The following is a 230,686-nucleotide window of genomic DNA, read 5'->3' on the forward strand; positions in this document are numbered from 1 at the left end:
ATGGAACGGTACCTATAATGGCAATAGAATGCCAACGGGCGGTTACTGGTTTGTTGTAGAGTACGACGAACCTACCACAGGTCAACGTAAAGAACTAAGAGCCCATTTTACCTTGAAACGATAAATAAATTATGAGATTAAAAAAGTTTTGTTTAGTAGCATTAACAGCATTATTTGCAAATATTGGACTATCACAAGAAGGTGTTCCGATTTACTCAGATTATCTATTAGATAATTATTATTTAATTCACCCTTCTATGGCTGGCGTTGCGAATTGTGCTAAGGTTCGTTTAACAGCAAGACAACAATGGTTTGGCGTTGATGATGCACCAAGTTTACAAACGCTTAGTATCAATGGAAGAATGGGAGAATCTCCTGTTGCCCTTGGAGGAATATTATTCAATGATGCCAACGGTTTCCATTCTACCGTAGGTGCTTATGCTACTTTTGCATACCATTTGATGTTTTCGAGAAACGAGATCGATCTTAATATGTTATCGTTTGGATTGAGTGCAGGAATTCTTCAATATAAATTAGATGAAACTACCTTTTTAGCGCCAGGGGAATTCGATCAGCTTATTGCAGGGATCGAGCAAAGTGCAACAAACTTCAATATTGACTTTGGATTTTCATACCATTTTGTGGATTTCTATGCACATGTTACGGTTAAAAATATTTTGAAAAACGAAGGAATCAACTTTAATGAGCAAGGATTTGAATTCGATAATTTGAGAACCTATTTGGTATCTGCAGGATATACCTTCAGTAAATATGGAAGTGATTGGAGCTACGAGCCTTCAATAATGTACATGTACAGAGATGCTACTGAAGAATCAACTATAGATATCAATGCTAAAGTATATCGCGAAATGGACTTTGGTAAAATTTGGGGCGGGTTATCTTATAGACGAAGCTTAGATGGTGCTGAATTCCTAGACGGTAGTGGTGTCAGCAGTCAAAAATTACAATACATCACGCCATTTATAGGTGTAGATTATAACAACTTTGTATTTGCCTATACGTATTCTTATCAAGCAAATACCATCAATTTTAATACTGGAGGATTCCATCAGATTACGCTTGGATACAACTTCAATTGTAGACGTGAGAAGTTTGAATGTAACTGTCCGGCGGTTAACTAATAAAAAAAGGCTCAATTTTAATTGAGCCTTTTTTCAATCTTAAAAACTACTTTTCCCAAATATAGTTTTTCTTCTGTGCTTGTGTTTTTATTGCATTGATCATGGCATTTTCTAAGCCGTTATCATTTGTTGATTTACTTGCAACATATTGGCGACGTTTCACGTTCAAATCGGCAATTTCTTTCTGAAGCTTTTCACGCTCTTTTCTTTTTTTATTCACATAAGATTTGATCTCTTCTGTAGATTTTCCTTTTAACTCTTCAGGCAATTGACTCTTGTCAAGCTCTTCATATGAGAAATCAGATTCACTTTCAGCATCTACCAAATCCCAAGAGCTATTCTTATAAAGTCGAGAGCTTTTGCTAACCGTTCGGCTTACTGCGTTTGCTTTGTTATAGCTTCTGGCATTCGAATCTTGTTGCGCTTGCATTTCCATTTTACGTTCGCCCATTCTTCCATAAGCCACATAGGTCTTATTGAGTTTTTCATTGAGTTGTAGAATTTTATCATCATAAGGTGAAGCAATGTGAACCGTGGCTTTATTGTGATTAATAGCCATGTAGTCACCGTGAGTTAAGTCTGCACCATCTTTCCAATATCCTGAAATACCTTGATTGTAATCTCCACAAAAAATAGTATTAACCGTAACATCATTCTGATGCGCCAGTTTTGATGCGTCTTTGTAACTCACATTTCCTTGTGTGTAAGGTTCATTTCCTGCAATGAAAATAAACTTTAAGTCCTTTTTATTTTCACCCCATTCTAATTGGTCAATGGCCGTTTTGATGACTTTTCCACAGTATTCGTTGCCGCCATTTGTCGTTAAAGAAAATAATGATTTTGAGATCTCATCGAGATCATCGCTAAAGGATATCACTTGTCTTAGATAACCCTCAGCCGCATTTAAATTGTCGTTACCATATTCGTATAGTGCAATTTTGAGATTCGGACTTTCCTCATCGCATTTTGCGTAAGACAGTTCATTTACTATTTCCCACAATTGCGCTTTGGCTTGGTCGATGAGTCCATCCATACTATTGCTCGTGTCGAGAAGCAGAGCTACTTTAATTTCAGGTTTTTCAACCCGATATTCTGGTTGAATTGGGATCGTATTCAAACTTAGATCCTCAGTATTCTTTTTTACGGATGAATGACATGCCGTGAATGACAATAAGGTAATTGCTACAGCTAAAACTTTTGAAACTGTTTTCATTTTTGAATTGTTTTTTGATTATTAATGATTTGTAAAGCTCTGCTGAAAAAACAACAATAAAAATCTAAAATGAGTAAACTACTATTGTGAATGAGTATGTAATTTCAATATGTTAGCCAACGCGTGAATTTCTAGTAAAAATCGGCTCTGAAATGTGCTAAGTCATTTTTTGAAATGAAATAAAGTATGTAGTTTAGGACAATTAATTGAAGGCGAATTGAAAGCATTTAGACTTTATATATTATTAATTTGTGTTATTGGACTGTCAGGTTTAATAGAAGCACAGGATAAAAACACATCAGGAAGAAGCAAACTCGAGCGCAGTACAGAGGATGTGTATTTTACAATTAGGGGTACTGTTTACGACAAGAAGACTTATGAAGCAGTACCAAAAGTTAGTATTCAGGTTAATGGAAGCAAATACACCACTTCAGATAGCAATGGTAAATTTTCAGTGCGTGCCAGAGTTGGTGATGAGCTCATCATAACGCATAGCTCCTTTGATCCTATATACCATATTGTTGAAAGTAATGACCGTATTTATATCGAAGTTCAGCAAGAGCAGTTTAATAAATTCAAAACTTCAAGATCTTTTGAAAGTCGAAAAGTTTTCAATAGGCACATTGATTCTGCGGATTATTATTTGAAAAAGGACGCCGAAAAAAGTATAAAATTTGTAGGTGATGCACTAAACGTGAATACTTCAACCGTACAGAGTGGTGAAGCTCACGAGCTTTTAGGTGATATTTATATCTATTGGAAACAATATGATTTGGCCATAACGGCCTTCAAAATTAGCCTTCAGAATTACAAGACCAATTCAGCGCGACTTAAACTTGCAAACGCATACCTTAAGAATGACGACTTCGAAAAAAGTATTCAAACTTACAGCGAAATAGATGAGAAAACGCTCTCTAACTATGAAAAAACAATGCTTTATGAAGGTATGGGTGATGCCTACCTTGAAGCGAAAAATTTTGATGAGGCGGTAGCATCTTATGAAAAAGGGCTGTCGGTAGCAAAAGAACATTTAATCACGCCAAAAATCACTGATCTCAATTCAAAAATTGCGCAGGCCTATAATTTTCAAGGAAACATTCAAAAGGCAAAAGGATTTTTTGATAGCTCGCTAGATCTGGCGACCAAAGAAAACAAAAAGCGTGCGGTAGAAGAGCAGATTAAGGTCGCGGAATTTAATAGTGCTATTGAAGATTACGACAGTGAAATAGAACTCAGAAAACAAGCACTTGAAAGTATTGAGGACATTAAATTAGATTCGGTTATTCCTAATGAAAGTGCACTAACACCTCAGAAACAAAACTATAAATTAGGTAATGCATATCTCTTAAATAATGACCTTGAAAATGCTATTCCGTCGTTCAGAAAGAGTATAGAAGAGGCCGATAAAAATGCCGATCTCGATGTGAAAAAAGATGCTACGCGTAAACTTTCTGAGGCGCTTATTGATGCAGGAAATATTGAAGAAGGCCGAATATGGCTCGATGAATACAAGAAGACGGTCGACGAATTGTATGCTAAGAAAATACAAGAAATATCTCGTGCTGCTCATTTCAGTCGAAGTATTGCAGAACAGCAAAACAGGATTACATCCTTAGAGAGTGACAGACAATTATCTTTAAAAACTTATGAATTAACCGAGGAACAAAATAAGCGTCAGAAATTAATTATTTATTCACTGGTTGGTGGATTGGTGCTGTTTCTCATTACCGGATTTATGATGTTTAAGTACATCAGGCAGCAACGTTTTGCAAATAATCTTCTGGCGTTGAAATCGCTTCGAAGTCAGATGAATCCTCATTTTATTTTCAACGCATTGAATTCGGTAAATAGCTTTATAGCCACGAATGATGAGCGAACAGCCAATAAGTATTTATCTGATTTTTCACATTTGATGCGTTCTGTCTTAGAGAATAGTGAAGAAGATTTCATTCCGTTAAAGAAGGAAATGGAGTTGCTCGAGTTGTATACAAAACTAGAACACTTTAGGTTTCAAGATAAGTTTGAATATTCTATAAATATCGATGATAAGATCAATGTTGAAGAGTTTTTAATCCCTCCAATGTTGCTGCAACCCTATATCGAAAATGCGGTTTGGCATGGGTTGCGTTATAAAGCGGAGAAGGGTCATTTAAATATCTCGGTCAATTCAAAATCGAAGAATGAAATTGAGATCATTGTTACTGATGACGGAATTGGCAGACAGCGTTCAAAAGCCCTTAAAACCTCTAATCAGAAGAAGCAAAAATCTAAAGGAATGGACAATATAAAACAACGCGTTTCCATTCTTAATGAAATGTATAAAGATAAGGTTGATGTTAGTATTGCTGACTTCAGACCTAACGAAGAAGATACAGGAACAAAAGTAGTGGTGACATTAAAAAAAGTTTGATATGAAATTACAAGCCATTTTGGTTGAAGACGAAGAAACCAGTAGAGAGATTTTAAGAAATTATCTCACAAAGTATTGTCCAAACATCAATATTATTGGCGAAGCTGGTAACGTTGAAGATGCTTTAGTATTAATACGAAATAACGAATTGGATGTTGTTTTTCTAGATGTTGAAATGCCCTTCGGAAATGCTTTTGACCTTTTAGATAAGGTAGGTAACATCGACTTTGAAACCATCTTTGTAACGGCTTATAATCACTATGCCATAGAAGCCTTAAATGCCCATGCATCCTATTATTTAATGAAGCCAATTTCTATTGATGAGCTTATTAAAGCCGTTGATTATGTTACCGAAATTAGAGCCAAGGAAGATGCACTACAAGACCAGGTTTTGGTGCCAAAAACCAACTCGGTAGCGGGTAAAATTACGATACCACAACAAGACGGCTTTGAAATATTGAACACCTCAGACATAATGTACTGCAAGGCCGATGACAATTACACCGAGATCTATCTCAATAACAATAAGAAGAAATTGGTGAGTAAAACACTAAAATACATTGAAGAAAGTTTGAAGGATGCTAATTTTGCTCGTGTGCATAAAAGTTATTTGGTAAACGTAAATGAAGTGGTGAAATATGTAAAAGGAAAGGGTGGAAGCGTGGTCTTAAGTAACGGTAAAGAAATTATGGTTTCGGCCTCAAAGAAAGCAGATTTGTTGTCTTATTTTAAATAGAATTATATGCCAATTGTAAAACCAGTTAGAGGAATTCATCCTCAAATACCCGAAGATTGTTTTGTGGCAGACAATGCCACCATTGTCGGTGAGGTTACCATGGGTAACCATTGTAGTATTTGGTTTAACGCTGTTGTACGAGGTGATGTTCACTTTATAAAAATGGGAGATAAGGTCAATGTGCAAGACGGTGCTGTTATTCATGCGACCTATAAAGTATCGCCAACTACAATTGGCAATAACGTTTCTATAGGTCATAATGCTATTGTACACGGTTGTACCATTCACGACGATGTTCTTATTGGAATGGGAAGTATTGTGATGGATAATTGTATAATTGAGAGCAATAGTATTATAGCAGCTGGTGCGGTTGTTACAAAAGGAACCATCGTAGAGTCTGGGAGTATTTATGCTGGCGTACCTGCAAAAAAGGTTAAGGATATTAGTGCTGAATTGATTTCAGGAGAGATCAATAGGATAGCTAATAACTATATGAAGTATTCAAGCTGGTTTAAGGAAGAATAGTCTTCAGTTTTTCGATCAATAGTTCAACGCTAGGTATTTCATTCAAGTCATCTTTATTCAGAAGTGTTGAAAGGTGAAGATCTTCAAGTTTTAATACGGAAGGATAGCTAATGTCAGCATCAGGAAATTCTGCTTCAAATTCATCTTTGTGATAAAAAATCATTTCAGCCTTACTTTCAATTCTGAATGTTTTCCAAAGATTATTTTCAGAAAACGTGTCATAAGTAAGCGCACAAAGACTGCAAGGGTAGGTAGATGGATTCAATAATTTGTGCCCTGTATCTAACAATGCATTTAGCTTTCCAGAGTTGGCATTATAAACAAAGATGAAGGTCATGTCTTCTTAGTAACCTTTAATGAGAATTCCTTACTAAAAATCGAGATAAGCCGTATCAAACTGATGGTCTAATAAGGTATTTAGAACTTCAAGATTTCCGTTAGTATACAACTTAATTGCTGATGTACTATTAGCTTGGTTTAAGATATGATGTTTCTCGAGAATAGCTTTGGTCTGTTTGGCCACAGCCAAGCCAGAATCTATAATCGTTACCTCCTTAGGCAGCATCGTTTTTAGCATCGGAATTAAATAAGGATAGTGCGTACAGCCAAGTACCAAATAGTCAATATTCTCTTGAATCATGGGTTCTAAATAAGAATTCAACAAATTCTTCATTTCATCAGAATTCAATTTGCCAGATTCTATTAACGGTACTATACCTTCGCCAACTTGTTCTATCACCTTAATGCCACTTGCGTATAAATCTGATGTTTTATGAAATAAATGGCTACTAAGCGTGCCCTTGGTGGCAAGAACGCCTATCGTTTTTGTTTTGGTATTAAGAGCGGCTGGTTTAATGGCTGGTTCAATTCCAATGAAGGGTACATCGTAATGAGACCTTAGATAAGAAATGGCATTCGTGGTCGCTGTATTACAAGCAACAACAATAAGTTTACAGCCAAGTTCGAGCAATAACTCGGTATTTTTGATACTTAATTCTACAATTTTATCCGCAGGTTTGTTACCATAAGGCGCGTTTATACTATCGGCTAAATAAATACAATCTTCATTAGGAAGTAGGTCTACTATTTCCTTGAATATTGATGTGCCACCTACACCGGAGTCAAATATGCCAATAGGTTGTTTGCTCATAATTATCACAAAAATAAAAAGTCGCTTGGAATAAGCGACTTTTTATCTGTTTATGTGTTGTATTCTTAAATTCCTAATTGTGCTTTTACGTCAGCCATTAAGTCTTTTCCTTTAGCAACAATTAAACCACCTGCCTCTAAAACATAATCAAATCCTTGATCTGCTGCTACTTTTTCAATAGCTACTTTAGCTTTCTCCGTAATCGGCTTTAAAAGGTCGAATTCTTTCTTCTGTAGATCTTGTTGTGCAGTTTGTTGAAATTGCGTTAAGCTTTGTTTCATGCCTTCCACTTCCTTCATACGCTCAATATTAGTCTCTTCAGTCTGGCTTTCAGCTTCAGCGTTATATTGCTTAAGCTTGTTGTCTAATTCTTTTAAAGAATCCTGAATCTGAGCTTCATAAGTTTTGCCTAATTTTTCAATCTCAGCTTGTGCAGCTTTATATTCTGGCATTGCCTGTATTAATTCCTGTGTATTAATATGCGCAATCTTACTCTGAGCAGACATAAGGCTTGTTGCTCCTATAAATAGTGCCGTAGCAAGTAATAACGTTTTGAAATTTTTCATTTTTTCTAAATTGTATTTGTGTGTTATAAGTATTAATTATTTTCTCCTTCGTTTTTCTTAGCGTTCGCTATAGAATCTCTTCGTTTTAATTGTTTTTCGCGCTCTTCGCGTGCTTTTTTACGTTGTTCTTGTATTTTCTTCTTGCGTTCTTCTAAAGCTTTACGTCTTCGTTCTCTGTCCTTTGCTTTTATTTCAGCCGCTGTTAACGGTTTTTTCGCAGCGGTCGTATCTTTTTTCACTGTGTTTTTAGCCTGGGTTGAATCTGTTTTCGTTGCAGGTTTCTTTTCAGTGGTGTCTTCTGCTTTTTTAGCAGCATCTTCTTTAGGTTGTTCTCCTGTATTAGATGCTTCGGTCTTTGTTTCCTCAGTTTCAGATTTCCTTTTATTACGTTCATCTAAAACTTTCTGGCGACGTTCATCAGCTTCACGCTTTTTAGCCGCTCTAATAGAATCTTGTCGTGCTCTTCGTGCTTCTAAAGCTTTTTCACGCTCTGCTCGTTTTGCAGCCAATTCAGCTTCTCTCGATGCTTTTCTTTCATCTAAGGCTCTCTGTTTTTCATCTTTCTCTTCGCTTACCACAGGTACAACTTCTTCGTCTTCAAGCTCTTTAATTTCCTTTTTATTTTTTGCCTGATTACGACGCGATGTTCTTGTGATTGTTCTTAATACCTGCTCACTAATATCATAGCGTTCAGCAGAATAGAGCATTACAACATCTGCCGACTTATCGAAGATGAAATCGAATTTTTTTGTTTCAGCTATTTGTTGAACCGCTGCGAAAATCTGATCTTGAATAGGCTCAATTAATTGCCTTTTCTGAATGATCATATCACCGCCTGGGCCAAATCGTTTTTGCTGATAGTCTAAAATTTCCGCTTCTTCAAAAGAAATATCCTCCATACGCTCTTCATAGAGTTCCTTAGTTAAGAGTACACTCTCGTTTTCTAATTCCTTCTTTTTTTGTTCAATAACACCAAGTTTCTTTTCAATATCTACTTTCCATTGTTGAACTTTTTTATCTAATTGCGCTGAGGCTTCCTGATATTCAGGGACGTTTTGAAGAATATATTCGGTATCTATATAGCCAATTCTAACACCACGTTGTGCATTAACACTAAAGCTCGTCAGACCGATTACTGCCAATAAAAAAAGAACTTTAAACTTCATCATGATTAATTTTTTGTTTTGAGACATTTTTGGTTAACCAAACTTTTCTTTGTGATTAGTGCTATTTGGCTTCAAATGTAACGAAATAAATGATTAAAAATTTTAACATCATGATGAAATCGTTATTTACAGATTAGAAAATATCGTGCCAAACTTAAAATTGTTGTCCAATAATGAAGTGCGTTTGCCAACCACTTTTTTGAGTATCTCCAGGAACAGGGTCAAATCCATGTCCGAAGTCTATACCTAAAAGTCCGAATGCTGGCATAAAAATTCGTATACCCAATCCTGCTGATCTCTGAAGGTCGAAAGGATTGAAATCTCTAAAGCTATTAACAGATTGACCACCTTCAATAAATGATAAACCGTATATTTTTGCTTGTTGCCCTAAGGTAATAGGGTAGCGTAATTCAAGAGAAAACTTATTGTAGATCGAGCCACCATCTTGAGTCGACAACGACTGATTAGGGTAACCTCTTAGCTGAATGATTTCTCTACCATCTAGGGCAAAGTTTCCTAAACCGTCACCACCAACAAAGAAACGTTCAAAAGGAATAACGCCTCTATCGTTATTATAGGCGCCAAGGAATCCGAATTCTACACTCGGTCGTAATACAAGTTTTTTAGTAAGCTCTGTATACCAATCTCCCTTGAATTTAATTTTATAGAATTCTAACCATTTAAATCGTTCCTGATCTATTTCACCAATACGCTCAAGATCTTCAGGGTCTGATGGGTCTAATTGATCTCTTTCTTCACGAAGTGATTTGTAATCCACACCGTTTACCAATGAATAAGGGAATGAGAATTTCGCTGAAACGGTAAAGTTAGATCCACCAGTTGGATAAATCGGGTCAGTATAAAGGTTGTTTCTACTTAAGCCAATGGTATACGAAAGGTTATTCGCCGTACCATCACCGAAAGTAAATAAACCAGTATTGTAATTCTTTAGGTCATAATTCTGATAACTGATAGCTTGCGATAGTAAGAAGTAATCGTCTGGTTTGTTCAATCTGGTTGAAACACCAACAGTTAAACCAAGAATATTGAATCGTCTGTCTCTATCAGCTCTACGCGTCTGTGGATCGAATAAGAACTGTCTTGAATACGAGACCGACGTTGATAATTGGAATGGTTTTTTACCACCTAACCATGGCTCACTGAAGGAGAAACTATAAGTTTGAAAAAACTGACTCGCCTGCAAACGTAATGCTAAACTTTGTCCGTCACCTCTTGGTACTGGCTTATAGGCATCTTTGTTAAAAATATCTTTGATAGCGAAGTTATTGAAGGATAACCCTAATGTACCAATGAATCCACCGCCACCGTAACCACCTTGTAATTGAATTTGGCTAGATCCTTGTTCAACAACTTCGTATTCTATATCTAAAGTTCCGTCAACTGGGTTTGGATTTTTAATATTTGGAACAAGCTGCTGTGCATCAAAAAATCCAAGTTGCCCTAATTCTCGAAGGGTTCTGATAATTTGAGATTTACTGTAGAGCTCTCCCGGACGAGTTCTTATTTCTCTGTATATAACGTGGTCATTTGTGACGTCATTTCCTACTACGGTTACGTTATTAAAGTAGGCCGGTTTACCTTCAGAAATACGAATTTCCATATCAATAACATTGCCTTCAGCACTTACTTCAACCGGATTAATAGTTGAAAACAGATAACCTGTGTTCTGGTAGGCATTGGTTAAACTTGCAGCATCAGGATCGTTAGGATCATCGATGCGTTCTCTAAGTTCAACACCATTATATACATCACCTTCAACAATACCTAGGAAATTGGCAAGCTGTTTATCTGTATAAACCGTGTTTCCAACAAAGTCTATTTTTCCGAAGGTGTATTTTTCGCCTTCTTCTACTCTGATATCTAAGCTTATGGTTTTGTCGTTATTATAGATGATTGAGTCTGAAATGATTCGTGCATCTCTATACCCGTTTTCTTTGTACTTATCAATAACACTAACAAGGTCTTCTCTAAAATCTTCTTCAATATATTTCGAACGTTTAAGAATGCGAATCGGATTCTTTTTCTTGGTGTTCTTCATCGCTTTGCGAAGTTTTTTCGCTTTGATTTTATCATTACCGATGAAGTTGATCTTTCTAATTTTTACTTTCTCACCGCGATCGATTTTCACTACCATGTTCACACGTTCCTTTTCGATAGAGTCGATAACTTTTGAAGTCGTAATATTAACCTTAGTATTTAAATAGCCTTTCTTTTTATATTTATTGGTAAGGTAATTTCTGGTTGTAGCAATAAGGTTTTCAGTTACTTTTTGCCCGGCCTGAAGCTTATTTTCGCTAATAATCTCGTCTATTTTACCTTTCTTAACTCCAAGAACAGTGACATCTTTTAACTCTGGTAGATCGATGAGTTTTATTTCTAAATCGGCCGTATTTCCATCAATATTTGTGATGTAAATATCTATACTACTAAATAAATTAGATTTCCAGAGGGTTTTTACTGCGTTGGCAATTTTTTCACCTCCAACCTGAATTTCTTCATTTTTACGCAGCTTCGAATAAGCAATTATAGTTTGAGGACTAAAGTTGGTATTACCAGTTACTGTAATCTCTTTAATTAAATATGTAGCGCCACTTCCTTGACCATAACTATTAAATGAAAGACTAAATAGTATTAGGGTTATTATTAAAGTTGCAAGGGATTTTGATTGACTAATATTAAGTAAGTTGTTCGCTTGTTTTTCCAAATCTTCGTTCTCTATTTTGATAATTTATGAGTGCTTCATACAGATTTTCTTTCTTAAAATCTGGCCATAAAATATCTGTAAAATACAATTCTGCATAGGCTATTTGCCATAGCAAAAAATTACTGATTCTCTGTTCACCGCTTGTGCGAATTAGCAGGTCAACATCTGGTAAATTTTGCGTGTAAAGATGCTTATTTATAATGGATTCATCAATACTTTCGGGAGAAATTATATTATTTTTAACTTTAACTGATAATTCTTTAATAACATTAACAATTTCTTCACGAGATCCGTAGCTCAAAGCCAATGTTAATGTCATATTTGTATTATTTTTTGTCTTTTCTATAACATCTAACAGTTCGTGTTGTGCCTTTTGAGGTAAATCATGAAGCGATCCAATGGCCGAAAGTTTAATATTATTGTCTTGAAGTGTTTTAATTTCCTTTTTTAGGGACTTAACTAAAAGTTTCATTAAGGTCTGAACCTCTAGCTTTGGGCGTTTCCAGTTTTCTGTTGAAAAGGCATAAAGGGTTAAATTCTTTATGCCGATTTCGGCACTTGCCTCAACGGCTTCTCTTACGGCTTTGGTACCATTTTCATGACCAATAACACGCATAAATCCCTTTTGTTTTGCCCAACGGCCGTTGCCATCCATGATAATGGCGACATGATTAGGAAGTTTTTCTTTGTGTATTTGTTCTTTCAGCTCCATTTAAAAATTGCAATAGCAAGGTCGTCTTCCAAAGGTGTAAGTTAAGGTAATTCCTGAAAATACATACCAATCATTACTATTTGTGTTACCAAAACTAAATTGATCTCTAAATTCTCCATCCGGAACACTACCATCTAACTCATCCGAAAAGGTGTATCGTGCCCCTATTTCTGCGGCAAGTACAAAATGATTACTTATGTTGGTTTTATACCCTAAAACCATGGGAATACCATAAGCCCAACTATTTGTGTTTTCGGGAGTATAGACACCATTTTGATCAAAAAAATAATTGTCGTGATTAGCAACCGAAATACCCGAATACAAATATGGTGTTCCTTTCATGCCACTGGTATGCAGGTCAAATTCCCAAAAGGTGAATTCCATTCCTGCTGAGAATTCAAAAATACTAGTATTGAAAGAATAGCCACGCTGAATACGTCTTGGATCATCTGATTTACCATCTATTCCTTCAAGATCAGAAAAAATAAATGAAGCTCTAAATGAATGTCGTGGACTTCTATTCCATTTTAAAATAGCGCCAAAGGCGGCCTGATTTGGAGATATATAATCGGTGGCACCAACATCACCAATAAAATTACTTCCACCAACAAACACGCCCACTTCATAGATTTGGGCTTCAGTGCTTTGAAGGAAGCAAATACTTGTAAAAATTAGGAAAAAATACCTCATAAATTTTTCAAAGTTCGCAAATATAACAATTATGATTAGCCTATAATAATTTGACAGAAAATGTCTTACAGATTAACAGTATTTATGGGCTTTTATTGTATGAAAGCGTAGTTTAGTTACGTCGGTCTTCGCCCCAAAGTAACTTTTTTCTGAGGGTATCTAAAAAGGTTTCATTTAGGCGCTCTACCATTCTTATACTAAAGTCTGCTTTTTGAACCTTTACCGTTGTTGAATTTGGTAGTGTTACAATTCTCGAATCTAAAGACATTAAGAATTGATCTTCTCTGCCATCAACATTGAAAGTCACGGTTGTGTCATCAGGGATGATCAATGGACGTGCGCTGAGGTTATGTGGCGCTATGGGCGTAAGAGCGAAATTTTTAGCATCTGGCGCAATTACTGGTCCGCCGCAACTTAGAGAATATCCTGTTGAACCTGTTGGCGTAGACAGAATAAGACCATCAGCCCAATATGAGGTAAGGTATTCATCATTAAGATGTGTTTTAACCGTAATCATGGAGGTGGTATTCTTTCGGCTTAACGCGATCTCATTAAGTGCAAAATTTGTGTTTTCGATGGCGCCATTCGAAGGCTCTGTTGTGACGCTCAATAGGGAACGTTCAGAAATTTTATAGTTGTTTTTGAATATTTCAGAAAGAGCCTCTTCGATTTCTTCAGTTTGAATAGTGGCCAAAAACCCTAAGCGCCCTGTATTGATACCTACTATCGGAATGCCAGAATCTCTTACATAGGTTATTGCTCGAAGTATTGTACCATCACCACCTATACTTATAAGTAGATCATAACTATTGTCTAATTCTGAAAACGTCCTTACGGCCGAACTGTTTTGAATAGCTTCATTTTGCTGACTCAGAAAATCTTGCTCTACAAAAATTCCAACTTTATGATCTAGTAAAACTTCTAGAAGGATCTCGAATGCTTTTTGAGTAGAATCTTTCGCGTAATTCTGACCGTAAACTGCAACTTTCATAATTACATATTTAGGTATTTGTCTAAATATTGTGAGCGTTCCTTAAGACTTTCGATATAAGAATCTTCCTCATGGCCAGATACAATATTGTAACTATAGCGTCTAAAGGTTTGAATGACATCGTTAAGGCTAGTATTACTTATTTTCAGTGTAATCTGAAGTAGATCTGTGCTCATCTTTGAAATAAATGCACCTAATAACTTCGCATCATTCGATTCTACAATTTGACTAATTTCACTAAACGAATAATCGTTAATACCCTTTTCAATTACAATAATGCCACCTGGTTCAGAAAAAAACGGAGTTTCGTTGAACAAATGAATAATATCATTGAGTTCGTAATACCCTAAGTAGGTGTTATTATCATCCAGAACAGGCATAATATTACAGTCGTGCTCAGCATAAGCCTCGAGTACGTCTAACCAATTTGTGGTTGGCCTAACGTAAAACCCTTCAATAGTGTATTTACAATCATTGATAGATTTAGCACCATCAAAACAATGGGCGTCGGTTTCAGAAATACAACCCAAATATACACCATCATTCTGAATAGGAATATGCGAGTAGGTCAACTGATTGAACAGCATTTGTAGATCGCTAATTTTATCAGTGATACTCAATGGTTTTATATCATTTATTATAAATTCCTGTAAGTGCATAACGTGGGTTCAATATCTTGCAAATTAATCAAAAATAACCATAAAAACCCAAGATGAGTTCTGTATTTTTGTGTTTCAAAATTTAATGGAATGACAAAGTTAAGCGTTAATATTAATAAGATCGCAACACTTAGAAATAGCAGAGGAGGCGACGTACCTAATGTGGTTCAATTTGCAAAAGATGTTCAGCGTTTTGGGGCTGAGGGAGTTACCATTCATCCTCGACCAGATGAACGTCATATTCGTTACAAGGATGCTTATGATTTAAAACCAGAAGTCTATACTGAATATAACATTGAGGGCAACCCTATTCCAAAATTTATAGAAATGGTTTTAGAGATCAAGCCAACCCAAGTCACTTTGGTTCCGGATGCTGTAGATGCTATTACCTCTAATGCCGGTTGGGATACTATTAAGCACAAAGATTTCTTGGTTGATGTTATTCAGACGTTTAAAGAAAGTGGTATTAGAACATCCATTTTTGTTGATCCAGATCTGCATCAAATTGAAGGCGCCAAGGAAACAGGAACCGATCGTATTGAATTATATACCGAAGCCTATGCTCATCAATACGGCTTAGGCAATAAAGCGGCTATTCAACCTTATATGGAATGCGCCGGTTTAGCAAATGCGCTTGGGCTTGGAGTTAACGCTGGGCACGATCTTTCCTTAGATAATATTGCTTATTTCAAAGAAAACATCACTGGACTTTTAGAAGTTTCTATCGGGCATGCTTTAATTTCTGAAAGCTTATATATGGGTGTTGAAAATGTGATTAAAATGTATCTCGAAAAGCTCAAATGATATTACATTCAAACATTATAGGTGAAGGAAAACCATTTCTTATTCTGCACGGATTTCTAGGAATGGGAGATAACTGGAAAACCTTAGCGCGGCAATTTTCTCAGTCTAATTTTGAAGTGCACCTGGTAGATCAACGCAATCACGGTCGTAGTTTTCATGATGAGAATTTTGATTATGAACTGATGGCTGAAGACCTATTGCAGTATTGCAATACCCATAATTTAGCTGATATCACATTACTAGGGCATTCAATGGGTGGTAAAACGGCCATGCTATTCGCCACAACCTATCCGGATTTGGTAAGTAAACTATTGGTAGCTGATATTTCACCACGGTACTATCCGGTGCATCACGATGCTATTTTGAATGGATTAAGTCAATTAGATTTTTCGAAGATCAAAACCCGAGGAGAAGCAGATCAAGTACTTAGTGATTTTGTGCCAGAAATAGGAACGCGAATGTTCTTACTAAAAAATTTGTATTGGGTTGAAAAAGGCCAGCTAGGCTTAAGAATAAATCTCCCTGTACTAAAAGAAAATGTATCTGAAGTAGGTGAGGCGTTGCCAATGCATGCTACCTTTAACAAGGACACTCTATTTTTGAGAGGTGACCGTTCAGAATATATAGGACCACAAGACGAGGCTATAATTCGTCGTCATTTTCCACAGTCTGAAATTGTTACCATAAATGATGCGGGTCATTGGCTACATGCTGAAAATCCAAAGGATTTTTATGAAGAAGTGATCAACTTTATCCAGTAATTAAAAATTTAAAATGAAGTATTTCTTAATCTTAATCGCGACCTTTTTTAGTCAACATGTTTTGTTTGCTCAAGATCAACCTGATGGACCTTATAAAGATTATTACGATTCAGGAGAGTTATATATAGAAGGACAATACAAGGATAATAAGCGTGTAGGAGAATGGAAAAAATTCCATAAAAATGGCCAATTATCAAAAATTTACAGCTATACGGATGGTAAATTAAACAAAGAGGAGATTTCTTATACCGAAGACGGTAAGGTTAGTACTAAGGTGATAAAGCAAGGTGAAGGTTTTCTTAGAATTGGTTATTACGAAAATGGTAATTTAATGTATGAACGACAACTAGATTCTGGCTATTATAAGAGCTTTTATGAAAATGGCGTAAAGGAAATTGAAGCCCATTACATTGACAATGAACTCTCAGGAAAATGGAAGAAATTCAATGAGGATGGGAATTTAGAATGGGTAGTGACTTATCAAGATGGTTACAGGCATGGGATTTATCAAAAATACTACCCTAGCGGAAAACTTAAAGTTGAAGGTCTTATGCTAAAGGAAAAGAAGCAAAGCACACAATGGCGCTATAGAGAAGATGAAACCTTAGAGTGGAAAGGATTTTATGAAGCCGATAAAGCCGCTAAAACATGGATTAGATATGACAGAAATGGAAAAAAGATCGAAAAAATTAGAGTTAAAGATGATCCTTCTGTATTAAATTTAGAAATGACCGAAGTACCTGATGGTGTTTTAGAAAAAGTTCCTGTTTACCCGGGATGTGAAGAAGTATACGGTAACAAAGCCCGTTTAAATTGCATGAATAGAGCTGTTTCAGTTTTTGTAAGCGAAAATTTTGATTCAGATTTGGCTAATAAGTTGGGTCTTTACGGGAAGTATAGAATTTTAGTTCAATTTAGAGTAGATAAATCGGGTGCTGTTACTCATGCCAAAGCAAAGGCGCGCGATTCAAAGTTAGCAGAAGAAGCGGTTAGGGTGATTAATTTATTACCTAGTATGAAACCAGGAGAGCAAAAAGGAAAACCAGTGATAATTCCTTTTTCATTACCTTTATTATATTCAGTACAAGACTAAAAATTATGAATTTCATCCTTAAACTCTTACTCAATGCAGTTGCCGTTTTTGCTCTAGCCGAAATATTAAGTGGTGTTTACGTAGACGACTACCTCACATCACTTTTGGTCGCCGTTGTTTTATCAATTCTAAATGTTTTGGTAAAACCACTTCTCATCATTTTAACATTGCCTGTAACCATCATATCTCTTGGATTATTTTTATTTGTTATTAATGCGCTAATCATTCTTCTGGCAGATAGACTCATTGATGGCTTTAGCGTAGATGGTATTTGGACTGCCATACTTTTTAGTATTCTTCTATGTATCCTTCAATCGCTTTTACATTCCTTTTTAAAAACTGAGAAAAAGTAGCTCTAAACCAAAGCATTAAAACTGTTGTTGGGTTGTAAAAATTGTTGTATTTTTGCAGCCCAATTTTAGTATCAAGAATAATGAATATTACAAGAGAAGACATCGATGCATTAAATGCAGTTGTAAAAGTTGATATCGTAAAGGAAGACTACAGCGACAAGGTTGAAAAAATCTTATCAGATTACCGTAAGTCGGCTAATATACCAGGTTTCAGAAAAGGGCACGTACCTATGGGAATGGTAAAGAAGCAATATGGTAAGGCTGTTTTAGTTGATGAAGTCAATAAACTATTGCAAGATGCTTTAGGTAAATATCTGGTTGAAGAAAAGTTAGACGTTTTAGGTAATCCATTACCAAAGCCTCAAGATGATTTAGATTGGGATGCTGATGCGTTTTCTTTTGAATTTGAATTAGGCCTAGCTCCAGAATTCGATGTTAAGCTAAAAGGCAAAAAAGCCATTACACATTACAATATTATTGCTGATGATAAAATGATCAATAATCAGGTTGAGCACATCCAAAAGCAATATGGAAAATTAGTTTCTCAAACTGAGGTTACAGAAAATTCAGAGATTACTGGGAAATTTTCTAACGAAGAGCAAGGTATCGAGAATGTGGCCACAATTACCTTAGACAAGATCAAAGGTAAAACCAATACTAAGAAATTTATTGGTGCTAAAGTAGGTGATGTTATTACACTAAAAACAAAAGGATTGTTTAATGACGATCACGATTTAATGACCTACTTAAAAGTTTCTCACGACGATGCTCATGGTTTAGCTATCGATGTAACTTTTGAAATTTCTGAAATCAACGAGCGTGAGCTGGCTGACTTAGATCAGGAGTTATTCGATAAATTATTTGGGCCAAAAGTTGTCACTACAGTTACTGAATTAAAAGACAAGATTAAAACTGATTCTGAAAAGCAATTTGCGCAGCAAGGTGATCAGAAGCTGTTGAATGATGTTACTGAATATTTAGTGGAGAGCACTAAGTTTGATCTTCCGGCAGAATTCCTTCAAAAATGGATGCAAACAGCGGGCGAAGAGCCAATGACCGAAGAGCAAGCCAAAGAAGAATACGAAAAGTCTGAAAAGAGCATGCGCTATCAGTTAATAGAGGGTAAATTAATTGCTGAGCATAACCTTCAGGTGCAGTTTGAAGAATTAAAGGCTTTCGCTATGGAAATGATCAAAGGGCAGATGGCACAGTTCGGTCAGATGAACCCTTCAGAAGAAGAATTAGAAAATATTGCAGCACGCATTATGTCTAATCAAGATGAAGTTAAGCGTATGTCAGAACAGCTTATGAGTCAGAAATTATTAAACCTATATAAAACCGAAGCAAATCTTAAAACAAAAGACATCACTTACGATGATTTTGTAAAAGAGTTCTACAGTTAATGGGTATAGAATAAATTAGTATCTTTAAGGCGTAGAACCAGAACGGTTTTACGCTTTTTTTTTAATCAAAAAACAAATTGAAATTAAATGAATTACGGAAAAGAATTTGAAAAGTTCGCTATAAAAGATCAAGGAATCAATAGTAATTATTACCAAAAGATAATTACTAGCATGTACCCAACAAACCTAACTCCAAATATTATTGAAGAACGCCAACTTAACGCAATTGCGATGGACGTGTTTTCACGTTTAATGATGGACCGTATTATATTTTTAGGAACAGGTGTAAACGATCAGGTAGCGAATATCATTCAGGCGCAGCTACTATTTTTACAAAGTACTGACGCGTCTAAAGACATTCAGATTTATATTAACTCACCAGGTGGTTCGGTATATGCCGGATTAGGTATTTACGACACTATGCAGTTTGTAAAACCGGATGTAGCTACAATTTGTACAGGTATTGCTGCGTCGATGGCTGCAGTGTTATTATGCGCTGGTGAAAAAGGAAAACGTTCTGCATTAAAGCACTCACGTGTAATGATCCACCAACCAATGAGTGGTACACAAGGGCAAGTGTCTGATATGGAAATTGCAGTGCGTGAAACGATAAAAGTCAAGGAAGAACTATATAACATCATTTCAAGCCATTCAGGTAAGTCTTATGAGCAGGTGGAAAAAGATTCAGACAGAGATTACTGGATGAAATCTGACGAAGCGTTGGCTTACGGAATGATAGATGAAGTTTTAGAACGCAAGTAAATCGCTGTTCTTTCGACTAAAAAATCCTAACTAGAATTATAATTATGGCAAAAGAAGAATTAGAATGCTCATTTTGCGGAAGGAAAAAGCCTGAGACCAATTTATTGATCGCAGGGCTTGATGCGCATATTTGCGATCGTTGTATTGAGCAAGCACATGGTATTGTCATTGAAGAATCTAAGCAATTAGGGAATTCAGAACTTAGTGCAGAATTAATGTTGAGAAAGCCGAAAGAAATTAAGGCTTTTCTAGACGAATATATTATCGGTCAGGAATACACCAAACGCGTAATGTCGGTGGCGGTTTACAATCACTATAAGCGATTACTTCAACCACCATCAGATGACGATATTGAGATTCAGAAGAGTAACATCGTTATGGTAGGTCAAACCGGAACTGGAAAGACCTTAATGGCCAAAACTGTAGCGCGTATGCTTAATGTGCCACTAGCCATCGTTGATGCTACTGTTTTAACTGAAGCTGGTTATGTTGGTGAAGATGTTGAAAGCATTTTAACTCGATTATTGCAGGCCGCGGATTACAATCTTGAAAAAGCTCAGCGTGGTATTGTATTCATAGACGAAATTGATAAGATCGCACGTAAAAGTGATAATCCTTCAATTACTAGAGATGTATCTGGTGAAGGTGTTCAACAAGCCTTACTGAAATTACTTGAAGGCACCGTTGTTAACGTACCACCAAAAGGAGGTCGTAAACACCCCGATCAGAAATTTATCGAAGTTAATACTGAGCATATCTTGTTTATTGCCGGTGGTGCTTTTGATGGTATAGAGCGCATCATTACCAAGCGACTAAACATGCAAGCCATTGGCTACAGCTCAATTAACACCGATGATAATGTTGATAATGATAATATTTTACAATATATCATTCCGAAGGATTTAAAAGACTTTGGGCTCATCCCAGAAATCATTGGTCGTTTACCAGTGTTAACGCACATGGATCCTTTGGATGCCAATACCTTGAGAGCCATTTTAACCGAACCTAAGAATGCCATCATTAAGCAGTATAAAAAGCTGTTTGCAATGGATGAGGTTGAATTTACAATTACCGAAGGGGCACTTAATTATATTGTTGAAAAAGCCATAGAATACAAACTCGGAGCTCGTGGCTTACGTTCCTTATGTGAAGAAATACTTACGGAAGCTATGTTTGATCTTCCAGGATCTGGTGAAACTAAGCTAAACGTTACTAAATCTTATGCCGAGGATCGCTTATCTAAATCCACTTTGAAGAAGTTAAAAGCTGTGTCTTAACACTTCAAATTTGAATAAAAAAATAAACCACATTTTCTAAATAGAACTTGTGGTTTTTTTATAGTTTGGGATTAAATAAATTAATATTGCTGGCTATAAATTATGTTAGTTAGAGTGATATGAATAGCACATTTATTTACAGCTAATATAGGCTCAACATTTATAACAAAAGTGATTTGTATTTAGTTTTTGGATAAAGACAAATTAAAACTCGTTGTATGAAATTTCAATGCGTTTTTTTCCGTTAAAAAACCACTGCTATTTATTTGGCCAAAAGTTTAAGGATAGCATTTAGTTCTCGCTCGTCAGATTGAAAAGCAAGTGCATAATCTTCAAACCCTTCGCGTAAAACCTTTAATTCATAGTTTTGATACGCTTGAATTTTAAAACTATACGTCGCGTCCTTATTCGTAGTTTGTCTTGCAATCTCATTGCCTTCACTATCTAAAAGAATAACCGTAGAGTTAGGTAATATTTTATTGTCATCAGAGATCACAATTCCTTTCAACAGGTTGTAAATGGTTCTCGATTGAAATCGGTACATATTAAAGGCGTTGTTCTTATTGTCTTTGTTTGAAGAGAATACACCTTTTTTATTGTCTATAAAGATGAAACCAATTTCATCTTTTTCAGAATTAACAGAATAACCTAAGCTTCTTGGTGTCTTATAGTTTGAATTGCTTACCGTCGACACAAAGATGTCATAACCACCAATACTATTATGTCCTTTTGAAGAAAAGAAAAGTTCTTTCCCATTTTTAGCAGTGTGTGGATATTTTTCATCTTCAGAGGTATTGATCACACCACCTAAATTTTCAGGCTTACCGAGCGTACCATCTTCTAGTATTTCAGCTTTGAAAATATCGAAACCACCGTAAGTACCTTTCATGTTAGACGAAAAATAGAGATACTTTCCATCTTGGGTAACATGTGGGTTTTCTATTGAATAATTATCGCTACTTATTTCTAATTCTTGCTCATTGATCCAATTTCCGTAAGAATCTTTCTCAAGTTCAGCTTTGTAAAGTTTGTAATTCAAAGAATTTTTACGCTCACTTCTTGTGAAATAAATGGTATGCTCGTCGGGAGTAAAGGTCGCCTGACCTTCATTAGCCTTAGTATTTAAAATTCTACTGAACAATAATGGCTGAGACAATTCACCATAGGCTTTAATATCTGTGCAGAAAAGGTCAGTGTAAGGTTCATTTGTAAGTGGGTCAACTCCATTACCTAAACCACCGATCTTTTTAGAAGACACAATAACCAACTTCTTTCTGAATGTTGTGCATGCAATCTCGGAATACTTAGAATTTACTTTTGAAATATCCACGGTATAGGCATATCCGCTTTTATTGGTGTCGTCGATCTTATCTTTTTCGGGATCTGTTTTGTCGAATGTGTAGGTACAAAACATCAGTGCTACAAACAGCACGTTGAATGTAGTTTTCATAACGTAGGGATTATGGATTAATTACAAAACGAAGTTACTAACCAGACTTCAAGGCGTAAATAATATTCGTATTTTTTAGATTAACGTCACTTTTTTCCGACAATTATAAAATAAATACGATTTTTCAGGATGAAATCTGAACTGAATTAGGATTGATTCAAAATTAAAAGTTCGTCGATATAGTCTCTAGAATTCGATAAACGCGGCACTTTATGCTGTCCGCCAAGCTTGTTATTTTCCTTTAGCCAATCGTAAAAAAGATTGGTGCGAGCACAATGAATTTTAGGCTTATTTAGTGTCATATTATTATAACGCTTGGCTTCATAATCTGAGTTTAAGGACTTTAGGGCATTATCAAAAAGTTCCTCAAAATAAGACATGTCTTTCGGAGGTGTTTTAAACTCAATAATCCACTCGTGGGCACCTTTTTCTTTGCCTTTCATAAAGATTGGTGCAGCCGTATAATCTACAATTTCAGCGGCAGTTCTTTTGCAAACTTTTTTAAGTGCATCTTCGGCATTTTCAATAATGAGTTCTTCACCAAAGACGTTAATATGATGCTTCGTTCTACCTGAAACCTTAATGCGGTGCGGGTTTAAACTCACAAAGCGAATGGTGTCGCCAATTTTATAACGCCATAATCCAGCATTTGTAGTAATAACCAAGGCATAGTTGGTGTTGAGTTTTACATCGCTCAGCGGAATTACTTTTTGATCTTTGGTGCCGTAGGTGTCCATAGGAATGAATTCGTAGAAGATCCCATAATCGAGCATTAGCAAAAGATCACCAGAATAATTCTGATCTTGGATAGCGAAGAATCCTTCTGAAGCATTATAGATCTCATAATACTTGAATTCTTTTTTAGGTAAAATGGCTCTGTATTGCTCAATATAAGGGTTGAAACTTACACCGCCATGAAAATAAACTTCGAGGTTTGGCCAAATATCGAAGAGGTTGTTCGTGCCCTTTTGATCAAGAACTTTGTTCAGTAACACTAGCATCCACGACGGAACACCAGCAAGGCTAGTTACATTTTCTTGAATCGTTTCATCAACAATGGCTTGCATCTTAGTTTCCCACTCGCTCATTAAAGAAACCTTACTACTTGGCGTACTACTGAATTCTGCCCAAAAAGGCATATTATCAATGAGTATTGCACTGAGATCGCCAAACACAGTTCCGTTTTCCTTGTAGAGTTCCTTACTTCCTCCCAAGCGTAAACTTTTACCAGTGAATAATTGTGCGTCTTCATTATTGTTGAGGTACATGCATAAGAGATCTTTGCTGGCAGCATAATGACAGTCTTCTAATGAATCAGAACTTACCGGAATAAACTTGCTTTTAGAATCCGTTGTTCCACTAGATTTTGCAAACCATTTTATGGGTCTAGGCCAGTAAATGTTCTGTTCTCCTTTACGAGATCGTTCAATAATAGGTTGAATATCTTCATAATTTACAATTGGAATTCTTTGATTGAACTCTTCGTAATTTTTTATGGATGCAAAATCATATTTTTTACCAATTTCAGTATCCTTTGCAAATTTTAAAAGACTGAAGAGCAATTCGTTTTGTACTTCATTAGGGTATTTTAAAAACAATTCAATTTGATGAAATCGCTTTTTTAAAAACCATGAAGCTATAGAATTTACAATAGGAATTGGCATGGATTGGCTATATTTACACTAAATAATTAACGCTAAAAATACTAAAATTCTTTTATGCTTTATAACGGTGTTTTAACGAAAATGCAGACTGAGTTTTTAGAACCTATTCAGTATTATTTGATCTTTGAAAATGACTTCATTCATGTGAATCAATTGATCAATAAATCTATAACCATAAAGCTAGTTGGGCATCAATGTTTAAGCTGCGGATTAGACAGACCTATTTTCAGACAAGGATTTTGTAGAACTTGTTTTTTTGAAAAACCGATTGCTGGCGATTGGGTAATGCGACCAGAATTAAGTACTGCTCATTTAGACCAAGAAGACAGAGATTTGGAGTACGAAAAGAAAGTGCAGTTACAACCGCATATTGTGTATTTGGCGAATTCGAGTAATGTGAAGGTTGGTGTCACCAGAAAGAGTCAAGTGCCAACACGATGGATAGACCAAGGTGCACATGAGGCTATTGAAATTGTTGAAGTGCCAAACCGATACCTCGCAGGAATTACTGAAGTAGCACTAAAGGAACATGTATCAGATAAAACGAATTGGCGAAAGATGCTCAAAAACGATATTGAAGATGAAGATCTTTTAGAATGGCGCAATACTTTGAAAACGTATATTCCAGATGAGGTACAAGACTATTTCATAGAAAATAATTCTGAAACTCATCTAAGTTTTCCGGTTGAGCAGTATCCTATTAAACCCAATAGCTTGAATCTTCAAAAGCAAAATCAATACTCAGGAAAGCTTGTTGGTATCAAAGGACAGTATCTCATTTTTGAAGACAATACCGTTTTCAATATTAGATCTAACGAAGGATTGGTTGTTGAAATTAGCGTTTAAACAAAGTAAAGTTTAAAGACGTTCACCAAACCTATAAAGAAAAGAAGACTTCCAGTTACTTTATTAATCACTGTATTAATATTCTCAAATTTTTGTTTGATCACTAAACTGAATTTGCTGTAGAGGTAAAGTGTAAGTAGTTTACCGATATATACGCCTAAGAAAAATAAAAACAATACCAGAAGTGATGAGTCAATACTCAGACTTAAGGCGTAGCTATTTATTACACCATAGATCACCAACCAATATACTAGGACTGGTGGATTAAGTAAGCCCAGTAAAAAGCCAGTGAGGTACTTTGAGGCCTTCGGTTTTTTGTTTTTAGTAGCTCCTTTATTCGATTTAAAAAATAGTATCCCGCCAATGGCCAGTAACAAAAAGGCAATTAATATTTGTAACCATTGATTAGTGTCGAAAAAATTCCGGACAGTCATGTTGCAATGCAATGCATAGTAAGACAGCAAAACTTCAGCAAAGCCTGCGGCCAAGGTTATTTTAAAAGCTTGTTGTGCATTTTGCTTTAGTGTGGTGTTTATTACCGCAATATTAGTCGCACCCAAGGGTAATGCTCCGATGATTGCTGTTAGTATTCCTATGATCAAGTAAAGAAGAATCATGCATGCTTAGTAGTAGCCCAAAAAAATTCCTTACAGGTGGTGTTAGATTTCCGTTAAAATTTATTTTGTTTAATCTTATTTGCTTAACTTTAAACAAAATTAAAATATGAAGTTATCACCATTTTTTTATATCGCCTTAACCACCATATTATTAATAACTATAACAATTATGTCTGCTATGGATTTTCCATTTAACTGGGTATTTTATCTCACAGTAATTGGGCAAATTTTGGTGGTAGTTATGGTGTATAAGGTGTTGACGGATAATTATACTACAGATAAGACTTTTGAGCACTTTTACGAAGATCGCCCAATAGAACCATTAGATATTAAAGCTGAAAACGAAAAATTTAGGTAGCAGAGTAAATTTGTGGAAGCAAAAAAAGAGCAACTATTAGTTGCTCTTTTCTGTATATTGAAAACAAAGAACTAGAGATTAGATGTTCTCTTGATCTCTTAGTGTCTGAATGTATTGCGCCTTTTGGATTTCTCTTCTTCTCTTAACAGAAGGCTTAGTGAAATAACGAGACTCTCTTAAGTTTTGCATAATCTGTACATTTCTGTGCTTACGCTTATAACGCTTAAGAGCTCTTTCAATGTTTTCTCCTTCTTTAATTTCGATTTTAATCATCTATCGCTAGTTTTTATTATCTAATTCTTGCAAATGGTCGGCAAATATACTTCAACTATTTGAAAATAAAAAATAAATTCACCCGATTATCTCTAATAAACCTAATATTTAACCTAAATAGGTTTTTAATATTTTGCTTTTGCTCGCATGACGTAGTCTTCTAATTCCTTTTTCGCGAATTTGACGCACGCGTTCTCGGGTAAGATCGTACATGCTTCCGATTTCCTCTAAAGTCATTGGAGGTTGATTTCCAATTCCAAAATTTAAACGAATAACATCACTTTCCTTCTGTGTTAATGTATCTAAAGCACGTTCAATTTCTGTATTTAAAGATGCCTTCATCAGATTCTTATCTGGTCTTGGTGATTCACTCTCACTCACCACATCGTATAAGCTGAAAGATTCTCCTTCTTTAAGTGGTGCATCCATAGATAAATGACGCCCCGAATTTTTTAGCGACTGCTTCACTTCGTGGGTGCTAATATCTAATTCTCTAGCAATCTCCTCAGCATTTGGAGGTCTCTGATGAATCTGCTCAAGATGCGAGTACGTTTTATTGATCTTGTTAATGGTTCCAATTTTATTAAGTGGCAACCTCACAATACGAGATTGCTCTGCCAATGCCTGTAAGATGGCCTGTCTGATCCACCAAACCGCATAGGAGATAAACTTAAAACCTCTGGTTTCATCAAATCGCTTAGCTGCTTTTACTAAACCAGCATTGCCTTCATTGATAAGATCTGGCAATTTTAAACCTTGGTTTTGATATTGTTTAGCAACCGAAACAACAAATCTCAAGTTCGCTGTGGTTAATTTGTCTAAAGCTTCTTGATCACCTTGTTTTATTCGTTGCGCTAATTCCACTTCTTCATCGGCCGTTATTAAGGGAATTTTGCTTATGTCTTGTAGGTATTTGTCTAGGGATTTGTCTTCTCTGTTAGTTACCTGTTTGGTAATCTTAAGTTGCCTCATTTAGAATTTTTGAAATAGTGAACCCACATTATAACTTTATTATTTAGAAAAACAAGTAAAATGCATAATTATTACAAAAAATTAAGAAAAATGACTGTTTTTGGGCTAAAATCACTCATTTTTGGTCGAATCCTGTGCTTTTTTATCCTTTTTCTTTTTTTTGCCTCCGAGGATACCACCTAAAACTGAATTCACACCTTCTTTAATACTGTCTTTAGGATCTTTATTTCCTATTGAATCCTTCTCAGTACTTTTGGGATCACCGCTTAATGCACCTCCTAATAGGTCTTTAATTTTATCCTTTCCTTTACCTAATAACTGTTGTTTCTTAATTTCAATCAGTTGCTTTGTTAAGTTTGAAATACCACTGGTAAGGTCTGTGGATATTTTTGGTTTAGAGAAACTGCCCTCAATATTCGCTGTAACAGGAATTGTGATTTTATTTACTTCCGAGTCGTTTATTTGTCCGATCAATTGATTGACCTCACCGCCTAAATATTTAGCCGGCACATCAAATCCGACATTATAACCGAGTTCATTGGTAAAGGTATGCTGGCCAGAAACCGTAACAGGAATATCTTTATAATTAACAGTGAAAGGTTTCACAGTGACCCGTCCATTTTCAAAACTAAGTTTCGTTTTTATATTTTTTTGTAATTCTTTAAAGTCAATAAAATTGAGTTGATTTCCTAATCCAGAAAGCAAAGGACTCTTACTCACATCAATATTTGAGGTCAAAATTTCGGCTAAGGCATTACCAGAAATGGTTGAAAGATCTGGTGAAAACGACTCGTCTAACAAACCATTGACGTCTATCGTAGAATTTAATTTGCCTTGTACAACTTTTGCTATTGGTGCCAAAGCCTTCAGCATTTCAAGATCTTTAAAAGATTGAGAAATATCAAAATCTTTCATGGCTAGCTGCATATCAAATTTCGGTTTTGATTCTATGGTATTCACATTTCCAGAAATACCAAGTTGTCCATTAAATATATCCGTAGTCATATTTACCAAATTGGCATTTTGGTCTTTAATACGCAGTTGACCCTTTACATTCTTCAGATTGAGATTATCATAGATCACAGTTTTGGCATTCGCAGTGATCGAACAATCTAGGAAATCAGGGATTTTTAATGACTCATTTTCAGAAGTGGTTTTATTCGAAGTTTCGGTGGCGGATTCGTCTTCAACCATAAAGTCTGAAATGGCAAATCTGTTAGAATTCACATTGAAATTCCCTTGTAATTTTTTATCACTTAACAAAAACCCTAGCAGATTGTTGATGGTCCCCGTGGCCGTGAAATCGCTCTCACCAGTTTGAGCATCGAAACTATTTAAATTCACAACACCAGGCTTAAAGTCGAGGTTGGCCTTATTAATTTGAATAGGATTAACGATATCTTCAGATGAAAAAATAAAGTCTGAAATCGAAACTTTACCATTGTTTTTGATTCGCTGATAGGCGTTGGTTTCGATGGCATTCATATCGAAATGAGTATTGAGTTGACCTTTTAAAATTCCACTCAATTGATTTTCAAGTTCAATAGGATATGCCTTTGTGATATTTGCTAAATTTAAAACACCGTCTAGATCGGCATCGACAATTATATTACCTGTTAGGTCTTTAATGTGAGCCTCAGATTTAAAGACATCTTCATCAATTTTAAAATCAAGCTGATTCAAATCAACAAAGGTGTCATCAGCACGCCCCGTAGTATTTTTAATTGATGCATTGATCATAATATTTTCCACACGTTTCGGTAGATCAGTATACTTAAATGAAGCATTATCCGATTTCATATTTATATCTAGTGTCGGAATGGTTTCTTCAGAAATTAATCCTTTAATTAGACCGTTAACAGTGAAGTTTCCGGAGGTATTTACATTTTCAATATTCTTGGCATAAGCCTCAGGAATTACAGCTAGAAAATCCTTAAATGAAGATTCAGGATTTTTGAAACTGATATCTATTTGCTGGCCTTCTTCAACCATTTGAATAAATCCATCAAACTCTAACGGTAATGCGTTTATAAAACCTTTATTTTCTTTGAAGGTGTACTTGTTCTGTTCTAAGTCCATCCCGAGTAGGGCATCTAGCTTAATTAGATTGTTATTCAGATAATCGGTACTATCGATCGACATGCTTATTTTGGCTTCGGTTTTGGTATCCAATTCTGATTGCTCTCCTGAAAAAATGCCTTTACCGTTGTGGTTTATTTCGGTGGCATAAATTTTAGTGTCAGACCCTTCATCAATGTAAGTTAGGGCACTATTATTGAGCTCGTAATTTTTTATATCGAAGCTAAATCCGGCTGATGATTCTGTGTTTGACTGTTCTCCTTCAGATTCTGAAGATTTTACAATGTCGTAATTGGTAGTACCATTTTTGTTAGTGATTAAAGTAAGAAGTAATTCGTCTGCAATAATCTCATTAACTACTAAAGGTTCTTCAGTGCCTTTAAATAATTCGCGAATTGGCATCTCGAAAGATAATGATCTGGCAGTAGCTAAAGTTTCGTCCTTAAAAGGAGCCCTATTAGTAATTTTAAGGTTTTCGATATTGACTTCGGCACTTGGGAAACTGCTAATTAGACTCAGACTAATGTCGTTAAAACTTAGATCAGCATCTAGGTTTTCATCAGCGTAATTCTGAACGATGGTGTCGATTTTCGACTCTAAAATAAAAGGGATAGTTATAAGAATGGCTAAAAAAAGTAGGAGTAGGATTCCGATAATTTTGAAAATTTTCTTCATAACTGGTAAATTTGGTATATATACGTTCAAGTTATAAGAAAAGTTCGACAGTCCTTAAACTTTTGAAAGATTTTAATAATTAAATAACAATTAGAGCAGGTCGATCTCTTCGTTCACCTTAAGCTTGAAACGTTTTCTAAAAGCATATACACCGAGGTACAAGAATGGTGTGTCTAATGCGGCCACCAAAACTTTGAATAAAAATCCACTAACGAGTAGTCCTAAAAATTTATCCCATTCAATTTTCCCGAAACTGCAAAGCAATAGTAGTACTGTGGCCGTATCTACCAATTGCGATAAAAAGGTAGAGAAGTTATTTCGCAACCAGAGGTGTTTTCCTTTGGTTAAATTTTTCCAGAAGTGATAAATCTGAATATCCACTAATTGGGCTAATAGATAAGCCATCATACTTGCAAATACAGCAATGGCGGTACTTCCAAACACGGTAGTAAATACTTCATTTTGAACTGGCGACCAAGGTGTTGCGGGCACGGCATTAGAGGTGTAAATGATCAGCATGGAGAAAAACGAAGCAAAAATACCAGCTACAACGACATCGTTTGCTCTTTTCTTTCCGTAGATCTCACTGATCAAATCTGTAATTAAAAAAGTAATAGGATAAGGCAGAATACCTACTGAAATTTCAAAAAGTTTGCTGCCAAAAATTTCAACATCAACAGGATACCAGTAAAAAAACTTTTGAAAAATTAAGTTTGAAACCACTAAGGACGTAATAAAAAGTGCTCCCAATAATAAATAGATGCGTTGTGCTAAGAGCTTATCCTTTAATTGCATTTTAGTCGGTTGATAAATTATAGCCGCAAAGATAATCTATTAATATTTCATGTGCTGATAGTTGTTATTTCGGGATGAAATAAAGATTCTTCTCGATGAAAAATTTTCAATTCAATAAGTGTTAATAATTATTTTTAATTAGGTCGCTTACTTTTAGTTATTTTGCTAGCTCGATGGTATCAGCTAAAACCGCATATATCGCATTAGGAAGTAATAAGGGCAATAAGTTGCAGTATTTGCAGCAGGCCGTTGATGCTATATTTGAAAAGGCTGGGCTTATTATTAAGATTTCAAAAGTCTATCAAACTCCGGCCTGGGGTTTTGAAAGCGATGACTTTTTTAACGCTTGTATTCAGATAAAAACGGAACTAAAACCAAAGGCCTTACTTCGTGTTTTAAAGTCGATTGAATCTGACTTAGGCAGAGTTCCAAAACAATCCGACACCTATGAAGCACGTAAAATCGATCTCGATATCTTGTTTTATGATGAAGAGGTAATTAGCGAAAAGAAATTAGTTATTCCACATCCAGAAATACAAAAACGACGGTTTGTGCTACAACCACTTCACGATATTAATAAGGATTTGAAGCATCCTAAATTAGATAAGTCTGTTGCGGATTTACTCGAAATCTGTGATGATAAATCTGAAATTGAACCTGTAAAGATCTGGTTAAAAAATCCAAAGAAAAATTACAATTTCAACAGATTTAATTTTATTGCTATTGAGGGAAATATTGGTGCCGGCAAAACGAGCTTGGCGACTAAGATCTCACAAGATTTTAATGCTAAACTCATCCTTGAACGCTTTGCGGATAATCCTTTTTTACCTAAGTTTTATAAAGAACCCGAACGCTATGCCTTCACATTAGAGATGTCCTTTTTAGCAGATCGCTATCAGCAAATCAGCGATGATTTGTCGCAATTAGATCTTTTTAAGGACTTTATGGTTAGCGATTACGACGTGCATAAATCTCTTATATTTTCGAAGGTAACTTTGGCAGAGGATGAATTTAGATTGTACCGTAAGTTGTTTTATCAGGTCTATAAGGATATTGCACGACCAGATCTCTATGTTTACCTTTATCAGAACACACAACGACTTCAGGAGAACATAAAAAAGCGTGGTCGAAAATACGAGAAGGAAATTCAGGATGAATACCTCGATAAGATCAACACGGGTTATTTAGAATTTCTAAAATCTCAAACCGACCTTATTGTTAAGATCATAGATATTTCTGATCGTGATTTTGTAAAAAAGCGCGAAGATTATTTATGGTTGTTGGGGGAGATTATTGGGTGAGCAGCCTTGTTAAAGTTCAATTAAATAGCTCGCGATTTTACCCTTTTTTCCACCTAATAATACTTCGGTAAGAAGCTTTGATGATTTCACCTTAAAATTGAAGGGAGCTCCTAAAATATCAACGCCACTCCGATGTTTCAAGCGAATACCTTGTCCTGATATGATATCGATATTCGGAATAAAATCACCTATCGGAATATGCTCCGTAAGAATAACATACTTATAGTTTGAAAGCTTTTTAGTAATGGCCTTGATTTCAGTATTAGATAAATGTTGCAGTACCTGCCGAATGATAGCGCAATCGGCCTTTGGTAATTCATCTTTTGCAATATCCAAGCAATGAAATTCTACATCATCATTTTTGAATTTGATTTTATTTCTACTAATAAGATCCTTAACAATATCAATAGCTATATAGCTTGACGTGTAAGGAAGCAGCTGTTGGCCGATATTGAAGTCCCCACAACCCAGATCACAAACAGACAATTTGTTTTGGTGAGATTTTAAAAATGACGTCACTTCCTTTAGATAGGGTTCAATAATTTCAGGGCGATGAGAGCCTTCACCCGAATAGAAATCATGTTCATCTCCACCCCAAAGATGCTGCTCGTAAACCTGCTCCATAGCAGCTTTAGTAGGCCAAGGAGATGTGTTCTTTTTTTTGAATTTAGACATTAATTACCCAATTTCCGATTCTCGATAAAACGTAAAATAACATACACCAAAGAAAGAGCAATGGGCGCAACGACTAGGACATAAATGATATTCCAGTACAGAATAGAAGCTTCTGGACTGCCAAAAAATGAAACTGCACTCGAAGAAAAATTAAAGCCCGTATTTCCAGAAAGTACATAAGAAATTCCAAACCATAATATTGAAATTACAATTAAGGCGATCATTAACCATCGTATTAGTTTTCCTAAACGAGACGGACTTTTTTTGAATCCGCCATTTGAGATATAGGTGGCAACTTGCAAGGCAATGAAACCAAGCCATAGCAAAATATTTCCGGCAGGGACACCTAAAAGTTCATAAGTTAAAATTGAAGACCCCATTGAAAATAATATGATCACTATTCCAAGGATAAGAAATGAAAGGGCAAGTATAGTTCGTTTACTCATTTTTTAATTTTTAAGTTTAGAAAACACATCCCAGATTACAACACCAGCACTTACCGAAATATTAAGCGAATGCTTGGTACCATATTGTGGAATTTCAATAACCAGATCACTTGCATTCACCACATCTTGAGAAACACCTTTAACTTCGTTGCCAAAAATTAGCGCATAAGTGGTATTAGGTTGAGGTTTAAAATCGTTAAGCATTGTAGCGTTTTCGGCCTGCTCAATAGAGCAGATCTTTACATTTTGCGATTTTAGTTTTTGGATAACCTCCAAGGTGTTATCATGGTATTCCCAATCTACAGTTTCCGTACTTCCTAATGCTGTTTTTCTGATATCGTTATGTGGTGGCTGTGCCGTTATTCCGCAGAGGTAGATTTTTTCAACAAGAAAAGCATCACTACTTCTGAAAACAGATCCGATATTATTCAAACTTCGGATATTATCGAGGACAATGATAATCGGAGATTTATCTGCAGTCTTGAATTCGTTCACATCAAGACGATCTAGTTCACTATTTTTTAGTTTTCTGTTCATTTGGTTACTCCGCAAAAGAAGGGAACTTATTCTATTAAAAGGTCATACTTAGCACAGTCGAAGTATCAGTTCTCGTCATGCTTTAATTCATTCTAAATGACCACAAAGATTGTTAAAATCTCCTTGTAATTGTAAATAACTTCTGGTCCTTTCGCTTTAAAAAACAAGGCTATTGAGCTATATTAGCAACCTTACAATTACCGCAAAAATAAACAAAACTCTTGGCTAAATCAGCAAAAAAAGAAACCCCATTAATGAAGCAATACAATGCGATCAAAGCAAAGTATCCAGATGCGTTATTGTTGTTTAGAGTAGGGGATTTTTATGAAACCTTTGGTAGTGATGCCGTTAAAGCCTCAAAAATATTAGACATCATTTTAACCAAACGTGGCGCTGGTAGTGAGAGTGAAACTGAATTAGCTGGGTTTCCGCACCATTCATTAAATACCTATTTGCCAAAGCTTGTTAGAGCAGGTGAGCGCGTGGCCATTTGTGATCAGTTGGAAGATCCGAAGCAGACTAAAAAAATTGTAAAACGAGGGGTAACTGAGTTGGTGACGCCTGGCGTAGCACTTAACGATGATATTCTAAATTCGAAATCGAATAATTTCCTCGCAGCCGTTCATTTTGATAAAAAATATATTGGTGTTTCCTTTTTAGATATCTCTACGGGTGAATTTTTAACCTCTCAGGGTGATGAGGAATACATCGACAAATTACTTCAGAATTTTAATCCAAGTGAGGTCCTCATTTCTAAAGCATGTCGTAAAGATTTTTCTGAAACCTTCGGAAATGATTTTCATACGTTTTATCTAGAGGATTGGGTTTTTCAGGCAGACTACGCCAATGAATCTCTAACTAAACATTTCAAAACAAAAACACTGAAAGGCTTCGGAATTGAGGATTTGTATGAAGGAATTATCGCCTCTGGTGTGGTTTTACATTATCTAAATGAAACGCGCCATAACCGTCTTGAACATATAACCAATATTTCGCGCATTGCTACTGACGATTATGTGTGGATGGATAAATTCACTATCAGAAATCTCGAATTATACCATTCTACAAATGCCAATGCTGTAACGCTGATTAATGTAATTGACAAGACCATTTCCGCAATGGGAGGTCGTACCTTAAAACGCTGGTTGGCCTTACCTCTGAAGCATATCGATAAGATCAGGCAGCGACATGAGGTTGTTCAATTTTTGTTAGATCATGAAGAAGTCCTTCAAAAGATACAAGGACAAATCAAACATATAGGTGATATTGAACGCTTAATTTCAAAGATAGCAACCACCAAGGTGAACCCTCGCGAGGTAGTTCAGCTTAAAAACTCTTTGGAAGCCATTGTGCCTATTAAATCCATGGCTGAAAGTTGTGACAATGAGGCCTTGAAAATTATAGGTGAAAATCTTCACAGTTGTGATCTGCTTAGAGATAAAATTAAACAAACTTTAAATGAAGAAGCACCTGTTAATGTCTTGAAAGGACAAACAATTGCCGAAGGATTTTCATCAGAGTTAGATGAGCTTCGTGGGTTGTCGAAATCAGGAAAGGATTATTTAGATGCTATGTTAGCTCGAGAGAGTGAGCGTACAGGAATTCCATCCTTGAAGATTGCTTCTAATAATGTCTTCGGGTATTACATCGAAGTTCGGAATACGCATAAAGACAAGGTTCCGGAAGAATGGATCCGTAAGCAAACATTGGTTAATGCGGAGCGTTATATCACGGAAGAACTCAAGGAATATGAGGCCAAGATATTAGGTGCTGAGGAGCGTATATTAGCCATTGAGCAACAGCTATTTTCGGAATTAGTACATTGGATGCACCAGTATATTTTGCAAGTACAACAGAATGCACAATTAATTGGGCAGCTCGATTGCCTATGTGGATTTGCTAGTTTAGCAAAATCAAACTCATATAACTTACCACAAATGGATGATAGTTTCGATTTAGAGATCAAAGACGGGCGTCATCCGGTTATCGAAAAACAGTTACCACTTGGTGAATCTTATATAGCCAATGATGTGTTTTTAGATAGGGAATCGCAGCAGATCATTATGATCACTGGCCCGAATATGTCTGGTAAATCTGCTATATTAAGACAGACAGCTTTGATTGTTTTATTAGCTCAGATTGGAAGTTTTGTTCCTGCCGAATCTGCGCGTATTGGTGTAGTTGATAAGATTTTTACAAGAGTTGGAGCAAGCGATAATATCTCTATGGGCGAATCGACCTTTATGGTAGAAATGAATGAAACGGCTTCTATTCTAAATAATATTTCCGATAGAAGTTTGGTGCTTTTAGACGAGATCGGTCGTGGAACAAGTACTTATGATGGTATTTCTATTGCTTGGGCGATCAGTGAGTATTTACACGAGCATCCGGCGAGACCAAAAACGCTTTTTGCAACGCATTACCACGAGCTGAACGAAATGACAGAGACGTTCTCGCGCATTAAAAACTTCAATGTTGCGGTAAAAGAATTAAAGGATAATGTATTATTTGTTCGGAAATTGGTTGAAGGTGGTAGTGAGCACAGTTTTGGAATTCATGTTGCAAAGATGGCAGGCATGCCACAGCAAGTAATAAGGCGTGCCAATAAAATACTTGCAAAACTAGAGAAATCACATTCGAGTGAAGAATTAACCGATAAGGTGAAGTCCTTAAAAGATGATATGCAGTTGAGTTTCTTTAATCTCGATGACCCATTATTGGAAGAGATCAAGGAAGAAATTCTACATACCGATATAGATACATTGACCCCTGTCGAAGCCCTTATGAAGCTCAATGAAATAAAGCGCATGTTGATTAAGAAAAAACAAGCTTAGTTAGCTTTAATTTATTTTAAAAAAGTCTTTGCAATTCTAAGAAATAGTTTAAATTTGCATCCGCTTTTACAGCGAAAAGTTCTTTAATAAGACTACGCGAAAGTAGCTCAGGGGTAGAGCATCACCTTGCCAAGGTGAGGGTCGCGGGTTCAAATCCCGTCTTTCGCTCATGTTTCAGACCTCCATTAATATTAAGAGGTTTGCTTGAAAAAGTGAAAATTGTGGTGCTGACGATTTCAAAATGAAATGTCAGAATGCTGATAAGCGAAGCTTCGTCAGTATTCAAATCCCGTCTTTCGCTCTATAAGATATATACCAATTAAGTTGCAGCCGCAACTTGGATGCTGAAGTGGTGGAATTGGTAGACACGTTGGACTTAAAATCCAATGGCCATTATGGCCGTGCGGGTTCAAGTCCCGCCTTCAGTACTGTGTAAAACCGTAATTCATTGATTATTCAATGGTTACGGTTTTTTTTGTGCTCAAAAAGCCAGTATTTAGTCAAAAATATAATATAAATCAATTATGAGTGAAATGTTTAAGTATAATAACTGCGGTAATAAGCAAGAAGAGTCGAAACCTGGTAAACAATTAATTAAAGGAATTGATGAAAAAACGCGTAAACTTGTTGAAGCAAAAATGAGAAAACAAATAGAAGACAAAAAACAAGAAGCAAAAATAGCAAAGGACGAGGCCAGAATATTCATTGAAGAAACTGATTGGTCTAAAGTAGATGTTAAAAAATACCTATTGAGTTTGTTGGATATTATTTAGAATTAAATACAATAATTATCATTAATCATAAACTATTTCAATATGAACAAGGAAGAATACATAAAAAAAATGAGCCCGATATTAGAAAGACGTGAGCAGCTCCTCAGTGAAATCAAGAAAAATAACATGGTGATATAACTTGGCGAAATAGAAAAACCATATCCTTGCAATATAAATTATTTGAAATGAGATAGAATTTCAGGTAAATCAATAAGTAATTAATACTATGGAATTTAAAATTAGTTCAACAGATTTTCTTAAAGAGAAAAATGAGATATTAATTAGGCGAAAAGCTTTATTAAAAGAAATTAAGGATAAAGGGATACAAGTTCGTTTAAATCTTGTAGCTCCGGAACATAGGCAAGTAAAAGACTAACTTGGATTTTTGAGATCCTGAAGTCTACTATTTAAATGAAGTACTTCAAGATTCAGGTTGATTTCAGATCCTTGCAAATCATATATCTCATTTCACTCAAATAAAATTGACTCAATCAAATTAATGCGCTAATAATTTTCACTTTGGAACCAAAAGATATCCTTTTACAATCCACTAAATGTGTCAAAGATACGTTTTGAAAGCTGTACAATTATAACTATACTATTATTAAATTCATAGACTAGTAATTATTGTTAAAATCCATGATTAACTACTAGTATATAATACTAAAAGCGCCTCAATTGTGACGTGCTTTTATTTTTAGTAATATAAGTTAAATAGATTAATATTCACCAACCACTTTTTAGGATACTGAATTTCTTAGGTGTTGGATATAAGATTCTTGAGTAGATCATTTAGAATATATGTTAAAAATGTATAATTTTGTAATACAAATTGCAAAATAATTAAATAATAAATAATATGTATTACATTTTTTTGTAAATTGCGTAAGACTAATTTATTAAAAGTAACCAATTACTATGAATCAAGATTCTAAGGTCACCAAAAAAAAATTGAAGACTGAGTCAAAAACATTAAGATTAGAAGCTGAATTTGTCAGTGAAATCGAAACGCTAGCTGAAAGAAATTATCGAAATTTCAACAACATGGCAGAAACGTTGATGCGTATTGGGATGCAACATTATCCTGGATTGGAATTAAGAACTTAAGAAAATAGGGTGCTAGGAATAGTGCCCTTTATTATGAAATGAAAACAAAATTAAGAAAGATATTACATAAAAAAAGCCCTCATTTAAGAAGGCTTTATTTTAACAATATGTTGGGTACGTGTCCGAGTGGTTAGGTGGGTTCCTGCTAAGTTCCTTACGCCAGTTCGAATCTGGTCGTACCCTCAATCGAAAGGAATGGAATAAAATTTCATTCCTTTTGTTTTTTTATCCACTTCAAATTAACCAATTTTTTTTGGTTTTATTATCAATACAGTGTTAAATTTTACATTATTATGGTATTTTAACATTAAAATACGCTTATTATCGATTATTTAGAATGATTCTTATGTATTTGATATCATTTAACACTTATTTCTCCTGATAGAATACAAAAATGATATCTATTTTGTTATGATTTACATTTAGTGTGAACTTATATTTTCTTACTCATAAAAGCATATTGTTTAAACGTCACGATTAACGTAGGTTATGCGTTTAAAAAACATCTGTTGCGCTCAAAATAAATGCTGAAACCAATCAAAATGGGATCCTTATTAAGGTTTTGTACATGACATGGTACTAATTAAACGTAACACTAGCGTTTTGAATAAGTCCGTAAAGAGTCAATTATCCCCAATATGATTGTTTAGTGCATGTTTAATGAATGATGTATGTATTTATTATGTTTATTGTGTGTAAAATAGATGTTGTCGAAGCAAATGAATCAAGATTAGAATTACGTTGTTTTAACGTTAAGATCAACCTAGAGCCAAAGACTGACAGATAAATTCCTATTGCTACAATGGGTGTTATCAGAAATTATTAAATACGTTATTCTTCGTTAGCTAATAGACATTTGCCAAAATTATTTTAACATTCGAACAACGTTAAGATTCGTGATAGTCTTGTGTTTGTAAATATTCAGGTCTATAATTTGATTTAATCTTAATTTCTTTTTAGTAATATTCTTAAATAATTATCAGGAAAAGAAAGAAGATAAATAAATCCATTAGCTCTTGAGAATATGTAAAATCGCAGGATAATAGTTTATCCCTCTTCAAATTCTTTTATTGTTTTTCCTAAATTTGATTCTAAATAATCTTCACCGTTGGGGTAATATAATCTAACTTCCAATTTTAAATTATCAAAAACTTGAGGTAAGTCCATTGGATGAACGGTAAAGTCAATTCTCACAACGTTCAATAATTCATTAGGATAAATTGGAGAAAACCCATTAACACTTGCCTTAAATTTGTTATTATCTATTCTAGTGAAATTGATCAAGCTGTTTGACTTATTTTTATGTTGTAAAACTCGCATACTTTTAGGAGAATTAATAAAATAAACATTTACTTTATAGTTTTCCTCCATTTTTTCTCCCTCATTATAAATGTCCACTTCAATTCCATATTGAATTTCTTCCTCATTTGCATTTTCTTTTGTTTTAGTAAGCGTCGTTTTATCTAAGACTAGCTTGGACCGAACTCTTCTTCCGTAAAGCTCACGTATTTCATACTCCTCCATCGCCACAGACTCAAAATTATATCTTTTATAGTACCTTTTATCTTTGCAAATGTGAGGAGCTTCAATACTTGAAGGAATTTGGACGACGTATATTGTTTTTTTTATTTCGTTTTGTTTTCGAATAGGAAATATTTTTAATCCAGGTATATTTCTATTAATGGTAGAACTTATGATTTGTTCTAACCATTCTTTTGTGAATTCATTCCCGTCTATAAAGGAAAATTTATGTGCTTTATGATTCTTTTCCTCGATGCCATAAATAATTATACCACCATCAGAATTTGCAAATGCAGAAACATCTTTTGAAACTTCCTTTTTAATCGAATCTGTCTTAGAGAGTGCTCCAGCAGCTTTAAACTCAATATGTATGGATTCTTCAATTTCGTTAAATATAAAAGATTCAACGGTATTTATATCATATGTTTTTAATTTATGAAGCTCTGTCATTACAACAAAATTTTAAATTTCGTGAGCATAATACTTGTGATACTATTAGTCATGAATTATATCTAAATTACTCTCGAAATACGCATTAAAGATGTTCTTTTTACCCTTAAGAGCGTTTTTCAGGTTTGTTTTCGGCCTAACTTTTTGTATTTAAAAAAGTGAACATCATAAAAAGAGATTAAGAGTAGAAAGCACCTCTTAAGGGAAGTGCTTTCGTTATCAAAAAGGGGTGCTATTAATTTTTATAAATTATCCAGCCTTAATCGAAGCTCTAAAGTTAAGAAATATTTGTTGTTTTTAATCAAATGTAAAGGAAGATAATTGACGAATAAAATTCGGTATATTTGTAAAATAGCAAGCGAGCTGACAATTTTATTAGCGGATGACTAATGGTCTTTATAGAGAAAGTTTTAGTCGGTGTAAAAAGCAGTGCTTTCGCACTCTTGATGAACCTAATAACGTTTGAAGCCCACTTGCTTGTTTTTTGCAACTATATAAGTTTGTGGTAAATTGTATATAGTTGCCTTTAAATGCGTTAATGAGGTAAGTTTTGAAGTGCATTTAGTTAATCCTTGGTTTTCAACCTTCAATGGTGGTATTAAATTGCTCGACCATTTTATGAAATGAAAAAAAACTGGTCAGATTTATTTAAAAATTAGGCAAATCTCGAAAAAAGTCTTCGATATCCTTACCATAAAGACCTTCCTTTTTTAATTCCTCGTTCGATCGACCGGCAGTCATATCCCATAGGTGGGCATTTATGCGTATTTTATGCATTTCATTTATTTTGTTTTTCATAATGTCAACGGCCTCATTTTCAAGGTCCGGAATAATTAAAACGGTATGACCGGCTAAGCATTTTAGCTTTACTGAGTTAAGTCCGTTCTTGCCGCCGTATGCCAACCAGGTATATCTAGGCAATAAAATGGACCCAACAATAGCGGTTTTTTCACTTTCAACTAAAACAATTAATTGTTTGCCCTTCAGACTATCAACTATTAAGTGTTCACCGAAAAGACAAGAATAATAACCGTTTTTATTCGTGTAAATATGATTGAATTTTTCTGTTCTTCTTCCATTCTTTTGGTAGTAAGAAAGTTTACACTTTTGAACCTTTAAATTTTTGTTTATTTCCCAGAACATTGTAGCACCATCGTTGTACGTTCCTATCAGGTATTCTTCTTTAACATTGTTCGTTTTGTGGTCACCGTATGTTTTACGAAGGTAGAGTAGTAAATTATTCTCTGGCTTTATGATGGTTGAATCTATAACTGTCTGTTCTTTGATGAATCTTTGAGACGGTTCTGCTGCATCTTGTGTTTTACGGTTTTTAAGATATGTTAGAGGTGTAAAGTCAGTAAGTTTTTCATACCTTCTTAATGCCTCGTTATAGCTGAAACGATTTCCGTTTTCATCCTCGTAAATGGCAGGAGGTAAGGTCGCTTTGCCACAACTATGGCAATACCCAAATTGTTCAGGTAGACCAACATAATTGACAAATTTTAGGCTCCCACTTGATCCGCGGTTTCTTTTACCGCAACATGGTGTTATCAAATTTGGATTTCTCTTGCTTGAAAAATTTAGATCAATAATAATTCTTTTCATTTCTAATTAGACTTAGGACCCCTGGAAACTGGAAACTGGAAACTTTTCAATAAGATGCCCTTATTTACAGTGGTTAGCAACCTCTAATCAAAAACTCTATGTTTCCTTTAAAAGTTCAATCGTACACTTTTTTAAATGTTTTGGAAACTTTTTGATTAGATAGGAAACTCTTTCTTTTCGATAAATAGTAAGGGTTTTGAGCGTTTTTATAAGTTAGTTTCCTGTTTCGTCAGGGGATAAATACTTTTTAAAGAGTTTAGAAACTTGTCCCTTGCTTATTTTTAGAATCGATGTTATTACGGTTTGAGCGTTATTTACATTATTTTTTGATGCCCTGGTAATTAATTCTTTCCTGAATTCGTTTTCATTAATCTTATCTGGTTTTTGCTCTAGAGTTAATTTGAAATTGGTGTAATAAAACTCAATTATTAAGATTGATAGTTTTACTGTTTGTTTATTTATGGGGTTGTTGAAAGTTGAAGTTTTGGCGTTTTTTATTAAATGGATCAATAAAATCATTTTGTGAATATTGATTTCCATTTTTGAAGTATAGGCCTTTAGAATTTTTGGTAGCTTTTCTTTTCTCAAAATTAAATCTTGGGCATAAATCATAAGCTCTTTTTCTGCCTCATTCGAATAGACTATTCTTTCCTTTTCACTTGCCCTCTCAAGTCGAAACCTCTGATCTAGAAGGTTTATTAATCCCAACTTATAATTTTCGTATACTATTGGATTGAGGTTTTCTCCAGATAATAGAGTGTTTTTTGTTAATTTATTAGTGAAGAGTATACGGTCAATAAAACCACTTTCTAAGTTGCCGTTTGAGAATAGTTTAGGTATAAACTCAGTTTGTATTGCTCCTAGTAATGTTGGGTATGATTGTTCGATTCTAAAGCTATCTGTAGTTTTTCTTGAAATGTCTATGTGAGAATTGGTATTTCCCTGTAAAAAAAATACCCGCCATTCCGCACCTTGATTACTGTTATTATCAGCCATTTTTGCAATTAATCCCATCAATTCATCTATATAAATACCGATTGAATATGGGTTGTTGTAATGACTATATATCGCTGATTCTATAGTAGCGTTTTGAAGAAGCAGTTGTTTTCTTTTAACCTCTAAATTTGAGTCGTTGTTAACACTTTCTCTTAGTTTTTGTGTATCTGATCTAAAATCGTAATAAGATCTGTCGTCATACTTTTTTAACGGCAATGTAGCAATATTCATCGGCTCAGATTTAGTGTCACCCCTATCTGAAATTATTGCGAAATATAGATTTGCATAATTTGTATAGTTGAGCACATGCGTATAGAATGCAAGCCCAGACGCATTACTATACGCAAACAAAATTGAGCTAAACATAAAACCTTTCGGTATTCTTTTATGCTTAAAATTTTCGTTTATAAATTCCTGCAGTTCTGAAGGGAGAGACAGAAGGATCGATTCTAACTGGTTCAAGGCTTTTTGACTATCTTCGATTATTATTTCATCAATATTTTGTTCAATCTCGGTTAATGTTGAAAATTCTTTCTTATCTTCAGTTTGATTTGTGGCTAAATCATTGGTGCTGTTTTCAGCACCTTTTTTCTTTTCTGACATACACTAAGTGTTTAAGGCCTTTAATATTTCAGATTTAAGGTAATAGACTCGATTTCCTATTTTTTTTGAAGGCAACTTTCCTTTTTTAGTGTAATTCCATAGTGTGGACGTATTAATACTAAGAAATTCGCAGGTTTCTTCACGAGTGAAAAGCTGATCTTTAGTATCAGTATTATCAAGTTCTTTTTTAAAGTCCTCCAGCGCCTTTTTAACACTTTCAGATACAATAGAAGAGATTTCTGAAGGTGTGGTGTGGATAATTTTTATTTGGCTCATAACTATTGTTTTTTATTGTTATGAGTACAAAAATTTCAGGGATAAATGAGGGATAAAATCCTTAAGCTAAAATTTGAATTGATTTACTCCTTTTTAAATTTGACTTTTTGAAAATATTGATTTATTTGATCAATATTTTTTGGGTACTGCTGATGGTCAGGTTCATTTAAGCATATCTTGATATATCTTTCAATGGTACCTACATTATCTGTGTCAAAATCGATTAACTTCATTAACAATTTTGCAACAGTATTTGGGCTATTATTTTTTGTCAAATAAGATAATACTCCACTTTCTTTTAAATACCCCAATTTTTCTATCTTACTTAAGCTGTAATCAAGCGTAACAATTTCTTTGAAATTTCCCTTTTTATTGATTTCAATATTCAAAAGTTCTTGTTTAAGAATCTTGATTGCTTTTTTTATGTTTCTTTTAGCATCTATATGTGGGATTAATTGCAAAAACAGGAAATAATCGCAGCCCCAACCAAATTCATAGTCTGGAGTTAAATCACGTATGTGTACAATCTCATTTTTGATACTATGTTTCAGCTTTCCGATGATTACTTTTAGATAATCCTCGTCTTCATATCCAGTCAATGGGTCGTTATATTTAGACATATCTCTTAAAACGCATTTTACCAAGGTTTTGTAGTTGGCGCCGATAAAGAAATAATCTTCTTCTACCGAAAGAACTTGCAGTTTTCTATATGTCTGCCTTATTTCATCTACAATGGTTTTATCCATTTGGTCATAAAGTTTTATCGGATTTTTGTATAATAATTCAAATTTCTCGGGGTCATCCTTCATATTACCATATTCGTCCAGTTCAACACCAACTAGTTTAGACACGGCTGCGTATCCTAAGTTATCTAACTTTTGGTCCAATTCTTTAGCTGTCATAGTTAATGTTTAAGAGATTTAAGCATTTCGCTGTATATAAGATTAGTGAAGTCTTCATCTGATTTTCCGATATATTTTAGAAATGTCCTTTCTTGGACATGGCCTGTAACCTTCATTATTAATGAGTTAGGCATTTCCCCATAGTAATTCGAAGCGAATGAACGACGACATACATGTCCAGATATCAGTTCATATTTTTTATAACTTCCCCCAATGTTTCTCTTGGTTGTCGCGTCGCGTTTATAATGTTTCAATTCTTCATCAATTCCACATAATTGGCAAAGGATTTTAACCTGTCGATTAAAAACTTGTTTGGAAATTTTATATGGTAATCCATCTTTAATTAACTCTTCAGCTTTGGGGTTGAGTGGAATGTGTACGGTTTTATTAACCTTACGCTGCGTTATTGTTAAAATTCTAAATTCTTGGTTATTTGATGTTTTAATGTCTTTTTCACTGATGCTAAGGAGATCATCCAATCTTTGACCCACTTCACATCCAAACAATAACCATTTTCTAACATTGATTAAGCTCTTGTTATTAATGCTTTGGGTCTCTATTTGTTCAAGCTCCCTTCTGTTCAAAATGATTATTAGTTTAGGCCGGGGATCATTTAATCGTCTAAAATGTCTAACTTGTTGGTTAATGGTAACACCATGGCGTTCCGCTTCAAAGCATAAACTTTTAATATCACTGATTTTTTTGTTTGCGGTACTAACACTGTATTTCTGATCTTGAATTAACCAATCGACAAGTTGATTTAAATAATTACGGTCAATTGATTTTATAGAAATGTTTTTATTTCGACTAAATTTTGATAGTACGACTTTTAGATTCTTATATGCTTTAATTCTATTCTTTGATAATCCTACAGATCCTTTTCCATTTTTCCTTGTATGAGCTGTTAGAATTATGTAGTCAATTATTCCAAATATAGTTTCGAATGGATTGTCATAGTTGGTTCGTTTAAAAAACAAGTTGATTTTAGATTCTAGCCAGTGTCCATCAATAATTTTACCAACTGTATTATCATTGTTGTACTCGTCTAGTACAAAACCCTCTAGCTTGAATAATTTAGACTTAAGCTCCTTAGTGGATTTGTCTTTGGTAATAGGGTAATTTGTTTTTTTACTCCAATTACGTGGATTGATGACTAATCCAGTTTTTCTTTTTATATTGAATTTTGATCCGTCGGAAAAACGGAGGTAAATTGGCGCTGAGTTATTTTTGCTTTGTAAATAATATTTTGTAGATGCCATTACACAAATATATTATTTAGTCATTATCTAGTCAAAAAATTTGAAATTTAATACGATTTAATTAAATTTGTTGAAATCAATGATAGCATAAAAAGTTTATATATAGGTGTATAGGGTATTATTGGATTTATTCTAATCGTAAAGTTCAATTCCCGCCTTCAGTACAGATGAAAAGCCAAAACGAAAGTTTTGGCTTTTTTTATGCGCTAATCAGAATAAGTTCATTATCAGAAATTAATCGGTAATTAGTTTTTTTCTTGTGTCGATATTCTAACTCTCAATTTGTTTATTTAGCAATTTTATGTTTACAATAACACTACAAGACTTCTCAAAGTGCTTATATTTACTTACCTTAGTCACTTAACATGAATGTTGTGGTACTTTTTTTACAGCAACAGACATCAATTTGTGGTTAATGGTTAGGTTAAAAAACGTATTCATAGTTTTTACTTTGATTATTGGTTTTTCTGTACAAGCTCAGGAAATTCCACCAATACAAATATTTACCCAGCAAGATTATCAGGCCGAAGACCAAAACTGGGATATATCTCAAGATGAAAATGGTCTTATTTATTTTGCCAACAATAAAGGATTACTGCGTTATAATAGCGCTCGTTGGGAATTATTCCCCTCACCAAATCAATCTATTTTAAGATCAGTCAGCGTAATAGATGATAAGATCTATACGGGTTGTTATATGGATTTTGGTTATTGGGAAACCGATGATTTTGGAGGCTTGGTTTATACGTCTTTATTAGCAGGAAGAGATATTGAAGTTAAAGAAGACGAACAATTTTGGGATATAATTGAGATTGAAGATTATATTTTGTTTCAGTCTTTAGATCGTATATACATATATAGTATAGAAAACGATAGTTTCAAGATTATCGATTCCGACAGCAGAATTAATAAAATATTTAAAGTCGGACAAAAAATTTACTTCCATAAATATGGCCGTGGTATTTGTGAAATAAAGAATGGTGTAGAGCAACTAACCATTCCGGCAGAGGTTTTTGATGATAACGAAATCATTAATATCTATGAAGATAATGAGAGTTTATTATTGGTAACAAAAGAGAATGGAATTCTTAAATACGCCGATGATGTGATATCCATTTGGAATGATGAGGCAAATGCAGAATTAAATGGATTGAGTATTTATAGCAGTATTAGATTGAAGGATCAAAGCTTTCTTTTCGGAACTATTTCTGAAGGTGTTATTCAAATGTCTTCTGATGGAAAAAGGATTCTCAAGATAAATCAAGCAGGAGGCCTTAGTAATAACACAGTCTTGTCTTTATTTGAAGGCAACCAAGGCAATATTTGGCTTGGATTAGATAATGGAATTAATTGTGTGAATATTGATTCGCCGTATCGCGTTTATAAAGATAAACAGGGCGTATTAGGAACCATTTATAGTTCTATCAAGGTCGGTGATTTTCTGTATTTAGGTAGCAATCAAGGTTTGTTTTATAAAAATGAAACAACTGACAAGAGTTTCAGATTAGTTGAAGGTACCAAGGGTCAGGTTTGGTGTTTAAATCTGATAAATAACAATTTGTTCTGCGGACACGACAAAGGAACTTTTCAAATTAATGAAGGAATAGCAACCTATATAAACGGTGAGATAGGAACATGGTTAATTAAAGAAACTAAAGATCCAAATCTTTTAATTCAAGGGAATTATGAAGGATTAAGTGTTTTAGAATTTAAAAATGGCACATGGTCATATCGAAATAAAATAAAAGGTTTTGATATTTCTTCAAGATATTTCGATTTTGTAAATCCGAATGAGATATTGATAAGCCATGAATACAAAGGCGTATATAAAATTACGGTCGACTCTGATTATTTTCAGATTAAAGAATCAAAAAAGCTTGATATTGAAGAAGGACCAAAATCAAGCATTATTAAATACAACGGGCAACTTTTGTATAGTAATAAGTATGGTGTTTATGTTTACGATGAATCGAAATCAAATTTTATAAGAGACAATGCTTTAAGTGAACTGATTAAAGGATTTAATTATTTGTCGGGTAAATTGGTTTTAGATTCTTACAATAACCGTTTATGGCTTTTTTCAAAAAATGATATCGCTTATGTGGAGCCAGGAACACTATCGGACGAGCCAAAGATTAATAAAATTGCTATCCCGTACGAGCTGAGAAATAGTAAGGTAGGTTATGAAAATATTCTATGCCTGAATGACAATGAATATTTAATTGGTACTACAGATGGATATCTCATTGTAGATCTAGATAAGCTCAAGCAGAATTCGAACGAAATTAAGATAGACCATATTGCTTATAATTCATTACATAATGAATCTTCAAGGTTAGGTCTTGCCGATGAAGCCCAATTAGACAATAAATCTAATAGTATTCTTTTTAAGTATAGTGTTACCGATTACAACAAGTTTTCGGCCACAAAATATAAGTACCGTTTAGTCGGGCTTTATGATAACTGGAGTGATTGGAGTACTGATTCTGAAGTTTATTTCGAAAACCTTCCGTATGGCGATTACACCTTTGAAGTGAAGGCACAATCAGGAGGAATAGAGTCGAGTAATCTGGCGGCATTCAATTTTAATATCGATAAACCTTGGCTATTGAAACCCGTAGCAATAGCTGCTTATGTGTTATTTGGATTGCTATTACTTTTCTTGATACAGTACTTCAATAATCGTTACTATAGAATTCAAAAGGAAAAATTGATTGAAAAGAAACAAAGAGAATTAGACCTTGAACAACTAGAGAACCAAAGACAGTTAATACAGTTTAAAAATCAAAACCTTCAGTTAGATATAGAAAATAAGAATCGTGAACTTGGCACGGCAACCATGAATTTGGTTAAACGGAACGAATTATTAAATAATATTAAGGAAGAACTTTCTAGAAGTAAATCATTAGACGATGTAAAAGGTGTGATAAGAATGATCAATACCAACTTAAATAATACCAGTGATTGGAAATTGTTTGAAGAGGCATTTAATAACGTCGATAAAAACTTTATGAAGCGCATTAAAAACTTACATCCTTCTATTACTCCAAACGATCTCAGACTATGTGCTTACTTACGTTTGAATCTGTCTTCGAAGGAGATTGCTCCGTTATTGAATATTTCTCATAAAAGTGTTGAAGTAAAGCGATATCGATTGCGTAAAAAAATGGGATTAGACCACGAGCAGAGTCTTACAGACTATATTCTTGAGCTATAACTCCTATACAACACAAAAAATAACCTATACAATACCTATACATTTAGCGGATTTTGATGTTTAGGCAAGTTTTGATCAACACACTGAAAATCGCTACAATCCTCAATTTAACAGGGTTTTAACACTAAATTCATAAAAAAACCTCAGATTTTTTGCGATGTATGTTTTTTGTATAGTCAATTATTGCGAATTCGACAAAATTTTGTGCTAAGTTGCTTGTTCTAACGCAACTAACTATGAAAATCAAATTTTGTACACTTTTTGCCATTCTTGTATCTATAACAATGTTTGGGCAAAATGTAGATGTAACAGGTACAGTTACAGAAGCCTCTTCCGGTCAACCACTTCCGGGCGTTAATTTGGTAATTAAAAATACCTCTAAAGGAGCTTCAACCGATTTCGATGGAAACTTTACGATTCTCGATGTACCACTAAATTCAGTTTTAGTAGTTTCCTATTTGGGTTTTATTACTCAAGAAGTCACTATAACAAGTGGTAATCCAATTCAAATTGCGCTTGTAGAAGATGCGCAATCATTGAGTGAAGTCGTAGTTGTTGGATACGGTACTCAGAAGAAAAAAGAAACAACAGGTGCTGTTTCCGTTCTCGATACTGAAGCGATCGAAAAGCTTAATCCACAACGTGTAGAACAAGCATTACAAGGGCAAATTGCCGGTGTAAATGTGACCTCGACTTCTGGTTCTCCAGGGGCAGGTGCAAACATTAGAATTAGAGGTATTTCCACCAACGGAGATAACCGACCTTTAATTTTAGTAGACGGTAACGTTATTGAAGACTTGTCTGTATTAAACCCAAACGACATTAAAAGTATCAACGTACTTAAAGATGCAACAGCTGGTATTTATGGAGTAAGGGGTGCAAATGGTGTAATTTTAATTACCACCAAGACTGGTCGAAAAGCATCGGAGCTTAAATTTACATTTGATGCCTTTACAGGGTTCCAAAGAACAGCTCAGAAAATCGACGTTCTAAATCCTAGAGAGTATGCCATTTATGTAAACGATGCATTAAATAGCACACAGTTTTTTGTCTTTCCTAATTCAGGGACTGATTGGCAAGATGAGGTTTTTGAAACCGCTGGTATTACCGATGTCAACTTCAGTGCGAGTGGTGGTGGAGAAAAATCGGCTTACAGTTTTGGTATAGCAAATCTAGATCAAGATGGTATTGTTGGTGGTGATAAGTCTAACTATAGACGTACAACAGCTAGACTTTCTTATCAATATGATATTCTAGATAATTTAAAACTTACAACTACCGCGCTTATAACAAATTCAAAGAAAAATAATTTACCAGAAAATGGTATTGGTACACCTTTATATAATGCAGTGAATGTTAATCCTGATTTGCCAGTATTTGATGAAGACGGTGCACTATCTGTGCCAACGGCTGTGGCGGCAATTGAGGTTGTGAATCCGATCACTCAGATAAGAAATAGTCATAATACGACAAGAGTAGATAGATATAGTGGTACTATTGGTTTAGACTACAGCTTCTTCGATAAATTTACCGCTAGTGCAAAACTTCAAATCAATTACGCAAATGTATTAGACGATGTATTTAGACCTGTAATTGATTACGGAAATAACTTTAGTAAATCTGGAAGTGTAAGACCTTTCAATCCAGATAATAATAGTGGTGGTAACGAAATTGTTGATCATAGTGCTCTGTTCACAGATTATACATTTGATGCCTATTTAACATATACCGATACCTTTAACGATGATCATAATCTAACGGTTTTACTTGGTGGATCAGCCTTTAGAACACGTGGACATTTTTATGGTCAAACAGGATTTGTATTAGCTGGCGGTAGTAACAGTGTAGATGATGCATTTCAAGATGGTTGGATTGGTGATAGATTAGACCCAGTTAATGGTAGAATTGTTCAGCGTTTCCAGCCAAACCAACTAGAAAATGGCGATGAGCAATTCGATGTGCGTCTACAGTCATTCTTCACTAGAGTACAATATAACTATAAAGGAAAGTATTTATTTTCGGCGGTATTACGTCGTGATGGATCTTCAAAATTTGGTCCTAACAACCGATTCGGATATTTCCCTTCAATGTCAGCTGGTTGGAATATTTCAGATGAAAACTTCATGGAAAACGTTGGTTGGGTAAGTTCTTTAAAACTACGTGGTAGTTGGGGTATCATCGGTAATGATAGAATTCCAGACTTCCGTTATATCACGCTTTTAAATGGCGAAGGTGCCGTAGCGCCTGGTAATGCTATGAACCAAACAGATATTATTCTTGGAGTTGCTCCTGGTGTACCAGGAAATCCAAACCTGAAATGGGAGGAACAGCAATCACTTAATGTTGGTTTTGATGCAAGATTATTCGATTATAAATTGAGCCTTACGTTCGATGCATTCAAGAAAAGAACAGAAGACCTGTTATTCGATCCACAAGCATCAGCCTTAATTAATACAAGTTTGAATCCTTCAATCTTCCCAACAATTAATGCTGGTACAGTTGAAAATAGAGGTTTCGAATTTAGTATTGGTTATAATGACAATCTCACAGAAGATTTTGAATTTAATGTGAATTTCAATATGACTACCTTAGATAATGAGGTGATATCTGTAAATGGTGAAATTCCACCAGTTGCAGGTGAATTTGGTGTTGGTATTAATCAGATTGGTATTTCTAGAATGGTACCAGGACTTCCATTAGGACACTACTTCGGATATAGAACTGAAGGTGTTTTCCAAACACAAGCAGAAATCGATGCCTTAGATGCTGCCTCTCCAAACGGCACTTATGTGTCTAGTGAAATAGGTGAAGTTGCCCCAGGTGATCTTAGATTTGCTGATGTGAATGGTGATGGTCAAATCGATACAAACGACAGAACGGTAATAGGTAATCCAATTCCAGATGTAACTATGGGTCTGAATATTGGTTTCAAATATAAAAATATCGACTTTAGTGCAAATGCATTTGCATCTATAGGTAATGATATGGTAAGAGATTATGAGCGTAAGGTGCCAACTGCAAATATTGGTACTTATGCATTAGCAAGATGGCAAGGTGCAGGCACGAGCAATTCAGTGCCAAGGTTTGATAATGGTTCGATTAATGCGAATATCTTTTCAGACTTCTTCGTGGAGGATGCGTCATTCTTGCGTCTGCAAAATGTTCAGGTTGGTTATACCTTCGGAGAGAGCGTAAATTCTTCGTTAGGAATAGATAAACTTAGAGTGTATCTTGCAGGTAACAACTTATTTACAATAACCGATTATTCTGGTTACGATCCAAGTGCCAATTCAGGAGCTCCTCTTGGAGGTACAATAGACAAAGGATTCTATCCTGTTGCTAGTTCTTATTTATTAGGTGTTAACTTAAACTTTTAAAAAATTATGAAAAAGATTTTTAAATTAAAATACGTTTGGGTTCTATTTCTTTTTGCAACTTCTTCTTGTGATGATTTTGTAGAAGTAGATCCTATACCGGTAACCTCAGATGATTTCTTTAACACACCTGAGGAGTATGAAGATGCCTTAGTAGGCGCTTATGATTTATTACAAGCTACATTCTGGAATGTACTAACAAGTGTTGTTGCTTCCGACGATATTATTGCTGGTGGAGATGCCGCTTCAATCGATCAGCCAACACTTCAAAATGTAAATTCAATGAACCATTCTCCAGCCGATAACAATCAGTTGAGAGATATTTGGACATTAATGTATGCTGGTTTAAATAGAACAAACTTCTTATTAGAAAATGAGAATAAAATTGATTTTTCTGGTAAGGAAGAAATTATAGCTCAAGCATACTTCTTGCGTGCATACTACACATTTGAATTAACTAAATTCTACGGTAATATTCCATTAAAGGTCGAAAACCGAGATGGTGTAGACAGAATTGTAAACCAACCTGTTATTCCAGGAGATCAATTCTCAATGCAAAGAGTTGAAAGTATTGCTGCAACGTATGCATTAATTGAACAAGACCTTTTAGAAGCAATTCCTAATTTGCCAACGTCTCAGGATTTTGCATATAAAGCAACCCGAGGTGCTGCTCAGGCATTGTTAGGTAAGGTATACCTATATCACGGAACTTTTGACTCATCAAAATATTCTCAGGCGGCTCAGGTTTTAAATGAGGTTATTAATAGTGGTCAATATGGTTTAGTGACTGGTGAAGACTTCATGAATCTGTTTACAGTTGGTGGTGAAAATGGACCAGAATCTGTATTCGAAATTCAATATACTAATGTTGAAGGTGCAGGATGGGGATGCATAGCATGTAGCGAAGGATCATACTTTGTTCAGTTTAATGGACCGAGATCACCATATAACGATCCTATTTATGCTTCAGGTTGGGGCTTCAATTTACCAACACAACAATACTATGACATCTTTGATGATGGCGACATGAGAAGACAAACAACGTTCTTAGATTTACGTGAATTACAAGCTCAAGAAGATAATTCAGTTTATACGCCACCAAGAGAAGATACTGGTTTTTATAATCACAAATATGCACCGCGTAGAGCAGACTTAGGAGAAAGCGTTGCACAGTTGACACATCCACAAAACTATCGTTCAATTCGCTATGCGGATGTCTTACTAATGGCAGCTGAGGCGGAAGCACAATCAGGTGGAACCAATGCAGAAAACTATTTGAATCAGGTTCGTGCAAGAGCCTATGGAAATAATGACAATAATTACACTGCAGCCGAGGGCAATCTTTTAGATGCTATTTATGAAGAGCGCCGAAAAGAATTAGGAGGTGAAGGACACCGATTCTTCGATTTAGTAAGAACAGGTAAAGCTCAAGAAGCATTCAGTGCGTATAACGCTTCAATAGGTGAAGGCTTCACTCCAGTGAATTTCCAAGTAAATAAAAATGAAATATTCCCAATTCCTCTAATAGAATTAGAATTAGCGCAAGCCGTTGATCGATGGGGACAAAATCCAGGATATTAAAAATACAGTTGAACAAAAATTAGAAAATGATGAAAATATTAAAAAAAGGCGTTTATTATGTACTAGCATTATTAATGTTCAGTGCTACTTTTTCTTGTGAGGAAGATGATGAATTAAATATAATACGCGGACTAGATTTTAACATTGCCGAGCTAAATGCAGAAGGTAATGAGATAGGTGTTATTGCAACTACAATTCCACCAGATGGACGAATAGTTTATACTGTAGACTTCGGTGATCCAAATTCTGAGGAGGATGTATTTGAAACTAGTGGGCCAATGGTAGTTTATGAATACCCTGAGGTTACTGAAACATACAGAATTAGAGTAATCGCTTCTTTACCTGGTAGAGATGATGTATCTATCACTAAAGATTACACAGTAATATTTGTTGTTGAAGAAGATCCTGTTGATGCACCACCAATTGTTGGTACATGGCGTTTAGCTCCAGCAGCAGGTGCTTTTGGTGTAGGTCCGGGTCAAGGTAATGTATCTTGGTTCTCTAGTTCTGAAGATGATGTTGCAACAAGAGATTGTTTATTCGATGATGAGTATGTATTCCTTGCAGACGGAACATTCCAAAATATTTTAGGAGACGAAACGTGGCTAGAGCCTTGGCAAGGTACAGATCCAGAAGCTTGTGGTACACCAGTATTCCCACACGATGGAACTGCAAACGCAACATGGGACTTCAGTGGAGGCGAGCTTACACTTAACGGAACAGGTGCTTTTATGGGACTTGCTAAAGTTGTAAATGGTGCTGAGCTAGCATCACCAGGTGATGCTCCAGAGTCAGTAACTTATTTAGCTACAATTTCTGAAGATGGTCTTTCAATGACCTTAGATATCGCAATTGCTGGCGAAGGTTGGTGGCAATTCAACTTTGTAAAGGATGCACCTCCAGCACCATCAGGTATAGAAGGAACTTGGAGATTTGCTCCTGAGGCAGGCGCCTTTGGTGTAGGTCCAGGTCAAGGTAACGTATCTTGGTTCTCAAGTTCTGCTGATGACGTTGCAACAAGAGATTGTTTATTTGACGATGAATATGTATTCCTAGCAGATGGAACTTTCGAAAATAGATTAGGTACTGAAACATGGTTAGAAGGATGGCAAGGTCAAGATCCAGAAGGTTGTGGTGCTCCAGTATTCCCGCATGACGGAACAGCTTCAGCAACTTACGACTACGATGCTGGCGCAGGTACACTTACCATTGATGGAACAGGTGCTTTCTTAGGTCTGGCAAAAGTATTTAATGGTGGTGAATTAGCGAGTCCTAATGACGCTGTAGATTCTATTGAGTATATCGTCGAATTAGAAGACGAGAATACTATGATCCTAGATATTGCTGTTGCAGGTGAAGGCTGGTGGAGATTTAAATTAGTTAAAGATGCAGCACCTTCAAATCCATTAGTAGGTTCATGGGCATTAGCTCCAGAAGCAGGTGCTTTTGGTGTAGGTCCAGGTCAAGGTAACGTATCTTGGTTCTCAAGTTCTGCCGACGATGTAACTACAAGAGACTGTTTATTTGATGACTTATATGTATTTAATAATGACGGTACATTCGAAAATATTTTAGGTGACGAAACATGGGTAGAAGCTTGGCAAGGAAATGATCCTGAAAGTTGTGCTACGCCAGTGTTCCCACATGACGGTTCTGCGTCTGCAACATACGATTATGATGCTGGTGCCGGAACAGTTACTCTAGATGGTACTGGAGCATTCTTAGGATTAGCAAAAGCCGTAAATGGTGCTGAGTTAGGTAGCCCAGGAGAAGCGCCAGATTCAGTTGAATATATTATAGAATTCGAAGACGATAATACGATTATCGTAGATATAGCTATTGCTGGCGAAGGCTGGTGGAGATTTAAACTAGTAAGACAATAATTATTTAGTCTATTAGTCTGTGCTGAAAGGTCAATATTTACCATGTATTGACCTTTTTTAACCCTTTTTGAAGGTTGGTATAAGCGTCTGACAAATAAGAAGGATAAGGCTGATTCCCTTAAAGAAATCATTCAAGAATAATATAAAACTAACTCTATGAAAAATAATCTAATCGTACTATTCTTTATGTTTAGTGTGTCTTTTGCACTAGCACAATCCAATAAAGTATCAGTCGAAAAAAGTGACGATGGATTTAGACTCGTTGCCAATGGCCAAACCATGATTGTAAATGGAATCAACTGGGATTACGTTCCTATTGGTAACGGCATTCTCGATAAAGGTATTTGGGCAGAATCAGATGATGTGATCAGAGCAGCCTTAGACGCTGAAATGGCACTATTCAAAAATATGGGTGTTAATGCAATCCGTACGTATGGCTTAGAACCAAAATGGATTACATATATCTACGAAAATTATGGTATCTATACCATGCTGAATACCCAATTTGGAGCTTATGGTCTTACCATAAACGGGGCTTGGGTACCACAAACAGATTATACAGATGAAGCTACTCGTGAAGTCTTAATGAAAGAAGTCACTGATATGGCTAATAAGTATAAAGACACGCCAGGGCTTCTACTATATATGGTGGGTAATGAGAACAACTATCACTTATCATGGACTGGTGCAGAAACTGAAGCAATTCCAATCGATGGCGTAGATCCAGGGATCCGTTTAGCAGCTGAAGGATTATATAAAGCCTTTAATGATGCAGCACTTGCCATTAAGGACATTGACAAGTCAGTACCTGTAGCTATTTGTAACGGTGATTTATTATATCTTGATATTGTAAAAGAGTATTGTCCAGATATTGATATCTATGGTACGAATATGTATCGTGGTATTTCTTTCGGTGATGCCTTTCAACGTGTTAATGACGAACTCAACAAGCCAATATTATTTGCAGAGTTTGGTGCCGATGCATTCAATGCTATCGAAAATAAAGAAGACCAATATTCTCAAGCATACTATAATGTTGGAAATTGGAAAGACATTTATCAAAATGCAGCTGGTTTAGGTAAAACAGGAAACTCCTTAGGTGGTTTTACCTTCCAATCTAGTGATGGTTGGTGGAAATGGAACCAGACAAAAGATTTTGATGTTCACAATACTATTGCAACCTGGCCAAATGGAGGATACTCTCGAGATTTAGCTCCAGGTGGTAATAATATGAACGAAGAGTGGTTTGGTATTTGTGCCAAAGGACCAACTAATGAAAGAGGATTATACGAACTATACCCAAGAGCTGCTTATTATGCGCTTAAGGAAGTTCACCAATTGAATCCTTATGACGAAGGAATGAGCATGGAATTCATGGAGAACTACTTCTCTAATATTAATCTTATGGATGCTGTCTTAAAGGCAAGAGGAGATAAAGCCGCGCTTGAAGGTGGGTCTACAGGAAAATTAGGAATTAGTAGACTTAGAGCAGAATTCACAACCTTTAATACTGGCGGAAGTCTAATTACAACACCAGAAACAGAAGATCCTAATGCGAACGTATTTCCTAATCAATTAGGGTTTGACCACATGCAGTCTTATTACGTAGGAATTGAAGGGAAACCTTCATCAAATATGCGTGCAAACGTAGATTTCAATATTCTTGGTAATGTAGCAGAGAACCCGATCAATGAAATTTTCTATGAAAATGTTGGTCGACCAGTAACTATCGTTGGTGTTGATGGTGGAAATGATATCGATGTTGAAATTGCCGATTTTAACAGATTAAGAGTTTATCAGGCAGAGTTTGAATGGAACGCCAAAGATTTCGATCTAAGAGGTTTCTACAGAACCGGACATTATCACTGGGCATATGAAGGTGATTTCTTCAACCTATATCCAGAAGCAAACTATGGTCCTAACTTAGATATTTATAATGGTGAGATTCTCGGTATTGAAGTAGATGCTAAAGGAGAATTGGAAGGTTTAAAAGCTGCATTCGGACCACAACTTTGGTGGGGAGCGAATCCAACAATGTTATTTAAATATTCACGTAGAATTTTGAATTGGGATGTAACTGGTATCTATCACAGAGATGTGAATACAGATCTAGAATTCGATGAAACAGGTCGACGTGTATTAGATGCAAACCAAGTACGTTCAGGTATTATTCCTGCTTGGCCACAAGAAAGAGCAACAATTGCTGTTGAAAGAGATTTCGGAAGTTTCGGAATTACCCTTGGTGGTATTTGGGGTGGTAGCCCACTTAACGGAAGTTCTTTCCAAATGTATGAAGAAGACAACGACGTTGTCGTAGTAGATAAAGTACAAGGAAAAGACAACTGGGGAGCAAAAGCTAAGGTTACCTTCCAAAAAGGACCATTTAACTGGTACGCTCAAGGTTCTTACATGGGCTTGGTGGCCAATGGTGGTTTTGATCAAACAAGAACATTTACAGGTTGGAGACTTAAAGATTCTGGTAGTGGAAACATGACGAATTTCTTAACAGGGTTCACATATGCCGTAGGCGATTTACAAATTGCTCCTAACTTTATGTGGCAAAAGCCATTAGTAGATCCAATGCCAAATGGTGTTCCTGGCCCTGGACGTTTAAGAAATGTTATCGATGATCCGTTTGCTGTAAGAGGTGGTAACCGAGAGGCTACTGCAGGAGAGATCTTATTAACCTTCGACCCTACACCAGGAACTTGGATGTACGAGTGGAATAACGATAGAGCTGAAGATGCTAAATTTGCCATGAGTGCTGGATTTGTTTACAGACATCTACCAACGACTCAAGATGCGCATATCGGTTTCTTAGCAGATCGTACCTTCTTCGCCTTTGGTGAATCAGCACCAGCAGAAGATTTATGGGAAGCACATACGAGAATCGTTTCAAAATTAAGTCCAGATCTAGGAATTATTGGTAATTTCTACTACGGAAACGGACAGGGTAATGGTGATTCAGACAGAACGATTACACGTTTTGGTGGTGATGTGAGAATGATTTACAAAAAAATCAAAGTTCAATCGCATATTAAAGTTAATGATTGGGGACCATTCGATTACCACAGAGATTTCAACTTAACTTTCCCGTTACAATTAATGTTGGATGTTTCTACAACTATCGGAAAACCTGATTGGTTTATTTTACCAAGTACACAAATTGGTATCAGAGGAATGTGGCGTTCTCTAGACGAGTTCTCGCCTAGATTTGGTCCGCTTGCTACCGATCCGAACTCAACTAACCCTAACTCACCTCCAATTTTGAGTCCTGTTGGATTCCCAAATGGTTCAGAGTGGGAAATCAGAACGTATATACATATTAACATTGGCAAATAAAAAATTCTATGATTATGAAAAAATTTAATTTAAAATATCACATAGTTTTCCCTTTATTGGGAGCGATATGTATAGTGATGGTTGGTTGTGAACGCGGCTTTTCAGACGATGTAGATTTAGCAACGTTTCCTAATACACCAGATATTTTTACAGATGCACCTGTTGGTCTTACAGATGAATTTTTTGAATCTTTTGACCCAGCAGTAGGCGCCAATCCAAACGGATTTGGAACTGACGATAATGAAGCTTTTGAAGGAACCACTTCCATTAGAATTGATGTTCCGACACCAACTGACCCAGATGGTGGTTTCATAGGTGGAATTTTCAGAGACCGAGGAGAAGGTAGAGATCTAACTGGCTATGATGCTTTAACATTTTATGCAAAAGGATCCACCACAGCAACTATTGGTACAATAGGTTTTGGGTCAGATTTCGAACGAGATAGATATGCAGTAAGCGTAAATGATATTGAACTTTCTACCGATTGGAGAAAATATATTATTCCAATTCCTGATCCTTCTAAGTTAGTGCAAGAAAAAGGTATGTTCTTGTTTTCTGCAGGTACAGAAAGTACAAACGGAGCAGGCTATACATTTTGGATAGATGAAATTCGTTTTGAAAATCTAGGAACGCTAGGTCAGCCTAGACCAAAGATCATGGGTGGTCAAGACCAAATGGGACAAGCCAATGTAGATACATCCGTTCCAATTATTGGTTTAACGTATACGGCCAATGGTCCTAACGGATCAGATATTACTGTGAATGCAACACCTTCATATTACGATTTTGAAACTTCAAATCCTTTTGTAGCATCAGTTGATGAATTCGGTTTGGTGACCGTTGATGGTCCAGGTGAAGGAGGAAATAATACCGCTACAATTACTGCAACCCTTGGTGGAGTGCCAGCTGAAGGATCTTTAACGATTGAAGCTGTTAATATTGAGGTGATTTCAATCTTTAGTGATGTTTTCGCAAATGTGCCGGTTGATAACTATAATGGATTCTATGAACCATTTCAAACTACCCTTGGAGGAGCAGTTAATGAAAATGGAAATAATATTATCGACTATACAATGCTCAATTTTGTTGCGATAGAATATTATGGTAGAGATAATAGTGGTGTTCAACCAGTAGATATTACAGATTTAACACATCTACACATTGAGTTTAGAGTAAACGAAACTGTAGATGCTTCAGATTTTATTAATATATCACTGCACAATAACTTCACACAACCGAGTGAAGTTTCAGGAGTTTTCTCAATATCAGGTGCAGAATTATTAAGTAATGAATGGGTTGAATTTGATATTCCATTATCAAGTTTTGCCGGTTTAACAGCGAGAGATGCCGTTGGAATGATGCTATTCGTAACTGACGGAACTATTGCTAACCTATCTATTGACAACATATACTATTATGCTGAAAATTAAAAAACGAAAAACTATGAATTTAAAGAATAAAATCAAATCGAACGCCATTCAATTATGTGCAACCTTGGTTGCAATGATCACTGTTGGCGTAGTAGTGATTAGCTGTAATCCTGATGATACTCAGATCGTGGCAAATTTCAATACCATTACGATGCAAGACGAATTTGATATCGATGGTGCACCAAACTCGTCACTTTGGACATTTGAGATTGGTGATGGTACTGCCCAAGGCATCCCAGGTTGGGGTAATAACGAATTACAGTATTATACTGACAGACCAGAAAACGCAGTCGTGGAAGATGGTATGCTTAAAATTGTAGCACGTCAGGAAGCTTTTGAAGGTTCAGGATATACCTCTGCTAGAATAATTTCACAGAATTTATTCGAACAGCAATACGGACGTTTCGAAGCTCGTATAAAACTACCATGGGGACAAGGACTTTGGCCAGCATTCTGGTTATTAGGAAATGACTGTGCAGAAAACCCTTGGCCAAATTGTGGCGAGATCGATGTTATGGAGTACCTAGGTGATGAGCCAACTGTAATTTTTGGTAGTGTTCATGGACCAGGCTATAACGCTGGTGATTCTGTATCAAAAAAGTATGAACTTCAAAACGCACGTTTCGATGACGAATTCCACATTTTTGGTGTAGAATGGAGTCCAAACCGCATTAATTTTTATGTTGATGATGAATTATACCAGTCTATTACACCAGAAACTATAGCTGACGAAGCTGCTGAATCTATTGATAATAGTTTGCTTGATAACGCTGGAGATTGGGTTTTTAATCGTCCATTTTTCATAATCATGAATGTTGCTGTTGGAGGTAATTTACCAGGCCCACCTAATGCAGATACTGTATTTCCACAGACCATGTATGTTGATTACGTAAGAGTTTACTCAGCGGATTAAAATCAAACAAATCACATAATATAAAGGTCAAGAGACGTAATTCTTGACCTTTTTGACCCTTGTCCTCAAAAATTGCTAACCGTATTACCTAAGACATTGAAAGATACAATTGAACAAGACAAAACTGTGAATCTAGAGCCTGTAACTATAGATAATAAGGCTTACTTTAAGATTTCCAATAACGACCAAATGCGCCCATTCTTTATGAGCATTGTGAGTGATTCTAATCACTGGATGTTTATTTCAAGTAATGGAGGTTTAACTGCTGGTCGAAAAAATTCTGAATATGCATTGTTTCCATACTATTCTGATGATAAGATTACCGAATCTTCAGAACTAACCGGAGCAAAATCTATTTTTCAAATTAGTAAGAATGGAGAAAAATATATCTGGGAACCTTTTTCTATCAGATTTCAAGATGACTATAACATAAGACGTAACCTTTACAAAAGTGTCTACGGAAATGCTGTGATTTTTGAAGAAGAAAATCTAGATCTTGATTTGGTATTCCGATATGAATGGTGTTCGAGTAATAAATTTGGTTTTGTTAAAAAATCAAAACTTATTAATAACTCAGCCCTACCCATTACGGTGAATATTTTAGATGGAATTCAGAATGTTTTACCGTATGGTGTAAGTAGTGCATTGCAGAACGCCAGTAGTAATCTTGTGGATGCCTACAAGCGCACAGAATTGGTTGAAAAGACAGGGATTGGGATTTTTGCTTTAAGCGCAATTATTGTAGATAAGGCAGAACCAAGTGAAGCTTTAAAAGCTAATATAGCATGGTCTTTAGGCCTTGAAGACTCGCGTTACTTATTGTCATCACTTCAATTAGACAACTTCAGGAATTTTAATAGCGTTCAGCAAGAAACTGATGTGAAGGCTGAAAAAGGTGCTTATTTCATAAATGCTCAAATTCAACTCGATCCAGAAAAAACCAAAGCTTGGGTAATCGTTGCAAACGTGAATCAGGATCATTCGGCAATCGTAGAAATATCGAAACAAATAAGCGAAAACAATCAACTTCTTAAGGAACTAGAGGATAATATTGATCTAGGTACTAAAAAGCTGATTAAATTGAATGCCTCCTCAGACGGATTGCAATTAACTTCAGACAATTTTAGAGATACAAGGCATTTTTCGAATACACTTTTTAATATAATGAGAGGTGGAATCTTTGATGATGGGTACACCATTGAAAAATGGGATTTCGAAAAATATATCGCAAAGGCGAATAAGAAAGTTTCGAGAAAGCTTGAGGATGTTATCAACGCCATGCCTGAGACATTTTCAGTGACTTATCTTAAAGACGTTGCATACAGTACAGAGGATAAAAATTTCAGACGCCTCTGCCTAGAGTATATGCCACTGAAGTTTAGTCGCCGTCATGGTGACCCAAGTAGACCTTGGAATAAATTCTCTATCAATACACGAAGCGAAGTAGATGGATCTAAGATTTTAGACTATGAAGGAAATTGGCGAGATATCTTTCAGAATTGGGAAGCCTTAGCGCACTCCTATCCAGAATTTGTGGAAAGTATGATTCATAAGTTCTTAAATGCTACAACTTTTGATGGTTACAATCCATACCGAATTACAAAAGATGGTTTTGATTGGGAAATAATTGAGCCAGACGATCCATGGTCTTACATCGGTTACTGGGGAGATCATCAGATCATATACTTACTTAAGTTTTTAGAATTTATTGAAGGTCATAACCCAGGGCAATTAGAAAGCTTTTTCGACAAAGATCTATTTGTTTATGCCAATGTACCTTACAAAATAAAGCAGTATTCGGATTTACTAAAAAATCCAAAAGACACGATTGAGTTTGATGAAGATCTAGATCATAGAATTCGTCAAGATCGTCTCGAAATTGGTGCAGACGGCGCCTTATTAAGAGATGAAAATAGGCTCATCGTTAAGGTGAACTTTGTAGAAAAAATTCTTGCAACCACCTTAGCCAAATTATCAAATTTTATTCCTGAAGGCGGTATATGGATGAACACGCAACGCCCCGAATGGAATGATGCGAACAACGCATTGGTTGGTAATGGCGTGTCTATGGTGACTTTGTATTATTTAAGACGATTCTTAAAATTCTTCGATACAGTATTTGACAATGTAAATACTGAAACGGTTGAGATATCTAATGAATTGCTCACCTTTTATAATGCAGTTGCAGAAGCCTTCAAAAAGCACCAGTATATCTTATCTGGTGTGATCAATGACAGCGATCGTAAGAAGGTAATGGACGAGTTAGGTGAGGCCGGAAGCCAATATAGAGAGCAAATCTATAACAATGCGTTCTCAGGGCGTAAGTCGAGCGTAGCGGTAAGTTCAATTAAGGAATTCATTGCGGTAGGACTTGAATATTTAGAACACTCTATTAAGGCAAATAAACGCTCAGACGAATTATATCATGCCTATAACATTATGACTGTTAATGCCGATAATAGTGTTTCGATCTCTTATTTAGATGAAATGCTTGAAGGCCAAGTGGCAGTCTTAAGCTCAGGATTCTTATCATCACGTGAAAACTTAGCCGTGTTAGACGGACTTAAAAACAGTAAACTCTTCAGAGACGATCAGTATAGTTACATCTTATATCCTTTTAAAAACTTGAAAGGATTTATGGACAGAAATACTGTGCCATCGAATTCAGTAGAAAGCTCTGAACTTTTAAAGACTTTGGTCGCTGATGGAAATGTTCGAATTGTAGAAAAAGACATTAACGGTGAATATCACTTTAACGGTAACTTTAAAAATGCCGATGATCTTAAAGCAGCTCTTAACGATTTAGAAGGAACAGTTTATGAAAGCCTTGCACAAAGTGATGAATCTAAAGTGCTTCAAATTTTTGAAGATCTATTCAATCATAAAGCATTTACAGGACGCTCAGGAACATTCTATGGTTATGAAGGCCTAGGTTCTATTTACTGGCATATGGTTTCTAAACTACTATTAGCCGTTATGGAATGTTGTCAGAAGGCAATTGAAGACAACGAAAGTGATGAAGTCGTTGGTAGATTGTTAGAGCATTATTACGAAATAAATGAAGGTATCGGTGTACACAAATCACCTGAATTGTATGGTGCATTTCCAACGGATCCTTATTCTCATACACCAGCAGGAAAGGGTGCACAACAACCTGGAATGACCGGTCAGGTCAAAGAAGACATCTTAAGTCGTTTTGGCGAATTAGGTGTTTTTGTGAAAGACGGTCACTTGGTGTTTAATCCATGCATGCTACGTAAAAATGAATTTTTGTCTACCGATCAAACCTTCAATTATGTGTCGGTTGATGGTGAAGAATCAACACTCAATATTGCACAAGGACAACTGGTGTTTACCTATTGTCAAGTGCCAATGGTGTATGCAATTGCTAATGATTATAAAACAGTTGTAACCTTTAATGACGGTTCAGAAACCTCATTTAACGGACTAAGTCTAGATGAAAATACGAGTACTGAAATTTTCAATCGTACTGGAAACGTTAAGTCGGTGACCGTTCATATTAAAGAAGAATATCTAAAGTAAAAATAGCGTCATGAAAAAAGGAGTAGTTATAATTTTTGTTTTATCTCTAATATTCATGATGTCTTGCAATGAAAAGAAAAAAGACGATGCGTCTTCAACCCAAATTAGAAAAGAAGTGACAGCGAAAGATATATTAGGGAATCCGGAATATTTAGCCATCTCATATGGTGGTTATCGAGAACGTTCAAGAGATAGTCAACCCACAATTCCGGAGTTAAAAGAAGATTTGAAAATCTTATCAGCGATGGGTATTAAGTTACTCAGAACCTACAATGTTCAACCTAAGTTGCCTCATGCATCTAATGTTTTAAAGGCCATTAAGGAGCTTAAGGCAGAAGATGAGAATTTTGAAATGTATGTAATGCTAGGTGCTTGGATCGACTGCCTCAATGCATGGACCGACAAAGTGCCTAACCACGATGTTGAAAGTCCAAATAACGAAGGTGAGATTGCAAGAGCAGCGGCATTAGCAAATGAGTATCCAGATATTGTGAAAATCATTGCCGTTGGAAATGAAGCCATGGTAAAATGGGCTACCTCATATTATGTACAGCCTGAGGTGATCTTAAAATGGGTTAACCATTTACAAGACATGAAGAAAGATGGTAAACTCCCTAAAGACTTATGGATAACAAGCTCTGATGATTTTTCATCCTGGGGTGGAGGTTCTTCAGAATATCACGTTGAAGATTTAGAAAAATTGGTAAAGGCAGTAGATTTTATTTCAATGCATACCTATCCATATCACAATTCACATTATAACCCTGAATTTTGGGTTGTGCCAACAGCACATAAAAGTATGCCAGATTCCACTAAAGTGGAAATGGCAATGGAAAGGGCTTTAAAATTTGCGCAAAAACAATACGACAGCGTCACTAACTACATGAAAAGTTTAGGAGTAAATAAACCCATTCATATAGGAGAAACAGGCTGGGCAACTACTTCAAATGGTCATTATGGTAACAATGGCTCTCGAGCAACTGACGAATATAAACAAGGACTTTACTATAAAGCAATGAGACGCTGGACCAACGGTTCAGGTATTTCTTGTTTTTATTTTGAAGCGTTCAACGAAAAGTGGAAAGATGGCAACAATGCTAAAGGATCCGAAAATCATTTTGGTTTGTTTACCATAGACGGTAAAGCCAAATATCCAATTTGGGACTTAGTTGATAAAGGTATTTTTGAAGGACTAACCAGAGGTGGTAATTCAATATCTAAGACCTATAACGGTGACAAAACACTATTGCTAGAGGATGTTCTTGTGCCACCGTCTGAAGAGGAAATTATGGCGCGATAAGAGTAAACACGAAACAATATTTAATAAAGACTGCATGATAAAATTGAATAAAAATATATGGACCATAGTGTTTATTTCAATGATCATATGGTCTTGTAAAGATTCCTCAAAATTGAATGAGCAAACAAAAGCTGAAACCCCTTTGACAGCAAAAGACATTTTAGGTAATCCTGATTATTTGGCAATGTCTTATGGAGGTTACAGAAACGTAGATCACGATATAGAACCAACTATTGAAGAACTCAAGGAAGACATGAAGCTTTTGTCGGCAATGGGAGTAGGTATAATTCGCACCTATAAAGTGTATCTGCCTCATGCTTCTAATGTTCTGAAAGCTATTTCAGAATTGAAAAAAGAAGATCCAAATTTTGAAATGTATGTGATGTTGGGAGCGTGGATCAATTGCAAAGGAGCATTCACGGACAATATTGATCATAATGAAGAAAGCGAGGAAAATGCTGAAGAAATAAATAAGGCCGTAGCACTTGCACAACAATATCCAGATATTGTGAAGGTTATTGCGGTCGGAAATGAAGCCATGGTAAAATGGCAAGCATTATACTATGTGCAACCGGGCATTATTTTAAAATGGGTTAACCACCTTCAAGAATTGAAGGCCAAGGGTGAATTATCTAAAGACCTTTGGATCACAAGTTCAGATAATTTTGCCTCTTGGGGTGGTGGCGGAGAAGAATATCATGTTCAAGACCTAAATCGTCTCATAAAGGCAGTAGATTTCATTTCTATGCATACCTACCCAATGCACGATACGCATTACAATCCAGATTTCTGGTATGTGCCTGAAAGTGAGGTGGCATTGTCAGATATGGATAAAATTGAAGCAGCAATGCAACGGTCGCTTGAGTATTCTAAAGGTCAATACCAAAGTGTTTCAGACTATGTAAAAAGTATTGGCGCTGACAAACCAATTCACATTGGGGAAACAGGATGGGCAACGGTATCTAATAGTTTTTATGGTCCGGGTGGTTCAAAAGCTACTGATGAATTCAAAGAAGCAAGATTTCATGAACTCATAAGAGACTATACCAACAAGAATAAGATTGCATGTTTTTATTTTGAAGGGTTCGATGAACCTTGGAAAGATGCATCAAATCCGGAAGGTTCAGAAAATCATTTCGGACTGTTTACCGTTGATGGTAAGGCGAAATATGCGCTTTGGGAAGCTGTAGATAATGGGGTGTTTGAAGGGTTGACAAGAAACGGAAATCCGATAGGTAAAACTTACAATGGTGATAAAGATGAACTAATGAAAGATGTTTTAGTTCCGCCAACGAAGGAAGAGGCAACGGCTAATCATTCAAATTAATAATCTAAACATGAGACCGAAAAGTTATTATCCAATATTATTTATAATTCTGATGTTTATGAGTTGTGCTGAAAACGAGAAACAATTGGCAGTAGAAGTATACGAAACCTCAGAAAGTGGTAATAAAATGACTAAGATCACCGAATTCGTTTCAGCCGATAGTATTTCGAATATTATACTTAATCCAAATAAAAAATATCAAACCATTACAGGTTTTGGTGGCGCATTTACAGAAGCGTCGGCCTACCTTTTGAATAAATTGAGCAAGGAAAACAGAGCTAAAATCATTGAAGCTTACTTTGGTGAAACAGGTGCAAAGTATTCGTTGACTCGAACACATATGAATTCTTGTGATTTTTCGCTTAACAACTATTCATATACGCCTGTTGAAGGTGATAAAAACCTGGAGCATTTTTCAATTGAAGAAGATAGAGAAGACTTAATTCCTTTTATAAAAGATGCTATGAAAGCATCTAAAGATGGCTTCAAAATCTTCGGATCTCCATGGACTGCTGCTCCTTGGATGAAAGACAACAATAACTATGTCGGAGGTAAATTACTTCCTGAATATTATGACACATGGGCATTATTCTTTTCAAAATATGCAGATGCCTATAAAGCCGAAGGAATTGATATATGGGGTTTCACTGTGGAAAACGAACCCTTAGGAAATGGCAATAATTGGGAGAGTATGCATTTTACCCCAGATGAGATGACCAATTTCGTCCAAAATTATTTAGGACCTAAGCTAGAAGCAGATGGAAAAGGCGACTTAATAATATTGGGGTACGATCAGAATAGAGAACACTTGAAAGAATGGGTAGACTCTCAATTTAAGAATGAAGCAACCTCTAAGTATTTCGACGGAACTGCGATACATTGGTATGCCAGTACCTTCGATTATTTTCCAGAAGAATTACAATACGCCCACAACAAAGCACCAAATAAGTACCTCATTCAATCTGAAGCTTGCGTAGACGCAGAAGTACCTGTATGGAATGATGATGCATGGTATTGGAAGAAAGAAGCCACTGATTGGGGCTGGGATTGGGCGCCAGAAAAAGACAAGCACTTACATCCTAAGTATGCACCGGTGAATAGATATGCCAGAGATATTATTGGATGTCTGAATAACTGGGTTGATGGCTGGGTTGACTGGAATATGGTTCTAGATACAAAAGGTGGACCAAATTGGTTTAAGAACTGGTGTATTGCACCCGTAATCGTAGACCCAGATAAAGATGAGGTGTATTTTACACCATTGTACTATACAATGAGCCACTTTAGTAAATATATACGACCAGAGGCTGAGGTTATAGACGTGCAAAAAACAGATGATGACCTAATGGTTGCAGCTGCTAAAAATACAGACGGTTCTATTGCAGTAGTGGTTTTTAATGAAGGAAAAGAATCGAAGAGTTTCAACATAAATTTAAATGATGTAACGACGCAAATTGGAATTAGCCCACAAGCTATTCAAACCATTATAATACCAACTAACTAAAAATTCAATATTATGGCAAATCAGAAAACAGCCGCTAAGGACAGAGTGCCGTTGGGCCAAAAAGCAGCATTCGGTGCAGGGCATTTGGTTCTAAACTTACTGCCTGGAGCATTGGGAGTTTTTATGTTTTTCTTATTAACGGTCTTCGGAATGGATCCATTACAAGCCGGAATATTAGGAGGGCTACCAAGGATTTTTGATGCCATTACCGATCCAGTAATGGGTTTTATCTCGGATAATACGAGTTCTAAATACGGACGAAGAAGACCATACATTTTTGTAGGTGCCATTTTAAGTGCAATATTCTTTGTGTTGCTGTGGCAAATGGATGAGAATAATTCAGCTACCTTCAATTTTTGGTACTTTTTAATTATGTCTCTGGTTTTCCTAATTGGAAACACCATGTTTGCAACACCATTGGTTGGACTTGGGTTTGAAATGACCACAGACTATAATGAAAGAACACGTTTAATGGCCTTCTCGCAAACTGTTGGTTTGGTAGCATGGGTTATTGTACCGTGGTTCTGGCCAATGATCCCAAATGAAAATCTTTTTGAAAGTCAGGCAATTGGTATTAGAACCTTAGCCTTATATGTAGGTTTAGGATGTTTGTTTTTGGGAATTTTACCAGCCATTTTCTGTAGAGGTATCGATGCCGGAAATATGGAAGACCGAAAGAAACTAACGCTTAAAACGATCTTTAGTAATCTAAAAGATTTAGTGGCAAGTATCGGCGAGGCAATTAAAAACAAGCCATTTATGAAATTATGCGGTGCTACATTTTTAGTGTTTAATGGATTTCAAATTGTGGCTTCATTTAGTTTCTTCATCATTGTGTTTTACTTGTTTAGCGGTGATTATGGGGCAACCGGAACTTGGCCAGCATGGTTCAGTTCTATCAGTGCATTAGTATCTGCAATTGTTGTGATTCCTATTGTATCTGCAATGGCAAATAAATGGGGTAAGAAAAATGCATTTATAATCTCAACAGCACTTTCAATTATCGGGTATATTTTAAAGTGGTGGACATTTACACCAGATAATCCTTGGTTAATGTTTATACCAATTCCACTTATTTCATTCGGTTTAGGTAGTCTGTTTACACTAATGATGAGTATGACCGCCGACGTCTGTGATTTAGATGAATTAGTAAACGGGATGCCGCGTAAAGAAGGTACATTTGGGGCCTTATACTGGTGGGTTGTAAAACTTGGACAAGGTTTGGCTTTAGTGTTTGGTGGATTGGTTCTACAACTTATTGGATTCGACGGTGGTCTCGCAACACAGTCTGAAGAAACTTTGGTAAACCTTAGAATTGCTGACATTGTTTTTCCTGTAATTACCGCAGCTTTGGCTATTTGGGTAATGTGGAAATATAGTCTTTCAGAAGAAAGAGCTAAAGAAATTAAACAACAACTGGAAGAACGACGAGGTGTTTTATAAACAGCCCGTATAGAAGTTATTTTCAAACAAAAAAATTCAGAAAATGTCAACAAAAATAATAATCGTACTCGTAGGACTTATACTAACCCTCTCTTCTGTATTTGGTAGTAGAAAAGGTAGTTCAGGAAAAAGATTTTTGAATACTAAGCTGGCGGTTGCTTTTGGTATCATTGGTGTATTAATGATGATGTATGGAAGTTATTCTTCAGAATTAGTAAGTGTTAATAATCAGTTGGAACAAATATCAATTGGAAATAAATTAAAGATTGATGGACCTGTAGATGCTATTAAGGTAGTTTCTCCGATCGATCAAGATTCTGTAGACTGCCGTATTCTAACCATGGGCGTCTATCCTGAAGGGCATAGTAAAGATATCTGGGTGATGATTAGACCTACGGATGATAGATACTATCCGCAGTCAGACCATACAAATACGACATACAAAAGAGATGGTGAATGGCAGGTGGTAACACGCTTTGGAGGAGATTTAGGTGAAGTATATGATCTTATCATTTATGAAGCAGATCCTGAGTCGTCTGCATTTTTTAGTGAAACCATAGAAAAGTGGAAAGAAGCAGATGACTATCCTGGTTTAAAACTTGAAGAAATTCCTGCAGGAGCCACGGAAGTAGATCGTCTGAAAATTTATACTCGGAAGAATTGTAGAGGCGTATTTTAATTTTGAGCTCCTAGTCACTTATGTATAAAATGAAAAAAAATAAAGTACCATTTGGCCAAAAAGTAGCCTTCGGAATTGGCATGTTAGCTAATCAGATGTTCCCGGCTATTCTCGGTATTTTCATGGTAGTTTTAGTCGAAGACCTAGAATTTACAGGTTGGCTTTATGCACTTATTTTCTTTTTCCCTAGAATATTTGACGCCATTACAGACCCAATAATGGGCTATATTTCAGATAATACAAAATCTAAATACGGACGACGACGTCAATATGTACTAATTGGCGCAATCGTAATGGGTGTGGCCTATGTTTTTATGTGGCAACTCTATAAAGAAAATACCTTAGAACATAATTTTTGGTACTTCTTTTCATGGTCACTTTTATTTTATTTAGGATTAACCATCTTCAGTGTACCATACGTTGCAATGGGTTACGAGATGAGTGATGATTTTCATGAGCGAACTCACATTATGGCCGTTGCTCAATGGATCGGTCAATGGGCTTGGGTTATTGCGCCATTATTCTGGATTATAATGTACGACCCTAATTGGTTTCCGTCTGCTGATGTGGCGGCAAGAGAATTGGCAGTATGGGTTGCTATTCCTTGTGCAATTTGCGCTATGGTACCGGCACTATTCATAAAAAGTAAATCTACTGTTAATGAGGATTACGAACCAATTAACGCCAAAAATATTGGTAAAAGCTTAAAGAAGATATTTTACGATAGTTTTATTGCAGCCTTCAAAATAAAAGAATTTAGAAAACTGTGTGCGGCAACATTTTTAATCTTCAACGCATTTAATACAGTGGCTGCCCTAACATTCTTCGTAATCGTTTATAAACTATTTAATGGCGATGCAGCAGCAAGTGGTATATGGGTTTCTATGTTTGGATGCCTTGGCGCTCTAGGAACCACCTTTATTGTAATTCCTATTGTGACGAAGATGTCTAAAATCTATGGAAAGAAAAAAGCATTCATGTATTCACAAGGGATATCAGTTATTGGCTATATAATGCTTTGGTTTCTATTCATTCCTGGTAAACCATGGATGTACATATTCGCATTACCTTTCTTTTCGTTCGGAATAGGTAGTTTATTTACTATAATGATGTCAATGACCGCCGATGTTATTGATGTTGATGAACTCAATTCTGGTTTACGACGAGAAGGGGTTTTTGGTGCTATTTATTGGTGGATGGTGAAGGTTGGGTTTGCAATCGCAGGTGGACTGAGTGGTGTGATAATTTCTGTCGTAGGATTTAACGCAGATCTCCCTACTACAGATCAACAAACTGCGGTAGATGGTCTTCATGCCTTTTTCTGCTTTTTCCCAATGGCGGGTACCATTCTAGCAATGCTCATTATGAGAAATTATGGACTCAATGAGAAACGTGCTGCAGAAATAAAAACAGAACTCGAACAACGTAAAGAAGATTTAATAACAACATAATTAATATTAAAAAATGTCATATAGAGAAGGACACTATTTTAAAAAAAATTCATATAGTCAAATCGCAACCCAAGGCATTGACTTATCACAATATAGTTTAGAAGAACTCAAGGCACTATGGCGTAAAACCTTAGAAGAAGGTATGTACGGTATTTGTTTTAGTATGTATGAAGATGGTCAAAGACCTGGAGATACCATCACAGAGGCGCAAGTAGATAGAAGAGTTGGTATTTTGAAGCCATACACCAAATGGATCCGCTCATTTTCTTGTATTGAAGGGAACGAACATGTACCAAGGATGGCAAAAAAACATGGGCTAAAAACCTTGGTCGGTGCATGGCTTGGTGATGATAAAGACGACAATGAAAAAGAAATTGAAGGCTTAATTCAGTTAGCCAAGGAAGGTTGTGTTGATGTGGCTGCCGTAGGTAATGAAGTGCTATACCGTAACGATCTAACGCTTGAAGAATTAGTTGGCTATATCAATCGGGTTAAAGATGCCTTAGCAGGACTGAATATTCCTGTAGGTTATGTGGACGCCTATTATGAGTTTTCGCGCCATCCAATTTTAGTAGAAAGTACAGATGTGGTTCTTGCTAATTTATATCCGTATTGGGAAGGTTGCCCAATTGAATACGCTTTAGGCCATATGCAAGCCATGTACGGTCAGGTTGTGGATGCGGCGCAAGGAAAACCAATTATCATTACCGAAACGGGTTGGCCAAGTCAAGGCGGTGGATTAAGAGGCGCTATTGCAGGTGAAGAGGCTGCTATGAAATATTTTATAGACGCCATGCGATGGACCAAAGAAAACGAAATTCCAATCTTCTATTTTTCGTCATTTGATGAATCATGGAAAGTAGGACCTGAAGGCGAAGTAGGTGCCTATTGGGGACTATGGGATAAACACGAAAATCTTAAATATAACTAAGCAAAAGTAGAGTAAATATATGTCGCGTAGGGAAGAAAAATTTTTTGCCTTAGCATCTATCGATTATCAAGGTAAGTCTGTTAAAGAGTTGAGAAAACTCTTTAGAAAAACTTTGAAATCTGGTATGCATGGCCTGTGTTGTAGTCCCTATGAAGAAGGTCAGGAACCCGGAGATCAATTATCCGAAGATCAAATCAGACGTCGACTAAAGAAAATGAAACCTTACACTAAATGGATACGTTCGTTTTCGTGTACAGATGGCAATGAATATTTGCCAAAGATCGCCAGAGAAATGGGTATAAAAACCTTAGTTGGCGCGTGGTTAGGAGACGATCCGGAAATCAATGAAAGAGAACTAGAAAATCTCATTAGTTTATGTCATGAAGGTTACGTCGATGTTGCAGCCGTAGGAAATGAAGTCATGTATAGAGGCGACCTGAGTGAAGATGAACTTCTTGATAAAATTCATTATGTAAAAGCATCGATCAAAGATCTCGATATTCCTGTTGGTTATGTAGACGCCTATTACGAATTTCAGGAGCGCCCTGCAATCACAGATGCCTGTGATATTATTTTGGCGAATTGCTATCCATTTTGGGAAGGCTGTGATCTGGATTATTCCTTACTCTACATGAAAGATATGTATCAAAAAGCATTAAAAGCAGGAGAAGGTAAAAAGGTCATCATTACTGAGACCGGTTGGCCTAGTGAAGGTACCAATTTACAAGGCGCATTTCCTTCCGAAGCAAATGCCATAAAATACTTTTTGAATACTCAGAAGTGGGCTCAGGAAGAAGATATAGACATCTTTTACTTTTCTGCATTTGACGAAACATGGAAAGTTGGTGGTGAAGGTGATGTTGGTGCATTTTGGGGTATTTGGGATAAGAATGAAAGATTGAAGTATTAACTTATATATTTTTTAACATTCATAAGCTTACGTCACCTTCCAGATAGTTCCGTTATTCCATATCTTTACAGAACTTGAAAAATTCCCTATGATGAAGATGAAAACCCCTAAATTAAAAGTATTAGTATTTACACTTTTCCTTTCAATAATTCTAGGTTGCAGCGATACACCGAAACGCGATTTATATCCGAGTGAATTAATTGGTGGATTTGAATTATTACCTTCTGAACAAACTGGGATAGATTTCAACAATTCGATTAAAGAATCGAAGTTATTTCATCATTACTTTTTTAGTCAGATTTATTTGGGTTCTGGTGTTGCCATTGGTGACTTAAACAATGATGGATTACCCGATATATTTTTTGGAGGCAATCAGGTTAATGACAGATTATATTTGAATAAAGGTGATTTTAAATTTGAAGATATCACCAAAACATCAAAAGTGGCAAGACAACCAGGTTGGACTTGGGGCGTCACTATGGCAGACGTTAACGGTGATGGCTTCTTGGATATCTACGTTAGTAGAAATGGTAATTCTCTTGATATTTCGCAAAGACGAAATTTACTGTACATTAATAATCAAGACCTAACCTTTACAGAATCTGCACAGAAATACGGTTTATCAGATATTGGATTTTCTACAGAAGCTGTTTTTTTCGATATGGATAACGATGGCGATTTAGACATGTATCAGGTTAACCAACCTGCAGACAAAAAAGTGTTGTTAACTAACAAAGTCACAGAACGTGATGTGAATTCATTCAAAGACCGTTTGTACAGAAACGATAATGGCGTATTTAAAGATGTGTCCGTTGCCGCAGGTATATCTAGAGAGTTAGCCTATGGTCTAAGTGGTAGTGCATCAGATTTTAATGGAGATGGCTATATAGATCTCTACATAGCTAATGACTATGCACAACCAGATTTTATGTATTACAATAATGGCGATGGAACCTTTACCAATGTTATTAATGAACAACTAAGACATATTACGCAGTTGAGTATGGGATCGGATACAGGAGATATTAATAACGATGGGCTTATCGATCTTATTACCACAGATATGACTCCTGAAGACCATTACCGGTCAAAAACTAATATGGCCTCCATGAGCACCGAAGCTTTTCAAATGATGGTTGACGCAGGTGCACATTACCAGTACATGACCAATACACTACAAGTTAATACTGGTTTAGGTAGTTTTTCTGATATCGGGAACATGGCTGGTGTTGCATTCACCGATTGGAGTTGGGCCAGCTTAATAGTGGATTTAGATAACGATGGTTGGAAGGATATTATAGTATCTAATGGTATTAAAAAAGATGTAGATAATAACGATTATAAAATAATTTTAGACAATTTAGATAAAGACTCAACAACAGTTGATAATTTTTTCAAGCTTAGTCAAGATGCGCCATCGCAACCAATTTCAAACTATGCTTTTCGAAATAAAGGCAATTTGAAGTTTGAAAAAGTTACCAAAGAGTGGGGATTCGATAAACCAAGTTTCTCAAACGGAATGGCTTATGGCGACTTAGATAATGACGGAGATTTAGATATCGTTATTAATAACATAGAGTCTGAAGCTTTCGTTTACAAGAACAACGCTACGGGTAATTTCCTGAAAATTCAACTCAAGGGATCTGAAAAGAATCCGTTTGGTGTTGGAGCAAAAGCACGAATTTCACATAATGGCAAAATTCAGGTTACTGAGAATTTCACAACGCGAGGTTACTTTTCTTCAGTGGAACCTACTTTATTCTTCGGACTTGGCAAGGATACTAAAATTGAAAAAGTTGAGATTTTCTGGCCGAATGGTAAAGTAAATAGTTTCGAAAATGTTGAGGCCAATCAGGTGTTAACGGCTAATATTTCAACTGCCGAATCTATATCCAATACTACAGAAAATGATAATACTTTAATTGCCCAGGTTAATGCAGAAGATATCGGTATAAATTTTCAGCATGAAGAGAATGAATTTGATGAATTTGAGGAAGAAATTCTTTTGCCTCATAATGTATCTCAAAATGGTCCATTCATGGCAACAGGTGATATAAATAATGATGGTTTGGAGGATATGTTTATTGGCGGTGCTATGGGCCAAAGTGGTGTGTTATATCTTCAGAATTCGAACGGGAAGTTTGAAAAAAATGAATCTCAACCATGGGATTTTGATAAGGCCTCCGAAGATCTAGGTTGTCTATTTATTGATGTTGATAATGATAGTGATCTAGATTTATATGTTGCTAGTGGAGGCAGTGAATACGCGAAGGGACATCCAACTCTTAAGGATAGATTATATCTCAACGATGGCTTAGGTAATTTTACCAAAACCAATTCGGCATTACCAGATATAAGAGAAAGTTCGCAAGTGGTTAAGGCATCTGATATTGATTCAGATGGAGATCTAGATATTTTTGTTGGTACAAGAATTGAAGCTCAGTCATATGCTCTTCCAGCAACGAGTTATCTGCTTCTTAATAACAATGGAAAATTTGTAAAAGCTAAAGACGACCAAGTGGCGCCTCTAAAGAATTTGGGTATGGTAACTGATGCGGTTTTTACTGATATTGATAATGATGAAGACGAGGATTTAATGATCGTTGGAGAATGGATGACTGTAACGGTCTTGAAAAATAATGATGGAATTTTTGAAGATGATTCCGAGTTATTGGGTCTTAATGACACGCGCGGAATTTGGTGGTCTGTAACAGCCAATGATATAGATAATGATGGCGATGATGATTACATAGTTGGTAATTTAGGGATGAATAATAAATTCAAAGCATCAGAAGAACATCCTTTCAAAGTCTATGCTAACGACTTTGATAATAATGGAACTAATGATGTTGTCTTGGCGAAATTTTATAAGGACGATTACGTCCCAGTACGAGGGCGCGAATGTACTAGTCAACAAATGCCTTATGTAGCTGAAAAATTCGAAGATTATCACAGTTTTGCTTCATCTAAGCTCTTTGATATTCTTCCTGAGGAAAAGGTAGACGATGCTGTAGTTTATGAGATAAAAAGTTTTGAAAGTATAGTTTTGATTAATGAAAATGGGAAGCTTATAAAAAAATCCCTTCCAAATGAAGTTCAAATCTCTCCCGTAAAATCATCAATTGTTATGGACGTTAATGCTGATGGATATAAAGATATAATTGTAGTTGGTAATCACTATGGAGTAGAAGTTGAAACAACGCGATACGATGCTGGTTTTGGTGGGGTGCTTTTTGGTGATGGAAGTAATAATTTTACATTCTTACCACCCAAAGAAAGTGGTTTTTATGTACCATATGATTCAAGAGACCTTACTCGGATCGATAATTCAAACGGCGCCTTACTACTCGTTACAAATAATGATGCACAACCGAGTATCTTCAAATTACAACGTTAAATAATGGGTTGTATAGTTGGTGATTATTCCGTAATTTCTACTTAATATATTTTCAAAATATTGATAATCAATATTTTATACAGTTTTTACTTTATAATAAAAAATTCACTTTTTTGCTTTTGTATAGTTTTTGTATAGGTGTCATGTGACTGAATATTGAAGAAAAATCATTTTCTTGTACCTATTATTAATAAATAACTAAAAAAACATGAAAAAAATTACGCTTTTATTTTTTCTTTCGTTTTGCATGATAGGTTTTTCTCAAAACCTAGTGTCGAATGGAGATTTTGAAACTGGCGATCTGACAGGTTGGGGAGGTAACTCTGCAAATGGTGGATCGAGATCTGTTGTCGATGACGGCTCAGGATCAAACAACGTTGCAGAAATCATCGTTGCAAATGCAGGAGCATCTTGGCAGGTAGGTATCGATCAGGTTATACCATTAACGCAGGACGAAACTTATAGAGTAACATATACAGCATATGCGGATGCACCTAGAAATATTACTGCTGGTATTGGGCAAGCAGGTGGAACATTCCAGTCTTCAGTTGTTTCTCAAGCTATTACAACAACACCGACTGTTTACATGCACGATTTAGTACCAAATTATGATACGGTAACAGATAATGCCCGTGTTATTTTTGATCTAGGTGACATCGTAAGTACAGTATACATTGATAATGTATCAGTAGAATTAGTGGCCTTTGACCCTAATACTGACGCAACACTAAGTGATCTTACTGTGAATGGAATGACCGTCGCAGGTTTTGATCCCAATACTTTTGATTATAATGTACAGCTCCCTAATGGCACAACCATGGTGCCTACTGTTGTAGGTACGCCCACGCAGATGGCCGCAGGTGCCGTTACTAATGATGCTGCAGGACTCCCCGGAACAACAACCGTTACAGTGACTGCTGGAGATATGACAACAACACAAGATTATACATTAAACTTTACAGTAGCTGGTGCCGGACCATCAGTTCCTTCACCAACACCACCTCAGGCGGCTAGTAATGTGATTAGTATTTTTAGTGAAACCTATCCTTCAGTAAGTTCTTTAACTCCAACAACATTCGGTGTAAATAATAACACTGCTGCTGTGGAAAGTGCTGCTGGAAACGATGTATATCGTCTAAATAGTGTCGATGGAGTTTTTCAAGGATTCTTTATTGATACTCCAGTTGATCTAACTGAAATAGAAAATTTACACTATGATCTATGGATTCCTTCTGGGGCAACAACAGTAGCTGGTGCAGTATTCAATACTAACCTAACTCAGGCTGGTTCTCCAAATATTGTTTATTCTGATACAAACGCATTAGGCGTTCCTACTCAAGGAACTTGGTTATCATTTGATGTTCCATTAAGTGATTTTATCGACGGTGGAAGTGGTAACACTTTAGACACACAGACAAGAGATAACATTACGGAAATAGTATTTACGTATGTAAATACAATTGCAAATGGAGAATCTATGTTTGTTGATAACATTTATTTCTGGAGTAGTATGGTACTTTCAAACGATGAGTTTGAGACTGCTGATTTCAGAGTATTCCCTAATCCAACTAATAGTGTGTGGAATCTTTCAAGTGCAAACACAATAACTAATGTTGGAGTTTACGATATTTTAGGTAAGCAAGTTATTTCAATAAGTCCAAATTCTAACGAGGCTACTATAGATGCTTCTTCTTTAAGAACAGGTGTTTATTTCGCTAGAATTGATGGTATTAATGGTTCTAAAACTGTTAAGTTAGTAAGAGAATAGATTAATAGCCAACAAAATTGATTAATGAAAAGCGTGTTTACTCTATAAACACGCTTTTTTTATGTGATATAACCGTAAATTGGTATCTGTAAATCCTATCGCTTGAATAAAATGAACAAACATATAGGTCTAAGTATTTTTTTCGTATTTCTTCTATTGGGTTGTGCTCAAAATAGTACGTCTAAACCAAATTCAGAAAAGGCAGAGCCTAACGCTCTCATTAACGAAACAAGCCCATACTTGTTACAGCATGCTTATAATCCTGTGGATTGGAAAGCTTGGAATGATGAAACTTTGCAACTCGCCAAGGATCAGAATAAGTTAATTGTAATTTCTGTAGGATATTCAGCTTGTCATTGGTGCCATGTTATGGAAGAAGAAAGCTTCGAAAATGACTCGATAGCCAAATTGATGAACGAAAATTTTATCAATATTAAAGTAGATCGTGAAGAACGGCCAGATGTGGATCAGGTTTATATGAATGCAGTTCAACTTATGACAGGTAGTGGAGGCTGGCCATTAAATTGTATAGCACTTCCTGATGGCAGACCAGTTTTTGGAGGCACTTACTTTACAAAATCGCAGTGGACAAAAATTTTGAATGAAACATCTCAGCTTTTCAAAGATGACCCACAGAAAATGATAGCCTATGCCGAGAAACTCACGGAAGGGGTAAAAAATTACGATTTAATTGCGGTCAATGATGCAAAGGTAGAATTTGAAGTTGGAGTATTAAATTCTGCCGTAGATAAATTCAAATCGGAACTAGATTTTAAGCAAGGCGGTCAAAAGGGAGCACCAAAATTTCCGATGCCAAGCCATCTTAATTTTCTACTGCGTTATAGTTTTCAGAATGATAATGACGAATTGAAAAACTATGTGATTACAACATTGAATAGGATGGCTTATGGTGGAATTTACGATCAAATTGATGGCGGATTTTCAAGGTATTCTGTTGATGGAAGATGGCATATTCCACATTTTGAAAAAATGTTATATGATAATGGGCAATTAGTTAGTTTATATTCGAAAGCATATCAGCTAACCAAAAACACTTATTTCAAAACCATAGTGAACGAGACTATAGAATTCATTGAATCTGAGTTAACTTCAACCGAAGGCGCTTTTTATTCTTCCCTAGATGCCGACAGTGAAAATACAGAAAAAGAGCTAGAAGAAGGTGCGTACTATGTGTGGTCTGAGCAAGAATTAAAAACACTATTGGAAAATGATTTTGAATTGTTTAAGGACTATTTCAATATTAATTCAATTGGTAAATGGGAAGAAGACAAGTACGTTTTGTATAAGACCAAAAGTGATACTGAGTTTATCGAAAAACACCAACTGAGTCAACAGGATTTTACAACAATGTTGCAACGTTGGAAGCAAAAATTATCTACAGAAAGAAAGAATAGACTTAAGCCTAGATTGGATGATAAGGTATTAACATCATGGAATGCATTAATGCTAAAGGGATATGTTGATGCCTATAAAGCATTAGATAATGAAGCTTATCTCAACAAAGCCATAGTCAATGCTGAATTTATTGTTGAAAATCAACTAAAATCTGACGGATCCTTATATCATAGCTATAAGGATGGTAAAAGTACCATCGACGGTTTTTCTGAAGACTATGCCCATACCATTATGGCATTTTTAGAACTTTATCAGGTAACCCTGAATGATGTTTGGCTAACAAGGGCAACAGAACTAATGGATTATACACTAAACCACTTTTTAAATGAGGAAAGTGGGATGTTCTATTTTACTTCAGACCAGTCATCTAACTTAATAACAAGAAAGACCGAAGTTTTTGATAATGTGATCCCTTCATCTAACGCTGTTTTGGCTGAATGTTTATTTAAGTTAGGCCATTATTATCTCAATAGTAAATATTTAGACTTAGCAAATCAAATGCTTAAAAATGTCAATGCCGATATGCTAAAACACCCAACAGGTTACACACATTGGCTCAATTTATACCTCAATTACTCCAACCCCTACTATGAAGTTGCAATTTCTGGAAGTAACGCACAAGAAAAGTTAAGATCACTTAATGCATCATATTTGCCAAATATTCTAATTTCGGGCGATACATCAGATAGTGAATTACCATTATTGAAAAATAAATTTAATCCTGATGAAACGCTGATTTATGTTTGTGTAAATGGAACTTGCAAACGCCCTGTAACATCAATCGATATGGCTATGAGTCAGATTTTAAAATAAGTATTATGACCACATTAAAAGAACTAGCAAAACTTCTGAATATCTCGGTTTCTACGGTATCTAAGGCGCTCAATGATAGTCATGAAATAAGTGCCAATACCAAGAGAAGAGTTCTTGAGTTAGCAGAAAAACTAAATTACAAACCTAATAGAATAGCACAACAATTAAAGACGAACAAAACGCGCACGATTGGGGTGATTTTACCGACGGTTACTAATCCGTTTTTTGCTGAGGTGTTGCATGGTGTAGAAACCTGTGCGACTGATAATGATTATGATATTATTGTGTGTCTATCAGATGAATCTTTAGAAAAAGAAGAGCGAAGTTTAGAATTATTATCTAATGGAAGTGTTGATGGTTTTATTATGGCCGTGGCAAGAGAAAGTCAAGTTAAGGAACACTCTCAACACATATCTGATGTTATTGATAGTAAAATTCCAGTTTTAATGTTCGATAGGGTAGTAAATGAAATACTATGCGATAAGGTGATTGTTGATGATTTTCAATCGGTTTATGACGCCACGGAATACCTTATTAAAAAGGAGAATCGAAAACATATTCTCCTGGTAAGTAATATTGAAGAATTGAGCGTTGGTAAATTAAGAATAAGAGGTTACCAAAAAGCGCTTGAAGATGCCAAATTACAATCAGATGTCTTAAAACTTGGCAATGTTGAGCATGTGGAGGAAGAGATCTTCAAGTATCTACAAAAGCATCCTAAGACAGATGCCATAGTATCAATTGATCATATCACGGGGATTATAGCCATAAACATGGCGAAAAAAATCGGAAAGAAAGTACCGCAAGACATATCTGTAATCGGGTTTGGTTACGAGCACACCCAATTATTGTCGAGTCCGAAAATATCAATTATACATCAGAAGGCCTTCGATATTGGTACAATGTCAGTAAAATTGTTGATTGATCATCTAAATTCAGAGGATCATGAGCTAGAGACCATTGTTGTACCTAGCGAACTAAAACTTGGTGAATCCACAAAATAAAAAAAGCCTGATTGATATCAGGCTTTTATTTTTTTAATGGTGGTTATTTATAGTCCACCACCTTCTTTTCCTTTCATTTTATCTGCTGTTTTATCCATGGCATCTTTACCTGCTTCTTTCGCTTTATCAACAGCATCATTAGCAGCATCGCCAGCTGCATCTACAGCATTATCTACAGCTTCACCTGCAGCGTCAACAGCACCGTCTACAGCATCACCTGCTGCATCTACAGCATTATCTACTGCATCACCGGCAGCGTCTACAGCTTCATCAACTGCTTCGCCAGCAGATTCTGCAGCATCATTTGCAGCTTCTGCCGCATTTTCAACTGCTTCATCAGTTTTTTCTTTCGTTTCTCTACAAGATGTTAATGATAGTCCTAATACAGCAACAAGTGCTAGACTTAATACAACTTTCTTCATTTGAATTGTTTTAGTGTTAATTGTTGTTAAAGCCTAAAAATAACCATTTTAAGGAAATTTTAACAATTTTAGCGTAGTTATTCTTCAGGCTGTATACTAAATACGGATGTGATTGAGGATTTGGATGACCGCACCGCGATTATTTTCGATGTAGTCCTTGCATATTTGTCCTGTTTTAGTGCGTAAGTCTTTATCCTTCAACAAGGAAGTAATAACCGATTCAAAGGCAGATGGAGAGGATACAGAATAGACACCACCAAGATCAATTAGTGCTTTGGCCTCGGGAAACTTATCATAGTTCTTACCAATAATTATAGGGCTACCAAAGATTGCGGGCTCTAGGATATTATGAAGTCCAGTATGACCTGCAGCTCCTCCCACATAGACGACATCGGCATAGCTGTAGACTTTACTTAAAAAACCAATAGTATCTAAAATAAAGACATTGTAGTCTGAGAGATTCTGGCTTTCCATTTCTGTAAAACAGATCGTTTTTAATTTGAGCTGAGATTTTAAAGACTCGATGTAGCTCTTCTTTATATTGTGAGGCGCAATAATATATTTTACATGGCCATTCGAATTAATGAAGTCCATGAACAGCTTATCATCATCTGGCCACGAACTCCCAAAAACCATGCAGATATTATCACCTTTGAATTGTTCTATGAAATCAACAGTGTTATCAACTTCTAATTGATTACTCACTCTATCAAAACGTGTGTCTCCAGCAACCGTTACAGCCTTGAAATCTAATGTATTAAGTAAAACTTTAGAATTGGCATCTTGAGTAAAAATGTGGTTAAATGCAAATAAGGAAGACCTCATAAATTTACCATACCATTTAAAAAAGGTCTGCGAAGGTCTAAATACTGCTGAGATAAGAATGGCATTCAGTTGACGCTTTTTCATTTCAAGTAAGAAGTTTGGCCAAATTTCATACTTCACAAAAATGGAATACTCAGGATGAACCAAATCTAAAAAGCGTTTAGCATTTGCTTTTGTATCGAGGGGTAGATAAACAACGACATCGGCAATTTTCGAATTTTTTCGCACTTCATATCCAGAAGGTGAAAAGAATGACAGTACAACCTTATTATCAGGATACTTTGTTTTAAGTTCTTCAAAAACTGGTAATCCTTGTTCGTATTCACCCAGAGAAGCACAATGGAACCAAAAGGTTTTGTCCGTTGGCTGTATTGCTGATTCGAGTATGTTAAAAGTTTCTCGTCGACCTTTTACTCCTAATTTTAACTTAGAATTAAAAAGTGCGAAGACTTTGATCACAAAACCAGCAAAATAAATTCCTATGGAATAGAACTGTCTCAATAATTTAGATTTGTGCTAAAATACAGTTCTTTCAATTAATTGCATTGGCATAGCGATTACAATTTTGTATTTTCGCTTAGTACCTTAACCAAGGTGCTTTTATAATTAGAATCTTCACAATGAAAAAAATTCAAATGGTTGACCTTCAGGGTCAATATTCAAAAATTAAAGATGTTGTAGATCCTTCAATTCAGGAAGTTGTTGATAGTGCAGCGTTTATAAATGGTCCTAAAGTTCATCAATTTCAAAAGAATTTAGAAGATTATTTAGGAGTTAAGCACGTGATTCCTTGTGCCAACGGAACGGATGCTTTACAAATAGCCATGATGGGATTAGGTCTCAAGCCAGGCGATGAGGTCATCACTGCAGATTTTACATTTGCTGCTACAGTTGAGGTTATTGCCTTGTTGCAATTAACGCCTGTTTTGGTTGATGTAGATCCAATCACTTTCAATATTGATATTGATGCCATTGAAAAGGCCATCACACCAAAAACAAAGGCGATTGTTCCTGTACATTTATTCGGACTTGCAGCAGATATGGACGCCTTGATGGATTTAGCTGAAAAGCACAATCTTTACGTCATTGAGGATAATGCTCAGGGTATCGGTGCAGATTACACGCATAAAGATGGTAGTAAAACAAAAACAGGTGCGATCGGACATGTGGCCTCAACCTCTTTTTTCCCTTCCAAAAATTTAGGCTGCTATGGTGACGGAGGTGCTATTTTTACTAACGACGATGACTTGGCGCATACCATTAGAGGAATAGTAAATCACGGCATGTATAAACGCTATCACCACGATGTGGTTGGTGTAAATTCGAGATTAGATTCTATTCAGGCTGCAGTTTTAGATGCAAAATTACCGCATTTAGATACCTATAATTCAACACGAAGAGATGCTGCAAGAAAATACACCGCAATTTTTAAAGATCATCCAAAAATAACGACGCCGTCTGGTAGAACAGCATGCGAGGGAATTTGCAATACTTGCGATTGTCATGTCTTTCATCAATATACTTTAAAGCTCGAAGGTGTAGATAGAGATGCATTGGTGGCACATTTGCAGGCTAACAATATTCCATGTGGTGTTTATTATCCAATTCCACTTCATAGACAAAAAGCTTATGTGGATGAACGCTATAATGAAGCTGATTTCGAGGTTACAAACGAATTAGTAACTTCAGTTATTTCACTACCGATGCATACAGAACTGGATGATGAGCAAATTGAATTCATTACTTCAACAATTTTGAACTTTATAAATAGCAATTCATAAGGATGAAAATACTGGTTACAGGTGGTCTGGGTTTTATTGGTTCTCACACAGTTGTTGAATTACAAAACGAAGGATTTGAAGTCGTAATTATTGATGATCTTAGTAATTCTACGGTCGAAGTTTTAGATGGTATTACAGCTATTACAGGCGAGAAACCACTTTTTGAACAGCTCGATTTGAAAGACAGAACGAAAGTTGAAGACTTCTTTAACAGGCATAAGGATGTTGCTGGCGTGATTCATTTTGCGGCTAGTAAAGCGGTTGGTGAAAGTGTTCAAAAACCATTGATGTACTATGAGAATAACCTCAGTACCTTGGTTTACGTTTTGAAAGAAATTCTAAAGCTCGAGCATCAGAATTTTATTTTTAGTTCTTCGTGTACAGTTTATGGACAAGCCGATGATTTGCCAATTACCGAATCTGCGCCTGTAAAACCAGCGGAGTCACCTTATGGAAATACCAAGCAGATAGGCGAGGAGATTATTAGAGATAGTTGTAAAGTGAATGCTGATTTAAAGACCATCGCTTTACGTTATTTTAATCCAATTGGCTCGCATCCGTCGGCTGAAATTGGAGAATTACCAAAAGGTGTTCCTCAAAATTTAGTGCCATTTATAACGCAAACAGCCATAGGTATGCGTGAACAGTTATCCGTTTTTGGGGGAGATTATCCAACCGAAGATGGTACCTGTATTCGAGATTATATTCATGTTGTAGACTTAGCCAAAGCTCATGTGGTTGCACTGCAGCGTTTACTTCAGAATAAAAATGAAACCAATTTTGAGATTTTCAACTTAGGAACGGGTAAAGGAAGTTCGGTTTTAGAGGCTATTAAATCCTTCGAAAGAGTATCGGGTAAATCTTTAAATTATAAGATCGTTGGTAGACGCGAAGGTGATATTGTTGCAGCGTATGCTGATACCAATAAGGCCAACGATGTATTAGGGTGGCGAACTGAATTGTCTCTAGACGACGCGATGGCATCCGCTTGGAAATGGGAGCAGAAAATTAGAAATACCTAAGTGAATTCGAAAAATATCCAATTAGTAGCCTAGTGAAAGCCTAGGCCTCAACCTCCTTTTTCTTCTTTCCAAAAGCACCACTAAACAACAGCATGATCATCCCTGTAGTTACTGAAAGATCTGCAACGTTGAATATGCCTGTTTTTATTGAATCTGTAATTTGTATAAAGAAAAAGTCAGTAACCTCACCAAAAACTATACGATCAAATACATTGGCTATTCCACCACCGACAATACAACAAAAAGCAATAAGGCTAAGTCGATCTAAATCTTTGGTTTTTACGATATAGTAGATCACGTAAAGTAACACTATGGTCGGTAAAATTAGTAGAAATATGAGTCTTAGTGTAGGGTTCATATCACTTCCCATACCTAGAAAGGCACCTTTGTTTTCAACCCATATCAACTGAAAATATTTCCCAATGACGTTGATTTCGCCCTCTCTGCCTTCAACCATTGTAGTTCTTACAATAACTTTTGAAATTTGATCAATAGCAATATTGAAAACAATAAGAAGTGTTATAAATAGATTTCTATTCAAAATGGAAGATTTTAGGCATTAGTTTCGAAAGTTGCTGATGCTGTTTCAGCTTCTCGATTTATTTTCTTCACCAATCCTTGTAATACTTTACCAGGTCCAACTTCTGTGAAATGCGTTGCACCATCGGCGATCATTTGTTGTACCGATTGCGTCCAACGGACAGGTGCTGTCAGTTGTGAGATTAAATTAGCCTTTATAGCGTTCTCATCGGTAACTGCCGAAGCCGTCACATTTTGATAGATCGGACAGTTAGGTTGACTAAAGGCTGTATTTTCTATAGCAGCAGCAAGTTCTTCACGCGCAGGCTCCATCATCGGAGAATGAAAAGCACCACCAACCGGAAGCACTAAAGCACGTCTGGCACCTTCTTCTTTAAGGGTTTCACAGGCGGCGTTAACAGCGTCAATTTCACCAGAAATAACTAACTGACCTGGGCAATTGTAATTAGCAGCAACTACGATACCTTCAGTCATGGCGCAGACTTTTTCTACAATGTCATCGTCTAATCCAAGAACCGCTGCCATGGTACTTGGTTGTAATTCACATGCTTTTTGCATGGCTTGAGCACGCTGAGAAACTAACTTTAGTCCATCTTCAAAGGTTAATCCACCAGCAGCAACTAGAGCTGAAAATTCTCCAAGAGAATGACCAGCAACCATATCTGGCTTAAAGTTATCACCAAGGGTTTTTGCCAAGATCACAGAGTGTAAAAATATGGCTGGCTGCGTTACTTTAGTTTGCTTGAGATCCTCAGCAGAACCTTCAAACATAATATCTGTGATAGAGAAGCCTAAAATACTGTTAGCTTTTTCAAAAAGTTCTTGCGCTAAAGGGGAGTTTTCATAGAGGTCTAAACCCATGCCTGAAAACTGAGCACCCTGACCTGGAAAAATATATGCATTCATATGGACTAAATTTAGTGCTGCAAAAATAGGAATATTTATCTTCTTTCATAAGTTATGAAAGAAAACGCATACTTATGATCGGCATCCGCATCGTGAGTGGTTCTATTTACTTCTTTCCAAACGTCTAGATCAATTTCTGGAAAAAAGGTATCAGCACCTTCAAATGTACCGTGTACCCTGGTGATTTCTAACTTATCTGCAAATGGTAGCGATTGCTTATAAATTTCACCACCACCAATTATGAAAGGTTGAGTGTCTTTCCTAGCTGCATCTAAAGCGTCATCAAGATTATTAACTATAATGACACCATCGGGAGCTTTGTAATCCTTCTGCCGTGTAATAACAATATGGGTTCTATTAGGAAGAGGCTTTGGGAAACTTTCAAAAGTCTTGCGCCCCATAATGATATGATGACCAGAGGTCAATTTTTTAAAGCGTTTTAGATCGTTACTAAGATGCCAGATAAGGTCATTATCCTTACCAATTGCATTGTCTTCGCCTGCCGCAACAATTATGGTTAGTTCACGGGTCTTTTTTTTTTCGGTAGATTCTTTAGCAGGATGCGTTTCGTTGTAGGCCTGAGATTGTGCAATTTTGCGTTCTTCTTTTAAAAAACCTTCTTTAAGCTTATCGATCCGCTGCTGTTGTTGGTTCACAAGTTTATCGAGTTGCTGTTTTTCCCAATCTTTACCCATAAACTTATTCGTAATAAATACATTTACAAAATGATAAAGGAAAATGAATAGCCACGCGAAAATGGCATAAACAAACCAATTGATTCCAGCTATGGTGAAATCTTTACCGATACCGAGAACGGTATTTGCTAGAATTAAGAATACAGCACCAATTAAGAAGATGACAAAATGAATGTATAAACGCTTCTTCTGTCTTATGCGTTTTTGTGCATTTTCTATGAGTTCTAATTGGTCTTTATCTATAGTAGAAACTTGTTTTTTCTTCCCGAACATAATTCAATTTTAGAATCATAAAGATACTTCTTTTTAACTAAAACGTTGTAGTAAAATATTAGCATTGAAAGTTAGGGTTTTTCGAAAACGATATCGTTGATTATCAGGCAAAAAGCATCGATTTTTTTGTTGTTAATCTCATAAATTATACCCTAAAAAATTGTAGAGTTTATCAAAAAGTAAAGGCTATTTTATCAAAATGATAATTCTTTCATCTTATGCAATTTAATCTTTAAATAGTGGTTTTTTCTTTTATACTTTTGACCCAAGAATTAAATCAATTATTATGGCAATTAAGAAGCAGTATTTAAAAAGTAAGCCAGTTTGTAAAGTAACATTTTCTGTTCCTGCAAAAGAGGCAAAAAATGTAGCAGTTGTTGGAAGCTTTAACGAGTGGAATACTGAAGCTACAGAATTAAAGAAATTAAAAAACGGTACCTTCAAAGGAACTGTTGATTTACCAAGTGAAAGCTCATACGAATTCAGATATGTTGTTGATGGAGCCTATATCAATGACGAGCAAGCAGATTCTTATGCTTGGAATGATTTCGCTGGTGCTGAGAATGGGGTTATAAACTTATAATCACCAAGTTTAAAAAAATAAAAAGCGTCTCAATTTTGAGACGCTTTTTTTATTCTGTCACCCTGAAAACTATGGGTATGGCAAATCGAACAATAACCGGTTCACCCTTTTGATATCCTGGTTCTTTTAATCTCGGGATCTTCTCAATAACCCGAATAGCTTCTTCTTCTAAAGTAAAATGCGGACCGCGTGCAATGATATTCTCGACACGTCCTTTTTTGTTAACGTTGAACATCACATTGATACGATGCAACCCTGGACTGAGTCCAACCTTATTTGCAAGATCACTATCAAAGTGCTCAGCGATAACCTCTCTAACTTTATCACTCATGCATTTTTTAAGTTCTTCATTAGACAAGTCTTTGTTACACCCTTTATAAATTGGAACTTTTTCAATAAACGCGAAAGGAATTTCTTTCGGTGTATATCCGAATAGTGGAATAATAGAGTCTTTGGCTCTGTCAATATAGAATCCGAATGAATTCCTTGCATTCAAAGACACACCATTATCATAAGTATCTAAGGCAGGTTGAGCTGATGGTATACTATCTAAAATAGGTCTTAAGAATTTGGTATTTTTCGTAATCGGACTCGAAATCGAAGAATATCCTCTAACAACTCTACCGCGTTCATCGAATAATAAATTTGAATGAATCACAATAGTATCCCTTTTCACTTTATCTATAATTGAGTCTTTAAAAACGGCACGATTTATCTGTTTTGCCATTAGATCGTGCAATTTAATTTCGCAACAATGTTCCTTATCTAATTGTGTTTCGCAGCCTTCATATATGATGAATGGCCGGTTATACAAATCAGGATTTTCATTTTGAGCAAACCCAAGATTCGAAAAAATGAAAATAATAATTAGGTATTTCAATAATTTCATAAGTAGAATTTAAACAGCAACAACACCTTTAATGTGCGGATGTGGATTATAATCGACAAGTGTGAAGTCTTCAAATTTGAAGTCAAAGATATCGTTCACCTCCGGATTGATCATCATTTTTGGTAAGGGTCTTATATCTCTAGATAACTGAAGTTCGAGTTGCTCTAAGTGATTGTTATAAATATGAGCATCTCCAAACGTATGAATAAATTCACCTGGATGATAACCACAAACTTGTGCCATCATCATAGTAAATAGGGCATAGGACGCAATATTAAAAGGCACGCCCAAAAAGATATCTGCACTACGTTGATAAAGCTGACAAGAAAGTTTTCCATCGGCTACATAAAATTGAAAAAATGCATGGCATGGAGGTAGAGCGGCTTTGCCATTTGCCACATTTTCTGAAAATGATTTTGAAGTGTCTGGTAAAACTGACGGATTCCATGCAGAAACAAGCATTCTTCTGCTGTTAGGATTACTTTTAAGAGTTTTAATTACTTCTTTGATCTGATCAATTTCTTCACTCGCCCAATTACGCCATTGGTGACCGTAAACCGGACCTAAATCGCCATTTTCGTCTGCCCATTCGTTCCAAATACGAACGCCATTTTCAGTGAGGTAATTAATATTAGTATCGCCTTTTAGAAACCAGAGGAGTTCGTAAATTATAGATTTAAGATGCAATTTTTTAGTGGTTACCATAGGGAAACCTTCACTAAGATCAAAGCGCATCTGATAGCCAAACACACTTTTAGTTCCTGTGCCTGTTCTATCGCCTTTTTCGTTTCCGTGTTCTAAAACGTACTTTACTAAATCGTGATATTGTTTCATAAGCTCTCAACGTCTTCTCAAAAAGGAAGAATTTCAAATATTAAATCTAGAAAACGAATTTAAAGAAAAAGCCTAGTAATTTTTTAGCGCTTAGGCTATCAAATATCAAAAGTTATTAACTATTCTAACCGATAATCATACCTGCAATAGTTGCAGAAATAAGTGAGGCAATTGTACCGCCAATTAGGGCTTTCATACCAAATATTGAAAGTTGCTTTCGTTGTCCCGGAGCAAGCGATCCAATTCCACCAATTTGAATACCAATAGAGGCAAAGTTGGCGAAGCCACAAAGCATATAAGTAGCCATAATCACTGACTTTTCATAATGAAGATGCGTGGCATTAGATACATTTTTTAGATCGGCTAACTGAATATAGCCTACAAATTCACTTGCGGCTAATTTGATACCTAATAATTGTCCCATCATCATCATGTCTTCCTTGGCAACACCAATAAGCCACATTAGCGGTGCAAATACAGTACCCAAAATTGCTTCAAGAGAGAAATTCGGATAAGGTGTATTGGCGGCCATCCAACCATTTAATGTAGTAACGTCACCGACCCAACCAAGAATTCCGTTGATCATCGCAATAAATGCAACAAAGACTAATAACATAGCACCTACATTAACTGCTAGTTTTAAGCCTTCTGTTGTACCGTTGGCTATGGCGTCTAATAAATTCGCGCCAATTTTTTCTTGCGAAACTTTTATATCTGTGTTGATCTCCTCAGTCTGAGGATACAATATTTTAGAAATTACAATGGCGCCTGGCGCAGCCATTACTGATGCGGCCAATAAATGTTTTGCATATACCAATCGCAATACCGGGTCATCTCCACCTAAAAATCCTATGTATGCTGCAAGTACAGCACCAGCAACCGTTGCCATACCACCAATCATTACTAAAAGGATTTCTGATTTATTCATTTTTTCGAGATAGGCTTTGATCAATAGCGGTGCTTCCGTTTGCCCCAGAAAAATATTTCCGGCAACACTTAGGCTTTCAGCACCTGATATTCTTAAGAGTTTCGTTAGTAACCAACCGAAGGCTTGAACCACTTTTTGAATTATTCCGAGGTAGAATAAAACGGAGGTCAGTGCCGAAAAGAATAATATGGTTGGTAGTACCTGAAATGCGAATATGAATCCATAGGAATTCACATCCATTACACCACTGAATAGAAATTCACTACCAGCTCTAGTAAAATCGAGAATATTGATGAATACTTGGCCAACTGCTTCAAAAGTCTTTTTAATAAAATCTACTTTCAATACACCAATTGCAATGAGCAATTGGAATGTTAAACCAATTCCAACAGTTCTCCAGTTGATGGCTTTGCGATTACTACTAAAAAGGAAAGCGATGAGCAATAGCGTCACCATCCCTAATGCACCTCTCCAAATACTATTGAAGGTATAGCCCGTACTCTTAATGATTGTATCTGTGGATGCTTCTTTTTGAATATAACCCGGATGCTGGTCTGAAATATATGTGAGTACTGTATTCCCGTTTTTTAATTCGAGAATTGTGCTTCCCTGATTTAGAATTTCATAATATTTATCAACTGTTGTGGGTACTTTCTGTTTGAAGACCAGAAGGTTGTTATTTTGAAGCCAAATCCCACTATTAAAAGCATTATTCAAAATAGCGGAATATTCACCGTTTTTGTTTAGTGCTAAAAACTCTTTACCCTTTATAAACTCTGGATTTCCTGAAATGCTATCAGGATAATTTTCATATACTGTATGCTTGAATAATTGCCAATTATTGATCTTTAGATCCTCAATTTCATGAATTTGCGTCGGTAAATTAGTTACCGTATTAACGGTAATACTATCAATAGGTGTTCTTTCAAGCTCTTGTGCTGTTATTGTTGATAATCCAATAAAAAGTGCAATAAGGGCTTGGAAAAATTTATTCATGAAAGGAGTAATTAATTAACGCTTCGAAATTTCGTCTCTGATTTTTGCCGCTTTTTCGTAATCTTCTTCATTAACGGCCTCTTCAAGTAGACTGTGAAGTTCCTCTAGGGATTTATCTTTATAGCTTTGTTGCTCTACGGTAGCGGCCTCGATTTCTTCTGCAATGAGGTCATCTACTAAAATACTGTCTTGTTCTTCGTCTTCTTTCTTCGGATTAACTTTTAAGTAGATCCCGGCTTTGTCCAGAATATTTTTGTACGTAAAAATTGGAGCTTGGAATCTTAAAGCAAGAGCAATAGCATCACTCGTTCTGGCATCGATAATTTCTTCGATTTTATCGCGTTCACAGATCAAACTTGAGTAAAAAACACCATCAACCAATTTATGGATGATCACTTGTTTTACAACGATATCAAATCGATCGGCAAAGTTTTTGAAAAGATCATGAGTTAATGGACGCGGCGGGCGAATTTCTTTCTCTAGTGCAATGGCGATAGATTGAGCTTCAAAGGCACCAATTACAATAGGTAGTTTACGATCTCCATCAACTTCATTGAGAATCAAAGCATAGGCGCCATTCTGTGTTTGGCTGTACGAAATGCCCTTGATATTTAAACGAACTAAGCTCATAATTTATAAAACACAAAGAACTGTTTAAATTTGGACTTTACCAACTGCTATTCGCAGAATTGGATAATTTTCTTAATACTTTCGATAAAACGCTTTATGATTAAGAATATCTAAATTTAAACAGCCCTTTCTTATTACAAGGTAATAAAATTATGCGTTTTGTGCTTTAAAAGCTTTCAATTTTTCGATGAGTGCTGGTACAACTTCGAAGGCATCTCCTACAACACCATAATCTGCTGCTTTGAAGAATGGTGCTTCAGGATCTGTATTCACTACAACCTTTACTTTTGAAGAGTTAATACCTGCTAAATGTTGGATTGCTCCAGAAATTCCGATGGCTATATATAAGTTTGAAGCAACTGGCTTTCCTGTTTGCCCAACGTGTTCACTATGCGATCTCCATCCAAGATCAGATACAGGTTTAGAGCATGCTGTGGCAGCACCTAAAACTTCTGCTAATTCTTCAATCATTCCCCAGTTTTCAGGACCTTTTAATCCACGTCCACCAGATACTACGATCTCGGCATCAGCAATACTCACTTTATCTGTGGCTTTGTCTACAGATTCTACCTGAACACCAGAGTCTGGTATAGAAGGTGAAAAAGCCTCTACATTAGCAGAACCTCCTGCTTCAACAACACCAAATGAATTGTTTGATAATCCTACGATTTTTACGTCTGTATGAATTTCAGAATTTGCAAAAGCTTTATTAGTAAAAGCTGTACGTTTTACTGTAAATGGAGCAGTATTCGATGGTACTTCTACCACGTTAGATAAATAACCTGCTTCAAGATTAACAGCTAGCAATGGCGCTAAATATCTACTATCTGCACTCGAACTTAATACGACAACATTAGCACCTTCATTTTTTGCTGCTTGTTCTATTGCTGCGGCATATTTTTTAGCATTGAATGTACCTAAGGCATCATCTGAAATAGAAAGTACCTTTGAAGCACCGTAGTTACCTAAGCTCTCTGAGTTATCAGCATTAATAGCTACTGCAGTTACTGATGTTCCCATCTGATCTGCAACGGCCTTGGCGTAAGAAACCACCTCGTGCGCTGCTTTTTTAAATTTTCCGTTTTCTGATTCTGTATATACTAGAACTGACATTTTTTTGTGTTTTTAGATTTGGTTAATTAAATCACTTTAGCTTCGTTATGAAGTAAGTTTACTAATTCATCTATATTATCGGCATCTACCAATTTTACTGCACCTTTTGGCGCTGGTTTCTCAAAACTAACGGCTTTAGTTTCTGCTGATACACCAGTTGGCTCCACTACAGTTAATGGTTTTTTACGAGCCATCATAATTCCTCTCATATTCGGAATTCTAAGGTCACTTTCTTCAACGAGTCCTTTTTGTCCGCCAATAACTAATGGTAATGAAGTGTTTACAGTTTCTTTACCACCATCGATTTCTCTCACGGCTTTGGCACTTGTACCGTCAATTTCAAGTCCAATACAATTTGTAACAAAGTTGGCATCGATCATTCCAGCCAACATACCTGGTACCATACCACCATTATAGTCGATAGATTCTCTTCCTGCAATGATGAGGTCATATCCTCCATCATTAACCACTTGTGCAAGTTGCTTGGCCACAGCAAAACCGTCTGTTGCTTCGGTATTTACGCGAATAGCAGCGTCTGCACCAATGGCTAATGCTTTTCTCAAGGTTGGCTCTGTCTCTGGTCCACCTACATTAACAACAGTCACAGCTGCTCCTTGCTTTTCCTTAAACCACATTGCTCTGGTTAATCCAAACTCGTCGTTTGGGTTAATTACAAATTGTACACCATTAGTATCAAATTTGGTGTCGCCATCGGTAAAATTAATCTTCGAAGTAGTATCAGGAACGTGGCTAATACACACTAAAATCTTCATACTCTGTTCTTATTTTAAATGTTTATGTTTTACTATAACGTTTTCGTAAAATGGCCGATTTTCGCCATTTTTTTTATGCATTTAAGCCCAGTAAATAGTCCTAAATTATTGCGGTTACGAAGGTAAATATTTTATTTCGAATATTTACTATGCACGCATAATAAATTTTAAAGAAATTTGATTTAGTTAGTTTTCCATTTATTCATATTTTTGCTATTCGTTGAAAAACCAGTACCAAATAAACGTCTTCATTTGTTAGTTTGACATAAGGAGAAATGAATCCGTAAAATCGGTCTTAAGGTTGGAAGAAATTAAAATTACAGCATGAAAACTATTCAATTTAGAGAAGCTATTGCAGAAGCTATGAGCGAAGAAATGCGCAGAGATGAAAGCATTTATCTTATGGGTGAAGAAGTAGCTGAATATAATGGTGCCTATAAAGCATCGAAGGGAATGTTAGATGAATTCGGACCAAAGCGTGTGATCGATACGCCAATCGCAGAGCTTGGTTTTGCAGGGATTGCTATAGGTTCAACCATGACCGGTAATCGTCCTATTGTTGAATATATGACCTTCAATTTCTCTTTAGTAGGAATAGATCAAATTATAAATAACGCTGCAAAGATCAGACAAATGTCTGGTGGACAATTCAAATGTCCTATTGTATTTAGAGGTCCTACAGCGTCAGCTGGGCAGTTAGCCGCAACACACTCTCAAGCTTTTGAAAGCTGGTTTGCCAACACACCTGGTTTAAAAGTAATTGTTCCTTCAAATCCATACGATGCTAAGGGCTTACTAAAATCTGCTATTCGAGATGACGATCCGGTGATCTTTATGGAAAGCGAACAAATGTATGGCGATAAGGGAGAAGTTCCTGAAGGTGAGTATACTATCCCAATTGGTGTAGCTGATATTAAGCGCGAAGGAACCGATGTTACAATCGTATCTTTTGGTAAAATCATTAAAGAGGCCTATAAAGCCGCTGACGAATTAGAAAAAGAAGGTATTTCATGTGAAATTATTGACCTTCGTACGGTTAGACCTATGGACAGAAATGCGGTGATAGAATCAGTTAAGAAAACCAACCGCTTAGTAGTATTGGAAGAAGCATGGCCATTTGGAAATGTTGCTACTGAAATCACCTATTTGGTACAGTCTGAAGCATTCGATTATTTAGATGCACCAGTAGTGAAATTAAATACTGCCGACACACCTGCACCATACTCACCAGTATTACTCGAAGAATGGCTTCCAAATAGCAATGATGTCATCAAAGCAGTAAAAAAGGTTATGTACAAATAAATTGCAGTTTTCTGCGTTATATTAACTTCATCAAGTAAAGTGTTAAAGTTTTGCACGATAGTTGATGAAGTTTTTTTTACTATGAAAAAGAAATTACTTACGCTTTTTTTATGTATTGGAACCTTAACACTTCTAGCTCAAACTAAAGTTAGTGGGTACGTCTTCGATGAGAATAATGACCCAATTCCGTTTGTAAATATCTTATTCAAAGGCTCTACTGAAGGTACCATTACAAATGAAGACGGACGCTTTTATTTAGAGTCTGATGAGACCTGGGAAACGCTAATTGTGTCGTCCATTGGTTTTGAAATGCTCGAAATTCCATTAACGAAAAAGGTTAACTATGACCTTAAATTTATTTTGAAGGAAGAAGCAGCATCCTTAGACGAAGTGGTCATCGTAACAGGAAAGCAATCGAAGAAGGCTTCAGAAAATCCGGCTATTAGAATTCTCAAAAAAATATGGGAACGCAAGCGCAATAACGGTGTTCAGCAATTTAAACAGTACGAATACGATCAGTACGAAAAGGTAGAATTCGATCTTAATACCATCGATAGTGCTTTAATAAAGAGTAAACTTTTTAAAGGTATGGAGTTCGTATTTGAAGAGGTAGATACCTCTTCAGTAACTGGTAAAACCTATCTTCCAATTTTCTTGAATGAGTCTGTTAAGAAAGTATACGGCGACAATGTGCGTAACAAAAAACGTGAGGATCTGGTTGGAAATAAAAATTCAGGATTTAGTAATAATCAGGTGATCATTGATTTTGTTGATGATCTTTATTCAGATTATAATGTTTATGATAACTACCTGAAATTTTTCGATAAAAGTTTTGTTAGTCCGCTAAGCCGAACTGGGATTCAAACGTATAACTATGTCCTTTCAGATAGTGCCTACATTGATAACAAATGGTGTTATAACATTATTTACTATCCAAGACGAAAAAACGAATTGACCTTTAAGGGCGATTTTTGGGTGAACGATTCAACCTATGCTATTAAGGAAATTAATATGCAGGCCTCCAAAAGTGCCAATATCAACTGGGTCAAAGAAATTTATATTGAACAGGAATTCGAAGTGCTTAACGACTCTGTTTTTTTAATAAAACGCGACTATTTTTTATCGGATTTTGCACTTAATAAAAAGGAAAAATCTAGAGGTGTCTACGGTAAGCGAACCACCTTGTACGATAATTACAAATTCGATGAGCCTAAGGATAGAAAGTTTTATGACAAAGTCGTCTATAATTACGATGCCGACGTCTACAATCGAGAAGAAGCGTTTTGGGATGAAAACAGACTTGAAGCCTTAAACAAGGACGAAAAGGGCGTTTATAAAATGTTAGACACCCTAAAAACAGTGAAGAAATTTAAAACGCTGTATAATATTGGTAGTATTCTGGCATCTGGATATATTGAATTTCCGAGTATAAATTTTGATTATGGTCCAATATTTTCCACCGTTGGATTCAATGATGTGGAAGGACTGCGACTGCGGACAGGTGGTAGGACTTATTTTGGACAAAATGATTTATGGCGACTTGAAGGTTTTATTGCCTACGGATTTCGAGATGATAAATTCAAATATGGTATTTCAGGTAAATGGTTAGTGGATAAGCGGAGCCGACTAACACTCTTTGGTGGTCAGCGGCGAGATATAGAGCAAATAGGTGCTAGTCTAACCAGTTCTACCGATGTTTTAGGTCGAAGTTTGGCATCGAATGCCGTATTTACTGCCGGTGCTAACGACCGACTCACAAACATCAGTCTAACCAATTTTGGGTTTTCTTTAGAACCACTTCGAAATTTTGAGGTTCGTCTAGACGGAAGTTTTAGGCAACTGAGATCTGCATCACCAACCTTTAGTTTAGATTATAACGATCCAAGTTCTCCAACGGGGATTTCTTCCGAAGTAAATCAGTTTGAAAGCCGTTTAGCTTTATCTTATTTTCCGAAGCGACAAATGACAGGTTTCGGCGTAGAACGGAAAGAGAAGAATGATAATTTTGCGCGCTTATTTGCACAGGTGAGTCGTGGTGATCGCGATTGGTTTGATAGTGATTTTGATTATACAAAGGTTCAATTTTCTTACATCCAACCATGGCAAGTGGGTGGTTTCGGGAGGCTGGTAACGTCGGTGGAAGCAGGTAAAACTTTTGGTGATGTACCATTAGCTTTATTAAGCGTGGTGCCAGGAAACCAGACGTTTTTCTCCATTTATAATACATTTTCGCAATTAGACTTCTACGAATTTGTCACCGATACTTATACCTCTCTTCATCTCGAACATAATTTTAACGGGCGACTATTCTCTCGTATACCATTTTTGAAGAAATATAACCTAAGAGCAATAGCCAGTATTAGAGGTGTTTGGGGTGAATTATCAGATCAGAATATTGCATTGAGCACCACAGGAAATCCAGTTGAATTTCCATTAGTAGCGCCAGATTCTAAAGTGTATTACGAGTATAGTTTTGGGGTTGCGAATATCTTCAAAGTATTACGAATAGATTTCAACTTTAGAGGAAACTACTTAGATGTACCAGATGCCAGACGTTTTGGTATTACCGGAAGTTTCGGTTTTTATTTTTGATGTCTGTCAAGAAAATAATCTGTATCTCGTTCAATTTATCTTCAACACCTTTATTTTGTCTCTTGCATAAGAGTTCTGATCGATGGCATAGGATTGTTTAAATATTTCTATGGCTTCTTTTTTATGCGTTCTGGTAATTAAAAAATCCCCAAGAATATTATAAGTATATGAGTCGTCTGGATACACAGAAATGTTATATCTAAATAGGCTTTCAGCTTTTTCATACAATTTCATTTCCAGTAATTTATTTGCTAAACTCTCAATAAAATAGCGTTTGGGTTGGATTGGTCTTCCATATTCTAAGGACACGTTTTTGTAGTGTTTTTTTATTCTTGCTATTATATCCTGATTAGTATCCTTGAGTTCATGGTCACTAAATTCGAGCTGATGAAATTTGAAAATAAAGCGTAATGCATCATAAATGGCAATATGTCCAACGGTGATATGGTTTTCGTCTTGATAAAATTTCCCTTTGTAATTCAGATTGGTTTTAGTTTGAATGTCTTCAAAATACGAATGCAGTTCTAGCATTGCTCTTACAGGCATTGTTTTAGTACTAGTGTCATTTTTTACGGCGGATGTATCAATCTTAAAGGTGTTTGCAATACCTAAAAAAATAGATAAAGTCTTGTTGGCCTTTGGAAGCTTTGTGGTTTTAATAGATTGTAGAAATTTTTTATCATTCCACCACATTGAAGGATCAATAGCAGTGTAAGAATTGAATAACTCTGGCTTTGTCATCAAGGTGTTCATTACGGTTAACCCACCTAGAGAATGACCTATCAAAGTACGGTAAGATTCGGTTGGATAATTAGAATCGATATATGGAATTAACTCCTTTTCTAAAAATTCTATGAAATTGGTACCACCGCCAGATTTCTCGGCAACCGTGCCATCAAGAAAATTACCTTTTGATGGAGTAAAATCACGTACTCTATCTGTATTTAAAATACCAACTACTATCATTTTAGGCAAAACGGTATTCCGATTAGAAGTGCTTAAATATGATGTTATTCCTATTGTGGAATAAAAGTTCGATTTTCCATCTAAAAGATAGAGAACAGGGTATTTTTGAGATTGCGATTCGTTATTATAATTTCCGCTAGGAACATGAATCCAAATTTTCCGTTGTTCACCCAAAACCTCAGAATACAGACTGTCAATTTTTCCAATTGTGATTTTGCCATCATTTTGCCCCATTGCATTAAGGCAGATAAGAACAACGACTAAGGCAAAATAAGCTTTCTTCATAAGGTAAATACGCACAGTTTGAAGCAATGGTTTTTTCACAAGTATTAAATGCTAGTAAAAGCTTTGTATTTTACTAGGATGCTAACTGGAAAATTAATCATTTAAAAAGATGGTCTTATTTTGTTTAGCACTTTCTTTTGCAGCATCTAGTATTTCAACAACGATCATGTTATTTTCTAATGTGTTGAGGTCGAATTCTGGAAGTTCAACCTTGTTTTTAATGACTGCTGCAAATAATGCAAATGGGTCATCGAATGGGGCTTCGCGCTCAGGTAATTTCATTGTTGTTTCGTCATAGCCATCATAGCCCTCACTAATTCTTAGGCGTAAATCATGTCTATTATCTGCGTAGATCACACCTTTTTCGCCATATATTTCCATGTCCTTTCTACCGATGGGCCAATTCCAAGACCCTTGAATAATCGCTACGGCATCGTCATACTGAAGCAAAATAATTGATTCGTCATCGACCTTTGGATTGTTCTCAGGCTGCAATTGTTGGGTGATTGCTGTTACACTGTTAGGGCGTTTGCCATCCATAATCCAAGTGAGAATGTTTGTACCATAACATCCAAAATCCGTTATGGCGCCACCACCATTCTGAACAGGATCGGTGAGCCAATCTAAAAATTCTTGATTTACACCAATTTTCTTAGGTCCTTTATGACCATCTCGAACAATAATTTTTTTAATCTCACCAAGAGTGTCTTTTGTCTTTGCAAGTTCGTAGGCTTTGTGTGTTGTTGGGTACCAAGTGGTTTCGTAATTAGTGAGTAAATGGATGTTGTATGTTTCGGCTAAGGCCTTCATTTCTCTAGCATGCTCAAGACTCACAGCAAGGGGTTTTTCAACCATTACATGAATTCCTTTTGGAGCCGCAATCTGAACAACTTCTAAGTGGTCGTAAATTGTACCAAAGGCGGTAACTGCTTCAGGTTTGGTCTTTTCGATCAATTCTTCCATAGAATCATAAACCATATCCATCGAAAATTGATATTGATCGGCATAGCGTTGTGCTAATTCCTTATTAGATTCTACGATACCAACAATCTTAATATCTCCTCTTGGTTCGCTTCCGAAAATCCAATGTACGTGCGTATGTGTCAATCCTATAACGCCAACTTTTAATGGTTGATCTTGGCAAAAACTATTCAAACTGAATAAAAGTGAAAAAATGACGAGTATAATCTTCATGGTAGCAATTGATATTCTAATGTATTAATTTCTAAGTCACAATCTTTTCAAAAAACAAATAATGACTCATAAAGTTGTAAAGTTTTAATAAAACTAGGAATGGTTTTTAATTTGAGTTGGGGTGAGTTCATATTTTTTTGAAAATACTTTCGAGAAATAATTAGGATCTGAGAAACCCGTTTGATATGCAATTTCTGATATCGTAAGTTCTGAATTGATAAGCAGTTTATAGGCTTCATTCAACCTAATTTCTCTTAAAAAAATGGACGTTGATAATCCTGTAAGAGCTTTTACTTTGCGATGAAGTTGTGTTCGGCTGATGCCTAAGCCGTTGCAAACTTCATTGATTCCAAAGGAATCGTCATCTAGATGCGCTAAAATTAGGTCTTGTATTTTTCGTAAAAAAACATGACTCAATGGTTTATTGGAAGTGGCTTCCTGGTTGATTTCATTGGCGAATTTTTTCTTGAGTTTTTCTCTAGATTGAATAAGATTATCAATGTGAGCAAGCAGTTCTTTTTCATCGAATGGCTTACTTAAATAGGCGTCGGCTCCTGTGGTGATACCTTCAATTTTAGAGTTTTTATCTGCTTTGGCGGTCAGAAGAATTAGAGGAATATGATCTGTTTTTTCATCATTCTTTATAAACTCACAGACTTCATAACCATTCATAAATGGCATCATAACATCTGAGATGATAATATCTGGAATTGACTCAGTAGCTTTTTCTATTCCGTCTCTTCCATTTACTGCTGAAATTATTTTATAGCGCTTACCAAGAATGCTAATGATATAATCTCTTACATCTTGGTTGTCTTCGATAACAAGAATTAAATTTTGGTCAGACTCCATTTCAAAAGTACCCGAATTGTCGTTATCGATTTGAGCAACTTGATCTTCTGCTTGTTGGGCTAATGGAAACTCCATAGTAAAACATGTACCTTTATCTTCATTGTTTGAGGCCGTTATTATTCCATCCATCAACTTTACAAGTTCCTTTGTTAGAGATAGACCAATGCCAATTCCAGCGGCATTCAATTCATTATTGGACTTATAATAGCGATCAAATACATTTGGTAGTTCATCTGCTGGAATCCCAGTACCATTGTCTTTGACAGAAATAATTACCGTATCGTTATTTTCAGTAATCACTAATTCTATTAGGCCTTCTTTTGGAGTGAATTTTATGGCATTAGAGATGAGGTTGCTTAGAATTAGTTGAAATTTTTGCACATCGTAATTCATGAAGATTTCATCCTTATTACTATGAAACTCCAAAACAATGTTTTTTTCATTAGCGAGCGAATAATAAGATTCTAAGCAATATTTGCTAAATGAAACAACATCCTGAATTGTGCTATTTAACTTAGAGACATTGGCCTCAATCTGGCCAATTTCAAGCAACTCATTTACTAAATTTAAAAGTTGTTCGGCGTTTCGTTTTATAATGGGAGATTTTTCATCTTTTATTTGATTCGCTAAACCAGTGATAACGGTAAGTGGTGTTCTAAACTCGTGGGTTATATTTTGATAAAAGGTATTTTTAAAATCATCGACCTCCTTTAGTTTCTGAGATTCAGATTCGGCAAGTTTTCTGGTTAATTGAGTTCTATAGAAGGCATAAATAATTAGTGCTGCTAGAAGTGCATATGCTAAATATGCCACAGTAGTTTGCCACCACGGAGGAAAAATATCAAAAGATGCTAATGTTTGTGGTTGACTCCAGTAATCGCCGTTACTTGTTGATTTTACTTGCAACTCGTACTTGTTAGGAGGTAGACCGTTATAATTTACTGTTTTGAGATTTTTGGTGTAATTCCATTCATTAGAATTACCTAATAAACGATAAGCGTAGAGTGTTTTATAGGTTGTGGCTGGGTTTACAGCCTTCAAATTAAGTGTTATGTTGTTTTCATCATATTTAAGATTTTCGAAACTCAAGTTGTTAGAACCTAGAAAATTGTTAAATCGCTCAGTTCCATTTAAGCTAAGTCCTTGTAAAATGACTTTTGGAGGTTGCTCATTAACCTTCAGACTGTCGGAGTGATACACGAAAAAACCACCAGTACCATCGGTAAAATTTTTACCATTATCGTCTATAGCCGTTGGACCAGAGAATATTTCCGTATTTCCTTCTCTACGCATCCAATTTGGTGATGTTTCAATGATTTCGAAGGTTTCTGAACTTATACAAATTGCTGGTTTAAACGATTGAACAACCCAAAAGTTTCCACGATTATCAGGCGTAATCCCATAGAGCAGTTCATGGTGTAGAAGGTTATTCTTATTGATATGGTAGACCACTTTTTCTGCATCTCGATCGTAAACATAAATGCCATTAAAGCTAACTATCCAAAAGCGCCCAAATTTATCCTCAAATATATTATGAGTAATATAGTCCCTAAGCTCTTCTGCAATAAAATAAGTTTTAATAGGTTTAGGGACACCAGAATTGATATTGTATTTTACCAATTCCATTGCGCCATTGGTGGCCCATAAAAAGTTGTCTTTGTCAATGTAGAGTGTGTGAATTTTATCGCTTTCAAAAAACGTATGAGTTTTAGAAGTTTTGTCAATTCGATTGAGCCTGCCATCAGTTAGATACCAGAGATGATCGTCCTTATCTAGAGTTAAATGATGTGTAAAACTTTGCCAGTAGTTATCGGCGTTATCGCCGTAAAAATTGAAACTATTCTTTTTAGCATCATAATCAGCAATACCATTTGCAGTGCCAAACCAGAGCTTACCGTTCCGATCTTTTATCTGACCGTTGATTTTTAAGTGAGGTAAAGCTTTGTATGATTCATTATTCCATTTATGATAAGTCTTTGATTTTATGTTGTATTTGAAAATACCAGTATTACCACTTATCCAATAATTACCTTCATTGTCTTCGTTAAAGTTATGTTGACGATTTTCTTTTTCAAATCCTTTTGGGAATTTGATATATTCATACTGATGCTGACCTCCATCGATCTTAATGAGTCCTTTATTACCATTTGTAGTAATAAAGACATTCTGCAGGGCATCCATTGTAACAGTTTTAATTCGGACGATAGATTCTATTTCTCTAGAAGATAATAGGGAGTTATCATTATTCAATTTTAACTGTATTAGTTGATGTCTAGTGCCGATCCATATTTCCTTATTATTCGATGAAACGTCAAAATCAATGAAGTAGTCGTTATCATATTGAGGTTTTATGATAAACTTATAATCGATCCAATTAATAGATTTAAAATCTTCAGAGAAATATCCAATTTGTTCTTCATTCATCACCCAAAACTTGCCATTTCTGATTTTAGAATGTTTAAGCCATTTATGAGAATATATCAGGGAAAACTCGTTACCCTCAACTTTTAATAACCGTTTGTTGGTGTTCAAGTAGATTTCATTATTGAAAATTAAAAGTTTAGTTGTGAATTCACGGTCATTAAGCGGAAGCTCTTGAATTGAAGTTTCGATTATTGCATTTTCAGAATTCAAACTAAAATAAATGATCTCCTTTTCGGTAAGTAGGGCGTATTGAAGATTGGCAATTTCTATAATTGATTTGATCAACCGAGATTGAGCATCCTGTAATAAGGCTTCGTCAATATTTATAAAATGACCTTTAGATCTATCGTAAATATTCAGTCCAGAGTTTCTAGTACCACAGAAGATATTCTGATGAGAATCTTCAAAAATGCTATGTGTAAACTTTCCCTTAAAAAAGTTATTGTCATTTTGGTATCCTTTAAAAAGTTGAACCTTTTCCCCATCTAATACATTTAAGCCGTCATTTGTTCCGATCCATAAAAAATCATTCGAATCTTTTTTAAAACTTAGAACGTTATTGTTAGAAAGCCCATATTCGTGGTTATACTGTTCGAATACCAATCCATCAACTACATACATTTTCTGTGCGTTCAATGATTGATTGAACAGCAATAATGCATAACCCATCCAGAGAATTATGCAAGTAAGATGTGGGATATTTCTAAACATTTTTTGGTCGAATCGATACCCAATTTACAATAATTAAATCAATTTTTATTTTGAAATAGGTCCCAAAACCTCAATAAAATTAGGGTTTGGAACAATAGTCCTCTAATATGAAACAATAATTAAGATGCGTCAAGGAGATCATTAAGAGATTTGTATCGAATCCTAAAATTCTTATTATTATGAAATCAATTAAATTAAAAACCCTAATCATTTCTTTATTAGTACTGGTTTGTTTTAGTTGTTCAACAGACAATGATCCAAATCAAGAAATTGAAAATCCAACAGCAGATTTTAACTTTAACGTTAACATTGCTGTGTCGGGTGAAGGTGTCACATTTAACGACACATCAGAAGCTGGAAGTGGAACCATTACTTCTTGGAACTGGACTTTCACAGGTGCTACACCCAACACTTCTACCGAACAAAATCCTACCGTTGTTTTTAACTCGAAAGGTGAATTTTCTGTAACCTTGGTCGTTACAGCCAATGATGGCGGAACAGCCAGCGCGTCAAAAGATATTTTGGCTATTGAAGGTTGCGAGGTTTATGATTGTGAGAAATTCTTAGTTGAGGTTGAAACAAACATTAACTACGGAGTTGATACTCAAAGTCATATCATGAATATCTACAAACCCAGAGGTGATCTCAGAGTAAATAAACCTGCATTATTACTTAGTGGAGGAGGACAATACGAAGGTAGTAATTTGAGTAATCTAGAACCATTGGCTCAGCGATTGGCAAGTTATGGCTTCGTGGTTGCTACTGCCAGATACAGAGATGGTGTAGGCGATGGAACTGGTAATTTAATGCGAGGTATGGTAGATAGTAAAGCTGCTGTACGTCATTTAAGAGCTAATGCTGAAGACTACAATATCAATCCGAACGAAATATTTACTGGCGGTTGGGCATCGGGCGCATATAATGCTCTAGCGCATGCCTACTGGCAATTTGAGGATATTAATCCGCCAGAATTATATGCTTTTGTAACTGATGTTATGGGTTGGATCGATAATTGGGAAGGTGTTCAAGGAAATAATGGTGAATCTAGCGAAGTTGTTGGAGTAGTTAATCTTGGAGGTTCTATTTTTGGACAATATGAAGCTTATCAAGATGATTTATGGATAACCTCTAGTGATGTGCCTATGTTTGCAGTACACGGTTCTGCAGATGTCGAAACACCTTGTGACGCCTTAGAGCTTGAAACTGGAAATTGGGAATTTGGCTCTTGCGTTATCCATCAAAGATTATTAGATGTTGGAGTGTCTTCAACATTGTATACCATTGAGGGTGGTGTACACGAATCGCCAAGATTACCAGAAAATATAGACAATTATATTGAGGATCTTGTAGGATTCCTTAGTGGCGAATAACGCCAAAAAAAGCCCGGTGAAAACTGGGCTTTTTTATTTTTTTACATTGATAGATTATAATTAGTTCTTTGTTTTATTCTTGAACTTATCAAAATCCGATGGCTGGTCAACCTTCGGAAAACTGTTATTTTTCATGTTGGTATCAGCAAATTCAAAATTTGGGTCTAAGACAACTTTTTCAACCACCTTTTCTTTAATGAATGTTTCAGTAATTTCATATTCATTGAGCCTCCAAATTTCGGCAGGTAAAGTATCGATCTCAGAAGTACCATCCGTAAATTGCCATTCAATAGTAACTGGCATTACTAGACCGCCTACATTTTTTACAGTAATTTCATAGATGTTTTTACCATAAAGTTGTTTTCTTAATTCAGGTTCATCTAATCGCGATAAAAACTGGCCGTAGGCCTGATCTGGCGTAGGCACCATTGTTATCATTTCTGGTCCGCCTGCAAAATCCGTTGTATTTTCACCGGCGTTTTCAGCTTTAATATTCGCGGCAGTTACCTTATTGCGGTTTTCTACATTTTCCTCATTGGCCACTGTAAACCATTTGACGTTAGTCAACTCCATATCTACATTTTCCGTTGTGAAGAACCATCCTCTGTAAAACCAATCGAGATCTACTGCTGTTGCATCTTCTAAAGTTCTAAAAAGATCAGCAGGGTTCGGATGCTTATATTTCCAGCGGTTAGCGTATTCCTTAAAAGCCTGATCAAATAATTCTTTACCTATTACTGAATTTCTTAATATCTGTAATCCTACAGTTGGTTTTTGATAGTAATTAGCTCCAAATTGTTTGAGAAGATCATTATCCGATGAGGTCATTATTGGGCGCATAATACTTTGATCGCCACTCATAAAAGGCACAATACTTTTTGGTTCTGTATGTGGGTAATCGGGATAGCGTTCTTCCATAGTACGTTGATGTATGAACGTGTTAAGGCCTTCATCCATCCACATCCATTGGCGCTCATCTGAACTTACGATCATAGGAAACCAATTGTGGCCTACTTCGTGCACAATGGTACTGATCATTCCTGCTTTGGCATTTTTACTCATGCTACCGTTTATGGGTCGTCCACCATTGAAACTGATCATTGGGAATTCCATACCAATATTCGAGGTATTCACCGAGATACAAACAGGATAAGGATATTCAAAAACATCGTCAGAATAGACTTCGAGTGCATTTTTTACGGCTAGGGTTGAAGATTCTTTCCAAACAGGTAAGCCTTCTTTAGGGTAAAATGACATAGCCATTACCGTGTGAGTTTCTAGAGGTACGGCTTGGGCATCCCAAATAAATTTTCTTGATGATGCAAAGGCAAAATCGCGAACATTTTCAGCTCTGAATTTCCAAGTTTTAGTCTTTGTAGATTTTTCCTTTTCGTTGGCTCTTGCTTCACTGGGTGTTACAATAATTACGGGTTTGTCTACAGATTTTCTGGCTTCGGCCATGCGTTGACGTTGTGTTTTGGATAAAACATCACTTTCGTTTTGTAAATCTCCGGTTGCCGCAACTAAGTGGTCAGCGGGTACAGTTATTTCAACCTCATAATCTCCAAATTCTAATGCAAATTCACCTAATTTCTGAAATTGCTTATTCTGCCAGCCTTCAGTATCATTATAAACCGCCATGCGAGGGAACCAATGCGCAATGAGGTAAACGGTATTGTCGTCTTCTGGGAAATACTCATAACCTTCACGCGAAAGTAAATACATACTTCGGTCGGTGATGTGATAAGACCATCCTATCGAAAACGTCAAAGTGGAACCCGATTTAAGAGGTTCGTCTAAAATGACTTTCATCATGGTGTTATTCACCAAAGATTTTATAGCCTTACCATTACTGTCTTTAATATATTTAATTGTGTAACCGGCAGGGAAATCAATAGCCCTCGTTAAAAATTGCATGTGCCTCGTATTCATGGAATCGCGGACATTTCCGAAGGCATATCCAAAATCTTCGTTTTCTTTTTTATTGACGTTTTGTTCTAACTGAATCCATAAATAAGACAGATCATCTGGTGAATTGTTGTAATAAGTTATGGTCTCTTCACCTCTCAAAATATTATTCTTCTCATCGAGCTGGGCTTTTATTTTGTAATCGGCGCGTTGTTGCCAATACGCTTTCCCAGGTGCACCACTTGCACTTCGATACACGTTAGGTGGTGGTATCATATTGTCGATGGGTTCAAATTTTCCTTGATAAGGTTGATTTTGAGCGTAAAAACTGAGTGGAACTAAAATTGAAAACAGAAGAGGGAATAGTCTTTTCATGAGTTTTTTGGATTAATGAAATAAAGCTACAAGATACTATTTTAGCCATAAAATGCTATTTATTAAAACTCTAGCCACTTTTTGTTGCTTAAACCTAAAGGCTTATCTATCTTTGCAGCCGCAAAAAAGAAATGATTATCCACCCCAAATTTGGGATAAAAAATATATTAAATGAAAAATAGTAAACAAGTAACTTTTGATGTGCTCATAGAAATTCCGAAGGGAAGTAGAAATAAATATGAGTATGATTTCACCCTACATAAAATTCGTTTTGACAGAACCTTATTTTCATCTATGATGTATCCAGGTGATTATGGTTTTGTGCCTGAAACATTAGCGTTAGATGAGGATCCCTTAGATGTTTTGGTGCTTTCAACAGAACCTTCATATCCAATGGTGGTAATGGAAGTGAGACCAATCGGAGTGTTTCATATGACCGATGAGAAAGGTCCGGATGAAAAAATAATCTGTGTCCCTGTATCTGATCCGGTTTGGAGCAAGCGTTCAGATATCAGCGATCTAAATCCGCATCGATTAAAGGAGATCGAACACTTCTTTCAAGTATATAAAGACCTAGAAAAGAAAAAAGTAGATGTTGGTGGATGGGGAAATGCCGAAGAAGCTGCAAAAATCTATAAGAAATGTGTTCAGCGCTACGAAGAAAGCGAACATAAAAAGAAAAGAACATTTGTGATTTAATTCTCAAAATGTTCAACTCTAAGCAAAGGCCACTATTTATTGAATAAGTGGCTTTTTTTATCAGGTATATTTTTCTATTTTTGGCATCGTTCAAAAATTAAACTAACTAACACACAATTTATATGGAATATTTAATTAAAGGATTACCAGCTTTTGGAGTTTTAGCTTTGTTATTTGTGTTTATTAAAAGCGCATGGGTAGGCAAGCAAGACCAAGGAACCGACAAAATGAAAAGAATCGCAAAGAATATTGCGGATGGTGCAATGTCGTTCTTGAAAGCTGAGTACAAAATCTTAGCAATTTTCGTTGTTGCTGTAGCAATTCTATTATTCTTCAAAGGAAGTAACGAAGAAGGCTCAAACGGTGTGGTTGCTGTATCATTCGTAATTGGTGCTATCTGTTCAGCATTAGCAGGTTTCATCGGTATGAAGGTTGCAACTAAAGCAAATGTAAGAACAACGAGTGCTGCAAGAACATCATTAAGTAAAGCATTAGAAGTTGCCTTTGCAGGAGGGGCCGTTATGGGTCTTGGTGTAGTAGGACTTGGTGTTTTAGGTCTTAGTGGTTTGTTTATGATCTACAGTGAAATGGGCTGGGGATTAAATGAAGTATTGAATGTACTTTCAGGATTCTCACTTGGTGCATCTTCAATTGCACTTTTTGCTCGTGTAGGTGGAGGTATCTATACAAAAGCAGCAGACGTAGGAGCTGACTTAGTTGGAAAGGTTGAAGCAGGTATTCCTGAAGATCACCCGTTAAACCCAGCTACAATTGCTGATAATGTTGGTGATAATGTAGGTGACGTTGCCGGAATGGGAGCGGATTTATTTGAGTCTTATGTAGGTTCTATTATTGGTACAATGGTATTAGGTGCGTTTATTATCACTCCAGATTTCAATGGTTTAGGTGCTGTTTATTTACCGTTAGTACTTGCAGCTGTAGGTATAGTAATGTCAATTATCGGTACGTTCTTCGTAAGAGTGAAAGATGGTGGTAACCCACAAACAGCTTTAAACATTGGTGAATTTGGTTCAGCAGGTTTAATGCTAGTGGCGTCTTACTTTATTATTAATGCATTAATTCCTGAATCAGTTGAAGGTTTACCTAGCGGTGCAACAGGTGTATTCATTGCAGTTATCGCCGGACTTATTGCCGGATTAGCTGTTGGTAAAGTAACCGAGTATTATACAGGAACAGGTACAAAGCCTGTAACGTCTATCGTTAAGCAATCAGACACAGGAGCTGCAACCACAATTATTGCTGGTTTAGGTGTAGGTATGATGTCTACAATGATTCCGATCATTTTAATTGCGGCTGCAATTTTAGTATCGCATCACTTCGCTGGATTATATGGTATTGCAATCGCTGCTGTTGGTATGCTTGCAAATACAGGTATTCAATTAGCTGTAGATGCATACGGACCGATTTCTGATAACGCTGGTGGTATTGCTGAAATGGCTGAGTTACCAAGTGAAGTACGTGAGCGTACGGATAAGTTAGATGCTGTTGGTAATACAACCGCTGCTATTGGTAAAGGATTCGCTATTGCATCAGCTGCCTTAACAGCTTTAGCATTATTTGCAGCCTTCATGAAAACTGCTGGTGTAACGGCTATCGATGTTTCTAAGCCAACCGTAATGGCAGGTTTATTAGTAGGAGGTATGTTACCATTTGTTTTCTCAGCATTGTCAATGAATGCTGTAGGACGTGCGGCTATGGCAATGATCGAAGAAGTAAGACGTCAGTTTAGAGATATTCCAAAATTAAAAGCTGCATTAGAGGTAATGAGAGCTGTTGATTCTGATATGTCTAAAGCGACCGAGGCCCAAAGAAAAACATTTGATGAAGCTGATGGTGTAGCTGAGTACGATAAGTGTGTTGCTATTTCTACTACAGCTTCAATTAAGGAGATGGTATTACCAGGTCTATTAGCAATTGCAGTACCAGTTGCAGTTGGTTTCTTAGGTAATGCTGAGATGCTTGGTGGTCTTTTAGCAGGTGTAACTACTTGTGGTGTGTTAATGGCAATATTCCAATCTAACGCAGGAGGTGCATGGGACAACGCTAAAAAGATGATAGAAGAGCAAGGTCGTAAAGGAACAGATGCTCACAAAGCGGCGGTTGTTGGTGATACAGTTGGAGATCCATTTAAAGATACTTCAGGTCCTTCATTAAATATCCTTTTAAAGTTAATGTCTGTAGTTGCATTAGTAATCGCTCCTAGTATCGCTATGACTTCTGAAGGATTAGCTAATTATACTTCAGAAGAAGAAATTACTAAGGAGATCGTAATGGCTGATGATACTAACGTTACTGCAACGATTGAATATACTAAAGTAGTTAATGGTGAAGAAGTTTCTGAAACTAAAACTTTCACTGGTACTGAAGCTGAAGTTGAAAAAGAACTAAAAGCGTTTGAAGCTGGTTTGAAAAACGATTCAGTTGAAGTTGAAAAGATTATTGAAGAAATCGACGTTAAGAAAAACTAACGCATTCAAATAAAATCTCATTAAAAAGCACCTTATTTAAAGGTGCTTTTTATTTTTATACCATGTTTAAGAAAGATCCGCTTCAAATTATTCCTTTCGATTCTTACGGAACTTTTTCAAAATTATTTTTGAAAGGGAGAGCATTAGAAGATGAAAGTATTGATCTCAATAAGAAAAGTGGGGTTCAATTATTTATCAATTCCTGGAAGCGATTTGAAACCGATGAGGTTAGAAACACACCATTAACGATTAAGTTACCCAATAACGAACGGATCGAATTTCAAACGGATACTGAAGGGTATTATATAGCAGAACATGATATAGATAATCTGGAAGGCTTTGTCTCCGATGAAGGCTGGCTCGATTATGAAGTGTCATTTGCAACATCGCACAAGACTAAAATTCAAAACGGCAATAAGTTTCATGGACGAATGCTGATACCGAACGTTAATTCAGCCTACGGTGTTGTTAGCGATATCGATGATACCATTCTGTTTACGGGTGTAACTTCAAAATTAAAATGGCGCGTTATCATAAATACACTCTTCAAAACACCTCATAAACGGAAAGCACTTGAAGGTGCAGCCGATTTTTATGAATTATTACATAAAGGAAAATCTGGTATGGATCAAAACCCAATTTTCTATGTGAGTAATAGTCCTTGGAATTTGTATCGCTATTTAGACATGTTTTTGACGGTAAATAAATTTCCGGCCGGACCAATTTTATTGAGAGATATTAGAATGCCGTATGACAAAACACCGAGGCCCGAGTTGGCTCATAAGTATAACGAAATCTATAATATTCTCAATACTTATCCCAGCCTAAATTTCATTCTCATTGGAGATTGTGGAGAGAAAGATGCACACATTTACAGGGATGTGGTTGAAAAGTTTCCCAATAGAATTCTAGCTATTTATCTGAGGGCGGTGAAGCACACAAGGCGTATGAGTCGAATCGTAAAACTCTTTGAAGATTATAATGAAGTTCCGGTACTGATCGTTAATTCGGGTGAGGAAGCTTTAGAGCATGCCAGAAGTTTTCAATTCATTAAGTAAAGAGAAGCTTGGATTTAAAACAACCCGTGAATTTCTGCATCAATCTTATTGATAATACCACCTAAGTCTTCAGGATTGGCCACAAAATCGAGATCATCTACATCAATGATCAACAGTTTACCTTTATTATACTTAGTGATCCAGGCTTCGTAGCGTTCGTTCAAACGGCTTAAATAATCAATACTAATAGTGTTTTCGTAATCGCGCCCACGTTTGTGAATTTGAGCCACTAAATTAGGAATAGAACTACGCAGATATATGAGAAGGTCTGGACCTTTTACAAAGGATTCCATAAGCTCAAAAAGTGATGAATAATTCTCAAAATCGCGATTGGTCATTAAACCCATGGCGTGCAAGTTGGGTGCAAAAATATGAGCGTCTTCATAAATGGTACGGTCTTGAATAATGTCCTTACCACTATTCTGAATTTGATTGATCTGGCGGAATCTGCTATTCAAAAAATATACCTGAAGATTGAAGCTCCAACGTTCCATCTGATTATAAAAATCATCTAAATAAGGGTTGTCGACAACGTCCTCTAGTTGGGCTTCCCATTTATAGTGTTTCGCTAATAATTTGGTCAAAGTGGTCTTACCTGCTCCTATATTTCCTGCAACAGCAACATGCATAATCTATTCAAGTTTAAGTTGGTATTGACGTAGAATTTCGTCGTGGTAAATATACAAGGTTTCATTGGTTACCAAAAACTGACTTATTAACAAATTTGATCCTGTAATGGGTTTAATTTCTTCTGTATTTTTTGAAAGAATATCGAAGCCATCAGCTTTTTTAAGCACCAAATGTGCCTTGCTAAATGCCATACGTTCATAGCCTTCATTTGGGTGTTTAGCAATTAAACTTCCGAAGTAATTATAGACATAGAGATAGTTTTCGGTAAGCATGTAGCAATTGTTGTAATCGCTCTTTAGGTCTAAGATCTCAGATTGGATGGGTACGGTTTTAAGCCTCACATTGTTAGACTTATAATCAAACAATTCGAGTTGTTGCAGATCTTGGTTGAAGATCCAAAGCGTATTGTCAAAACCTGTTGAAACGAAGCTTACGTTTTTGTACGGTTGTGTTGTATTGAAATCTATTTTAAACACTTCTGCCAAACGATTATCTAATATCACAACCGTATTAAAATCTTGGTAGAAAAGGTTGATCTTTAATGGGTTGAAGGCGTTGGCCGTTGTGATTTCACTTAACTGAAAGTTGGTATATGTTATGGTTGTGTCTTTTGTTTTTTTGTTGAAGGTATTATCGTCAGTCGAATAATACAGAGTGCCAAAGGTGTCAACCCCAAAAATAGATTTGGCATCAAGTTTCATAGAATCTTTCAATTGCAATTGTACCTCCTGCTGCGCGAAGACCGAAAAACTTATCAGGAAAAAGAAACCAACTAATTTATTCATAGGAAACAGAAAAATACAAAAATTGCACCATTCTATAACTCAAAATAAACTGTATTTAGTGTGAAGTGCTTTAAACCGTCAGTTTATAGCCATAGCCGCGCACGTTGATAATCTGAATATTCTCATCGTGCTTAAGTTTTTTTCTAAGCTTAGTGATAAAAACATCCATACTTCTGGCCGAGAAAAAGTCGTCGGTGCCCCAAAGCTTATTCAAAATTAATGAGCGATCTAGTACCTGATTCTTATTTTTTATCAAATGAAATAATAAGTGCGCTTCTCGGTGGGTAAGCTGAACGGCTTCTTCCTCTTGAAATTGCAACTGTTGCTTCGGAAAGTCGAAAGTGTAATCTCCAATGCTTAGAACTTTAGACGATTTCTGAACCTTAGTTCTGTTTAAAAGATTATGAATTCTTACGATTAATTCTTCCATACTGAAAGGCTTTTTCAGATAGTCATTGCCACCAATTGAAAAGCCTTCAACTACATCTGAAGTTTGAGATTTTGCCGTTAAAAAAATGATAGGAATGGCATCATCTATAGCTCTTATCTCTTTTGCCAACGTGAAACCATCCTTCTTTGGCATCATCACGTCCAAGACTAAAATTTCTGGTTGGTCTGTACGGTATTTTTCAAGCGCTTTTTCGCCGTTTTCACATAAGATCACTTCAAAATTTCTGGTTTCGAGACTTTCCTTAATTATTTGACCTAAGGCTGCTTCATCTTCAGCAAGAAGTAATTTTACGGTTTCAGTCATTTGGAAGTGAGATTTTAAATGTGGTTAAATTTTTAGCAAGGTTAAGATCAATAAAACCACCATGTTTATCGATAATGGTTTTGGTGTAGTATAAACCAATTCCGAAGCCTTTTACATCGTGGGTATTACCTTTCGGAACACGATAGAATTTTTCAAAGATTCGATCTTTATTGGCTTTCGAAAGTGTATTACCACTATCGGAAATTAATATTTCAAAATTATTCTGTTTCGGAATTAGATCCACAGAAATGATAGATCCTCCATATTTAATGGCGTTGTCCAAGATGTTGTTTAGCGCATTTTCAAAATGAAATAAATCTACTTTTGCTTCAAGATTTTCAACCTTTAGACTTACATGAAATTCCTTTTCAGGATGTTGCATTTTATAGCGATGCGTAAGGTCGGTTAGAAGGGCTACAACATCAACCGATTCTTTATTTAATTCTAAACTGTCACTATCTAGAGTGGCGGTCTCCAATAGTTTTTCGACCATAATGTTTAGTTTCCCAAGTTGTTCAGAAGACATATTGATATATTTTTTGGTCTTCTCCTTGTCGTCTATACCATTAAAATTGCTTATGCTTTCTAATGCCACACCAATAGTTGCAATAGGTGTTTTAAACTCGTGAGTAATGTTACTTATTAAATCGTTCTTTACCTCGGCCAGTTGTTTCTGATGTTTAATGATCCTAAGTAAATAGAACAGGCAACTAATAACAGCCAGCACTAATACAGTTGATATTAAAATACCGCTTAAACTTCGTTTTAAAACTGTGGCAGTTTCATTTGTAAAATCGATCTTTAAAGTGCTCCCGTTGGGTAAAAAGGTTGACTTTGAAGTAGCACTTAATTCATACTTCACATTTGGTTCTGATGCGGTGAATGAAGAATCGCGCGCTTTAGAAAATCTGGTTGGGCTAATAGGTTCATAAAAGGTTAGCTGGTGCTTTAAATCGATATTTTTTCTGTTGAGTTCGTCATTAAACATACTATCAACAACCGCCATATCTAATGAATCATTACTTATTGAAATAAAGACTTTTGAAGTCAGCATTGAAATGTTTTTTAGATCAATACTGTCATTAAGTTTTAGCTGATCGATCTGAATTTTGAAAGAATCAGAACTGATTGGATTATGATTCTGCCGGTAATCGAGCATCATCGAATCGGCTTTTTTACCCCTAAAAACAGTCATGCCATCTAATCCTTCAAGATCTAATGAGTCTAGATTGCTAAACTCTTCAGTAGTTTTATCAATTTTCTCAAGGAATTTTGCTAATTCACTATCTTCTCCAAGTGCATCGAGTTGACTGTCGCCTAACAATGAAATACCCAATGTTGTGCGTTCTGCTAAATCTGCATAATAATCATCCACAGCTTTATCCAAACTAACTTGAACGTCATTAATAAGTTGTTGCTTATTTGTTTGATAGTTCTTGTAATTCCAAAATACCTGAATGCCAATTGTTACTATAATAACTGAAACAATTGTATATAGGATCCACTTATATCGTTTATCATTCATACGTCAAAAGTAAATGTTAAAAACTAGTTTAACGAATCGGTTAACACACGTTAACACTAGTTAACTCAAAAGACAAAAATGGGTGCAGATATTTGTGATGTATTAATCTTAAAAATATAAAAAACATGAAAAATTTAATTACAAGCTTAGCACTTTTAGTCACTGTTTTAGGTTTTAGCCAATCAAAATCAATAAACGGTATCGTTGATACCCAGCAACCTAAGTTAGATGATATCAGTGTAAGTGTCACTGTAGATTCTGCTGAAGATATTGAGTCCACCTTCCAGGTTGCTGATATTAGAGAGTTATTAGACGCAACAGGAAATAACGAAACCATTAAATTTGAGCTGGTTTGTAATGGTAGAACAATGTCTAATGGCGAAAAGGCTCATGTCTCCTACAAAGTTGAAGGAAATTCAGATCAGCCAGAAGCATTTTTGAAAAGTGTAGAAAAAATTAGAACTTCAGCAATTAAATATTACAATAATAAAAACTAAATATCAATCAAATGACAACAATTGTTAGAGTTATAGTTTTGGCAATAACAGTGGTGTTCTCCACTGTTAGTGCTCAAGACTTTCAAGGAGTGGCGACTTACAAAACGCAACGTCAATTAGACATTAAGATGGATAGCACTCAGATGGATTCTGATATGCAGAAACAGATGATAGAAATGATGAAGAAGCAGTTTCAAAAGACATTTCTATTACATTTTAATAAGGAAGAATCTACGTATAAGCAAGATGAAGAACTCGATCAACCGACAGTCGGTATGGGAGGTAATATTCAAATCGTTTCTATCGGTGGAGGCGGAGGTTCTGATGTATTGTACAAGAATACTAAGGAGCAACGCTATGCCGATCAGGTAGATACGTATGGGAAGATATTTCTTGTGAAGGACGATATAGAAACTTTGGATTGGAAACTAGAATCTGAATCAAAATTCATTGGAGAATATCAATGCTATAAGGCAACCTATACTAAAATGGTTGAAAAACCTAGAGTACGATTTAATTCAGATGAAGACGCGGAAGAAGAAGAGGAAAGCGAGCCGGAAATGGAAGAACGCACAGTAACCGCTTGGTACACACCTCAAATTCCTGTAAATAATGGTCCGAGTAATTATCAAGGTCTGCCGGGATTAATTTTGGAAGTACATGATGGTGAATTGACCATTATCTGTAGCAAAATTGTTCTGAATCCGAAAGACAAGGTTGAGATCAAAGAACCTGAGAAGGGTAAAGTAGTAGATCAGGCAACCTATGAGGAAATTATGGAAAAGAAGGCCAAGGAAATGATGGAGCGCTATCGACCTAAAAAAGGTGAGAGAAATGACGGAAATAGCTTCAGTATAACAATCGGAGGATAGTTCTAGCCATAGGCAACACTGTTAATTTTATGATAAACAAACTAATATTGTTTAATGTTTGAATATATTTGTTAAACAAAAACAACCAATTTAACAGTTTTTTTATCATGAAATCAATTCTAATTAAATCGAGCTTTCTCTTACTTCTTGTATTATTCTCAGTAAAAGTTAATGATGCAAATTTGTCTAATACTACAGCCAAGTCTGATGATTTTCAAGGTCAGGCTTACTATGTATCGAAATCAAAAATGGAATTAGGGAGATGGGGTGCACGACTTAGTGAAGCCCAGAAGAAGCAAGTTGAAGCGCGACTCAAAAATAGGTTAGAAAAGGAATATATTCTGACCTTCAATAAAGAAGAAGCACTTTTTTATGAGGACGAAAAGTTAGATGCGATGACAGGTGCTACGGATTCTTGGGGTAAAAACTTTGCGCCAGGACGCCAGTATAAAAATGTAAAGACGAATACGCAGATTCAAAGCCAAGAGTTTTATGGTAAGAAGTTTTTAGTAAAAGATAAACTTCAAGATATAAATTGGGTTCTTGGAAAAGAAACAAAGCAAATTGGTAATTACATGTGCTTTAAAGCAACGGCGTCAATCCCTTCTAATGATTTAGCATGGTATGATTTTTCTTGGAGCAGATTAAGCAACAACAATACGCAAGCTGAGAAAGAAAATGATTCAACTGCTACAAAAACAGAAGAGCCAGAAGTTGACGTTGCAATGACAGAAGTTGAAGCATGGTACTCACCACAAATACCAGTCGGACACGGACCATTAGAATATTGGGGTCTTCCTGGATTGATCTTAGAAGTTAATGCTGGTAACACAACTATGCTCTGTACTAAGATCGTTATGAATCCGAAGGAAAAATTAGAAATTGAAGCTCCTGATAAAGGTAAAGAAGTGACGAAGTCAGAATACCAAGAAACGATTGTTGAAAAAATGAAAGAATTTAGAAACAATCGCATGGGTAGAAGACGTAGCTAAGAATTAACAGAAGTTTAACGAAAGTGAAATAAACCATTAGTAAATAGAATAGTCTATAGTTTTAGGTTGTCACAGACAACTCGTCAATGTAACTTTTTTTTAAGAAAGTCTTAAAATTATAAACTTACATTTGCTAATCAACTTTAAACTTTTAACATGAAAAAGCCACTTTCACTTCTCACAGCAATCTTATTGTTTGCTGTTTGTTCACTGTCTTTTGCACAACAAGATTTCCAGGGTAAAGCCTACTATATGTCTAAGACCTCCATGGATCTAGACCAATGGTCGGGTGGACGCGAGTTAAGTCCTGAGCAAAAGAAACGTATTGAGGAACGAATGAAAAGTTTCCTTGAGAAAGAATACATTTTAACCTTCAATAAAGAAGAATCCATTTACAAAGAAGACGAACGATTAGAAGCACCTGGCTCTGGAAGAGGTTGGGGAAACTGGTCGAGTAGTTTTACTGGTGGCCCAAAATATAAAAATGTGAAGTCCAAGGAATTGCTTCAAGACCAAGAGTTTTTCGGAAAGCAATTTCTAATAAAAGACGAATTGAAAGGTCTCGAATGGAAGATGGGAACCGAAACAAAACAAATTGGTAACTATACATGTTTCAAGGCTACAGCAACTAGAACAGTAGATAAATTCGACTGGAGGAGTATGCGCCCAAGACGTGACAGAAATTCTGACGAAAAGAAAGAAGGTGAAAAGGCTAGCGATTCTACAAAAACAGACAGTGATGATCCTATGAGTGAAGTGGAGGTGCCAAAAACAATAGAAGTTGTTGCATGGTACACACCACAGATTCCAATTAACCAAGGTCCAGACGACTACTGGGGATTACCTGGTTTAATCTTAGAAGTAAGTGCAGACAGAACCACGATACTATGCACTAAAATTGTAATGAATCCCGAAGAAAAAGAAGAAATTGAAAAACCAGAAAAAGGGGATGAAGTTACGCAATCGGAATACAACGAAATTATAACCAAGAAAATGCAAGAAATGCGGGAGATGTACGGTGGTCGTGGCCGTGGTGGAAGAAGAAACTAAAAAATCAAACACAATCAAATAATGAAAAAAGCTTTATTGCTGCTATGTTTAGTGGTGGCCGGTAGTACCTTTGCCCAAGTTAGAATGCAAGGTGTCGTTAAAGACAGTATTGGTACGCCATTAGAATTAGCAAACGTTATAGCTATTAACCAGGATACTAATGCGTTAGAATCATACGCGGTTACTAATGACAAAGGGAAATACGTTTTATCTCTCGGTAAAAACGGTAAGTACAAAATTCAGGTTAGTTATATAGGTTATAAAACCTTTGAAGAGATTATTTCTACCACGGGAACGGGGATAACGAAAGACTTCAAATTAGTACCTGACAATTCACTAGATGCGGTAGAATTGACCTATGAAATGCCAGTAACCATTAAAGGTGATACATTGATCTACAATGCAGATTCCTTCAAAAATGGTTCTGAACGTAAGCTTGAAGACGTCTTAGAAAAATTACCTGGAGTAGAAATCAATGAAGATGGACAGATAGAAGTTGAAGGTAAAACCGTTTCTAAAATTATGGTGGAAGGTAAAGACTTCTTCGATGGCGATACCAAATTAGCTACAAAGAATATCCCTTCAAACGCCGTGGACAAAGTTCAGGTTTTAAGAAACTATGCTGAAGTAGGCCAGTTAAGTGGTGTAACTAATAATCAGGATAACGTGGCGATCAATATCAAACTAAAAGAAGGAAAAAAGAACTTCTGGTTTGGCGATGTTACGGCAGGTGCAGGTACAGCACCATCACCTAATGACGAGCTTTATCTGGTTCAACCTAAATTATTTTACTACAGTCCGAAATATAGTATCAATATTATCGGTGATATGAATAATATTGGTGAAGTAGCTTTAACAAATAGAGACCTTAGAGGTTTTGGTGGTGGATTTAGACTGCCAAGTAGAACCAGTGGAACAAATATTAATTTAGGTAATAATGGCTTGGGCGGTCTTACGAGTATTGCCAATGCGCAAGAAGTAATTACCAAATTAGGGTCTGCTAATTTCAGTTATTCACCTAATAAGGCCTTAGATATTAGTGGATTCTTAATTTACAATAGCAGTAGATTAAGAACACGAGAAGAAAGTTTTATTGATTACATCGAAGTTGAAGACGATCCGAGTACACCAATAGACGAATCAGCCAGTTTGCCACCAGATGAAGCTACTGTTTCTACTGGTAGAGAAGCATCAAATCAGTTTATTTCTAAACTAAGTGCATCCTACAAGCCGAATGTTAACAATCAGCTTGATTATGACATTCTAGCACGAGTTTCAGATGATGAAGAACGACAAGACCTTGTGTCTTCTATTGTAGGTGCTACGAATCAGTTAGATCAGGTGAACCCGTATAGTATCAATCAAAATCTGAATTATTACTACACGCTCGATGAAAACAACATTTTTGCATTCGAAGCCCAACATCTTTTACGTGACGAGGATCCTTTTTATAATGCTATTTTAGGAAATGATCCTGATCCGAATAACGTGGATGCTTTTGATCCTACAGCAGCTGGTTTAGGATTAGATTTAGATCAGTTTAATTACGATATAAGTCAAGAAAGACGTGTTAAAACCAATCAGTTAGATGCGAAACTAGATTATTATAACATTTTGAATGCTAAGAGTAATATCAATCTTACGCTAGGAACGATATTGAGTAAACAGAACTTCAATTCTAATATTTTTCAGTTTTTAGATGATGGTACACGTTTGGATCCAACACCAATCATTACAGATTTAGATGGTAATCCATTATCAGCATCAAATGATGATGTGGAGTACAGATTTGGAGATGTGTACTTGGGGGTTCACTACCGTTTCAAAACGGGTAAGTTTACCTTCACGCCTGGAGTTTCTTTCCATGCGTACAGCAATCAAAATACGCAAGGGACTGATACTTTTAAAGACAACTTCTTTGATATTTTACCAGACTTTGAAGCGCGTATTCAATTCAAAAAGAGTGAAAGTCTTCAGTTTAATTATCGTATGACCAATACATTTACTGATGTGACCAATATTGCGGAAGGTTTGGTTTTAAATAATTTCAATAATATACAGTTTGGTAATGCCGAATTGCAAAATGCACTATCTCACAACTTGAGTTTAGCGTATAATAGTTTTAATCTGTTTAATTACACCAACGTATTTGCAATTGTAAACTACAGTAAAAACATTGATCAGATTAGACCATTGACTAATTTTGAAAGTGTTATTAGAACTAATACGTTCTTCAATTCGAACTTTGCAGATGAGAACTTATTTGTAACAGGTAGAGTTCAGAGAACATTCGGAAAGATTAGAGCAACGTTAAGAACAACCTTCAACTACAGTAAGTTTAACTTATTCGTTCAGGGTGAGCGTTCAATTAATGAAACTTTTTCTCAAACTTATGCTCCAGAGATTCGTACGAATTTTAGAGAGGCGCCAAATGTAAGATTGAGATATTCACACAGAATTAATAATAACGATCAAGGAACGAACTCTACGCGATTCGTAACACGTACACCTTCGATCCGATTTGATGCTTACATCTGGAATTCTTTAACCTTCATTACAGATTTCCGATATACAGAGCAAGATGATGGTGATCAGGTGCAATCGTTTAAAACCTGGGATGCTTCTCTGCGTTACAGAAAAGATAGAGATGCTAAATGGGAATATCAGTTAAGAGCTACTAACTTGTTAGATATCGATTCTAATATTAGTAACGGTGCTGGTAATATTTCGGTTTTCAGTTCAGAGACCTTTATACAACCAAGATTTATAACCTTTAGGTTAACATACACTTTATAAATAAAAAAACCTCCAGCACTCAGACAAGACTGAGTGACTGGAGGCTTTCCCCTAACATGATTTATTGTTTTAGTTGTCTCTTAATACATGAACAACACCAGTGATGGTGTGTGGGTTGCCATCATAATCTTCATAGCTTCCACTAAAGTTCACGTCTATATACTCACCTACATTTCCTAGGGCAGTAAGGTTGTAGATAATGGAATTATTGTTTCCTGATACGTTGATACATTCGCCGATAAAGAATCCGGTACCATCTTCTTCATTAGTAAATTCATAATTGTCGTAAGATCCTAATAAGTTCATAGCATCTAAGACACCAAACATATAGAAACAGTTTTCCTGATCGTTATTACTTGCGAAAATATCAATTGACGGACCGCCCCATTGGCCTTGGCCTTCAGCATAAAAATTCGCATTAATATTATCGAAAATTAATACACTTTCGTTATCATCAATAGTGTATTCAATAAACTCAGCGATAGCATTACATGCGCTGATTGTACCTACGTTTGTTTCAGGTGTGGTAAAGGTATAGGAAATTTCACCTGTAGTTTGAATATTAGTATAATCACTTCCATTTATCGTGAAGGTGTTATCTTCATCACATCGAATGAGACTAATTTCAAAAGTACCGTCACTCACCGCATCAATAAAAGTTTGGTTGCCGTAAGTCAATTGTACATAACCGTCTGAAACTGGGTCTCCGTTACAAGTATTGAATGTTCCCGTTACCGTTTCTGTGATGGTATCTGGTGTACTGTTAATAGTAATTTGCACGAAGGAATCTTCAGTAAATGGCCCGACAGTTTGTCCATAAAGTGGATCCGTTCCGCAGATATTATAACTGTAAACATTAAGTTCTAAAACTTCGTTACTCGGTACATAACCACATACTTCGCCATTTTCATTTGTATAACCGTAGGTAGTTCCGAAGGTAGCACTAGTGATCGAAACTTGTAAATTTCCTAAGGGCTCATTATTATCATCTGTTGTGGTAACACAAAGTACAATGGCTTCAGCAGGAATATCACAATTCCAGAATGAAAAATGAGAAACTGTTCCAACATACATGTTACCTTGTAGTGTTGCTACACCTTCTTCAACCCAATAACCACGGGCTTCATCAAAATACCATAACGGAATTGTAGCCGGTGCGTTAGGAATTAAACTTGCATCCACAGGAACCATTATTTCAGAAGTTGAACCTTCGGCTAGATTTAAATCTTCACCTGCGGTACCTCGTAGCTCTATGGCTAACATACCTAAAGTTTGTAGCATACGCTCAGCGCCATCTTCGTTTTGTGCATAAAGCATCCCAGGCATTTGAAGTGCCATGTCTTCGTCGGTTGGGTCTAGGTGATGCATAATTACATCTACAGAGCCATCATAACTTGTTCCGTCTTCCTTGATGAAGTTTCCATCGAAGCTCACAGAACTTCCGTCGTTACCTGTTACAGTGCTAGAAGCACCGCTGTTTACAGTTCCGGTAATGGTGGCTTCAAGCATCATAATAGTGACCTTGTTGGTTCCTTCGGCTGGCACCACACTTCGTGAAGCGTGAATATATCCAGTTTTCTCAGCTTTTATGTAGCCAAATCGTTCATTGAGTGTTGCATTATTAATAATGAAAACACCATTATTATCTGTTGTTGCGGTTTGGTTTCCAATGGTGATGGTTACACCTGAAATTGGGAGCTTGTTGATGTCAATTACGTTTCCGATGACATCTCTTGAAATTTGATTTCCGAAGTACTCAGAAAATGTATCCGGAATGTCTTCTTGTTGTTGATCATTTGGAATAACGCCGTCGTCTTCCTGACAGGAGGTCATTACCAAAAGTGAAAGTAAAAGGATTAAAATAAGATTTGGGTAGTTCTTAATTCTTTTCATAGTTTGAAGATTTAGTTTTAATTAAGCTGTTATTAGCTATCTGAACATAAAACATTTCAAACTGAAAAATTCCTACCTCTAGGTCTAACAATAAAAAAACTCTAATCAAATCTGATTAGAGTTTTAAATTTTGAGATAATATATTTATTAAATATCAAATGCTGCTTTGACCTTATCTACATAGTCTAATTTTTCCCAAGTAAATAGCTCTACGTCGATTGTTTTAGAATCCCCATTAGGCTGTTCAAAGGTTTTAGAAACTACTTCGTTTTGTCTGCCCATATGCCCATATGCGGCTGTTTCACTATATATAGGTTGACGTAATTTTAAACGACTTTCGATTGCTGCAGGTCGCATATCAAAAACTTCTGAGACTTTTTCTGCAATCTCTCCATCGGTAATATTGAATGGGCATGTTCCATAGGTGTCTATAAAGATTCCCATAGGTTCTACTACGCCAATTGCATAAGATACCTGTACCAAAATTTCCTCACAAAGGCCAGCGGCAACAAGATTTTTTGCAATATGCCTAGTAGCATAAGCTGCACTACGGTCTACCTTACTTGGATCTTTCCCAGAGAATGCTCCACCACCGTGAGCGCCTTTTCCACCATAAGTATCTACAATGATCTTTCGTCCTGTGAGCCCAGTATCGCCGTGAGGACCGCCAATAACAAATTTTCCGGTAGGATTAATATGATAGGTAATATCTTCAGTAAATAATGGCTTAATATGTTCTGGAACTTTGGCCACTACACGCGGAATTAAAATTTCTATGATGTCTTTTCTGATTTTGTCTAACATAGCTTCATCAGAATCAAAGTCATCATGTTGTGTCGATACCACAATGGCATCAATACGCTGAGGTGTATTGTCATCACTATACTCAATTGTAACCTGACTTTTAGAATCTGGCCTTAAGTAAGTAATGTCCTTATTTTCTCGTCGTAAAGCAGCTAATTCTTTTAAGATAAGATGTGAAATATCTAGTGCTAACGGCATATAGTTGTCCGTTTCATTAGTGGCATAACCAAACATCATACCTTGATCACCAGCACCTTGTTCTTCTTTCGAAGCTCTGTCCACACCGCGATTAATGTCTTCAGATTGTTCGTGTATTGCTGAGAATACACCACAAGAATTACCGTCAAACATATACTCTCCTTTGGTGTAACCAATCTTGTTGATGGTATCTCTTGCTATTTTCTGAACATCTAAATAGGTATTAGATTTCACCTCGCCAGCCAAAACTACTTGACCAGTAGTAACCAACGTTTCGCAAGCCACTTTAGATTCTGGATCAAAGGCTAAAAAATTATCAATTAAGGCATCACTAATCTGATCTGCAACTTTATCTGGATGCCCCTCAGAAACACTTTCAGACGTAAATAAATATGGCATAAATCCTGTATTTTATAATTTAATTTGAAAGATTGCTGAGTCGCTAGAGAAGTTAATTACTTACTGCTTTAGCATTTTTTTATAAGGTTGCAATCAGACAAATTTTTCCTTGTTAAAACGAAGGCAAAAGTAGAAAATTTAATTGAAATGCATATCAATTTTAGATTTTTATGAATAAATTAGGTTTTTAGGTCTTTGTATTAGATATTTGTCAGCCTAAAGTTCAGTTTATTTATTGAAATGTTATCAAGAAAGGTGGAGGGAATAGACCCTTTGATACCTTGGCAACCCTTATACGTAAGAAGGTGCTAAATTCTACTGTTTTTACAGAACAGATAACGGAAACTAAATCTTCATTTTCCTGATAACAAACATTAAACATATCAGGAATGCCAAATAACATATCAACAGAATTACAAAAACGAATCCTTGTGCTCGACGGTGCAATGGGTACAATGTTACAAGCTTATAATTTTACCGAAGCTGATTTTCGAGGTGAGCGGTTTAAAGATTATCCAACCCCATTAAAAGGGAATAATGACCTGCTCTCAATAACGCAACCTCAAGCTATCGCTGAAGTACATGCCAAATATTTTGAAGCAGGTGCCGATATTGTAGAAACGAATACATTTTCAGGTACTACAATTGCAATGGCCGATTACAATATGGAGGATTTGGTTTATGAACTGAACTTTGAATCTGCAAAAATTGCACGCCAGGTGGCTGATGAATTTACTGCAAAGAATCCTGAAAAACCACGATTTGTAGCGGGTAGTATAGGCCCAACTAACAGAACAGCAAGTCTGTCGCCAGATGTGAATAGACCAGAATATAGAGCTATTACATTTAACGAATTACGAATAGCTTACAAGCAACAGGTTGAGGCGCTGATTGATGGTGGAGCTGATGTATTATTGGTTGAAACTGTTTTCGATACACTTAATGCTAAAGCCGCATTATTTGCTATTGAGGAAGTAAAAGAAGAACGTCAAATAGATATTCCAATAATGGTATCTGGTACAATTACTGACGCTTCTGGAAGAACATTGTCTGGACAAACAGTTGAAGCTTTTCTCACTTCAATTTCGCATATTCCACTAATGAGTGTAGGTTTTAATTGTGCCTTAGGTGCTAAACAATTGAAGCCATACTTACAGCGACTTTCTAACGAAACAGAATTTTACACATCGGCTCATCCCAATGCAGGATTACCAAATGCTTTTGGAGAATATGATGAAAGTCCTGAGGAAATGCAAGCCCATATTGAAGGGTATCTCAAAGATGGTTTGGTAAACATCATAGGCGGATGCTGTGGTACGACACCAGACCATATTAAAGCGATTGCAGATGCTGCCCAAAAATACCAACCAAGATTAATTCAAGAAATTGCCTAATGCCAGAAGTTGATTGTAAGAAATATTTAACCCTTTCGGGACTAGAACCTCTTGTTGTTACACCCGAGAGCAATTTTATAAATGTAGGTGAACGAACTAACGTTACCGGATCGCGAAAGTTTCTTCGACTGATAAAAGAAGAAAAATTCAATGAAGCTTTAGATGTGGCTAGAGATCAGGTCGAAGGAGGAGCACAAATCTTGGATGTGAATATGGATGAAGGAATGCTTGATGGTGTTGAAGCCATGACGACCTTCCTAAATCTTATCGCCTCAGAGCCAGATATTGCGCGTATTCCTATAATGATAGATAGTTCTAAATGGGAAATCATAGAAGCAGGTCTTCAAGTGGTTCAAGGGAAATGTGTGGTTAATTCCATTAGTCTCAAAGAAGGGGAGGAAGAATTTAAGCGTCAGGCAAAATTAATTAAGCGTTATGGCGCCGCTGTTATCGTCATGGCCTTTGATGAAAAAGGTCAGGCAGATAATTACGAACGCAGAATTGAAATATGCGAGCGTTCTTACAATATTTTGGTGAATGAGGTGAAATTTGCACCTCAGGATATCATTTTTGATCCTAATATATTTCCTGTAGCAACAGGAATGGATGAGCACAGAAGAAATGCACTCGATTTCTTCGAAGCTACTAAATGGATTCGCGAAAACTTGCCATATGCCAATGTATCAGGTGGTGTGAGTAATGTTTCATTTTCCTTCCGTGGGAATAATGTTGTACGTGAGGCTATGCATTCGTCCTTCTTATTTCATGCCATAAAAAATGGAATGAATTTAGGTATCGTTAATCCAACTATGCTTGAAGTCTATGATGAAATCGATAAGGAACTCCTAGAGCATGTTGAGGATGTGTTATTTGACAGACGCGATGATGCTACCGAGCGCTTATTAGATTTTGCAGAATCCGTAAAGGGTCAGAAAAAAACACAAGAAACAGCCACTCTCGAATGGCGAAATCAGCCGCTTCAAGACCGAATAACTCATGCCTTAGTTAAGGGTATTGATGCATTTATTAACGAAGATGTTGAAGAAGCAAGGTTGCAAGCTACCAAACCAATTGAAGTCATTGAAGGACCATTGATGATTGGTATGAACGTTGTAGGCGATCTATTTGGAAGTGGTAAGATGTTTCTTCCTCAGGTGGTGAAGTCTGCTCGAGTGATGAAAAAAGCAGTCGCCTATTTGCAACCCTTTATTGAGGCCGAAAAAGATGGTAAGCAAGCCTTTGCTGGTAAGATATTAATGGCAACTGTTAAAGGTGATGTTCACGACATAGGTAAAAATATTGTAAGTGTCGTTTTAGGTTGTAACAACTATGAAATTGTTGATCTGGGTGTGATGGTACCACCCGAAAAGATCATAGAAACTGCTAAGGCAGAAAATGTAGATATTATTGGCTTAAGCGGACTCATAACGCCTTCATTAGATGAAATGGTGTACGTGTCTAAAGCCATGGAAAAAGAAAACTTAAATATTCCTCTTATTATTGGTGGGGCAACAACATCGAGAGCGCATTCTGCAGTAAAGATTGCGCCTCATTACAGCAATACTGTAGTTCATATTAATGATGCTTCAAGAGCAGTAACGGTTGTTGGAAACTTACTTCAGAAAGACAATCAAGTTTATAAGGATCAGATTAGAGATGAATATGATCAATTCAGAGAACAATTCTTAAAACGCGGGAAAAAGAAGGAATATCTTCCGCTCGCCGAAGCGCGAAAGAACAAATTCAAAATTGATTGGGAAACTACAGAGATCATTGCACCTGAGCAACTAGGTATTCATGTTCTGGAAGATTTTGATATTACAAAGCTTGAAGCTTATATCGATTGGTCTCCGTTTTTCAGAAGTTGGGATCTTCATGGTAGATACCCAAATATCCTTAAGGATGAAATTGTTGGTGAGCAGGCTACAGAATTATTCGATGATGCTCAGGAAATGTTGAAGCGCATTTTTGATGATCGCCTATTGAAGGCTAAAGCCATTTTTGGATTGTTCCCTGCAAATACAATAGATGATGACGACATTGAAATTGAACTAAACGGAACCACAAAAAAGTTCTTAACCCTTCGTCAACAATCAAAGAAAGCACAGGGCAAACCAAATATAGCATTGGCAGATTTTGTTGCTCCTAAATCGACTGGAAAGCAAGATTATCTGGGCTGTTTTTGTGTTACCACCGGATTTGGTACTCAAGAAATTGCAGCGCAATATGAGAAGGACAACGACGACTATAATGCCATAATGATCAAAGCGCTAGCAGACCGTTTAGCAGAAGCATTTGCAGAATATCTTCACAAGGAAGTCCGAACTAACTATTGGAATTATGCTAAAAATGAGGAGCTTTCTAATGAAGAGTTGATCAAAGAAGCCTATAAAGGAATCAGACCTGCACCAGGCTATCCTGCATGTCCAGATCATTTAGAAAAAGAAACCATTTGGGATGTTTTAAAAGTTGAACAAACCATAGGTGTAAAATTAACCGATAACCTTGCCATGTGGCCGTCGGCAAGCGTTAGTGGTTATTATTTTGCAAATGCCGAAGCAAGATATTTTGGTTTAGGAAAAATAACAGACGATCAAGTTAAAGATTATAGTGAACGAAGAGAAATCACTTTAGAAGAGGCACAAAAATGGCTTAACCCAAACATTGTAAACGAAGCATGAAAGTAACAGAACATATAGAACAATCGAACGGAACAACACAGTTTTCATTTGAAATTTTACCACCACTAAAAGGACAACATATTCAATCGATATTCGATAATATTGATCCATTAATGGAGTTCAAACCGCCATTTATAGACGTCACATATCATCGTGAAGAGTACGTTTATAAAGAAGTTGAAGACGGTCTGTTAAAAAAACAAGTGGTTAAAAAACGACCGGGAACCGTTGGTATTTGTGCGGCTATTCAGAATAAATATGGAGTTGACGCCATCCCTCATATTTTATGTGGCGGATTTTCAAAGGAAGATACCGAGAACTTTTTGGTAGATCTCGATTTTTTAGATATCGATAATGTAATGGCATTGAGAGGTGATGCCGTAAAAAGTGAAACCTATTTTAGACCAGAAAAGGATGGCCATACTTACGCCAGTGAATTGGTTGAGCAAATTCAAAATCTAAACCAGGGGAACTATCTCGATGATGAATTGCAGAATAGTTCGTGCACAAATTTTTGTATCGGTGTCGCCGGATATCCAGAAAAACACATGGAGGCACCAAGTTTAGAAAGCGATATTCACTTTCTGAAAAAGAAAATCAAAAAGGGAGCGACTTATATCGTGACCCAAATGTTTTTCGATAATAAAAAATTCTTTCAATTTGTGGATAAGTGTAGAAAAGAAGGGATAACAGTGCCAATTATTCCGGGGTTGAAGCCAATTGCTACGAAGAAGCAACTCAATTTAATTCCACATCGTTTTCATGTTGATTTACCAGAAGAGCTCATTATCGAAATTGTAAAGTGCAAGGATAATAAGCAAGTAAGGCAAATTGGGATTGAATGGTGTATTGAGCAATCTAAAGAGTTGCAGAAGGCTGGTATTCCGGTGCTTCATTATTACTCGATGGGGAAAAGCGATAACATCAAAGCTATCGCGAAGGAGGTTTTCTAAACCATTACATTTTATTAAGCATTAGATAACATAAACACCTTTGGTGAATGTGTAATTTTGCGGAATAATTTAACCCAGATCATGAAATTTATAAAACGAAATAAAGTGGAATTTAAATTTGCATTGCAACTATTGGCAATTGCAGCAATTTCTTTATTAGTTGCTTTCTTCATAAATTAAATAATCTATTACTTTTGTCAGTAACAGATTTTCTATGAAGTTTAGACTTACGAGTTTTATTTGCTTACTTGGACTTGTGTTATTTTCACAAGATAAGAAGGGCACCGACACTTATTTCGACCTCAACTATTTTTCAGGTAATATTGCGCTTCATAATAACGATATCCTTCATCTTATAAATGGTCATCCAGAAGGAGTTATCTTAAGTTGGAATAAGAAAACTTTCGGGACAGAAGACTGGCAACAACGGTATAATTATCCTGATTATGGAGCTTCTTTCATTTTTCAAAATTTGAAAAACGAAGTTCTTGGTAATAATTATGGTCTGTACGCCCATTATAATTTTTACTTTTTCAAACGGCATCTTATGTTGAGGGTCGGACAAGGAATAGCTTACAATACCAATCCATACGACAAAGAAGAAAACTTCAAGAACATAGCTTTTGGTTCTCATTTCTTGAGTTCCACCTATGTGATGTTGAATTATAAAAAGCAGAGAATTTTCGATCGCTTTGGTCTTGAAGGTGGTTTATCGCTAATTCATTATTCAAATGCTAATGTAAAGGCGCCAAATACGAGTATCAATACCATTACCCTCAATGTTGGATTGACCTACGATCTCGATGAAGAAAATTCAGAGTATATTGATGATTTGGATGACGAAAAGTTTACCGAACGCATTAAATACAATATAGCCTTCAGAACTGGTGTTAACCAAAGTGACATTATCGGTAGCGGACAGTTTCCTTTTTATATACTATCGGCCTATGCAGATAAAAGATTGAGTCATGTAAGTGCTATACAAGTTGGTGCAGACTTGTTCTTTTCTAATTTTTTAAAGGAATTAATTTACTATCAATCAGTATCATTTCCTGAGTTGAATGTTAGTGGCGATGAAGATTTTAAGCGGGTCGGACTTTTTGTTGGTCACGAGTTATTTATAAACAAAATGTCTATTGAAACGCAGCTAGGATATTATGTTTATTACCCTTTTGATTTTGAAGGCAGAACATATATCAGAATAGGTTTAAAACGCTATTTTGGAAATAAATTCTTTGGTGCCATGACCCTAAAATCTCATGGTGCAAAGGCCGAAGCTGTAGAATTTGGAATTGGAGTAAGGTTATGAAGTATATCAATCCGCAATATGCAGAAACTAATAATTGAAGTATGAGAAGACTTATTTACATCCTATTATTTTTTTGTTTTGCTTGCAATAGCGAAGATGCCAACGATTGCTTTCAGACCGCGGGTGATATCATCCAGGAAGAAGTGATGGTTTCTTCTTTTGAAAGAATTTTGGTCAATAGAGATATTGAATTGATCGTTATTCAGGCTGACGAATATAAAGTTACGATAGAAACTGGAGAAAATCTTTTGAATGATGTAAAAGCGGAAGTTATTGGAAACCGATTGGTGCTCACAGACGATAATACGTGCAATTTTGTACGAGACTATGGTATAACCAAAGTTTATGTTGAAGCCCCTAACATCACCGAAATTCGAAATTCATCACAATACGAAGTGTCTTCTCAAGGGGTGCTAACTTATCCTAGCCTGAGTTTAATTTCTGAGGATTTTAATGAAAGTGTTGCCTTTACCGTTGGGGATTTTAGGCTTACCGTGAATAACCAAAGTTTGAATATTACTTCAAACAATATTTCGTCTTTCTTTATCGATGGTTCAACAGATGAACTATTTGTTGGTTTCTTTTCTGGTTCGGGACGATTTGAAGGTGAAAATCTTATAGCACAAGATGTAGAAATCAGTCATCGAGGAAGTAACGATATGATAATTAATCCTATTCAATCATTAACAGGAATTCTAAGAGGCACTGGCAACGCTATTGCAGTTAACGAGCCACCGTTGGTAGACGTTGAGCGCATTTATACCGGACAGTTAATTTTTAACTAGTTAACTCCCTGAATAAACTTTCAAGACTCGTATTTTTCTGATTGAGCTGAAGAATTTTTAAGTCGTTATCGTGAGCAAAATCAAAGACATGAGAACGCATATCTGTTGTTGTAGAAAAGGTGATCTCATATACAAATCCACTAGGGTTTTTAACCGACGCTACTTGCGGAAGTTTCAATAAAAAAGCATCTTCAACTCGATAATCAAATTCCACAACTACCACTTGATCTTGGCCTTCGCGGAGATCTTTAAGGTACTTATCTGCAACAACTTCACCTTTGTTGATGATGATTACACGGTCGCACATGGCCTCAACTTCTTGCATAATGTGGGTAGAAAGAAAAACTGTTTTTTCTTTACCAATGGTTCTGATGAGATTTCTAATTTCAACTAATTGGTTAGGATCTAATCCGGTTGTAGGTTCATCTAAAATTAACACATCAGGATTGTGAAGCAGTGCATTCGCCAAACCAACACGCTGACGGTAACCCTTAGATAATTGCCCGATTTTCTTATGTGCTTCTGGAGTAAGGCCAGTTAATTCAATAACCTCTTCGATTCTAGATTTTGGCGTTCCGTAAACGTTGGCGTTAAAACTGAGGTATTCTCTAACAAATAATTCTGTATATAGCGGATTGTGTTCGGGTAAATACCCCACGCTGCTTTGAACATTTTTCTTTTCAGAATTAACATCAAAACCATTAACACTTGCATCGCCATCAGAAGCTTCAATAAAGGTTGTTAAAATCTTCATCATGGTTGATTTTCCGGCGCCATTTGGCCCTAAAAAGCCAACGATCTCGGCAGAATTTACCTTAAATGAGACATCATTAAGTGCCTTTTGATCTTTATAAAGCTTTGTGATGTTTTTTACTTCGATGGACATTATCAAGAAAGTTTAGTCAAAAATAAGTAATATATAATAGGGCTCAATGTTTATTATCAAATCTTTAAAACTAAGGTCAATTGCTAAAAAAGCCGAGTTAACAATTTTGAATTGTAAAAATATTAACTACATTAGCCACTTAATTAATAAGAATGAATATATCTAAAACATATTATAACTGGTTTTATTTCTTTTTTAAGTAAAGGAACGAGGCTGAGTATGTTTTATTTAAATATAATTTATAAAAGTCTCGATTAAGTCGAGACTTTTTTATTATGACAAAACCAATAGCTATACAAGGTATAAAAGGCTCATTTCATCATGAGGTGGCACAGCAATACTTCAATATGAAGACTGAAGTGGTAGAATGCATGTCTTTTGATAGTGCTGTGGACAGTCTCATTAATGGCGATACAGATAATATCGTTATGGCTTTGGAAAATTCTATTGCTGGGTCCATTATACCTAACTATGCGCTCATCGATAATCATAACTTACACATTGTTGGAGAATACTATTTAGAAATTGAGCACAATTTATTAGCCCTGAAAGGTGAAACCATCGACTCGATTAAAGAAGTGCATTCGCACCCAATGGCCTTATTGCAGTGTAAGGTGTTTTTGAAAGATTATCCACATATAAAGTTGGTTGAGGCGAAGGATACAGCCGATGTTGCGAAGCAAATTTCAGATGGCAATATTGAAGGAATAGCTGCCATCGCAAGCAAAAATGCGGCTCAGTTATATGGACTTGAAATTTTGGCTGAAGGTATTCAAACGATAAAACACAATGAAACGCGCTTTGTAATTGTAAGACGACAAAACCATATTTTTGAAGAAAGTGAAGTCAATAAAGCATCCTTAAAATTTCAATTAGATCACAAGCGCGGTAGTTTAGCTACGATCTTAAATGTTATGAGTGATTGTAAACTCAACCTTACTAAAATTCAGTCATTACCAAAAATAGAAACACCGTGGAAGTATGCTTTCTTTGTAGATGTTACCTTTGAAGACTATAAAGACTACGCCAAAGCGAATTCAATAATGCAGCTCATGGCAGAAAATTTCAAGGTATTAGGCGAATATAAAAATGCAAGATTATGATTGAGGTAGCTGATCGATTAAAACATGTTGAAGAATACTATTTCTCTAAGAAATTAAGGGAAGTTGCATTCTTAAAATCACAGGGAAAACCAATTATTAATCTGGGTATTGGTAGCCCTGATCTTGAACCACCTTTCAAAGCATCAATGCTTCTGAAAGACAGTTTAGACGAAGAAGGAGCTCATAAATATCAGAGTTATCAAGGGCTTCCTGAACTTCGAGATGAGATCGCTAATTTCTATAAATCGCGCTATAAGGTAAGTATTAGTGGGCAAACAGAAGTTTTGCCTTTGCTAGGAAGTAAGGAAGGTATAATGCATATTTCAATGGCTTTTTTGAATAAAGGTGATGAGGTGTTAGTTCCAAATCCTGGCTATCCAACTTATGCCGCTGTAACTAAACTTTTGGAGGCTAAACCGGTACTTTATGATCTTACAGAAGAGAATCATTGGTTGCCAGATTTTATAGCACTTGAACGTTTAGACCTTAGTAAAGTAAAAATCATGTGGATCAATTATCCGCATATGCCAACTGGCGCAAATGCACCGAATAAATTTTACGATGAAGTAATTGCTTTTGGGAAACGCCATAATATTCTCATTGTTAATGATAACCCATATAGCTTCGTTTTGAATGAAAAACCAATCAGCATTATGCGTTATAACAATGCTAAATCGGTGTGCTTAGAATTGAATTCGTTTAGTAAAACATTCAATATGGCCGGATGGCGCGTTGGAATGGTGGTAGGAAGTTACGAACATCTTTCGGCAGTTTTAAAGGTGAAGAGCAATATGGATTCCGGGATGTTTTACGGCGTGCAGAAAGGTGCCATTGAAGCTTTAAAATGTTCAGACATGTGGTTTGTAAGTTTGAACAGTGTTTACGAACAAAGACGTGAGCTTATTTGGAAATTGGCTGAAGCATTAAACTGCACATACGATGAATATGCCACCGGAATGTTTGTTTGGGCAAAATTACCACCCCATATAAAATCAGAAGAATTTTCGGATCTCGTACTGAAAGAGCATTCTATTTTTATTACACCTGGAACAGTTTTTGGCACTAACGGTGAAGGCTACGTACGATTTTCATTATGTGCACCAGAAAAGATAATTGAAGAGGCAATAGCAAGAGTTTAGCGAATATGGAGAATATTTTTGTCATTGGAGTAGGATTAATTGGAGGGAGTTTTGCATTAGATATTAAAGCGCAAAATTCGGATGGTATTATCTACGGAATCGATAATAACGAAGACCATTTAAATGAGGCGCTCGACTTAAAGATCATTGATAAAAAAGCAGATTTTGAAGACTTAGATAAAGCGGATTTAGTGATCATCGCTATTCCTGTGGATGCAACCCTTCAGGTTTTGCCAAAAGTATTGGATCAGGTTTCTGACAGTGCCATTGTTTTTGATGCTGGTTCCACCAAAGAAGACATCTGCCTTAAGGTAAAACACCACCCTAAGCGTCGTAATTTCCTAGCGGCACACCCAATAGCTGGTACGGAGTACTCTGGGCCTAAAGCTGCATTGCATGGCCTCTACAAAAACAAAACAAATATTATATGTGAGGTTGAAGAAACAGCATTCAAACTTCAGGAGAAAGCATTGAAATTATTTTCAGATCTCGGAATGCGTATTCGCTATATGAACCCCAAAGCCCACGACAAACACATTGCTTACGTTTCGCACTTATCGCACATAAGCTCGTTTATGCTTGGTAAAACGGTGATTGAAAAAGAAAAGAACGAACGCGATATTTTCGATATGGCGGGCAGTGGTTTTGAAAGTACAGTACGTTTGGCAAAAAGTTCACCAGCCATGTGGACGCCTATTTTCGAACAGAATAAAACCAACGTAATTGAAACTTTAGACGAGTACATCAGCAACCTTCAACATTTTAAACAACTAATGGAAAAAGGTGATTTTGAGGCCGTTTACAATGAAATGGAAACTACAAATCACATTAAAGATATATTGAACGGAATACAGTAAAAATTTAGAAAAAGAAAGAAGATTAATAGTCCTATGGAGAATAAAAAAGAATTGAGAAATTGGTTAGATGCTTTCAACTTAGAGCATCCGTTGGTAATTGCCGGACCATGTAGTGCAGAAACCGAACAGCAAGTGCTTCATATAGCACACCAATTAAAAGATAGTGATGCCACAGTTTTTAGAGCAGGAATTTGGAAACCAAGAACCCGACCAGGAAATTTTGAAGGCGTTGGGGCACTTGGATTAAAGTGGCTTCAAAAGGCAAAAGAAGAAACCGGAATGTTGATCACTACCGAAGTGGCCAACCCTAATCATGTTGAATTAGCACTGAAGCACGATGTCGATATCCTTTGGATCGGAGCAAGAACAACTGTAAGTCCATTTATTGTTCAGGATATCGCAGATGCATTAAAAGGTACCGATAAACCTGTTTTGATCAAAAACCCAGTGAATCCCGATTTATCACTTTGGTTAGGAGCTGTTGAGCGGTTTTACACGGCAGATGTAAAAAATCTTGGTGTGATTCATAGAGGGTTTTCAACTTATGAAAAAACACGCTACAGAAACAATCCGGAGTGGCAATTAGCCGTAGATTTGCAAAGCCGTTTTCCAGATTTACCATTGATATTAGATCCTTCGCACATTGCAGGGCGACGTGATATTATTTTTGATCTGAGTCAGACAGCATTAGACCTTAACTACGATGGATTAATGATTGAAACACATCACGATCCTGATAATGCTTGGAGTGATGCCGCACAGCAAATTACACCAGATACTTTAATTAAATACACTGAAGATCTACGTATTAGAAAAGAAGTAGGTGAGGCAGCAGAGTTTAAAAACAAGATCAACACATTGAGAACCAAGATCGATGTGATCGATCACCAACTTATTGAAATATTAGGGAAACGAATGCAAGTCGTTGAAGACATTGGTAGCCTTAAGAAAAAGCACAACGTTGCAGTTTTACAGAATAAACGTTGGAATGAGATCTTAGGTAAAATGATCCTTGAAGGTGAAGAGAAAAATCTAAGTGAAGAGTTTATTCTAAGGATGTTTAAAGCGATTCACCAGGAATCGATTAACCATCAGGAAGAAATTATTAATCATTAATAAAAAAGGCTCGCAACTGCGAGCCTTTTTGTTTTTGTGTATTCACTCATTGAAACGGCGTGCTGACGCATTTTTCGTTTTACAAGCTAAAATTTGCGTTTAGGTTTGGGGTATTAACCAACACCAAAACATCTCAATGAAACTACTTTTTAGCTTATTAGTTCTTTTTTTTACGACTCAAATTTTTTCTCAAATTACAATTAAAGGCCAAGTATTCAGCGATTCAATCCCCTTAGAATCTGCTAGTGTTTATATAAAACACACTACATCTGGAATGGCTACAGATATAAATGGAGACTTTACGCTTAACGCAAAGCAAGGCGATACTTTAGCAGTTTCTTATTTGGGGTATAAAACCAAAGAGGTGATTGTAACAGACGGCAATGATTTAAATATTGAATTAATCACTGATAGCTTTGATGAAGTTGAAATTGTAGGATACCTAGTGGCAGTAAACAAAGAATCTATTTTCAGGTGTTTCGGAAGTACCCGTGAAGTTAAGCCAATATTAGAAAGGGAATTTGATAATACTGAAGATGGTAATAGACTAATATTATACCCAAATCCTTCTTCAAATGGCATTTTCAAATTAAAACTATATGAAGATTACGATGCGATTAAAATTTCTGTGGTCAACATATCAGGCCAAATCATAAATAAATTTACTTATCAAAAATTCGGAGAAGATCTTACTATTGATTTGTCCCAATGCGCTCAGGGTTTTTACATTATTAATATTGTTGCAGATGGAGAACCTCTACAGGCAATAAAAGCAATACGCGGATAAAAAAAGCCCGCAATTGAGAGCTTTTTTTAGCTATTCTTCAGACCATTCCCAACCATTCTTAAGGTAAACTGATTTTAATAGCGCTTCCCAATTTGCCTTATGCATTTTAAATTGGTCGTCTGTTAATATGGGTTTAACTTTAGCATCTATTTTACTGATAAGTTTGGTCAATTCTGTCTTGATTTCCTCATCTGTGTAATCTTTGTCTTTATCATTAAGGCGCTGCATATCATATACATATTGTAAAATATACATATAGTATTCCTCTTCAACCTCCTCAGAGAGGTTCATAGCTTTGGTTTTTTCATAGAAATATAATTGCAGGTTTGCGCGTTCTTCAACTGTAAATACTTCAACCTTGTTCTTTTCACGTTCAAGTTGTTTATTAGACTGGCCACAAAGCGTCATGCAAGTGAGCATTGATAGGGTAACGAATAATAGTTGGATAGTTTTCATGATAGTTAGTTTTTCTAATTCAAAAGTAGTTTGAAATGCATTTAAAATTAAGAAATTATACACTGAAACGTCTTAAAATAGAGGTGAAATAACCTTAACTCTCTTCGAATTATTTCAAACTAAGAGTTTATCCAGCTTTTAACGGCATTAGATTTCCCTTTACTAACAACGATGCGGTCTTTGTGAGGTGGTTGCGTAATTATTATCAGCTTACCATTAAAGTAAAATTTGATTTTAACGATCGCAGATTTGTTCAATATAAATTGGCGATTCACGCGCATAAATAATTTTGGGTCTAGTTCGGCTTCAATGTCTTCTAGCTTCTTGTTGATCACATATTTTTGATTGTCAATTGTTGTAGCTTTAACAACGCCAGAATCTATCGAGAAATAGGCAATATTATCTGTTTTTATTGGGATGAGTTCGTCGCGTTTCTGAACCAGATAAGTTGCTTTGTAATTGGCGATGGAAGTATCTAAGAGTTGCATTAACGCATTGAGATTTGGCTGGGATTGTGCAGTTGTTCCTTGTGTCTCTTTATACTTATCTATTGCATTTGAAATTTCTTCTTTCTGAAGAGGTTTTAGTAAATAGTTGATACTATTCACTTGAAAAGCCTGAATCGCGTATTGATCATAAGCTGTAGTAAATATTATGGGTGTTTTAATTTCTACCTGATCAAAGATCTGAAAGGAAATACCATCTGCTAAATGAATATCCATAAATATCAGATCTGCGTCTGGCGATTCTGAAAAATAGGTCACTGCAGATTTCACTGAGTCTATTGTTTTTAAAACTTCGATTTCGGCATCTATGTTGTCTAATATGTAGATCAGATTTTCGGCAGCAGCAATTTCGTCTTCAACAATTACAACTTTCATATATTTTGGATTAGAGGTAATTTAACAATAAATATATTATTGTGATCTGAAATAGTGATATGTTCACCCATTAGTAGCTTGTAGCGCTTATTAATATTTTCAAGTCCTTTACCGGTGCTATGAACTAAAGTTGCTCTGGGTCTTATTTTATTTTCCACAACTAGCATTTCGTCTTTCATATAAATCGAAACATTTAAAGGGTGAGCTTCTGATATTTCGTTATGCTTTATGGCGTTTTCTACTAATAATTGCAAACTTAGGGTAGGTAGGCTTTTTCTCATTGAATCTTCTGGTATATTTATTTCTATTGAAAACCGATCTCGATACCTTGCTTTAATGAGATAGATATAGCTATTTAAAAATTTGAGTTCTTCCTTAACAGTTGTCAGATCTTGCTGCCCGCTCTGTAGAATGTAGCGGTACATGTATGCAAGTTCATTCACAAAAGTTGTGGCTTCATCGTTGCCTCTTACTAATGAATTAAGAGAATTTAAAGCATTGAATAAAAAGTGAGGATTGATCTGATTTTTTAATGCGGTAATTTCATTCTGAAGGCTTTGCTGTTTTAATAGTTCTTTCTCAGCTAAATCATTGCGATGAATAATCTGAAATCTCAATATCCTTGATATAAAGATAACGATGACCAAAATTGTAAAATAGACAAAGTAGACCATCCCTCTATTTGTAGTGTCTAGGGCCGAATTTGTGCTAACACGATGTATAAAAAAGAACAAAAATACGGTTGCAAAAAATAGAACGATATTGGTCATCGTGGTAACAAGAGCGTTTAGGATTTTATTAGATCTGAATAGTGTATGGATCCAATTGGTATTTAGTTGTAACCCAATCCAGGCATAGACAGATAAGAAAATCACTCTGGTAAGAACATCATTTATAGATACTTGATTAAAGGATTTACTGATACTATCGAACACCTCATATAATTCTAGAATTCGAGGTAGGTTTACCAGAAATGCAATTAATAATGCAATAGAAATTAATGTGGATTGTTTAACTACTATGTTTTTCAATTTTAGATCGAAAGGTTGAATACTATAAAAATGGAAATTAGTTAAAATATATGATTTTGAAGTTTCTCAAATTAATTTAATGGATAGAAAAAAAACCTCTTGCGGTGCGCAAGAGGTTCTGTATTAATTTTAAAATAAGTCCATTAACCGCGGCGTCGCTTTCTTTTGGTGTCTTTTTCATCACGCTCGTTTCTGTCATCTCGTCGCTCTCTGCGATCTTCTTTTCGTTCTCTGTTGTCTTCGGCAAGTTCACGTTTTGTAGCTTCAATATCTTGTTTCATTGTATTAACGAATTCTAAGACTAACTGTTTTTTGGCTTGCGCGTCGTCACCGTTGTCAAAATTAAAACTGTAAGCCTTCAGAGTTTTTAAAATATTTGCTTGTTGTTCGGCTCTATCAATCTGTTGTTGAAAATCTCTAACATCATCACGACGGTCTCTTTTATCGTCTCTTTTATTTGCTCGATCACGCGCCATATCTCTTTTATCGTCATTTCTGTCAAACCTTCCATTTTCAGAATCTTCTCTGTTATCTCTAATTTCTCTACGTTCAGATCGAACTTCTGCTGAACTTTGCGCAATTTCTCTTCTCGCTTGTTTTGCTTTCGCGCCACTTTGCTCTACTTCCCTGATCATATCTGTGATGATATTCGCTTTCAGTTTGTTAACCTGAGTTGAATCTTTAGTGTCAAAAGCGGTATTAAAGAGTGCTAATTTTGTTTTAAATGCTTCCAATTCTTTAACATCACGTTCTAGCATTTTTTTGCCTTCAACTATTTGTTTAGTATTCTGTATCGCTTCTTTGGTGTTTTGAGCATTTATCATATACCCAAAACCTAAAAGGAGAACGGTTAATTTTAATGAAGTTTTCATGGTGCTTAATATTTTTTTAAAATTAGTAAATAGATTTAATTATAGACTACTTCGTAAGTCACTTTTTCGTTATCGGTAACTTTCTTGTAGAGTATGTCATTGTACTCATAGTATGTTTTTCCATCAATTACGACTTCTTCAGAATCTTCATGTATTTCAGACACTATTGTGCCGATTTCTGGTGTAACGACTTCATACTTTTCATCCTCGTTATCAGATTCAGTATTTTCAATGTAATAAATTCCTGAGTGGTAAAAATATATTGAAGGACCAATAACAATTCTAACATATCCAACTGGTAAGACTCCTATTCTGAAGCCTACAGGTGGCATAACTACGATATATTCGTCACCATATTGAGTATAATAAATTCCTGAATAGTAAAAATATGGTAGTCCTCTATAGACGATTCTTACATGGTGTCTTGGTAAGGTTCTTATTACTCTTCTGTGTCGTGGATATCTGTAATGAGGATTTCGCCTTACAGGTTGTGTTCTATATCTGTCATTGTGCCTGTGGTGATTAGTACCTACTTTTTTGTTAGTTCCAATACGTTCAGTTTTTACACCATTACCTCTTTTGGTGTCTCGTTTTTGCCCACTTAGTTCGCTCGGAAAAACTAAAAAGATAAGTATTAAACTAATGCCTAATGTGTGTTTTAAAGTTCTCATAATTCAAATATTTAGTGTGGTTATAAATCTCTGTTTTAATTCTTGTACAAAGTTATTTTACAAATAAGGGCGGTCTACTTAGTTTTTATGTGAAACGGTCAAAATGAAATGTGAATGGTCTTTTTTAAAGCGTGAAATATGTAATTAAAAAAAGCCCGCAATTGCGAGCTTTTCAAAAATATAATTGAGTCTATATTTATTTTCTGAAAGTATATCTGGTAATAAAGATTCCTTTGTTGTCGCCTTTACCACCGACACTTTCAACACCAGTGTTAATGAAAACCAGTTCCCAACCTTCGGCAATCATGGTATTGATCTTAGACGTCATAATAGCGTCATTGGCAGCTATATTCTGAAAGCGAATACCACCTAAGTTATAAAAGTTTAAAAGTTTAGTTTCTTCGTAATCTTTAATTCGAATTTCCCCTCTTTTAGATTTGTTTTTTTCATCCTTGTCTTTATCGCCAGATCTGGTTGTTGTGTACTCTTGAAAGTCTTTTACCTCATTAGCGGAGATCATTCGAGAACGACCTAGCCCATTCGGAACGATAGATTCTACCACTGTAACTACCTTATACTCGTATGCAGCAACCGGTTTTTCTTCGTTAGAATCACTTTTGTTAATAAAAGAAAATGAAATAAGTCCTACAGCAATGGCTGCGATAAATAAGAAATTTTTTTTCATAATTGTTGATTTAAGTTTTGTGTGCTTTAAATTAATGACTTTTTGGTTAAATGTCGTTACTTTGTTACTATTAATTTGATGAATGACAGGAACAGTTTATAAATCTACCGGAAGTTGGTATACCGTTAAAACTATGAACGGTAAGTTCTTCGAATGTCGAATTAAAGGAAAGTTTAGAATTCAAGACATAAAAAGTACTAATCCAATTGCCGTTGGAGATAAGGTTCAGTTTGAAATTGAAACCAAAAACAATAAAGAAACTGGCGTTATAAATAGAATTGAAGAACGTAGCAACTACATTGTAAGGCGCTCAGTTAAACTTTCGAAACAAACACATATCATAGCTGCAAATATCGATCAGGTATTTCTTTTAATCACCATCGATAATCCACCTACATTTACAAGTTTTATAGATCGCTTTTTAGTAACGGCGGAGGCCTATTCTATAAACACCATATTGCTTTTTAATAAGATCGATACCTACGATGAGGAGACCTTATTCGAGGTAAAATATCTAATGAGTATTTATAAGAAAATAGGCTATGAGTGCTTTGAAATTTCTGCAAAGACAGGGCTTAATATAGACAAGGTAAAATCACTAATGTTAGACAAAGTGAGCATGTTTGCAGGACATTCAGGTGTAGGTAAATCAACCCTAGTTAACGCTATTGAGCCTTCGTTGAATCTTAAAACCAAAGAAATCTCGGAGCAACACATGCAAGGGCAGCATACAACCACATTTGCTGAAATGTTCGATTTGAGTTTCGATGCTAAAATTATTGATACGCCAGGCATAAAAGGGTTCGGCGTTGTTGACATGGAAAAGGAAGAAGTAGGCGATTATTTCCCAGAATTCTTTGCTTTAAAACAAGATTGTAAATTCAATAATTGTTTGCATCTAAAAGAACCAAAATGTGCTGTTAAACTTGCTCTTGAAAATGACGAGATTTCTTATTCGAGATATCGCAGCTATCTTCAAATTTTAGAAGGCGAGGAAGAACATTACAGAACCGATAATTGGGATAACGAATGAAAGTTGTAATTCAAAGGGTTTCAGAAGCATCTGTAGTTATTGATAAGCAGAGTGTTGCCTCGATAAAAAATGGATTGCTGATTTTAGTAGGAATTGTCAATGAAGATGCTATCGAAGATATCGATTGGCTTTGCAACAAGATCATTAACCTCAGGATATTTCCAGATGAAAATATGGTGATGAACCGTTCTATTTTAGATGTTGGTGGAGACATCATTGTAGTGAGTCAGTTTACGCTTCATGCAAGTACAAAAAAAGGAAACCGACCAAGTTATATTAAGGCTGCAAAACCAGATATAGCCATTCCGCTCTATGAAAAGTTTAAAGAGAAACTGCAACTGGATTTAAATACACCAATTCAATCTGGTGAGTTTGGTGCAGACATGAAAGTACAACTGATTAACGATGGTCCGGTGACGATTATAATCGATTCAAAAGACAGAGTTTAAAACTCCAAAAAAGGTTTGTATATCTATAAATTTGAGGGGTTTGTTAAAATTTAATCAGTACGACTAAACCTACCAATATTTGTTTGGAAAAACATTTTTACTTGTTATATTGTATTGCCGATAAATCAATCACAATATGTACAGAAATACCTATTTTAGACTTGTACTTTTTTTACTTATTCCCATAGTCTGTCTTTCGCAGTCAGACGAAGATTACACCGCACTCAGCGTTCCGATTGATTTAAAAAAGAATTCTAATGCCGTGGTTCGATACGACAATCAGACCGTAGAGATCAATGATTTTAACGATATGACTGTGTTTACCAAACGTATAGTAACAGTTTATAATAAGTATGGAGATCGCCATATTAATGCTGTTGAGTTTTATGATGAAAATACCAACATCAAGTCAATGGAAATCAAGATTTTTAGCGAATATGGTGATCAAATTAAGCGCGTGAAAAAAAATGATTTCACCGATCAAAGTGCGGTAAGTGGTGGAACCTTATATTCTGATAATCGTGTAAAATATTTTGAATATAAACCAATCGATTATCCGTATACCATTGAATATACATCCGAGGTAAGATATAAAAGTACAGCCTTCGTGCCGCAGTGGCGTCCTATTGGTGGTTTCTATTTAGGGGTGCAATTTTCAGAATATAAAATCGTCAATAATACGGAAATCGACGTCAGGAAAAAACTAAACACACGTGGCTTTGAGATCGAAGAACCAACAGACGGACACTATCAAATTAGAAACGCCCAAGGCATCAAATTTGAAACCTATAGTCCGCCTTTATCAGAGATTACACCTTTACTCAAAGTTGCCATGACCAACTTTAGTATGGAAGGTGTATCAGGAATAAATAACAACTGGCAAGATTTTGGAAAATGGATGCACGATAGATTATTGACGGGTACAGACGAACTTCCTCAAGAAGTTATCGATGAAGTAAAGGCACTGACCAACGGTATTGATGACAAAGTAGAAAGGGCCAAAATTGTTTATAATTATTTACAGGAAAAAACACGCTATATAAGTGTTCAAGTAGGAATCGGGGGTTGGAAACCCATTGACGCCATGGAAGTCGATCGCCTGGGTTATGGCGATTGTAAAGGACTATCAAATTACACGAAAGCCTTATTAGAAGTTGTGGATGTACCTTCGTATTATACCGTAGTCTACGGCGGTGATGATATAAAAAGTATTGATTCTAGTTTTTCCGTTACTGAAGGAAATCACGTGATTTTATGCGTTCCTACTGATGAAGAAAATATTTTTCTGGAGTGTACAAGTCAGAGCAATCCTTTCGGGTTTACAGCAGGATTTACAGATGATAGAGATGTCTTATTAGTAAAGCCTGACGGCGGCGAGATCGTTCATACTAAAGTTTATAATGCTGAGGATAGTGTTCAAAATACAACTGCTTCAGTAATTCTTGATGAAACCGGTAGCTTTAGCGCAGATGTAACTATTTCATCAACCGGATATCAGTACAATATGCATGAAGGCATTCAGAATGAAACCTCAAGAGACCAACAATTACACTATAAAGATTACTGGAGTCATATCAATAATTTATCTATCGACGATATCCAAATAAACAATGATAAAGACGCAATTATTTTTAATGAACAATTGAAATTATCTACGGAAAATTATGCCTCTAAAAGTGGTCCTAGATTAATTTTACAGCCAAATATTTTTAATAGAGTAACTAATATCCCGCAGCGGTATTCTAATCGGAAACTCGATTTTAAAATAGATCGCGCTTTTAAGGATACAGATGAGTTTGTAATTTCATTTCCTGAATCGCTTAAAATAGAAGCCATGGGCGAAGGCGAAACTCTCGATACCAAATTTGGATCGTATAGTTATAAGTTAGAAAAACTCGATGACCAAAAAATAAAATACACTAGAACATACATATTGAAAAAGGGAAATTATTCGAAGTCAGATTACAAAGATTTTCGAGATTTTATGAAATCGATTGTAAAATTTGACAAAACAAAAATTGTCCTTGTAAAAACCAACTAATCACCAACAAACTCAAATCAATGAAACACTTATTAATTATCGCTTGCTCATTTCTTTTTTTTGTAAGTAACGCCCAAGAAGTGAAATTTGGAAAAATTTCTAAATCCGAATTACAACAGAAAGTACATCCCAAAGATTCATCGGCAAATGCCGCGGTATTATACAAAAAAGAAGAAATCTACTTTGTTTACACCGAGTCAGATGGGTTTATGCAGCATCGCGAAATTCACGAACGTATCAAAATATATAATAAGCAAGGGTTTGACTATGCTACCGAGAAAATATATCTCTACGAAGGTAATGGAGGTAACAAGGAAAAGGTGAACAAATTGAAAGGTTACACCTATAATTTAGTAGATGGAAAAATTGAAAAAGAAAAACTAAAAAAAGATGGCATATTTGAAGAAGATTACAACGAATTTACTGAGATCAATACCATCACGATGCCAAATATTAAAGAAGGTTCAGTGATTGAATTTAGCTATAAAATTGTGTCGCCATTTTTAGCGGTTGATGATGTAATATTTCAATATAATATCCCAATCGATAAATTCGATTTTAAATTCAGAACGCCAGAATATTATGTATACGACAAAAAGGTAAATCCAAAGGCATTTTATTATCCAAATATTACAAGTTCCGTATCAGAATCTTCAGGGAAGTATACCACCACTGGGGGAAGTAGAACTAATACGCTCAATGGTAGTAAAAATTACGGACAAGGTTCTTTTGACTATAAGGAAAAAGTTTTGTTAGCTAACGAGGTAGATATTCCTGCACTAAAAGTGGAAGCCTATGCCGGAAGTTTAGATAATTACAGAGCCAAATTGATTTTAGAACTTTCTGCTATCCTAAACAGTTATGGTGGAATAGAAAAGTCTTTTTCTACCGATTGGAATAAGGTATGTCGTTCCATCATTGCAAATTCAGATTTTGGAAATCAGTTGAATCGTTCTAATTTCTTCAAAAATGATATTGAGGAAATTGCCGCAATGGGTAATGACGATTATCAAAAAGCATTATTGCTTCAGTCTTATGTTAAATCTAAAGTGAAGTGGAACGGTTTCTACGGTTACACGGCCATGAAGGGCACTAAAAAAGCTTACAGTGAAGGCGAAGGTAATGTGTCTGATATCAACTTGCTTCTTATTGCAATGTTGCGCTCTCAAGGTATTAAGGCGAGTCCGGTTCTAGTAAGTACTCGCGATAACGGAGTTCCGATTTTTCCAACACGAAAAGGATTCAATTATGTGATTTGTATGGTAGAAAGTGGCGATAGTTATATACTTCTTGATGCTACAGAACCTTATAGCATGGTTAACGTATTGCCGGCCAGAACTTTAAATTGGCAAGGTCGTTTATTAAGAGACAACGGAAATTCAACCTGGGTTTCATTAAGACCATCAAAACAATCAAGCGAAACGACCTCTTTAAATATTAAGATCAATGATGATTACTCTATTGAGGGTAAAGTAAGGCAAAGCATTACAGAACATCTCGCATTAAATTATAGAAATAGCTATAGTAATCTTTCGGCAGATGATCATATCAAACGATTAGAAAATAACAAGGGGGATATCGAAATATCGAATCTAGAATTTGCAAATGACATGGATATTACAAAGCCTGTAATGATCTCTTATGACTACGAAGCCTCAGATGCAATCGATGAAGTAGGAGGAAACCTTTACTTTTCCCCACTGTTATTTTTTGCAATGGATGAGAACCCATTCAAGCTAGAACAAAGAGAATATCCAATTGATTTTGCATTTCCGTTCAAGGATAGTTACCTTATCAATATAATGTTACCTGAAGGATATGCTGTAGAATCGCTGCCAAAGAGTGAGATATTCGAGTTTAAGGATGGCGAGTCGAAATTTAAATATGTCATTAAAGAAAATGGTAAATTTTTGCAGCTAAGTATTGAGTTAAATTTAGGAAACTCCTTGATTAATCCTAGTGACTACGGAGTATTCAAACAATTCTTCAATAAAGTTGTAGAAAAACAAGCAGAACAGATCGTTCTTAAAAAAGTATAAGATGAATATTAAAAATGCACAGAAGGAAGTTGATGTTTGGATTAAAACTCATGGTGTTCGGTATTTTAATGAGCTCACCAATATGGCACAGCTTACTGAGGAAGTAGGTGAGGTGGCACGAATTATCGCTCGTCGTTATGGCGAACAAAGTGAGAAAGAAAGTGATAAGGAAAAAGATCTAGGTGAAGAATTGGCCGACGTGGTCTTTGTAGTTTTATGTTTGGCTAATCAGACCGGTATCGACCTACAAGCAGCTTTCGACAAGAAAATGGATAAAAAAACAAAACGCGATCACGATAGGCATCATAATAATGATAAATTAAAGTAGATTTGCTACTTAATTAATTATTTGCACTTGTGAATATTCACCTTCTCAGATCAACGATCCATCCACAGTCATCACTAACCATAACGGGTTCAAAAAGTGAATCTAACCGATTGCTATTATTGCAGGCCTTATATCCAAATGTGGACATTAAAAACGGGTCTAATTCCGACGATTCGGTTTTAATGCGAAAAGCTTTGGAGTCAAAAGATGAGGTTATAGATATTCATCATGCCGGAACCGCCATGCGTTTTCTAACGGCATATTTTTCTATTCAGGAAGACCGAACAGTTATGCTAACAGGTTCTTCGAGAATGAAAGAACGCCCAATTAAAATTCTTGTTGATGCCCTTCAAGACCTTGGTGCTGATATTGAGTATGTAGAAAATGAAGGTTACCCTCCGCTACGAATTAGAGGAAAAAAGTTAACCAAGTCTAAAGTTACGCTCAAAGCTAATGTGAGTAGTCAATATATCTCGGCATTATTACTGATCGCCTCAAGATTAGAGCATGGATTAGAACTCACCTTAGATGGTAAAATAACATCCGTGCCGTATATCAAAATGACCCTCAATCTTCTTGAGCAACTTGGTATTGAAACGTGCTTTAATGCTAATGTTATTATCGTTAAGCCATTTTCTAAAATAGATGTTTCTAAAACGACCATAGTTGAATCTGATTGGTCTTCAGCCTCGTATTTCTATAGTATCGTAAGTTTAAGTGCACTTCATTCTGAAATTACCTTATCAACCTATAAGCAAGAATCATTACAGGGCGATTCTGTGCTTGCTGACTTATACAAAGCTTTCGGAATTGAAACTACATTCGAAAACAATAGCATCACCATTAAAAAGACAGCGCATATCGAAGAAGAATCTAAAATTGAATTCAACTTAAGTAATGCACCAGATATTGCGCAAACCATAGCTGTTACTGCTTTTGGTTTAGGATTAGAATGTTATTTAACGGGTCTTCATACCTTGAAAATTAAAGAAACTGATCGCCTTGTAGCCTTAAAAACTGAACTTGAAAAATTGGGAGGAGAGGTGACCATAACCGATGCAACCTTACATCTTAAACCATCAAGTTCAATAAAAAGCGATGTGACCATCGCAACCTATAACGATCATAGAATGGCCATGGCTTTTGCACCCTTAGGTTTGAAGACAGCACTCAAAATTGAGAATGCTGAGGTGGTGAGTAAATCGTACCCACAGTTTTGGGAGGATTTAAGTTCCTTGGGATTCCTAGTAAAATAAACCCCTAATTACTTGACAAGGCCTGTTTTGAGATTGTATATTTGCAACTTCAAAAAAATAAACAACTTAATATGAAACTATCGCACTTCAATTTTAACCTTCCGGAAGAATTATTAGCAGAACATCCAGCAGAGCATAGAGATGAATCTCGTCTAATGGTTTTGGATAGAGCTAATCAAACGATCGAACACAAATTGTTTAAAGATGTTATCGATTACTTTGATGAAGGCGATGTGATGATCTTAAATAACACTAAAGTTTTTCCAGCACGTCTTTACGGTAATAAAGAAAAGACAGGTGCGCGCATTGAAGTTTTTTTACTTCGCGAATTAAATCAAGACCAACGATTATGGGATGTTCTTGTAGATCCTGCGCGTAAGATTAGAATTGGAAACAAGTTATACTTTGGTGATGACGAAACATTAGTTGCTGAAGTTATCGATAATACAACTTCAAGAGGGCGTACACTGCGTTTTCTATATGATGGATCTTATAATGACTTCAGAAGAAAATTAACTGAACTTGGTGAGACACCTCTTCCAAAATACATTAAGCGCGATGTAGAACCAGAAGATGAAGAGCGTTACCAAACAATTTTTGCAAAAAATGAAGGTGCCGTTGCTGCACCAACTGCCGGATTACATTTCTCTAAACACCTTCTGAAGAGATTAGAGATCAAAGGCGTGGATATGGCTGAAGTGACACTTCACGTTGGGTTAGGGACATTCAACCCAGTAGAAGTTGAAGATCTATCTAAGCACAAAATGGATAGTGAAGAAATTGTAATTACAGAACGTGCAGCAGAAATTGTAAACAGAGGAATCAACAATAAGAGACGCGTTTGTGCTGTTGGTACAACCTCTATGCGAACTATTGAAAGCTCCGTTTCTTCAAGTGGTCGTTTAAATCCATTTGAAGGCTGGACCAACAAGTTCATTTTCCCACCGTACGATTTTAGTATCGCAAATAGTATGATTACTAATTTCCATACACCAAAATCAACATTATTAATGATGATTTCTGCATTTGCTGGTCATGATTTTGTAAAGCATGCCTACGAAGAAGCTGTAAAAGAAAAATACAGATTCTATTCTTATGGTGATGCTATGTTAATCATATAAATAAAGATTTTTAAGCATATCAAAGCCTCTGAATAAATATACATTCAGAGGTTTTTTTGTCTGAAAGATTATTAACCAATTGAGTATTTTTGCATCCGATGGAGGTTAAGAAGAAAGACATACGAGCATTAACAAAAGACCAGTTGCGCGAATTCTTCGTGAAACAAGGTGATAAAGCCTTTCGTGGTAATCAGGTTTATGAATGGCTGTGGCAGAAGTCGGCTCATAGTTTTGAGGATATGACCAACATTTCTTTGAAAACAAGAGAAATGCTCAAGGCCAACTTTGTGATCAATCATATTAAGGTCGATCAAATGCAACGAAGCTCTGACGGGACCATTAAAAACGCCGTGCGTTTACACGATGACCTCGTAGTTGAGTCTGTTTTAATTCCAACTCCTTCTCGTACTACGGCTTGTGTTTCTTCACAGGTAGGCTGTAGTTTAGATTGTAAGTTTTGTGCAACGGCCAGACTAAAGCGAATGCGTAATCTCAATCCTGATGAGATTTACGATCAGGTAGTAGCCATAGATAATGAAAGTCGATTGTATTATGGTAGGCCTTTAAGTAATATTGTTTTTATGGGAATGGGAGAACCACTCATGAATTACAACAACGTACTTAAAGCCATTGATAAAATCACCTCGCCAGAGGGCTTAGGAATGTCTCCAAAACGCATTGTAGTTTCAACTTCGGGAGTGCCAAAAATGATCAGGAAAATGGCTGACGATGGTGTTAAATTCAAACTAGCCGTGTCTCTTCATTCTGCAATAGACGACGTCAGAACCTCGATAATGCCTTTCAATTCAACGTTCCCCCTAACCGATCTACGTGAAGCCTTACAGTATTGGTATGCCAAAACAAAGAATAGAATTACTTATGAATATGTGGTTTGGGATGGCATTAATGACCAAAGAAAAGATGTAGATGCGCTTGTGGCTTTTTGTAAATTTGCGCCGAGTAAAGTAAATCTTATTGAATATAATCCTATTGACGACGGGGAGTTTCAGCAGGCAGATTCAAAAGCTATAGACATGTATGTGAAAGTGCTTGAAGCTAATAATATTACAGTAACCGTGCGACGAAGTAGAGGTAAAGATATTGACGCAGCCTGCGGACAGCTGGCCAATAAAACATAAAAAAAAGCGGCTCGAAGCCGCTTTTTTAATTTTATATGACTAGGTGTTAGTTTTTCGCAAACTTGATCGTTTTGAAATTGTCATTCACAAAGACCTTCGCTAAATACACACCATCATTCAATTGAGAAACATTGATACTCTCTCTAGTGCTGTTTAATGGTGTAGCAATAACTTTTTGCCCTAAGAGCGAATAGATTTCGATCTTGGTCATGTCGAGTGTCGAAGACTCTAATGTTAATTGCTCTAATTCTTTATTGTAGTGGTGCTCAAATGAATTTTGATCAAATTCATTCACACTTAAAGATTCTTGAATAATCGAATCGAACATTAAAATAAATCCAGATCCGCCTGCACCAAATGACCTATAGGCAATGTAATAATCTCCAGACATCCCTACTGAGAAGGTATTCATCTCTTCGTAGGCCATAGTTTCTAAACTTGCAAAATCACCTTGAATATCTATGCCGGTATTAGAGAATAATGTTGCAACCTGATTGGCACCAGAATTAGGAGCATCTAGAATAAAGGCTTCAAGACTTGCATTATTTGGCGAACCATTGGTAACATTAAATCGTGTCGTCACCTGGTAATTCGTTCCGGCAGTCAAGGCAATTGGAGGGCTAATCATCCAGTCGTCCTTCATTATAGTTAATGGGTCACCATTAGCATTAGTTGCAAAAGTTTCGTTTACCATATCACCATCGAGATCTAAATCTTGTTGTGTGATCCATGATAAGGTATCACCATCTACATCTTCCGTTGTATAACAAGAAATAAAGGCATTATCGTTATCAAAAACTTCTGTAATTGGTACGCCATAGGTTGTACAATCAAATGCCGTTAAGAAACCAATAGGTCCCACTTGTGAGCTATCTCCATTTCCTCCTGTACAATTTGCTGTAATGTACATATCATAGGCCGTATCAGGCATTAAACCAGTAAAATCATAATTTGTAGCAGCTACATCATTAATGGTTGTCCCTGTTCCAGGCGTAAATCCATCAGCTCCAAATTCAATGTCGAAAACAGTTCCACCACCATTTGAATCAGTCCATGCGATATCAGCACTTGTCGTTGTAATACCGTTTGGTCCTAAAACAAAATCTGTTGGATCAGCACAAGACGGTAGTTCAACAAAGTCAACGTTGTCTAATCCCCAAGCGTCACCATCGTTATTTTCCATAACAAATGCTACGTAAATACTACTACCAACATAGGCAGAGAGATCAACACTCCAAGGTTGAAAAGCACCACCGTTAGTATCTAGCTCATCAATAGTTAATAATATATCAGTAAAGCCACCAATATTAGTTTGACTAGGATCTGTTGAAACTCTAACAGTTACTTCAGAGCCAAAGTCTGGAGCGTTAAAGTCTGTCATGTCGAAGGTTAACAAATTGGTAGTTGATGTAATTGCAACTTGTGGTGTTACCAGCCAATCTTCTGCGGTTTGCCCTGCTGGCAAAATTTCGGACCATCTTACAGTTGCGTAATCGGCCATATCATTTACTCCCCAAGACCATGTTGTACCTAGTCCATTGGAGCCTTCATACTCAACCCAACCTGCAGGGAGATTTGGTCCACCATCAAAGCTTTCAGGAAATTGAGCGTAGCTAAAAAAGCTCATGCAAAGGGTAATAACTAGTAAAGTAATTTTTTTCATAAATGTCTGTTTTATGGATTAATGAATTGAAAGTTACAAATAAATGTTAATGGTAGTTTTAAATTCGTGTTAATTAAATTTTTATCGATTTAACGGCCCTTAATTCGTAATTTTGCAATGTTTTTAGCTTAGAATGAAAATAACTGAACAGATAAAACAACCCATAGATTATGAAATGGAACTTTTTGAACAAAAGTTTCAGCTATCTATGGCGAGTAAGGTGGCACTCCTTAACAGAATTACCCATTACATTGTAAATCGTAAAGGCAAACAGATGCGACCTATGTTTGTTTTTCTAGTCGCTAAAATGCTTAATAATGGTTCTGTGAGTGAACGTACTTATCGTGGCGCTTCTGTTATTGAATTAATTCACACGGCTACACTCGTGCACGACGATGTTGTGGACGATAGTAACAGAAGACGAGGCTTTTTCTCTATTAATGCACTCTGGAAAAACAAGATCGCGGTATTAATTGGCGATTACCTTTTATCTAAAGGATTATTGCTATCTATAGACAATAATGACTTTGATCTTCTGAAGATCATTTCAGTGGCTGTACGCGAGATGAGCGAAGGCGAATTACTTCAAATTGAAAAAGCAAGACAGCTAGATATTACCGAAGACGTTTATTACGATATTATTAGGCAGAAGACTGCTACGCTTATCGCTGCCTGTTGCAGTTTGGGTGCGGCGTCAGTTAAGCCAAATACTGCGGAAGTAGAAACCATGAGAAGATTTGGAGAACTTATAGGTATGGCATTTCAGATAAAGGATGATCTGTTCGATTATGGTGAAGAGAAAATTGGTAAGCCAACAGGGATCGATATTAAAGAACAGAAAATGACTTTACCTTTAATACATGTACTGAATAACTGTTCGAAAAAAGACAAAGCTTGGCTCATCAATTCCGTTAAAAATTACAATAAAGACCGTAAGCGTGTTAAAGAAGTGATCGCATTTGTAAAAGACAACGGTGGGTTAGATTATGCCATTACTAAGATGAAAGCTTTTCAGGAAGAAGCACTAAATTTATTGAATAATTACCCTGAATCACCTTATAAAGCCTCCCTAAAATTAATGGTAGACTATGTAATTGATAGAAAAAAATAATTTTAACTATCAAATTATCAATATATTATAAAAATTCTTTATTTTTTTAATTATATCAGACAACCATTTGTACAACTTTTGCGTCTTTATCAATAGAAGTGCAATCGTAACCACAACATGAAAGTTATACAACTTCACAAAAACGAAACTAAACTTATACAGAGAGCAGCGAAAAATAATCGCGAAGCGCAACATGTATTGTATGAGTTGCATGCACCAAAAATGTTAAGTGTTTGTAGGTACTACATTAAAGATGTTTATCAGGCGGAAGAAGTAATGCTGAATGGCTTCTTTAAAGTCTTCAAATATCTTAAAACATTTAAAAATGAAGGTAGTTTCGAAGGTTGGATTAGACGGATAATGGTAAGGGAAGCGATTTCGTACTTAAGGCAAAATAAAGCTATAGAATTTGCGGCTGAAGATGAATATTTAGAGCACGATTATAGTAACAACGTTAACTCTAATATTGAGGTTGCAGAAATTCAACAGCTCATAGATAGTTTGCCAGAAGGATACAAAATGGTATTTGTAATGTACGCTATTGAAGGTTACAAACATCATGAAATTGCCGAATTATTGAACATCTCAGAAGGGACATCAAAATCGCAATTGTTTAAAGCACGACAGATGCTTCAGAAGAAAATAAAAGAATTAAATAACAGCAATTATGGCGCCAATTAAATTTGAAGAACAGTTAAAGGAGAAGCTAGAAGAGCGCAATTTGCAACCATCATCAGATGCTTGGTCAAAATTATCTGAACGTCTCGATGAAGATGAAAAAAGATCGAGAAAGCCATGGATAACATGGTTGAGTGTAGCGGCAGGAGTCATTATAATGCTTTCAGTTCTTATTCAATCGTTTGGGTCGAAGACAGACCAAGAGGTAACACCACAAATGGTAGAAGAAGACGTAATTGAATTACCGAAACAAGATCAATTACCAATCATCAACGAAAATGAAACTATTGAATTGGCTGTTGAAGAGGATACTTCGAATGAGGTAAATACTTCGCCTGAGGAATCAAAAGAAGACCGAAAATTGATAGATCCTACTTCAGGTAAAAAGGAGCAACCAAAACTGCAATTGGCAGAACAATCAACAAATGATGTGCAACCAAAAAATAGTATTGAAAAACCAAACGAAATTCAGAAGGCAATTGTCAACGAAACCCAGATCAATAAAGAAGCTGTAGCACAGGCACTCAATGAATTAAATTCTGAAAAGACCCGTGCAACGGATCGTGAAGTAGATTCACTATTAAAGTTGGCAAGTAAAGAATTAGTTAAAGATAAATTGTTGAAGGAAACCAGTAAAACAGTTGATGCGCAATCACTACTCAACGACGTTGAAGACGAGATGGGACAATCCTTCAGAAGTAAAGTTTACGAAGCGCTGAAAGGTGGCTATAAAACTGTAAAAACGGCAGTAGCGCAACGTAATAATTAATATCGAATCAATTAAATTAAATATAATAAATCATCAAAAAACGAACAGTTATGAACACAATTACACGATTAGTAGTATACCTGATTATTTCAGTAACAACAGTTGCTACGACCTATGCACAAGACACAAAAACCGACAGTACTAAGACGTCTTCGAATCAATACAAGATCGAAGCCTTAAAAGAACTGAAGACAAAAATCGAAAAGGAAGAACGCGAGTTCTTAAAGCAAGAAATTGAATCTATCAATCAACGTTTAGACGCTAAGCAAATTACCCCAGCAGAGGCAGAAGAATTAAAAAAAGAAGCAGCAAAAAAGAGAGCTGCTAATATTGAAAACCGTTTGGCAATTATAGATAACAAAATTGCGCTCCTTGGTAGAAATGAAGCTGGTTACGAAACCAACAATGACGACGATGGTTTTTTTTCAATAAAGTTTGGAGATGACGACGACGAATGGACTGCAGTAAGATTCGGGAAAAAGAATAAACCGAGAAAGTACGACAGAAGAACCACATCAGATATTGTATTTGCATTTGGATTCAACAATGCATTGATCGATGGGCAAGACCTAGGAGACTCTCCCTATAAAATTGCAGGATCTGGATTTATGGAATTGGGTTACGCCTGGAAAACCAGAATATTTGATAAAACGAACTTCTGGAGGTTAAAATATGGATTCTCATTTCAGTGGAACAAACTAGATATAAAGGACAACCAGTTTTTAGTTAATAATAATGACCAAATAACTTTAGAGGAGTTTCCTGTTGAGCTCAATAAAGCCAAATTTAGAACAACCAATTTAGTTTTCCCTGTACATCTAGAGTTTGGACCCTCTAAAAAGATTGAGCGCAAGAATTACTTCAGATATTCAACTACTAACAGATTTAAAATAGGTCTAGGTGGTTATGCAGGACTTAACATTGGAAGTATGCAAAAACTAAAATATAAGGAAGACGGAAACCGCATTAAAGATAAGCAAAGAGGTGGCTTTGAGGTTAACGAATTCGTTTACGGTCTTAGTGGTTATTTAGCTTGGGGAGACGTAGCCTTATATGTAAAGTATGACCTCAATCCATTGTTTAAAGACCAAGCAGTAGATCAGAATAATATTTCAGTCGGTATCCGTTTTGATATGGACTAAACCAATCAATTTTTGAGTGTTTAGAACCTCAATCCAGAAATGGGTTGGGGTTTTATTTTAAGACCTATTAAATCTTAATTTTCATCTACTAAAATTCGTTTAATTGTTTTTTCAACTTCGGCCTTATTCATTCCAGGTTTCATATAAGGATGATAAAGCATTTTGATAAGATCTGCATCTAATTTTGAAAGGTCCTTAGTTTGTGTGCTATCTGGTTTTTCTTGAAAAAACATACTGTCCGTAAACCACATAGAATCGTTCATAAGACCTAAACTTTGAGTAACTTCTTCTACAATAGTATTACCTTGATTTTCGATGGGTTCTGTGATGTCAATGTAAATTACCGCCTTTGAAATTTCGAAAGTAATTTCATTGTAGTCGACCTCAGTGTATCCCACAAAATCTTCATCTATACCATCAAATAAATTAGGTGCTACTTCTAAGATCGTGCTTTTTTCAACTAAAAGTACAAAGGCATTACCTTTTGCAGGATTGGATGTCAGTACAATCTCAAAACCATCCTCCGTAAGATCATTAATTTTCTCAATTGTTTGTCTAACGATAGAAGCTTGCTCACTAAATCTATCACTTCCAAAGATATAGAGGTACATAGTATTGGTCCATTTGGTCGTAACCTCTGGGCTTTCGCCAAATTCAGACTTTAAGGCTATTTCTTTAAAATAGTCTTCCAGTACACAATCATACTGCGTTGGTGTATAATCCTCAGAAGGGGTAATAAGATAAGCAATTATTAATGCTACAATTAAAGCTGAAATAAGAAGTGCAATTCTAGTCTTCAATAATTGAATTTTTTTGATGAAGTCTGTTCTACTTTATTTTAAAAGCTCTAAGACGAAGTTCGGCATTTTTTTGCTTGACTAAAATAACTTTTCAACATAAATTTTGAAAACAAATTGTTTGACTTAAATTTACAAACTTGCTGCACAATGTAACACCCTGAGCTCGTCGAAAGGGTTTAAACATTGAAGTAAGTAATCACAGTTAAGATTAGATTGCTGCCTTGCTCCATCGCTAAAATTATGGTGGCGTGCAGGCTCAAGGATGACAAAGAATAGATGATCTCACAAAATACCATAGCACAAGTTTTTGAAACTGCCCGAGTAGAGGAGGTGATTGGTGATTTTGTACAGCTAAAGAAAGCAGGAAGCAATTTTAAGGGGCTTAGTCCTTTTAGCGAAGAGCGAACACCGAGTTTTATGGTATCGCCAGTAAAACAAATTTGGAAGGATTTCTCTAGTGGTAAAGGTGGTAATGCCGTTACATTTTTAATGGAGCACGAGCATTTCACTTATCCTGAGGCCATCAGATATTTGGCAAAAAAGTATAATATTGAGATTGAAGAGACCGAGCGCACCGACGAAGAAAAAGCACAGGCCGATGCCAGAGAAAGTTTATATCTGGTCAGTGAGTATGCTAATGAATATTTTCAAAAAATACTTCATAAAACTGATCAAGGTAAAGCTATCGGGCTTAGTTATTTTAAGGAGCGCGGGTTTACTGAAGACACTATAAAGAGGTTTCAACTTGGTTATTCGTTAGATGAATGGCAAGCCTTTACGGATGATGCTTTGGGCAAAGGATATCAATTAGAATTTCTGGAGAAAACCGGACTTACAATCGTAAAGGACGAAAGGCGCTTCGATAGATTTAAAGGTCGTGTGATGTTTCCGATTCATAGTATGAGTGGACGTGTGCTTGGTTTTGGTGGCCGAATTCTAACCAACGACAAAAAAGCGGCTAAGTATCTCAATTCTCCTGAGAGTGATATTTATCACAAGAGTAAAGTACTTTATGGCTTGTATTTTGCCAAACAGACTATTGCCAAAGAAGACAATTGTTATTTGGTAGAAGGTTACACTGATGTTATTCAGTTTTACCAAACAGGTGTAAAAAATGTGGTGTCCTCATCAGGTACTGCATTAACCTCTGAACAAATACGATTAATCAATCGTTTAACTAAAAATATTACGGTTCTTTTTGATGGTGACGCTGCTGGGATAAGAGCCTCAATTCGCGGAATTGACCTTATTCTTGAACAAGGGATGAATGTTAAGGTTTGTACCTTTCCTGATGGTGAAGATCCCGACAGTTTTGCAAAGTCAAACACTTTAGAAGAACTTACAGAATATCTTAATTCTAATGCCAAAGATTTCATTCAGTTTAAAGCTTCACTTTTAGTTAAGGAGGCCAATAACGATCCCATAAAAAAGGCCGAAACCATTAGGGAAATCGTTAATAGTATTTCCAAAATCCCTGATGCCATTAAGCGCGAGATTTATGTCCGCGAATGTGCTTCAATCATGGATATTAGCGAAGATGTCTTGTTTAGTACTTTAGCGCAGATCAGTAAGAAAGAGTTTCAGGAAGCCAATAAAAAATTCAAGCAAGATCAGAAGGCTTTTGAAGTGGTTAAAAATCAACCACAGCAACAACCAAAGGTTGATGTTCAGTATGAATTAGAGCGAAAAATTATTGAGATCTTAATGCTCTATGGTGATAGAACGGAGCAGTTTGAAGATCTTATTTTGAAAGAAGATGAGGTTTCGGGCGAATTACTTTTAGAGCCAACAATTCATGAAGCACGAGTATTTGAGAAGATTTATCTCGACCTTCAAGAAGATGAGATGATGTTTTCCAATGAAAGATTCAGACAGTTGTACTATTCCATAATAGATCGCCTCAACCAAGACGAGAATTTTTCAACCAAAGATTTTATAAATCAGCTCGATCAAGAATCTGCTAGTGAAGTAACTACCATTCTCATGGATGATGAAAAATACAATCTTCACGATTGGGAACGTAATCATATCATCCCAAAGGAAAAAGAGCATACCGTTGCCCAATTGGTAAGCCAAACCATTCTCAGTTTAAGATGCTATCTCATAGATCAAAAGGTAGCAGAATACAAGAACGAGACCTTGAATAATGATAGTGATACGCGTTCAATTGTTGAAGACGTAAAAGACTATCTAGGTCTTAAAATGTTACTGTCTCGTAAGCTAGGTAAAGTTATTGGTGGATAGCCAACTATGTTAAATTGTGATGCTTCGCCTGGTGAATAAGATCTACAATGTTATTAACGTTCAGTTTCTTAAAAAGTCTGGCTTTATAAGTACTAACCGTCTTTTCATTGATGTTTAACTCTTCGGCGATTTCCTTGTTTTTTCTACCTATTGAAAGCAATTTTAAAACTTCAACTTCGCGGGTAGATAATTTTTTAAACATGCGACTTCTACTCTTACGAGTGTCTTCGTAACGCAAGTGTTTATCCATTTTTTCACTTAAGGAAACTTCACCACCATGAATTTTTCTCACGGCAGCTTCAATAGCCTCTACATCTGCAGTTTTGTTCAAATAACCGGAAGCGCCAGCTTTGAGTGTGCTGATGGCGTAAATTTCTTCAGGTTGATGACTGAACATCAATACATTTACAGATTTGTTTTCCTTTTTAATGGCTCTTAGAGCAGTAATACCGTTAAGTTCGGGTAAATCAATTTCAGAAATGATAACATCGACCTGATGACGTCTTACGAATTCGAAAATTTCGATACCACTACTTAACTTTCCAACTACTTCAAGATCGGGTTTGCTGTTTAAGAACAATTCTAGTCCTGTTCTAACAATGGGATGGTTGTCTACAATCAATATTCGTATCATGACAATTGATTTTAGTTAGGGTTAATAGTGCGACAACAAAAACTAAGCTAAGAGATTGCGGCAGGATTGGTTTTGTAAAAATAGTCAAAAATTAAGCACTTATCGCAATTTATTCGACCAATTGTAATAAATTTCTTATTATTTCTTCAATTCTTTAGGGATTTCGCAAACAGGAATCGGAACCATTTTATGCTGGTTCATGGTGTTAAATCGTTTGAAAATTTTGAAAACCTCTTTTTGTCTTCCTTCAAAATCAGATTCTGTCTTGCCTTCATCATTCATTTCCATTGCCCACTCTAATTCTGGATACGAAGCACCAATTTGATCTTCATCTGTTCGGTTATCGCCCCAAAGGCCATCTGTTGGAGCAGCGTCTAAAATTTCCTGATTAACACCCAAATGTGCAGCAAGGGCATAAACTTCTGTTTTTAGGAGATCTGCAATCGGACTAAGATCTACGCCACCATCTCCATATTTTGTATAGAAACCTACACCAAAATCTTCAACCTTGTTACCAGTTCCGGCTACGAGTAGTTTTTCGTAAGCAGCAAAATAATACAAGCTAGTCATTCTTAGGCGTGCTCTGGTATTGGCTAAGGACATAAAACGATCTTCTTCATTTTCCACCTCAGGAAAAGCGTCTTTTAGGCTTTCAAAAACAGGTGTCAGATTTACTTGGGTCATTCTAACCTTCGGGAATTGCGCTTTAAGCCAATTGATATGATTAAGAGCTCTCGATACTTGTTTTTCAGATTGATGAATGGGCATTTCAAGACAATGTACCTCTAAGCCTGTTTTAGCACAGAGGGTTGAAGTCAGGGCAGAATCGATTCCGCCAGATATTCCAATTACAAATCCTTTCATGCCGGCATTAGTAGCATAGTCTTTCAGCCAATTGACGATATGGTTAACAACTTTTTCTGTTTGCATAATGTTTAAAATTTTCTACAAAGAAGTGTACCTTTGCACAACAAAAATAGCGGAATCGTGTTAGGTTTAAAAATGTTTCATTCAATGTCTTCAAGAATTATCATATTAATAATATTGGGCACTTTTTTTATGTCTTGTAATGAGGATTCAAAGTTAGAATCAGAGATTTCTAAAATTGAGGCGGATTTTATCGTTGAGCGATTCGACAAAGCCTATCAGGAGGCAAGTCCTGCTGATCTGCCAAAACTTAAAAATGCCTACCCGTTTTTGTTTTCTAAAAATGATCCTGACTCTGTTTGGATTAAGAAAATGAATGATCCTCTTCAAGCAGAGTTGCTTAAAGAAGTGAGTAAGGCTTATTCAGATTTTACTCAGGTGAAGAATGACCTTACGGGGCTTTTTCAACATCTGAAATATTACGATAAAACATTCTCTGTACCACGTGTAGTAACTCTAACCAATGATGTGGATTACCGTAATAAAACTATTGTGACAGATTCGTTAGTGCTTATTGCGCTTGATAATTTTTTAGGTGAAGATCATGAGTTTTATCAAAATATCCCGATGTATCTCGCCCAAAATATGACTCAAAATCAGATTGTGCCCGAATTGGCGGATGGTTATGCAAGGAAATATACATTTCAGTCTGAACGGAATACATTTCTAGATGAAATGATTTACTTCGGAAAGCTACTTTATTTTAAAGATAAAATGATACCGTTTTTATCTGATGCTGAAAAAATGGGTTACACAGAACAAGAATTGAAATGGGCTGAAGCAAATGAAAGTCCGATTTGGAGTCATTTTATTGAGAATGAAATGCTGTATAGTACCGACAGTAAATTACCAAGTCGATTTATTGCGGATGCGCCGTTTTCAAAATTTTATTTACAGTTAGACAATGAATCTCCCGGGAGATTAGGACAATATATTGGATGGCAGATCGTAAGAGCTTATGCCGAAAAAACAGGTGAAGGTGTTTTTCAAGTTTTACAAAAAGAACCAGAAGACATCTTTGCAATTGCAAAATTTAAACCTAAGAAATAATGGCAAAAACCATAACATCTAAAATAGAATTGAATGTAGAACTCGATGAAAATCGCGTACCAGAGCGTCTCAATTGGTCCGCCCAAGATGGAGGAGTTCAGAATGAAGAAGCTAAAGCTATAATGCTTTCAGTGTGGGACAGTAATGCACAGGAAACACTTAAAATAGACTTATGGACCAAGGACATGCCTGTGGATGAGATGAAACTGTTTTTTCATCAAACGTTAGTCACTATGAGTGATACATTTTTGAGAGCTACTCAAGATGAAAAGATGACGGCCACTATGCGCGACTTCTGCGATTACTTTGCCGACAAACTAGAGTTGAAAAAGTAGAGAGAAATCAACTTCCAGATTTATAAAAAGGCACTGTATTAAAGCAATCGGCCTCGGTGGCGTTGGCATAATCTGGGTTTCGTCTTTTGAACCTCATAAATTTTGAAGTGTCATAAACCTCCCAGATAACAAGTTCGTTATGACGACCCGTCCTTGTTTTAAGGTCAATTTCATTTTGTCTTATGATCTTTTCTACCGCCTCTTTATCGCCGATTTTCATCACCTTTCGTGAGCTATGTCCTTTGTAGATCTTGTTGACGATCCAATAGAATCGCACAGCCGGTTTTGGAGCATCAATTTCTTTTGGTTCAATACTATTTTCTTCCACAACACTGCCTTCAGCCTTAACCTGTGTTGTTAATTTCTGACCTTCGTCTAAGCTTTCAATTTGGTTTGAAGCAATATCTTTTGAAAAGTGATCCGTTGGTTTATGAAGGATCAAGGTTATAATAATGAGTTTATTATGCACCTTAACCTCTGTAACATATCTACCATTTGGAAAATCTGTTAATGGAATTTTCGTCTGTTTACTGTCAACGACTATTGATCTTTCAAAATTGTCATTAAATATTGCAACTTTGGTAATGTCTCGTTGACCTTCAAGAATTAAAGTATCACCGGTTTTATTTAAACTGTGTTTCAATTCTTCAGCTCGGTAATCGATATTTTGTAGCAGAGTAGCATTTTGACCATAGAAAAGTGTCGTCAAAAGCAAAAAAAGTATAGCACATCCTTTTTTCATCATAAGTAGGTTTTTGTTCGGGGGAAACAAATAATAATTAAATTATAAAAACCTTTTGAGGGTCTTGAGGTAAAGGTAACTATTGAATAGATCCAATTGCTACTATTAGGCTAAAGGGTATTTTTTTATGATAAAATGAGTGTGGTTTCGATAAAAGACGAAAATAAGTGACGAATGAAAGCGCGTTTTAAAGTGAAATGTATGTAGTCTATCTTCAGAATGTTACGTTAATTGTAGCGTCTAGATATCGCTTATAATTAGGTTGAGGAGCCAATTTTAATACCGCATCGATCCATGCTAAGCGTTCATGATTAATAATCTCTAATTCCCAAATACAAGGGGCGAGGCCGTTACCTGATAACTGTTCAAAATTATCGAGCTGATCATAGTTAGATTTAAAAATATGTGTGTTCAGCATATTGTCGCCAACCCACCAATTAATTAGTGTAAAAATACCTTCGGTCCCGGCATGTAAAATTAAAAATCCAATATGATTATGTTGGGCATTAAATCCATTATGAATTGCAAGCCATTCTGGTAATTTTTCTTTGACGTTTGAATAAAAATCTGAATAATCAAATTCGCCTTGCTTAGTAATGGTATAGACCTTAATCGACCAATCGTTTACCTTCAAGAGTTCCTTGAATTTTATATGTCGAGGTTTATATATTGCCATCAGATATTAGATATTTAGTTTAACAATTTGTAACGCATTGGTAATATTGCGATAATACTAGAATGTTATTTACAAACTATATTTGTGTCGCTATTAATCGTTATTGAAACATTAGTTGGGCCTTCGCAATGAGAAGGAAACTAGTGTTTTTTTATTTGTCTACACTGTAAACAACTTCTCCATTGAATATGGTCATTACAACCTTAGTGTCTAAGATCTTAGATTCTTCAACCGTCATAAGATCCTGGTCGTAAATTGTGAAATCTGCTAACTTACCTGCAGTAATTGAGCCTTTAATATCTTCTTCAAAAGCCCCATAGGCAGCATCTAGAGTATAGGATCGCAACGCCTGAGTTCTTGTCATTTTTTGTTCAGGTTCATAGCCGCCTTCAGGAGTTCCTTTCAAGGTTTTTCTGCTTACACTGGCATAGAAACTTGCAATAGGATTTATGGGTTCTACTGGAACATCTGTGCCATTTACAATCGGGACACCACTTTGAAGCAGATCTTGCCACATGTAAGCACCTTCTTTAATCCGTTTTTCACCTAGTCGATCAATTGCCCATGGACGATCAGAAGACATATGAACCGCTTGCATTGCCGGTATAACCTTCAAGGCCGCGAAACGTGGAATATCATCTGGATGTAAATGTTGTGCGTGTTCTATTCTGAATCTGTGATCGGTTGCAGCCTCAGGCATTTTTTCAAATGCCATTTCGTAGCGATCTAGAATTTCGCGATTAGCACGATCACCAATGGCATGAGAACAAACTTGAAAACCATTTTTAAGTCCATTAAATGCGGTTTCTTTTACAAATTCCATTGGTAAGGTTTCATGCCCAAAATGATCAGGGCGATCTGAATATGGTTCTAGCAGCCACGCGCCACGTGAGCCAAGAGCGCCATCACAATTTAATTTAACCGACCTAATGGTGAATAAATGATCTTCATCAATCATTACTCCTTTTTCGTACCAAGTACTCAGTAGTTCCTTGTCCCATCCAGTAAGCATGGCATAAATTCGCGTTTGCATTTTACCTTCAGATTTCATTTTCTCATAAAGTGCAATAGTCTCTTTTGGAATACCAGCATCATGAAAACTTGTGATTCCATTTTTATGGCAAGCTTCAACAGCAAGATCAAAAGCCTTGATATCACTTTCTGGAGTCCGTTCTGGAATATGTTGAGTAATTAAAGTCTGTGCACGCTCATTAAATACACCTGTAGGTCGCCCAGATGCATCAACCAATACTTCACCACCTTCAACTTCATATTTTCTTACACCATCTAACGAAAGGTCTAATAAGCCTGCAATTTCCATTGCTTTTTCATTTGCAAAACCTGCATGTCCACTAGCATGTCTTAGATAAACTGGGTTGTCAGGAGAAATTGCACTGAGCAAATGATGTGTTTGAAATCCGAGGACAACTTCAGACGGCATACTATCCCACTTGCTTTGGTGCCAGCCACGGCCGGTGATCCATTCACCTGGCTTACTTGATTTAACGCGTTCAGCGACGGCATCGATAATGGCTTGATAACTTGTAGTATTCAATAGATCTAAATTGAGTTCATTGTAGCCCAATCCCATAAAATGACCGTGGCCTTCAATTAAACCTGGGGTCATGGTTTTACCTTTTAGATCGATTATTTCGGTTTGTTCATTTTTATAAGTTTCAGCTTCAGCAAGCGAACCTGCAAATAGAATTTTGTTGTCTTTTGTAGCTACGGCTTCAACGGTTACAGAAGTAGAATCTACCGTATAAATAGTGCCTCCATAAATGAGCATGGTGGCGTATTCTTTCTCTGGATTTGTACAAGCAATTGTGGTGACAAGAGCCAAAATTACAATGGCAAATAGGGATAATCTAGATTTCATATAAGGTTAGTTTAAAAGCCTAAGTTACGAATAAATCAGGTATTTGACGACCGAGTTTTCGAGGATACTTTCGTTCTATTAGAGGATCTTAATCAAGAATAACTTATGCAAGCTTTATTTCATAAATGCGTGAAGTTTCTCCCCATGGGTGAAAACCATCTCCAACGTATTCAAAATCAAACTTTTCGTAATAACCGATATGACTTGTGCACAAATACAGATAGTTAAAGCCTAACTTTTTTGTATCGCCTTTTATTTTTTCAATTAGCAAATTACCATAAGAATTACCGCGGTAATTTTCGTCAATAAACAAGCCACAGAGCCAAGGATAAAGATCACCACGACTAATAAAATCGTTAGTTATGAGTCCGGCACAGCCAATAATTTCGTTGTTGTGTTGTAGTAAATACCATTGCGGCAAGGCATTTCTTGCATTAATACTGTGAGCTATTGCATCTTCATAAATTTCGGGAAGAACGCTTTTCCAACGCTCCTGAAAATATGTAATGGCTATATCTATAAATTCTGGTTGCTCTCTGATGGAGATTATGTTCATCTTTTTGAAATTGTTCCGAAGCAATTTACATCATAAAGAATTAGCATTATGGTTTTTGATATTGAGATTTATTATAGTCAACTGCTTTGGTGACCCAATAGTCGAGATCTGTATCGAGATCAAATCCTTCAGGAGTAATAAAAATATAGCCTTTCATAGGTCTACCTGTAAAATCCATTGGTAAACATTCCTCTTTGTGAATTTCTTGGTCGTAGGTGTCAACTCCGATTTTCGCCATAAGTAAGCTATCACCATATTTTTTATCGATATGAGTACCGCAGCACATCTTATCATTGACCATAAAAACCAGTCCACCCATCATTTTTTTAGCATAAAAGGGCACATTTTTACTAGAAATAATCTGATGGATTCTATCGCCTAAGTGTTCATCATATGCCATATTTCTTTGGTTTAGTTGGTTTCAGGTTTATTTGTTGAAGTGACACAATCAATTTTCCATTGATCACCATATTTTCTGTATATGGCGGTCCAAGCAAAATGTGTTTCGCTTTGCGTTAATTCGCCGTCTTCATTTTCACTTGTAATTGCAACGATCTTATCAACAATGGTGTAGGCCATCGTGCCGTCATCAGAAAATTTTATGACAGGTTCAGAGACATCATCCCATTTTAAGAATTCTACGCTCGAAAAATAACCATGATACCTCGAAATTGTTTCGCCTTTTTCAGGTTTACTAATGATACCACGATTAACAGAAATGAAATTATCTGAAAGTTGATCTGCAAATGCGATGGAATCTTTCTTGAAATGATAATGGCGTTGTGCATGATGAAGGTCGAGAATTTTGGCTTTTTCAGATTCTAAATCCACAGGATGTTCAGAATTACAGGATAAAAACAAGAGTGCAAAAAGCAACAGCAGAAATGCTCTGAATGTGATGATTGATTTCATAATGAATTTAGCTTAGTCCTACTAATTTAGGCAAATGCGTAGAAAACTAATTCCTTTTGGCAAAAGTTTATGACCAGATAGAAAATGCCAGGGAACTATTTCAAATTCACTGCAATTGTAGTGCTTGAAGTAACATAAAACGGAATAACATTGAACAGATCTGAAGACGTAGAATTGATATAATTGGGATCAGCTAGTTGGGCACGTAAGAATTTTGCCGAATCATAAACTTCCCAAACTTTTAATTCATTCGTTTTGCCAGAGCTATTATTGGCTTCCAATTTATTCCTTTTGATCAATTTTTTGGCCAGGGATTCATCGACCAATTTCATGGTTTTACTTGAACCAGTTTTATCGTTGATTTTGAGAATTACCCAAAAGAATTTTTTATTGTTGTCGATTGCATTGTGCTTATTCGGAGAAAGCATGTTTTCAATTTTAATGTTCGACGAACCATTAATGGGTTTCATGTTTTCATCTAACATAATAGCACTATCATAAGATGCATTTTTGCCGTCCTTTGTAGAGTTCTGTGATGAGGTGTCATCTCTTTCATAGCGTACAATTTCCATCAAAATAACTTTGTCTTCGAGTTTAGCTTCAACTACAAATTCTCCAATTGGCAAGTCAGAAATTGAAATTTTAGCATCGGATTGATCAAGCATTACTATTTTTTCGAAATCTTCATTAAAGATTTCAACCTTTAAAATCTTTTGTTCACAACCTAAAACTAAACTATCTCTAGTTTTATTGAGTTGATGTTTGAGTTCCTTTGCTTTCGGATTGAAATTTTTGAGCAGCACAGTATTCTGACCATTAAGACTAATAGTCAAAAACAACATAAGTAGCGAAAATAGTGTCTTATACATAATGATCACATTTAGATTTGAGGCTATAATATGCTATGTATCTACTACTAAAGTTACGGGCTTTTAGCGAAGGATTTACAGATTTAAGATGTTTTGCAATTTTCTGGGATGATATACTTCGAAATAAGATGTACAGCAAAAAAATAGGATTTAATAACCCCTTTTTTTGACCGTTTAAACGGTAATTTAGTTAAATTAGCCTATGCGAAAAATTCTATTTGGAGTTGTCATAACCCTAGTCGTCTTATTCACTTTTAAATACTGTGGGGAAAAATCTGAGGACAAAATTGTGCTTCAGGAAAACTCAACATTAATTCAGGAGCAAATTAAGAATGTGGGGAAACTTGTAGTCACAGAAGGACATTTTAGTGAGGTGTTTACCTATAAGAATTCCAAGTCGATATTTGGTGATTGGCTTGAAGCCGAAAAACAGGCCATTGTAATCGTAAATGCAGATGTCACCGTCGGATATGATCTTAGCAAGTTAGAATATAAAATCGATGAAGATTCTAAAACGCTGCAAATTCTGAATATTCCCGATGAAGAAATAAATATTAATCCAGATCTTGAATATTATGATATTCAGGCAGATTTCTTAAATCAATTTGAAGCCAAAGACTACAATGACATCAAAGAAACGGTAAAAGCTTCTCTTATGAAAAAAATTGATAGTTCCGAACTAAAGTCGAACGCACAAAATAGACTGCTTAGCGAGTTATCTAAATTTTATATCCTAACAAAATCCTTAGGCTGGACACTGAAATACAATACAACACCGATTGAGTCTATAGAATCTTTTAAAACCATCGACTTCAAACTTTGAGTAAAACTGAAACCCGAAAAGATGAAATCATTAGAGTAGCCGCAAGGTTATTCAAGGAGAAAGGATATAGCGCAGTAACTATGCGCGATCTCGCTGCAGAAATGGGTATTAAAGCGGCAAGTTTGTACAACCATATCAATTCTAAACAAGATATTCTCGATGAGATCATCATCAATCTAGCTGAAGCTTTCACGGCAGGAATGAAGGAGATTCAGACTTCTGATCAGAGTTGTATAGGCAAACTAAAAGAGATCATCGAGTTACATGTGAAACTTTCTAGTCAGAACATTTATGGCATGGCATCACTAAATAATGATTGGATGCATCTCACAGAAAAACGCGCTTATTATAAAAAACTACGAACGGATTACGAAGATGACTTTAGGCATATTCTAGAAGAAGGTATTACTTCCGGAGAAATCATAAACGAAAAGCCTGAAGTAATGATGTTTTCAATATTAACGACACTGCGCTCACTTTACATTTGGATACCGAAGAAAGAAGATCTAGATCTTAAAGAACTAACAACATCACTCCATCAAATCCTAATTACCGGAATTAACAAATAGTTTAGATTTAATTTTATAACTTTGCTGAATAAACTAACAAGTGTTAGTTTGAAATTTTATAATTGAATGGCGGAGTTCCATAACTTAAAAGTTGAAGATATTTACAAAGAAACAGAAGATACTTCTGTGGTTACTTTTGAAGTACCTTCAAATTTAGTAGAGGCGTTTAAGTTTAGACAGGGACAACATCTTACCCTGAAAGCTGATATCAATGGCGAAGATGTACGCCGTTCATATTCGCTTTGTTCAAGTCCTAACGAAGCCAAGTGGCAAGTTGCGGTCAAACAAATCCCTGGTGGTAAATTTTCAACCTATATCAACGAAGAGCTTCAGACTGGAGATGTTATTGAAGTGATGGCACCAAGTGGCACATTCGGAGTAGATAGCCATGCGGATAACGACAAAAACTATTTATTCTTTGCCGCTGGAAGTGGAATTACACCCGTAATATCCATGATAAAAACACATCTGGAAGCTGAACCTAATTCTACTTGCAAGTTATTTTATGTGAATAAGACCGCAAAATCAATTATCTTTAAGGAAGAACTTGAACAACTTCGGAATAAGTACTTCGGAAGACTTGAAATATATTATTTCTTAACTCAGGAGCGTCGCGATATTGAATTATTTAACGGACGATTCGACGATGATAAAATGAAAGTCCTCACTAAGACCTTCATCGACATTCCAGATACCAACGAAGTATTTTTATGTGGTCCTGAAAAAATGGTGAACTACGTAAGCGAATATTTGATCAATGCAGGATTGCCCAAAGAATTAGTTCATTTCGAATTGTTTGTTACAGGTTTATCCGAAGAGGACATTAAACGCCAAGAACGTTTAGCAAAACAAAACGTAGAAGGTACAGAAGTGATCATTGTCGATGGTGGAAAGGAATTCTTATTCACCATGACGAGCGATTACGACAATATCCTCGATGCAGCATTAAATGCTGGTGCGGATTTACCATTTGCCTGTAAAGGTGGTGTTTGTAGTACCTGTAAATGTCAGGTGACTGAAGGTGAAGTTGAAATGAAAATCAACTATGCTTTAGAAGATAAAGAAGTCGCCCAAAATTTTGTTTTAAGTTGTCAGGCTGTGCCAACAACTGATAAAGTAGTCGTAGACTTTGATGTCTAGTTTGAAGCATCAAATCAACATAAATGAAAAAGAAATTAAATTAAAATTTGCTTGTGGACTTGAGCCAATAGCACAAAGCCAAAAAAAATGAGTGAAGAACAAATTAGAAGTTTAGAAAGAAATTTTAATGAGCGTATTGAGCGCGATGAAAAGATCGAGCCTAAGGACTGGATGCCAGAGAAATACCGCCAGACTCACATCCGACAAATATCTCAACATGCCCATTCAGAGATCGTCGGAATGCTTCCAGAAGGTAACTGGATCACACGTGCGCCATCTCTTAGACGTAAAGTAGCGTTGTTAGCAAAAGTACAGGATGAAGCTGGTCATGGACTCTACTTATATAGCGCGTGCGAAACGCTTGGTGTAACTAGAGATGAATTATACGAGCAATTACACACGGGCAAAGCCAAATACTCTAGTATTTTTAATTATCCAGCACTAACATGGGCTGATATGGGTGCTATTGGTTGGTTAGTTGATGGTGCTGCAATCATTAATCAGGTGCCACTTTGTAATACTTCTTATGGCCCATACGCCAGAGCAATGATCCGTGTATGTAAAGAAGAAAGTTTTCACCAGAGACAAGGCTTCGAGATCATGTTGAAATTGGCAAATGGTACACCAGAACAAAAAGAGTTGGCACAAGATGCCTTGAACAGATGGTGGTGGCCAAGTTTAATGATGCTAGGACCAACGGATGATAAATCGGTTCATACTGAGCAATCCATGAAGTGGAAACTTAAACGTAAAACAAATGACGAATTACGTCAGCAGTTTATTGACCAAACTGTGCCTCAAGCCGATGTTCTCGGATTAACAATTCCAGACCCTGATTTAAAGTGGAATGAAGAACGCCAGAGTTACGATTTTGGTGAAATCGATTGGGACGAATTCTGGCAAGTAGTTAAAGGTCATGGACCAATGAATAAAGAACGTATGAAGGCACGTGTTGGTGCTTGGGAACGTGGAACATGGGTGCGCGATGCAGCTATGGCTTACGCAGAAAAGAAACGTGCAAGAAAAGAAAAAGAAGCAGTTTAAAACAACAACGATATGGCAACAAAGAATTGGCCTCTATGGGAAATCTTCGTTCGAAGTAAAAACGGATTGGAACACAGACATTTTGGAAGTTTACATGCTGCAGATGCCGACATGGCACTCGAAAATGCTAGAGATGTCTACACGCGTCGAAATGAAGGCGTAAGCATTTGGGTTGTAGAATCAAAGCATATTACAGCTTCAAACCCAGAAAACAATGGCGAGTTATTTGAGCCTGCTCAAGATAAAGTATATCGTCATCCTACGTTTTATGATGTTCCAGACGAAGTAAAGCATATGTAATTCAACGTTGATATGCTCGCATGAATTGTCACACTGAGCGCAGTCGAAGTGTTGCACATGTTTCCTATCATAAAAGTCAAAAAATGAAAAACGAAAATTTATACAACTATATTCTCGGTATCGCTGACAATAGTTTGATCTTAGGTCAACGCCTAGGTGAGCTAACAGGCCATGGTCCAAACTTAGAAACAGATATTGCTTGTACCAATATTTCACTAGACTTATTTGGTCAGGTAAGAAGCTATTTTCAATATGCAGGAAAGATCGCTGGTGACGGACGCTCTGAGGATGATATTGCCATGCTCAGAAAAGAGCGCGAATACAAAAACGTACTTCTGGTAGAACAACCAAATACTAATTTTGCATACACCATAGCAAGGCAATTTTTGTTTGATGCTTATCACTTGGCCTTCTTAAAGGAGTTGCAAAAAAGTCCTGATCTAACCCTATCTGCGATCGCTAACAAATGTGTGAAGGAAGTAAGTTACCACGAACGATTCTCCTCTGATTGGGTGCGACGACTAGGTGATGGCACTGAAGAAAGCCGAGAGAAAATGCAAGAAGCTATTAATGACCTTTGGATGTACACAGATGAATTATTCCATCAAACGGAAGCAGACAAAGCAGTCGTAGCAGAAGGTATCGGCGTAGATGTGACTAATTTGAAAACTGCTTATTACGCTTATGTTGCCGAGGTTTTAGAAGAGGCAACTTTAGAAGTGCCAGAAACCAAGTACTTCCAAAAGGGAGGTAAAAATGGTGTTCATACAGAGCATTTGGGATATATTTTAGCAGAATTACAATATATGCAGCGCACCTATCCGAATATGGAGTGGTAAAATATATGACAATCACAGAGCAACATATTGACGACATATTAATTCCAATACTAGAAGAAGTTTCGGACCCAGAGATTCCTGTATTGTCTATTATGGATATGGGTGTAGTGCGTTCTGCAAAGTTAATAGATGGAAAGGTTAAGGTCGAAATTACACCGACCTATAGTGGTTGTCCGGCAATGGACGTGATTGGAGATGACATTAAAACGGCATTGAAGAAGGCAGGATATGAAGCAGAGATCGATCTTATTTTACATCCTGCATGGACAACAGATTGGATAACGCCACGTGGTCGAAAAGCGCTTGAGGATTACGGCATTGCAGCGCCATTAGAAGCTGATGCTGATAAGGCAGTTTTACTAGAAGGTAAACGATTGGTAAAATGTACTAATTGCGGTTCTCATAATACAAGGATGGTGAGTCAGTTTGGTTCTACAGCTTGTAAAGCACAGTTTCAGTGTGATGATTGCCAAGAGCCATTCGATTACTTTAAATGTTTGAAATGATATTCTGAAGTTTCTCAATGTTTTCAGAAAGACTTTAGACCAGATAACAACTAACTAAAAATCAAATAAAAAGAGAATAAAGGTATGAGCAATTCCATTCTTTTAAAGATTGAGAACAAAGTAGCACACATTACGCTCAATAGGCCAGAAGTTTTCAATAGCTTTAATCGTGAAATGGCCTTGAGTCTGCAAGAAATCCTTAACCAATGCGAATCAAATTCCGAAGTAAGAGCTATCGTTCTTACAGGAAATGGAAAAGCTTTTTGTGCCGGACAAGATCTAAAAGAAGTCACCACGCCAGAGCTTAATCCAGGATTCAAAAAAATATTAGAAGAGCACTACAATCCTATCATAAAACAGATCCGAGAAATCAGAAAACCGATAATTGGCGCCATTAATGGTGTAGCCGCAGGAGCTGGCGCAAACATTGCCTTAGCTTGTGATATCGTAGTTGCGCACGAAAAGGTAAGCTTTATTCAGGCCTTCAGTTTAATTGGTTTAGTGCCAGATAGTGCCGGAACCTATTTTTTACCGCGATTAATTGGTTTTCAAAAAGCGCAAGCGCTAGCGATGCTTGGGGATAAAGTTTCTGCAGAAGAGGCAGAACGCATCGGAATGATCTACAAAGTGATTCCAATAGATCAGTTTCAGGATGAGGTTCATAATTTGGCTGAGAAATTAGCTAATATGCCAACAAAGGCTTTGGGAATGATCAAGGAATTATTTAATGCATCGATGACCAATTCATTAGATGACCAATTAGATATGGAGTCTAAATATCAAATCGAAGCAGCTCAAAGTGAAGACTATAAAGAAGGTGTTGCGGCATTTATTGAAAAACGCAAACCGAATTTTCAGGGTAGATAAAAACTAAAAAGTGTCCCCAGGAATGGACAATTTAAAAAACAGTCTTACAGAAGTCCACAACCGAATAAAACCATTTATTCATAAAACACCTGTATTAAGTTCGAGCTTAATTAATGCTATGATTGGCGCTGATCTGGTATTTAAGTGTGAAAATTTTCAGAAGATGGGTGCTTTTAAAATGCGAGGCGCTGCCAATGCTATTTTGTCCTTGTCTGAAGAAGACAGACAAAAAGGAGTGGTTACACATTCTTCAGGAAATTTCGCCCAGGCGGTCTCTCTTGCTGCCAAATCATTGGGAGTTAAAGCCTATATCGTAATGCCCGAAAATGCGCCACAGGTTAAAAAGGACGCTGTAAGAACTTATGAAGGTGAAATTATTGAATGCAAATCTACACCGCAGGCTAGGGCGTCAACAGCAGAAAAAATAAAAAACGAAAAAGGAGCGTCTTTTTTACATCCTTCTAATCAGGATGAAGTGATCTATGGAAATGCAACAGCAGCAATAGAATTATTAGAGGAATGTCCAGAATTAGACGTAATTTTAACACCAGTTGGAGGAGGCGGATTAATTGCTGGAACGGCATTAGCTGCAAAAGCATTTTCGAGTAAATGTAAGGTGATTGGTGGCGAACCAATGAATGTCGATGATGCCTATCGTTCCCTAATATCTGGAAAGATTGAAACTAATGAGCGTTTTGATACGGTTGCCGATGGATTAAGAACACATCTGGGCGATCGTAATTTTCCAATTATTAAGGACCATGTAGAGCGAATAATTCGGGTAGAAGAAGATGAGATCATTCATGCTATGAGAATTATTTGGGAACGAATGAAGATTATTATAGAACCTTCGTGTGCAGTGCCTTTTGCGGCAGTGATGAAAGAAAAAGAAACGTTTAAAAACAAAAAGATAGGGATCATCTTATCGGGCGGAAATGTCGACGTTAAGAAGTTACCTTTTTAAATAAAATTAGTCCTTAGATATTACACTAAGCATAGTCGAAGTGTAGGTGAAGGACCATTTTGTAAACAACTAAAATGAATATAGGAATAATAGGATCGGGTACAATGGGAAGCGGAATTGCACAGGTTGCAGCAACCGCAGATTGTCAGGTAAAACTATACGATACTAATGATGCTGCGCTAGACAAAGCAAAGGCCTCTCTTGAAAAAATTCTCAGTCGTCTCATTGAAAAAGGCCGAATTGATAGTACCGAAAAGCAAAGAATTCAGGCTAATATTTCATACGTTAATAGTCTTAAGGATTTATCCGATTCTGATCTCACTATAGAGGCGATCATTGAAAATTTAGACATCAAAAAGAAGGTGTTTTCAGAATTAGAATCTTATGTTTCCGACGATTGTATTATCGCTTCAAACACCTCTAGTTTGTCGATAGCTTCTATTGCTGCCTCCTTGCAAAAACCAGAACGTTGTATCGGAATTCACTTTTTCAATCCAGCGCCTTTGATGAAATTGGTTGAAGTAATTCCAGCCATTCAAACCTCAAAGGAAGTGCTCGATATTTCAGTAAAAACTATTTCAGATTGGAAAAAAGTAGTTGCAGTTGCTAAGGATACACCTGGTTTTATTGTTAACCGTGTAGCACGACCGTTTTATGGCGAATCCCTTCGTATTTATGAAGAAGGCATCGCCGATTTTGCAACTATCGATTGGAGCTTGAAAACATTAGGCGGTTTTAGAATGGGGCCATTTGAGTTGATGGATTTCATCGGGAACGACGTCAATTATACGGTCACCGAAACGGTGTTTACAGCTTTTTATTTCGATCCACGTTATAAACCGGCATTTACGCAAAAACGCTTTGCTGAAGCAGGTTATTTAGGGCGCAAATCAGGAAGAGGTTATTATAACTATGCTGAAGGTGCTTCCAAGCCGGAGCCCAACGAGGATAAAGAATTGGCGCAGCGAATTTTTGAGCGTGTGTTAGTGATGCTAATTAATGAAGCTGCGGATGCCTTATTCTTGAATATTGCTTCAGCCGAAGACATCGATAATGCCATGACCAAAGGAGTGAATTATCCTAAAGGATTACTTGCTTGGGCCGACGAAAAGGGTATTGATTGGTGCGTTTCTCAATTAGACGAGCTTTATAATGAATATCACGAAGACCGCTATCGTTGCAGTCCTTTATTGCGAAAAATGAATAGGGAAAATAAGACGTTTTTTAATGAAAGGTGAAGCAATTCCATATAAAATGTTAAGTCAAGATGCCTTCAGTCAATGGCTGGGGATAGAGATTTTGGAATGTGAAATCGGGCGTTGTAAAGTTGGTATGACCATTAGAAAAGACATGCTCAATAGCATGAATTTCGTGCATGGAGGCATTAGTTATTCACTGGCAGATACTGCCTTCGGTTTTGCAGCCAATACGCATGGTAAATACGCTGTCTCAATCGAAACGAGCATAAATCATATTGAGGCCTTAGAGGAAGGTGATGTTTTGGTAGCTGAGTCGGTTATTGAAAAAGTGAATAATAAACTAGGGTTCAATATTGTTGAGGTAAAGCGCGGGGACGAATTAGTTGCGCTGTTCAAAGGTGTGGTTTACAGAACACAAAAAGAGTGGGAGGAATAATAAAACAAAGTAATAAATAATATAAAACCTGTTTTTCAGGCATATAAAATGAAAGAAGCATATATCATAGACGGTGTTCGTACACCAATAGGAAATTATAAAGGAACACTTTCGGCCGTTCGGACAGATGATTTGGGTGCGCTTGTAATTTCTGAAGTTATAAAACGAAACCCCAACATTCCGAAAGAGGCTTATGACGATGTCATTATGGGATGTGCTAACCAAGCCGGTGAAGATAATCGTAATGTAGCACGTATGGCGTCCTTACTAGCAGGTTTGCCATTTTCCGTACCTGGTGAGACGGTAAATAGATTGTGTAGTTCGGGGTTGTCGGCTATAATTCACGCCAATCGTGCGATAAAAGCAGGTGATGGCGATGTTTTTGTTTCTGGTGGCGTGGAAAATATGACCAGAGGACCTTACGTTATGGCGAAACCTTCTTCAGCTTTTGGTGGCGATTCTAAAATGTATGATTCTACTTTTGGATGGCGTTTTGTCAACCCTAAGATGCATGAAATGTATGGCACAGATGGTATGGGTGTTACTGCTGAAAATTTAGTAGAGAAGTATAATATTTCACGCGAAGATCAGGATGCATTTGCTTATTGGAGTCAGATGAAAGCCTCGAAAGCTCAAGAGAATGGACGCTTAGCTAAAGAAATCGTAACCGTAGAAATTCCGCAACGCAAAAAAGACCCTATTCAATTTTCAAAAGATGAATTTATAAAGCCAGGTACTTCGAAAGAAATACTTGCAAAATTAAGACCTGCTTTCAAAAAGGAAGGCGGAAGCGTAACTGCTGGAAATTCCTCAGGACTCAATGATGGTGCGGCGGCAACGATTGTAGCTTCAGAAGATGCCGTAAAGAAATATAACCTAAAACCTTTAGCCAGAATCGTGAGCTCTGCAGTTGTTGGAGTGGAACCTCGAATCATGGGCATCGGTCCAGTTCAGGCATCTAATAAAGCGCTTGAAAAAGCCGGTTTAACCATGGATGATATAGACATTATTGAACTAAATGAGGCCTTCGCTGCGCAGGCATTAGCGTGTACAAGAGCTTGGGGACTTGCTGATGATGATCCAAGAATAAATCCAAACGGCGGATCTATAGCCATTGGTCACCCACTTGGAGTTACCGGAACACGAATTGCTTATTCTGCCGCTTTAGAATTGCATGAGCAGCAAAAACGCTATGCTTTGGTGACCATGTGTGTTGGAGTCGGTCAAGGATATGCTGCAATTTTAGAACGCGTATAGATGAAGATTTTAGTTATAGGAGGAAACGGTACCATTGGTAAAAAGGTATGTGAGCGGTTAAAGCTAAAGCACGAAGTGATCGTTGCAGGGCGGACCGCTGCTGATGTTTCAGTGGATTTCTCTGATGCTAAGTCTTTAGAAACAATGTTCAAAACAGTTGGTAAATTAGATGCAATTGTCGCCATCGCCGGAGATGCCAAATGGGATAAGCTAGATAACCTGTCGGAAGATGACTTTTATATCGGAATAAAAAGTAAAATGATGGGTCAGGTGAATACCGTTAGAATTGGTAAGAACTATCTAAATCCTGGTGGATCAATAACGCTATCTACGGGTATTTTAGCTGATGATCCTGTGGATATGACAACGAGCGCAGCCTTAGTCAATGGTGCTATTAATAGTTTTGTAAAGGCCGTCGCACTCGAACTCGATGAAGGTAAACGCATCAATGTGATCTGTTCTGATTTGGTGGAAGATTCTTATGAAAAATATAAAGACTATTTCCCCGGAAATACGCCAGTGCCAATGCACAAAATTGTGGATGGATACGTCAAGTCTATTGAAGGAAAAATTACAGGAAGAATATTACGAATAATGGCTTAAGTTATTATGGAAAAAATACAACATTATGTTCAGGGAAACTGGACAACAGGTAAAGAGGACGGTACTCCAATTTTGGATGCAGTCACAGGCGAAGCTTTTACAAGCGTTGCCATTGAAGGATTAGATATTCCTGAAATTCTCAACTACGGACGAACCAAAGGTGGTGAAGTTCTTCGGAAAATGACCTTTCAAGAACGTGGCAATATGCTTAAGAAATTGGCATTATATCTTTCTAAACGAAAAGATGCTTTCTACGACTTAAGCTATAGAACTGGCGCCACAAAAGTGGACAGCTGGATTGATATTGAAGGTGGTTTCGGGAATCTCTTCGCTAATGCATCCTTAAGAAAATTATTTCCTAATCAACCTTTTCATGTGGAAGGTGATCCTGTAGATCTTTCAAGGGGTGGACGTTTTATGGCGCATCATATCATGGTTCCAAAAAAGGGTGTTGCAGTTCATATTAACGCTTTTAATTTCCCGGTCTGGGGAATGCTCGAAAAATGCGCAGTTAACTGGATGGCCGGAATGCCTGCGGTAGTTTTACCCGCACCGTCATCGTCGTATTTGGCAGAAGCGGTTGCCAGAACGATCATTGATTCTGGAATTCTCCCAGAAGGCGCACTTCAAATAATTAACGGTACTGTAAGAACGATTTTAGATACTGTAGAATCTCAAGATGTAGTCACTTTTACGGGCTCAGCAGCAACAGGAAGATTGCTCAAAGCACATCCAAGATTGATTGAAGAATCAGTGCCATTTACAATGGAGGCCGATTCATTAAATGCTTCTATTTTAGGTGAGGATGCTGTACCAGGAACTCCTGAATTTGATCTGTTTATCAAAGAGGTTAGGAAGGAAATGACCGTGAAGGCCGGACAAAAATGTACGGCAATCCGTAGAATCATTGTACCTGAAAATCTAGTTGAAGACGTTCAAATTGCTTTAGGTAAAGCACTAGATAAAGTAACCATTGGTGATCCAAGACTCAAGGAAGTCCGAATGGGTTCTCTTGTGAGTCGACAGCAAGTTCAAGCAGTAAAAGATTCTGTGAACGACTTAGCGAAGGAAGCACAGATTGTCTATGGAAATTTAGACAAGATAGAAACCATTGGCGCAGACGCAGAAAAAGGCGCTTTTATTAGTCCGATTGTCTTACGAGCTGACCAGCCTTTCAAAAATACCATCATTCATGAACGTGAAGCCTTTGGTCCGGTGAGCACAATTATGCCGTATAAAACTCTTGATGAGGCTGTGCAATTAGCACAGATGGGTAAAGGATCTTTAGTGTCTTCAATCGCAACTTTTGATGATAAGATCGCAGCCGAATATGTGGTGAATGCAGCAAGTCATCATGGACGAATCCTAGTCATGAATCGCGAAATGGCAAAGGAAAGTACAGGTCATGGTTCACCATTACCATATTTGGTTCATGGTGGTCCTGGTCGAGCAGGTGGCGGTGAAGAAATGGGAGGAATGCGAGGAATTAAGCATTATTTGCAGCGTACCGCCATTCAAGGTTCGCCAACAACCATCACAGAAATTACAGGAATTTATCAGGCGAATGCCAAGTATAAAGAAGCCGAACAGCATCCATTTAAGTACCATTGGGAAGACATTCAACCAGGAATGTCAATGAAAACCCATAAGCGTACGATAACAGATTCTGATATCATTAACTTTTCAAATTTAACCTGGGATCATTTCTACGCGCATACCGATATTACGTCCTTAGACGGTAGTATTTTCGAAAAGCGAACAGCTCACGGCTATTTTATCATTGCTGCAGCAGCCGGATTGTTTGTTTATCCGAATAAAGGCCCTGTTTCGGCAAATTATGGATTAGAAGAATGCCGATTCCTGCGTCCATTATATCATAATGATACCATTTATGTAAGGCTAACTTGCAAGCAAAAAGTAGATCGAGATGTTGCTTCTGCTGAACATCCGAGCGGAATTGTAAAATGGTTTGCTGAAATTTTTGATGCTGAAGATGAATTGGTTGCGGTAGCAACTGTTTTAACTATGGTTCAGAAGAAACAGGAAACTTTTGTGGAGATCAACAGAGCAACAATTGAAGGATATCTAAGTAAACTAACTGAAGATACCAAGCCACTTTGGGGTAATATGACAGCACAGCACATGCTTGAGCACTTGGAATACTCAACGCGAATTTCGGCTGGTGAAATTCAGGATTTTGAATTTTCTACACCTGAAAAGATCATAGAAAAGGTAAATGCTACTTTGTACAATTATGAAAAAATGCCGAGAAATTTCGGAGCGCCGCCTAGACTAGAAGAAGAACTGAAAACCCTAACTCACGATAGTTTAGAAACGGCTAAGCAGCAGTTACTCGAAGCATATGATAATTTTGAAGCGTACTTTAAAGAGCATCCTGAGGCAACCTTGAAAAATATTGTCTTTGGAAATCTTAATCGATACGAATGGCATTTATTCCACAGAAAACATTTCAATCATCATTTTGAACAATTCGGATTACTCTAAATAGATATTATCATAGCGGTAGGAAGAATTTAAATAGAATTAGAAAATAAATTTAGACTCCACAATTAGGAGGAATAAGAAATAACATGACACAACCATACGTAAAACAAACTATTGAAAACGGTGTAGGCTATATAGAGTTTTTTCATCCTGCACATAATTCATTACCGGGAGATATTTTAGCTCAACTGGCACAAACGATCACAGACGCAGGCACAAATGATGCTATTAAAGTCATCGTTTTAAAAAGTGGTGGTGATCGCACATTTTGCGCTGGTGCTAGTTTTAAGGAACTTATCAATATCAACGATGAGGCTACAGGAAAGGTCTTCTTTTCCGGATTTGCAAACGTCATCAACGCCATGCGTAAATGCCCGAAGTTTATTATTGGGCGTGTTCAAGGTAAAACTGTGGGTGGAGGCGTAGGTGTAGCATCTGCGACCGACTATTGTATGGCTACTAAATTTGCCGCAATTAAGTTGAGCGAACTAAATGTTGGGATCGGTCCGTTTGTAGTTGGACCTGCCGTTGAACGCAAGTTAGGATTAAGCGGTATGTCGCAAATTGCTATTGATGCCAACAGTTTTTATCCGGCAGAATGGGCAAAACAGAAAGGTTTATTTACCCAAGTTTTTGAAACAACAGAAGAGCTCGATGAAGCCGTTAAATCCTTTGCGGAAAATCTATGTAATTATAATACCGAAGCCATGAAAGAAATGAAACAGATGTTCTGGAGAGGTACAGAAGATTGGGATACCTTATTGGCTGAACGTGCAGCCATCAGTGGCCGTTTAGTGCTAAGTGATTTTACCAAAGAAACATTAAAGCGTTTCAAGTAAAGGTATATCTTCCTTCGCATAGAGAAAAAGCAGACGTTTTAAATGTGATTGAAATAAAAGTTAATACAGTTAGTAATCTTTCCCTTTTGGGAAAATTAAAAGGGGCCATATGATTTATGAATTCCAAGGCTATATTCCAGTAGTTCACGAGAGCAGTTTTGTGCATCCTTTGGCCGCTGTAACTGGCAATGTGATCATTGGAAAGAATTGTTATATCGGACCAGGCGCTGCTATCCGCGGTGATTGGGGACAGATCATCCTAGAAGATGGTGTTAATGTTCAAGAGAATTGTACGGTCCATATGTTTCCCGGGAAATCTATCGTCCTTAAAGAAAGTGCACATGTAGGTCATGGTGCAATTATCCATGGCGCCAATTTAGGTAGAAATTGCTTAATAGGCATGAATACAGTGATTATGGATGATGCTGAAATTGGCGATGAGTGCATTGTCGGTGCAATGGCTTTTATCAAAGCAGAAACCATTATCCCGAGACGAAGTTTGGTCGTCGGTAATCCGGCCAAGGTTATTAAGGAAGTTTCTGATGAAATGATCGCTTGGAAAACGAAAGGCACCGAATTATATCAGCAATTGCCTCGAGAATGCCATGAAACACTAAAAGAGGTCGAGCCTTTACGCGAAGTGCCAGAAAACAGAAAAATGCAGGAGGATACTTATAAAACCCTCAGAGAAACCTTCAAAAAATAATTAGAGTACTCTACTAATGTCGATCTCATTCGTTTCTTTCCCAGTAGAAAGCGTAATCAAACTTTGAACATTACCGAGGTATGGCAATAGGGTTAATTTCGAAATGATAAAGTGTTCATAAGCTTCGATATCTTCAACAACAAGCTTTAACAAATAATCAAAATTACCGCTCACGCGATGGCATTCTACAATCTCTGGAAAATTGTTGATTTCCTTCACAAATTTTTCAAGATAACTACGTGTATGTCCTTGAAGTGTAATGCCAATAAAAACTGTAAGTTTTAGTCCAATCTTCTTATTGTCGAGTACAGCAACATACTTTTTAATAAAACCTTCGCGTTCAAGCTTTTTAATACGTTCAAAAACAGGAGATGTGGTCATGCCTAATTCTTCAGCAATGCTTTTGGTGGTGCGGTTGCTGTCTTTTTGGAGAATTCCGAGAATTTGAGTATCGATCTTATCAAGAATATAAGCCATAAGAATATTATTTTTTAAATCTTTGACTACACAAATATAAAAGGAAATATTTCTTTTAAATATAGTATTTAAAGATATTATTCCTTTTTATTATGAATTTAGAAGTTATTAACAATCGAAAAACGCCGTAATACCTATCTTTGTTTCTTGTAATTTAAGTTAGAAACCATTGGAAAATTTCGAATTTAAAATGCCTAAGTTAGGGGAGAGTATCACCGAAGCGGCGATCATAACTTGGTTTAAAAATGTTGGTGATAAGGTCGAGGAAGACGAAATGTTATTAGAGGTTGCTACGGATAAAGTAGACTCTGAAGTGCCGTCCAATGTCACCGGTATTATTGAAGAAATTCTATACCAACCGAACGATGTCATAAAGATTGGCGAGACCATCGCGATCATCAAAGTAGATGGTACAGTAGCATCAAAGCCTAAATCAAAAGGTACTGATAAGCAAGCTCAGAAACCAGAAGCAGCTAAGAAGAAAACCGCTAAACGACCAAAACCAAGTATGGCACAACCCGCTGTTGCTTCCGCTTCGTTTTCTACAGCAAATTCGAATACATTTTTTTCACCATTGATCATTTCCATTGCTAAAGATCACCATATTAGTTTTGAAGAATTAGCAAGAATCCCTGCAACAGGAAAAGAAGGACGACTAAGAAAGAGCGATGTTTTCAATTATATCGACGAAGGAAGACCTTACAAGTTCGCACAGCCTGTAGTGCAAGATCCAACGGCATATCGCATTCCACAATTAACCTTTGATAAAGGCAAAGGAAAGATTGTAGAAATGGATCGCATGCGTCAAATGATCGCTGATCATATGGTGTATTCAAAACATACATCACCGCACGTCACAGCTTATGTTGAAGCTGATCTTACCAACATGGTACAATGGCGCAATGCAAACAAAAAAGCCTTTCAAGATAAATATGGCGAACGCCTAACCTTTACACCATTATTCGTTGAGGCGGTGGCAAAAGCGGTAAAGGATTTTCCAAATATCAACGCCTCAGTCGATGGGAAGAATATCATCGTAAAAGAAGACATCAATATCGGAATGGCCACAGCATTGCCTAGTGGAAATCTCATTGTTCCTGTAGTGAAAAATGCGGATCAAAAGGATTTACTCGCCTTAGCCAAAGATGTAAACGAATTAAGCGGAAAGGCCAGAGACAATAATTTACAAGCTGACGATATCCAGGGAAGTACCTTTACCATTTCAAATGTTGGAACTTTTGGAAGTGTGATGGGTACGCCTATTATAAATCAGCCAGAAGTCGCTATTCTGGCTCTAGGGATTATTAAAAAGCGACCAGAAGTTATCGAAACCGAAAATGGTGATGAAATTGCAATCAGAAGTATGATGTATTTGTCATTGTCCTTCGATCACCGTGTGGTGGATGGCTTTTTGGGTGGAAGTTTTGTACGACGTGTCGCAGACTATTTTGAACAGTTTGATACAGACCGAAAAATATAAAATAAACGTCACTTCGAGTGATTTGTGAAGTATGAACATTAGTATCGAGAAGCGCACCTAAGTAGGTGCTAGGTACATCATTGAGTTCCAAATTTCACTCCAACTGATAAAAGTATATAATTATGAATTACACAATTCCGATTACCAAAGTAGAGCAATCAAAGATTGATGCCTTAGATTTCGACAATATTCCTTTGGGAACAACTTTTACTGATCACATGTTTATCTGTGATTATGAAAATGGAGCATGGGTGAATCCTAGAATTATCCCAATGGGAATGATCCCAACCCATCCTGCAGCCATGGCGCTGCATTACGGACAAGCAATTTTTGAAGGTATGAAAGCTTACAAGGACACCCAAGGAGAGCCGATGTTATTCAGACCAGAGCAAAATGCAAAGCGTTTAAATACAAGTGCCGATCGTATGGGGATGCCTAATTTTCCCGAAGATCTATTCGTGGAGGGATTAAAGGAATTAGTAAGCTTAGAACATAATTGGATCCCGCCACAACAAGGCAGCGCACTCTATTTAAGACCATTTATGTATGCTGACGAACCGTTCATCGGAATGCGTGCTGCTACCAGTTATAAGTTCATAATTATGGCATCGCCAGCCGGACCTTTTTTTAGCAAACGCATAAAACTTTGGGCCGAAAAGCAATTCATTAGAGCTGCACACGGTGGTACTGGCGAAGCTAAGGCCGCAGGGAATTATGCCGCTGCAATTCGACCGACAGAATTGGCCAAGGCAAAGGGCTACGACCAGGTGTTGTGGTTAGATGCACACGAGCACAAGTATATTCAAGAGGTAGGCACCATGAATATCTTTTTCAAGATCAATGGGGAATTTATCACGCCAGAATTAGATGGTTCTGTACTTCACGGTATCACGCGTGCTAGCGTCATCGATTTACTGCGATCCATGGGATATAAAGTAACCGAACAGAAGATCACTTTAGATCAGATCAGAGAGGCTTCAAATAAAGGGACTTTAGAAGAAGCTTTTGGTACCGGGACGGCAGTAGGCATCGCCTATATTCAAGAAATCGGGCTAGAGGGAGAAACCATTCACGTATCCGATGAGAGCCCGGTGGGATTGAAAGTCAACGATACGCTCAACGCGATAAAAACAGGTCAGATTGAAGACACTTTCGGTTGGATGCTTAAAACCAGAAAAGAATTGGCATAGTCTAATTTTGAGCTATTTAATGTAGCTAATGTTAATTTGGGCGTTACCATCTTTCACGTAAGTTTCAGATGGTCGGGCTTTCGGCAGTCGCTCTCTCTGAGGAGCTCCAACAAAGCCTCAATCCCTAACGCAAAATGGACGGGTAGTCACATAAAAAAGAAATGGGTGTAAATGAAAACAACAACTAATGAGATTCTTGCTGACGCAAGTACAACAACCATGAATAAAGACATTCTCAAAACAGGATTTTCAAAACTTTGCACTGCCAAAGCTATGGCAGAATTGTATGAAGCAAATTTCAAGCAAGTATCAAAATATGTACATGCCACATCTCGCGGTCATGAGGCCATTCAGGTAGCTTTAGGGATGCAGTTATTGCCTCAAGATTATGCCTTTCCTTACTATAGAGATGACGCCATGTTATTGGCCTTTGATCTCGAGCCCTACGATCTTATGCTACAGCTTCTAGCAAAGCGCGACGATCCGTTTTCAGGTGGACGTACTTATTATTCGCATCCAAGCTTAAAGGATGCTGATAAACCAAAAATTCCTCATCAATCATCAGCTACGGGGATGCAGGCTATTCCTGCCACAGGAACTGCAATGGGTATGCAATATTTAGAAAAGCAAGGACTGAGTAATTCTATAGTCGAAAATAACAATCACAAGGATTCTCAAAAAAAACCTATTACCGTTTGTTCATTAGGTGATGCCTCAGTGACCGAAGGCGAAATTGCTGAAGCCTTTCAGATGGCAGCTTTAAAGCAGATGCCAATTTTGTATCTAGTCCAAGATAATGGTTGGGACATTTCTGCCAATGAAGCCGAAACTAGAGCTCAAAATGCCGCAGAGTATGCAGCAGGTTTTCATGGATTAGAAGCCATTAGTATCGACGGAGCTAATTTTATTGAAAGCTACGAAACCATTGAAAAGGTAATTGCCACTATCCGCGAGGAAAGACGCCCGTTTTTAGTTCATGCCAAAGTACCTTTGCTTAATCATCATACGTCTGGTGTTCGTATGGAATGGTACCGAGATGATTTAGATGAAGCACGTTCGCGAGATCCGTATCCAGTGTTGAAACAACAATTATTAGATAATGGTTTCACTGAAGCTGAGGTTGAAACTATCGAAAATGAGGCCATACAAAAAGTAGCCTCAGATTTTGAAAAAGCCTTTCAGGCTGAAGACCCAAAACCTCAGGATCTTTTCACACACGATTTTGCACCAACGACCATAACTGAAGAAGTAGGAATTCGAGAGCCAGAAGGCGCTGATAAAGTGGTGATGGTAGATTGTGCACTTTTCGGAATTGAAGAATTAATGCGCGAACACAAAGAGTGTTTGCTATACGGGCAAGATGTTGGTGGGCGATTAGGTGGTGTCTTTAGAGAGGCGGCAACCTTAGCACAAAAGTTTGGTGACGACCGTGTGTTTAATACGCCGATTCAAGAAGCTTTTATTGTGGGAAGCACCGTCGGAATGTCGGCTGTCGGTTTAAAGCCAATTGTAGAGGTGCAGTTTGCAGATTACATTTGGCCAGGTCTCAACCAATTATTTACAGAAGTGAGTCGTAGTTGCTATCTCACCAATGGTAAATGGCCTGTGAGTATGATTCTGCGAGTGCCTATCGGAGCCTACGGAAGTGGTGGCCCTTACCACTCGTCTTCAGTAGAAAGTGTAGTGACAAATATTCGTGGGATAAAGATTGTTTATCCAAGTAATGGGGCTGATCTTAAAGGGTTAATGAAAGCGGCCTATTACGACCCAAATCCTGTGGTGATCTTAGAACATAAAGGCTTGTATTGGAGCAAGGTAAAAGGTACTGAAGGCGCAACATCTGTTGAACCTGCAGAAGACTATATTTTGCCATTAGGAAAGGCCTGGTTATTACAAGAAATTTGGAAGCAAGATGATGTTGAAACCTGTACCATTGTAACTTACGGCATGGGAATTCACTGGGCGTATAATGCAACAGGGGAATTAGGTATGCGCGACCAAATAGAGATCATTGACCTAAGAACTTTATATCCTCTCGATGAAGAGACTATTATGACTTCCGTTAAGAAAACAGGGAAGTGCCTTGTGGTTACAGAAGAACCTTCGAATAATAGTTTTGCAAGAGCCTTGGCTGGAAAGATTCAAGAAGTTTGTTTCAAATATTTAGATGCGCCGGTAATGACCATTGGAAGTGAAAACATGCCTGCAATTCCGCTCAATTCAACCTTAGAGGAAACTATGATTCCTTCCACAGCAAAAGTGAAGGCTAAAATTGAAGATTTGCTAAATTACTAGGCTTTCGTATCTTAGGCATATCAAAAATTATTTGAATGCTAACTAAGAAACGGTACTCGGTCAAAGACATGGTGCTTTGGACCCGTGGTGAAACGTTAATCTATCTCCTTTACGCCGGAATTATTACCGTACTTTATCAGGTTTTTGGCTTTACTTTTCTTAATGTACCTTGGACGCCAGTCGCATTAATTGGTACTGCGGTTGCTTTTCTTGTTGGTTTTCAGAATAATTCTGCCTACGGCCGAATTTGGGAAGCCCGTATGATATGGGGAGCCATAGTTAATACATCGCGGACTTGGGGTATGAAAGTTCAAGATATGGTAACCAATGAGTACTGCGACGCTTCAGTCTCAGAAGACGAAATAAAACAGCATAAAAAAGTCTTGGTATATCGGCATATTGCATGGATGACCGCCTTACGCTATGCCATGCGTCAGCGTAAAAGTTGGGAAACACAGCATAAGGCCAAAACAAACCGTGAATGGCGCAAAATGATCCATATTCCTGAGGAGGTTTCAACTCTTGAAGATAACTTAATGATGTATTTATTGGAAGAAGAGAGACAGTATGTGTTGTCTAAAAGTAATAAACAGACTGCTATTCTTTACTTACAATCTAAACATATCCGTGAGTTAAAAGACCAAGGTTTGATATGGAAATTTGCCTTCCTAGAACTAGAAAATGTTTTAGAATCTTTATTCACGCATCAAGGGAAAACAGAACGTATTAAAAACTTCCCTTATCCTAGACAATATGCGAGTTTAGGTTTATATCTCACGCGAGTATTTGCAATTCTACTTCCATTTGGTCTTATTCCTGAGTTTGCAGAAATAGGGGAGACCATGGTTGATGACTTTTTTCTCGTTGGAAAATATTTTATTTGGATAGCCATTCCATTTTGTGCTACTGTTTCATGGGCATTTCATACCATGGAGCGCTTGGCAAGAACAGGAGAAAATCCTTTTGAAGGTGGTCCGAATGATGTTCCTATTTCCACAATTTCCAGAGGTATAGAAATTGATCTAAGACAAATGTTAGATGAAGACCCTGATGAGATACCGAGTCAATTCCCTGAAGATAAAAATGTGCAGATGTAAATCTACATTTTGTATTCAGATAATGGCTTAGTGAAACGTTCAGGATCTGCGGCCAAATGATAACGTGGGTCATCGACATCTTCAACTATTACTTCATCGAACATCGGATTAGCTTTTCGTAATAAAACTTTGCAATCCTTACTGAGGTGTTTCAACTTGATGGATTTCCCTTCGGCCTTGTATTTATTAACTAAATTAAAAATAGCTTCTAAAGCGGAATGGTCACTGATTCGAGATTCAACAAAATCGATCTCTACGTTTTTAGGATCATTTTTTATATCAAATTTGGTGTTGAAGGTTTGAATAGATCCAAAAAACAAAGGTCCCCAAATTTCATAAGTTTTTGTTCCGTCGGGCTGCATACGCTTTCGAGCTCTAATCATGGTGGCGTTTTTCCAAGCGAAGACTAATGCAGAAATAATAACACCTGCAATTACCGCTACCGCGAGATCTTTCCAAACGGTTATAGCTGAAACAGCAATCAATACAATCGCATCTGAAATCGGTATTTTTCTAATTATTCTGAAACTCGACCAAGCAAATGTTCCGATGACTACCATAAACATTACACCAACTAAAGCTGCAATTGGAATTTGTTCAATTAAAGGCGCTCCAAAAAGCACGAAGCAGAGTAGGGCAATGGCTGCTACGGTACCAGAAAGTCGTCCTCTACCACCAGAATCAACGTTAATAATCGATTGCCCGATCATAGCACAGCCGCCCATACCGCCAAAAAATCCATTCAAAATATTTGCGCTACCTTGAGCTATACATTCTCTGTTACCATTTCCTCTTGTGTCTGTGATCTCATCAACGAGATTAAGTGTCATTAAGGACTCAATTAAGCCTACAGCTGCGAGTACAAAAGCTGTTGAAAGAATGGTGTCCCAATGTCCTTGTAATGTGCCGAATAAACCAAATATTTGATCTTGAAACGTTGGTAAACTTCCTTGTAAGCCTTCGCCTCCTCCATCTCTAATGAAGGATCCAACGGTGCTTACATCGAGTTTGCCAAAAATTGTTATAGCCGCTACGATAATAATTGCCGTTAAGGCAGATGGTACCTTTTTAGTTAGTTTAGGAAGACCATACATTATGCCCATGGTTACAGCGATTAAAATAAGCATCGTGTAGAGTGGTGCTCCAGACATAAAAACTTTTTCGCCATCAACAGTCTCTTTGAACAACCCAAGTTGCGATAAGAAAATAACGATGGCCAAACCATTAACAAAGCCCATCATTACGGGATGCGGTATTAGCCTAACAAACTTCCCTAGTTTAAAAAGCCCGGCTAATATTTGAATACCACCAACAAATAGTAAGGTTATAAATAACCATTGGAGGCCTAAATTTTCTATTGGTGCGTCTAATGCTTGGCCCACTTCATTTCCCTTGCTAATTAGATGCACCATTACTACAGCCATAGCGCCAGTAGCTCCTGAGATCATTCCTGGTCGTCCTCCAAAAAGCGCTGTTACAATCCCCATCATAAAAGCACCATATAATCCAACCAAAGGATCAACACCAGCGACAAAGGCAAAAGCAACTGCTTCTGGTACTAATGCTAGAGCTACGGTTAACCCTGAAAGGATATCATTCTTTGGATTTTGGCTAAAGTTTTTTCTTGTGGTATGGCCTAATATCATAATACTTGTGCTGTAAAGTCGGCAAAGATAGCGTATTTAATAACATAGCCTAATTGAGATTAAACCATAAAAAAAGCACTAGTTTAACTAGTGCTTCATAAAAATATTTTTATTCTGAATTATTGTTCAGGTGGATATTGCTCTAAGGTTTTCTGAACAAATTCCTTAATTCGAAGTTCTTTCTTATCCACATTTCTGGTAACAAGGAATCCGGTACCAGAACCTTGCCAAACTAATTCTTTCTTTCTAGCATCGACTAAATCAATAAACAGCATGCCTTCGGTTTTGGTAGAAACTTGGCTTCCGCCCCAGCCGCCGCCCCAGCCCCAGCCTGGACCCCAGCCCCAGCCAGGTCCCCAGCCCCAGCCCCAGCCGCCCCAACCCCAGTTGTTGTTGTAGACGTCAACACGTTGGTTAGATTCGGTAAAGATGCTCACTAGAATATCTGGATTTTCAGACTTGGTCATGCCTTTGGCTAAAAGCTCAGCTTCAATTGCACGAAGGATTCTTCGTTTATCAATGTCACTGATCTCGGCTTTATCAATTCCTGGCTTAAAAAAAGCAAAGGTCTTGTATTGGTCGAATTTTGCTTCCCTATCATAATCGGCTGCAACACGTATAGAACTACATGACGATAGAAGGATGGCAAACACTAAAATCGGAGTAAATCTGAGTAGTTTCTTCATATCAATTTTTTTTTAAATGGTTTCGAACAAATTATCGTCGACTTGATTTGGTAATGTAACCTTTAAGTTTGGCTCTACTTCCATGGCGCGTTTAATTGCAAAAATCGCTCCGTCATTTCTTGCCCAACTTCGTCGTGAAATGCCATTATTGACATCCCAGAAAAGCATCTGTTTTAATCTTTTAGATGCTTCTTTAGTACCATCAAGAACCATGCCGAAACCACCATTAATAACTTCGCCCCATCCAACGCCACCACCATTATGTATACTCACCCATGTTGCGCCCCTAAAACTATCTCCGATTACATTGTGAATAGCCATATCTGCTGTGAAGCGCGAACCGTCATAAATATTACTCGTTTCCCTATATGGAGAATCGGTTCCGGAAACATCATGATGATCTCTTCCGAGGATAACTTCACCAATATCGCCATTAGCGATAGCACGATTAAATGCTTCAGCAATTTTCATGCGCCCTTCGGCATCGGCATATAAGATGCGTGCTTGAGAACCCACAACTAATTTATTCTCCTGAGCACCTTTGATCCATTGAATATTATCGGCCATTTGTTGCTGAATCTCTTCAGGTGAATTCTTCATAATTTCTTCTAAAACAGCGCAAGCTAATTCATCTGTTCTGGCTAAATCTTCAGGACGACCTGAAGCGCATACCCATCTGAAGGGGCCAAAACCATAATCGAAACACATTGGGCCCATAATGTCTTGAACGTAACTTGGGTATTTAAACTCTCTGCCCAATTCTTGCTTTTCAGACATTACATCTGCACCTGCTCGAGAAGCTTCAAGAAGAAATGCATTTCCGTAGTCGAAGAAGTAAGTACCTTTAGCTGTATGTTTGTTTATGGCTTTTGCATGCCTTCTAAGACTTTCCTGCACCTTCTCTTTAAACTTAGCAGGATCTTCTGCCATCATGTTGTTAGACGCCTCGAAAGATAATCCAGCCGGATAGTATCCGCCAGCCCAAGGATTGTGTAATGATGTTTGATCACTTCCTAGGTCAATATGGATTTGAGCTTCATCAAATTTTTCCCATACATCGACCACGTTGCCCAAATATGCTAAAGAAACGGTCTCTTTATTGGCTTTCGCACTTTGAACGCGTTCAACCAAATGGTCTAAATCTGTGATCTTCTCATCGATCCAACCCTGATCGAGTCTAACTTGAGTAATTTTTGGATTCACTTCTGCACAAACCGTAACGCAACCTGCAATATTTCCGGCCTTTGGTTGAGCTCCCGACATTCCGCCTAGTCCAGAAGTAACAAACAGATTTCCTTTTGGGGACTTGCCAATTTTTCTGAAGCCATTCAATACCGTAATTGTTGTTCCGTGAACTATCCCTTGTGGCCCAATGTACATGTAACTTCCAGCAGTCATTTGACCGTATTGTGTAACACCAAGCGCATTAAATTTTTCCCAATCATCAGGCTTAGAATAGTTCGGAATCATCATACCATTGGTCACTACAACTCTCGGTGCTTCTTTGTGCGACGGAAACAAACCCATTGGATGCCCTGAATACATCACCAGTGTTTGTTCGTCTGTCATTTCTGCCAGATATTTCATGGTGAGCCTGTACTGCGCCCAGTTAGAAAACACACCACCATTACCGCCATAGGTGATCAACTCATGCGGGTGTTGTGCTACAGCATAATCTAAATTATTCTGAATCATCAGCATGATAGCGGCAGCTTGTTTAGATTTTGCTGGGTAGTCATCAATGGGTCTTGCATACATTTTGTAATCGGGTCTAAATCGATACATGTAAATACGACCGTAGGTGTCGAGCTCATTTTTAAACTCTTTTATAAGCACTTCGTGGTGCTCCCGATCAAAGTAACGCAAGGCGTTTTTTAGGGCCAGTTTTTCTTCTTCAGGTGAAAGAATAGTTTTTCGTTTTGGCGCATGATTTATACTTGGATCATATGGTTTTGGTTGAGGTAATTTTTTTGGAATTCCTTCTAAAATCTGATCCTTAAATGATAATTCTGTCAATTGCATTATGACTTTTTTAATTTATCCTTATTGAACCCGTATGGGCAATGCCTGCATCCGCTCTCGCAACAATAACCTCTTTTTAGGTGATATTGTTCGGTAAAACAGCGATAACCTTCGGGTGTTAAATAGTAATCGCCTTCTTCTATTGGGACATATTTCTTCATGTTTTACAAAGATAGCGTAAATTGGATTGATTTTTGAATGGCAATTTAGAGTGATATTTATTTCAAAATATTTAGTGCCGAAAGGCTATGTTGGGCTGACGATTTTCCCATTTATGTTTTTGAAGCATAAACGCTTGAAGGCGGATGAAGTACTCATAAATCATGAAAAAATTCATCTAAGGCAACAGATGGAGCTCTTGGTGATCCCGTTTTTTATAATCTATGGTTTTGAATTTGTAATACGATTGATTCAATATAAATCCTGGAAAACCGCATACCGAAATATTTCATTTGAGCGTGAAGCATTTCAAAATGAAAAAAATCTTAACTATTTAAACACCAGATCCTTTTGGAATTTTGTGTGCTATTTCAGAAAATGATCTTTGCAATTTTCTGCTGAGCATTTACCAACGTTATTTTCAGGAAGAGCGTAAGGTTTTGAGGATTGATCGTTTGAATAGAATAGATGTTTTACTTACAGATAGATTATAGAAAAGTCGTCTGCCTATTAGGTCATAAACTCGTATATAAATAGTCTGTTTAGTTTCGTCAAACAATCCTTGTGCCATATGGATCGCAATATTAACTTTGTCATAATTAATCTTTTTTAAACTAATTATTGAAAAAATAGATGAATCGTTGAAAAACATAGATTTCGATAACATTAAGATTGAAAATCAGTTATTTGTAAAGCCTGAATACCTAATTCATCCTTTTATTTCAGGTAATAAATACCGAAAACTTAAGTATAATTTACAAGAAGCGCAGCAAGAAGGCAAGCGGGTGCTATTGACCTTTGGTGGCGCATACTCCAATCATATTGCTGCAACGGCTTATGCTGGTAAAGAATATGGTTTCAAAACCGTTGGTGTTATTAGAGGAGAGGAACTTATCTCTAAAGTTGACGATAACCCTACATTGAACTTTGCACGATCTTGCGGAATGCAGTTCAAATTTATTAGTAGGGAAGCCTATCGGGCGAAAGGAAGTGAAGATTTTTTGCAAGATTTAAATTCAGAATTTGGAGATTTCTATTTGATTCCTGAAGGTGGAACAAATTCATTGGCTGTAATGGGTTGTGCAGAAATTCTTCAAACTAGTGATGCACAATTTGATTTTATTTGTTGTTGTGTTGGTACAGGTGGCACGATTTCTGGTTTAATCAACACGTCGGAAGCGCATCAAAAAGTATTAGGTTTTCCTGCGTTAAAAGGTGATTTTTTACAACAAGATATTCGTAAATTTGCAACGCGAGAAAATTGGGAATTAATTGGTGATTATCATTTTGGTGGTTACGGTAAAATAAAGCCCGAATTGATTGCGTTTATCAATAGGTTTAAACGTACTTACGATATTCCGCTAGACCCTGTTTATACGGGTAAAATGATGTATGGAATTTTTGATATGATGGAAAGTGGATTTTTTCCGAAGGACTCAAAAATATTAGCAATCCATACAGGCGGATTGCAAGGTATAGAAGGAATGAATTTAAAACTAAAGCAAAAAGGTTGGCCTCAAATAGAATGAAATTAAGATTAACAATTATAACACTTTGGTTGATGGTTTTTGTCGTTGGTTGTGGACCTAAAAAAGGTATTGTTACCAAGGAGAAAGATCAAAAGAAAAGCACAGAAACCGTTAAGGTTACTGAGGTTGAGTCTAAGGAAGAGGAAGAGGAGAATGAGAAGGAAGCGATAGTGAAACCGCCATCATCAACAGAAATGTATATTGCGAAATATGCGCCTATTGCTAAGGCAGAAATGAGGCATTCAAAAATTCCGGCAAGTATCACTTTAGCTCAAGGCATATTAGAGTCTGGTTCTGGCAAAGGAAGGTTGGCTGTTGAAGCTAATAATCATTTCGGTATTAAATGTCATGGTTGGAAAGGTGCAAAAATTTATCACGACGATGATCGCTCTCAAGAATGTTTTAGAAAATATAAAAAAGCTGAATCGTCTTATGAAGACCATTCTGATTTTTTAACAGGACGTCGTCGTTATGCGGATCTTTTCAAACTAAAACCCAACGATTATAAAGGTTGGGCAAGGGGCTTAAAAAAGGCTGGTTATGCCACGGATAGAAAATATCCGCAAAAGCTAATTAGCCTTATAGAACGTTATGAACTTTACAAGTATGACGAAGAAGTTTTGGGTAAACCCAATGAAGAGTTTGTTAAAGTAAACAGCGGTGTTGTAAGATATATCATCGAAAAAGGCGATACGCTTTATTCATTAGCAAAGCGATTTAATACAACAGTAGACGCTATAAAAGAATTAAATAACCTAAGTTCTAATGACCTGTCTATAGGTCAGGAAATAATGATTCCAAACTAATTTATGTTATATCAAAGAAGTAGTGCTTTATTTAAGGAAGCACAAAACGTAATTCCAGGTGGTGTTAATTCACCGGTGAGAGCATTTAAGGCTGTAGGAGGTACGCCAATTTTTGCCAAGTCGGCTAAAGGTGCGTACGTTTATGATGAAGACGGAAATCGTTTTATTGATTACATCAACTCGTGGGGACCTATGATTTTAGGTCATGCGCATCAACCCGTTGTAGATGCCGTTATTGAGAAAACAAAAGAAGGGACTTCCTTCGGAATGCCAACAGCGTTAGAGACCGAAATTGCGGAACTCGCAGTATCGATGGTTCCTAATATTGATAAGATCCGTTTTGTGAATTCTGGTACCGAAGCGTGCATGAGTGCCATTCGTTTGGCGCGAGGTTATACGCAAAAAGATAAGATCATTAAGTTTTCGGGTTGCTATCATGGGCACAGTGATTCTTTTTTAATTGCCGCCGGAAGTGGTGCTGTTACCTTCGGAACACCAAATAGTCCTGGTGTTACTCAAGGTACGGCAAAGGATACCTTGCTTGCACGCTATAATGATATTGAAAATGTCCGTGAAATAGTTGAGGCTAATCCGAATGAAATTGCAGCTATTATTGTAGAGCCTGTTGCTGGTAATATGGGATGTATTCCGCCAGTTGAAGGATTTTTAGAAGGATTGAGAACCCTGTGCAGTGCACATGATATTTTACTCATTTTTGATGAAGTGATGACCGGATTCAGACTTGCAAAAGGCGGAGTGCAACAATTGAAGGGTGTTGATGCTGATATTGTTTGCTTCGGAAAGGTTGTTGGTGGTGGATTGCCTGTTGGAGCTTTTGCCTCGAGGAATGAGATCATGAATCATCTTGCGCCAAACGGACCGGTTTATCAAGCTGGTACCTTAAGTGGAAATCCGTTGGCTATGGCAGCCGGACTCGCCATGTTAAAGTCAATTAATTCTGATAAAGGCTTAATGAATAGGTTAGATGAGAAGACCAAATACCTGCGAAATGGTATTGCAGACGCGCTCAATAAAAATAATGTGGTACATACCATTAATAGCATTGGGTCTATGATCTCAGTTCATTTTTCTGAAGAGCCTGTTGTGGATTTTGAGAGCGCAGCTAAGGGTAATAACGATACCTTCAAAACGTTTTTTCACGGGATGCTCTCAAGAGGAATATATATTGCACCGAGTGCCTTTGAATCCTGGTTTATAACTGATGCACTTACCTATCAGGATTTAAATGAAACCATAGCGGCTGTAGAAGAAATCGCTAAAGAATTGTAAAAAAAAAGCTTCGCTAATGCGAAGCTTTTTTTTTAGGTTATATACTTATTGTTGTTCTTTGATGTATGCTTTATAAGTTTCAAACTGTTCTTCATTCAAAATGGCTTCCATTTTATTCATCAAACTAGTCTTCAGTTTGTTAACAGCTTCCTCAGTTACAGTATTTGAATTAACAAGGTTTGCGTGCGCTTTACCAAATTCTTTGTGTGCATTGTATACTTGATCTCTCTGCTCATTATCGAACTTTAATAATTTTCTTAAAGTTTCAGTTTTAACAGATGCCTCATTGTTAATTTCTAATTTACTTTGAGCAGTAACAGATGCTGTTCCTACAAACAAGGCAAATACAAATATGCAAAGTGTAATTATCTTCTTCATCGTGGATTGTTTAGTTAATATCGGTCACTAAAATAACAATTTTATTTAAAAACTATTGAAAGGATGCGTTTTTATTGGATTAGTATTTAGCGTCTCTAAATTAGTGATTTTATTAAGAAGCTACTCATATGAAGGTGATCTAGGTTTTAAGAAGCTCTAGCGTTGTGCTGAAAATACTTTGTTTTGTGAGCTTGCTTTTTAACCAAGAATAAAAACTAATAACGAAAATATCTTCAGATAAAGTTGAAGTTGTTTCTAAGGTGATTCGAATTTTTTTGGCAAAAGTCTTGTTTTTTATAAGATTGGGATGGTTGTATAATTGCTCGGAAAAATTTAGAAATTTTAGGATTCTTTCCTGACCTGTTTCTTTTAGATATTTTGAATAGTTGCGTTTAAAACTCTTAATGCGCGACTGTAGTAAATCCTCATCCTTTATTTCGATATAAAGTAAAATTTCGGTGAGATTCTTTTTTATCACCCAATCAATACCAGCCTTTTCAATGTAATACTTATCGGTATGATAGAATTTTGAAAGCACAGTTTTTGCCTTCTGAAAATCCTCCTGTTGAAAGTAAAACATTAAAAGTGATAGGTGCAGATCTAAAAGGGACTCGATATCATGATGCTTTTTCTTAATGATGTCGTCAACTAAACCTATGGCGTGGTCCTGAAATTCTAAATAATTGTAATTAAGCGCTTCTACGAGTGTCTTTTTCAGAATGAATTCTTTGTAATAGAGCCCTTTTTTTAAGGTCATGAGCTCTTCCATTTCGTTGATGTATTTGAGTGATTCTTCAAATTTTTTATTTCTAAAAAGTGTATTAGCGATGATATAAACGATTCTAATTTGATAATAAAGCTGTTTGTCGGTTTCTTTTTTATTCTTTAGAATGGAATAGCTTTTTAAAACAAAGTTTTCAATTTCAAAATAGTTTCTGGTAATGGATGCTGAAATATTGGCAATAGCTAAAATTTGATAGAGTGATTTAAAGGATAGGGATTTGTTTAGTTCAATATTAGAATTTGCCAAAATAGATTCAAGTTCCTCTTCAAAATTTAAAGCTTCCCCTTTATAAACAAATGTGTCGAGTACCTTTTTCAGTTGCGCGTAAACAATATTCAACTGATCTTCTAATTGATGTTTTACTCGATTTTCTTGTTGTTTTTTGATGAGTTCTTCGAGATTGATTTTTGAATAGTTTGGCGCATACTGAATCTTAGTATGATATATTTCATTTAGGATTGGGTAAAGCAAATGTTCATCTGCAAGTAGCTCTGCCTTATCTAAAATCTTGTAAGCGATATCATAATTTTTCTGAAGTAAATAAGTCCGGGACGCCAGAATATATTTAATGATCTGCATATCGATAGAGTTTTCGTCCTCTAGATTTTTATTAGCAGTAAAGTCAATTAAAGATTGAAACAGGCGCTTTCTCAGAGCATGGTAGGCATTGCAATGGTCTTTCTGGTAGAGTTGCTGGCAGATCGATTTTGAAGTCATTTCGGGGATGCACATCAACTTGAATAGTTGAATGTTCTTGGTGTCTTTCCGCTTGTTTCTTTGCTGAAGATAGCCTATGAATTTTTGCTGTTCTTCATGATTGAATGTATTTACGATAGAATTTAAAGCAATCATTTAATCGTCATTATAAATATTCATAATATCATTAAAAATAGCCTAAAAATTGAAATATTACTAAAATATATCGTCATTAAATTGGGAATTTTGATTTCTTGGTGTGCTGATTATGTTTCAATTTTGTCTTGTAATCATCAAAACAATTAACTATGAAATCTGTAAATCGTTTTTCTAAGTTAGAACTGATTAAGGCGAGTCTTTACGTCATCACAATAAGTGTGATGGTCTTCTATTTACCATCAATACTACAATTTGTCACTGAAGCTTATAACGATCAGGTAGAATTTTTCACAAGTACTGTAGAGAATCCTTCCTACTACTTAACATTTTAAGATGGTACAGAAGAACTTAAATATGGCGTTTTTCATCACGGTAGGTGTTTCTATTGTGGTATTTATCTATCTGGTTTTTTTGGGCTATGATGAGATCAAGACATTTAAGGATGTTGTAAAGATTATTGGTTCAATTGTCTTTCCGTTGCCGATTCTGTTTTTTACACGGTTTATTGTTATTGAACATTTCTTACCGGAAAATACAGATGCTTACAAGGCAGAAAATCAAAGACCAGCAACTATGCTATTGGTTGTGTCTGTGGTAATTGTGCTATTACTTATTCAATTCTTGGAGTTTGTTTCTCAAAAAAAGCTCGAGGACACATTGGTATTAGCCCATTTAATCAACTCAACAACCATAAGTTCTTATGTGTTTAATTTTTTATTGTATAACAATCTTAAGGCCAATGGTATACTGAGTGGAATACTCATGGCTTTAGCAATTCACATATTCTTTTTATCCACTTAAACTAATCGTACAATCATCAAATTTTAAATATTATGAATGTTATTAAAACACCTAAAAGTCAAACCAACTCCAGTAAGAGAGAGTTACTATTTACGTTTCAAACTATAATTGTAACGGGTTTATTAGCCTTTACGGCCATTGCTTTTTTCTTTTATAACAACGACCTCAGTGTTGTTAAAGGAATAAAAGTCATTTTTGCGCCCTTTTTATCTGTAGTGCCTTTATTGTTTATTCTATCTGTACTTAGGGATCTTAGAAAAGGATTTATCGAAGGAAATTACACAAAACAACAGATACTAAAATTTGCCCTCATCACTTTAGGAATCACCGCAGCGTTTACAGGAATAACCTTTTTGTTATCTAAAATAAATGCTTTAGAAATTCTTTTGGCCGGTATAATTGCCATTTTAAGTATTGTGTTTTTTCTACGTAGTAAGATCAAAGACATTTTAGGCATGTCTATAGTCACGGGCATTGCTGAAGGTATCATCGTTTATATGATTTTTTTGTTTTGATGATCGGTTAGTTAGTAACCCAAAACCTCGCAGTATGGTTTAGAGCTGCGAGGTTTTAAATTGTATCAATCATGAGAAATAAACTAACAAAATACCTCAGTGAATTTTCAAATTTACGGTTAACCAGGCCGGTATCTAATAAAGTTAGAGTTTTAGAGATCGCAGCTGTGGTTTTAACCGGTCTTGGGAAATTCATTTTTATGGATTATCTCAATTGGAGATTGCCTTTTGTGGTGGTGGCCATTTTGGCCTGGTCCAGCTATGTTGTGTATCGTTATAAGAAAGACAAAAATGTCCTCAAAGATTGGGGATTTAGACTAGAAAACTTCAAAACTGTATTTAAGTTAATCTTTCCTTTTGCCTTAATATCCATTGCTATATTTTTTATTGTTGGCTATGTGCAGGGTAGTATAAATTTAACCTGGCATATATTACCATTGTTAATCACCTATCCAATTTGGGGAAGTATTCAACAGTTTTTAACCATAGGTTTATTAGCTGGTAATCTTAATGACCTTAAAGGTGTAAAGCTCAAAAAAGGTTTAATTATTCTCATAACTGCTGTGTTCTTCTCTGTTGTTCATTACCCTTCAATTTGGCTAATGATCGGGACATTTATTTTGGCCTTGTTCTACGGATATATCTATCTCAAAGCAAAGAACATCTATGTGTTAGGTATTATGCACGGATGGTTAGGGGCCTTATTTTATTACACGGTTGTGGGTCAGGATCCGTTTGCCGATATCTTTTTAAAATACATCTAGTATTCAATTTTTAGTATCTTGTTGAAAGTAAACTCTCATTTATGCCTTATTGGGTCTCTACTGTTTTATTAATCCTTGGGATATATATTGCTGTTAGTATAGTCTTATACTATTTACAGGATTATATGCTGTTTAAGCCTGAAAAACTGCCGAAGGACTTCCAGTTTGATTATGACAATCAGATCACAAAAGAATACAATCTCGAAACTCGTGATGGAGCCGTTATTAATGGATTGCGATTTTATCCGAAAGGGGAGAGCAAAGGTGTTGTTCTGTATCTGAAGGGAAATTCTAAAAGTATTAAGGGTTGGGGTAAATTTGCCGTAGACTTTACCAGGCATGGTTATAACGTATTGATGGTCGATTACAGAGGGTTCGGAAAAAGTACAGGGAAACGATCTCAAAAAGCGATTAAGCGCGATTTACAGAAAGTCTATGATAAGCTAAAGGAAAGAACCTCAGAAGACCGTATCATCCTTTACGGGCGTTCTCTAGGGTCAGGATTTGCTACAAAGCTTGCATCGCTCAACAACCCAAAAATGCTCATACTAGATGCACCATATTACAGCTTAACAAAAGTCACAGCGCGTTATGCTCCTTTTATGCCGTTGTCCTTGTTGCTAAAATATCCCTTGCCAACCTACAAATGGTTAAAATATGTGCAGTGCCCGATTCACATCATTCACGGTACTCACGATAAACTCATTCCCTATAAATCTAGTGTGAAGTTAGCGCAGATCAATTCAAAATTAACCAAACTCCATACGGTAATAGGTGGTGGCCACAAAAACCTGAATAATTTTGAATCTTATCATAACATGTTAGATGATATTCTAAATTCCGAACCAAAAACTCTAGACCTAGAAACCACAAGTATTAATGTCATTCACTCCTCAAAAAAAACGAAGAAAAAGGCTTAAAAGTGTATTTCTTTTTCTCATCACTTTATATGTTATGATCGGATCTGTACTTTACTTTTTTCAAGAGAAATTGATGTTTTTACCAACGCCTTTGGAGCAAGATTATCAATATCAATTCGATCATTCTTTTGAAGAGTTGTTCTTTGAAACCGAGGCTGATGCAAAAATAAATGCACTTCATTTTAAAGCTGAAAACTCAAAAGGAGTTATACTCTATTTTCACGGAAATGCTGGTAATTTAAGCCGTTGGGGAGAGATTACTGAATATTTCGTTGGAATGGATTACGATGTATTGGTGATGGATTATAGAACTTATGGTAAAAGTACCGGAAAGCTTTCTGAGGCGGCCTTAAATCATGATGCGCAGTATTGCTATGACTACCTTTTAAAACAGTATTCTGAAAATGAAATAATACTCTACGGCAGGTCTCTTGGAACAGGAATGGCTGCATATTTGGCGAGTATTTATAATCCAAAAGAACTCATTTTAGAAACACCCTATTTTAGTATTTCTGATGTGGCCAAGCATCGATTTCCTATGTTTCCTGTAGAAACACTATTGAAGTATAAATTTCCAACGTTCGAGTATTTACCGAAGGCAACTTGTCCAATAACCATCATTCATGGTACAGAGGATAGTGTAGTGCCTTTCAAATCGGGTAAAAAACTTTCAGAACTAGCGATTGAGCGTCTAAATTTTATTACTGTGGAAGGTGGAAATCACAATAACCTTGTAGAGTTTGAAACCTACCAAAAAGCAATTCAAGAGCGATTAAAATAATTGTCTTTCAGAATCAATATCGCCTTATATAGCATGTAAAGTATTGGTAATCCCGAAAATAAAATTAAGATTAACAATAACAACGACAGCTTGAATCCTATAAACGGCACCTTACTAACAGTGCTCAAAAATTCTGAATTCCTCAGCATAAAAAATCCACTTGTTACGGTTAAGGCACCAAAAACGGTAATTAGCAGATACTTCGTTAACGGAAAGTCAACATTGTTGTTGTAATGATAAACGAGTAACACTCCAATAATACTAGAGATAATGAGCGACCCAATTAAAACAGAATACAACGCTCTTAAATCTTCATAAGTCGTACTCGTTCGCCTAAGTTGTTTAAGGCAATCTGGGCAATATTTCGGATGGTTAACAATGCACGTATGGCACATGCCTCTACGGCAACTTTCACATTGCTTTTGAAGGAAAAGATTGGGATGCGTATGACAAAAATAAAGTGCCTTATGATTGTGGTCATTCATTAAGGCGAAGATAAAAGATTAGGGCAATAAAAAAAGGCTTCAAACTAATTTGAAGCCTTTTTGAAAATATGAATTAGATTATTTAGGATCTAAAATATTATTGACGCGCTCAATGGCATCTGCAATGTGAATTCTACTCATAGCATCAGCACCACGAGCTGAACGTAATTGACTACGGAGCGTCTTTAATTCTGCTCTCACAATAGCTCTAATATCTGATTGGCTCACATTAACCTGAGTGCCGCCAAATAAACGTCTAAATTGTGGAGGAATATTTGATGTCTGCTCGTTTGTCATGATGAACTCCATACGGTCTATGTAAGCACGTTGTAAATTACGTCTGTATACATCTATTTTCTTACCAGAACGCAACTCGCTAAATAAACCTTTACGAAGATCTTTCATCATGTCATACATACCGTAAGCCTCATCACCATTGATAGATTCGTTTTCAGCAAGACGCTGTAGTCTACCAAAATCCATCATGTTGTTAAGCGTACGTGTTTGAGTTTGTCTAATGCGCTCAATATGACCAGCGCTTTCAATTTTATTGAAGATCTCAGTATCTAACATCCACTCTGGAGTTGTAAATAATTGATCTTGTAAAAACTGCATTGCTTTTTTCTGATGGTCAGAATCAACATGCGTATATACAGCACCTTCTTGGTCGTATGTTTTGTAATATTCATATACACCACCAATGTTTGAAGCTACGTGCCCCATGTATCTGTTAAATTGGCTAAGAACCTGACCATACATTGTACCGAGATCGTCATAGTTTTTACCATCTTCAGCAGTCCACTCAATTAAGTTAGGCACAATACGCTTAAGGTTAGCAATACCATATTCGCTAGCCAAAACAGCGTCATCTCCTAAATCTTCAGTTTGAGAACTTGGGTCTATTACACCGAATTGCTGTCTTCCAAAACGATACATTGGATCGTCTGCTTTTTCTAAAATCCACTGATCTAAAATTGGTTTTTCTTCTTCAGCGGTTTTATCTAAAATTGGTCTGTAACCCCAATTAATTGAGTGTTTGTCATAAGGACCAATATTTGGCATTAATGCTACACCTTCATCACCTGGTTGCGCCACATAGTTAAAACGGGCATAATCCATAATCGATGGAGCCGTTCCATATTTCTGAGTGAATTCTGCATCTCTAAGTTTTTCAACAGGATAAGCAACACTACTTCCCATATTGTGCGGTAATCCTAATGTATGACCAACCTCGTGAGCAGATACAAAACGGATAAGACGTCCCATAACTTCATCTTTAAATGCAACACCTCTGGCATCAGGATTGATAGCTGCAGTCTGCACAAAGAACCAGTTTCTAAGTAATGTCATTACATTATGATACCAGTTGATATCACTTTCTAAAATCTCACCAGATCTTGGATCACTAACATGCGGTCCGTTAGCATTTGGAATAGGCGACGCTAAGTAACGCACAACTGAGTAACGTACATCTTCTGGAGACCATTCTGGGTCTTCTTCTGGTGTTGGTGGATCTTTAGCTATAATAGCATTTTTGAATCCGGCAGCTTCAAAGGCTACTTGCCAGTCTTCAATTCCTTGCTTGATGTATTTACGCCATTGCTTTGGAGTTGCTCTATCTATGTAATAAACGATTGGTTTTTTAGGCTCTACCAATTCACCTCGCTTGAATTTCTCAATATCTTCATCTTTAACCTCAAGTCTCCAACGGTCTAAGTAGCGTACCACTTTACTTTCTTGTGCATCTAGACCGTAATCCGTCTGACCTCTCGCAAACCAGCCAACGCGCTGATCGAAGTAACGACGTTTCATTGGTACTTTAGGTAATAAAATCATCGAGTTATTGATCTCTAATGAAATAGATCCTGTGCTTGAGTTAGACGGTGGGCGCCCAGCAGCATAGGTTTTTACGTGTCGAGATTCAATATTTCTTGGGTAACTCTTTACAGATTCGATAAACGATTTATCAGATTCTAATCGTGTAATTCTATAAGCTTGTCGTCTCGCTTGTGGGAAACCTAAAGCCTTTACATCTTTCGAAAATAAAGGTGTTACATCGATAACTGTACTGGTTGAGTCTTTGCTATATGCCTGGATTGGGAATGTAGCAAGTACAGGTTCAAAATTAGAATTTACTACAGCCTCACTCACTGGCAGAGAATCTGCCGCTACTACCTGATGCGATACGACTCTTAAGACAACTTTTTTGCCTTTTCTTTGCCAACGCAAAACTTGAGTATTTTGCTTTCCTCCACCAAAGCCAATCCCGCTTGCGGTTTTAGCAATTCTAGTTACCATTAACATCTCTCTATCGAATAAAGAGTCTGGTATTTCATAATAGAATTTATCATCTAATGAGTGCACTGTGAAGAGGCCTTCATCAGATTTAGCATCTTTAGTAATGACTTTGTTATAAGGTTTTGGATCGTTTTTACCAGGCTTTTTTGCTGGTGGTTTTGCCATTGCAGTTGCATCAGGCTTTTTTGATTTGTTTGCTTTTTTAGTTGTAGAACATGAAAACACTAAGAAAGCTGAAACTAAAAACAATAGTTTAATGGATAGTTGTTTCACTTTGTGTCGGTTTTAAAAAATTTGCATGAATGTACGCATTCCAAGAGGAATCTATGGAATAGAAAACCGACTTTAGTATTTATTTAACGCCAGAAATTTAAAGAGAATCCAAGTATTCTTGAAGGAGATCTCTACCCTGAGTATGAATCAATGTTGTGCCGATAAATGGCATACTGAAGCCTTCATTGTAGATCGAAATTCGATTTGAGATACTGTTTCTTCTTTCGAAAATCTGTGAGTCTTCATACGATGTTTCAAAGGCAAGATCTAAAGTCGATTGGTCTTCACAAAATCCACCAGGAATATGACAATGGGCACAGTTAATATCAAAATACGAACGTGCTCTTGCTTCTAAAGTCGCTGAGGTATCTTCCCAATTAACAACTGCCGAAACCTCCGAACTACTCGAAATACCAGTAAGGTTTGAATTGCTAATTAGATCATCTAACTGATTTGATCCGTTAATTTCAAAATTAAGGTTTCGAAGTTTTGGTCCAATCGGCGTTGCATTATCAAACGTACTATGGCAGGTAAAGCAATCTGTATTTGATGGGATTTCATAGTTAGTTGAATTTGAAATACCATCAGCGTTGATCCACGTAATTGGAACTGTGCTTCCATTTAAGTCTAAAACAGCATCGGTCTGGTTGTCATTCCACTTGTAATCACCAGTAACCCAATCGCCATTTATCTTAATGAGAATTCTTGTTTCGATGATGGTTCTACCCAATGTAAGATCACGTTCATCCGCATTGTAGAAAAATGTTTTGGCAATTACAGTATTCTCCGGAAAAACAGGTAAACCATCACCGTTGTATGTCATGGCAGTATTCTCTGGTAAAGCAATTAATCGTTGCTTGTGCGCGTAATCTGAGAATAGTGGTGTGTTAAGATTGTATTCAAAAGCTCTAGAACTTATATTAAGATCGGCCAGATTTCCTGTAAATAAATTAAGCTCTGATAAGTTGGTTCTAAATTCCGCCACAACTAAAGGATCTTCGGCAGGTGAAATAGAGTCATCATCGCTGTTACACGACCATAGCAGTGCTATAAGTAAGATAGCCAGATACTTTTTCATGGGGTATGATTTAGTTAAAAGCGCCGACAAAATACTAAAATTGTGCTAAATGGCAAGAGAATAGGCGGGTTATACAGTTAAAAGCCAATTAGTCTAAACGTGCTTCAATATCTTCCGATGTGGGATTTGGCATAATAATCGTTCCGTCTTTGTCTACCAAATAACTATACGGTATCGCATAGAGGTAATACTCTTTGGCAATTTCACCCTCAAATCCTCCAGAATCGATAACGCTAGGCCATGTAATTTGATCCTTTTCCATAGCCTCTAACCATGCATTAACATCTTCATCCAGAGACACACTTAAAATTTCGAAATCTTTGTCTTTATTATCGTTATAAAGTTTTACGTATTCAGGATGTTTAACACGGCAGGGACCACACCACGAGGCCCAAAAATCTACGAGTAATAACTTACCTCTAAAGCTCAAACTATTAATGGAATCGAATTTGCTCGTGGTTAGTGCAAAATCTGAAATTGGTTTACCCGCTGTAAATTTTTTCAACCTATTTAAGCCACTTCGAATGAGTTCTCTTTCGAAAGGCTCTACGTAATTTGTATCTATTTGAGCAAGAATATTTTTGGCATCTTCGAGATTCAGCATATCTGAAAAAACAACATTGTCAGCAAGTACTTTCCCAGCGAAGGCATCCATATTCTCCGTTTGGGCAAGCTGTACAACTTTTTCTTTTAGTAAGGTCTTAAAATTTTCACGGTCTTTATTTTCTTGATAAAAGGTGCTGTAATCATTCTGAATACTATCACTTTTTGAACCTGCTACAGATTCGATAGTTATCATCCGATAGATATTTTCCTCAGTTCCTTGAAAAGTGTAATTAGCTTTGATGTCTATTTCACTATTTTCAACTTGAAGCCAGGCTAGGTTAGAATTTGGTTTTAGATTCAGCCAACCCTGAACTGGCGAGTGTGTGGTTCCTGTAAATTGAAATTTTCCATCAATAACTTTTACACTGTCTTTTACTTGATAGGTGCTATCTAAAAACTGCGGATAATTTAAATAAACATAATCATCGTAGTCTCCTGAAAGTTCTCCTGAAATAATAAATTGCTTTTCATTTTTTGATTCGCATGCAGTAAGTAAAACAACAAAAAGGGCAAGTAGGGTATAGTTTTTCATGAAAATTGATTTTGCCTAAAGTTACACCAATAAAAAAGTAGGAATAGTTTTAATCTGTTAAAGTTTGAAACAAAAAAAAGGAACCATGTAAATGATTCCTTGAAGCTTATATTTTTTTGGGTATTTAAACCATTTCAACAAACAAACCCTCTTCGGTTTTTTCAACCTTTGTAAGTCCGTGCTTACCAAGTCCTTTAATGCCTTTATCCCAGCCTTTATTACTTAAGCCAGATTGAGATTTCAGTTCACTAAGTGGCATTCGCTTTTGACTTTTAAGAACCTCGAAGATTGCTTTTTCGTTATCATTTAAAGCAACTTGCTTCTTTTCTGGTCGCATTTGCGGGAAGAATAACACTTCCTGAATACTTTGATTGTTGGTTAAAAACATAACCAGTCGGTCCATGCCAATTCCCATTCCGGAGGTTGGTGGCATACCGTATTCGAGTGCTCGTAAGAAATCAAAATCAATGAACTCTATGGCTTCATCATCACCTTTTTGTGCAAGTTTTAGTTGATGCTCAAAGCGTTCGCGCTGATCTATAGGGTCATTTAATTCTGAATAGGCATTGGCAATTTCTTTACCACATACCATTAATTCGAATCGTTCTGTGAGTTCAGGGTTTTCGCGATGTTCCTTGCATAAAGGGCTCATTTCCTTCGGATAATCTGTGATGAACGTTGGCTGGATGTAATGGCCTTCGCACATCTCACCAAAAATTTCATCAATGAGTTTCCCTTTACCCATGGTGTCATCAACTTCGATTTCCATGCCTTCAGCAGCTGCTCTGATCTCGGCTTCAGTTTTATTATAGATGTCAAAGCCCGTATGCTCTAGAATAGAATCGCGCATTGTAATACGCTTATAGGGTGCTTTAAAATCAACTTCATAGTCACCAAACGTGGCCTTTGTGGTTCCGTTAACTGCAATGGCACAATGTTCTAAAAGCTTTTCACAGAAATCCATCATCCAGTTGTAATCCTTGTAGGCTACATAGATTTCCATGGCTGTAAATTCGGGATTATGGGTTCTGTCCATACCTTCATTTCTGAAGTTTTTTGAGAACTCATAAACACCTTCAAAACCGCCAACGATCAATCGCTTCAAGTATAATTCATTGGCAATTCGCATGTATAGCGGAATATCTAGACTGTTGTGATGAGTAATAAACGGTCTTGCCGCAGCACCGCCAGGTATAGGCTGAAGAATAGGCGTTTCTACTTCAAAATAACCTGCATCGTTGAAAAAATTACGCATCGCATTAAAGAGCTTGGTACGCTTTACAAATACCTCTTTAACATGCGGATTAACGGCAAGATCTGCATAACGTTGTCTGTAACGTAATTCAGGATCGTTAAATTCATCGTACGTATTGCCTTCGGCATCTTGCTTCGGAAGTGGTAAAGGTTTGAGCGCTTTACTAAGCAATTTAAAATCCTTTACCATTACGGTTTTTTCACCGACTTTGGTAGTGAATAATTCACCTTCAATACCAATGAAATCACCTATATCAAGTAATTTTTTGTAAACTTCGTTGTACATGGTTTTGTCTTCGCCAGTACAGATTTCGTCCCTATTGAAATACACCTGAATGCGCCCTTCGCTATCTTGTAATTCGGCGAAGGAAGCTTTTCCTTGAATGCGTCGCGACATCAGGCGACCGGCAACAATAACCTGTTTGCCGTCTTCAAAATTAGATTTGATCTCTTTCGAAGTATGATCAACAGGAAATAGATCAGCTGGGTAAGGATTAATTCCTAACGCACGTAATTTTTCTAACTTTTCGCGCCTTACGCGTTCTTGTTCTGAAAGTTGCATTCTTGTTATTTTAGAAATGCAAAATTACGTTATTTTGATAAAAATTGAGAACTGCTTTTTAAATTGATTTTAAAGCAGTGATATTTTTCTTGATCTGTTCGTTTTCAGGGTCTAGTTCAAGCGCCATTTTATAATACTTAAGTGCTTTTTTCGACTTGCCCATCACATGTAGTTTATTGGCTAAGCTCGCAAATGCTCTTGATTCATCCGGAAAAAGTTTTGTATTAAGTTTCAAAACTTCCACTGCTTCCTCTTCACGTTCAGTTGTAAAAAGTATATGCGCATAGGTGTTTAGTTCGTACATGCTCTCTAAGTTTCCAGCGTATTTTTTGAGTAGTTTTTTCTTTCCTTTTTTAAAGCCTTTCAATCCTTTCGATTTAAGGATTGCTTCTACTTCAGCGACGATCTGATAGTTCGATTTATAATCGTTTACAGTAACAATATTTTGAATATCGTCTTCGAGAGAATTCACAGGATGCTCAACAATACGATTGACTTCCTCGCCATCTTTGTAGAAAATGAAAGTTGGCACACGATGAATGTTTAATCCGGCTTCTTCGTGCTGTGGACTTTGTTTATAACTATCAGATTGGCGACTTAATGCAACTACGGTTAATTGGTTCATTGGGTAATTACAAGCTTCTAATATTTTATAAAATCGAGGTACTTCGCGTTTGCTATCGCCACACCAAGTACCCATAAATATTGTGATCTCGTAGTTTTTTAAAGCTGATTCTATGGCTTTAATAACAGTGGATTTTGGTGCATAATTATTGAAATTTTTATTAAACCATTCCTTGTAATTGTCGCCCTCTAATCCGGCTTTATTAATTTTTCCTAGTAGGTATGGTGAACCTGTGTTTTTCGTGATCTCAACATTTATATTTTGCGAATTGAGGCATAGGCTCAAAAAGAGCAGTATGGTAATTGCTATTGTTTTCATGATTGATGGTATTTTAAAAATAAAACCTGGCATCTATTAATGCCAGGCCTTTGGAAGAAATTTATTTTGACGCGACAACTGTGCCTTTAATTTTGAGAATTTTATTGCCACCTTCAGCGTTAGACATTACCCTGATCGTTTTGGTGAATGCACCCAGTTTATTGGTGTTATATTTAATTTCAAGTTCACCTGATTCACCTGGTAAAATTGGTTCTTTTGAATACCTTGGGACCGTACATCCGCAGCTGGTTTTGACGTCGTTTATGATTAATGGTGCGTCACCCGCATTTGTAAATGCGAAAATCTTAGTACCATCCGAATTTTGTTCTATTGTGCCATAATTGATGACCTCAGTTTCGAATTCTATAAGTGCTACTTTGGCATCAAACATATTGATGTCTGCTGGGGCTGAATTAAAAAAACCAAATGCCATGGTCAATAAAACTAAGATGTTTAGAGTTCGTTTCATGATTTAAAAATTTTTGATTTATACAGAAACAAACATCAAAATTATCTTTCTAAAATATTAAAATCGTCGGTTGGAAATGGGTACTAGTACCAGGTTTGAATTTTTCAACTACTTAATAAACAGAGATTTAGCGTCATCTCTTGATTGCACATTCAATTTTTTGTAGATGTTATTGGTGTGTGATTTTACAGTACTAACACTCAAAAATAAAGCTTCGGCAATATCTTTATTCGTCTTATCTTGAAGTAAATGTTCTAAAACTACTTGTTCTTGTTTCGAGAGTTTTGCCTTAAGATTTTCTTTGTTAGATTTTTTTCTTTGCCAAAATCTAAATAGTAAAATTCCATTTAATAAAACGGATACAGCCAGTAGAATATAAAGATATAATGAGCTTTCAGAACCTGAAGTATTTTCTGCGGAAGCAGCTAGCATAAAGCGATCGGCAGCTATTTCATTTTTGTATTGAATAGTGTAAGGAGCATTAGGGTAGGTGCGTTCTAAACGTGCTTGAAGCTCGTCATAATAACTGTTCTCTCGTAAATCAGCAACGTAATGACCATGAAGATCAGAACTTCTATCTGAGAGGTAGGCGTAAATGGCGAGTTCTGCAATAGGTTCGTTTAATAATTCACCATAATATTGAAGTGTTTTAAACCACTTTTTGTTGTTAAGTTTTCTGTTGGCTTCACTTCTTACTTCGCCATAGGCAAAGCGCATATCATTTTTTAAGGAATCAATTTTTAGAAAGGCATTGGCCCTAGGATTACTAGATTCAATTTTGCAAAATACTTGATTACCAAATGAAAAGGGTAGGTTTAGGGTATCCGTGTTTTTAGCAATGAATAGAAGTTCTTCACTGTCACTGCAGTGCCCATTGAAATGGTTGAGGTCTTGTTCTGTTTCAGAGCATTTGTCGACATGAATTCGGTATATGCGATTTTCAGGGTCGAGTATATTTCCTTTGAATTCAAAAAAACCCGTTTCATCAGCCGAAGTTTTTGCAATGATCTGTTCTGAATAAACTCCCGACATTTTCCGGTAGTCCTCAACAATAGAAAGATACACGGTGTTCTGCCATTCATCTGGATTTATATATCCCGAAAAGGAATACTGCGCTTCAGCATAAAGCGACGACAATAAAAACAATAAAACTATTCTGAATTGCATAAAACGAATCTACATAAATTTCGAATATAAAAAATTGTTCAGTCATAAATTATGTAACAATTTTAACAAAATAGCGTCCTATGATTACATCAAATCATCAAACGAAATTATGAGTATCTGGCGCGTTATATTAGCTATTATTTTCCCTCCATTGTCCGTAGTAGACAAAGGATGTGGATCTTTTTTAATCACATTTATACTTTGGATTTGCGGATGGGTTCCAGGCGTTATTGCAGCATTGGTCATTCTCAATAATCCTGAAAGATAATTCCTTATCTTTGTGCTTTCTAAATCAATAAAGTACAAATGAAAAAATTATTACTATTAGTTGTTTTTGCTTGCTTTTTAGCGAGCTGTAATGTAACTGAATCCATTGTTTTTGACCAAGATGGTTCGGGTGAATATCTTGTGACTTATGAAATGGGTGAGGCCATTAAAGCTATGTCTGAAGCCATGGGCGGCAGTAACGAGAAAAAAGAAGGTGGAGAAGTCATGGATACGGTCATGGTTTTCGCTGATATAATGGAGACCTACAAAGACAGTATTGCTGCACTTCCAGAAGATAAACAACAGGCATTCGAATCTATAAAAGACATGTATATGAGGATGAAGATCGATGAAGACAAAAGCATTATGGACATCGGAATGGGATTAAATTTTGAATCAATTGACGATCTAAAGGATATCAATGAAAAGCTAAAAAGCATTCAAAGTATTAACGAGCAAGGCGATCAGATAGACGCAATTAGAGATAGCTCTCCGCTAGGAAATTTTATGGGAAGCGATAATGCGATTATGTATGATTACTCAGATAAAGGTTTCTCCAGAAAAACCAAGATCGAATTAGAGGAAGGGCAGGCAGAAACGGCAATGGAAGCCTTATTTGATGAGGCCGATGAGGAGAATCAGCAATTTATAGAATACTTTGAGGAAGCGGATTACACCGTGAAATTGACCTTTCCGAAGGCTGTAAAAACAATTGATATAGAGGGTGCAAAGTTCTCTGCTGATCGAAAAACAGTAACCTACACATCTAATTGGGTGGAGTATTTGAAAAATCCAAAACTTTTGGATGTGAACGTGACTTTTGTGGATGAATAAAACCGTAAAATTTGAAGATCTTGGCCTTAAGGATTTTAAGGAAACTTGGGATTACCAAGAGCAACTCTTTAAGGCCATTTTAGATACCAAAATAAAAAACAGAAGAGAGGATGCTGGCTTGGATACAGACAATCATTTTTTGTTTGTTGAGCACCCACATGTTTATACTTTAGGGAAAAGTGGGGACCTTTCAAATCTTCTACTAACCGAAGACCAATTGGTAGAGAAAGGAGCTACCTTCTATAAGATAAATAGAGGAGGAGACATCACTTATCATGGTCCTGGTCAGATTGTAGGATACCCCATTCTCGATCTCGATAATTTCTTTACAGACATCCATAAATATCTCAGATTTTTAGAGGAGGTCATTATTCTAACACTCGCAGATTACGGTTTAAAAACTGAACGTAGTCCTGGTGAAACGGGCGTCTGGTTAGATGTCGGAACCCCTTTTGCTCGAAAGATTTGCGCCATGGGCGTGCGCGCTAGCCGTTGGGTAACCATGCATGGCTTTGCTTTGAATGTGAATGCAGATCTCGGTTACTTCGATAATATTATTCCCTGTGGTATTCGAGGGAAAGCCGTAACCTCTTTGAATAATGAATTAGGGGTTGCAACCGTTGACGAATCAGAGGTTAAAGAAAAACTACTTCATCATTTTGAATCTCTTTTTGAAGCACATTTAGTTTAATTGAGTTGAGCTGCTTCACTTTCGTTTATTCGGCTAACATCGATCGTGGTTTTACCATTTAGACGTTGAGCTGCATATACAAACTTTTGTCCCCATTCGATCTCTTCAGGCTTATAAGATGACCTCGAATATACCATTTGACCTGAGGATTCATCAAACGCTTTTAGCATTACAATAAATTCAAAATCCTTGGCATAGTAAGACCGCTCATCGAGATTGAAAAGGGGGCTGTTAGCATCAATTGGATGCACTATGGTCCACATGGATGGAAAGAATCTTACCTTATCGCGTTCTAATTCTAGGATATGAAAATCGCGTAGTTCAGAGTTCTTACGTTTCATGGAAACACTAACATTTACTTCGACATCTAATAGTTCATTTTTTTGAGGATTGATGAGCCTGAACATAAATCCATTAATATCATGATAGGGAGCTATAACAGCCTTGTCACTGTATTTAATTTTAGACACAGGTTTAGAGAAACGACCGTAAAGCAAACCTGTAGCCAATGCAAATGATAAAAGGCCAAGTAATGATTCTGTGGCTGCAACAATATTAGCAGGTAAGCCTAAAGGTGCTACTCTTCCATAACCTAAGGTTGTAATGGTCTGAGCACTAAAAAAGAAGGCTTCCATAAACTGCTCAAAGGGTGTCATACCACGTGTTCCTGTTAGGTTCTCAACACCAATTAAGGCGTAAATAGTTGCGAAAAATAAATTGACAATAAAATAACCAAGAATAATAAAACCGAAGAAATGCGACCACTTCATCGTTACCAAAGTATGAAAGAAGTTTAGGCGCTCAAAAAATGGAATATTGATTTTTTCAATATTGAAACTACCGTCTTTATTTAAGGCTCTGTAACCTTCAGAAGACGATTTTTCGCCTAATCCAAAATCACTGAATGAGTCTTTCTTTCGTTTTGCCATGGCGCATGAAAATTATTTTTTGAATTTCAAAATATCAAAAATTAGTGATGCTTTTATTTCACTAATGTAATGGTTTTAAACAAAAGAAAACGCCAAAATAAATTGGCGTTTTCAGACTTAGGGACTTCGAGATTTGGTTATCGTTATATTTTTACAAATTCTACACGTCTGTTTTGGGCTTTTCCGTCTGCTGTTGTATTGTCTCCAACTGGCTCTGATTCGCCTTTACCTTCTGTGGTTAGACGCTCTTCAGAAATCTTATAAATTGTAACCAACGCTTCTTTAACAGCGTTCGCTCTGGCTTTAGATAAGGCGAGATTAGCCTCGTCCGGGCCATCAGAATCTGTATGACCAATGATGTTCAATTTGATGCTTTGATCTTGCATTAAAACCTGAGATATTTGCCTAACAATTCCTAGAGATCTAGGTTGAATATTTGCCGATCCTGAATCGAACAATATGCCGTTGGTTGAGATGCGGCCTTCAGCCATTAATTTACGTCTTAGATCTACGCCACCCTCGGCAACTTTGAGATTAGTAATAAACAAGCGATCTACACCATCACGCATACCTAGCAAGTTAAATTTAATATGACTTAGCGCTTTATCAGGTGCGATAAATTGAGGAATATCTACATATTTTTTTTGATTAACCCATAGTCTAAATCTACGTTTGTTAACAGCAACAGAAATATGGGGTTTGTTTAATACGGCTTGCCTCAAATTGGCATTAAGACTTGAATTGATCACGGTTCCTCCGTTGATTCTATTAAATACTCTAATGCTAAAAGCACCAAACTGCCCAAGAGGTAGTTCTACGCTCGATTTATTTGGTCCATCCCTAAATTCGTTATTATCTGCGAGCGTAAGGTTTAATCTTGCTGTTGATGAGGTCTTAGTATCAACTACAGCGAGCAGATCAAATTCAATAGTATATTCTTCAGGTAATGCTTCAGAAAGAAGTGGTAAGAACTGAATACCATAGCCGCCTTTAAGTTCAAACCATTTGCCTTCAACACTACCGACAGTTACAACTTCGCCTGTGCCATTAGTATTCCATTTACTTGGAAAATCTCCAATAAAATCTTGAGAAAAATCATCAAAATAAAGCAGCTTATCGCCTGGTACAAAGTCAAACTTACTGTAGACTTCTAATTTGTCAGAAATGTTGGAAGGTTCTTCTTCAGCTTCGACGTCAGCACCATCCTTTTGGTTGCCCGATGTGCCTGAAATATCAGGAGAATCACCACTTTCAGTTTCAGCAGTATCGTCTTCATTTTCTTGAGCTTCTCTTTCGCGTTGTCCGAGTAATAGTTCTTTGGCGGTTTTAATGCTATATTTTAAGGCTTTTTTGGCTTTATTCATTTGCAATGTAGCCTTGCCTTGTTTCAAAACACCAACACCATCGAGATCATCAATAATATCCGGTGCGCTTTCACTCAAAACTGTCATTTCCTCAAGCGCCTCTTCAAGAACATCAATGTCATCATCGTCTAATGGCGTTCCTGCGGCAGCATAACCGTCGTATTTATACACCTTGTCGTAAAGGTCAAAAGATTCCTGAACAAACCGATCCACACTTCCAACACCAACTCGGCTCTTAGGACGTTTAATTCTTTTGGTTTGTGCATCGAGTGAGGGGAGAATAAATAATACCGCACAAAGAGAAAGGAAAACTTTGGAGTTTTTCATTTTAAGTAATTGATTAATAGCCGACTAAAGTTATGAATAACTATTCAATCAAAAAAATAAAATGCGAAATTCAGATGGAATTTAATAGAGTTTATAGACGATAATTGTCTTGTCGTCAGCTTGTGTTATAAGCTCCAATCCCCTCGATTTATCGAGCTTCTGAAGCTCGGCAGCAGAAGTACCAAAAACAGGAAAATTAGAAATTGATTTTGCCTGACTATCAAACAAATACACTTTTTTAGATTGTAAATCTGTAACCGATACATAAATCTTATCATTGAGATAAAAAATTCTTGGTTCTGTATAATCGCCATAATCGAGGTCAATACTTTTAGATCTGATGGTCAATCTGTTTTCAGTCATTGCTACCAGTGTTTTGCTTGTTGCACTAAAACCATGCTCCTCTGTAAGATCGAGATTCTTTGTGCTCACATTTCCTTTGGTGTTTACTTGCACTAACTGCCCTAAGGTATTGGTAGCTGTAAATTGGTTTTTGTAAAGAAATAATTCGTTATCAGAAAAGCGAATTTTATCCTTTACATTAATTCGTGTATTACCTTGACGATTTAGAATCTTTAATTCATCGCCCGTAGCGAATGTGATATAATCTTTCTGTCCAATTCTGAAATGTTTTGGCTGAGTGGAGATGTCTTTTCCATTTGATCTATAATTGAATCCATTTACAGATCTTCCGCGAGCGTCATACATTAAAAGATTAGCACCTTGAGTGACTAGTAACCTGTAGTTTTTTCGCTTGTCGTAATCAAAAACAGCAAGTGGTTGGGTTATTTCATCATTAAACTTATGTGGAAATGGTGATACATCGTTTCCGTTTCTATCAAGAACATACAATCGTTTTGGTGTTACAAAGGCCAACTGTAACCTTCCGTTTTTGTACATGTCGATTTGTTCGATTTTCCCAAGTATTTTACCACGCAATTGTTTTTTCCAAAGTACGTTGCCCGAACTCGAAATTAGATAAAGAACATTATCAACATCTTGCACCACGATATCATGTGCTTTTGTAATATGATTTTTAACGGTCTGTGGCGAAGTCATTATTTGTGCATCGATAGCCGTGGTGAAAGCTTCGGCCACCGAGTTAGAAACTCGTCGTCTTTTAAACTCCTGAATAGCTCCGTTGACATGCGCATAGTCGTCTTCGTAAACAAACTGTACCACATTGGCATCATATGATTTGGTTTCAATATCTAGAAGATCGGATAAGCCTTCAGCATTTTTATACATAAATAAAGAAGCCTGATCGCTTAAATTTTCACTTATATTTTTGAAGGCATCTGCATTTGCAATAGTGTTGTTACTTAGTGTTGCGGATAAAATGGCCTTTAGGTTTTCTACAGAATCAGAAAATATGATGAAATCATTAAGCCTCGCCAAATACTGGGCGTCATTAAATATTATAAAAGGGGCTAAACGCGATTTGAAAAACTCTGGATCACCAAACGCATAGATGTCGATTTCTCTAAAGGACTCTTCGAATGTTTTTTCTTCGATGGTTTCTAAAACAATATCCGAATCGAGTGAATGTAAAATAACAGCATTATCCGTCATCGAAATTTCATTGGTTAAATTCAAAAAGGTCTGCGGAATAATAGAGTCTTCTTTTTTGAGAATTCTTAAATTCTGCTCAAGGATTGAAAAATCGTCGTAGGTGATACTTACTAGCGATTTGGCATTTGAAGGCACCGCTGATATTGAATAAGTTTTTTGAGGAATGGTACCCTTGAAACAATCCATGTAGTATCTAATGGAATCACCAGATTTTAAGATGCCATTATACGAAAGACTTTTATCGGTATAGTTTAGGTCGAGTACAGTATAGTTTTCAGATGCGATATGATCATCATCCGAAAACAAAAGTTTTGAGTAGTCTGGTGAACCGGCTTTAAATATAATGGATGCTGTAGATTGACTGTCGGTAGTTTCAATAAGACTGCTCAAACTCTGATCTTCATTTTCAGAATTCAAGGACTTCAAAATTTCAAGATTACTTGAAGCTATAAAATATTTACCCAGATCTTTTTGAAAAAATATTGTTGAATCAATCTGAGTTCTGTCAATATTTTCATTCGTAATAGATTCAGATAAATGATTCGGAATAGAATCAATAACAAATAATGAAGAATCTCTTTCAGTTATTACAAGATAGTCTAAATTGGTTTCACCCAAAAATGCAACGTAAACTTGCTTGGTAGTATTGAGGTTTTCTAATATTACAGAAGCTGTTTTTAACTCCTTATTATATATACCAGATAAAATCTCATGATTTTCGATACTTTGTGAAAAGTCATTAAGGTCGTTTATAAGAATAAGGGCATTGGTATTAACCGGTAAAAATTGTGAAGCCGATTTTTGGCTATTGTAGTCTTGTTGGCAAGACATTAAGAGGGATAACAAAACCAGTAAAAAACCAAATTGCTTCATTGCGGTAGATATATCTGCAAATATAAAAAGTTATAGGTCTAAACGATACTGCTCTGGTAATAATCTAAATGATTTTCTATGGTATTTAGTGATACCATATTTTTTGATGGCAGCTCTGTGTTCTTTTGTGGGGTAACCTTTATTCTGTTTCCAATTATACATTGGAAATTCTTCGTGGATTTTTTCCATGTAGGCATCTCTGTAAGTTTTTGCTAAAATGGAAGCCGCTGCGATATTGAGATATTTACTATCACCTTTTATTATAGTCTGAAATGGAACATCCTTATAGGGTTTGAATTTATTTCCATCTACACTTATAAAATTTGGAACCACATCCAGTTGCGCAATTGAAGTGTGCATTGCTTTAATAGAAGCGTTAAGAATATTAATCTTATCAATGTCCTTCTCATATATATGTTCTACAGCAAATGCGACTGAATCATTTTCAATAATAGATTTTAAGGTGTTTCTGTTTTTTTCTGAAACTTGCTTAGAATCATTCAGAATGGCGTTGCTATAATTTAATGGTAGAATTACAGCAGCTGCTGTAACAGGACCGGCCAAACATCCGCGTCCGGCTTCATCGGTACCGCACTCATAATCAAGGGTTGAAAATTGTGTAATTAAGGTCAAAAGAGAGACTTGTTTAAACAAAGTTAAAATTTTAACGCAACCCTTTTAGAATTTTTGCATCTAAATGTTGAGTTATAACTAATAAATCTGGGGAATACGAAACTTTAGATTTTGCCAACGAATTCGTAAAAAGGTTAACATTTTTTTAGCAAAAACACTTGTTTATTTAATATTTAATTAAGATGTTTGCAACTAGACTAACTCAAATAATTGTTTTATGAAATTAAAGTTAACATGGTTATTAACGCTTTTTATGGCGTTTGTGATGCAATTTTCTTTTGCACAAGAGAAGACAGTCACAGGTACAGTTTCGACTGCATCCGACGGCTTGCCGCTTCCTGGTGCTAACGTAATTGTAAAGGGTACCACGAGAGGTGCTCAAACAGATTTTGATGGTAAATTTACTATTAGAGTCACAGTAGGAGAAGTAATGGTTTTCTCTTACGTTGGTATGAAAGATACCGAAGTTGTAGTAGGAGCAAGTAATACTTACACTGTACAATTAGAACTCGATAATGCTTTAGAAGAAGTTGTAGTCGTTGGTTACAACACAGCAACTAAAGAAGAGTCGAAAGTAGCACAGGTGAGGATTTCTTCAGAAACTATTGAAAACAGACCAAATGCGAGTTTTGTTCAAACACTTAGTGGACAGGTTGCTGGTCTTAACATTACAACTAGTTCAGGTCAACCGGGTGGTAATTCCTTAGTACAGTTAAGGGGTGTTGCTTCGATTAATGGTAACACTGAGCCACTATTCATTATTGATGGTGCTCCTGTTGATGAAGACAACTTCAGGTCTTTAAACCCACAGGATATTGCGTCTATCGATGTACTTAAGGATGCTGGTGCAACTGCTATCTATGGTAACAGAGGTGCTAACGGTGTAATTGTAATTAAGACAAGACAAGGTTCTTACGAGCAAGGTCTTCGTGTTAACTATGCAGGTTTCGTAGCTTGGAATACATTACAAGATAATGATTACAACGCTATGTCATCTCAGCAGTTATTACGCTTCGAAAGAGATTTCGTTGGTAATGGTGCTGGTGCTGGTAACAGTTCTGGTGTATTTAACCCAGGTGCTGGTTCACCAATGACAGATGCACAAATTGCAGCTGCTCCAAACTTTAGTTGGACGGACTTTTTCTTCCGTACGGGTGTAACTCAGAGTCACACTGTGTCTCTATCAAGTGGTAGTTCTAAAGCTACTCAGTTTACATCTTTCGGTTTCCAAGATACTGAAGGTATCTTACAAGATTCTGACTTAAAGCGTTTCAACATTCGTTCTAACGTAACAGGTAAGTCGGCTAATGACAAGTTTAATTATGGTACTAACTTAACCATTAACTATTCTAAGTCTAACGAGCCGAACAGTATTGGTTCTGGTGCGATTAACAGAAACTATGTATTAGGTGCTTATATATCTGTACCTTATATTACTCCTGATGATTACACTACTGGTGCTGATTTATTATCACCATTATCATTTACTAATACACCTTTATTCTTATTAGATAGACTTAGAACTTATACAAGATTCGAAGAAGAGGTTAAGATCGTAGGTAGTGCAAACTTTAGCTACAAGATTACTGACTGGGTTACTGCTAACGTAACAATGGCTGGTGATTACCAGAGTGAAAGTTTAACACGTGCTGAAGGTCCAGAATCTTTTAACGCGATTTTATTTGGTGGTGCTGAGAACCCAACATCTGGTTTCCAACAGCAATTTTCAACAAGAGCTTTCTCTTACAACCAAGTAACGTCTCTTAACTTTAATAAGTCATTCGGAAAGCACACTTTCGATTTAGGTTTATATACAGAGTACTTTAAAGCTCACTTCAGACAGTTTGGATATTTCGCAAACGGTCTTAACCCAGCGACTTTCTCTCCTGGAGATGGTAGTGGTTTAGTACCACAAGCAGGTGGTTTATTTAACGATGAAGCTTCTGCTGAAATCTTAAATGCAGGTTTATTCTCTTACTTCGCAGCATTCGACTATGACTTCGATAAGCGTTATGGTTTTGGTGCAACTGTAAGACGTGATGCTTCTTACCGTTTCGCAGGTTCTAACAGATGGGCGACTTTCTGGTCTGTATCTGGTCGTTGGAACATTGACAACGAAGCGTTCATGGAAGATTCTGCTTTTGATACTTTAAAATTAAGAGCATCTTATGGTACTGCTGGTAACCAAGATATCGTAGGTGGTGGATTATTTAGTGCACCAGACCTTACTGAAGATTTCTTCAACACGGCTTCTGGTTACGGTAACCTTCCTGCAATTGGCGTAGCTCAATTTGGTAACAGATCACTTCAGTGGGAAACTGTTGCTCAGTTAAACGTTGGTCTTGACTTCGGAGTATGGCAAAACCGATTAAGAGGTGCGTTCGATGTTTACGAAAGACAAACAACTGAACTTTTCCAAAGTACGCCTTTATCAGCTGTAACTGGTGTAACTCAGCAGAATGCTAACACTGGTGAGTTATTCAACAGAGGTTTTGATGTACAGCTTAACTATGATATCTTCAGAGGTGATGATTTCAACATGACTGTTGGTGTTGTAGCTAACTATAACAAAACTGAGTTACAAGATATTCCTAATCCAGAAGGAGAAATCGTAGGATTAGGTAGAAACGGTGGTATCTTTGGTGAATACTTCACATTACGTTACGCTGGTGTTAACCCTGCTAATGGTAATTTACTTTACTATACAGCAAACGGTGACGTAACTGAAAACCCTGATGCAGACGGAGATAGAGTATGGTTAGACAAGAACATTATTCCTGAGTGGAATGGTAGTTTTAACTTAGACGTTGATTACAAAGGTTTCTTCTTAACTACACAGTGGAACTATGTAATTGGTGTTGACAGATTTGATAATGACTACGCAGACTTGATTGATCCAAGTGCAACTGGTCAGTTTAACCTATCATCAGATTTATTTAGAGCATGGCAACAGCCAGGTGATATGACTGATATCCCATCACTAACAGCTTCTAACTTATTCTCATTCGGAGATTCTGATCGTTTCTTAAGAGACGCTAGTTTCCTAAGATTACGTTTCGCTAGTATTGGTTATAACTTCCCTGCGAAATCTTTAGAAGGAACAGGATTCGAGAATGTACGAGTTTTTGTTAACGGTGAGAACGTATTAACTTTCTCTGAGTGGAGAGGTTTCGATCCAGAAACAAGAAGTAACGGATCTAGAGTTTATCCAACTCCAAGAACCATTTCCGTAGGATTTGAATTAGGATTTTAAAAAAAAGAATTAGATATGAAAAACATTAATAAAATATTATTCGTTTTCTTGATAGCTATACTATCAGGGTGTAACGATGCAATTGATATAAGACAGGTTGGTCGATTAGATGCAGCTAATGCATTCCGTGATGTCGATGATTTAAGATCTGGTCTTCTAGCGGTGTACGATCAAATAGACGTAACACCAGAGCACGCTTTATCTGCTAACTTTACAGATGAGATTGCTATCGGATTTGATAGTGGTGGACAAGGTTTTGCATTATACGATTTCGTACTTAATGCTGCGAGTACTGCTGCATTCGATTTCTGGGTAAGAGGATTTAGAGCCAATCACCGTGCAACTGTTTTAATTGAAGCAGCTCAGGTGATTACACCAGACGCAGGTGATTTAGCTGATTACAACAACATTTTAGCTCAAGCACACTTTTTAAGAGCATATGCTAACTTTGAGTTGACACTTTATTTCAGTCCAGACCCAAGTGATGATTCTACTCTTGCAGTGCCAAGAATCGACTTCATCGCAGGTTTAGATATTCAGCCACGTAGAAATACTACTGGTGAGATGTTTGAATACATCAACTCTGATCTTCAAACAGCAATGAGTTTAAGTAATGTGCAGTCTGATGCAACATTTGTATCTATGGATGCAATCAATGCATTAAGAGCTAGAATTGCTTTAACTAGGGGAGACTATACTACTGCAAACTCTTTAGCAACTAACTTATTAAATAGTTATGGTCTTGCTAACAGAACTCAGTATGTAAACATGTTCTTAGATTCTGATAACACAGAGATCATCTGGAAATTAGAAAGAACTTTAAATGATAACTATGACGGTCAAGGTGCAACTGGTAGTGTTTCTGCTGGTGGATGGGCTGGTGCTCGTTACGCATTCGTAAACGCAACGTTATCAGGTTCTCCATATTTTGAAATGGACAGAAGTGTATTCGATCTTTTAGATCCTGCAGATATCCGTTACGATGTTAACGTAGCGCCAACTTCTGTTATCAGTGGAGATTACACTAATGATCCAGATCCAATTAATAATGATATTCTTGTAATTCAAAAGTATCCTGGTTCTGAAGGTCGTCCATTAATGAATGATTTAAAGATCTTTAGATCTTCAGAAATGTTATTGATTGCTGCTGAGGCAAGAGTTAGAGGTTCATCTGATTTAGCAGGTGCAGCTGGCTTAATTGATCAGTTAAGAGATGCAAGATTTGGTTCTGATCAAGCAGCACCAACTTACAACTCTGTTCAAGAGGCACTTCAAGGCATCTTACTAGAGCGTAAGATCGAGCTTTGCTACGAAGGTCACCGTTATAAAGACCTTAAGCGTGTAGGTACAGCTGCTGGTGTAGGTATCGATAGAGATCCTATAGCATGTAACTTACAAAGTGGTGCTTGTACATTACCAGCTAACGATTTTAGATTCACATTACCAATACCAATTGTAGAGATCAACGCTAACCCTGGTATTGCTGATGAACAAAATCCTGGCTACTAATCAATAAAAGACTAATCATTATGAAAAAAATTAAATATTTATTAAAATCTTCTTTAGCATTATTCGCTTTACTAGCAATGACTGGCTGTGAGGAAGATTTATTAATCTATTCTGGTGATGGTGATGCTACAGCATACTCATTTGCTAGAACAGCTGAGACAGTACCTTTCTGTACGCCAACTGCAACTATTACAGTTGAGGCTACAAAGGCAAGTTCTCAAGATAGAGTTGTAAACTTCTCAGTGAATGCTGCATCTACTGCTGCACCAGCTGAATACAACTTACCTGCAATGTCAGTAACAATTCCTGCTGGTGAATACACTGGTAGTGTTGATATGTCTGTAGACTTCGGAGCTATTCCTGATGGTCAGACAAGTACTTTAGTATTAGATTTAACTATTCCAGCTGATGGAACATTAAACGCAAGAGGAACAACTACACTTAGTTTCGCTTCTGCTTGTGTACTTAATGAAGTTAATTTAGACTTAGTTTTCGATAGTTATCCAGGTGAGACTGCATGGCAGATCTTTACTAGTGGTGGTACTTTCGTAACTGGTGATACTGCTTTTGGTAACTACGCAGGTCAGTCTTCATTCTCTACAACGTTATGTTTAGAAGATGGTGATTACTTATTAAGATTATTAGATTCATTCGGTGACGGTTTCTGCTGTGCATACGGAAACGGTTCTGCTGATCTTACTAATGTAGCTTGTGATGGTAACTCTCCTGTTATTGATACTGTTAGTTCTCAATTTACAGGTGGTGAACTTATAGTACCATTTACTTTAGGGAACTAGTACCTTACTATATTTATAAAAAGGGGCAACATTATGTTGCCCCTTTTTGTTTTCATGCGTTTTTTTTATGAATGAAGAAACTGTTAAAATGCCCAGTAAATAGGGTCAATGATCAAACTTTTTTGGTCATAATCTGATTAAGTAGTATCTTCAGCAATCTAAAATTTTGAAAAATGAAAAATTACTTTACACTTCTTTTATTTTCATTAATATTGACTTCTGGATTTGCTCAAAAGCGACTTACAGAAGCTCAAAAAAGTGAACTAACAGAAAGTCAAAAATTAACTTATGAAAGAATTGTGGCAGCCGATGAAGAAAGGACTGCTAGAATTCAAAGCTTCTTAGCTTCCAATAGAACTAATCTTGAAATTTTTGAAGAAGACGGGAAGACTTATGTTCTTTATGATATTGTAAATAATAAACCTATTTACAGAACCTTAGACAATGCCGCTGCAGGAAGAGCAACTGGTACTGATCACCTTCAAGTAGGTGGAAGTCTTGGATTAGATTTAGACGGATCCGGAATGACAGTCGGTGTTTGGGACGGTGGACCAATTCAAATAGGTCATGTAGAGTTTCAAAATGCAACCAATACAGGAAGCCGTGTCTTAAATATGGAAGACACCAATACAAGTGGGCAGATGTCTGAAAGTTCACATGGTAATCACGTATCAGGAACTATAGCAGCTAAGGGTGTTGTACCAGAAGCTAAAGGTATGGCAACTAATGTTACTGTTAATACTTATAATTTTAATAATGACACACCTGAAATGGTTACAAGATTAGCCAATGTGTTAGATCCAATGTATATTTCTAATCATTCTTATGGTATTCCTGTTGCTCAAGGAGGTGGAACCACATTAGATGCTTGGTTTATGGGGGCTTATACTT

The 230,686-nt window shown here is 36.5% G+C and carries 198 protein-coding genes, 3 tRNA genes and 1 riboswitch (1 of these 202 cut by a window edge); of the genes, 117 read left to right on the forward strand and 84 right to left on the reverse strand.

Going from position 1 to position 230,686, the window contains the following annotated elements; genetic code table 11:
* Both DDY94_RS16355 and DDY94_RS13950 read left to right on the forward strand, forming a co-directional pair.
* Window positions 1-124: T9SS type B sorting domain-containing protein (locus DDY94_RS16355; protein ID WP_157957332.1), on the forward strand; the 124-nt coding region annotated here is incomplete at its 5' end.
* A gap of 7 nt (window positions 125-131) precedes the next feature.
* Complete coding sequence (locus tag DDY94_RS13950; protein WP_111685042.1) at window positions 132-1,142, forward strand: PorP/SprF family type IX secretion system membrane protein; 1,011 nt, start codon at window positions 132-134, stop codon at window positions 1,140-1,142.
* 46 nt (window positions 1,143-1,188) lie between these two features.
* On the opposite strand, the gene DDY94_RS13955 is transcribed toward DDY94_RS13950, so the two are convergent.
* Window positions 1,189-2,355: a vWA domain-containing protein gene (locus tag DDY94_RS13955; RefSeq protein WP_111685044.1), complete on the reverse strand. Its 1,167-nt coding sequence runs from the start codon at window positions 2,353-2,355 to the stop codon at window positions 1,189-1,191.
* Window positions 2,356-2,572: 217 nt separating this feature from the next.
* Here DDY94_RS13955 and DDY94_RS13960 point away from each other — a divergent pair, with 217 nt between their 5' ends.
* From DDY94_RS13960 to DDY94_RS13970, 3 genes are read left to right on the forward strand one after another with little or no spacing between them, the layout of a single operon-like run.
* Entirely contained in the window at window positions 2,573-4,765 is a 2,193-nt protein-coding gene (locus DDY94_RS13960) for a histidine kinase (protein ID WP_111685046.1), read from the forward strand.
* Window position 4,766: 1 nt separating this feature from the next.
* A complete protein-coding gene (locus DDY94_RS13965) occupies window positions 4,767-5,501 on the forward strand; it encodes a LytR/AlgR family response regulator transcription factor (protein ID WP_111685048.1) in 735 nt (244 codons plus the stop codon).
* A gap of 6 nt (window positions 5,502-5,507) precedes the next feature.
* Window positions 5,508-6,026 carry a gamma carbonic anhydrase family protein gene (locus tag DDY94_RS13970; RefSeq protein WP_111685051.1) on the forward strand — a complete coding sequence of 173 codons (519 nt, stop codon included), beginning with the start codon at window positions 5,508-5,510 and terminating at the stop codon, window positions 6,024-6,026.
* Here DDY94_RS13970 and DDY94_RS13975 read toward each other — a convergent pair.
* The 9 genes from DDY94_RS13975 to DDY94_RS14015 form a co-directional block, all read right to left on the reverse strand.
* A complete protein-coding gene (locus DDY94_RS13975; protein ID WP_111685053.1) occupies window positions 6,013-6,363 on the reverse strand; it encodes a GTPase in 351 nt (116 codons plus the stop codon). The genes DDY94_RS13970 and DDY94_RS13975 overlap by 14 nt on opposite strands.
* Before the next feature lie 33 nt (window positions 6,364-6,396).
* Window positions 6,397-7,176: a glutamate racemase gene (gene murI / locus DDY94_RS13980; RefSeq protein ID WP_111685055.1), complete on the reverse strand. Its 780-nt coding sequence runs from the start codon at window positions 7,174-7,176 to the stop codon at window positions 6,397-6,399.
* A gap of 65 nt (window positions 7,177-7,241) precedes the next feature.
* Window positions 7,242-7,742 (reverse strand): OmpH family outer membrane protein, encoded by a 501-nt coding sequence (locus tag DDY94_RS13985; RefSeq protein ID WP_111685057.1) that lies wholly within the window; start codon window positions 7,740-7,742, stop codon window positions 7,242-7,244.
* A gap of 32 nt (window positions 7,743-7,774) precedes the next feature.
* Window positions 7,775-8,911 (reverse strand): OmpH family outer membrane protein, encoded by a 1,137-nt coding sequence (locus tag DDY94_RS13990; RefSeq protein WP_317047187.1) that lies wholly within the window; start codon window positions 8,909-8,911, stop codon window positions 7,775-7,777.
* Between the two features lie 151 nt (window positions 8,912-9,062).
* Complete coding sequence (locus tag DDY94_RS13995; RefSeq protein ID WP_111685059.1) at window positions 9,063-11,633, reverse strand: BamA/OMP85 family outer membrane protein; 2,571 nt, start codon at window positions 11,631-11,633, stop codon at window positions 9,063-9,065.
* Complete coding sequence (locus DDY94_RS14000; protein ID WP_111685061.1) at window positions 11,605-12,345, reverse strand: isoprenyl transferase; 741 nt, start codon at window positions 12,343-12,345, stop codon at window positions 11,605-11,607. Before DDY94_RS14000 ends, DDY94_RS13995 begins: the two co-directional genes overlap by 29 nt.
* Window positions 12,346-13,035 (reverse strand): type IX secretion system protein PorG, encoded by a 690-nt coding sequence (gene porG, locus DDY94_RS14005; protein ID WP_111685063.1) that lies wholly within the window; start codon window positions 13,033-13,035, stop codon window positions 12,346-12,348.
* A gap of 112 nt (window positions 13,036-13,147) precedes the next feature.
* Entirely contained in the window at window positions 13,148-14,026 is an 879-nt protein-coding gene (locus DDY94_RS14010; RefSeq protein ID WP_111685065.1) for an NAD kinase, read from the reverse strand.
* Window positions 14,027-14,028: 2 nt separating this feature from the next.
* Complete coding sequence (locus tag DDY94_RS14015) at window positions 14,029-14,685, reverse strand: CBS domain-containing protein (RefSeq protein ID WP_111685067.1); 657 nt, start codon at window positions 14,683-14,685, stop codon at window positions 14,029-14,031.
* Window positions 14,686-14,775: 90 nt separating this feature from the next.
* On the opposite strand from DDY94_RS14015, the gene DDY94_RS14020 reads away from it, so the two are divergent.
* The 7 genes from DDY94_RS14020 to clpX all read left to right on the forward strand — a co-directional run bounded on the left by DDY94_RS14020 (window position 14,776) and on the right by clpX (window position 21,138).
* The gene (locus DDY94_RS14020) at window positions 14,776-15,489 is read left to right on the forward strand and encodes a pyridoxine 5'-phosphate synthase (RefSeq protein WP_111685069.1); all 714 of its coding nucleotides are present in this window, start codon (window positions 14,776-14,778) and stop codon (window positions 15,487-15,489) included.
* On the forward strand, window positions 15,486-16,250 hold the full coding sequence (locus DDY94_RS14025; RefSeq protein ID WP_111685071.1) for an alpha/beta fold hydrolase: 765 nt from the start codon (window positions 15,486-15,488) through the stop codon (window positions 16,248-16,250). The genes DDY94_RS14020 and DDY94_RS14025 overlap by 4 nt, the downstream gene beginning before the upstream one ends.
* A 13-nt stretch (window positions 16,251-16,263) precedes the next feature.
* On the forward strand, window positions 16,264-17,343 hold the full coding sequence (locus DDY94_RS14030; RefSeq protein ID WP_111685073.1) for a toxin-antitoxin system YwqK family antitoxin: 1,080 nt from the start codon (window positions 16,264-16,266) through the stop codon (window positions 17,341-17,343).
* 5 nt (window positions 17,344-17,348) lie between these two features.
* Window positions 17,349-17,696: a phage holin family protein gene (locus DDY94_RS14035; protein ID WP_111685075.1), complete on the forward strand. Its 348-nt coding sequence runs from the start codon at window positions 17,349-17,351 to the stop codon at window positions 17,694-17,696.
* 80 nt (window positions 17,697-17,776) lie between these two features.
* Window positions 17,777-19,099 (forward strand): trigger factor, encoded by a 1,323-nt coding sequence (tig, locus tag DDY94_RS14040; RefSeq protein WP_111685077.1) that lies wholly within the window; start codon window positions 17,777-17,779, stop codon window positions 19,097-19,099.
* A gap of 87 nt (window positions 19,100-19,186) precedes the next feature.
* The gene (gene clpP / locus DDY94_RS14045) at window positions 19,187-19,861 is read left to right on the forward strand and encodes an ATP-dependent Clp endopeptidase proteolytic subunit ClpP (protein WP_111685080.1); all 675 of its coding nucleotides are present in this window, start codon (window positions 19,187-19,189) and stop codon (window positions 19,859-19,861) included.
* Window positions 19,862-19,905: 44 nt separating this feature from the next.
* A complete protein-coding gene (gene clpX / locus DDY94_RS14050) occupies window positions 19,906-21,138 on the forward strand; it encodes an ATP-dependent Clp protease ATP-binding subunit ClpX (RefSeq protein ID WP_111685082.1) in 1,233 nt (410 codons plus the stop codon).
* Window positions 21,139-21,400: 262 nt separating this feature from the next.
* Here the strand turns inward: clpX and DDY94_RS14055 are convergent, their stop codons facing one another.
* Window positions 21,401-22,588, reverse strand: coding sequence for a carboxypeptidase-like regulatory domain-containing protein (locus tag DDY94_RS14055; protein WP_111685084.1), 1,188 nt, complete (start codon window positions 22,586-22,588; stop codon window positions 21,401-21,403).
* A gap of 146 nt (window positions 22,589-22,734) precedes the next feature.
* Window positions 22,735-24,252 carry a GH3 auxin-responsive promoter family protein gene (locus DDY94_RS14060; protein ID WP_111685086.1) on the reverse strand — a complete coding sequence of 506 codons (1,518 nt, stop codon included), beginning with the start codon at window positions 24,250-24,252 and terminating at the stop codon, window positions 22,735-22,737.
* A gap of 54 nt (window positions 24,253-24,306) precedes the next feature.
* Between DDY94_RS14060 and DDY94_RS14065 the strand changes: the two genes are divergently transcribed.
* Window positions 24,307-25,098, forward strand: coding sequence for a DUF2797 domain-containing protein (locus tag DDY94_RS14065; RefSeq protein ID WP_111685088.1), 792 nt, complete (start codon window positions 24,307-24,309; stop codon window positions 25,096-25,098).
* Here DDY94_RS14065 and DDY94_RS14070 read toward each other — a convergent pair.
* A complete protein-coding gene (locus DDY94_RS14070; protein ID WP_111685090.1) occupies window positions 25,095-25,715 on the reverse strand; it encodes a LysE family transporter in 621 nt (206 codons plus the stop codon). The two genes, DDY94_RS14065 and DDY94_RS14070, sit on opposite strands and share 4 nt — an antisense overlap.
* A gap of 106 nt (window positions 25,716-25,821) precedes the next feature.
* Between DDY94_RS14070 and DDY94_RS14075 the strand changes: the two genes are divergently transcribed.
* Complete coding sequence (locus DDY94_RS14075; protein WP_111685092.1) at window positions 25,822-26,073, forward strand: hypothetical protein; 252 nt, start codon at window positions 25,822-25,824, stop codon at window positions 26,071-26,073.
* A gap of 78 nt (window positions 26,074-26,151) precedes the next feature.
* Here DDY94_RS14075 and rpsU read toward each other — a convergent pair whose 3' ends face one another.
* The 4 genes from rpsU to DDY94_RS14095 form a co-directional block, all read right to left on the reverse strand.
* Window positions 26,152-26,346, reverse strand: coding sequence for a 30S ribosomal protein S21 (rpsU, locus tag DDY94_RS14080; protein ID WP_111685094.1), 195 nt, complete (start codon window positions 26,344-26,346; stop codon window positions 26,152-26,154).
* A gap of 108 nt (window positions 26,347-26,454) precedes the next feature.
* Window positions 26,455-27,318: a sigma-70 family RNA polymerase sigma factor gene (locus tag DDY94_RS14085; RefSeq protein ID WP_111685096.1), complete on the reverse strand. Its 864-nt coding sequence runs from the start codon at window positions 27,316-27,318 to the stop codon at window positions 26,455-26,457.
* Window positions 27,319-27,429: 111 nt separating this feature from the next.
* Window positions 27,430-30,072, reverse strand: coding sequence for an AsmA family protein (locus DDY94_RS14090; RefSeq protein WP_111685098.1), 2,643 nt, complete (start codon window positions 30,070-30,072; stop codon window positions 27,430-27,432).
* A gap of 90 nt (window positions 30,073-30,162) precedes the next feature.
* Window positions 30,163-30,867: a queuosine precursor transporter gene (locus DDY94_RS14095; protein ID WP_111685100.1), complete on the reverse strand. Its 705-nt coding sequence runs from the start codon at window positions 30,865-30,867 to the stop codon at window positions 30,163-30,165.
* A gap of 173 nt (window positions 30,868-31,040) precedes the next feature.
* Here DDY94_RS14095 and folK point away from each other — a divergent pair, with 173 nt between their 5' ends.
* The gene (gene folK, locus DDY94_RS14100; RefSeq protein WP_111685102.1) at window positions 31,041-32,168 is read left to right on the forward strand and encodes a 2-amino-4-hydroxy-6-hydroxymethyldihydropteridine diphosphokinase; all 1,128 of its coding nucleotides are present in this window, start codon (window positions 31,041-31,043) and stop codon (window positions 32,166-32,168) included.
* A 9-nt stretch (window positions 32,169-32,177) separates the two neighbouring features.
* Here the strand turns inward: folK and DDY94_RS14105 are convergent, their stop codons facing one another.
* From DDY94_RS14105 to DDY94_RS14115, 3 genes are read right to left on the reverse strand one after another with little or no spacing between them, the layout of a single operon-like run.
* A complete protein-coding gene (locus tag DDY94_RS14105; protein WP_111685104.1) occupies window positions 32,178-32,843 on the reverse strand; it encodes a class I SAM-dependent methyltransferase in 666 nt (221 codons plus the stop codon).
* Window positions 32,843-33,289, reverse strand: coding sequence for a hypothetical protein (locus DDY94_RS14110; protein WP_157957333.1), 447 nt, complete (start codon window positions 33,287-33,289; stop codon window positions 32,843-32,845). The genes DDY94_RS14105 and DDY94_RS14110 overlap by 1 nt, the downstream gene beginning before the upstream one ends.
* A 3-nt stretch (window positions 33,290-33,292) precedes the next feature.
* Window positions 33,293-33,826 (reverse strand): RNA methyltransferase, encoded by a 534-nt coding sequence (locus DDY94_RS14115; protein WP_111685107.1) that lies wholly within the window; start codon window positions 33,824-33,826, stop codon window positions 33,293-33,295.
* A 221-nt stretch (window positions 33,827-34,047) separates the two neighbouring features.
* Here DDY94_RS14115 and mutS point away from each other — a divergent pair, with 221 nt between their 5' ends.
* The 6 genes from mutS (at window position 34,048) to DDY94_RS14145 (ending at window position 38,723) form a co-directional block, all read left to right on the forward strand.
* The gene (gene mutS, locus DDY94_RS14120; protein WP_111685109.1) at window positions 34,048-36,660 is read left to right on the forward strand and encodes a DNA mismatch repair protein MutS; all 2,613 of its coding nucleotides are present in this window, start codon (window positions 34,048-34,050) and stop codon (window positions 36,658-36,660) included.
* Window positions 36,661-36,756: 96 nt separating this feature from the next.
* Window positions 36,757-36,828: transfer RNA gene (locus DDY94_RS14125), tRNA-Gly, on the forward strand.
* 175 nt (window positions 36,829-37,003) lie between these two features.
* Window positions 37,004-37,088: transfer RNA gene (locus tag DDY94_RS14130), tRNA-Leu, on the forward strand.
* Window positions 37,089-37,193: 105 nt separating this feature from the next.
* Complete coding sequence (locus DDY94_RS14135; protein ID WP_157957334.1) at window positions 37,194-37,433, forward strand: hypothetical protein; 240 nt, start codon at window positions 37,194-37,196, stop codon at window positions 37,431-37,433.
* Between the two features lie 918 nt (window positions 37,434-38,351).
* Complete coding sequence (locus DDY94_RS14140) at window positions 38,352-38,540, forward strand: hypothetical protein (RefSeq protein WP_111685112.1); 189 nt, start codon at window positions 38,352-38,354, stop codon at window positions 38,538-38,540.
* 112 nt (window positions 38,541-38,652) lie between these two features.
* Window positions 38,653-38,723: transfer RNA gene (locus DDY94_RS14145), tRNA-Ser, on the forward strand.
* 864 nt (window positions 38,724-39,587) lie between these two features.
* Here DDY94_RS14145 and DDY94_RS14150 read toward each other — a convergent pair.
* From DDY94_RS14150 to DDY94_RS14175, 6 genes are all read right to left on the reverse strand, one after another.
* Complete coding sequence (locus DDY94_RS14150) at window positions 39,588-40,511, reverse strand: AlbA family DNA-binding domain-containing protein (RefSeq protein ID WP_111685114.1); 924 nt, start codon at window positions 40,509-40,511, stop codon at window positions 39,588-39,590.
* A 648-nt stretch (window positions 40,512-41,159) separates the two neighbouring features.
* Entirely contained in the window at window positions 41,160-42,116 is a 957-nt protein-coding gene (locus DDY94_RS14155) for a DUF6371 domain-containing protein (protein WP_111685116.1), read from the reverse strand.
* A 213-nt stretch (window positions 42,117-42,329) separates the two neighbouring features.
* On the reverse strand, window positions 42,330-43,715 hold the full coding sequence (locus DDY94_RS14160; protein ID WP_111685118.1) for a DUF3987 domain-containing protein: 1,386 nt from the start codon (window positions 43,713-43,715) through the stop codon (window positions 42,330-42,332).
* Window positions 43,716-43,718: 3 nt separating this feature from the next.
* On the reverse strand, window positions 43,719-43,991 hold the full coding sequence (locus DDY94_RS14165; protein ID WP_111685120.1) for a helix-turn-helix transcriptional regulator: 273 nt from the start codon (window positions 43,989-43,991) through the stop codon (window positions 43,719-43,721).
* Window positions 43,992-44,074: 83 nt separating this feature from the next.
* The gene (locus DDY94_RS14170) at window positions 44,075-44,893 is read right to left on the reverse strand and encodes a hypothetical protein (protein ID WP_111685122.1); all 819 of its coding nucleotides are present in this window, start codon (window positions 44,891-44,893) and stop codon (window positions 44,075-44,077) included.
* A 2-nt stretch (window positions 44,894-44,895) separates the two neighbouring features.
* A complete protein-coding gene (locus DDY94_RS14175; RefSeq protein WP_111685124.1) occupies window positions 44,896-46,152 on the reverse strand; it encodes a tyrosine-type recombinase/integrase in 1,257 nt (418 codons plus the stop codon).
* A gap of 415 nt (window positions 46,153-46,567) precedes the next feature.
* Between DDY94_RS14175 and DDY94_RS14180 the strand changes: the two genes are divergently transcribed.
* From DDY94_RS14180 to DDY94_RS14275, 20 genes are all read left to right on the forward strand, one after another.
* Entirely contained in the window at window positions 46,568-49,369 is a 2,802-nt protein-coding gene (locus DDY94_RS14180) for a helix-turn-helix and ligand-binding sensor domain-containing protein (RefSeq protein WP_111685126.1), read from the forward strand.
* Window positions 49,370-49,605: 236 nt separating this feature from the next.
* Window positions 49,606-52,746 (forward strand): SusC/RagA family TonB-linked outer membrane protein, encoded by a 3,141-nt coding sequence (locus tag DDY94_RS14185; protein WP_111685128.1) that lies wholly within the window; start codon window positions 49,606-49,608, stop codon window positions 52,744-52,746.
* Window positions 52,747-52,752: 6 nt separating this feature from the next.
* Window positions 52,753-54,324, forward strand: coding sequence for a RagB/SusD family nutrient uptake outer membrane protein (locus tag DDY94_RS14190; RefSeq protein WP_111685130.1), 1,572 nt, complete (start codon window positions 52,753-52,755; stop codon window positions 54,322-54,324).
* Between the two features lie 26 nt (window positions 54,325-54,350).
* A complete protein-coding gene (locus DDY94_RS14195) occupies window positions 54,351-56,207 on the forward strand; it encodes a hypothetical protein (protein WP_157957336.1) in 1,857 nt (618 codons plus the stop codon).
* A 156-nt stretch (window positions 56,208-56,363) separates the two neighbouring features.
* Complete coding sequence (locus DDY94_RS14200; protein ID WP_111685134.1) at window positions 56,364-59,549, forward strand: glycoside hydrolase family 2 TIM barrel-domain containing protein; 3,186 nt, start codon at window positions 56,364-56,366, stop codon at window positions 59,547-59,549.
* Window positions 59,550-59,563: 14 nt separating this feature from the next.
* Entirely contained in the window at window positions 59,564-60,979 is a 1,416-nt protein-coding gene (locus DDY94_RS14205) for a carbohydrate-binding protein (protein ID WP_111685404.1), read from the forward strand.
* Window positions 60,980-60,992: 13 nt separating this feature from the next.
* Entirely contained in the window at window positions 60,993-61,892 is a 900-nt protein-coding gene (locus DDY94_RS14210; protein WP_232817877.1) for a glycoside hydrolase family 16 protein, read from the forward strand.
* A 96-nt stretch (window positions 61,893-61,988) separates the two neighbouring features.
* Window positions 61,989-65,435, forward strand: coding sequence for a hypothetical protein (locus DDY94_RS14215; protein ID WP_198658964.1), 3,447 nt, complete (start codon window positions 61,989-61,991; stop codon window positions 65,433-65,435).
* 10 nt (window positions 65,436-65,445) lie between these two features.
* Window positions 65,446-66,735: a glycosyl hydrolase family 17 protein gene (locus tag DDY94_RS14220; protein WP_111685138.1), complete on the forward strand. Its 1,290-nt coding sequence runs from the start codon at window positions 65,446-65,448 to the stop codon at window positions 66,733-66,735.
* Between the two features lie 34 nt (window positions 66,736-66,769).
* Entirely contained in the window at window positions 66,770-68,062 is a 1,293-nt protein-coding gene (locus tag DDY94_RS14225) for a glycoside hydrolase family 17 protein (protein WP_232817878.1), read from the forward strand.
* Window positions 68,063-68,072: 10 nt separating this feature from the next.
* Window positions 68,073-69,566, forward strand: coding sequence for a glycoside hydrolase family 30 protein (locus DDY94_RS14230; RefSeq protein ID WP_232817879.1), 1,494 nt, complete (start codon window positions 68,073-68,075; stop codon window positions 69,564-69,566).
* A 12-nt stretch (window positions 69,567-69,578) separates the two neighbouring features.
* Window positions 69,579-71,009, forward strand: coding sequence for an MFS transporter (locus tag DDY94_RS14235; protein WP_111685144.1), 1,431 nt, complete (start codon window positions 69,579-69,581; stop codon window positions 71,007-71,009).
* A 43-nt stretch (window positions 71,010-71,052) separates the two neighbouring features.
* Entirely contained in the window at window positions 71,053-71,688 is a 636-nt protein-coding gene (locus DDY94_RS14240; protein WP_111685146.1) for a hypothetical protein, read from the forward strand.
* 29 nt (window positions 71,689-71,717) lie between these two features.
* Window positions 71,718-73,139: an MFS transporter gene (locus DDY94_RS14245; RefSeq protein ID WP_111685148.1), complete on the forward strand. Its 1,422-nt coding sequence runs from the start codon at window positions 71,718-71,720 to the stop codon at window positions 73,137-73,139.
* Window positions 73,140-73,152: 13 nt separating this feature from the next.
* The gene (locus tag DDY94_RS14250) at window positions 73,153-74,070 is read left to right on the forward strand and encodes a glycoside hydrolase family 17 protein (RefSeq protein ID WP_111685150.1); all 918 of its coding nucleotides are present in this window, start codon (window positions 73,153-73,155) and stop codon (window positions 74,068-74,070) included.
* 19 nt (window positions 74,071-74,089) lie between these two features.
* Window positions 74,090-74,980: a glycoside hydrolase family 17 protein gene (locus tag DDY94_RS14255; RefSeq protein ID WP_111685151.1), complete on the forward strand. Its 891-nt coding sequence runs from the start codon at window positions 74,090-74,092 to the stop codon at window positions 74,978-74,980.
* Between the two features lie 97 nt (window positions 74,981-75,077).
* The gene (locus tag DDY94_RS14260; RefSeq protein ID WP_198658965.1) at window positions 75,078-78,377 is read left to right on the forward strand and encodes a VCBS repeat-containing protein; all 3,300 of its coding nucleotides are present in this window, start codon (window positions 75,078-75,080) and stop codon (window positions 78,375-78,377) included.
* Window positions 78,378-78,585: 208 nt separating this feature from the next.
* Window positions 78,586-80,145, forward strand: coding sequence for a T9SS type A sorting domain-containing protein (locus DDY94_RS14265; RefSeq protein ID WP_111685155.1), 1,560 nt, complete (start codon window positions 78,586-78,588; stop codon window positions 80,143-80,145).
* Window positions 80,146-80,256: 111 nt separating this feature from the next.
* Entirely contained in the window at window positions 80,257-82,374 is a 2,118-nt protein-coding gene (locus tag DDY94_RS14270) for a thioredoxin domain-containing protein (protein ID WP_111685157.1), read from the forward strand.
* Between the two features lie 5 nt (window positions 82,375-82,379).
* Window positions 82,380-83,378: a LacI family DNA-binding transcriptional regulator gene (locus DDY94_RS14275; protein ID WP_111685159.1), complete on the forward strand. Its 999-nt coding sequence runs from the start codon at window positions 82,380-82,382 to the stop codon at window positions 83,376-83,378.
* A gap of 47 nt (window positions 83,379-83,425) precedes the next feature.
* Here DDY94_RS14275 and DDY94_RS14280 read toward each other — a convergent pair whose 3' ends face one another.
* Together DDY94_RS14280 and DDY94_RS14285 are read right to left on the reverse strand one after the other, a co-directional pair.
* A complete protein-coding gene (locus DDY94_RS14280; protein WP_111685161.1) occupies window positions 83,426-83,800 on the reverse strand; it encodes a hypothetical protein in 375 nt (124 codons plus the stop codon).
* A 96-nt stretch (window positions 83,801-83,896) separates the two neighbouring features.
* A complete protein-coding gene (locus tag DDY94_RS14285; RefSeq protein ID WP_111685163.1) occupies window positions 83,897-85,126 on the reverse strand; it encodes a 3-deoxy-D-manno-octulosonic acid transferase in 1,230 nt (409 codons plus the stop codon).
* Between the two features lie 119 nt (window positions 85,127-85,245).
* Between DDY94_RS14285 and DDY94_RS14290 the strand changes: the two genes are divergently transcribed.
* Both DDY94_RS14290 and galE read left to right on the forward strand, forming a co-directional pair.
* Entirely contained in the window at window positions 85,246-86,406 is a 1,161-nt protein-coding gene (locus DDY94_RS14290) for a DegT/DnrJ/EryC1/StrS family aminotransferase (RefSeq protein ID WP_111685165.1), read from the forward strand.
* A 2-nt stretch (window positions 86,407-86,408) separates the two neighbouring features.
* Window positions 86,409-87,428, forward strand: coding sequence for a UDP-glucose 4-epimerase GalE (galE, locus tag DDY94_RS14295; protein ID WP_111685167.1), 1,020 nt, complete (start codon window positions 86,409-86,411; stop codon window positions 87,426-87,428).
* 40 nt (window positions 87,429-87,468) lie between these two features.
* On the opposite strand, the gene lspA is transcribed toward galE, so the two are convergent.
* The 3 genes from lspA to DDY94_RS14310 are packed head-to-tail and all read right to left on the reverse strand — an operon-like array spanning window position 87,469 to window position 89,842.
* The gene (gene lspA / locus DDY94_RS14300; protein WP_111685169.1) at window positions 87,469-87,969 is read right to left on the reverse strand and encodes a signal peptidase II; all 501 of its coding nucleotides are present in this window, start codon (window positions 87,967-87,969) and stop codon (window positions 87,469-87,471) included.
* A gap of 11 nt (window positions 87,970-87,980) precedes the next feature.
* Window positions 87,981-88,874, reverse strand: coding sequence for an ACP S-malonyltransferase (gene fabD / locus DDY94_RS14305; RefSeq protein ID WP_111685171.1), 894 nt, complete (start codon window positions 88,872-88,874; stop codon window positions 87,981-87,983).
* A gap of 35 nt (window positions 88,875-88,909) precedes the next feature.
* Window positions 88,910-89,842, reverse strand: coding sequence for a dihydrofolate reductase (locus tag DDY94_RS14310; RefSeq protein ID WP_111685173.1), 933 nt, complete (start codon window positions 89,840-89,842; stop codon window positions 88,910-88,912).
* A gap of 286 nt (window positions 89,843-90,128) precedes the next feature.
* On the opposite strand from DDY94_RS14310, the gene DDY94_RS14315 reads away from it, so the two are divergent.
* Window positions 90,129-90,425, forward strand: coding sequence for an isoamylase early set domain-containing protein (locus DDY94_RS14315; protein WP_111685175.1), 297 nt, complete (start codon window positions 90,129-90,131; stop codon window positions 90,423-90,425).
* A 49-nt stretch (window positions 90,426-90,474) separates the two neighbouring features.
* On the opposite strand, the gene DDY94_RS14320 is transcribed toward DDY94_RS14315, so the two are convergent.
* The 6 genes from DDY94_RS14320 to DDY94_RS14345 all read right to left on the reverse strand — a co-directional run bounded on the left by DDY94_RS14320 (window position 90,475) and on the right by DDY94_RS14345 (window position 96,588).
* Window positions 90,475-91,314, reverse strand: coding sequence for an energy transducer TonB (locus DDY94_RS14320; RefSeq protein WP_111685177.1), 840 nt, complete (start codon window positions 91,312-91,314; stop codon window positions 90,475-90,477).
* Between the two features lie 9 nt (window positions 91,315-91,323).
* On the reverse strand, window positions 91,324-92,148 hold the full coding sequence (locus DDY94_RS14325) for a thymidylate synthase (protein WP_111685179.1): 825 nt from the start codon (window positions 92,146-92,148) through the stop codon (window positions 91,324-91,326).
* Window positions 92,149-92,272: 124 nt separating this feature from the next.
* Window positions 92,273-94,072, reverse strand: coding sequence for a NupC/NupG family nucleoside CNT transporter (locus DDY94_RS14330; RefSeq protein WP_394347029.1), 1,800 nt, complete (start codon window positions 94,070-94,072; stop codon window positions 92,273-92,275).
* Between the two features lie 15 nt (window positions 94,073-94,087).
* Window positions 94,088-94,702, reverse strand: coding sequence for a bifunctional nuclease family protein (locus DDY94_RS14335; protein WP_111685181.1), 615 nt, complete (start codon window positions 94,700-94,702; stop codon window positions 94,088-94,090).
* Window positions 94,703-94,852: 150 nt separating this feature from the next.
* Window positions 94,853-95,815, reverse strand: a complete 963-nt coding sequence (locus tag DDY94_RS14340) for an electron transfer flavoprotein subunit alpha/FixB family protein (RefSeq protein WP_111685183.1) — start codon at window positions 95,813-95,815, stop codon at window positions 94,853-94,855.
* A gap of 26 nt (window positions 95,816-95,841) precedes the next feature.
* Window positions 95,842-96,588 (reverse strand): electron transfer flavoprotein subunit beta/FixA family protein, encoded by a 747-nt coding sequence (locus tag DDY94_RS14345; RefSeq protein WP_111685185.1) that lies wholly within the window; start codon window positions 96,586-96,588, stop codon window positions 95,842-95,844.
* A gap of 324 nt (window positions 96,589-96,912) precedes the next feature.
* Between DDY94_RS14345 and DDY94_RS14350 the strand changes: the two genes are divergently transcribed.
* Entirely contained in the window at window positions 96,913-97,890 is a 978-nt protein-coding gene (locus DDY94_RS14350; protein ID WP_111685187.1) for a pyruvate dehydrogenase complex E1 component subunit beta, read from the forward strand.
* Between the two features lie 81 nt (window positions 97,891-97,971).
* Window positions 97,972-100,482 carry a DUF5686 and carboxypeptidase-like regulatory domain-containing protein gene (locus DDY94_RS14355; RefSeq protein ID WP_111685189.1) on the forward strand — a complete coding sequence of 837 codons (2,511 nt, stop codon included), beginning with the start codon at window positions 97,972-97,974 and terminating at the stop codon, window positions 100,480-100,482.
* Window positions 100,483-100,512: 30 nt separating this feature from the next.
* Here the strand turns inward: DDY94_RS14355 and DDY94_RS14360 are convergent, their stop codons facing one another.
* The 3 genes from DDY94_RS14360 to DDY94_RS14370 all read right to left on the reverse strand — a co-directional run bounded on the left by DDY94_RS14360 (window position 100,513) and on the right by DDY94_RS14370 (window position 106,914).
* Window positions 100,513-101,733: an alpha/beta hydrolase-fold protein gene (locus tag DDY94_RS14360; RefSeq protein WP_111685191.1), complete on the reverse strand. Its 1,221-nt coding sequence runs from the start codon at window positions 101,731-101,733 to the stop codon at window positions 100,513-100,515.
* A gap of 93 nt (window positions 101,734-101,826) precedes the next feature.
* Entirely contained in the window at window positions 101,827-102,927 is a 1,101-nt protein-coding gene (locus DDY94_RS14365) for a Gfo/Idh/MocA family protein (RefSeq protein ID WP_111685193.1), read from the reverse strand.
* 93 nt (window positions 102,928-103,020) lie between these two features.
* Window positions 103,021-106,914, reverse strand: coding sequence for a hybrid sensor histidine kinase/response regulator transcription factor (locus DDY94_RS14370; protein ID WP_111685195.1), 3,894 nt, complete (start codon window positions 106,912-106,914; stop codon window positions 103,021-103,023).
* Window positions 106,915-107,093: 179 nt separating this feature from the next.
* On the opposite strand from DDY94_RS14370, the gene DDY94_RS14375 reads away from it, so the two are divergent.
* Window positions 107,094-108,284 (forward strand): PKD domain-containing protein, encoded by a 1,191-nt coding sequence (locus DDY94_RS14375; RefSeq protein ID WP_111685197.1) that lies wholly within the window; start codon window positions 107,094-107,096, stop codon window positions 108,282-108,284.
* A 60-nt stretch (window positions 108,285-108,344) separates the two neighbouring features.
* Here the strand turns inward: DDY94_RS14375 and DDY94_RS14380 are convergent, their stop codons facing one another.
* Window positions 108,345-110,567, reverse strand: a complete 2,223-nt coding sequence (locus tag DDY94_RS14380; RefSeq protein WP_111685199.1) for a M1 family metallopeptidase — start codon at window positions 110,565-110,567, stop codon at window positions 108,345-108,347.
* Window positions 110,568-110,738: 171 nt separating this feature from the next.
* Between DDY94_RS14380 and DDY94_RS14385 the strand changes: the two genes are divergently transcribed.
* The 3 genes from DDY94_RS14385 (at window position 110,739) to DDY94_RS14395 (ending at window position 114,813) form a co-directional block, all read left to right on the forward strand.
* Window positions 110,739-111,266 carry an inorganic diphosphatase gene (locus tag DDY94_RS14385; RefSeq protein WP_111685201.1) on the forward strand — a complete coding sequence of 176 codons (528 nt, stop codon included), beginning with the start codon at window positions 110,739-110,741 and terminating at the stop codon, window positions 111,264-111,266.
* Between the two features lie 122 nt (window positions 111,267-111,388).
* Complete coding sequence (locus DDY94_RS14390; RefSeq protein ID WP_111685203.1) at window positions 111,389-113,755, forward strand: sodium-translocating pyrophosphatase; 2,367 nt, start codon at window positions 111,389-111,391, stop codon at window positions 113,753-113,755.
* 62 nt (window positions 113,756-113,817) lie between these two features.
* Window positions 113,818-114,813, forward strand: a complete 996-nt coding sequence (locus tag DDY94_RS14395) for an App1 family protein (protein WP_111685205.1) — start codon at window positions 113,818-113,820, stop codon at window positions 114,811-114,813.
* 14 nt (window positions 114,814-114,827) lie between these two features.
* Here DDY94_RS14395 and DDY94_RS14400 read toward each other — a convergent pair whose 3' ends face one another.
* The 4 genes from DDY94_RS14400 to DDY94_RS14415 form a co-directional block, all read right to left on the reverse strand.
* Complete coding sequence (locus DDY94_RS14400) at window positions 114,828-115,442, reverse strand: deoxynucleoside kinase (RefSeq protein ID WP_111685207.1); 615 nt, start codon at window positions 115,440-115,442, stop codon at window positions 114,828-114,830.
* A 3-nt stretch (window positions 115,443-115,445) separates the two neighbouring features.
* Window positions 115,446-116,228: a hypothetical protein gene (locus tag DDY94_RS14405; protein WP_111685209.1), complete on the reverse strand. Its 783-nt coding sequence runs from the start codon at window positions 116,226-116,228 to the stop codon at window positions 115,446-115,448.
* A gap of 70 nt (window positions 116,229-116,298) precedes the next feature.
* Window positions 116,299-116,982 (reverse strand): response regulator transcription factor, encoded by a 684-nt coding sequence (locus DDY94_RS14410; protein ID WP_111685211.1) that lies wholly within the window; start codon window positions 116,980-116,982, stop codon window positions 116,299-116,301.
* Entirely contained in the window at window positions 116,975-118,507 is a 1,533-nt protein-coding gene (locus tag DDY94_RS14415; protein ID WP_111685213.1) for a sensor histidine kinase, read from the reverse strand. Before DDY94_RS14415 ends, DDY94_RS14410 begins: the two co-directional genes overlap by 8 nt.
* A gap of 125 nt (window positions 118,508-118,632) precedes the next feature.
* Here DDY94_RS14415 and DDY94_RS14420 point away from each other — a divergent pair, with 125 nt between their 5' ends.
* The 5 genes from DDY94_RS14420 to DDY94_RS14440 all read left to right on the forward strand — a co-directional run bounded on the left by DDY94_RS14420 (window position 118,633) and on the right by DDY94_RS14440 (window position 124,714).
* Window positions 118,633-119,004: a hypothetical protein gene (locus DDY94_RS14420; RefSeq protein WP_111685215.1), complete on the forward strand. Its 372-nt coding sequence runs from the start codon at window positions 118,633-118,635 to the stop codon at window positions 119,002-119,004.
* A gap of 11 nt (window positions 119,005-119,015) precedes the next feature.
* Window positions 119,016-119,876 (forward strand): GLPGLI family protein, encoded by an 861-nt coding sequence (locus DDY94_RS14425; RefSeq protein ID WP_111685217.1) that lies wholly within the window; start codon window positions 119,016-119,018, stop codon window positions 119,874-119,876.
* Window positions 119,877-119,983: 107 nt separating this feature from the next.
* The gene (locus tag DDY94_RS14430) at window positions 119,984-120,868 is read left to right on the forward strand and encodes a GLPGLI family protein (protein WP_111685219.1); all 885 of its coding nucleotides are present in this window, start codon (window positions 119,984-119,986) and stop codon (window positions 120,866-120,868) included.
* 156 nt (window positions 120,869-121,024) lie between these two features.
* On the forward strand, window positions 121,025-121,918 hold the full coding sequence (locus tag DDY94_RS14435) for a GLPGLI family protein (protein WP_111685221.1): 894 nt from the start codon (window positions 121,025-121,027) through the stop codon (window positions 121,916-121,918).
* A gap of 21 nt (window positions 121,919-121,939) precedes the next feature.
* Complete coding sequence (locus DDY94_RS14440) at window positions 121,940-124,714, forward strand: carboxypeptidase regulatory-like domain-containing protein (protein ID WP_111685223.1); 2,775 nt, start codon at window positions 121,940-121,942, stop codon at window positions 124,712-124,714.
* 69 nt (window positions 124,715-124,783) lie between these two features.
* On the opposite strand, the gene DDY94_RS14445 is transcribed toward DDY94_RS14440, so the two are convergent.
* Window positions 124,784-126,607, reverse strand: a complete 1,824-nt coding sequence (locus DDY94_RS14445) for a hypothetical protein (RefSeq protein WP_157957338.1) — start codon at window positions 126,605-126,607, stop codon at window positions 124,784-124,786.
* 147 nt (window positions 126,608-126,754) lie between these two features.
* Window positions 126,755-128,008: a methionine adenosyltransferase gene (gene metK, locus DDY94_RS14450; RefSeq protein WP_111685227.1), complete on the reverse strand. Its 1,254-nt coding sequence runs from the start codon at window positions 128,006-128,008 to the stop codon at window positions 126,755-126,757.
* Window positions 128,009-128,248: 240 nt separating this feature from the next.
* Window positions 128,249-128,350: riboswitch (SAM riboswitch) on the forward strand.
* A gap of 47 nt (window positions 128,351-128,397) precedes the next feature.
* On the opposite strand from metK, the gene DDY94_RS14455 reads away from it, so the two are divergent.
* The 5 genes from DDY94_RS14455 (at window position 128,398) to DDY94_RS14475 (ending at window position 135,130) form a co-directional block, all read left to right on the forward strand.
* Complete coding sequence (locus tag DDY94_RS14455; RefSeq protein ID WP_111685229.1) at window positions 128,398-129,402, forward strand: homocysteine S-methyltransferase family protein; 1,005 nt, start codon at window positions 128,398-128,400, stop codon at window positions 129,400-129,402.
* A complete protein-coding gene (gene metH / locus DDY94_RS14460; protein WP_111685231.1) occupies window positions 129,402-132,083 on the forward strand; it encodes a methionine synthase in 2,682 nt (893 codons plus the stop codon). The genes DDY94_RS14455 and metH overlap by 1 nt, the downstream gene beginning before the upstream one ends.
* A complete protein-coding gene (gene metF, locus DDY94_RS14465; protein ID WP_111685234.1) occupies window positions 132,080-133,036 on the forward strand; it encodes a methylenetetrahydrofolate reductase [NAD(P)H] in 957 nt (318 codons plus the stop codon). Before metH ends, metF begins: the two co-directional genes overlap by 4 nt.
* Before the next feature lie 214 nt (window positions 133,037-133,250).
* A complete protein-coding gene (locus tag DDY94_RS14470) occupies window positions 133,251-134,345 on the forward strand; it encodes an acyloxyacyl hydrolase (RefSeq protein ID WP_111685236.1) in 1,095 nt (364 codons plus the stop codon).
* A 41-nt stretch (window positions 134,346-134,386) separates the two neighbouring features.
* A complete protein-coding gene (locus tag DDY94_RS14475; RefSeq protein WP_111685238.1) occupies window positions 134,387-135,130 on the forward strand; it encodes a head GIN domain-containing protein in 744 nt (247 codons plus the stop codon).
* Here DDY94_RS14475 and gldA read toward each other — a convergent pair.
* On the reverse strand, window positions 135,123-136,016 hold the full coding sequence (gene gldA / locus DDY94_RS14480) for a gliding motility-associated ABC transporter ATP-binding subunit GldA (RefSeq protein WP_111685240.1): 894 nt from the start codon (window positions 136,014-136,016) through the stop codon (window positions 135,123-135,125). The two genes, DDY94_RS14475 and gldA, sit on opposite strands and share 8 nt — an antisense overlap.
* A gap of 275 nt (window positions 136,017-136,291) precedes the next feature.
* Here gldA and DDY94_RS14485 point away from each other — a divergent pair, with 275 nt between their 5' ends.
* From DDY94_RS14485 to DDY94_RS14505, 5 genes are all read left to right on the forward strand, one after another.
* A complete protein-coding gene (locus DDY94_RS14485) occupies window positions 136,292-137,119 on the forward strand; it encodes a prephenate dehydratase (protein WP_111685242.1) in 828 nt (275 codons plus the stop codon).
* Complete coding sequence (locus tag DDY94_RS14490; protein ID WP_111685244.1) at window positions 137,116-138,258, forward strand: pyridoxal phosphate-dependent aminotransferase; 1,143 nt, start codon at window positions 137,116-137,118, stop codon at window positions 138,256-138,258. The genes DDY94_RS14485 and DDY94_RS14490 overlap by 4 nt, the downstream gene beginning before the upstream one ends.
* Window positions 138,259-138,263: 5 nt before the next feature.
* On the forward strand, window positions 138,264-139,115 hold the full coding sequence (locus tag DDY94_RS14495) for a prephenate dehydrogenase (RefSeq protein WP_111685246.1): 852 nt from the start codon (window positions 138,264-138,266) through the stop codon (window positions 139,113-139,115).
* 33 nt (window positions 139,116-139,148) lie between these two features.
* Complete coding sequence (locus DDY94_RS14500) at window positions 139,149-140,231, forward strand: bifunctional 3-deoxy-7-phosphoheptulonate synthase/chorismate mutase type II (protein WP_111685248.1); 1,083 nt, start codon at window positions 139,149-139,151, stop codon at window positions 140,229-140,231.
* Window positions 140,232-140,367: 136 nt separating this feature from the next.
* Window positions 140,368-141,018 carry a carboxypeptidase-like regulatory domain-containing protein gene (locus DDY94_RS14505; protein WP_111685250.1) on the forward strand — a complete coding sequence of 217 codons (651 nt, stop codon included), beginning with the start codon at window positions 140,368-140,370 and terminating at the stop codon, window positions 141,016-141,018.
* A 30-nt stretch (window positions 141,019-141,048) separates the two neighbouring features.
* Here the strand turns inward: DDY94_RS14505 and DDY94_RS14510 are convergent, their stop codons facing one another.
* The 6 genes from DDY94_RS14510 to DDY94_RS14535 form a co-directional block, all read right to left on the reverse strand.
* A complete protein-coding gene (locus tag DDY94_RS14510; protein ID WP_157957339.1) occupies window positions 141,049-141,474 on the reverse strand; it encodes a hypothetical protein in 426 nt (141 codons plus the stop codon).
* A 119-nt stretch (window positions 141,475-141,593) separates the two neighbouring features.
* A complete protein-coding gene (locus tag DDY94_RS14515; protein WP_111685254.1) occupies window positions 141,594-142,355 on the reverse strand; it encodes a LytR/AlgR family response regulator transcription factor in 762 nt (253 codons plus the stop codon).
* The gene (locus tag DDY94_RS14520) at window positions 142,352-143,386 is read right to left on the reverse strand and encodes a sensor histidine kinase (RefSeq protein WP_111685256.1); all 1,035 of its coding nucleotides are present in this window, start codon (window positions 143,384-143,386) and stop codon (window positions 142,352-142,354) included. The genes DDY94_RS14515 and DDY94_RS14520 overlap by 4 nt, the downstream gene beginning before the upstream one ends.
* A gap of 143 nt (window positions 143,387-143,529) precedes the next feature.
* Window positions 143,530-144,258 (reverse strand): hypothetical protein, encoded by a 729-nt coding sequence (locus DDY94_RS14525; protein ID WP_111685258.1) that lies wholly within the window; start codon window positions 144,256-144,258, stop codon window positions 143,530-143,532.
* Between the two features lie 35 nt (window positions 144,259-144,293).
* On the reverse strand, window positions 144,294-144,929 hold the full coding sequence (locus tag DDY94_RS14530) for a DUF6515 family protein (protein WP_111685260.1): 636 nt from the start codon (window positions 144,927-144,929) through the stop codon (window positions 144,294-144,296).
* 196 nt (window positions 144,930-145,125) lie between these two features.
* Window positions 145,126-145,614 (reverse strand): hypothetical protein, encoded by a 489-nt coding sequence (locus tag DDY94_RS14535; RefSeq protein ID WP_232817880.1) that lies wholly within the window; start codon window positions 145,612-145,614, stop codon window positions 145,126-145,128.
* A gap of 82 nt (window positions 145,615-145,696) precedes the next feature.
* On the opposite strand from DDY94_RS14535, the gene rsgA reads away from it, so the two are divergent.
* The 8 genes from rsgA (at window position 145,697) to rlmN (ending at window position 155,020) form a co-directional block, all read left to right on the forward strand.
* Complete coding sequence (rsgA, locus tag DDY94_RS14540; protein ID WP_111685262.1) at window positions 145,697-146,647, forward strand: ribosome small subunit-dependent GTPase A; 951 nt, start codon at window positions 145,697-145,699, stop codon at window positions 146,645-146,647.
* Complete coding sequence (gene dtd, locus DDY94_RS14545; protein WP_111685264.1) at window positions 146,644-147,096, forward strand: D-aminoacyl-tRNA deacylase; 453 nt, start codon at window positions 146,644-146,646, stop codon at window positions 147,094-147,096. Before rsgA ends, dtd begins: the two co-directional genes overlap by 4 nt.
* Before the next feature lie 136 nt (window positions 147,097-147,232).
* Window positions 147,233-149,137, forward strand: coding sequence for a DUF3857 domain-containing protein (locus DDY94_RS14550; protein WP_111685266.1), 1,905 nt, complete (start codon window positions 147,233-147,235; stop codon window positions 149,135-149,137).
* A 20-nt stretch (window positions 149,138-149,157) separates the two neighbouring features.
* Window positions 149,158-151,176: a DUF3857 domain-containing protein gene (locus DDY94_RS14555; RefSeq protein ID WP_111685269.1), complete on the forward strand. Its 2,019-nt coding sequence runs from the start codon at window positions 149,158-149,160 to the stop codon at window positions 151,174-151,176.
* Between the two features lies 1 nt (window position 151,177).
* Window positions 151,178-151,504, forward strand: coding sequence for a nucleotide pyrophosphohydrolase (locus tag DDY94_RS14560; RefSeq protein ID WP_111685271.1), 327 nt, complete (start codon window positions 151,178-151,180; stop codon window positions 151,502-151,504).
* A gap of 29 nt (window positions 151,505-151,533) precedes the next feature.
* On the forward strand, window positions 151,534-152,760 hold the full coding sequence (locus DDY94_RS14565; RefSeq protein WP_111685273.1) for a 3-phosphoshikimate 1-carboxyvinyltransferase: 1,227 nt from the start codon (window positions 151,534-151,536) through the stop codon (window positions 152,758-152,760).
* A 71-nt stretch (window positions 152,761-152,831) separates the two neighbouring features.
* Entirely contained in the window at window positions 152,832-153,881 is a 1,050-nt protein-coding gene (gene queA, locus DDY94_RS14570; RefSeq protein WP_111685274.1) for a tRNA preQ1(34) S-adenosylmethionine ribosyltransferase-isomerase QueA, read from the forward strand.
* A 98-nt stretch (window positions 153,882-153,979) separates the two neighbouring features.
* Window positions 153,980-155,020: a 23S rRNA (adenine(2503)-C(2))-methyltransferase RlmN gene (gene rlmN, locus DDY94_RS14575; protein WP_111685276.1), complete on the forward strand. Its 1,041-nt coding sequence runs from the start codon at window positions 153,980-153,982 to the stop codon at window positions 155,018-155,020.
* Between the two features lie 46 nt (window positions 155,021-155,066).
* Here the strand turns inward: rlmN and DDY94_RS14580 are convergent, their stop codons facing one another.
* Complete coding sequence (locus DDY94_RS14580; protein WP_111685278.1) at window positions 155,067-156,683, reverse strand: T9SS-dependent choice-of-anchor J family protein; 1,617 nt, start codon at window positions 156,681-156,683, stop codon at window positions 155,067-155,069.
* 133 nt (window positions 156,684-156,816) lie between these two features.
* Between DDY94_RS14580 and DDY94_RS14585 the strand changes: the two genes are divergently transcribed.
* From DDY94_RS14585 to DDY94_RS14600, 4 genes are all read left to right on the forward strand, one after another.
* Window positions 156,817-157,794: a polyprenyl synthetase family protein gene (locus DDY94_RS14585; protein WP_111685280.1), complete on the forward strand. Its 978-nt coding sequence runs from the start codon at window positions 156,817-156,819 to the stop codon at window positions 157,792-157,794.
* Window positions 157,795-157,911: 117 nt separating this feature from the next.
* Entirely contained in the window at window positions 157,912-158,475 is a 564-nt protein-coding gene (locus tag DDY94_RS14590; RefSeq protein WP_111685282.1) for an RNA polymerase sigma factor, read from the forward strand.
* On the forward strand, window positions 158,462-159,241 hold the full coding sequence (locus DDY94_RS14595) for a hypothetical protein (protein ID WP_111685284.1): 780 nt from the start codon (window positions 158,462-158,464) through the stop codon (window positions 159,239-159,241). The genes DDY94_RS14590 and DDY94_RS14595 overlap by 14 nt, the downstream gene beginning before the upstream one ends.
* 50 nt (window positions 159,242-159,291) lie before the next feature.
* Window positions 159,292-160,383 carry a hypothetical protein gene (locus tag DDY94_RS14600; protein ID WP_111685286.1) on the forward strand — a complete coding sequence of 364 codons (1,092 nt, stop codon included), beginning with the start codon at window positions 159,292-159,294 and terminating at the stop codon, window positions 160,381-160,383.
* A 74-nt stretch (window positions 160,384-160,457) separates the two neighbouring features.
* Here the strand turns inward: DDY94_RS14600 and DDY94_RS14605 are convergent, their stop codons facing one another.
* Window positions 160,458-161,183 carry a DUF2927 domain-containing protein gene (locus tag DDY94_RS14605; RefSeq protein WP_157957340.1) on the reverse strand — a complete coding sequence of 242 codons (726 nt, stop codon included), beginning with the start codon at window positions 161,181-161,183 and terminating at the stop codon, window positions 160,458-160,460.
* Window positions 161,184-161,459: 276 nt separating this feature from the next.
* Between DDY94_RS14605 and dnaG the strand changes: the two genes are divergently transcribed.
* Entirely contained in the window at window positions 161,460-163,427 is a 1,968-nt protein-coding gene (gene dnaG, locus DDY94_RS14610) for a DNA primase (protein ID WP_111685290.1), read from the forward strand.
* Window positions 163,428-163,431: 4 nt separating this feature from the next.
* Here the strand turns inward: dnaG and DDY94_RS14615 are convergent, their stop codons facing one another.
* Together DDY94_RS14615 and nadE are read right to left on the reverse strand one after the other, a co-directional pair.
* The gene (locus DDY94_RS14615; protein ID WP_111685292.1) at window positions 163,432-164,061 is read right to left on the reverse strand and encodes a response regulator; all 630 of its coding nucleotides are present in this window, start codon (window positions 164,059-164,061) and stop codon (window positions 163,432-163,434) included.
* A 138-nt stretch (window positions 164,062-164,199) separates the two neighbouring features.
* Entirely contained in the window at window positions 164,200-164,991 is a 792-nt protein-coding gene (gene nadE, locus DDY94_RS14620; RefSeq protein ID WP_111685294.1) for an NAD(+) synthase, read from the reverse strand.
* 84 nt (window positions 164,992-165,075) lie between these two features.
* Here nadE and gldB point away from each other — a divergent pair, with 84 nt between their 5' ends.
* Together gldB and gldC are read left to right on the forward strand one after the other, a co-directional pair.
* Window positions 165,076-166,038, forward strand: coding sequence for a gliding motility lipoprotein GldB (gldB, locus tag DDY94_RS14625; protein ID WP_111685408.1), 963 nt, complete (start codon window positions 165,076-165,078; stop codon window positions 166,036-166,038).
* Window positions 166,038-166,373 (forward strand): gliding motility protein GldC, encoded by a 336-nt coding sequence (gene gldC, locus DDY94_RS14630; RefSeq protein ID WP_111685296.1) that lies wholly within the window; start codon window positions 166,038-166,040, stop codon window positions 166,371-166,373. The genes gldB and gldC overlap by 1 nt, the downstream gene beginning before the upstream one ends.
* Before the next feature lie 7 nt (window positions 166,374-166,380).
* Here gldC and DDY94_RS14635 read toward each other — a convergent pair whose 3' ends face one another.
* The 7 genes from DDY94_RS14635 to DDY94_RS14665 form a co-directional block, all read right to left on the reverse strand.
* Window positions 166,381-167,118 (reverse strand): hypothetical protein, encoded by a 738-nt coding sequence (locus DDY94_RS14635; protein ID WP_111685298.1) that lies wholly within the window; start codon window positions 167,116-167,118, stop codon window positions 166,381-166,383.
* 211 nt (window positions 167,119-167,329) lie between these two features.
* The gene (locus DDY94_RS14640; RefSeq protein WP_111685300.1) at window positions 167,330-167,791 is read right to left on the reverse strand and encodes a hypothetical protein; all 462 of its coding nucleotides are present in this window, start codon (window positions 167,789-167,791) and stop codon (window positions 167,330-167,332) included.
* Between the two features lie 151 nt (window positions 167,792-167,942).
* The gene (locus DDY94_RS14645; protein ID WP_111685302.1) at window positions 167,943-169,670 is read right to left on the reverse strand and encodes an amidohydrolase; all 1,728 of its coding nucleotides are present in this window, start codon (window positions 169,668-169,670) and stop codon (window positions 167,943-167,945) included.
* 103 nt (window positions 169,671-169,773) lie between these two features.
* Window positions 169,774-170,226: a GNAT family N-acetyltransferase gene (locus DDY94_RS14650; RefSeq protein WP_111685304.1), complete on the reverse strand. Its 453-nt coding sequence runs from the start codon at window positions 170,224-170,226 to the stop codon at window positions 169,774-169,776.
* A gap of 46 nt (window positions 170,227-170,272) precedes the next feature.
* On the reverse strand, window positions 170,273-170,626 hold the full coding sequence (locus DDY94_RS14655; RefSeq protein WP_111685306.1) for a TfoX/Sxy family protein: 354 nt from the start codon (window positions 170,624-170,626) through the stop codon (window positions 170,273-170,275).
* A gap of 11 nt (window positions 170,627-170,637) precedes the next feature.
* Window positions 170,638-171,138 (reverse strand): nuclear transport factor 2 family protein, encoded by a 501-nt coding sequence (locus DDY94_RS14660; RefSeq protein ID WP_111685308.1) that lies wholly within the window; start codon window positions 171,136-171,138, stop codon window positions 170,638-170,640.
* A gap of 95 nt (window positions 171,139-171,233) precedes the next feature.
* Window positions 171,234-172,007, reverse strand: coding sequence for a hypothetical protein (locus tag DDY94_RS14665; protein WP_157957341.1), 774 nt, complete (start codon window positions 172,005-172,007; stop codon window positions 171,234-171,236).
* A 202-nt stretch (window positions 172,008-172,209) separates the two neighbouring features.
* Here DDY94_RS14665 and DDY94_RS14670 point away from each other — a divergent pair, with 202 nt between their 5' ends.
* The 16 genes from DDY94_RS14670 to DDY94_RS14745 all read left to right on the forward strand — a co-directional run bounded on the left by DDY94_RS14670 (window position 172,210) and on the right by DDY94_RS14745 (window position 186,604).
* Window positions 172,210-172,830, forward strand: coding sequence for a DUF4230 domain-containing protein (locus tag DDY94_RS14670; protein WP_111685312.1), 621 nt, complete (start codon window positions 172,210-172,212; stop codon window positions 172,828-172,830).
* A complete protein-coding gene (locus tag DDY94_RS14675; RefSeq protein WP_111685314.1) occupies window positions 172,827-173,399 on the forward strand; it encodes a TetR/AcrR family transcriptional regulator in 573 nt (190 codons plus the stop codon). Before DDY94_RS14670 ends, DDY94_RS14675 begins: the two co-directional genes overlap by 4 nt.
* Before the next feature lie 66 nt (window positions 173,400-173,465).
* Window positions 173,466-174,539, forward strand: coding sequence for a 1,2-phenylacetyl-CoA epoxidase subunit PaaE (gene paaE / locus DDY94_RS14680; RefSeq protein WP_111685316.1), 1,074 nt, complete (start codon window positions 173,466-173,468; stop codon window positions 174,537-174,539).
* Window positions 174,540-174,626: 87 nt separating this feature from the next.
* Window positions 174,627-175,583 (forward strand): 1,2-phenylacetyl-CoA epoxidase subunit PaaA, encoded by a 957-nt coding sequence (gene paaA / locus DDY94_RS14685; protein WP_111685318.1) that lies wholly within the window; start codon window positions 174,627-174,629, stop codon window positions 175,581-175,583.
* Window positions 175,584-175,595: 12 nt separating this feature from the next.
* Window positions 175,596-175,883, forward strand: coding sequence for a 1,2-phenylacetyl-CoA epoxidase subunit PaaB (gene paaB, locus DDY94_RS14690; protein ID WP_111685320.1), 288 nt, complete (start codon window positions 175,596-175,598; stop codon window positions 175,881-175,883).
* Window positions 175,884-175,966: 83 nt separating this feature from the next.
* On the forward strand, window positions 175,967-176,722 hold the full coding sequence (paaC, locus tag DDY94_RS14695) for a 1,2-phenylacetyl-CoA epoxidase subunit PaaC (protein ID WP_111685322.1): 756 nt from the start codon (window positions 175,967-175,969) through the stop codon (window positions 176,720-176,722).
* A gap of 5 nt (window positions 176,723-176,727) precedes the next feature.
* Window positions 176,728-177,228, forward strand: a complete 501-nt coding sequence (gene paaD / locus DDY94_RS14700) for a 1,2-phenylacetyl-CoA epoxidase subunit PaaD (protein ID WP_111685409.1) — start codon at window positions 176,728-176,730, stop codon at window positions 177,226-177,228.
* Between the two features lie 84 nt (window positions 177,229-177,312).
* Window positions 177,313-178,095, forward strand: coding sequence for an enoyl-CoA hydratase-related protein (locus DDY94_RS14705; RefSeq protein ID WP_111685324.1), 783 nt, complete (start codon window positions 177,313-177,315; stop codon window positions 178,093-178,095).
* Between the two features lie 22 nt (window positions 178,096-178,117).
* Window positions 178,118-179,059: a pyridoxal-phosphate dependent enzyme gene (locus DDY94_RS14710; RefSeq protein ID WP_111685326.1), complete on the forward strand. Its 942-nt coding sequence runs from the start codon at window positions 178,118-178,120 to the stop codon at window positions 179,057-179,059.
* Window positions 179,060-179,133: 74 nt separating this feature from the next.
* Entirely contained in the window at window positions 179,134-180,297 is a 1,164-nt protein-coding gene (locus DDY94_RS14715; RefSeq protein WP_111685328.1) for a 3-hydroxyacyl-CoA dehydrogenase NAD-binding domain-containing protein, read from the forward strand.
* Window positions 180,287-180,694, forward strand: coding sequence for a PaaI family thioesterase (locus DDY94_RS14720; RefSeq protein ID WP_111685330.1), 408 nt, complete (start codon window positions 180,287-180,289; stop codon window positions 180,692-180,694). The genes DDY94_RS14715 and DDY94_RS14720 overlap by 11 nt, the downstream gene beginning before the upstream one ends.
* 48 nt (window positions 180,695-180,742) lie before the next feature.
* Window positions 180,743-181,951 carry a 3-oxoadipyl-CoA thiolase gene (gene pcaF / locus DDY94_RS14725; protein ID WP_111685332.1) on the forward strand — a complete coding sequence of 403 codons (1,209 nt, stop codon included), beginning with the start codon at window positions 180,743-180,745 and terminating at the stop codon, window positions 181,949-181,951.
* On the forward strand, window positions 181,952-182,554 hold the full coding sequence (locus DDY94_RS14730) for a short chain dehydrogenase (protein ID WP_111685334.1): 603 nt from the start codon (window positions 181,952-181,954) through the stop codon (window positions 182,552-182,554).
* A 6-nt stretch (window positions 182,555-182,560) separates the two neighbouring features.
* The gene (gene paaZ / locus DDY94_RS14735) at window positions 182,561-185,059 is read left to right on the forward strand and encodes a phenylacetic acid degradation bifunctional protein PaaZ (RefSeq protein ID WP_111685336.1); all 2,499 of its coding nucleotides are present in this window, start codon (window positions 182,561-182,563) and stop codon (window positions 185,057-185,059) included.
* 86 nt (window positions 185,060-185,145) lie between these two features.
* On the forward strand, window positions 185,146-185,898 hold the full coding sequence (locus DDY94_RS14740) for an enoyl-CoA hydratase/isomerase family protein (protein WP_111685338.1): 753 nt from the start codon (window positions 185,146-185,148) through the stop codon (window positions 185,896-185,898).
* A 109-nt stretch (window positions 185,899-186,007) separates the two neighbouring features.
* Entirely contained in the window at window positions 186,008-186,604 is a 597-nt protein-coding gene (locus tag DDY94_RS14745) for an acyltransferase (RefSeq protein ID WP_111685340.1), read from the forward strand.
* Here the strand turns inward: DDY94_RS14745 and DDY94_RS14750 are convergent, their stop codons facing one another.
* On the reverse strand, window positions 186,605-187,081 hold the full coding sequence (locus DDY94_RS14750; protein ID WP_111685342.1) for an Lrp/AsnC family transcriptional regulator: 477 nt from the start codon (window positions 187,079-187,081) through the stop codon (window positions 186,605-186,607). It lies immediately after the preceding gene.
* A 190-nt stretch (window positions 187,082-187,271) separates the two neighbouring features.
* Between DDY94_RS14750 and DDY94_RS14755 the strand changes: the two genes are divergently transcribed.
* The 4 genes from DDY94_RS14755 (at window position 187,272) to DDY94_RS14770 (ending at window position 193,143) form a co-directional block, all read left to right on the forward strand.
* Window positions 187,272-188,561, forward strand: coding sequence for a dihydrolipoamide acetyltransferase family protein (locus DDY94_RS14755; RefSeq protein WP_111685410.1), 1,290 nt, complete (start codon window positions 187,272-187,274; stop codon window positions 188,559-188,561).
* Between the two features lie 122 nt (window positions 188,562-188,683).
* Window positions 188,684-189,751, forward strand: a complete 1,068-nt coding sequence (locus DDY94_RS14760; RefSeq protein ID WP_111685344.1) for a branched-chain amino acid aminotransferase — start codon at window positions 188,684-188,686, stop codon at window positions 189,749-189,751.
* Between the two features lie 219 nt (window positions 189,752-189,970).
* The gene (locus tag DDY94_RS14765; protein ID WP_111685411.1) at window positions 189,971-192,046 is read left to right on the forward strand and encodes an alpha-ketoacid dehydrogenase subunit alpha/beta; all 2,076 of its coding nucleotides are present in this window, start codon (window positions 189,971-189,973) and stop codon (window positions 192,044-192,046) included.
* A gap of 35 nt (window positions 192,047-192,081) precedes the next feature.
* The gene (locus DDY94_RS14770; RefSeq protein ID WP_232817881.1) at window positions 192,082-193,143 is read left to right on the forward strand and encodes a bestrophin family protein; all 1,062 of its coding nucleotides are present in this window, start codon (window positions 192,082-192,084) and stop codon (window positions 193,141-193,143) included.
* A 2-nt stretch (window positions 193,144-193,145) separates the two neighbouring features.
* On the opposite strand, the gene DDY94_RS14775 is transcribed toward DDY94_RS14770, so the two are convergent.
* The 4 genes from DDY94_RS14775 to DDY94_RS16160 all read right to left on the reverse strand — a co-directional run bounded on the left by DDY94_RS14775 (window position 193,146) and on the right by DDY94_RS16160 (window position 197,658).
* Window positions 193,146-194,789: a SulP family inorganic anion transporter gene (locus DDY94_RS14775; protein WP_111685348.1), complete on the reverse strand. Its 1,644-nt coding sequence runs from the start codon at window positions 194,787-194,789 to the stop codon at window positions 193,146-193,148.
* Window positions 194,790-194,908: 119 nt separating this feature from the next.
* Complete coding sequence (locus DDY94_RS14780; RefSeq protein WP_111685350.1) at window positions 194,909-195,475, reverse strand: DUF4136 domain-containing protein; 567 nt, start codon at window positions 195,473-195,475, stop codon at window positions 194,909-194,911.
* Window positions 195,476-195,487: 12 nt separating this feature from the next.
* Window positions 195,488-197,497, reverse strand: coding sequence for a urocanate hydratase (locus DDY94_RS14785; protein WP_111685352.1), 2,010 nt, complete (start codon window positions 197,495-197,497; stop codon window positions 195,488-195,490).
* Entirely contained in the window at window positions 197,497-197,658 is a 162-nt protein-coding gene (locus DDY94_RS16160) for a DUF5522 domain-containing protein (protein ID WP_157957342.1), read from the reverse strand. The genes DDY94_RS14785 and DDY94_RS16160 overlap by 1 nt, the downstream gene beginning before the upstream one ends.
* Before the next feature lie 50 nt (window positions 197,659-197,708).
* Here DDY94_RS16160 and DDY94_RS14790 point away from each other — a divergent pair, with 50 nt between their 5' ends.
* The 4 genes from DDY94_RS14790 (at window position 197,709) to hemL (ending at window position 201,281) form a co-directional block, all read left to right on the forward strand.
* Window positions 197,709-198,038 carry a hypothetical protein gene (locus DDY94_RS14790; protein WP_111685412.1) on the forward strand — a complete coding sequence of 110 codons (330 nt, stop codon included), beginning with the start codon at window positions 197,709-197,711 and terminating at the stop codon, window positions 198,036-198,038.
* 259 nt (window positions 198,039-198,297) lie between these two features.
* Window positions 198,298-199,185, forward strand: coding sequence for a 1-aminocyclopropane-1-carboxylate deaminase/D-cysteine desulfhydrase (locus tag DDY94_RS14800; protein WP_111685356.1), 888 nt, complete (start codon window positions 198,298-198,300; stop codon window positions 199,183-199,185).
* Complete coding sequence (locus DDY94_RS14805; protein ID WP_111685358.1) at window positions 199,182-199,991, forward strand: glucosaminidase domain-containing protein; 810 nt, start codon at window positions 199,182-199,184, stop codon at window positions 199,989-199,991. Before DDY94_RS14800 ends, DDY94_RS14805 begins: the two co-directional genes overlap by 4 nt.
* A gap of 3 nt (window positions 199,992-199,994) precedes the next feature.
* Window positions 199,995-201,281 (forward strand): glutamate-1-semialdehyde 2,1-aminomutase, encoded by a 1,287-nt coding sequence (gene hemL / locus DDY94_RS14810; RefSeq protein ID WP_111685360.1) that lies wholly within the window; start codon window positions 199,995-199,997, stop codon window positions 201,279-201,281.
* Between the two features lie 45 nt (window positions 201,282-201,326).
* Here hemL and DDY94_RS14815 read toward each other — a convergent pair whose 3' ends face one another.
* Window positions 201,327-201,659: a hypothetical protein gene (locus tag DDY94_RS14815; RefSeq protein WP_111685362.1), complete on the reverse strand. Its 333-nt coding sequence runs from the start codon at window positions 201,657-201,659 to the stop codon at window positions 201,327-201,329.
* A 139-nt stretch (window positions 201,660-201,798) separates the two neighbouring features.
* Window positions 201,799-203,295, reverse strand: coding sequence for a hypothetical protein (locus DDY94_RS14820; RefSeq protein WP_111685364.1), 1,497 nt, complete (start codon window positions 203,293-203,295; stop codon window positions 201,799-201,801).
* A gap of 152 nt (window positions 203,296-203,447) precedes the next feature.
* On the opposite strand from DDY94_RS14820, the gene DDY94_RS14825 reads away from it, so the two are divergent.
* From DDY94_RS14825 to DDY94_RS14850, 6 genes are all read left to right on the forward strand, one after another.
* Window positions 203,448-203,630 carry a hypothetical protein gene (locus tag DDY94_RS14825; RefSeq protein WP_111685366.1) on the forward strand — a complete coding sequence of 61 codons (183 nt, stop codon included), beginning with the start codon at window positions 203,448-203,450 and terminating at the stop codon, window positions 203,628-203,630.
* Between the two features lies 1 nt (window position 203,631).
* Entirely contained in the window at window positions 203,632-204,099 is a 468-nt protein-coding gene (locus DDY94_RS14830) for a hypothetical protein (RefSeq protein WP_111685368.1), read from the forward strand.
* Between the two features lie 32 nt (window positions 204,100-204,131).
* Entirely contained in the window at window positions 204,132-204,614 is a 483-nt protein-coding gene (locus DDY94_RS14835; protein ID WP_111685370.1) for a hypothetical protein, read from the forward strand.
* Window positions 204,615-204,685: 71 nt separating this feature from the next.
* The gene (locus DDY94_RS14840; RefSeq protein WP_111685372.1) at window positions 204,686-205,378 is read left to right on the forward strand and encodes a CPBP family intramembrane glutamic endopeptidase; all 693 of its coding nucleotides are present in this window, start codon (window positions 204,686-204,688) and stop codon (window positions 205,376-205,378) included.
* 41 nt (window positions 205,379-205,419) lie between these two features.
* A complete protein-coding gene (locus tag DDY94_RS14845) occupies window positions 205,420-206,298 on the forward strand; it encodes an alpha/beta hydrolase (protein ID WP_111685374.1) in 879 nt (292 codons plus the stop codon).
* A gap of 34 nt (window positions 206,299-206,332) precedes the next feature.
* Window positions 206,333-207,079, forward strand: coding sequence for an alpha/beta hydrolase (locus DDY94_RS14850; protein ID WP_232817882.1), 747 nt, complete (start codon window positions 206,333-206,335; stop codon window positions 207,077-207,079).
* On the opposite strand, the gene DDY94_RS16165 is transcribed toward DDY94_RS14850, so the two are convergent.
* The 8 genes from DDY94_RS16165 to DDY94_RS14885 all read right to left on the reverse strand — a co-directional run bounded on the left by DDY94_RS16165 (window position 207,061) and on the right by DDY94_RS14885 (window position 216,746).
* On the reverse strand, window positions 207,061-207,564 hold the full coding sequence (locus DDY94_RS16165) for a hypothetical protein (RefSeq protein WP_157957343.1): 504 nt from the start codon (window positions 207,562-207,564) through the stop codon (window positions 207,061-207,063). The two genes, DDY94_RS14850 and DDY94_RS16165, sit on opposite strands and share 19 nt — an antisense overlap.
* Window positions 207,565-207,642: 78 nt before the next feature.
* Window positions 207,643-210,027, reverse strand: a complete 2,385-nt coding sequence (locus tag DDY94_RS14855) for a zinc-dependent metalloprotease (RefSeq protein WP_111685413.1) — start codon at window positions 210,025-210,027, stop codon at window positions 207,643-207,645.
* A gap of 205 nt (window positions 210,028-210,232) precedes the next feature.
* Window positions 210,233-211,213 (reverse strand): hypothetical protein, encoded by a 981-nt coding sequence (locus tag DDY94_RS14860; protein ID WP_232817883.1) that lies wholly within the window; start codon window positions 211,211-211,213, stop codon window positions 210,233-210,235.
* Window positions 211,214-211,301: 88 nt separating this feature from the next.
* Window positions 211,302-212,351, reverse strand: a complete 1,050-nt coding sequence (locus DDY94_RS14865) for a TlpA disulfide reductase family protein (protein ID WP_111685378.1) — start codon at window positions 212,349-212,351, stop codon at window positions 211,302-211,304.
* 124 nt (window positions 212,352-212,475) lie between these two features.
* Window positions 212,476-214,167 carry a lysine--tRNA ligase gene (lysS, locus tag DDY94_RS14870; protein WP_111685380.1) on the reverse strand — a complete coding sequence of 564 codons (1,692 nt, stop codon included), beginning with the start codon at window positions 214,165-214,167 and terminating at the stop codon, window positions 212,476-212,478.
* 58 nt (window positions 214,168-214,225) lie between these two features.
* A complete protein-coding gene (locus tag DDY94_RS14875) occupies window positions 214,226-215,110 on the reverse strand; it encodes a thioredoxin family protein (RefSeq protein WP_111685382.1) in 885 nt (294 codons plus the stop codon).
* A gap of 61 nt (window positions 215,111-215,171) precedes the next feature.
* The gene (locus tag DDY94_RS14880; RefSeq protein WP_111685384.1) at window positions 215,172-215,579 is read right to left on the reverse strand and encodes a DUF1573 domain-containing protein; all 408 of its coding nucleotides are present in this window, start codon (window positions 215,577-215,579) and stop codon (window positions 215,172-215,174) included.
* Window positions 215,580-215,687: 108 nt separating this feature from the next.
* Window positions 215,688-216,746, reverse strand: a complete 1,059-nt coding sequence (locus tag DDY94_RS14885) for a response regulator transcription factor (RefSeq protein ID WP_111685386.1) — start codon at window positions 216,744-216,746, stop codon at window positions 215,688-215,690.
* Window positions 216,747-216,855: 109 nt separating this feature from the next.
* On the opposite strand from DDY94_RS14885, the gene DDY94_RS14890 reads away from it, so the two are divergent.
* Genes DDY94_RS14890 through lipB form a run of 3 tightly spaced genes read left to right on the forward strand, consistent with a single transcriptional unit; the run spans window position 216,856 to window position 218,538 of the window.
* Window positions 216,856-217,014, forward strand: coding sequence for a YqaE/Pmp3 family membrane protein (locus tag DDY94_RS14890; RefSeq protein ID WP_111685388.1), 159 nt, complete (start codon window positions 216,856-216,858; stop codon window positions 217,012-217,014).
* A gap of 38 nt (window positions 217,015-217,052) precedes the next feature.
* Window positions 217,053-217,847 (forward strand): hypothetical protein, encoded by a 795-nt coding sequence (locus tag DDY94_RS14895; RefSeq protein ID WP_111685390.1) that lies wholly within the window; start codon window positions 217,053-217,055, stop codon window positions 217,845-217,847.
* A complete protein-coding gene (lipB, locus tag DDY94_RS14900; protein ID WP_111685392.1) occupies window positions 217,840-218,538 on the forward strand; it encodes a lipoyl(octanoyl) transferase LipB in 699 nt (232 codons plus the stop codon). The genes DDY94_RS14895 and lipB overlap by 8 nt, the downstream gene beginning before the upstream one ends.
* Here lipB and DDY94_RS14905 read toward each other — a convergent pair.
* The 4 genes from DDY94_RS14905 to DDY94_RS14920 form a co-directional block, all read right to left on the reverse strand.
* A complete protein-coding gene (locus tag DDY94_RS14905; RefSeq protein WP_111685394.1) occupies window positions 218,535-219,467 on the reverse strand; it encodes an ion channel in 933 nt (310 codons plus the stop codon). The two genes, lipB and DDY94_RS14905, sit on opposite strands and share 4 nt — an antisense overlap.
* A gap of 143 nt (window positions 219,468-219,610) precedes the next feature.
* The gene (locus DDY94_RS14910) at window positions 219,611-221,158 is read right to left on the reverse strand and encodes an OmpA family protein (RefSeq protein ID WP_111685396.1); all 1,548 of its coding nucleotides are present in this window, start codon (window positions 221,156-221,158) and stop codon (window positions 219,611-219,613) included.
* 81 nt (window positions 221,159-221,239) lie between these two features.
* Window positions 221,240-223,603, reverse strand: coding sequence for a ribonuclease HII (locus DDY94_RS14915; RefSeq protein WP_111685397.1), 2,364 nt, complete (start codon window positions 223,601-223,603; stop codon window positions 221,240-221,242).
* 30 nt (window positions 223,604-223,633) lie between these two features.
* The gene (locus tag DDY94_RS14920; protein WP_111685398.1) at window positions 223,634-224,236 is read right to left on the reverse strand and encodes a ribonuclease HII; all 603 of its coding nucleotides are present in this window, start codon (window positions 224,234-224,236) and stop codon (window positions 223,634-223,636) included.
* Between the two features lie 217 nt (window positions 224,237-224,453).
* On the opposite strand from DDY94_RS14920, the gene DDY94_RS14925 reads away from it, so the two are divergent.
* From DDY94_RS14925 to DDY94_RS14940, 4 genes are all read left to right on the forward strand, one after another.
* Window positions 224,454-227,489: a SusC/RagA family TonB-linked outer membrane protein gene (locus tag DDY94_RS14925; RefSeq protein ID WP_111685399.1), complete on the forward strand. Its 3,036-nt coding sequence runs from the start codon at window positions 224,454-224,456 to the stop codon at window positions 227,487-227,489.
* Window positions 227,490-227,504: 15 nt separating this feature from the next.
* Window positions 227,505-228,998: a RagB/SusD family nutrient uptake outer membrane protein gene (locus DDY94_RS14930; RefSeq protein ID WP_111685400.1), complete on the forward strand. Its 1,494-nt coding sequence runs from the start codon at window positions 227,505-227,507 to the stop codon at window positions 228,996-228,998.
* A 20-nt stretch (window positions 228,999-229,018) separates the two neighbouring features.
* A complete protein-coding gene (locus DDY94_RS14935) occupies window positions 229,019-229,795 on the forward strand; it encodes a DUF1735 domain-containing protein (protein WP_157957344.1) in 777 nt (258 codons plus the stop codon).
* Between the two features lie 173 nt (window positions 229,796-229,968).
* Window positions 229,969-230,686, forward strand: partial view of a S8 family serine peptidase gene (locus DDY94_RS14940; RefSeq protein ID WP_111685402.1) — the 5' end (the start) only. It continues 1,247 nt past the right edge of the window; 718 of the gene's 1,965 nt are visible here — the first part of the coding sequence; the start codon lies at window positions 229,969-229,971; its stop codon lies off the right edge, out of view.

The organism is Winogradskyella tangerina (genome assembly GCF_003260205.1).
GTDB lineage: Bacteria > Bacteroidota > Bacteroidia > Flavobacteriales > Flavobacteriaceae > Winogradskyella > Winogradskyella tangerina.

Bases quoted from the DNA above. Each gene is read 5' to 3' on its own strand.
- DDY94_RS14845 (WP_111685374.1), top strand. From the start codon at position 205,420: ATGCCTTATTGGGTCTCTACTGTTTTATTAATCCTTGGGATATATATT.
- DDY94_RS14495 (WP_111685246.1), top strand. From the start codon at position 138,264: ATGGAGAATATTTTTGTCATTGGAGTAGGATTAATTGGAGGGAGTTTT.
- DDY94_RS14635 (WP_111685298.1), bottom strand. From the start codon at position 167,118: ATGATGAAAAAAGGATGTGCTATACTTTTTTTGCTTTTGACGACACTT.
- DDY94_RS14595 (WP_111685284.1), top strand. From the start codon at position 158,462: ATGGCGCCAATTAAATTTGAAGAACAGTTAAAGGAGAAGCTAGAAGAG.
- rlmN (WP_111685276.1), top strand. From the start codon at position 153,980: ATGGAGGTTAAGAAGAAAGACATACGAGCATTAACAAAAGACCAGTTG.
- DDY94_RS14265 (WP_111685155.1), top strand. From the start codon at position 78,586: ATGAAAAAAATTACGCTTTTATTTTTTCTTTCGTTTTGCATGATAGGT.
- DDY94_RS14825 (WP_111685366.1), top strand. From the start codon at position 203,448: ATGAAATCTGTAAATCGTTTTTCTAAGTTAGAACTGATTAAGGCGAGT.
- metH (WP_111685231.1), top strand. From the start codon at position 129,402: ATGCCAGAAGTTGATTGTAAGAAATATTTAACCCTTTCGGGACTAGAA.
- porG (WP_111685063.1), bottom strand. From the start codon at position 13,035: ATGAGGTATTTTTTCCTAATTTTTACAAGTATTTGCTTCCTTCAAAGC.
- DDY94_RS14020 (WP_111685069.1), top strand. From the start codon at position 14,776: ATGACAAAGTTAAGCGTTAATATTAATAAGATCGCAACACTTAGAAAT.
- nadE (WP_111685294.1), bottom strand. From the start codon at position 164,991: ATGCAAACAGAAAAAGTTGTTAACCATATCGTCAATTGGCTGAAAGAC.
- DDY94_RS14165 (WP_111685120.1), bottom strand. From the start codon at position 43,991: ATGAGCCAAATAAAAATTATCCACACCACACCTTCAGAAATCTCTTCT.
- metF (WP_111685234.1), top strand. From the start codon at position 132,080: ATGAAAGTAACAGAACATATAGAACAATCGAACGGAACAACACAGTTT.
- DDY94_RS14590 (WP_111685282.1), top strand. From the start codon at position 157,912: ATGAAAGTTATACAACTTCACAAAAACGAAACTAAACTTATACAGAGA.
- DDY94_RS14270 (WP_111685157.1), top strand. From the start codon at position 80,257: ATGAACAAACATATAGGTCTAAGTATTTTTTTCGTATTTCTTCTATTG.
- DDY94_RS14385 (WP_111685201.1), top strand. From the start codon at position 110,739: ATGAAAAATAGTAAACAAGTAACTTTTGATGTGCTCATAGAAATTCCG.
- DDY94_RS14345 (WP_111685185.1), bottom strand. From the start codon at position 96,588: ATGAAGATTTTAGTGTGTATTAGCCACGTTCCTGATACTACTTCGAAG.
- DDY94_RS14185 (WP_111685128.1), top strand. From the start codon at position 49,606: ATGAAAATCAAATTTTGTACACTTTTTGCCATTCTTGTATCTATAACA.
- DDY94_RS14155 (WP_111685116.1), bottom strand. From the start codon at position 42,116: ATGAAAAGAATTATTATTGATCTAAATTTTTCAAGCAAGAGAAATCCA.
- DDY94_RS13990 (WP_317047187.1), bottom strand. From the start codon at position 8,911: ATGATGAAGTTTAAAGTTCTTTTTTTATTGGCAGTAATCGGTCTGACG.
- DDY94_RS13965 (WP_111685048.1), top strand. From the start codon at position 4,767: ATGAAATTACAAGCCATTTTGGTTGAAGACGAAGAAACCAGTAGAGAG.
- DDY94_RS14660 (WP_111685308.1), bottom strand. From the start codon at position 171,138: ATGAAATCAATCATCACATTCAGAGCATTTCTGCTGTTGCTTTTTGCA.
- dtd (WP_111685264.1), top strand. From the start codon at position 146,644: ATGAAAGTTGTAATTCAAAGGGTTTCAGAAGCATCTGTAGTTATTGAT.
- metK (WP_111685227.1), bottom strand. From the start codon at position 128,008: ATGCCATATTTATTTACGTCTGAAAGTGTTTCTGAGGGGCATCCAGAT.
- DDY94_RS14930 (WP_111685400.1), top strand. From the start codon at position 227,505: ATGAAAAACATTAATAAAATATTATTCGTTTTCTTGATAGCTATACTA.
- DDY94_RS14890 (WP_111685388.1), top strand. From the start codon at position 216,856: ATGAGTATCTGGCGCGTTATATTAGCTATTATTTTCCCTCCATTGTCC.
- DDY94_RS14395 (WP_111685205.1), top strand. From the start codon at position 113,818: ATGTTTAAGAAAGATCCGCTTCAAATTATTCCTTTCGATTCTTACGGA.
- DDY94_RS14830 (WP_111685368.1), top strand. From the start codon at position 203,632: ATGGTACAGAAGAACTTAAATATGGCGTTTTTCATCACGGTAGGTGTT.
- DDY94_RS14105 (WP_111685104.1), bottom strand. From the start codon at position 32,843: ATGTCTAAATTCAAAAAAAAGAACACATCTCCTTGGCCTACTAAAGCT.
- rsgA (WP_111685262.1), top strand. From the start codon at position 145,697: ATGACAGGAACAGTTTATAAATCTACCGGAAGTTGGTATACCGTTAAA.
- DDY94_RS14230 (WP_232817879.1), top strand. From the start codon at position 68,073: ATGAGACCGAAAAGTTATTATCCAATATTATTTATAATTCTGATGTTT.
- DDY94_RS14425 (WP_111685217.1), top strand. From the start codon at position 119,016: ATGACAACAATTGTTAGAGTTATAGTTTTGGCAATAACAGTGGTGTTC.
- fabD (WP_111685171.1), bottom strand. From the start codon at position 88,874: ATGAATGCATATATTTTTCCAGGTCAGGGTGCTCAGTTTTCAGGCATG.
- DDY94_RS14580 (WP_111685278.1), bottom strand. From the start codon at position 156,683: ATGAAAAAAATTACTTTACTAGTTATTACCCTTTGCATGAGCTTTTTT.
- DDY94_RS14090 (WP_111685098.1), bottom strand. From the start codon at position 30,072: ATGAAGAAAATTTTCAAAATTATCGGAATCCTACTCCTACTTTTTTTA.
- DDY94_RS14115 (WP_111685107.1), bottom strand. From the start codon at position 33,826: ATGAACAGAAAACTAAAAAATAGTGAACTAGATCGTCTTGATGTGAAC.
- DDY94_RS14910 (WP_111685396.1), bottom strand. From the start codon at position 221,158: ATGAAAAACTCCAAAGTTTTCCTTTCTCTTTGTGCGGTATTATTTATT.
- DDY94_RS14160 (WP_111685118.1), bottom strand. From the start codon at position 43,715: ATGTCAGAAAAGAAAAAAGGTGCTGAAAACAGCACCAATGATTTAGCC.
- DDY94_RS14205 (WP_111685404.1), top strand. From the start codon at position 59,564: ATGAAAAAATTTAATTTAAAATATCACATAGTTTTCCCTTTATTGGGA.
- DDY94_RS14530 (WP_111685260.1), bottom strand. From the start codon at position 144,929: ATGAGAACTTTAAAACACACATTAGGCATTAGTTTAATACTTATCTTT.
- DDY94_RS16165 (WP_157957343.1), bottom strand. From the start codon at position 207,564: ATGAATGACCACAATCATAAGGCACTTTATTTTTGTCATACGCATCCC.
- folK (WP_111685102.1), top strand. From the start codon at position 31,041: ATGGTATCAGCTAAAACCGCATATATCGCATTAGGAAGTAATAAGGGC.
- DDY94_RS14400 (WP_111685207.1), bottom strand. From the start codon at position 115,442: ATGCATGTTGCTGTTGCAGGAAATATAGGAGCAGGTAAGACCACTTTG.
- paaZ (WP_111685336.1), top strand. From the start codon at position 182,561: ATGGAAAAAATACAACATTATGTTCAGGGAAACTGGACAACAGGTAAA.
- DDY94_RS14750 (WP_111685342.1), bottom strand. From the start codon at position 187,081: ATGGCTTATATTCTTGATAAGATCGATACTCAAATTCTCGGAATTCTC.
- DDY94_RS14435 (WP_111685221.1), top strand. From the start codon at position 121,025: ATGAAAAAGCCACTTTCACTTCTCACAGCAATCTTATTGTTTGCTGTT.
- DDY94_RS13985 (WP_111685057.1), bottom strand. From the start codon at position 7,742: ATGAAAAATTTCAAAACGTTATTACTTGCTACGGCACTATTTATAGGA.
- DDY94_RS14355 (WP_111685189.1), top strand. From the start codon at position 97,972: ATGAAAAAGAAATTACTTACGCTTTTTTTATGTATTGGAACCTTAACA.
- DDY94_RS14770 (WP_232817881.1), top strand. From the start codon at position 192,082: ATGCTAACTAAGAAACGGTACTCGGTCAAAGACATGGTGCTTTGGACC.
- DDY94_RS14260 (WP_198658965.1), top strand. From the start codon at position 75,078: ATGAAAACCCCTAAATTAAAAGTATTAGTATTTACACTTTTCCTTTCA.
- DDY94_RS14010 (WP_111685065.1), bottom strand. From the start codon at position 14,026: ATGAAAGTTGCAGTTTACGGTCAGAATTACGCGAAAGATTCTACTCAA.
- DDY94_RS14650 (WP_111685304.1), bottom strand. From the start codon at position 170,226: ATGAACATAATCTCCATCAGAGAGCAACCAGAATTTATAGATATAGCC.
- lipB (WP_111685392.1), top strand. From the start codon at position 217,840: ATGAATAAAACCGTAAAATTTGAAGATCTTGGCCTTAAGGATTTTAAG.
- DDY94_RS14550 (WP_111685266.1), top strand. From the start codon at position 147,233: ATGTACAGAAATACCTATTTTAGACTTGTACTTTTTTTACTTATTCCC.
- DDY94_RS14240 (WP_111685146.1), top strand. From the start codon at position 71,053: ATGTCAACAAAAATAATAATCGTACTCGTAGGACTTATACTAACCCTC.
- gldB (WP_111685408.1), top strand. From the start codon at position 165,076: ATGTCTTCAAGAATTATCATATTAATAATATTGGGCACTTTTTTTATG.
- DDY94_RS14070 (WP_111685090.1), bottom strand. From the start codon at position 25,715: ATGATTCTTCTTTACTTGATCATAGGAATACTAACAGCAATCATCGGA.
- DDY94_RS14335 (WP_111685181.1), bottom strand. From the start codon at position 94,702: ATGAGCTTAGTTCGTTTAAATATCAAGGGCATTTCGTACAGCCAAACA.
- DDY94_RS14025 (WP_111685071.1), top strand. From the start codon at position 15,486: ATGATATTACATTCAAACATTATAGGTGAAGGAAAACCATTTCTTATT.
- DDY94_RS14785 (WP_111685352.1), bottom strand. From the start codon at position 197,497: ATGCAATTGACAGAATTATCATTTAAGGATCAGATTTTAGAAGGAATT.
- DDY94_RS14720 (WP_111685330.1), top strand. From the start codon at position 180,287: ATGAAAGGTGAAGCAATTCCATATAAAATGTTAAGTCAAGATGCCTTC.
- galE (WP_111685167.1), top strand. From the start codon at position 86,409: ATGAAAATACTGGTTACAGGTGGTCTGGGTTTTATTGGTTCTCACACA.
- DDY94_RS13955 (WP_111685044.1), bottom strand. From the start codon at position 2,355: ATGAAAACAGTTTCAAAAGTTTTAGCTGTAGCAATTACCTTATTGTCA.
- DDY94_RS14710 (WP_111685326.1), top strand. From the start codon at position 178,118: ATGGACAATTTAAAAAACAGTCTTACAGAAGTCCACAACCGAATAAAA.
- DDY94_RS14525 (WP_111685258.1), bottom strand. From the start codon at position 144,258: ATGAAAACTTCATTAAAATTAACCGTTCTCCTTTTAGGTTTTGGGTAT.
- DDY94_RS14195 (WP_157957336.1), top strand. From the start codon at position 54,351: ATGATGAAAATATTAAAAAAAGGCGTTTATTATGTACTAGCATTATTA.
- DDY94_RS14370 (WP_111685195.1), bottom strand. From the start codon at position 106,914: ATGTTTAGAAATATCCCACATCTTACTTGCATAATTCTCTGGATGGGT.
- DDY94_RS14470 (WP_111685236.1), top strand. From the start codon at position 133,251: ATGAAGTTTAGACTTACGAGTTTTATTTGCTTACTTGGACTTGTGTTA.
- DDY94_RS14110 (WP_157957333.1), bottom strand. From the start codon at position 33,289: ATGAGTAAACGAACTATACTTGCCCTTTCATTTCTTATCCTTGGAATA.
- DDY94_RS14405 (WP_111685209.1), bottom strand. From the start codon at position 116,228: ATGAATAAATTAGTTGGTTTCTTTTTCCTGATAAGTTTTTCGGTCTTC.
- DDY94_RS14315 (WP_111685175.1), top strand. From the start codon at position 90,129: ATGGCAATTAAGAAGCAGTATTTAAAAAGTAAGCCAGTTTGTAAAGTA.
- murI (WP_111685055.1), bottom strand. From the start codon at position 7,176: ATGAGCAAACAACCTATTGGCATATTTGACTCCGGTGTAGGTGGCACA.
- DDY94_RS14445 (WP_157957338.1), bottom strand. From the start codon at position 126,607: ATGAAAAGAATTAAGAACTACCCAAATCTTATTTTAATCCTTTTACTT.
- DDY94_RS14320 (WP_111685177.1), bottom strand. From the start codon at position 91,314: ATGAAATTATTGAAATACCTAATTATTATTTTCATTTTTTCGAATCTT.
- DDY94_RS14350 (WP_111685187.1), top strand. From the start codon at position 96,913: ATGAAAACTATTCAATTTAGAGAAGCTATTGCAGAAGCTATGAGCGAA.
- DDY94_RS14880 (WP_111685384.1), bottom strand. From the start codon at position 215,579: ATGAAACGAACTCTAAACATCTTAGTTTTATTGACCATGGCATTTGGT.
- DDY94_RS14765 (WP_111685411.1), top strand. From the start codon at position 189,971: ATGAATAAAGACATTCTCAAAACAGGATTTTCAAAACTTTGCACTGCC.
- DDY94_RS14455 (WP_111685229.1), top strand. From the start codon at position 128,398: ATGCCAAATAACATATCAACAGAATTACAAAAACGAATCCTTGTGCTC.
- DDY94_RS14280 (WP_111685161.1), bottom strand. From the start codon at position 83,800: ATGAAGAAAGTTGTATTAAGTCTAGCACTTGTTGCTGTATTAGGACTA.
- DDY94_RS14775 (WP_111685348.1), bottom strand. From the start codon at position 194,789: ATGATATTAGGCCATACCACAAGAAAAAACTTTAGCCAAAATCCAAAG.
- DDY94_RS14485 (WP_111685242.1), top strand. From the start codon at position 136,292: ATGACAAAACCAATAGCTATACAAGGTATAAAAGGCTCATTTCATCAT.
- DDY94_RS14135 (WP_157957334.1), top strand. From the start codon at position 37,194: ATGTTTAAGTATAATAACTGCGGTAATAAGCAAGAAGAGTCGAAACCT.
- DDY94_RS14325 (WP_111685179.1), bottom strand. From the start codon at position 92,148: ATGAAACAATATCACGATTTAGTAAAGTACGTTTTAGAACACGGAAAC.
- DDY94_RS14615 (WP_111685292.1), bottom strand. From the start codon at position 164,061: ATGATACGAATATTGATTGTAGACAACCATCCCATTGTTAGAACAGGA.
- DDY94_RS14510 (WP_157957339.1), bottom strand. From the start codon at position 141,474: ATGAAAACTATCCAACTATTATTCGTTACCCTATCAATGCTCACTTGC.
- DDY94_RS14515 (WP_111685254.1), bottom strand. From the start codon at position 142,355: ATGAAAGTTGTAATTGTTGAAGACGAAATTGCTGCTGCCGAAAATCTG.
- DDY94_RS14505 (WP_111685250.1), top strand. From the start codon at position 140,368: ATGAAACTACTTTTTAGCTTATTAGTTCTTTTTTTTACGACTCAAATT.
- DDY94_RS14645 (WP_111685302.1), bottom strand. From the start codon at position 169,670: ATGAAATCTAGATTATCCCTATTTGCCATTGTAATTTTGGCTCTTGTC.
- DDY94_RS14855 (WP_111685413.1), bottom strand. From the start codon at position 210,027: ATGGCAAAACCACCAGCAAAAAAGCCTGGTAAAAACGATCCAAAACCT.
- DDY94_RS14655 (WP_111685306.1), bottom strand. From the start codon at position 170,626: ATGGCATATGATGAACACTTAGGCGATAGAATCCATCAGATTATTTCT.
- DDY94_RS14250 (WP_111685150.1), top strand. From the start codon at position 73,153: ATGTCATATAGAGAAGGACACTATTTTAAAAAAAATTCATATAGTCAA.
- paaC (WP_111685322.1), top strand. From the start codon at position 175,967: ATGAAAAACGAAAATTTATACAACTATATTCTCGGTATCGCTGACAAT.
- lysS (WP_111685380.1), bottom strand. From the start codon at position 214,167: ATGCAACTTTCAGAACAAGAACGCGTAAGGCGCGAAAAGTTAGAAAAA.
- DDY94_RS14360 (WP_111685191.1), bottom strand. From the start codon at position 101,733: ATGAAGAAAGCTTATTTTGCCTTAGTCGTTGTTCTTATCTGCCTTAAT.
- DDY94_RS14670 (WP_111685312.1), top strand. From the start codon at position 172,210: ATGCGAAAAATTCTATTTGGAGTTGTCATAACCCTAGTCGTCTTATTC.
- DDY94_RS14085 (WP_111685096.1), bottom strand. From the start codon at position 27,318: ATGAGGCAACTTAAGATTACCAAACAGGTAACTAACAGAGAAGACAAA.
- DDY94_RS14560 (WP_111685271.1), top strand. From the start codon at position 151,178: ATGAATATTAAAAATGCACAGAAGGAAGTTGATGTTTGGATTAAAACT.
- DDY94_RS14290 (WP_111685165.1), top strand. From the start codon at position 85,246: ATGAAAAAAATTCAAATGGTTGACCTTCAGGGTCAATATTCAAAAATT.
- DDY94_RS14585 (WP_111685280.1), top strand. From the start codon at position 156,817: ATGAAAATAACTGAACAGATAAAACAACCCATAGATTATGAAATGGAA.
- DDY94_RS14015 (WP_111685067.1), bottom strand. From the start codon at position 14,685: ATGCACTTACAGGAATTTATAATAAATGATATAAAACCATTGAGTATC.
- DDY94_RS14075 (WP_111685092.1), top strand. From the start codon at position 25,822: ATGAAGTTATCACCATTTTTTTATATCGCCTTAACCACCATATTATTA.
- DDY94_RS14380 (WP_111685199.1), bottom strand. From the start codon at position 110,567: ATGAAAAGACTATTCCCTCTTCTGTTTTCAATTTTAGTTCCACTCAGT.
- DDY94_RS14190 (WP_111685130.1), top strand. From the start codon at position 52,753: ATGAAAAAGATTTTTAAATTAAAATACGTTTGGGTTCTATTTCTTTTT.
- DDY94_RS14330 (WP_394347029.1), bottom strand. From the start codon at position 94,072: ATGAATAAATTTTTCCAAGCCCTTATTGCACTTTTTATTGGATTATCA.
- DDY94_RS14895 (WP_111685390.1), top strand. From the start codon at position 217,053: ATGAAAAAATTATTACTATTAGTTGTTTTTGCTTGCTTTTTAGCGAGC.
- DDY94_RS14915 (WP_111685397.1), bottom strand. From the start codon at position 223,603: ATGAAGCAATTTGGTTTTTTACTGGTTTTGTTATCCCTCTTAATGTCT.
- DDY94_RS14740 (WP_111685338.1), top strand. From the start codon at position 185,146: ATGACACAACCATACGTAAAACAAACTATTGAAAACGGTGTAGGCTAT.
- DDY94_RS14885 (WP_111685386.1), bottom strand. From the start codon at position 216,746: ATGCAATTCAGAATAGTTTTATTGTTTTTATTGTCGTCGCTTTATGCT.
- pcaF (WP_111685332.1), top strand. From the start codon at position 180,743: ATGAAAGAAGCATATATCATAGACGGTGTTCGTACACCAATAGGAAAT.
- DDY94_RS14490 (WP_111685244.1), top strand. From the start codon at position 137,116: ATGATTGAGGTAGCTGATCGATTAAAACATGTTGAAGAATACTATTTC.
- DDY94_RS14875 (WP_111685382.1), bottom strand. From the start codon at position 215,110: ATGAAAACAATAGCAATTACCATACTGCTCTTTTTGAGCCTATGCCTC.
- tig (WP_111685077.1), top strand. From the start codon at position 17,777: ATGAATATTACAAGAGAAGACATCGATGCATTAAATGCAGTTGTAAAA.
- DDY94_RS14705 (WP_111685324.1), top strand. From the start codon at position 177,313: ATGAGCAATTCCATTCTTTTAAAGATTGAGAACAAAGTAGCACACATT.
- DDY94_RS14245 (WP_111685148.1), top strand. From the start codon at position 71,718: ATGAAAAAAAATAAAGTACCATTTGGCCAAAAAGTAGCCTTCGGAATT.
- DDY94_RS14500 (WP_111685248.1), top strand. From the start codon at position 139,149: ATGGAGAATAAAAAAGAATTGAGAAATTGGTTAGATGCTTTCAACTTA.
- DDY94_RS14925 (WP_111685399.1), top strand. From the start codon at position 224,454: ATGAAATTAAAGTTAACATGGTTATTAACGCTTTTTATGGCGTTTGTG.
- hemL (WP_111685360.1), top strand. From the start codon at position 199,995: ATGTTATATCAAAGAAGTAGTGCTTTATTTAAGGAAGCACAAAACGTA.
- DDY94_RS14430 (WP_111685219.1), top strand. From the start codon at position 119,984: ATGAAATCAATTCTAATTAAATCGAGCTTTCTCTTACTTCTTGTATTA.
- gldC (WP_111685296.1), top strand. From the start codon at position 166,038: ATGGCAAAAACCATAACATCTAAAATAGAATTGAATGTAGAACTCGAT.
- DDY94_RS14410 (WP_111685211.1), bottom strand. From the start codon at position 116,982: ATGACTGAAACCGTAAAATTACTTCTTGCTGAAGATGAAGCAGCCTTA.
- rpsU (WP_111685094.1), bottom strand. From the start codon at position 26,346: ATGATTAAAATCGAAATTAAAGAAGGAGAAAACATTGAAAGAGCTCTT.
- dnaG (WP_111685290.1), top strand. From the start codon at position 161,460: ATGATCTCACAAAATACCATAGCACAAGTTTTTGAAACTGCCCGAGTA.
- DDY94_RS14095 (WP_111685100.1), bottom strand. From the start codon at position 30,867: ATGCAATTAAAGGATAAGCTCTTAGCACAACGCATCTATTTATTATTG.
- DDY94_RS14275 (WP_111685159.1), top strand. From the start codon at position 82,380: ATGACCACATTAAAAGAACTAGCAAAACTTCTGAATATCTCGGTTTCT.
- DDY94_RS14715 (WP_111685328.1), top strand. From the start codon at position 179,134: ATGAATATAGGAATAATAGGATCGGGTACAATGGGAAGCGGAATTGCA.
- DDY94_RS14555 (WP_111685269.1), top strand. From the start codon at position 149,158: ATGAAACACTTATTAATTATCGCTTGCTCATTTCTTTTTTTTGTAAGT.
- paaD (WP_111685409.1), top strand. From the start codon at position 176,728: ATGACAATCACAGAGCAACATATTGACGACATATTAATTCCAATACTA.
- DDY94_RS13970 (WP_111685051.1), top strand. From the start codon at position 5,508: ATGCCAATTGTAAAACCAGTTAGAGGAATTCATCCTCAAATACCCGAA.
- DDY94_RS14600 (WP_111685286.1), top strand. From the start codon at position 159,292: ATGAACACAATTACACGATTAGTAGTATACCTGATTATTTCAGTAACA.
- DDY94_RS14220 (WP_111685138.1), top strand. From the start codon at position 65,446: ATGAAAAAAGGAGTAGTTATAATTTTTGTTTTATCTCTAATATTCATG.
- queA (WP_111685274.1), top strand. From the start codon at position 152,832: ATGAAACTATCGCACTTCAATTTTAACCTTCCGGAAGAATTATTAGCA.
- DDY94_RS14805 (WP_111685358.1), top strand. From the start codon at position 199,182: ATGAAATTAAGATTAACAATTATAACACTTTGGTTGATGGTTTTTGTC.
- DDY94_RS14140 (WP_111685112.1), top strand. From the start codon at position 38,352: ATGAATCAAGATTCTAAGGTCACCAAAAAAAAATTGAAGACTGAGTCA.
- gldA (WP_111685240.1), bottom strand. From the start codon at position 136,016: ATGTCCATCGAAGTAAAAAACATCACAAAGCTTTATAAAGATCAAAAG.
- DDY94_RS14065 (WP_111685088.1), top strand. From the start codon at position 24,307: ATGCTTTATAACGGTGTTTTAACGAAAATGCAGACTGAGTTTTTAGAA.
- DDY94_RS14150 (WP_111685114.1), bottom strand. From the start codon at position 40,511: ATGACAGAGCTTCATAAATTAAAAACATATGATATAAATACCGTTGAA.
- DDY94_RS14665 (WP_157957341.1), bottom strand. From the start codon at position 172,007: ATGTATAAGACACTATTTTCGCTACTTATGTTGTTTTTGACTATTAGT.
- DDY94_RS14815 (WP_111685362.1), bottom strand. From the start codon at position 201,659: ATGAAGAAGATAATTACACTTTGCATATTTGTATTTGCCTTGTTTGTA.
- DDY94_RS14200 (WP_111685134.1), top strand. From the start codon at position 56,364: ATGAAAAATAATCTAATCGTACTATTCTTTATGTTTAGTGTGTCTTTT.
- DDY94_RS14000 (WP_111685061.1), bottom strand. From the start codon at position 12,345: ATGGAGCTGAAAGAACAAATACACAAAGAAAAACTTCCTAATCATGTC.
- DDY94_RS14820 (WP_111685364.1), bottom strand. From the start codon at position 203,295: ATGATTGCTTTAAATTCTATCGTAAATACATTCAATCATGAAGAACAG.
- DDY94_RS14730 (WP_111685334.1), top strand. From the start codon at position 181,952: ATGAAGATTTTAGTTATAGGAGGAAACGGTACCATTGGTAAAAAGGTA.
- DDY94_RS14905 (WP_111685394.1), bottom strand. From the start codon at position 219,467: ATGGCAAAACGAAAGAAAGACTCATTCAGTGATTTTGGATTAGGCGAA.
- DDY94_RS14060 (WP_111685086.1), bottom strand. From the start codon at position 24,252: ATGCCAATTCCTATTGTAAATTCTATAGCTTCATGGTTTTTAAAAAAG.
- DDY94_RS14860 (WP_232817883.1), bottom strand. From the start codon at position 211,213: ATGAAAAAGTATCTGGCTATCTTACTTATAGCACTGCTATGGTCGTGT.
- clpX (WP_111685082.1), top strand. From the start codon at position 19,906: ATGGCAAAAGAAGAATTAGAATGCTCATTTTGCGGAAGGAAAAAGCCT.
- DDY94_RS14180 (WP_111685126.1), top strand. From the start codon at position 46,568: ATGGTTAGGTTAAAAAACGTATTCATAGTTTTTACTTTGATTATTGGT.
- clpP (WP_111685080.1), top strand. From the start codon at position 19,187: ATGAATTACGGAAAAGAATTTGAAAAGTTCGCTATAAAAGATCAAGGA.
- DDY94_RS16160 (WP_157957342.1), bottom strand. From the start codon at position 197,658: ATGAAGAAATATGTCCCAATAGAAGAAGGCGATTACTATTTAACACCC.
- DDY94_RS14235 (WP_111685144.1), top strand. From the start codon at position 69,579: ATGGCAAATCAGAAAACAGCCGCTAAGGACAGAGTGCCGTTGGGCCAA.
- DDY94_RS14170 (WP_111685122.1), bottom strand. From the start codon at position 44,893: ATGACAGCTAAAGAATTGGACCAAAAGTTAGATAACTTAGGATACGCA.
- DDY94_RS13950 (WP_111685042.1), top strand. From the start codon at position 132: ATGAGATTAAAAAAGTTTTGTTTAGTAGCATTAACAGCATTATTTGCA.
- DDY94_RS14030 (WP_111685073.1), top strand. From the start codon at position 16,264: ATGAAGTATTTCTTAATCTTAATCGCGACCTTTTTTAGTCAACATGTT.
- DDY94_RS14415 (WP_111685213.1), bottom strand. From the start codon at position 118,507: ATGAATGATAAACGATATAAGTGGATCCTATATACAATTGTTTCAGTT.
- DDY94_RS14225 (WP_232817878.1), top strand. From the start codon at position 66,770: ATGATAAAATTGAATAAAAATATATGGACCATAGTGTTTATTTCAATG.
- DDY94_RS14865 (WP_111685378.1), bottom strand. From the start codon at position 212,351: ATGAAAAACTATACCCTACTTGCCCTTTTTGTTGTTTTACTTACTGCA.
- DDY94_RS14760 (WP_111685344.1), top strand. From the start codon at position 188,684: ATGAATTACACAATTCCGATTACCAAAGTAGAGCAATCAAAGATTGAT.
- DDY94_RS14745 (WP_111685340.1), top strand. From the start codon at position 186,008: ATGATTTATGAATTCCAAGGCTATATTCCAGTAGTTCACGAGAGCAGT.
- paaB (WP_111685320.1), top strand. From the start codon at position 175,596: ATGGCAACAAAGAATTGGCCTCTATGGGAAATCTTCGTTCGAAGTAAA.
- DDY94_RS14340 (WP_111685183.1), bottom strand. From the start codon at position 95,815: ATGTCAGTTCTAGTATATACAGAATCAGAAAACGGAAAATTTAAAAAA.
- DDY94_RS14310 (WP_111685173.1), bottom strand. From the start codon at position 89,842: ATGTTCGGGAAGAAAAAACAAGTTTCTACTATAGATAAAGACCAATTA.
- DDY94_RS14440 (WP_111685223.1), top strand. From the start codon at position 121,940: ATGAAAAAAGCTTTATTGCTGCTATGTTTAGTGGTGGCCGGTAGTACC.
- DDY94_RS14390 (WP_111685203.1), top strand. From the start codon at position 111,389: ATGGAATATTTAATTAAAGGATTACCAGCTTTTGGAGTTTTAGCTTTG.
- DDY94_RS14175 (WP_111685124.1), bottom strand. From the start codon at position 46,152: ATGGCATCTACAAAATATTATTTACAAAGCAAAAATAACTCAGCGCCA.
- DDY94_RS14755 (WP_111685410.1), top strand. From the start codon at position 187,272: ATGCCTAAGTTAGGGGAGAGTATCACCGAAGCGGCGATCATAACTTGG.
- DDY94_RS14780 (WP_111685350.1), bottom strand. From the start codon at position 195,475: ATGAAGAAACTACTCAGATTTACTCCGATTTTAGTGTTTGCCATCCTT.
- DDY94_RS14640 (WP_111685300.1), bottom strand. From the start codon at position 167,791: ATGGCAATATATAAACCTCGACATATAAAATTCAAGGAACTCTTGAAG.
- DDY94_RS14935 (WP_157957344.1), top strand. From the start codon at position 229,019: ATGAAAAAAATTAAATATTTATTAAAATCTTCTTTAGCATTATTCGCT.
- DDY94_RS14850 (WP_232817882.1), top strand. From the start codon at position 206,333: ATGATCGGATCTGTACTTTACTTTTTTCAAGAGAAATTGATGTTTTTA.
- DDY94_RS14535 (WP_232817880.1), bottom strand. From the start codon at position 145,614: ATGAAAAAAAATTTCTTATTTATCGCAGCCATTGCTGTAGGACTTATT.
- paaE (WP_111685316.1), top strand. From the start codon at position 173,466: ATGGCGGAGTTCCATAACTTAAAAGTTGAAGATATTTACAAAGAAACA.
- DDY94_RS14055 (WP_111685084.1), bottom strand. From the start codon at position 22,588: ATGAAAACTACATTCAACGTGCTGTTTGTAGCACTGATGTTTTGTACC.
- DDY94_RS14365 (WP_111685193.1), bottom strand. From the start codon at position 102,927: ATGAAGATTATACTCGTCATTTTTTCACTTTTATTCAGTTTGAATAGT.
- paaA (WP_111685318.1), top strand. From the start codon at position 174,627: ATGAGTGAAGAACAAATTAGAAGTTTAGAAAGAAATTTTAATGAGCGT.
- DDY94_RS14420 (WP_111685215.1), top strand. From the start codon at position 118,633: ATGAAAAATTTAATTACAAGCTTAGCACTTTTAGTCACTGTTTTAGGT.
- DDY94_RS13975 (WP_111685053.1), bottom strand. From the start codon at position 6,363: ATGACCTTCATCTTTGTTTATAATGCCAACTCTGGAAAGCTAAATGCA.
- DDY94_RS14210 (WP_232817877.1), top strand. From the start codon at position 60,993: ATGAATTTAAAGAATAAAATCAAATCGAACGCCATTCAATTATGTGCA.
- DDY94_RS14375 (WP_111685197.1), top strand. From the start codon at position 107,094: ATGAAATCAATTAAATTAAAAACCCTAATCATTTCTTTATTAGTACTG.
- DDY94_RS14840 (WP_111685372.1), top strand. From the start codon at position 204,686: ATGAGAAATAAACTAACAAAATACCTCAGTGAATTTTCAAATTTACGG.
- DDY94_RS14835 (WP_111685370.1), top strand. From the start codon at position 204,132: ATGAATGTTATTAAAACACCTAAAAGTCAAACCAACTCCAGTAAGAGA.
- DDY94_RS14475 (WP_111685238.1), top strand. From the start codon at position 134,387: ATGAGAAGACTTATTTACATCCTATTATTTTTTTGTTTTGCTTGCAAT.
- DDY94_RS14035 (WP_111685075.1), top strand. From the start codon at position 17,349: ATGAATTTCATCCTTAAACTCTTACTCAATGCAGTTGCCGTTTTTGCT.
- DDY94_RS14255 (WP_111685151.1), top strand. From the start codon at position 74,090: ATGTCGCGTAGGGAAGAAAAATTTTTTGCCTTAGCATCTATCGATTAT.